The organism is Natronoglycomyces albus (genome assembly GCF_016925535.1).
GTDB lineage: Bacteria > Actinomycetota > Actinomycetes > Mycobacteriales > Micromonosporaceae > Natronoglycomyces > Natronoglycomyces albus.
Map to the genome: position 1 here is coordinate 1 of NZ_CP070496.1, position 230686 is coordinate 230686.

The following is a 230686-nucleotide window of genomic DNA, read 5'->3' on the forward strand; positions in this document are numbered from 1 at the left end:
GTGACTGATTTGGATCTGGCCAGTGTGTGGACCCATGTCACCGCAGACTTGGCGGAGTCGTCATTGACGCGACAACAGCAGGCGTGGGTACGCCTGACTCAGCCGGTCGTGCTGATCGACGATACCTTCATTATCGCCGCCCCCGACAAGTTCGCGCGTCAGGCGTTTGAGACCAAGCTGCGTAACACTCTCAACGACGCGATCTCTCGCCGCGTCGGAAGACCGGCCCAAATCGCCGTGACCGTGCAAAAGTCGACCAATGCTCCTGCCTCTGCGGGTTTCACCGCCCCTGTGAATGTTCCCGCCCAAAGCCCTTCTCCCAGTTCGCCGCCGCCCAATAACGATTCGAGTGGCACCACAGCGTCCACGGGTTCTCAGCTGTCGGCGGCCCCAGTCAGTCCCGCCGCTACGCAGCCGGCGGCCGAGGAGGACCTAAACGCTGGTCAGCCAGCGGCTGCTTCGATTCCGCTCCAGGGAGGCGAGCCGCTCGGCAGCTCACCGGTGAGCGAGGATCTCGCCCACGAGACACCGGCCGATGAGGCACCTATTAATAGAGTGTCGTCTGAGGCTGGGGCAGGGCCATATCGTGAACCTGCCTCGGAGGCACCGTCCTCACCGGCCCCCAGCGATCCGAGCCACCGGGAACGCGGATCACTGCCGCCTGTGTCCCCGCCCGCGACCACCGCCGAACGTCCCTTGCCAGGGGAACTGCCCGCACCCCGCCATGAGAGCGAGCGCCGCACTTCTGCGGAGTATCGGCAACCCGACACCAGCGGTACCACCCATGGCGCATACGAGGCCCGTCAAAATGGCAGGGACGCTTTCGCCGATGCCGACGAGTCCTTTGGTCACCGCAGCCGTGGCATTGACAACGACTCCATGACCACCGGTGGCCCCACCGAGCCCCAACAGCCCCCCAGCCTCTTTGACACGGCCGCCATCGCCGCCATGGGCGGCACTCACGCCTCTGAGCTCAACTCCGACGAGTCTGACCACCATCCGGATTCGCAAACGGCGAGCGACTACGATTTTGAAGACGCTGCCCGGCAATCCCAGCAACCGGCCACCCACCAGCCACCTGTGGCTCCCCCACCCTCGGCCGACCCCGATCCCAACCGAACCGGCTCCATCTCCGGGGGCAAGCACTCAGCCTTCACCAAGGTCGAAAATCCCGTCGGTGCTGGCATGAGTCGCCTCAACCCGCGCTACAACTTCGATACCTTCGTGATCGGATCGTCGAACCGGTTCGCGCACGCCGCCGCCGTCGCCGTTTCCGAAGCTCCGGCAAGGGCCTACAACCCGTTGTTCGTCTACGGGGGCTCTGGTTTGGGTAAGACTCACCTCTTGCACGCCATCGGGCATTATTCGCACAAGCTCGGCCACGCCTCGGTGGTCCGATATGTGTCGACCGAGGAGTTCACCAACGACTTCATCAACTCTTTGCACGACAAGCGTCCGCAGGCATTCCAGCGCCGATACCGCGACGTCGACATTTTGCTCATTGACGACATCCAGTTCTTGGAACGTGCCGAACGCACCCAGGAAGAGTTCTTCCACACGTTTAACACGCTGCACAACGCGAACAAGCAGATCGTGATCTCCTCTGACCGGTCGCCCAAACAGCTGCAAACGCTGGAGGATCGACTGCGGACCCGCTTCGAGTGGGGGTTGCTAGCCGACATTCAGCCCCCAGATTTGGAGACGCGGATCGCGATCTTGCAAAAGAAGGCCGCGCAGGACGAGCTGTCGGTGCCCTTTGCGGCGCTGGAGTTCATCGCCTCCCAGATTCACCACTCGATCCGGGAGCTGGAGGGTGCCCTGATCCGAGTAACGGCCTATGCCAGCCTCAATCAGAAGCCCGTCGATGTCAGCCTCGCCCAAGAGGTGCTGCGTGATTTCATCCCCGAGGGGGAAGCGCCAGAGGTCACGGTTGACCAGATCGTGCAGGCCTCCGCCGACTACTTCGGGGTCTCAGCCATCGATCTCAAGGGCAATTCACGTTCCCGGGTCTTGGTGAGTGCCCGCCAGGTGGCCATGTACTTGTGCCGGGAGTTGACCGACCTGTCACTGCCTCGGATCGGCCAGGCGTTCGGGGGTCGTGATCACACGACCGTCATGCACGCGAATCGGAAGATCCGTAAGCAGATGGCGGAGCGTCGGGCGCTGTACAACCAAATCGCGGAGCTCACCAACCGGCTCAAACAGCAGGGCAACTAGAGGTTCATCGAAGCGGTTGGCTCAAATGGGCCCTGTTGCGGTGGGCACGAGGTTATCCACAGCTGTGAGTTACTTTCATCTGCTTTGCGGCTCAATGTCCCAATTCCGGGAAGCCCGCATATGCTTTCACCTGCAAATTCATTGCCCACAGGCTCTTTATCCACAGGGAGTCGAAATTGTGGATAAGCAATTGCGAAAGCGATTCACTAAAAGAAATACAATGGCCTTCACCACATTATTGCCTTTATCGACAATCATTCATAATTTCCATCCACTGTGGCCTGTGGATAAAATGTGGATAACCTGTGGATAAAGTGCCAAAATCTGTGGACGGAGTGTGGATAACCTGTGGACAAGGCTTAGAACCGTGATTTCATTTCATGTTTGGCCTGTGCAAAAGGGTGTGGATAACCTGTGGAAAAGCTGTGGAAAAGCTGTGGAAAAGCTGTGGATAAAATGTGGAAAACTTTGCGAGCAAATCTCACTGTGGATAAGTTCGGGGTTATCCACATTTTATCCACACGAACATCCACAACTAAAAAATCAGGCTAGCAGTGAAAACAGCTGTTTTCCACAGTTTCCACAGGACCGATGATGACGACGACAGTTATATCTAAGTTAAGAATTTGTAGTAACGGTGTGGACAACCGACCCCCAGGGGGCTGTTGGGTGGCCATAGCTGAAACGTTCTACTCTTGAGGCACGAAGTTGGAGAGTGACATGAAGTTTCAAGTTGACCGAGATGTGTTCGCCGAAGCCGTCTCTTGGACCGCCAAGAGCCTGCCTGCCCGTCCCTCCGTACCCGTCCTTGCCGGAGCCCGGCTTACGGTCGGGGAAGGCTCCCTGACCATCTCAGGGTTCGACTACGAGATCTCGACCGAAATCAACCTCGACATCTCGGGCGAATCGTCCGGATCGACCCTGGTGTCGGGCAAGCTGCTGGCAGAGATTGTCAAAGCGCTGCCCAACAAGCCCGTCGACTTCCAATCCGAGGGCTCGCACGCCGAACTAACCTGCGGGTCCGCCCGCTTCACGCTCCCCACCATGCCGCTAGAGGACTACCCCAACCTCCCGGCCATGCCCGGCACCATCGGCACTGTCGACGCGACAGTGTTCGCCAATGCCGTAGCGCAAACGGCCATCGCCGCTGGCAAAGACGAAACTCTCCCGACCATGACCGGCGTTCAGGTGGAAATGACCGGATCCGGCCTCGCCCTGTTGGCCACCGACCGCTATCGCATGGCTATCCGCGACATTGAGTGGTCGCCCACCGAGAGCGACACCAATGTGACCGTCCTCGTCCCGGCCAAAGCCCTCTCTGACGCTGCCCGTTCGTTGGGAGCACTCGCCGGGCCGATCACCATTCACGTCCCCGAGGAGAGCAACGGGCCGGTCGGCATGATCGGGTTCGCCGCTGGCGGTCGGAGGACGACCTCGCGAGTCCTCGATGGCCAATTGCCCAAGCTTCGCTCACTTGTGCAGCCGTCGTATCCGACCAAGCTGCGTGTTCGCACTTCCGAGCTCATCGAAGTTGTGCGCCGCGTGGCACTGGTCACCGACCGCAACAGCCAGGTCCGCCTGCAATTTGGCGAAGACGGCCTCATCATCGAAGCCGGAGGGGCAGAGGACGCGAAGGCCTCTGAGGCAATGGATTGCCTCTACGAGGGCGAGCCAGGTCGCATGGCGTTTAACCCTGGCTACCTCATCGAAGGTCTGCAGGCGCTTTCCTCACCCACCACAGTTTTCTCCATTAAGGACACCGCAAAGCCGATCGCGCTTTCCGGGGAAGCCCAGTCAGACGATGACGAGACCGACTACAGCGGGTACCTGTACATGCTGCAGCCGCTGCGGTGGGACATCTAGGTCCGGCCACCAGGCACATCGGGCCCCTGCCCTACAGGCAGGGGCTGAGGTCAAAAGTGTCACAGTGGCGCGGAATTCGCCTTTGCGCGAATGTTCGGCGACGGATCTTCGTGACCCAGCAGTAGCCGGCCGCAAGAGCGATACGCTTATCTGGCCGCGTTCTTCACAACGCGGCCAGAGCCCGACCATGAAACGGCGACGAACCTGAGATGAGGGGGAACTATGCAGCTGGGAATGATCGGTCTGGGCAAGATGGGCGGCAACATGAAGCGCCGCTTGCAGGGCGCGGGTCACGAGGTCATCGGTTACGACCTCAACCCCGCTGGCGCGGATGTCGATAGTCTCGGTGCGCTGGTGGAGCAACTTGAGGCCCCGCGAGTCGTGTGGGTCATGGTCCCCGCAGGAGAACCCACGCGCGCCACGGTCTTCGAACTGGCCGAACTTCTCGAGCCAGGCGACATCGTTGTTGAGGGCGGCAACTCCCGCTTCTCCGATGACGCGGCCAACGCCGAGGTCCTGGCCAAACGCGGTATCGGATATGTCGACGCCGGCGTATCCGGTGGCGTGTGGGGATACGACAATGGCTATGCGCTCATGGTCGGTGGCGAGGAGACGCACGTGCGGTTTCTCAAGCCGATCTTCGACAGTCTCATACCCGAGGGTGGGTACGGATTCGTCCACGCTGGAGGGGTCGGCGCAGGGCACTACGCGAAGATGATTCACAACGGCATCGAGTACGGCATGATGGCCGCCTACGCGGAAGGCTACGAACTGCTTGAGGCTTCCGAGTACATCGACAATCCCGCCGAGGTCATCAAATCATGGCGTGGGGGAACCGTCGTGCGCTCTTGGTTGCTTGACCTCTTGGATCGAGCGCTGGATGCCGATCCGAGCCTGGAGGCTTTCCAGGGGAAGGCTCAGGACTCCGGCGAAGGGCGTTGGACCGTCGACGAGGCAGTGCGCCTGGGTGTCCCCGCCCATGTCATCACCGCCTCCCTGTTCGCCCGCTTCGCCTCACGCCAGGACGACGCGCCCGCCATGAAAGCCATTCAGGCGCTGCGCAATCAGTTCGGCGGCCACAACTCCCCCGAACGCTAACGAGATCCCGGTGTACGTCAAGCAACTCGAACTAGTCGACTTCCGGTCTTACCCCCAGGTACGGCTAGACCTCGCCGAAGGGCCATGCGTCTTCGTCGGTGGCAACGGTCACGGAAAGACCAACCTGGTCGAATCCCTCGTCTACTTGTCCAACCTGCGCAGCCACCGTGTCTCCACCGACGCTCCACTTGTGCGGGCAGGCAAGGACCAGGCGATTGTGCGCGCCGAAATTGTCCACGACGAGCGCCGGTTGATCGCCGAACTCGCCATCAACCCGGGCAAGGCCAACCAGGCCCGGTTGGGACGTCATCGTTTGACCCGTCCGCGGGACCTCTTGGGAGCCTTGCGCGCGATTGCCTTCGCCCCCGAGGATCTCAGCTTGATACGCGGCGAGCCCTCGCACCGCCGCCGCTTCCTCGACGAACTCCTCACCGCTCGAAACCCCCGCTTTGCCGGAGTTCGCGCCGACTACGAGAAGGTCCTCAAACAACGCAATACGCTCCTGCGCACGGCCTATTTGGCTCGAAAGACCGGTGGGAAGCGCACCAGCGCCAGCGAAATGGGAACCCTCGAAGCCTGGGACGCTCATTTGTCCCAGTTGGGGGCTGAGCTGCTCACCGGCCGACTTGCGTTGCTCGGTGACCTGACCGACCACGTGGCCAATGCCTACGCCACCATCGCCGATGGTCGCAATCCAGCGTCGTTGGTGTACACCTCCAGCCTTGATGGCGAAGGGCAGCCATTGGTGAGCGCCGCGGTGGACGCGGAGCTCATTGCCGCCCGTATGTCGGCCGCACTGGCGGCGGGGCGTGACCGTGAACTGGATCGAGGCACGACTTTGGTGGGCCCGCACCGAGACGACCTGATGGTCAACCTCGGCGAACTACCCGCCAAGGGCTATGCCAGTCACGGAGAGACCTGGTCGGCAGCCCTTGCGATGCGGCTGGGAGCCTACGAGCTACTACGCTGCGACGGCATTGCCCCGGTGTTGATTCTGGACGATGTCTTCGCCGAACTCGATGAGGTGCGTCGCCGCAACCTGGCCGACATGGTCGCCAGCGCACCTCAAACTCTCATAACCTGCGCCGTGGTCGAGGATGTTCCCGCTAAGCTCACAGGAGCACGCTTCGACGTGTGGGATGGGGAGGTGACTCGCGTTGTCTGACCGTGGTGAACGACCCGGTGGTGGCTCGCACCGCAGTGAACCGGTCGGTGGTGGGGCTGACGACGGTATGGCCGATGACGATGTGGCCCTGCCTCCACCGCGATGGGGCCAGCGTCGCAGCAACTTCGTTCCGCGCCGCCGCTTTGCCAGCCGGAAGTGGTCGGGGCCGGGGCCCGACAAACGTGACCCGCAGCCGTTGGGGCGTCTGTTGGGGCAGACGATGCGTCGTAACGGCTGGCAGACCAATCTGGCCCACGCTGGAGTATTCGCTCGCTGGGCTCAGATCGTCGGGTCTGACATTGCCGATCATTGTCGACCTGAAAGCCTTAAGGATGGCGAGTTGGTCGTCGTCGCGGAGTCAACCGCTTGGGCCACCCAGCTGCGACTTTTCCACAAGCAGATATATGCCAAGCTCACCGCCGAGTTGGGGCGTGGAGTTGTGACCCGGTTGCGCATTCAGGGGCCGACCCAGCCCGGCCGAGTTAACGGTCCGCGTCGGGTCCGCTTCAACATCTCCCGTGACACGTTCTAGAAACGATTCCATCCCCAAATGCGTAGGGGGGCTCGCGCCTCGTCCCGTAAATTCACCCACAGGGGGAACAGGGGCCGTCACGCTCAAAATTCTGAGGGTGACCTAGCCCGTCCCGGATGGTTTTGCCGATGGCGGCCGGGTAAAATTGCTGGAGGGTTCCCGCGAACACCTGAGACTCACCCAGCTCGACGCTTCATACACCGCCTATCCAGTCCCTACCTGCACCGATTGACTGGATAGCTGCGGTGCCACCCCGAGGACGCGAACTTCATCCGAAGCGCATTGCTGGGCTGGGATGGCCTCAGTTGTTCGGCAAAGATGCCCGCATGTCACACCCATGGGCTACAAAGGTCCCAGGTGGGTAGAAACTACATAAACAGGCAAAGAAGCTTGCAGGAATCACTACAATGATCTCTTTGCCCGCACCAATCAAGCAGCAGACAGGAGTTGTCGGTGGCAGCTAAGGAACAGGATTACAGCGCTGGGTCGTTGACCGTCCTGGAAGGTCTGGAGGCGGTCCGTAAACGCCCCGGTATGTACATCGGCTCCACCGGAGAACGCGGTCTCCACCACCTCGTGTGGGAAGTCGTCGACAACTCTGTCGACGAGGCATTGGCCGGTCACGCCACAGAAATCACGGTGACCATCCTGGAGGACGGCGGTCTGAGCGTCCAGGACGATGGGCGTGGTTTCCCCGTTGACCTGCACCCAAAGCTTAAGAAGCCCGGTGTCGAGGTGGCCCTGACCGTGCTGCACGCGGGTGGCAAGTTCGACAGCAAGTCCTATGCCGTCTCCGGCGGTCTGCACGGTGTTGGTGTCTCGGTCGTCAACGCATTGTCGACACACGTTTCGGTGGAGATTCAGCGGGAGGGCCATTTTTGGCGGCAGGACTACAAGCACGCCGTTCCCGGTCCGCTCGAAAAGGGCGAGAAAACCAAGCAGACCGGGACGCTGCTGACCTTCTGGCCCGACGGCGAGATCTTTGAGACCACGACGTTTGACTTCAAGACCATCTACCGCCGAGTCCAGGAAACGGCCTTCCTTAACAAAGGGCTGCGAATCACTTTGCGCGACGAGCGCAAGGAATGGTCCTCGGAGGGTGATGACAACGGCGTCCGAGAGGTGACATTCCAATACGACGATGGCATTGCCGACTTCGTGCGTCACCTTAACCACTCCAAGCACCCCATGCACAACTCGGTGGTGCAGTTCAACGCCGACGAAGAGAACATGTCGGTCGAGATCGCCATGCAGTGGAACGAGTCATACGGTGAATCGGTCTACACCTTCGCCAATATGATCAACACTGTTGAGGGCGGAACCCATGAAGAGGGCTTCCGGGCCGCGTTGACCGCCTGCATCAACAAGTACGGGCTGGAGCGCAAATACCTCAAGGGCAACGATCGCCTCTCCGGTGAGGACATCCGTGAGGGCCTGGCCGCGATCATCTCGGTCAAGCTGCGTGAACCTCAGTTCGAAGGACAGACGAAGTCCAAGCTAGGCAACACTGAGGTGCGCAGCTTTGTGCAGAAAGTGTGCAACGAGTGGCTACCCGACTGGTTTGACCGCCACCCGGCCGAAGCCAAGGTCGTCATTCAGAAGGCCGCCGCCGCGGCGAATGCCCGCAAGGCCGCCGCGCAAGCTCGGAAACTGGCCCGCCGCAAGAGCCTGCTCGAATCATCCTCGATGCCCGGTAAGCTTTCGGACTGTCAGTCGACCAACCCGGCCGAATGCGAGATCTTCGTCGTCGAGGGTGACTCCGCCGGTGGTTCGGCCAAGCAGGGCCGAAACCCGCGTACCCAGGCGATCATGCCGATTCGTGGAAAGATCCTCAATGTCGAAAAGGCCCGCATCGACCGCATCTTGAAGAACAACGAGGTGCAAGCGATGATCACGGCGCTGGGAACGGGAATTCACGAAGAGTTCGACATTGAGAAGCTTCGCTACCACAAGATCATTTTGATGAGCGACGCCGACGTCGACGGACAGCACATCAACACGCTGCTGTTGACTCTCCTGTTTCGCTTCATGCGCCCGCTGGTTGAGCTGGGACACGTCTACATGTCGCAGCCCCCGCTCTACAAGATCAAGTGGAATAAGAAGGGGGACCAGGTCAGCCACGTATTTTCCGACGCCGAACGTGACCGCGTCATTGAGGCGGGCATTGCGCAAGGAAAGAACGACCCGCGCAAGTACGACGGTATCCAACGTTACAAGGGTCTCGGAGAGATGGACTACACCGAGCTGTGGGACACCACGATGGACCCATCTCAGCGAAAGCTGCTCCAAGTTCGCCTGGACGAGGCGGCCGGGGCAGACGAACTGTTCAGCATTCTCATGGGTGAAGACGTCGAAGCCCGCCGCAAGTTCATTCAACAAAATGCCAAGGACGTGCGATTCCTTGACATTTAGCGAGCTTGGACCCGGGTGGGCTCAACTCAAGGCTTACCCGGGAACGTGCTCGCACTGAGCCTGAGCGCAAGGTGCGTTCCGCCCCGCCGTCAACGGTGAGTCGACGAACGACCTGCGGGCCACCACTTGTATTGGGCTCAAGGTTCCCACGAACCGAACAGACTTCACACCAGGCGAGACAACGAGATTCGTTCCCGTTTCCCTGTGACCGCCACCGGCGGGGTCGTCCACCCAGTCGACTACCCGGCCACCACGCGACATAGGGATTCGCGCACGAGCCTCAACGACACAAGGAAACGTATTACCGGTGACAGATCAGTTGGATATCCCAGGCCCAGGTGGGCGCATCGAGCCCATCGGCATCGAAGTGGAGATGCAGCGGTCCTATCTCGACTACGCCATGAGCGTGATCGTGGGACGAGCACTCCCTGACGTGCGCGATGGCCTTAAGCCCGTGCACCGCAAGATCCTCTATGGAATGTACGACGGCGGCTATCGCCCCGACCGCGGTTACGTGAAATGCTCCCGTGTCGTCGGTGACGTCATGGGTCAGTATCACCCGCACGGTGACTCGGCCATTTACGACACCCTCGTGCGGATGGCACAGCCTTGGTCGCTGCGTTACCCGCTCATCGACGGGCAGGGCAACTTTGGCTCGCCCGGTAACGACCCGGCCGCCGCCATGCGTTACACCGAGTCCCGGCTCGACCCGCTGGCAATGGAGATGCTGCGCGACATCGACGAGGATTCGGTCGATTTCGTGCCCAACTACGACGGCAAGACCACCGAGCCGACGATCCTTCCCAGCCGTATTCCAAACTTGCTGGTCAATGGCTCTGAGGGCATCGCGGTCGGCATGGCGACGAAGATCCCGCCCCACAATTTGCGCGAGGTCGCCCAGGGCGTCCAGTGGTGCCTTGACCACCCAGAATCCACCGAGGAAGAGGCGCTAGAGGCGCTGCTGGGCATTATCACCGGCCCTGACTTCCCCACCGGTGCCACCATCGTGGGCCGCAAGGCCATTGAAGATGCCTACCGCACCGGGCGTGGTTCGGTTCGGATGCGTGCCGTGGTCGACATCGAGGAAGACTCGAAAGGTCGCGCCTGCGTCGTGGTCACCGAGCTTCCCTACCAGGTCAACCCCGATAACCTGGCCGAGCGCATCGCTGACTTGATCAAGGACGGCAAGCTCGAGGGCATCGCGGACATCCGCGACGAGTCTTCGGGACGTACCGGTATGCGCATCGTGATCGTGCTCAAGCGCGACGCGGTGCCGAAGGTCGTCCTCAACAACCTCTATAAGCACACCCAGCTACAAGACACATTCGGGTGCAATATGTTGTCGCTGGTCGACGGCGTGCCACGTACCTTGAACCTGGCACAGATGGTGCGTTACTACGTGGCCCACCAGGTCGAAGTGATCGTGCGGCGCACCAAATACCGGCTGCGTAAAGCTGAGGAACGCGCTCATATCCTACGCGGTCTCAATAAGGCACTCGACATGCTCGATGAGGTCATTAGCCTCATCCGTCGCTCCCCCTCGGCCGAGGAATCGAAGTCGGGCCTGATGAACCTGCTCAGTGTCGACGAGATCCAGGCGACCGCGATCCTTGATATGCAGCTGCGCCGACTCGCCGCGCTGGAACGTCAAAAGATCCAAGACGAGTTGGGCGAGATCGAGAAGAAGATCGCCGACTTGACCGACATCCTGGCCCGCCCCGAGCGGCAGCGTTCGATTATCGCCGACGAATTGTCCACCGTGGTCGATCGGTATGGCGACGATCGTCGCACCCGCATCGTTCCCGACGAGGGCGAAGTGTCGATGGAAGATCTCATCGCGCAAGAAGACGTCGTGGTCACCATCACCCGTGGCGGCTATGTCAAGCGCACCAAGGTCGACTCGTTCCGTTCGCAGCGCCGTGGTGGTAAGGGCGTGCAGGGAGCGACCCTGAAACAAGACGATATCGTCAGCCACTTCTTCGTGTGCTCGACGCACTCGTGGATTCTCTTCTTCACCAACAAGGGCCGTGTCTATCGGGCCAAGGCATACGAGCTGCCCGAAGCTAGCCGCACCGCACGTGGCCAGCACGTGGCGAACGTCCTTGCCTTCCAGCCTGACGAGGCGATCGCCCAGGTCATTCAAATCCGGTCCTATGACGTGAGCCCGTACCTAGTGCTGGCCACTAAACAAGGACTGGTCAAGAAGAGCCGCCTGGAGGACTTCGACTCACCGCGCACCGGCGGTATCGTTGCCATCAAACTGCGTGACGACGACGAACTCGTCGGTGCCTCGTTGGTGGAGAGCGAAGACGATCTCCTACTGGTAAGCCGCAAGGCGCAGGCGATTCGCTTCCAGGCTTCGGACGAGACGTTGCGCCCGCAGGGGCGTGCCACCTCTGGTGTCATCGGAATGCGCTTTGTCGGGGACGATGAACTGCTGACCATGATGGTCGTGCGCGATAACATGGAAATCCTGGTGGCCACCAGCCGCGGATTTGGCAAGCGGACTCCTGTCGACGCCTACCCGCAGCAAGGCCGCGGCGGTCGTGGCGTGCTGACCGCTAAGATCACAGAACAGCGCGGTGACCTGGTGGGGGCCCTGTCAGTGTCGCCTGAGGACGAGCTGTTCGCGATCACCTCTGGGGGCGGAGTCATTCGCACCCCGGTCGAGCCGGTACGCCGGGCGGAGCGCAATACGATGGGCGTTAAGCTCATAGACCTGCCCGATGGTGTCTCCCTGCTGGCCGTGGCGGTGAGTGCCGACGAGCCAGACGAAGCGGATGAAACGGACGAAGCGCAGGAATGAGCCTTATACATGACCGACGCGAAACTGGACGCTGAGGGCAATATGGTGCCAGCCAATGAGTCAGAATCCGCCACCGACTCCTCGCTTGAGTCGACTTCGACGGATTCCCATGAGACGTCAGCTGAGGGCACGGAGTTTGACTCCCCCTCTTACGACGGATCGTCCTATGAGAGTCCGCCGCGCGACAGTTCTGGCGAAAGTCAAACGTTCGACGATTCTTCATCGGGCTATGGCTCCACTGAAGTCGCAGCGCAACGCAATGACGACGATTCGGGCTACGGGGACACTCCCGCGGGCCAGGACCGACTAGCCTCGCGAGCGCACGACGACGGTGACAACACCATCACCTTCAACCGTCCGCCCGGCATGGTGCCGCCCCCGGCGTCTCCGACGGAACCTTCCGCTGTTCCGGCTCAGCCGGCCTCGTCGGCCCGAGTGGCCGACGCGGTGCGGGCGGCGCGGGCGGCGGTGTCCTCGGCGGCGGGGCGTGGGCCTCGCCGGGCACGACTGCGTTTGAAGCGGGTCGACCCGTGGTCGGTCATGAAGTTTGCCTTTGCCGTATCGCTGGTGTTGTTCATCGTGGTCATTGTGGCTACGACAGTGCTCTATATCGCGCTGGACGCCATGGGCGTCTTCAACACGGTTAACGACATGTTGGCGATGCTGTTGGGCAGCGCCGAAGTCGACGACGATGGTATCCGCATCACCGCCAAAGGCGTGATTGGTATCGCCGCGTTGCTCGGCGTGGTCAACATGGTCTTGTTCACGGCGCTGTCGACGCTGGGAGCGTTTATCTACAACGTGTGCTCAGACCTTGTCGGTGGCATTGAAGTGACGCTCGCTGAGCGCGAGTAAGTCCCAGCCGTCGGTATGGAACATCGGGCCGAGCGTGGCCAGTGTGCAAAAGCGTTAAATTGGGGGCCACAATCCAATGGATTGTGGCCCCCAACCATGTCTTTGCTCTCATCGCCCACCTCACATGGGTGAAGACATAAGTGGTCCACGGGTGACCCATCTGGTCTTGATGCAAAGGCTGGCTTTTTGAGAGGATCACCTTAAGGGCTGAAGCCTGAGCAAGTCTCTCATCCTGCGGTTTGTAGGCTCCTCACGCCGCCAAGCACCCCTTCTCGCGCACCAACTTCGCGAACCAATTCTATTCTTCGACCGTGGAAACACCCGCCGCTTCCGCATCGATCGCCAAAGGCACCCCCACCCCCGGAGTCTGCGGTCCGGTGAGGTAATATTTTTCAGCGTTGCCGGTTATAACGACAGCGACTCTCCATCACCCTTTCGCCACCTTCCCGTGGCGGTGTTGGTGAGCATATGAACAACCTGGGGCTATAGCTCAGGTGGTTAGAGCGCAGAGCTGATAACTCTGAGGTCGATGGTTCGAGTCCATCTAGCCCCACCACCAAAAAGACCCGCTGATTTCAATCAGCGGGTCTTTTTCTGACCTCGTATCGGTCGTCTCCCAGCCGGTGACCGCGAAATCCTCGATCTCCGGTCTTTACCAATGTCATGTGTGGCCTGTGGTCGCAGACGACGTAATGACCGGCCCGAACGGCTTCTGCTCGACGTTGTCGAACCCCGCAGCGACATCCACCGACGTGGTGAGTGCGTTGATCCCCTAAAGGTGGCCCGTTGGGCGACAATCGCGGGGAGGCGGCTCGGTGCGATGCGCCAACAGCTTCGGGTCGTGAGGGCCGTCAACATGTTGACCTTCGGCACCGACCAGGACGGCGGCCTATCGGACCCGAGCCGCTCGGGCCAGGCTCGTCAAGCGACCGCTAAAGATCTGGGCCGCGCGAGCAACGTCGCTACCGCGACGGCAGCGGTCAGCAAGAACACCGTCGACATGCCGTGGTGTTCGACGATCATCCCGGCCGCCGCTGGCCCGACTATAGTTCCGATGCCGAGGAAGAACACCGTGGCGCTGAACCCCATCGTTGGTCGCTCTGGGAAGACGCGGTAGCTCCACACGGCCAGCAACCCCGATCCGGCCATGAAAGCAGGGCCGTACAGCAACGCCGATGTCCACACCGCCAAGAGCATGCCCGGAGCGATTCCGAGCAGCGCGACCGCGGTAGCCAGGCAAAGAAATAGCAGCGGTTGTACCGTTGCCAAACTCAGGCGACTAAACATTGGCCCGCTGAATACCGCTACCGTTCCCGCTGCGCCTGTGAGGGTCCAAAACACCGCCGCCGTATGTTGGCCCATCCCAGCACCAGCAGAGACCGCCTCGACTGCCAACAACCAGTAGACAGAACCGACTATCCCGTACGAGAGCGCGGTTAGATACAGCAAGCCCGCCGCAGGCCGCAGCAACCAGCGACCGTACAAGTCGAAGGTGCCCGAGCTTTTCCGGGGCGCACCAGCGCAGATGACTCGCAGGTTGTAGACGGTGGCGAAGAGCGCGCCCGCGGCAAAGACCAACCAGGCCCATCGCCATGCGGACCCGTGGGTGAGGATGGCCAGTGGCCCCGCCACCACCACCGCGAAGGCCGTTCCGGCCGGGATGATCGCGAGGACACGTTGTCGCTGTTCGATCGGGAGCATCTGGTCGACGGCGTCGGAAAATGGAGCCCAGATCCATCCTGCGCTTGTACCCGCCAGGATCAGGCCGACCGCGAGTACCCCCACGTTCGGTGCGAGACCGACAAGTGCGGTTCCGATCGTCGCCGCAACTGTCCCGGTGGCGATCAGCAGGCGCGGCCCCACACGCGCAGCCAGGGCACCTACCAGGATCAACGCGGCCAGGTAGCCGACGTAGGTAGCGCTGCCGATCAGCCCGACCATGGTGATCGATAGGTCGAAATCGGCGCGGATGCTCGGTAGGAACAGTCCGTATCCGTAGCGAGCGAAACCGAAGGACACCCCCACGGCCGCGAGGCCAGCGAGCATCAGGGGAAACACTGGGGCGTAGGACTGCTGTGATCGGGGTTGTCGCGGTGAGCTGACTGTGGCGCGCATGTGTCCATATTGAATTCACGCGCGAGTGCTCACAAGTGGCGTGATAGACAATAGTCGCTAAGATTACGACATGTCGAACCATCACCATGTCGCCGTCCTCGCCTATGAGGGCATGTCCGCCTTCGAGCTAGGGATCGTGACGGAGATATTCGGTGTTCCCTGGCTGCCCACGACTCGATACCGGCTGACTGTGTGCACTGAGGATGACTCCGACGTTCAGGTACTCGGCGGCGCGACTTTGCGTACCCCGCACACCTTGGAGACGCTCAGAAGCGCCGACACGGTGATCATCCCCAGCGTCACCAATCCCGAGGCCGACGCCTCTGGCGCAGTGATCTCCGCGCTGCGGGCCGCGTACGACAAAGGCGCACGCATGGTCTCCATTTGCAGTGGGGCGTTTGCCTTGGCGTCGGCGGGCCTGCTTGACGGGCGACAAGCCACCACGCATTGGCTCCACACCGACTTGCTCGCGCGCCGCTTTCCCCTCGTCGAGGTCGACCCCGACCCCCTTTACATCGACTCGGGACGCATCCTCACCAGCGCGGGCAGCGCTGCGGGCCTGGATCTGTGCCTGCACCTAGTGCGTCAGGACCATGGGGCTGAGGTGGCGAACCTTATGGCCCGGCGGCTCGTTGTCGCTCCGCATCGAGCGGGTGGCCAGGCTCAGTACATTGAGGCCCCCGTCAACCCTGATCCCGAGGACGACCGCGTGGCCGCCAGTATGAACTGGGCGCTGCGGAGCCTAGACCGGACGATCACCGTGGCGATGATGGCCGAGCAGGCTCGCATGTCGCCGCGTAGCTATCTACGTCACTTTGCCCGAGCCACCGGGACTAGCCCGTTCAAGTGGGTCATTCACCAGCGCATACAGGCCAGCCTGCCGCTCTTGGAGACCACCACGAGTTCAGTTGAGCACATCGCCCGCTCGGTCGGGTTCGACACGGCCGTGACGTATCGCCACCACTTTGCCCGAGCCATGCGCACCTCCCCGTCGGCCTACCGCCGGACCTTCCGCTCCGGCCTCGATCAGCGGCCTTAACTGCGGGTGGGCACATTCGGCGCCTCGTTCTGTCGGTCCGCGTCGCTAATATCACCCTATGAACTCCACGAAAACGCATCGCCTTGTGCTCGTTCCGGGCTTTTGGCTCGGAGCCTGGGCTTGGGACGAGGTCGCCGACGCGCTGCGTGCGGCCGGACACGCAGTCACCACCGTGACGCTCCCGGGGCTGCGCAGTGCTTCGGAGGATCATTCTCAGGTTCACATCTCCGACCACATCGACACGATTGTGGACGCGCTGCGGGCCGAGGCCGAACCGGCGCTATTGGTGCTGCACAGTGGGGCTGGCTTCTCCGGTTATGGAGCATTGAATCGAGCCCCCGAGGCCGTTGCCGGTGTGTTCTATGTCGACACCGGCCCTGGTGACGGTAGCCCGTTGGCACCAAAGTTCTCTGGCGAGAGTTATCCCCTTCCCTCGTGGGAGGAGTTGGTCGAGGATGGGAACAGTCTGGACGGTCTCGATGAGCAGGCGCTGGCAACGTTTCGGCAACGGGCCTTGCCGCAGCCTGGCAATGTGCTGCGGGAGGGCTTCGAACTAACCAACCGGGAGCGGCTGGATGTGCCGGTGACGGTGCTGTGTAACTCGATGGCCTCGCAGAGCATCAGACAATGGATCGAGCAAGGGCAGCCCTTCGTGTCAGAACTGGGGCAGTTGACCAAGCCCATCACGTGGGTCGATATGCCGACGAGTCACTGGCCGATGTGGTCCAAGCCCGAGGAATTGACCACTGAACTCATCCGGGCCGCAAGTCGGGCCGCTGGCGAGCGCTAGGGGGCGATGCTGGAGGAAACAGTGCTCTAAGCGGTCGTGGGACCGCGCCGCGCTAATTCACCCGATAGGTGTATATCAGCCGCGTACGGGGATTCTGTATCGGTGACAACACCCCCTGGGTATGACGGGTCGAACTTCTGTATGCTGGGGTTGCATTCATTGGCGAGTCTTGGTATCTCAAAGCGTTTAGGGGGATAGCGCCGATGTGGAAGAAACTATTTGTAGCCGCCGGCGTCGCGACCGTAGCAGTAGTTGTGGCGAAAAAGGTCAAGGCGGTCAACGACGAGCGCGCTCTGTGGCACGAGGCTACGACCTCGGCTGAAGACGTTCGTTTAAGACTTGACGACCGGGTTGCCACCGGTCCTAGCACCAGTGGCTTGGCGGGCAGCCCACCGGAAACGCAGACCTGTGTTACCGACATCACGAGACACTGGGTATCCTCGCTAACGTTCGTCCTCGGCGAGGATACTGGTGCGTCGTGAGGCATTCCGCGAACGCGCGATGTCTTCATCGACACCACGGGGCCATAGCTCAATTGGCAGAGCGCCGCTTTTGCAAGGCGGAGGTTAGGAGTTCGATTCTCCTTGGCTCCACAAACCAGGGTGTTACCGCAGTTCAAGCGGTAACACCTTTCTCTTTGCGTTTGACCATTCATCCTCGAATACTCATTCTGCACACAGGAAACGGTGCTGTGGGCGCTATGCCTTCGCTCACCGACCCAGCCAAGTCATATCCTCATCGTTGTGATCGGCTTGTCGCCTTGCCCTCTCAAGGTTGCCTGTATCCGGCCCACCAACGGCATGCCAAGGACGCTGGTTCTATGGTGTGAATTCCTGGAGTACCTGGCGCACCTGTGTGGGGAGTCCGCTGCACGCTGAGTCGAAGTCCGGCGCCAAGTAGGAGCGCGCACCACCCCAGTCCGAACTGATGACGACCCCGGACCGCGCATGGTGGCGATTGGTTGTGGTTCCGTCCACAGCTAGCTCGATGGTGATGTCTTTGGGATCGAGGTGTTTTGAGGGCCGCGCCGCAGCGGCGCGGCCCGTCTTGGTGAGAGTTGCGGAGTGGAGCGGGTGCCCAAGCTCGGATTCGAAAAGCACGGAAAACTCAGCACAGTCCTCTCCCGAGGCGAGTAGACGCTCGACGAGCAGAATCTCGGTGTACCCGGGAACACAGTTTTGGTGCAGTAGCGGATCGCGCCTGACCTCAATTTCGCTGTTGTCTCCGTGCGTTCGGTAGCGAAACTTAGTCCATGCCAAGATGTCGGATTCGTACCACGTCTCCTGCTCATTGGCCACCAAAGTGCCCGGTGCGGGGCTAAAAGCGATCAGGCTTCTCAATCCGCTAGGGCTCCAATGGCGGATGAGTGCCCCGGACTTCACCCCTTGCACATAGAAGGACTCGAATCGACTGAACCAGTGGCGCCCGATCATCTTTGGCCTCCTACGCGGCGCCATCGCCGCCGTCTCAGCTTATCGAGAGGTCAACCGTAGGTACATGACTTTGCGCAGCCAACGGCGAATTCCATCAGACGAGCCCGTCACGGAAGCCCAGTCGAGGCCCGAATCACCTGTGAGTTCTCCACAGTGGCGGACGCGGTTATGAGGGTGGAATCGTCTGACGTGGCGGTCGTATCGCTCCTCTTGCGGTTGAAGCCTAGAAATGCCGCTGAAATGTCGCATACGCTGAATCTGATGCGTTGCCAACGCGATGGGTGCCGTTCGGGCAAAGGGGGCGAAGATGGCGCACTACGCCATGATGGTCTGGGGGCCCAGCGAAGCAGGCCAATTCGGCACGTATTCCTCCGCTGAGGAGTACGAAGCCCAAATGAAGGCGACCGGTCTCTTCAACGCCAAGCTGGAGCGTCAGGGCCGTCTCATCTACGCCAACGGTATGGGCTCGGCGTCGGCCAGCACCGTGGTTGATAATCGCGGTCCCGCTCCGATGATCACCGATGGACCTTATGCGGAATTGACCGAGTACATCAATGGCTTCTGGATCATCGAGGCCGCCGACCTCGATGAGGCACTTAATCTTGCGGCGGAAGCTTCGCGTGCGTGCTCGCGCGAGATTGAAGTTCGTCCCATGGGCGGCGAGTAACCAGCGTTTTGAACATTGAGTTGGCCGTCCTCCCGTTTCTCTTCCGTCCGTGGCTAGTGAGTCTGTTGTAGTCGGCTAGCCACGCACACGGGTGAAACTATCGTTATGGCGGCGCTGGAGGGCGTGACGTCATCGCCTGAACCGCATTGTCAGGGAAACCGCACTTCTCAGGGTGGCCTTGTGGCCACGGTCCGCACCACCATGGTGCGTTGCAAGGACATGAGGGTTCTCGATGGGCGCGACCGGGATCTGTCCCAGTGCGCGAGGCTGTGGACATGGTCCTTTCACGCGGTGACCCCTTACTCCAACCTTTGTCGAAGGCCGCGAACGCCTAGTTGGCTCTGAGAACTTCGTCGTCCGCTCTGCATATTGCTAGCTGATTGTGGGTGGGCCCCGGCCTGTGCCGGGGCCCACTGGCTGGTTTCCTTTTCTGGTAGTGACTCTGGCGAGTCACAAAGTCTCATGTGGATCTGTAGGGCCTAGTCCTCACCGGTCAAGCCACTCATGCCCCGTAGCCAGACTGGGCTCGATCCATTGGCTACAGCACCGCGTGGTGTTCGATGTTTGTCCTTGCGGTGCGTGCTTGTCTTATAGGCGCCTTAAGTGGGGCGCACGGTTGCCAGTTCAGCGTCCAAAGTTGAATAGATCATTCTGTGAGAGTGGGTGATCTCCACACTTTGTGACCACAGCTTCGGTTGACTTCCACCCCGAACCGTTCACAGGGCGGTGGCGGATCGGCATGGCCGTCAGATTCGGGCAGGCGGTGGGTTGCGGTGGGCAGCGAAATCAAACCTACGGCGGCCATGGTGATGAGTTTGCGTTTCCGGTTCCTATCCATGAACTAACGTTATGGAGTTTGAAGGCTGCTGTCGTCGGCTCGGAGGATGATCTTGTTTTCCCTCCCTGGTATGACATTGCGTCTTGGCGGTACCGCTATTGGTTGACAGACAGGTTGCCCAAGTGCGGTAGGGGCCGAACGTTAACGACGGCCTGACCAGTAGCGTCCGGCCCACCGAGCTGCCATGCGCAGCCAACCACAGTCGCCTCAGGCACCTTCGCGTTGTGGTGGCCGCGCGGCCAACCTCCACGGCTGTCAATTGATTGACATCATGCTCCCCCGCCTTTCGCACCGTACCGGCTAACCAGGGGGTTGAGGGGCCGCAACGAGGCCGTTGCAAGCGATACGGCGAAACCGTCGAACAATTTAGGCGCACTCGAACATAACTTTTCACGTTTCCGCCCGTTAGCCATGTAGAACCAGCCTTCATTACCGCGACATTCCACAACGACATAGCAACGACACTCGCGCGTTGACGAACGTCAATGAACCAGGCGGCGTCAGCACACATCTACGACCACACCAGGCGTGGACGAGCGAGCAGCGACGGTCTGTTCTGGATGACGCAATGGTCGCCGCGGAGTTAAACACCGGCTCTGGCGAGGTTCAGACCAGCACCACCGTCGCGCCGGGACCACAGGTACGCCGACTCGGCCCGGCGTACACGGGGAGGACAACCACCATGCCCACCAATCCGATACGCATCAGCCAGACCATCCTGTATGTCGTGAGCTTGCGCAGCCTAGTGGGGCGGGTATCCCCCAGATCCGCCTACACTGGTCGACATCGACGGCGATCACGTCCGCCCGCCCAGTTGAGCAAGGTAGCGGCCCTGATCTGCCGTCGAAGTGTCGCTCCAGGCCGGGCGTCCACCCACCATGGCAGCACCGAGATCTATATGACGCAGGAGATGGAGGCAGTTGGTCCCCCGGCTACGAACGCGGGGAATACTCCAGCAAGACCAAGGCAATATCATCGCTAAGCGGCCCGTAGACCCAGCGGCGCAAGGCCGTTTCCAGCGAAGCGAGGCCGTCGCTGACTGACCCGTGGCCTAGCAACTTGGCCGCACGCTTGTCGATGGGGAAGAACTCGCCGTCGCGACGAGCCTCCGAAAGCCCATCGGTGTAGAGCAAGATCCGGTCGCCAGGTTCAAGTCGCTCAGTGCGAACGGTCACGGTTGGCATGAGGCCCAGCGGAGGCGCCATCGTCTCGTTCTTCAAATACGAGACCTTGCCTTGCCGCAACAACATGGGCGATGGGTGGCCACAATTGATGATCTGCAACGTTCCACCGCGCTGTTCCAATAGCGCCACGGTCACAAAGTCTTCCTCACCGCCACCACGAGTGACCGCCTGGTCGAGGTCTTTGACCATATTGCGGTAGTCTGCGCGCTCATAGGCTACGTAACGGAACGCCCCTAGCACCGTCGATGTCAGGCGGATCGCCGAAAGTCCCTTGCCACGTACGTCACCGATAATGACGCGCTGCCCATAGTCAGTGTCGGCTACTTCGTACAGGTCACCGCCGATTTCGGTATGGGAGCCCGAAGAAACGTAGCGGGCCGCGATATTGAATGGCCCGATGCGCGGTGCCAGCGGGCGCAAGATCGCCTGTTGAGTAACTGAGGCCAACCGCGTCAGCTGCTGAATGCGTTTGGTTTCTCGCTCGCGCAGGGCGGCTATGGCCACCGCGATCAGGACGGCGATGAACACCACCACCAGCTGCATCGCGTTGCCGGAGGTGTCGGCAACCTCACTGCCGCTGGCGACCATGTGATAGGTGATCCCCAGCAGCAGCGCGACGATACCGATGCTGAGAATCCAGGGCCAGGCGAGAAACGCGGCCGCGGCCAGTGGAGGCAGGGCCATCAGCCCGATGATGCTGTGCTCGATGTTTTCCCAGATGGATACCGCGATAGCCAGCATCAACAGCGCGAAAGCTGCCGCGAAGGCATAGCGCACGGCTGGTGCGGACCAGTCCGATCCGCGCGGATGTAGTTCCATCTTTTACCTGGCTCTTGGCTCGTCTACTTGGGTTATCCGGTCGGCCGTTGGCATTTGCGCCCGTACCGGCCGGTGGTGGGCGACTAAATTATGGCAGTCGCCTCATGGGTCATAGACCGCGAGAGGCGGACGTTAGCCATGTGGATGGCCCACCTTCGCGGCGGAGGCCTAAAAGGCGGGTTATAGCTCGGTGTTTCGACGTAGATGTATCGGTTCGGATCTGTTAGCAGTGTTGAGGCTGTTTCGCCATTGATGTTGATGGATGCCATGTAACTGTAGTGTCGCAACTCAAGCACGTATCGCGCTCGATGGCCAACGCCGGGGTCGTCTGAGGCAAAACGCCCAGTTGCCTAGCCCTGTCCGAGTCTGAGGAGCCCATGGTCGGCCCGCCTCTCCACCGACGCAAGGGCACAACTTCGGCGTGCGCGCGAAGATAAGCGCCCGTACCCGATACTTCCAGTACTTTCGGCCTGTCTCCGACTCGACTATGGGTTAGCGACCGCATTGGGACATCACGGCCCTTCCTCACACCGCTCTCCTGTGTCACCTCGCCCGAATGTATATGAAGCATCGTGGCCGATTGTGAACCAACGAGCACCGACTAATGTCGCTGTTCAGAGGCTCACCGGTACTTGCTGGCGCATTAGGGCCCCTCCCCGCTGTCCGCAAGCGTCACTGGAGCTCATTGTCAACCGGTGAAGTTCAATCAGGGCTGGGTTCGCAAGCTTGGCGTAGCCGCGCCACCAACACCTACGACCTGCTGGGTGGCGTTGTCGGACCCGACTTAGCAGCGATTCCAAGCTAAGCAAAGCAATCGCCGGTTTCCGCCTTATGGTGAGCACCCGGCGAGTGCCCGGTCGTGGCGACTGCGTAGATCCCTCCTCTCTCATGCCTTGGGTCACACGCTTGAATTCTATAGCTGACCATGAATGAAGAGGCTGGATCCCGTGAAAGGTACTCGCGCACGGCCTCTTTGGGGGAGATTAGGTCCGTTCGTCTGACTTTGAATGTCCGTTCGGCCGGTGAGGGGGTGTGTGCCGGTGACCCATGTGGGCGCCTGATAGACCGACCACTATTTGGGTTGATGACGCACGCGGCTCGTGCCACAGTTAATGCGTGAATGTCGAGATCGTCGCGGAGAAATTCCGCAGCCCCATCGCGCAAGAATTGTGTGCCGAAGTGCAGGCCGAGTACGCACGCAGGTACGACAGCAACGGCGATGAGGCCGTCATCGAGCACGATGACTTCGACCCGCCCAATGGCAAGTTCTTCGTTGTCTACCGCGACGGCGAGGCTCTCGGGTGCGGCGGATGGCGTGCCCATGGTTCCAACCAGGCCGAAATGAAGCGGGTGTTTGTTCGCGAGCCAGCCCGCCGGATGGGTTTGGCTCGGCGCATTGTGGCCGCCATCGAAGCCGACGCCGCCGCCAACGGCATGAGTCGCGTCATTCTCAACACGGGACCCGAGCAGCCGGAGGCCATTGCACTCTATGAGAACCTGGGCTATGGGCCACAGACCCCATTTGGGTTCTATGCGGCTTTCCCACAGGCCACCTTTCTGGGGAAGGATGTCAGCGGCCACCCTGACTTCGTCGCACGAGTTGACGCGGAGCACATGGCCGTCGAAAGCTGATTTCCTCGCGCGGAAGTCTCGTGGTCTTCCCACTTGCTCGACTAGGCTCGGAAAGATGACGTCATCATCTCCCTCACCGAGGAAACCCGAACGCCGAGTATCCATCGACACCCCCGCCGAGATCGAGACTGGCAAGTACGCGAACTTCGTCGCCATCTGGCACGACCCGGACAGCTTTACCCTGGACTTTGCGACCCTGACGGGCCCAGCCCAGCCAATCTCGGACCCCAACACCGAGAACACGGTTATGAAGCAACGAGCCAAGGTGGTCTCCCGAGTGAAGATCCCTCCCTCGCAGGTCTTCGAACTAATGAAGGCGCTGGAGCAGCAGCTCAGCGCGTGGGAAAAGGAAACGGGTCGCGGCTCCCGCCCGCCTGCCGAGTAGACGACCCGAGGCCACTCTTTGGCGCTAACCGGGCAGCCGGGTCTATAGCCCAAACTCGACCTCATCGCGCTCAGTGGTGAAGACAACCTGGCCGCCCGCCCGAGAGGCTCTTTTCAACCGCGCGGTGCGGTCCCCGTCAAGCAGGCGGGGCCGCACCGCTTTCATGTGCGAGGACGATGCCACAGCCCGTACCGCCGCCGTAATGTTTCACGTGAAACCTATCGACGCTACTGCTTCGCCGATCAGCCATCCATGCCCTGAATCAGGATTGGTACTAGCCTCAGCCGTTCTGCCGGTGACGGCAGCACCTGCCCACTTCGGTGTCACCTGGCATTCACCGGATGCGACCCGTGTAATGGCTCACGAACTAATGTCAACAGCCTCGACACTTCGTATTCTATAAAGTGATGACCTTTTCTGTAATTAACCAGTGGCTAACACGCAGGCGTCACCTCGACTACTGCCGCGTGTCGACCGTCCTGTGTAGCTAGGTCTTTGTCGCTGGTGGGCTGACTCCTCTTGGCCGAATCTGATCGGCCCTGCTCGCCTGGCCTCCTCCCCCTCGGCAGCATTCCGCTTCGAGTCGGGCTCCTTCCTGTGATCGCGCTCTTCGCCTCCGTGATGGCAAGCGGAAACAGACGCCATGTTCGTGGCATGACCATGCGGCATGGCATTCACCGTTTCCAAAGCCGCTACGTCGATCCATAGGGCCACTTGCGATTCGCTAGCAAGCTGCGAAAACTCTCATTCATCCGCGCCATGGGCTCCTTGTGCATTGATTCCACCTCGGCGCCGGATCCACTATTAGTCACCGGAAAGACTTCCCAATGGTTAAAGCAATCACGAAGATTCCCTTCTCCGCTCAGCTCTTGATCGGTCTAGCTGTCGGTATTCTCGCTGGCCTGGCCGCCCGCTTCTTTGAACTGGGCTGGCTGACCACCACTTTGGCCGAGACCGGCAGCATGTTCGTCCAGTTGCTGTTCTTGATAGTTCCGCCTCTGGTTTTCACGGCCATTGTTGTCAGCATTGCGTCATTGCGCAATGTGGCAAACGCTGGCCGCCTTGTCACCAAGACACTCGGATGGTTCCTCGCCACCTCGCTGATTGCCGTATCAGTCGGGATCACGATCGGCCTGGTCACCAACCCTGGTTCGGGGGTCAACCTCAGCACGGCCGACACCGAAGCGCCCGATCGTGTTGGCGGCTGGACAGATTTCCTCTCTGGAATTGTTCCGACCAACGTCGTTGAGTCGTTCCTTGAGGTCAATGTGCTCCAGATCGTGTTCCTGGCAATCGCCATCGGTATCGCGGCAGTGAAGATCGGACCGGCTGCCGAGGCGTTCCTGAATTTCAATAAGTCGTTGCTCAATTTGACGCAAAAGGCACTGTGGTGGGTTATTCGGCTGGCTCCGATCGGTACGGCCGGGCTCATCGGCAATGCCGTAGCCTCCTACGGCTGGGACCTGCTTGAACCTCTCGCCGTGTTCAGCGCCGGTATTTACGCAGGTTCCCTACTTCTCATCGTTGCGGTCTATCCGCTTTTGCTGCGTCTCTTCGCTGGTGTTTCGCCGTGGGTGTTCTTGCGCAAGACATGGCCGGCTCTTCAATTCGCCTTCGCGTCGCGTTCGTCGATCGGCACGATGCCATTGGCGCAGCGGACGATTGTGAATCGGCTTGGTGTTCCGCGCGAGTACGCTTCGTTCGCCTCCCCGTTCGGGGCGACCACCAAAATGGATGGTTGCGCCGCGATCTACCCGGCCATCGCCGCGATCTTTATCGCCCAGGTCTACGGCATCGAGCTCGGTATACAGGATTACTTGCTCATCGCGTTCGTCTCGGTGATTGGTTCGGCCGCCACCGCTGGATTGACCGGCGCGATCGTCATGTTGACTTTGACCCTCACCACGCTGGGTCTCCCGCTGGAGGGGGTGGCGCTGTTGCTGGCCATTGACCCCATCATGGACATGATTCGCACGACTGCCAATGTCGCCGGTCAGATGGCGGTACCGGTTTTGGTGGCAAAGTCGGAAAAGGTCCTTGACGTGGAGGTCTATCACGCTCCGAACCAGCCGTTGGATGCCGAGGCTGACCCGTTCGCCGAGTCGGCGCAAGGCTCTCAGCCGCAAGGGATCGACGATGCGCTGGTCATTGGCGATAGTGATGGCACAGATGTACCGAGGCAGGGGAATGCCGCAGAGGCGACCAGTGGACATAGCCGTTAGGGAGCTGCCTGACGTGGTGGGTCTCTTTGAAAGCATCCCGACTGGAGCGATGTGCTCACGGTGAGGTGACACCACGCTTACGCGGTGGGCGTTCATCCACTGGTCTGGGAGCTTTCAGGCTCTAGAAACAACGCAAGCCCAGGCATAGCCTGGGCTTGCGTTCGTGGAGCGGATGACGGGAATCGAACCCGCACTGTCAGCTTGGGAAGCTGAAGTTCTACCATTGAACTACATCCGCAAGGGCGCAACCTGGTCTTTTGCTGTTTGCTGTCGCGCCTATGGTGCATGGAGCCGCACATTGCCGCGAAAAGAGTAGCGTAACTCCTCCCTGCCCCCATATCGTACCTACTCCGAAATTTTCCCCTGCGACCCATGCCCATCGGTCGCGATGAGGGCCACGGTGTCGACTCTTAGCTTCGAACGCGTCCTCCGTTGCGCTTTCGTGGTGCGACACTTTCTCGTGGCGCCCATTTTTCTCCGGCTTCGCCTCGCCTCATTCGCCCTGGGTGACCACTGTGTGCAGTCACGCTCAGGCGCACTAGCGGTCACTTTGGGTCGAAAATTATTTCACCGCGAGGGAACCGGATTCATAATCTGAGCGTCACACCGATATGAACATGAAGATTCCGCCGAGAAACTCGCTGGCGATGGCCGCCGCTGCTACGGCGCTGCTCATCGCAGCCGGATGTACCTCTGGCGGTGACGACGCTCGGATAGCCGGCGACATCAACGCCGACGTTGATTGGTTGGACAACGCGGTCCTTACCAGCTACGACTCATGTGACGAAGCGCTGAGCTCTCTGCAAAAAGCCGCGCTCGACAACCTGGACGATGACCTAGCCTACGGCAATGGCCACAGCGGCCCGATCACCCTGTACGACGATGATATGGAGGTAGCCGAGGCTCCAGCTGGTGCCGAGGAAGGGGCCCGCGATTCCGCTGGGCTCGAGGCCTCTGAGGACTTCTCCGAAACCAATGTGGCTGAAACCGGGGTCGACGAGCCCGACGTGGTCAAGACCAATGGGCACCAGATCTTTGCCCTTGTCGGCAACTCACTGCAAATCGCGGACGCCTCCAGCGGTGAAGTCGTGTCCACCTTTGAGTTTGCGGACTCCTCCCTGCATATCTGGGGAGCCTCCATGTTCCTCGACGGTGACTCAGTCATGATCTTGTACAACGATCACGATTCCTTCACCATCCGGGACAACACCGAGATGGCCGCTCAAGAGTTGGTCATCAAACGCGTTGACGTCTCCGCGGAGCAACCGCGCCTCGATCAAGAGCTGCGTTTCGACGGCGGTTTGGTTGACGCCCGCATGGTCGATGGACAGGCGCGCATCGTGGCCACCTCGCACCCGTACTTCAATATCCCCCTGCAAGAGAAGCATTGGCGTCCCGATGTGTGGGTCCAGACTTGGGAGGGGGTGATCTCCTCTTCGAGTATCAACGAATGGCTGCCGACCTACACCATCGATGGCGACACCTACCAGGTACCTTGTCAGGCTCTGGCCCATCCGCAGGAGTACACCGGCATGTCGATGGTCACGATGTTGACCCTGCCGGTGTCTGGGGGCACCTTTGGTGATGGATCACCGGTGAGCATCGCGGCTGAGGCCGAGACGGTTTATGGCACCTCTGAGTCTGTCTATGTAGTCAATGGTCGGTCGCATTTTGGCACCTGGATGCCGCCGGTGCATTTGTCCGACCAGAAAACCGAGATCTACCGCTTCACCTATGAGGGTGATGGATTGCCTTCGTTTGCCGGTGAGTCCGAGGTTCCTGGATACCTGCTTAATCAGTATTCGTTGAACGAGCATGAGGGCTATTTGCGGGTGGCTACGACCGAGGGTGACCCGTGGGCGACTTTCTGGGATTCTGAAGGGGAGGTCTCCGAGTCGACTGTGACGGTGTTGGAGCTGGGCGACTCCCAGATGACCGAGGTGGGTTCTGTGACTGGGTTGGGGCCCGAGGAACGAATCTACGCGGTGCGATTCATGGGTGATGTCGCCTATGTGGTGACGTTCCGCGATACCGACCCGTTGTACACTGTGGACCTATCAGTGCCTAGCGAACCACGCGTGACCGGAGAGCTCAAGATCACTGGCTATTCCGCCTATTTGCACCCGGTGGGCGAGGGCCTACTGTTGGGCGTAGGGCAGGAGGCCAGCCTTGAAGGCCGAATTGAAGGCACTCTGGTGAGCTTGTTCGACGTCTCGAACGACGAGGCTACGGTGTTGGACCAGTATCACGTTCCAAACTCCTACTCCTCGGTCGAGCACGACCCGCACGCATTCCTCTACTGGCAGCCGCGCGATCTAGTCGCCATCCCCATCGATCAGTGGGACCGTATCGGGTCAAGCAGCTATATGACCCTACTGGAAATCAGTGACGAAGAGCTGTCGCCAGTGCACGAGGTGAAAATGGATTGGGGAACCGACGCTGACAGCGCCTGGGATTACGAACTGGACATGCGCTCAATCGTGATCGGGGACATCCTGTGGACTCTCGATTCCCAAGGTCTGGTCGCGACCGACCTAGACAGCTACGACGTTCTGACTCAATCGGAATGGAAACGTGACTAGATAGCGTTTCCCGAATAGGGTAATTTGACAATAGGCACTATAGTAAAAATTACCTCCTGAGACTTTAGGCCAATATGCATGGCCATCTATTCCTCGGGTGAGGGAAAGGTCCGTGCGGCACACCGGGGTTGCCGCACGGACCTCTTATTGTGTCCGGAATTCCGCCGCCAGAGCCACTAACCTGTCCGTTACGAGGCTTTCGGTAGTATTCGCAGCTCACGTCGGCAAAACTCGAGCACAGGCAGATGGAAATCCAACGCAATTGCCTCAGTGCGCGTTCAGAGGTGCGCAGCGGTCCTGTCCAAAGTTAGCCATGAGTAAATATGTCGGATCTCTACGGAACCATTAGTCACACCCCGTTAATTCAGTGAATTATTCTAAGCGTTATTGCAGGGGCCTCAACACGGCAAAGCGTTGAGAGTGAATTGAGAAGTAGCGTTAGCCAAGAAATGACCAACGAGGCCATTGCGCTGGAATAATTGCGCACGTTTTCGCTCAACGCAGGTGCATTTATAGCGATACCCAACCGTGATGAACGCGGTGGGGACGGTACCGATGACTGAAGGCCGCCCGCGCAAACCCAGTCATCTGACAGATGCCGTGCCCGGCCACGGGACCTTACGTTTGGCAGTAGCAGCCGCGACCGGCCGCTGGCTTCCCCGCGAAAGTCCCACGGGCCGCCTCGGTTGCCTCCCACACCCAACGACCGCGACACCCGCCGCGTTTAAGGAACAGCGCAATGAGTGACACTCTAAAACTAGCCATCATCATGGGATCGACTCGCGTCGACCGCTTTTGCCCCGTGCCCACCAACTGGTTCGCCGAGCAGGCGAAAATCCACGGTAGCTTCGACACCGACATCATCGACCTGATCGAAACGGAATTCCCCCTCCGCCTGTCAGCTGAGAACACCCCATCCCTAGCCGCGTTGAGTTCCCGCCTGGAGGCGGCCGACGCCTTCGTCGTCGTCACACCCGAGTACAACCACTCCTTTCCCGGCCCGCTCAAAATAGCCATCGACCACTTCAACGCCGAATGGCACGCCAAACCGGTAGGCCTCATCTCCTATGGGGGCATGGCCGGAGGCCAGCGCGCCGCAGAGGGGTTGCGTCTGGTCTTCCCCGAGCTGAACGCGATCACCATTCGCAACACCTTGTCGTTCAACAACTTTTGGGAGAAGTTCGACGAGCAGGGCAACCCTGTCGACGCGGAAGCGGCCAACACTGCGGCAAAGGGCTTCCTCGACCAGCTGTGCTGGTGGGCGACAACTTTGAAATCAGGCCGTGACCACCAGCCTTTCGGATCATGAGTGAGGGAATGACATGCGCGCGATTATGCAGTACGCATACGGAGGACCCGAAACCTTGCTCATGGAAGAACAGCCGGACCTATCGCCCGCGCAAGGGCAAGTGCGCATCAAGGTGGCGGCCTCCGGGGTGCATTTGATTGACACTGTGCTGCGTTCGGGAGATACCGACGCATTGCCCTATGCGCCGCCGGCGCTACCGATGACTCCTGGCCGTGAGGTTGCGGGGACGGTGGACGCGGTTGGAGACGGGGTGGACTCCTCGTGGGTCGGGCAAAGAGTGGTGACCCACCTGGGACTGGCTTCGGGCGGCTACGCCGAACAAGCTATTCGGGAGGTCGGTGCCGTCCATGTGCTACCGGCGGGAGTCGATGAGGCGGCAGCGGTGGCGGCGATTGGTACCGGCCGCACGGCATTGAGCATTTTGGAACACGCCCGGCCCACCGCTGAGGACCTAGTGCTGGTGACGGCCGCGGCTGGCGGGATCGGCACCTTGCTGGTGCAGTACCTGAAGAGGCACGTCGGCGCCGAGGTTGTGGGGGTTGCCGGTGGTCGAGAGAAAGTGTCTTGGTTGCGCGGGCAAGGTGTCGACCACGCGGTCGATTACACCAGCCACGACTGGGCCGAACAGGTGCGAAAGCTGACTGGTGGTCGTGACATCACCCTGGTTTTCGACGGCGTCGGTGGAGAGTCGGGGCGGGTGGCGCTGGAACTGCTTGGCCTCGGGGGGCGACATGTGATGTTCGGTTGGTCGGCGGGATCTGCCACCCAGCTCAATGAGCAGGACATTATGAACCGAGGCTTGACGGTCTCCTCGGCGTTGGGGCCGCACGTCATCGCTAAGGCCGGTGGGATGCGGGAGCTGGAGACCCAGGCGTTGCGCCTGGTTGAAAAGGAAGTATGGACTCCGCAGGTGCACAGATTCGCGTTGGAGGATGCCGCTGCGGCGCATCGGGCACTGGTAGAGCGATCCACGGTCGGGAAGGTCATCCTCTCCCCGTAAATGGGTACGATTGGAACATGTCGCATGGTCATCTCGGCTCCCACCCGCCAATGACGGGCCTGCCAGAATCCACAGTTCTTTCCGGCCCCGCGCAGCGGGGCCGGACGGATGCGGAGCCAGCTGGACGGAGTGGGTCGGCCGCCGGTTCCATCGCCTTCGTGAACGGTCTGCACGGTCGTGGCTCGGAGTTTGAGGCGCTAGACGCATTGTTGCAGCGAGCGCGGTCTGGGCACAGCGGCAGTATCGTCATTCGCGGCGAGGCTGGCATCGGCAAGTCGACACTCATCGACCATGTTGAGTCCGCCGCCGGTGACTTTCGGGTTTTGCGCAGTTTGGGGGTGGAGTCCGAACAACAGTGGGCATTTTCGGGCCTGCATATGCTGCTGCGGCCAGTCCGGGGCTCGATAGATTCCCTGCCCGCTGTTCAAGCCGCCGCGCTCAACGCCGCCATGGGTTTTAGCGATGTGGCCGGAAACGATCGACTGCAAGTCGGGGTCGCCGTGTTGTATTTGCTGGCCGAGTTGGCGGAGAACCAGCCGCTCCTGTGCATCATCGATGACGCGCACTGGCTCGATGGCGAAACCGCCGACGCCTTGTTGTTCGCCGCTCGTCGCTTTCAGGTCGAGCCGATTGTCATGATTTTTGCGGCCAGAGACAATTACGCGCCCGAATTTCCCGCGCCAGGCATCGACAATCTCTCACTGGCCCCAGTGGACGACACTGCCTCGCGGGCGATCCTCTCCGAGGCCGCCCCCACTCTCACCGAGATGGCCGTACAGCAGTTGCTCATCGAATCGCGGGGAAATCCATTGGCCCTGCGTGAGCTCGCAGCAGCTCATCAAGCTGGCTCCTTGGATGGTTCTACTTACCATTCGCGTGAATATTCGACGGCGGCCCGGTTGTATCAGGCGTTCAACGACCGGATCAATTGTCTTCCCGAAGCGACGCGAACGCTTCTCCTCGTTGCCTCCGCAGAGATGCCCGACGAGACAGCGGCGGTTTTCCACGCCGCTGAAAAGTTCGGTGCGACGGTGGCCGACCTGGAACCAGCCGAGAGAGCGGGGCTGCTGCAACTGGTCGATGGACAGTTGATTTTCGGCCATCCGCTGATTCGCGCGACCGCTTACCGTAGTGCGCCGCTGCACCGACGACTGCGCATTCACCGCAGTCTGGCCGAGGCTCCCCGTAAGAACACCAGCACCTGCGCTCGCGTCATGCACCTTGCTTCGGCGGCCAACGGGGCAGACGACGACATCGCCGACATGCTCGATGAACTGGCCGTCGAAGGCCGCCGGCGCGGCGGGCATCTGACCGAGGCCCGTACCTACGAGCGGGCCGCTCGTCTTTCGGTCGATCCGGTGAAGAAAGCGCGCCGTCTCTTGGCCGCTGCCGAGGCCGCGTTGCTCGCCGGACAGATGGACCGGGCGATTGACCTGGCTGAGGCGAGCGAGATCGCACTGACCGACCATGCCGACCTCGCCCGCAGCGCCACCGTCCGGGCCACGGTCGCTGTATGGAAGGGAGACTTCGCCTCGGGCCAAACACTGTGGATCGCAGCCGCCAACCACACGGTCGTCTCCGACCCCGACACAGCTGGGTACCCGCTCTTCCGTTCCGTCGAGGCCGCCTGGATGGCGGGTGACTACGCCGTGGCCGCTTGCGCCGCCAAATACGCCGACGACCTTAACTTGCGCACGTCACCATGGGTGCGATACCTGGCCACAGCCACAGCCGGGTTCAGTAACCGCGACGGATTCACCCCGTCGGACGCGGTCGTGGCCCTGCGCCACCTCATTGATGTCCATGATGAGAACGAAGACCGGCTGGGCCTGCAAGAGAGATCCATGGTGATCTGGTGGTTTCTGTTGTGCAGCGACTTCGAACGCGCCCATCGACATGCGGTGACCTTGGTGGAGGAATGTCGCCGCACTTCGGGTATCGGTGTGTTGCCGCGAGTGTTGAACATGCAGGCGCGCGCCGAAATCGGCATGGGCCGACTGTCCGACGCCGAATTGCATGTGATCGAGGCGCAGCGACTGGCTGAGGACCTGGGTCAGAATCAGGCATTCGTGCAAACGGCGAATTGGGCGCTGGCCTATATCGCCGCAGTGCGGGGGGATGAAGAAGCGTGTGAGTCTCACATGGGGGACAGATCGGACTCCTCGGCACAGGCGTGGCGGCTTTCGTTCCTTGCCTTGCTCGACATTGGTCTGGGCCGGTTCGATATGGCCCAGGAACGGTTGGAGGAGCTGGTCGCCACGGGTGTGCCATTGGAGATCATGCTGCGGGTGCCGGATCTCATTGAGGTGGCGGCGCGGCAGGGGCGTACGGAGGATCATCGGGAGATTTTCGCCTGGTTTAGGGACTATTCGTATGCCTGCCAGCAGCCGGGTGCCGAGGCGATTGTGGAACGGTGTCTGGCTTTGCTGGCTGCCGACGATGACGCACAGGCGCATTTTGCGCGGGCGGTCGAGTTGCATCGGCAGGGCACCGATGAGGCGTTTGAGCGGGCCCGGACCGATTTGTTGTATGGGGAATGGTTGCGCCGGCAGCGTCGTCCCAGCCAGGCGCGGTCACGGTTGCGGGCCGCCGCTGAGACGTTTGAGAGGATGCAGGCGCACCCGTGGTCTCAGCGGGCCCGTTCGGAGCTGCGGGCCGCGGGAGACTCCTCGGCTCAATCACGCGCGGGCGCGGTACTTCAGCATTCGTTGACGCCGCAGGAATTGCAGGTGGTGCGGTTGGCGGCGCAGGGTTTGACGAATCGGGACATCGGCGGGCAATTGTTCTTGAGCCCGCGCACCGTTGGGTATCACTTGTACAAGGCGTATCCGAAGTTGGGAGTGTCTTCGCGCGCGGAGCTGCCGCAGCTGGACTTGGCAGGCTGACGAAGCGACGAGACCGCCTTGTCGAGCACGGGTTTTGTGCGAAGACACCGCGATGTTTCCGGCCCCGATGGCCTGGAGCGAGGCGCTGTTTCTTAGTAGGCTCACTGACGGTGACGATGATCTCCGCCTCCAGTGTCAAGTGTGGCCTACATCATTATTGTGAGTGCCCCAATGCCGGAATACTGACCAGTAACAAAATACTCCAAGAGGTGGAGATTCGTATTCGCATCAGCTACGCTGGATTATATTACCGATGAGTAATGGAGTTGTGGAACCATGTCGCACTATCGAAGCAACCTACGTGACCTCGAATTTAACCTTTTTGAGGTATTCGACGCCGCCAGCTATATGGGTAAAGGCCCCTACGAAGACTTGGACGCGGAGACTTCGAAGACGATCCTGCACGAAGTCAACCGCTTGGCTCAAAACGAGCTGGCCACCAGCTACGTAGACGGCGACCGCAACCCACCGGTATTCGACCCGAACGACAACACCGTCACCGTGCCCGACTCGTTCAAGAACTCCTTCAAGGCGCTCATGGACGCCGAGTACTGGCGACTGGACATTCCCGAAGACCTCGGCGGAACCTACGCGCCGCGCACCCTGTGGTGGTGCCTGGCCGAATTGGTTCTCGGAGCTAACCCGGCGCTGTGGATGTACGCAGCCGGTCCCTCCTTCGCGACGACTCTGGGCCTGGAAGGCACCGAAGAGCAGAAGGAATGGGCCAAGCTGTTCATTGAGAAGCAGTGGGGCGCGACCATGGTGCTCACCGAGCCCGACGCGGGATCGGACGTTGGCGCGGGAACGACCAAGGCCTACAAGCAAGAAGACGGCTCGTGGCACCTGGAGGGCGTGAAGCGTTTCATCACCTCCGGCGAAAACGACATGATGGACAACATCATTCACTACGTGCTGGCACGCCCGGTGGGCGAAGAAGGCGTCGGAGGCCCCGGGACCAAGGGCCTGTCGCTGTTCGTCGTCCCGAAGTACCACTTCGATGCCAAGACCGGTGAGCTGGGCGAGCGCAACGGCGTCTACGCCACCAACCTTGAGCACAAGATGGGACTCAAGGTCTCCTCCACCGCCGAGCTGACCTTCGGCGAGGAAACCCCAGCCAAAGGCTGGCTGATGGGCGAGAAGCACGAAGGTATTCGGCAGATGTTCCTCATCATCGAATACGCGCGCATGATGGTCGGCACCAAGGCCATTTCGACGCTGTCGACTGGTTACCTTAACGCCCTGGACTACGCGAAGAGCCGCGTCCAGGGGCCGGACCTGCTCAAAGCCAGTGACAAGACTTCGCCGCGCGTGGAGATCATCAAGCACCCGGACGTGCGCCGCTCGCTGCTGCTGCAAAAGTCGTATGCCGAAGGGCTGCGCGCGCTGGTGTGCTACACCGCGTCCTGGCAGGACAAGTGGCGTCTGGCCGAGCACGACGGGCAGGCCGACGACGCCGAAGAGGCCAAGAAGGTCAACGACCTGCTGCTGCCGATCGTCAAGGGCTGCGGCTCTGAGCGTGCCTATGAGCTACTGGGCTCTGAGTCGCTGCAAACGTTCGGCGGATCGGGCTACCTGCAGGACTACCCGCTGGAACAGTACGTTCGGGACGCGAAGATCGACACCCTCTACGAGGGCACCACGGCGATCCAGAGCTTGGACTTCCTGTTCCGCAAGATCATCAAGGACGGCGGCGAAAGCCTCATGGTCATCGCCGAAGAGATCATGGCGGACGCCTCGGTCGAGACCGAGGACGGCTTGGGCGAACACCGGCAGCGAGTGCAAAAGGCGCTGGGCGATGTACAGGGCATGATCGAGGCCATGCAGCCATTCCTTATGGGCCCCATGGAAGGTGAGCCCCGTGAGCTGTACAAGTCGGCACTGCACTCCCGTCGACTGCTACTAGCAGTGGGTGACCTCTTGGTCGGTTGGTTGTTGACCAAGCAGGCCACGGTCGCACAGGCGAAGATCGACGGCGGCGACAATGACCCCTTCTACCAGGGCAAGGTCGCCTCGGCGAAATTCTTCACCCGCGAGGTGCTGCCGCGCCTAACCGCCGACCGTAAGACGATCGAAGCGGCGGACCTGACCGCGATGGACCTGCCAGAAGACGCCTTCTAGTCCGGTCTAAGCCGCTTATGGGCTGGGTTTTCTAAGCCTGGCCGGTGAGGCACCAGAGACGAACAGTGGGGCCACAACCCAGTTTCAAGGTTGTGGCCCCACTTCTTTGTCTGTGGTGCCCGTGTGCTCCGTGGTATTTAGGCGCCTTCGATCACTCCGGCCCCCAGCAACACCTTCAAATCGGCGGTGAGTTCGACCGATGGGCGCACCCGCCAATTGTCGTCTAGCGCCAGCATCGTCACGTTAGGGCCGTTCTTGAGCCGCACGTGGATCGGTGAATCGCCTTGGTGCAGCTTCAGCGTCTCGGAGAGTCGCTCGATGAGATCGGGGGTGATCGCTTGCGAGCGCAGGGAAAGAGTGACCGGGCCGGAATTGGACTCTGGGCCGCCGGAGATATCGAGTACCTGCAGGTCTTGCGCGATCAACTGCGGTGTGCCGTCACGGCGATCTAGTTTGCCGCGCACACAGCACACCAAGTCGTCTGCCAGACTGTGAGCGACCAGCTCGTACGTGTTGGGGAAGAACCGCACCTCGATGCCACCGTGCAAGTCCTCCAGCGTCGCCGAGGCCCACAGCTTTCCCTGCTTGGTGACGCGCTTGGCGACGTTTTGCAAAATCCCCGCGACCTTGACGCCCGAGCCGTCCGGAATGTCCTCGCCCAGCAAAGCCGCCACGGGGCGGTCGGCATTGGCCGACAAGAGCCGTTCAAAGCCGTTGAGTGGGTGCGAGGATACATATAGACCAAGCATTTCCCGCTCGAAGGCCAGCAGGTCGCGACGGTCCCACTCATGCTCGGGAATAGTCAGGTCGATGCCGAGCGTGTCGGTGGTCTCCTCCATGCCGCCGAAGAGGTCGAACTGTCCGCGGGCCTCTTCTTTCTTGATCGAGACCATCGCGTCGACGGCCTTCTCGTGAACTTCGGCTAGGCCCCTGCGCGAGTGGTTTAGCGAGTCGAACGCCCCGGCTTTGATGAGTGATTCGATGGTGCGTTTGTTGCACACCTGCACCGGGACCTTGTTGAGGAAGTCCTTGAAGTCGGCGTACTCGCCTTGCGACTCTCGTGCCTCGATGATGCCCGAGACCACGTTCGCGCCCACGTTTCGCACCGCTCCTAGCCCGAATCGGATGTTCTCGCCGACCGGGTGGAACACGTGCCGAGAGTCGTTGACGTCTGGCGGCATGACCGTGATGCCCATTTTGCGGCACTCGGACAGGTAGATCGCGGCCTTGTCTTTGGTGTCGCCAACGGAGGTAAGCAGACCTGCCATGTACTCGGCCGGGTAGTTGGCCTTGAGAAAGGCCGTCCAATACGCGATCAGGCCGTAACCGGCGGCGTGAGATTTGTTGAACGCGTAACCGGCGAAGGGAAGGACTGTGTCCCACAGGGTCTTGATGGCCTCTTTGGAGAACCCGTTGGACTGCATTCCGGCCTGGAAAGCCTCGTACTGCTTTTCCAGTACGTCGAGCTTCTTCTTACCCATGGCCTTACGCAGCACGTCGGCTTGACCCATGGTGAACCCGGCGACCTTTTGCGCGATACGCATGATCTGCTCTTGGTAGACGATCAGACCGTATGTCTCGTCAAGGATCTCTTTGAGTGGCTCGGCCAGCTCCGGGTGAATGGGTTCGATCTCCTGCCGACCGTTTTTGCGGTCGGCGTAGTTGTTGTGAGAGTTCATCGCCATGGGGCCGGGGCGGTACAGGGCGATGACGGCGGTGACGTCGTTGAAGTTCGTCGGCTTGAGTCGTTTGAGCAACTCCCGCATGGGGCCACCGTCGAGCTGGAAAACCCCGAGCGTGTCGCCGCGGGCCAGTAGCTCATAGGCGGCCGTGTTATCGGTGCCGAGCGTGTCCAGATCGATTTCGTCGCCCTTGTTGGCCCGAATCGCGTCGATGGCGTCACCAATGACGGTGAGGTTTCGCAACCCCAGGTAGTCCATCTTCAGGAGGCCGATGTCCTCACAGGAGGGATAGTCCCAGCCAGTGATGATTGACCCATCGGGTCGTGCCCACAATGGAATCGAGTCCACCAGCGGGTCTGAGGACAAAATCACGGCACAGGCGTGGACCCCGGCGTTTCGGATCAGGCCTTCGAGACCGCGCGCGGTCTCAAAAATCTGCCCGGCCTCGCGGTCGTTCTCAATCAGGGTGCGTACTTCTGTGGCTTCCTTATACCGCTCGTGTTTGGGGTCGGTGATACCCGAGAGCGGAATGTCCACTGCCATCACTGGTGGCGGGAGCGCCTTCGTGATGCGTTCGGCGATGGCGAAACCCGGCTGTCCATGGTGGACGCGCGCGGCGTCCTTAATGGCGGCCTTCGTCTTAATGGTGCCGAACGTGATCACCTGCGCCACGTGATCGGACCCGTACTTCTCCATGGTGTAGGTGATCATCTCGCCACGGCGACGGTCGTCGAAGTCGATGTCGATATCCGGCATCGACACGCGCTCGGGGTTGAGGAACCGCTCAAACAGCAACCCGTGCGGGATGGGGTCGATGTTAGTGATCTCCAGCGCGTAGGCCACCAGCGAACCGGCCGCCGAACCACGGCCGGGACCCACGCGGATGCCGATGCTCTTGGCGTGTCCGATGAGGTCGGCGACCACCAGGAAGTACGAAGGGAAACCAGTTTGGATGATGACGTCGAGCTCGAAGTCAGCCCGCTCGTGATAGCCCTCCGGCACCCCGTCGGGGAAGCGCTTCTTTAGGCCCTCATAGACCTGATGGCGAAGATACGACCCCTGGTCGAAACCTTCGGGCACGTCAATGACTGGCATCCGGTCCTGGTGGGCAAAGATCTCATCATAGTCTTCCACCTGCTCGGCTACCAGCAGCGTGTTGGCGCAGCCTTCGGCCCAAATCTCATCGGTACGCAGGTCATACATTTGCTCGGCGGAGCGCAGAAAATAGCCCTCGCCCTCGAACTGGAACCGCTTGGGGTCATCCAGTGTGGAGCCCGACTGCACGCACAACAGCGCCGCGTGGGCTGGCTGCTGTTCTGCGGTCACATAGTGGGAGTCATTGGTGACCAGCGGCGGCAAATTCATTTTGCGGCCCAGCTCGTACAGCTCGTTTTGGACTCGACGTTCCACGGAGTTTCCGTGTTCCATCAGCTCAAGGAAGTAATAGTCCTTGCCAAAGATGTCTCGGTAGTCGCTGGCGGCCTGATAGGCCTCCTCGATCTGCCCCAGCCGCAGCCGGGTTTGGACCTCTCCACCGGGGCAGCCGGTCGTGGCGGTGACGCCCGCGGCGTGTTCGCTGATGAGCTGCCGGTCCATCCGTGGTTTGTAGTAGTAGCCCTCGAAGCTAGCCAAGCTCGACATCTTGAACAGGTTGCGAGCCCCGGTGGAATTGCGGGCCAGCATGGTCATGTGAGTGTAGGAGCCATTGCCGGAGAGGTCGTCGGAGCGCTGGGAGGGCTCTCCCCAAAAAGTGGGCTTCTTGTGGAAGCGGTCATGCGGTGCCAAGTAGGCCTCGATGCCGAGGATCGGTTTGACCCCCGATTTCTTGGCGGCCTGATAAAAGGCGTACGCGCCGTACATGTTGCCGTGGTCGGTCATGGCAATCGCGGGCTGACCGAGGCGATCGGCTTCGTCGAAAAGCGGCTTGAGCTTCGCTGCTCCGTCCAGCATCGAGTACTCGGTGTGTACGTGCAGGTGAACGAATTGCTGCGACACAGCTGCCTCCAACATAGCTACTGATAGCCGGGAGTATGTACTAAAAACCGTTGTTTTAGATCATAACGACGAATGGCGGGCTAGGTTTCGGCCCGCGTCAAGATTCTCCCCTTGGCCTCAATCAGGATAGTGGTTCGGCCCGACTGGTCCCATGCGGATCATTGTTCGAATGCGGAGGTCCTCGGCCCTGGGCACGCTAGCGGCGGCGCTCTTGTCTCGCATGGCACTGAGAGTCATGTCACGCAGCGGAGGCGACGGCCGCCGAATGCGATATATCCTAGCTTTTTGCTTGGCGAGTGCCATTTGTGGAGTACCAGCGCAAATATCGAGATCCAAGCTGGCCCCCTCTGAGTTATCCACAGGCCGAGCGAGTTATCCACAGGGTAGAAAAGTTTTTCTTGCCAGGGTTGACAGGTAAGCCGCACGCTAGTGGGCATGACAAACTCAGCAACAGATATCAAACTGCGCAAACCAGAAGAACTCATCACAGTTATCCCATATCTTCTCGGGTTTCACCCTGAGCACAGCCTGGTGGTCGTTGGCATGGCTGGGCAAGAGGTGCGGTGCGTGGTCCGCACTGACGTGCCGGATTCAGGCACCCCGTCCTCCCCTGGCACCGAAGGCGGCCCGTCCTCCAATAGCGCGCGTGGACGCCAGCGGCACAAAACCGCCGCCTGTGCGGGGCCCAGCGATGAGGACTGCCCGGCCCCAGTGACGCAGACTCACCGCGCCTGCGAATGTCGCATGCGTGCCACGGCGACGAAGATCCGCCGTCGCACCGACAACAACGGCCCGGCTCGTCCCTGGAAACAAGGCGCGAGTAAAGCCGGCGTACCTGGACGGTTGGGCACCAACCCGAACGGGGCACCCGCTGGCATCGCGGCGCTGAATCGGATGCTGCGCTCACGCGGCTGCACTGGCACGCCTCGACCCTCGGATGAGGTCGCGGCCGCGCCGGAGGTGGATCTCGCCCCAGCTGATGGGTCTGTATCCGCGACAGCGGAGCCACCGACGCGGCCCGCCACAGAGACTGCTGCCGAACCAAGCCCGCCTCAGCCAGTCGAAAGCGGCAAGGCCCCCACGCCGATTCGCCGCCTCGGGGGAACGACCGAGATCGCCACGGTGCCGACTGTCGAGTTGGTCAATGACTTCGACGTGATGTACCTGCCTGATCCCGACCAAGATGCGCCGCCAGCGTCGATCTCCTATCCGGACTTGTCCGCGTTCCTGCTTGAGAACGGCTGTGACAGGGCCATCCTCGTAGGCTATGGGGCGAAGAGCCCGGTGAAGCGAGCCGTTGGTCGCTTCGGCACTCGGCTGGCCGCCTGCGGTGTGAAGGTGGTGGCTGGGCTCCGGGTGTGGGGCGACCGTTGGTGGTCTGTGCAGTGCGAGAAGGACGACTGCTGCACTAAACAAGGCAGGCCGATCCCCGAGACCTCGGCGGCGGCGACTTCGCTGATTTCGATGGGCAGTGCTGCTCTGAGCAGCCGGGAAGAGATGGCGGGGCAGTTGCGGCGGGTAGACGAGGAGACCTACCGCCAGGTTCGCAAAGCGACCGGAGAGCTTCTGACCGAGCAGCTTGACGACGTGCGTGACTGGTCGGAGGTGGTGGCCGATGAGATTGCGGCGGTGGGCTTTTGGATGGACCAGAAGCATCTTCCGCCGGTTTCCGATATCGCCGCCTTGTCTTTGTCGCTAGCGGATACTCATGTGCGTGGGGCCGCGCTGGAACGCATTAACCGTGAACCGGGGAGCGGCCGACTGGATCTGTGGGTCTGGTTGGTACGGCATATGGACGACGCTTTCGTGGCGCCCGCAGCGACTTTGGCGGGGTTTTGCGCCTATCGCTTGGGCAATGGAATCTTCGCGACCATGGCGCTGGAGAGGGCATTGCAATCGGATCCGCAGTACAAGCTCGCGGAGATCTTGCTGAAGCTGCTGCGGTCTGGGGTGTCGCCGGAGACTTTGGGGCAGCTCTTGGAAGGGCCGAGTTTGGAGGGGCCGAGTTTGGTGACCTGACTGTCGTCGTAGGTGGCGGGCATTCGAGCGGGCTGGCCCGGTGATCGGTCCGTTGCCTGGGGGTGAGCTTGGTTGCCGACCGCTAAAAAGCGGACGGCAACCACTTGGCCTTGCGCATATGCGCAAGGCCCCGTTCACTCTCGCTCGGACGGGGCATGCTGTGGCTGGATTTGCCGCCCGGTCCGGTCTCTACGTGAGGGTCGTGGCTAGCAATCGGCCGCCCGCAAGGTCAAGGTGATGAATGGCGCTAGCGGCGCCTTCGGCGTCGTGGGTGGCATGAACGACAGTCACTGGGCGGGAGCTCCCCGGGGTCAGAAAGGCATTGAGGTGTTCTTTGGCGTCAGCGTCGGGTCCGGTGGTGGCCTGCGTCAGGCAGGAGTTAGGTCTGATTGCTGGGCAAGCCCGTGGGGCAGAAGGACGCGCAGGAGCTGCCCTCCTCAGAAAGTGCCTAGACGGCGACCTCGCACCCGGTGACCTCACCGCCGAGACCGAGTTGCCAAACTCTGCCACTGAGATGACGGGGATCTAGTCGCGCCGCGCACATCGCGCGGCCGCCGCGGCTCGGATATAGACGAAACGTGCCGGCTAGACGACCGTTGTCGTGCTCGGGTTGAGGTTTCCGGTCTGCCACAGAGTCAGCATCACCATGACAACAACCAAGGCGGCGAACAGTATCCAAGGCACCGTCCGGCGCTGCTGTCGGGGAGTGAAAGCCAGGATCGCGCCGCATGCGGCACCGGAGATGAGGCCACCGATATGGGCTGTCCAGGAAATATTCGGGACGATAAAGGTAATCGCGAGGTTGAGGCCCAACAGAATGTACAGCCCCGAATTGTCGCGGCTGAGCTTGCGGTTGATGACCACCAATGCGCCGAAGAGTCCAAAGATCGCACCTGAGGCACCCGCTGAAAGGGTCTGCGGGTCGGCAAAGAGGTAGGTGAGGACGGAGCCGCCCAGGCCCGCCACGAAGTAGAGCGCGACAAAACGCGCCGAGCCTAGGTCGCGTTCCAGCACTCGCCCCAGAATCCACAAGACGACCATGTTGAAGGCCAAGTGCATGATCCCGAAGTGCAAGAACATCGAGGTGACCATGCGGTAATAGCCGCCGGAGGAAACAGATGACAGTTCGAACTCGGTGCCGAACAGGGAAACGAGGAAGTATCCGGGCGCGTTGTACATGGCACCGGCCAAGTGCAGCTGCGAGGCTCCACCCTGGAAGACGCCGACGCCGCTCACGGCGATGGTTGCGATAAACACGGCCAGGTTTATGCCGATGAGTGTCTTTGTCGCAAGGCCGTTCGCCCCCGAGACGCTGCCTCCGAAGGTCGAGCGCGCTTGCCGCATCGACTTTCGACCTTCGGAGACACAGTCGGGGCATTGGTAGCCCACGGGAGCCTCGGTCATGCAGTCAGGACAGATCGGCCGGTCACAGCGGACACAGCGGATGTAGGTTTCCTTTTTCTTGTGCCGGTAACAGACCGGTACTGACTGCGCGTTGTCCATTACTTCTGGATGGTAACGCGCTCAATGACAATGTCGTTGTTCGGACGGTCCATCGCGCCGGTGGATGTCTTCGCGATCTGGTTGACCACGGCTTTGGAGTTCTCGTCGGCGACCTCACCAAAGATGGTGTGGCGACCATTGAGGTGCGGCGTCGGTCCCACGGTGATGAAGAACTGCGAGCCGTTTGTTCCGGGCCCCGCGTTCGCCATTGCCAATAGGTGCGGCGAGCCGAAGTGAAGGTCCGGGTGGAACTCGTCGCCGAACTCGTATCCAGGGCCGCCGCGACCGGTTCCGGTCGGGTCGCCACCTTGAATCATGAATCCGTCGATCACCCGGTGGAAGATGGTGCCGTCGTAGTAGTTCCCCGCGCCCTTTTGACCGGTCTTGGGGTCGACGTACTCACGACTTCCTTCAGCCAGTCCGACGAAGTTCGCCACCGTCTGCGGTGCGTGGTTGTCGTACAGGTTTAGTTTGATGTCACCTTGATTGGTGTGGAGCGTAGCTACAGTCACGCCCACTATCGTGCCAGATGATCATGGCAACGTCCCACCCCGATGGGGGGATGACACAACACCGACCCCATTTTTTCGACCTTCGCTCTAGCGGCTACTAAACGCTGGAGCCGTAAGTATTCCCAGTTCACACGGCTATTGGTTCTGTATTTGTGGTGAGGAATTGGGGGGAGGAGCCCCGCAGGTGCGAATCGCCACACGAGGCGTCACTGGGTCAGCCCAATCCACGAGCGGGCCTAAACGCGATCGAACCTGTCGCCTATGCGGCTAGTCTTGGCAGTTCGCGTTGTCGTATTGGCTGTCCCAGGTGAGTTGCCACCTTTGCGTAAGACCTTGCCCTAAAGACAGGTCCTTGATACTTTCTCTCCCATTTGAGCTGACGGACGCGATTGATTGCGACAGTATGAAGGCGATAAGGAAACTGAGGTCGAGAGCGTTCGCAGCCGTGAATCCATCCAGAGACGGTGGCGCACATATGACACATCCGAGCGCAACGGCGGGCTCGGCTTTGCCACGTTGGTGAATTGAGTGTCAACGCGGTTCTCTTCTGGCTGTTCGGAAGTCAACCACAATGTGCGTAACAGGAGTACTCTGGTGACTTACGGCCAGGTGTTGTTGCTCATCACCTCAAATGAAGGAGGCAATATGGGCTTTATTAGCCGCCAATCCAGTCCGGCCCAGGAGTTCCGTGAGAACCTCTCCCGCGGAGTGGGGCATCTGCGTTGCGCAGGCGGAGCGGCCGCACGGCAGACCGCCGATTCCGTCTCGAGAGCTCGCGAAGTTGCGCGGCCAAAGCTGGACAATGCACTCGTTGTGGTCGGCGTGAAGAAGAAGCCGCGCAAGAAATGGCCGTGGGCGGTGGGCGCGATTGCGACCGGCGTCGTGATCGGAGCCGCTGGCGGTTACTTGTGGTACCGCAGCCGCAATGAGCAACTTTGCGAGCAGCTGCTCGTCGAAGAGTTGCTTGACAACGACGACGACCTGGATTTCAACCCCGAGCAGGTGGAAGACAAAGAGCTGACCGACGATCTGGTTGAGTCGGTGACGCGCTAATTCGCGCCAACTTAGCTTGCGCCTCTCGCCGCGCCGGTGATCGATGGTGATGCCTGCGCGCTGGTTGAGACGGCCTCGTCGGGAGACGATTCAGTAAGACGACTCGTATGGCCCGCCCAGAAGTGCTGAGCGCACGCTCAGACTCTGGGGCGGGCCATAGTCGTCTGTCTATGAAGGCGCCGCTATCCTCGTCGCCCACCAAGATCCCTGCCAGCGATGGTGCGTGACGAATCTCCACGAATGCCTTCCAGCAGACTGCTGGCAAGCGCGCGGAAATCTTGGACCGACCGTGCCGGCTCCGTCGGCGATCGGCCGGGGCAAAAAATAGTGCCGGGCCGACTTTTCGCTGCGGGGGGGAGTCAGCGAACCAGTCGACCCGGCATCAATGGGGGCGGGAATAGGTCTCCCAGCGCGAGTTTTAATCGCGCTCACAAGAATGATTCTTGCCCCCCAGTGACCGATTGTGAAGACTTGTGGGGTGGCGGCTATGCGACATGGCGCAAAACCGCCATTTTTCGTCTACTTGTCGTCATTGACTGATTGCCGAACGTATATATGCACTGCTGAACGGTGACATATATAACACAAATGCGGGGTGTGGATGGCACGACAAATGGGTGCGAAGGCCCCCGAAGAGGGACCCTTCGCACCCACCGAAGTAGGGATGAAATCTGTTAGGGGCTCTACGCCTTGGTCTCCTCGACCGCTTGTGCCAGCAGTCGTACACCCTCGTCGATGCGTTCGGCCGGAACCGCCGAGTACGCCAGTCGCAGCGAGGATTCCCCGCCTTGGAGCACAAAGTCGGTGCCTTTGACTACCTGCACGCCCAGCTCGGCGGCGCGCGGTGCCACCTTGGCCACGTCCACGCCTTCGCCTAGGTCCACCCACAGGAAGTAGCCGCCATCGGGCGTGACGAATTCTGCTTGTGGCAGGTGTTTACGCAAGCTTGTCGCCAGCTGGTCGACACGCTCCTCTAGCGCCTGACATACCGTCGCGATCGACCGGTCGATATCACCAGAGGCCGCGAATTGGTAGATCGTCGCCTGCGCGAAGTTGTTCGGCGCGATGTATACCGTCCCGGCCAGCTTCGCCACCCGGTCGATGAACTCCTTCGGGCCGATCATGTAACCGGTACGCAGGCCCGGACAGACCGTCTTGGAGAACGAAGAGGCGTACACGACCCGATCGTTGTGGTCCATCTCCTGCATCGTCGGCAGTGACTCGCCCCGGAAACGGATGTCCAGGTACGGGTCGTCTTCGAAGATCATGAAGTCGTATTCGGAGGCCAGCTCCAGCAGACGCCGTCGCTTGGTTTCCGACAGCGTCACCCCGGCCGGGTTTTGGAAGTTCGGGATGATGTGGGCCAGCGCCGGGCGCACTCCGCTTTTGAGTAGCGCCTCTAGTTCCTCGACGTTGATGCCGTCGTCATCTACCGTGACTGGGTGCAGCTGCCCTTTGCGTTGCCGCAGTCCCAGCAGGGTGCGGTCATAGGTGGGACGCTCCACGATCACCGGAGTGTCCTCGTTGACCATCAGATCGAACAGGAAGGCGTCGGCTTGCAGCGAGCCGTTGGTGACTAGGACGTTGTCCACGCTCACCTTGTGCTTGTTGGCCAGCCATTCGCGCATCTTGGGGAAGCCGTAGGCGTTGCCGTAGCCAGCAATCGCACCGGGATCTTCCTCCAGTGCCTTCCTCGAAGCGGTTTTGATGCCCTCGATGTCGACGATGTCGAGTGAGGGAGCACCACGTGAGAACGAAATTACGTCAGTAGCAGACATGACATCAAGACTAAGCGCCATGACTGGCCCGAAGAGAAGCAGGACCTGTTCAGGTCCAACAGTTACGGTTTTTGGTACTAATGTGGTCTGGCGTCCTCACCAGTTAATCCCTGCCAATCTTTGTGTGTAGCAGGAAGATCACCGTTTCTTGACACGGTGTTTCCGGGGCGGGATTTTTCACTGTGAGGCACGTTACTGACCCGCGATGAAGGGAGACGACCATGCTCGACCGTCCGCAATCTCCGAATCCGTACGATTTTCTACCTAGCGTCCCGAAATTCTCGGTGACCTCGGCTGACATCGCCGATGGTGAAACTTTGGCCCCACCACAGACCGCCCAGGGCGGCAATGTGTCACCGCAGCTGTCGTGGAGCGGTTTTCCGGCCGAAACCGCCGCGTTCGCCATTACTTGCTTTGACCCGGACGCGCCGACGGCCTCGGGCTGGTGGCACTGGATGCTGCTCAACTTGCCGGTGGAGGTCACCGAACTCGAAACTGGCGCGGGCGTGGCTGGAGCAAATCTCGGCGGTGCGGTGCAACTGCGCAATGACATGGGCGAGTACTCCTTTGGAGGGGCCGCCCCGCCGCCGGGGGAACCATTCGCGCACCGCTATATCTTCGCCGTGCACGCTCTGAAGCAGAAGCTGGATGTACCGGTGGACGCCTCGTGCGCTGTCGGCGGTTTCAATATCACCTTCAACGTGATCGGGCGCGGTCTGATCACCCCGATCTACCAGGGGTCCTAGATGAGCGAAGCGGTAATCGTCGCGGCGGTGCGCACCCCACTGGGGCGGCGCGGCAAAGCGTTGGCGGGTATTCACCCAGTTGACTTGGGTGCCCACGTGCTCAATGCCGTGATCGCCCGGGCCGGGGTTGAGCCTGAGGCGGTGGACGACGTCATGATGGGGTGCGTCTCTCAGGTTGGGGAGCAGTCGTGGAACGTTGGACGCAACGCGGTTTTGGCGGCGGGTTGGCCCTTTGAGGTTCCGGCGACCACGGTCGACCGGCAGTGTGGTTCCAGCCAACAGACGTTGCACATGGCCGCTGCGGCTGTGGAGTCCGGGCAGGCGAAAATGGTGGTCGCCGCCGGGGTTGAGTCGATGTCGCGCGTGCCCATGGGGTCTTCCGCTGGGTCCTCCGAGGGCCCGGATGGCTGGCCTTATGGCCCTTCGGTGCGGCGACGTTTCGCTGCGGAACCACACGTCAACATTGGGGTGCCGGTGCCGTTTAACCAGGGGATTTCAGCTGAGCTGGTGGCGCAAAAGTATGGCATCGACCGTCCGCGCATGGATGCCTTCGCGCTCAGTAGCCATCAAAAAGCCCAGGCGGCTCGTTCTTCGGGGGCGTTCGCGGCCGAGATCGCGCCGGTGGGCGAGGTTCACCACGATGAGGGAATCCGGGCCGATGCGACCTTGGAGGCCTTGGCTGGACTTAAGCCCGCCTTCACGGAGGACGGGATGGTGACGGCCGGGACGTCTTCCCAGATTTCAGATGGAGCCTCGGCGGTGCTGGTCACTACCGAGGAGCACGCGCGCGCTTTGGGGCTGCGACCCATCGCCAAGTTCAAGGCGGCCACGGTGGTCGGCTCTGATCCGGTGATCATGCTCGATGGTCCCATCGCCGCGACGAAGCAGCTACTGGAGAAGGCCAAGGTGTCCATTGGCGATGTGGACACCTACGAGGTCAACGAAGCGTTCGCGTCGATTCCGTTGGCGTGGATGGACGCGGTTGGGGCAGATGAGGCGAAGCTCAATCCGCGCGGGGGAGCGATCGCGTTGGGCCACCCGCTGGGAGCGTCGGGGGCGCGGCTGGCTACGACCATGCTGCATCACATGCAGGCTGGTGGCGCGCAGCTGGGACTGCAGACGATGTGCGAGGGCGGCGGCATGGCCAATGCCTGCTTGCTGGAACTTCTCTGAGGCAACATTCCAGGCGTTATGTGGGCCCGATGCGACATCGGGCCCACTTTTTCGGCTATGGAGTTTGTGAACCCGCGCGGGCTGGCTGGGCGAAAGGGCCGCAGCGGCCGGGGTCCTAAGTGCTCCCTGAGGGTTCGCCTGTGTGTCGTGGCGCGAAGGGTCGATGGTCTCGGGCCAGAGAGGACGCGACCCCGAGATGCCCTGTTGGGCGCTATTTCCACTTCGAGAGGACGATGAGGGCGGCGACCATGGCGGAGAAGCCCACGGCCAGGTTCCAGTACTGCCACGCGGCGACTGGGTAGGCACCGCCGGAGAGGTAGAACAGCACGAGCCATCCGATGCCGAACGCGATCAGCGAGACTGCCGTGATCGGTACCCACTGCGGGCTGGGCTCATTGGCATCGCCGGTCGATTGTGAGCGGGCAGTGCCAGTAGCTGAGTAGTTTTTCTTCTTGCGAACTCGTGACTTTGGCATCGGTTTACTCCAGTTGAGGGTTCCGTTGGGTCTCGGGGCTGTGTAGAGCCCTTATCAGGTTTTTCTTCTTCCTGTGGTGGCGTGTTGTCGCGCCTGGTTGCGTTTCGGCCCTTGCCCGTACCCGCTGGGTGTGAACAAGCACCTCCGCCTCCCATGCACTGACAGCCACCATCCTGGCTGCGGGTCAAACCTGATAGGAGCTCATATGGCGTGAACCCTCTGTCGAGGGACATTGGCATTATCCAGGCTACTGCCTGTAGGTGCGAGTATCGCACATTGGTAGCGGACCCTGAGGCTGCGATGTGACCGATGCAACGCTTTCGAACGTCGCAGACCTGCGGTTTCACTGCCGAAGATGCGCAAGAACGGCCATAACGCGACGATGCTGGTCGCCATTGTCGGCCCCGAGGTCGAGCTTGGTGAATATGTTGCGGATGTGTTTCTCCACGGCACCGTCACTGATCACCAGTTCGCGACCGATCGTGCGATTTGCCTTCCCTTCGGCCATGAGGGAAAGGACCTCTCGCTCCCGTGGCGTGAGTCCGGACAAGGGGTCTGTCGTGCTGCGCCGAACCATCAATTGGGAGACCACTTGCGGATCGAACACTGTCTGGCCAGCGGCTACTCGGCGCAACGAGGCCATGAAGTCCTCCGCGTCGATGACTCGGTCTTTCAGCAGGTACCCAAAGGCGCCGTGACCGTCGGCGAGGAGGTCATCGGCGTAGGAGACCTCGACGTATTGCGACAGGATCAAAATTGGGGTGCCCGCCACCGCCCGCCGTGCTTTGATAGCGGCCCGGAGCCCTTCGTCAGTGAACGAGGGCGGCATCCGCACGTCCACCACCGACACGTCGGGTCGATGCTCGGCGACAGCCTCGACGTAGGCATCGCCGTCGCCCACGGTGGCCACGACTTGGCAGTGGAATTCCTCCAGCAGCGCCACTAGTCCTGAGCGGATCAGCACCGCGTCGTCGGCTACCACTACTCGCATGGAATCTGCGCCACGATGAATGTCGGTCCCCCTTCGGGCGAGGAGATGGTCAGGCTCCCGTCGACGGCCCGCACCCGGTCGGTCAACCCTTGGAGCCCGTGGCCTTTCCTCACGTGCGCGCCGCCTATCCCATTGTCGCCGACGCACACTTGCAGTTTGCCCGCATTGGTCCGCGTCAGCACCAGTGAGGCTTGCAATGCCTGGGAGTGCTTCGAAATATTGGTCAGCGCCTCGGCTGCCACAAAGTAGACCGCGTTTTCTATCGGTGCCTCGTAGCGTTCGGCGGGGTCCAATTCGATGTCGACGGGAACCGTGCTTCGGCTCGCCAGCGCGGAGAGCGCTGCGTTGAGTCCACGGTCGGTCAGGACCGGCGGGGCGATGCCTTGCGATAGGGCTCGCAGCTCGTTCAAAGTGTCTCGGGTTTCGATAATCGCTTTGTCGAGAGCTTTGTCGGCGTTATCGGGGTCTTGCTTCAGGTTGCGTTTGAGCCGGGACAGCTCCATACCTAGATAGACCAGACGTTGTTGGGGTCCGTCGTGAATGTCGCGTTCGAGTCGGCGTAGCGCGATGGCCTCTGCCGAGGTGGCGGCGGCGCGAGATTCAGTGAGCGTCTCCAGGCGTTCTTGCATGGTTCCGAAGGAGGTGAGCAAGACGCGGCTGAGACCGGATTGGAGGATGGCCATTGCGTGAATGAGCCAGGGCAGGGCCACGGCGAACAGCAGCCCAACGACGAAGTAGAGAGCCGTGGTGATGGCAATGGAGTCACCCAGCCCCAGCCAGAGGGCCGGAATCGTGGGATTGGAGTTGGGTGACCGGTTCAGAATCCAGCCATATAGGGGGAAGGCCAGGAGGCTGAGAGCGACGCACCACGAAACGATGGTCAGAAATGCTGTGACCAGGGAGAGTGGGAAGTTGATGACACACCACAGCAGGTTGAGCCAGGATTGTCGGTCGAAGAGCGGGTGCAAAAGGCGGCGGAGTGGACTGGCCGCCTGTGGTGGGCGGGAGTGGCTCGGGTCGGGAGTCTCTTGGCCAAGAATGGCCCGCATGCTGATAAGGCAGGTCGCGGCGAATCCACGCGCGACCCAGTGGACTCCGACGAAGACCACCACCCCCACACCAATGACAAGGGTCAACATTCCGAGGCTGACCCCGCCCATGACGAGGGTGAAAGCGATGACCGCGACGGGGAATGTGGCCAGAAGATAGGCGGTTTCCCGTCCGAGTCGGTGAATGATTGGCTTCATGGTTCCAAATCTAGGTTTGGCGCGGGGCTATATCGATCCTGTACGCAAGTGTCTTGCTGGTGGGGTCTGCCTTACCTTATGCCCATCTGTGGGGGCTATGGTCCGCCTCGACCGCTCCAAGACGTGAGTTAATGCCTGGACGCGGTGGGTTTTGGCTTCCGCCTTGTCATTTGGGAAGGGGAGGCTATCGTCGAGGGGAACCGGGGTTGCGGGCCCAGTCGGCCGAATAGATGTAAATTCCTCCACTTTCGTCCGCCACCTGAGGTCGGGTTCAGACGTTAAACTTGAAAGGACGTTCAATTCGCTTGAGGGGCGGGCATGAGCAACTACCCACGTGAGGGCGAGGCGTACCAGCGGCCGTCGCCAAGAGCGCGTAACGTATCGCGCACAGGGGTAGACCAGCCTTTTCCGGCCAACGAGGGCGAGCGGTCTGACCACAACGCCGCCGCCCCCTTCAGCTTCCGCACCGGAGATTCGGGCAGCCTTCCCGCCTCAGGGTCGGTATACGCGCAAGCTCAGACTCCTGCGCCTTCGGCCCCGCGCTCGTGGGACGACAGCCCCGACGCCGGGTCGTTCACCCCCGAGGCCGCCGCTGGCCGCCCATCCCCCCATCGAAGCGCACCCGATTCGGCTAGGGGCACAACGGCATTGCCGTCTCCTCCCGCCGACCCATATGGCAGCGACCCTTGGGCCACCTCCCCGGTGGCTGGAGCGCGGACAGGCCACAACCGGTTTGACAGTGCCTTGGCGGGCCAGGCCGATGCTGGCCCCTCACCACGTACAGACTCCGTCGCGGGCGCTTCCGGTGCCAGTGCCTACACGTCCCAAGCCGCTTCGTCACCTGGCTCCACCGCTGGCTCGGCTGCCCCAGTAACCCCAGCGGCACCCTCCGCCTTCGCCTCCCCCCCGAGTGCGAACCCCAAGGCCGCGTATCCGGTGTCATCCCCCGCCGTACCGCCAACCTCCCGGCCGCCCTCGGTGGGCCCCGCCATCGCGAAAGCGCCGACCAATCGAAGCACTAGCGTCAGTTCGGCCCGGGCCAGCGTGGGGCCGGTGGACGAGGCACCCCCGACTTCTCAGCCGCGCCCTCATCAGTTCGACCAGTTCAGCCCATCCCCCACCCGAGCTCAACAGGACGACCGCCACCCGAGGCCTTCGTTGGCCACACCCGATGTTGGTGGGTCCGCCCCCGCCGCCGACACCCTCCGCCTCCAGATCAGCCCTCCGAACCCGACCCCCTCGGAGTCCGCCTTCGCGCCTGGAGCGACCACGCCTAGCCCAGCTGAGCCTTCCCCGTCGACTGACTCAGAGAAGGACCGGTCCCCGGCCAGCCTGATCCCCGGCCCCGATGAGACCGCCATCCTCCCGCAGATCCCCGCCGACCCGTCCCCGGCCCCAGAGGGAGCCGACAAGGAATCTCGCCGCAAGCAATCGGTCAAACGACATCGCGATCACACTGGCCCCGCCGACGTGGTCCGCAAGGTCGTGCGCGGAGCCGGTGAAATCCTGGTGACCTTCGGCGTGATCGTGATGCTGTTCGCCGCCTATGAGATTTGGGGCGTGAGCGCGCAGATCAACTCCGCCCGCGACGAGGCCAGTGCCACGCTCGATGACCTGTGGGCCGAGCCGATTCCCGAGGAGGAGGACGGGGCGGCCCTCGTCCCGGAGATGGGCGACGCGTTTGCCCGCATGTGGGCACCGGATATTCGTTCTGAGCCGTGGGTGCTGGTCGAGGGAACTGATCTGGCCGATATCGAATGGGCTCCAGGGCGCTGGCGGGATGGGGCCTATCCGGGTGAGCAGGGCAATATGACGCTTGCCGGGCATAATGTTCCCGCGATTTTCCAGCGCATTCGCGATTTGCAGCCGGGCGACAAGGTCGTGGTGGAGACGCGAGACAATTTCTTTGTCTATGAGGTGCGGTTCGACCATGTTGTGGAGGACACGGCGATGGAGATTGTCGCGCCGGTTCCGCCTAGGCCCGACGGGAGCGCGGGTGGGCCCGGAGTGGAGCCGGGCGATGAGGACTATTGGCTGACGTTGTTCACGTGTGACCCGCTGTGGGATAACACCCACCGGTATGTGGTGACCGCGCAGCTGACTGACACTTTGGAGCGGGGAGAGGAGATGCCCGAGGCGGCGATTCAACCCAATCGTTGAGCCGCAGCGGCGTTTGTGACCCGTTTGTGAAACCCGAATCGACAGGACTGGATACGCATGTATAGCTGGATCTGGCGCAAGTTGCCGGGCAATGTGTGGGCCAAGACTGGGCAGTCGTTGACGTTGCTCGGTCTGACGCTGGCGTTGCTGTGGTTTGTGGCTTTTCCGGCTGTGCGGCCCATGTTGCCGTGGGTGGATGTCGATTTGGGTGATAACGACTTTGGGCCAGCTCCCACGACGTCGCAGGATGTCGATGGGGAGGAGGACGGGCAGTTGCCCGATGGGGTCACGGGCCCCAATCCCAGCTTTGACCCGGAAGACTATGAGACTGCCGAGGCACCTGATGGCGAGGGCGAGGGTGGCGGATGAGCCGCATCTTGGTGGCGGACTGTCGCGATTCTTTCGTGCATACGATCGTTGGCTATTTGCGCGCTGAGGGGGCTCAGGTGTGGGTGCGGCCCAGCGAGACGCTCACGATCGATGAGGCGGTGAGCATTGATCCGGATGGGGTGTTGCTTTCCCCTGGTCCGGGTTTGCCCGAGGAGGCCAAGATCTGCCATCAGCTGCTCGATCACTTTGCCGGCGCGGTGTCGATGCTGGGTGTGTGTTTGGGGCATCAGGTGATCGCCTCGTATTGGGGTGGGGAGGTGGTGCGGGCTGAGCAACTGCGTCACGGTGAGACTTCTGAGGTCACGCACGACCGCTGTGGGGTGTTCGCGGGCCTGTCGCAGCCATTCACGGCGACGCGGTATCACTCGTTGAGCGTTGATCCGGCGACTGTGCCGGATTGTTTGGCGGTGACGGCCACGACTGAGGATGGTGTCGTGATGGGTTTGCGGCATCGTCAGTTGGATGTGGAGGGTGTGCAGTTCCACCCGGAGGCGATTTTGACCGAGCATGGCCGTGACCTGCTGCGTAATTGGCTTCGTCGCTGTGAGCCGCCTGCTGAGGCCCGCCGCGCTTAGACGCCGCTGGCTGGGCGCGGTGGTGAACTTGGCCCTAGGTGCGCGGGGGCTGGGGCCGATAGGGGAATATAGGGAGCCAACCGATCAGTCGACCGTCACGCAGGGGGTAGGACGTAGATGGTGAAGGCCAACGACCCAACCACGCCGGAGGCCCCGTCGCGGAAGCGCGGGAATTTGTTGTTCGCTGCTGTGTTGATGGTGATATCCGGTGCGTGGCAGTTGTTTGTCGGTTATGCGGTGATTACTGGGGACACTTATTTGTTCGCCGGTGAGCAGTATTGGTACCGGGTCGACAACGCGGCGTGGGGCTGGGTGAATGTCCTGCTCGGGTTGACGGTGATCATGTTGGGCTATCTCTTGTTCAAGGGGTCGATGTTCGCCCGCATCGTCACGATCTTGATCGTGATGATTTCGGCCATCAATCAGTTTTTTCTCGCGCCGCAGTATCCGCTGTGGTCGACCTTGATCATTGTGGTAAATATCGTGGTGTTGTGGGCCGTGCTGACCTCGGAGGGTTTCTTGGCCGCCGGTGAGGGGCGCACCCGGGCGGGACGGCGGCGTTCTGGCCGGACAGGTCACCACCACGCCGCGGAGTAATGCGGCGGGCAGTGCGTGGGCCCAACTGGCGCTGTGTGGATGTTTTGGGTCGGGTTCGTTCTGGTGAAGCGGTAGGCCCGACTGTGACGGTGGGGTGTGCTGGGTTGCTGGATCGCGGTGGTGGTTGATCTTTCGTCGGGTATTCGACACAGCGAAGTCTCCGGAGTGTCGGACACAAGCCCGTCGCTGTGAAGCGTTAGGTTACGGCCATGAACGACCACATGAATACGTCCACCAACGTCTCGGATGAAGCCGAAGAGTGGGGTGACGTCTCCCCTGCTGGCTGTGGAACCGAAGCTCCGATCGCGAATCGTGGCAGCGTGGGAAGTGTTGAGAACTGGCTGGTGCTCAATGCGGCTGACCAGATTGTCGAAGTGGGGCAACTGCTGCGGCAGCAGGTTCGGACTTTGGACTACGTGACACCGGATCTCTTGACCGATGGTCGCACGTAACCCTATGGGGCGCAATGGATGTGCGATTTTCCTGTTCACTTAGAAGCCAGTTGCGACATACGCATGAAGAATACTCAGGATTCATCCGAACGGTTTGCCCCTCCTAGCCATTTGGGCTAGTGCGACCTCGGAAGTTTGCAGTAATGTGAACCACAACGCGAGAGATGCAACACTTTCCGCGTGGGTGGCCGCCTCGGCAAAAGGGCACTCAACGGGCACTGAGCAACACCGACAGATTCGCCGAGGCGGCTTTTTTCATGCCTGAAACAAGTTCCTCTCTCTGAGCGCCACTAACTTCGGCGCGGACTCCCCGATTCGCGACCGCGCCCCTGCTGCGAACGGGTTCTTTCTCGGCGAGCCCCGCCACAACTGAAATACCGCCTGTGCAGCGTCAGTGTCAGTTGCTACCGTCAAAAGGTGGAAAGTTTCGAACAACCCGGTGACGACAATGTGGGCCCGGTCCGCGCGCCTATGCACCCAGCCTGGATTCGCTGGTTGCCATGCAGTGTAGAGCTATTTCGGGTGGTCCCGAGCCTCGATCCGTTTCCAACGACGTGGTGGGATGAGCTATCCCCCGAAGATGGCACCCGAATTTGGGATGAGCCCGTCTGGTGCGACCCAGGCGACGTGGACGACTGGATCGCCGAGGCGCAGGAGAACATGCCCGGCACTTCCCGCGAGGTGGCCGAAAAAGAGGCTCGCGATGAGTACGACCACACGACTCAAGAACGCTCCGAGCGCATCGAGCGGTTTACAACCGCTTGTCGGCGCGCCGAAGTACCGGTTCCGCACACCGTGCGGCAACTGCTGCAATTCCTGATCAATATTGAGCTATACCGCGAGTTCACCGGCCCTGACGGCGAGCAATGGCTGGCACCGCAGCTGACCCGTAACCCGCTGGACGTGCTGGCGTTCGACCAGTCGGAAGCCTTGGAGGAGAGCGCGGACCAGCGCTCCGACTACGAGGAACTGACGACTATCGCCATTCGCAACCTGATTGGGGACGCCCCGCACTCGCATGGGTTGTCCGCAGATGTGACGCTCGACGATGAGCAGCCCGACGTCAGTGGGGCCGTCAACCTGCACGCTTTGGCCGAGGTGGCCGATGTCCCGGCTCCGGTCATCCGCGGAATGCTCCTGGAATTGGCCGCCAAGGGCGATATCTCGACAGAGGACACCGACCTGGAAACGGTCAAGATCGACGAGTCGTTCGAGCTGTCGGCGTCGGTGAAACTGCTGGCCGCCTACACCAACGATGAGCTACTGCCACCTGAGCACAGCTAAAGTCCCAGTCCAGTAGGGAACAGTGTGTTCCCCGAATGAGAACCGGTGCGTCATTGACCCCGTCGTGGTGTGAATTGGCGTGTGCCGGGCCAGTGGCGACACCCGGCCGGGTGTCGCCACGACTTCGCTTCAGGTTCGCGCACAGGCTTCGGGCTGGATCTCCTCCCCACGCGTGAGCGTGGGCACCGGCCTGGATCTGGCCTGGCGGGCCCAGCTTGGTTCATCTTCGTCCGCGACGCCCGCCGATTGGCCGCCCCATGGGGTTTACCTGCGCTTCACTGTGGCCCGCGTCGCGGATCTTTCCGATGTCTGGCTTTGAATATGGAGCGCCGCCAGTCACTCTCACATTCGGACAAAGTGATACACATCGATAGCTAACGGTGTGTTCGCCGTCTCTTTAGTCATATGTGTCGACAATTCGACACCACTACCTGGCCTTGTTCACCTTGTGTTCACTTTCGTGACGCCTCATGTGCACTTCTTTCATCTCCAATGAAACTGCACGCAACATCAACTTTGCGTGCCAGCCAACAGCTGTTGAACCAACCGGTTCGACTCGTACTTGGCCAGACCCACGGCAATGCAACCCATCGCCTCATGTTGGAGACGTAAGAGTGAACAAAGTTCACGGTGGATCGACCGCCCGGCGCAGCCTCATCGCTGTCACAGCCGCCGGAGCTCTCGCCATAACCGCAGGATGCGGCGGCGGCGGCCTAGAGCCCATCGCCGACTCCCCCTACGCCGACTACACCGGGCAACTGTCCGCCTCCGGAGCTTCCTTTCCCGACGCCTTCTACCAAGTCGCCATCGAGGAATTCGCCCGCTGGGCTCCCGACCTAGTCATCGACTACAACTCCACGGGATCGGGCACCGGTAAACAGGAATTCTCAGGCGGCCTCACCGCCTTCGCTGGCACCGACTCACTAGTGGGCGAGGGCGACAACCTCGACGCCAGCGACTTCTACTACCTGCCCACCGTCGCCGCCCCCATCGCCGTGTCCTTCAACCTCCCGGGCATCGACCAGGTGCAACTACGCCAAGAGACCCTGGCCGACATCTTCCAAGGCGACATCACCACCTGGGACGACCCCGCCATCGCCGCAGACAACCCCGAGCTGGACCTGCCCGATACGCCCATCACCATCGTGCACCGCGCCGACGGCTCCGGCACCACCGGCAACTACACCCGCTTCCTGCACGAAGCCGCAGACAACTGGCGGCTAGGCGCCGGCGACGCCATCGAATGGCCCACTCGCGCCCAAGGCGGCGACCGCAACACCGGTGTCGCCCAACTGGTCGAACACTCCGAAGGCGCCATCGGCTACATCGACTACGCCGACACCCGCCACCTCAACCTTCCCACCGCCGCCATCGAAAACGCCGAAGGCAACTTCGTCGCCCCCTCCCTCGAAGGCGCCACCGCCGCGTTGGCCGGAGCCACCGTCGAAGACGACCTCTCCTACAACCCGCTCAACGCCGCCGGTGCCGACGCCTACCCGATCACCTCCCCCACCTACCTGCTGGTGCGGCCCGACTACAGCCACAACCCCGAGCAAGGGAAAAACACCCACACCTTCCTGACCTGGCTGCTCACCGAAGGTCAAGACCTGGCCGCCGAGGAACACTACGCGGCCCTCCCCGAATCACTGCGCGAGCTCGCACTCCAGCAGCTAGACCGGGTGGAGTGGTAAATGACCTCCCTCGACAGCTCTCCCGACAGTTCCCAAGATCGCAAGATCATCGGACGTGGCTCCCTGGGCGACGGGGTCTTCAAAGCCACCGTCACCTCGGCGGCCGCCCTGGTGCTGGTGACCCTCGGTCTCATCCTCGTAGCCTCGGTCTATCAAGCCTGGCCGGCTCTCAAACACGCCGGAATCAACTTCGTCATCGGAGACCGCTGGGTCCCGCACGAAATGATCTTCGGAGCCCTGCCGTTCATCTTCGGCACCGCCGTCACCTCGATCATCGCCCTCATCTTCGCCGTTCCCATCGCGATCGGCATCGCCCTGTTCACCACCGAATACGCGCCGAAGTGGCTGCGTACCCCGGCGATCACCGTCATCGACCTCCTAGCCGCCATCCCCTCGGTCGTGTTCGGGCTGGTCGGCATCCTGGTGGTCGCTCCGTCCGCGTTCACCTTCTACGACAGCATCCACAACGCGGTCGGCTCGATCCCGCTGCTGGGCACACTCTTCGGAGAACCCACCACTTCCGGGCGCACCTTCTTCACCGCCGGAATCATCCTGGCGGTCATGATCATCCCGATCGTGACCTCCATCAGCCGCGAAGTGTTCTCCACCGTCCCCGAAGCCTTGAAACAGGCCTCCTACGCGCTGGGCTCCACCCGCTGGGAAATGATCAAAGGTTCCGTCCTGCCGCACTCCTTCGGCGGCCTCGTCGGAGCCTCGATGCTGGGCCTGGGCCGAGCGATGGGTGAGACGATCGCCGTGGCCCTGGTCATTGGCGGAGCCACCCAAATCACCGCCAACCTGTTCGACTCGGGTAACACCATGGCCGCCGTCATCGTCCAGCAATGGGGCGAATCCTCCGGCGTCCACACCGCCGGACTCGTCGGCATCGGAGTGGTCCTCTTCGGCATCACCGTCACCATCAACCTGCTGGCCCGCGTGGTCGTGCGCCGCACCGAAGCTCGCATGAGGGGGGTGGGCGCATGAGCCTGCTGACGGACCAACCAACCTCCAGCTCACCCGAGCCCGACCTCACCAGTCGCGGAGTATCGCTGCGCCGCCGACTCACCAACCACGCCACCTCCGTCGTAATCGCGCTGGCCATCCTCGCCGCGGTCATCCCGCTGGGGCTCGTGGTCTACCAAGTGGTCTCCCGTGGATCGGGCATGATCAGCCTCGACTTCCTCAACTGGGACATCCCACGCAACTATCGGCGCGAAGGGGCCGGGATGGGACCGGCCGTGCTTGGCACCATCCTCATCACCGGAGCCGCCGCGCTCATGGCGATCCCCGTGGGTATCGCCGGGGCGATCTACCTCAATGAGTTTGGCAAGAACAAGCCGTTGGCGAAGGTCATCCGGACCATGGCCGACGTCATGACCGGTGTTCCCTCCATTGTGATGGGTTTGTTCATCTACATCGTGTGGGTGCTGACAACCGGCAAACAGTCCGGCTTCGCCGGAGCGCTCGCGCTGGCCTGCCTCATGCTGCCCATCGTGATTCGTTCGGCCGAGGAGATGTTGAAGCTCGTCCCCGACGAGCTACGTCAGGCCTCTGCCGCCTTGGGTTCGCCCCAATGGAAGACGATCCTCACCGTGGTCTTGCCCTCTGCGGCCTCCGGCATCACCTCCGGGTCGCTGCTGGCCGTGGCTCGTGCGGCGGGAGAGACCGCGCCGGTGGTCGTCACCATCGGGATTGCCTTCAGCCCCAACTGGAACCTTTTCGACGGCGGCAACACCACGTTGGCCGCCCAGATTTATCGCAATGCTTCGATGGCGTTCGAACCGGCACAGGAACGCGCCTGGGGCGCGGCACTGACCCTCATCGCCATCGTCATGATCTTCACCCTCGCGGCTCGATTCATCGCCAGCCGCTACGCCGTTAAGGAGCGCTGATATGCCCAACATGTCGAACGCACACGCATCGAAGATCCGCACCGCCAAACCGGAGGTCGGTGGGTCAGTTCTGGAGGAATCCGGAGCGACCGAGTCGATCATGGAACTCGACCGCGTCAACGTCCACTATGGGGCACACCACGCCGTGCGTGATGCGTCGATGGTCGTGCGGCGCAACCAGATCACTGCCATGATTGGGCCGTCCGGTTGCGGTAAGTCCACTGTGCTGCGCAGCCTCAACCGCATGAACGACCTAGTCAACGGGGCGCGGGTCACCGGCGGCGTCACCTATCGAGGCCAAGACATCTACGCGCCCAACGTCGACCCGATCCAGGTGCGTCGACACATCGGCATGGTGTTCCAGAAAGCCAACCCCTTCCCCAAGTCGATCTTTGACAATGTCGCCTATGGGCTGCGCATCAACGGCATGACCGACAATCTTGCCGACCGCGTAGAGCAGGCGCTCAGAGGCGCGGCACTGTGGGACGAGGTCAAAGACAACCTCAAGAAGTCCGGTCTGGCGCTGTCGGGAGGCCAACAGCAGCGACTGTGTATCGCGCGGACGATCGCCGTGGAGCCAGACGTGGTGCTCATGGACGAGCCATGTTCGGCGTTGGACCCCATCGCCACGGTGAAGGTCGAAGAGCTGATGCACGAACTGGCCCAGACCTACACGATCGTCATCGTCACGCACAATATGCAGCAGGCGGCCCGCGTCTCCAAGTACACGGCGTTCTTCTCGGCCGACCTTGACGAGGCCGGAGAACGCTACGGGCACCTAGTCGAGTTCGACGACACCGCCAAGATCTTCTCCAGCCCCAGCGATCAGCGCACCGAGGACTACATCACGGGCCGCTTTGGCTAGTCGATTAGCCTCAGCAGCACTCATCGCACAGTGGCCCTGACTTCTGGCTGGCTATGAGGTTCGGCCCGTTACAGGGTGTGTGGAATGACCATGACCTTTTGATAGGTGTAGTCGCGCATGGCCGAGGCCACGCCCTCTCGGCCCACGCCGGATTCCTTGATGCCGCCGTAGGGCATCTGGTCGGCCCGGAACGACGGTACGTCGCCGATAATGACGCCCCCGACCTGCAACGTGCGATGGGCGTGCATCGCTTGCGACATCGAGTCGGTGAACACGCCCGCCTGGAGACCGAAACGGGAGTCGTTGATCGCGGCTAGGCCCTCCTCAAAGGTGCGGACGCTTTGCAGGACCAAGACGGGGCCGAATATCTCCTCCCGCATGACCTTTGAATCGGCGTCTACGTCGGTCAGGAGGGTCGGCTCGACTGTGGCCCCCTCGCGAGCGCCACCGGTCAGGAGCGTGGCGCCTTCGGCCACAGCCTCGGCGACCCAGTCGGCTACGCGCTTGGCGGCGGCCTCGTTGATCAGTGGCCCGACTTTGCACGTGGCCTCGGAGGGATCGCCGGTGCCTAGTTCGGCGATCTGGCGCATGATGCGGTCGCGCATGTCGGAAAACGCCGCTTCTTCGATGTAGATGCGTTGCGCGGCGATGCAGGACTGCCCGGCCTGGTAGTTGCCGAAGGTGGCGATGCGTTGGGCGGCCCAGTCGCGATCGGGGTAGTTGGTGGTGACCAACGCGGCCCCGTTGCCGCCCAGTTCCAACGTCAGGTGCTTGGTGGGCACTTGGGCGCGCAGGCGGTTGCCCACGACCTCTGAACCGGTGAAGGACAGTACTGGCAGGCGCGGGTCGTTGACCAGTGCCTCGGCGCGTTCGTTGGGGACCGGTAGGACCGACAGGGCTCCCGGTGGCAGTCCGGTCTCGGAGACGATCGCGGCCAAGTGCAGCGCCACCAGCGGTGTGGCTGGGGCGGGTTTGATCACGATCGGGCAGCCCGCGGCGATGGCGGGCGCTACTTTGTGTGCCACGAGGTTCAGTGGGAAGTTAAACGGCGTGATGCCCAGTACTGGCCCACGCGGGAAGTGACGCACCATCGCCATGCGTCCTACCGCCCCTGGGTCGGTGTCGAGTCGTTGCAGCGAGCCCGAGAACCGTCGTGCCTCCTCGGCGGCCCACCGGAACGTCGAGACGGCGCGGTTTACCTCCACGCGTGCCCAGGTGATGGGTTTGCCAGATTCGGCGCAGATGAGCTCGGCCAGGTTTTCGGTTTCTTCGGCCAGGCGGCGGCGCACATGGTCCAGCGCGGCGGCGCGTACGTGCGCGGGCAGCTCGGCGCACTCTTCGGCGTCGGCCCAAGCCGTGGCGATTGCGGTCTCCACTTGCGCGGGCGTGGCCCACGATGTCGCGCCCACCGGGGCCGAGTCCCAAGGGTGGGTGATGAAGAATTCCTCTTCCCCGTGCTGGGGTCGCCCGGCCACCCATATGGGGGCGACGGGGCGCAAACGATGTGCCATGTCCTTAGCCTAAAGGTCAAGACTGTGAGTTTCGGCCCTTATGCGGCAGCGATTGCCCACGGCGGTCTCATAAGAGTGACGATGCCCTCGATATGAATGTGGTGGAGAGAAACGCCAGCACAGGCGCTCTTGGCCGCGTGGATACCTCGGCGCGGTCGGCGTGCGTGGCTGAGCAAAGGCCTAAATTGTCGAATGGGGTGGAGGACACTAGCGCGAACAAGGCATCATGGTGCATATGAGCGAACAACCACAACAGGGAGCGGGATACCCGCAACCGACCTCTGGGCAACCCGCGCAGGCTCCCGGGGGATACCAACAGCAGCCTTACGCCTCTCCGCAGGCGCAGTATCAACAGCAGGCGTACGGATACGCGCCCGCAGGACCGTCTTTTTTTGACAAGATCGGTGTGCCATCCCTTCCGGCCATCCTGGCCCTGTCGGGTCTGGGTGGATATCTCGTCGCTACGCTGATCGCCGGTTTCGGTGAGGACGCGATGCGCTCTTTCACCATCGGCACCGTCGGTGGCGTGCAGACGACCTCGACTGCACTACTGGTTATGGTCGGACTGACGTTCTTCCTGGGCCCGCAGTTGCGCAAGCTATGGCAATCGCTGGCTCTCGTGGCCGGGGTGCTGGTCTTCAGCAACTTCCTGGTGACCGCGGTGTCCGATCACGGTTCGCAGATGAACTTTGAGACCGGTGAAGTGACTTCCTCTGGTGACAAGGGGGACGCCGCTGCCTGGATCGGTGCGATCATCCTGATCGCCGCCGTTGGTTGTCTGGTTGCCGCCGCTCTCCTGCGCGGTGGACCGGAGTCTGAGGAAGACAAGGCCGCCAAGGCCCAGCAGCAGGCCGCGGCCGCCGCCGCGCAACAGCAGATGCAGCAGCAGTACCAGACTGGCCAGGTAGCCCAGCCGCAGCAGCAGCCTTCGCAGCCGCAGCAGCCCGGTCAGCCCGGACAGCAGTGGCCTCAGCAGTAACCCGATTGGTTCTGTCAACCAGCCAGATCGCACGTGACAGGGATTTTCGCCGTGGCGCGATGCGGTCTTTATGCAAAGTGAAAGTTGAACTGGTTCTTCGTCGATAGAGAGCGAAGTCGGCTCGGACGGCGCCGTCGGTGATCACGCTGGCGGTTGAGCCGTTGGGCGTGCCGGTTCACTTAGTCTCAGATAGCGGCCCGAGCATATGCTCGGGCCGCTATTTTGTGCGTTCGCAAAGCGCGGGGGCGATATGTCAATGGCGCTAAAGGTTTCTCGCGGCCAGAAGGTTGCAGTGAAGCTCACAAATGTGTTTCAAATCTCAGCGAATCATTGATACTGACAAAGCAAGTTATGCATATCCTCTGAAAGAGATGCGACATTTCACGACAAAATATGCGCGCTCGCGGTCAGATCCGACCCCGTTGCGGCTCGCACGACCAATTCACGGCCCCGAATGGAGGCTGATGTCTTCATCTCGTTACGCAAATAAGGCACCATCTCTTCTACGAGTTGCAGCTTCAAGTAAATAAGGTGCCTGGAGCTGACGAAAGGGCCCAACCGCAAGCCTGGCCTGCGGCGAAACCCTAAAGGGCTATCCGGCACCGCCGTACCTGGCCGCAATCGGGAAAGAAAAATGACCCGCAGCGACGCACTCACCCAGGTCACCACCCCACAACCGATCCTCGGGTGACCATCCGCTGGCCCACCGCGCAGTGCGCACACCTGCAGACAAACAACAAAGTCGTCCGGATTTCCCGGCGCGACGCTCAACAAAGAGGCTCGCCGACCCGCGCCGAGTGGCTCCAGTCACCATTTCGACACCGTGGCAGCACGGAGGCCGATGACTCGCCGCAGCGAGGCACCACCGGGACCGACGAGCCCCAGGGATATCACCTCAGGAGTTAACGCATGTCTGAGTTCAAACCCGGGCTAGAAGGCGTCACCGCCTTCGAGACCGAAATCGCCGAGCCCGACAAAGACGGGGGTTCACTGCGCTACCGGGGCGTCGACATCGAAGACCTCATCGGCGAGGTCTCCTATTCGGACGTGTGGGGCCTGCTAGTAGACGGCCAGTTCGGCAATGGACTGCCACCGGCGCAACCGGTACCCGTTCCCGTCACATCCGGAGACACCCGCGTCGACGCCCAAGCCGCCGTGGCCATCCTCGCCCCCTACTGGGGATTGAAGCCACTGCTGGACATCGACGATGACACCGCCCGATCCGACCTCGCCCGCGTATCGGTCACGACGCTGTCCTTCATCGCCCAATCGGCCCGGGGGTCGGGACTGCCCACCGTCCCGCAAAGCGAAATTGACAAAGCCACCACCATCACCGAACGATTCATGCGCCGATGGCGCGGCGAACCCGACCCCGACCACGTCAAAGCCGTCGACGCCTACCTGATCTCCGCGGCCGAACACGGCATGAACGCCTCGACATTCACCTCCCGCGTCGTAGCCTCCACCGGGGCCGACGCGGCCGCGTGCATCTCCTCGGCCATCGGAGCGATGTCCGGGCCCCTGCACGGCGGTGCCCCCTCGCGGGTGCTGCACATGCTCGATGAGGTCGAACGCCGTGACGACGCCGAGGGCTACGTGCGCGAGCTGCTCGACCGAGGCGACCGACTGATGGGCTTCGGCCACCGCGTCTACCGAGCCGAAGACCCACGCGCCCGTGTCCTGCGCGCCACCGCTCGCACCCTCAACGCGCCGCGCTTCGAGGTCGCCGAAGCACTCGAATCGGCTGCCCTAGCCGAGTTGAAGGCCCGCAAACCCGACCGCGTGTTGGCCACCAACGTCGAATTCTGGTCGGCGGTCGTCCTCGACTTCGCCCAAGTGCCCGGCGAGTTGTTCACCCCACTGTTCACATGTGCGCGAGTGGCCGGATGGAGCGCCCATATCTTGGAGCAAAAGGGCCTCGGCCGCCTCGTCCGCCCCTCGGCCACTTATGTTGGACCTGGGCCTCGCAAACCTACGGATGTTCCGGGGTGGGAGCGCCTGCAATAAGCCGCGCTGGCTTGGGAACCGGTGGGTCGCCCGACCCACCGGTTCCCACATTCGCCACCTGGCGGGCCGGCCACTGCCCGCCACAGAAAGCGGCCCGGCGACGCCGCACCATAGACAATGGATCATGCGGGCGTCGATTTCAGTCAGTCGGAGGGTTTCGCCCAAGCGGCTCTGTCAGTACGGTAGATCCAGTTCGGCTCCGCCGGCCTAACAACGGGGTGCCCAGCCCCACCGAACGCCGATGCCCACGACACACCCACTTGCCCCAATGCCCTTCTAACGCAGCGCAACCGGTCCCACACCCCGCCCGATGCGCGGCAATCACAGCCCGTAACCATGCTAGTCCTTAAGACTTATGCAAACGTGCACGTTCAAGGCCGCAGGAGGCGAAGTTTACGCAGGTAAACGAGCCAACGAGAACGCCGAAAGTGCCTTTTGCGCAAGCCTCCCCAAACGAACCCCGCGACTGTTGTCCCCCGACCGCGCTTCCCCCGCAGCCACCGCCATGTCAAAACCCGCCGCGTGCGCACCCCGCGTCCGCCTCGACGTGGCCAAACTCGGTGTGAAGGGGCGAACTCCCAATCAGAAGAACACCCACCACCATGTCGAAAAAAGAGTTCCAAAAGCCGCCCGGGCCAAAGGCCGAAACCACCCCCGAGCCAACCCACTCCGGCGACGCGGCCACCCACGCCGAGAAGCCGGCAGCTGGCCTTGCCTTTCCACCCCCCAAACAGGCCCCAAAACGCCCCAAGTGGAGCGCGTCCCGCCGCGTACTATTGACTGGCGGACTGGCCACGGTCGGACTGGCCGCCGCCGGAGCCGAAGCCGCCCGCTCGGTCCTCGACAGCCGCAACATCACCGCACTGGCGACCTTGCCGCCACCGCCAGAGGGCCCAACCCAACTCAACATCGTCGCCCACCCCGACGATGACCTGTTCTTCATCAATCCGCGCCTTCTGTGGGCGGCCCGCGAGGGCACCAACCTCATCAACGTGTGCCTCACCGCCGGAGAGGCCAACGGACGCAACGGCCCCGACGCTCCCACCACCCCCGACTTCGCCGGCTACGCCGCCGCCCGCTGCCTGGGCCTACGGCGGGCGTGGGCCTCGATGATCGCCGAAGACGCCGACCACCCATGGGATCGATACTCCATCGAACTGGAGTCTGGCCAGCAAGTGGAACTGTGCACCCTGCGAGACCACCCCGGCATCCACATGATCTTCGTGAGCATGTGGACCGACCTCGGGAAGGTGTGGGGCGGAAAACAGCGACTCATGGGCCTATGGGAACGCGAACTGGACGCACAACACGTCCTGCACGCATCCGACACGGCGATCGCGCACGGAGGAAAATACACCCGCGAAGACCTACACCTGATGCTGCTGCACTTCCTCCAGCACTACCAACCCACGTCAGTGGCCCTCCTCGACGCCGACCCCGACTGGACCGACCAACGAAAAGGAGCCGACCAAAGCGGCTACTCCGACCACATCGACCACACCGCAGCGGCCCTATTCGGATGGAACGCGGTGCGCGAATGGGGCGGCCGGGCATCCGTTGAGTCCTACCGCGGCTACTACAACCGGCGCTGGCCGCGCAACCTCAGCCAGATCAACCGGGTGGCCAAGGGCCGCCCACTGGACGTGTACTCATTCCTAGAACGCGGCGAATGCGACATGGACTTCGGCTGTGGAGACTTGAAGGTCACCACCTTGGGCACCGGGGCGGGCTATGGGGCCAGCACGCACCCACGGCATTCCTCGGGCCTGGCACTGGTGAGGGGGAAGGAGGGCGTACCAACCCCGGTCGCGGTCCGAGGAATGCGTCTGAGCCTGCGACAGGGCCAGGAATGGAAACCGGTGGCCGGAGCCGCCGTCCTGCCCTCCCTGACCGTCACCGGGCGACACGTGTTCGCCACGGCTCCCGAATATCGAGCCAGCCGCCACCGGCAACGTCGCGACATCATGCACTACGCGGTGGACGAAGACCAGTGGACTAACTTGCGTAACCTGTCCTCCCAAGGCAACGACTCCCGCCACGGCGGAACCCCTGCGGCGGTGGAACTGCCCGACGGCACCTTCGTGGTCGCGGTGCGCTGCCCCGACTTGCGTCTGGCGGTCCGCACCCGCAACGAAAACGGCACCTGGGCCGCGTGGACGCGCCTGTCCGGCGACATGGTCCAACCCGACATAGCCGCGGTCATCAACCCCCAGGGAGAACCGGAGTTCTACGGCGCCGCGGCCGACGACCTGGTGGTGTGGCGTCGCCGCGGAGGCGAATGGCACTTCGAGAGACTGGGCTTGGGCGCACACGCCTCCGCGCCAGCGGCCCTGTGGCTGCCCGGCGAACGGCTAGTCGTGGCCGCGCGGGAACCCGAAACGGGCGCGGTACTCGCACACACGCTGGACCACGACCAGTGGTCCTCCTGCCGCCTGGACTTCGACGGCGGGGTCATGGCCCCCGTGCTCGCCTCCAACGCCGAGGGAACCATCGTGGTCACGACCGACAACGACCAAGGCGTGACCGCCGTGGCCCTGACCGACGCCGAAGGCCTGCAACGAAACGCCCAAGCGGTGTGGTCGATCGGCGGCCCGGTGCTGGTGCGGCAACCGCAACCATGGTTTGACGGGGAGGGCCGACTGCATCTACTCGCGCTGGGAGTCGACGGCGAACTGATGAGCGCGCACCAGGAAACGCCCAGCCGCGTCATGCCGCAACAGTGGAGCGTCTACGACACACCGGAACTCTCCGGCAGCTGAGACCCCTGAACCGAGACATCGACTCACGGTGCGCCAACGCCGTGACGGCTGTGCGCGCCGCCGCTATTTAGGGCGTAAAGTGTGAGGCAGTCGGCAGTGTCGCCGCAACGGCGTTCGCGGTGCCACGCTCGGGTGACCACCCGAGCAGGCAGTTCGCCACATCGGGCACCTCAGACGGCCTCAGGGCCCACTAACACAGCCCCGCAAACGCCACAACCAGCCAACGAAGCCACCCTGCCAGTCTGCGCGGGGTATTCCTTGAGTTGGTCTCGACGCCCTTTCGCACAGGGTGGCGCCGTCCTCATACCGAGAAGCTGCGGCAACAGCAGCCCGACTCCACGCGCGGAGGCAACTCCGTGGCCGCAGCGGGCATGCTCGCGCCACAGCCTCGACACTTTGCATTGGAGTTACTGGTGACAAACCAGCAGATTCGCATACCGGCCGACCTCCTGCCCGCAGACGGGCGATTCGGCGCGGGACCCTCGAAGGTGCCCGAAGCCGCGCTGGCGGCTTTGGCCGGACTCGGTGCCGAGGTCATGGGCACCTCTCACCGCAAACCGGCCGTCAAGGGTCAGGTGGCGCGGCTGCGCCGGGGCCTGGCGGACCTTTTCAGCCTGCCGGAGGGCTACGAGGTCGTTCTCGGCGTCGGTGGCACGACGGCCTTTTGGGACGCGGCGGCGTTCTCACTGGTAGAGACGAAGGCGCAGGCGATTTCGTTCGGTGAGTTCGGTTCCAAGTTCGCCAAGGCGATGCGGGCCCCGCACCTACAGGAGCCCACGGTGATCACCGCCGAGCCTCCGCACGCGGCCCATCCGCGCCTCGAAGAGGGCGTGGACGTGTACGGAACGCCGCACAATGAGACGTCCACCGGCGTGGCCGTGCGGGTCAAACGGGTCGCCGACACCGACGCGCTCATGTTGCACGACGCCACGTCGGCCGCCGGTGGCCTGGAAGTGGATCTGCGCGAGAGCGACTGTTACTATTTCGCGCCGCAAAAGGGCCTGGCCTCGGACGGGGGCCTGTGGATCGCGCTGTTGAGCCCGGCCGCGATCGAACGGGTGGAACGCATCGCCGCCTCAGGGCGCTACATCCCGGCATTCTTGGACCTGAAGACGGCGCTTGACAATTCCCGCAAGGAACAGACGTACAACACTCCGGCCGTGGCCACGGTGGTGTTGGCCGCCGAACAAGTGGACCTCCTCAACGCCGCGGGCGGGCTGTCGATAGCGGCGAAACGCTGCGAGTCTTCGGCTGGGGCACTGTACAGCTGGGCGGAGTCCTCGCCGGTGGCCTCGCCGTTTGTCACCGACCCGGCCATTCGCTCCAACATGGTGGTGACGCTGGACTTCGACGAGTCAGTGGACGCGGCGCGCCTGGCGCAGGTACTGCGAGACAACGGCGTGGTCGACACCGAGCCCTATCGCAAGCTGGGGCGCAATCAGCTGCGGGTGGCAACCTACCCGGCGATCGATCCCGCCGACACGGTGGCGTTGACCAAGTGCCTGGACTATGTGATCGAGCGGCTCTTATCGGAGCGGTCGGGCTAGGCGGCCCGGCCGACCAACTAATCGGACCAACCGGCCCGTGCCGAAGCTGGCGGCCACCGTTGCCTCAAGCGGTGGCCGCACCGATCTGGCAGCGCCTACAGAGGCCACTGGGCCCTCCTCTGGCACTGATGCCCGCATCCAAGGGAGGCGTTTTGGGCTGCTTTGCGTTACGGTGTCGGAGTGGATCTGGATTATGTACTCCGCAACCCCCACCGATTGCCGATGCTCATCGAACATCAGCGCATCCGCTGCACTCCGGTGTCCTCCGGTGCCACTGGCACCTGCCAGCGACTGACCTTCGACGACGGCCAGGAGGTATTCGCCAAATTCGCCTCCCGTTCACCCACCTCGCCCGCGCAGCCAACCGGGCCCGCCGCCGCCCCCGGGTTCATGGCCGCCGAAGCCAATGGCCTGCGCAGCCTGGGCGAGGCCACTGACGCCGTCGCCGAACTGTGGGCGGCCACAGACGAACTGATCGTCACCGACTGGATTTCTCCGGGCCCACCCACTGAAGACGCGGCCCGCCGTCTGGGACGGGAACTCGCCTGTGTTCACCAGGCGGGCATGCCCACCTATGGCGCCCCCTGGCCTGGCTTCATCGGTGCGCTGCCCATGGACAACCGTGAGCACCCCGGGCCGTGGGCGACGTGGTTCGCCGAGCGGCGACTGTGCCCCTACCTGCGACCGTCAGTGGACAACGGGGCCCTTGACGTCCAAGACGCCAAGGCAGTCGAGGCGCTCATAGACCGACTCGACCAGTTCGCCCCGCCACCGGAACCCATCGCACGCCTACACGGCGACCTGTGGCCCGGCAATGTCCTATGGGGCACCGATGCCGCCTGGCTGATCGACCCGGCCGTGCATGGGGGCAGTCGCGAGAGTGACATCGCCTCGCTCCATCTGTTCGGTGGGCTCCCACATGTGCGCCAGCTGCTGGCCGGATACGAGGAGATCTGGCCCTTGGCATCCGGATGGCACGAGCGCCTTGGCATTCACCAATTGTTCCTGTTGCTGGTGCACGCCGCCTTGTTTGGCCGTTCCTACCGGGCCTCGGTCATGGCAGTGGTCAATGGCTACCTGCGATGAGACTGGCCCTCTTGGAACCTCGGACCGGACCGGGGCCTGGCGGATGAACCGGGCAGGCGAGGGTGGGACCACCTCACTGCGGGGCTTCGGCCGCGCCGCCACGTACGCGCCCGGGAAGACAAAGGCGATGCCGTCGACATTCACGCGAGCTATAGTGTGGCCCAGGAACGGCGCTATACCGGTGTCGACGACTGACGACGGAAGCCCCCGCAACAGTCGCCGGGCACAGGAGACCACGCATATAGCCCGCCCGGGGAATGCGTGGCCGCCTCGTCCGCGTTGCCGGTCAGCGGCCGTTGCGAAACCGACCCCACATCAACCGGTAATACGGCCTCATAAACCCCATACCACCTAGACGTGACAGAAATCATAATCGGTAGTGATCGGTGCTGCGGGCTCAACCCGGCGTCTACCGGGACACGCCCACCAAGGTGGTCTGCGACAGAGTGAAGGTGATTTGCGAAGATGCATGTTGTGGGTCGGTCTGTCGGCGATGCTTCACCGCTATTCGAAGTCTCGGCTGATATGCGTGTCCCGCGCCGCCGCCGCAACGCGGCCCCGCGCGGACGCCATCAGCCAGCACTACAGGTCATCCCCATGCCCACACCCCAACTCACCTGCCAACCCGACGCTGGCCCGGGCATCCAAGAACCACTCTTGCAAGGCATGGCCGAAGTTGGAACCGGCCTCCTCGACCAGCTCGACGCCATGCAGCGCGTCGCCGCCTCCGCCTCCAGCGGCCCCCTGCTGGTCAACGCCTCCCCCGGCGCGGGAAAAACGCACTTGCTCATTCGCCGCATCGCCTACTTCATCCGGGAACTAGGCATCCCCGCCAACCAGTGCCTAGTCTTGGCCGCCTCGCCGCGCGCAACCGAGCGCCTGCGCGGAGAACTGGCCGAGCTGCTGCACGACGACGAGATGCGCGACCTGGACATTCGCGACTTCGCCCACCTCAGTACCGAGGACAACGCGCCACATCTCTTCATCGACGACCTCCACCTCCTCCAAGTCGACGCCTACCGAAGCTTGCGCGACCAGCGCAGCAGCGACGCCAATATCACCGCCACCGGCGACCCCGACTCGGCGCTGGCCGGTCAGCCAGAGGCGTTCGAGAACTTCCACCTTGACTTCCCCGACGCTCGGGTGGTCCGTCTGTCACGCAATCACCGTAATCCGGCGGCGGTGCTGGTGGCCGCTTGTCAGCTCATCGAGCCCATCAGCCGGGTTCCGGGCCGTATTACCCAGCCGCAGCGTCCCGCTCTCGAAGGGGCGGGCATCGGTCGTTTCTACGCGACTGGGCCTGACGATGAGGCCGCGTTTGTGGCGCGACTGCGTGATGAGCTGAGCGAACTGGGGGTCAAGGACAGCGACGTTGCCATCATTGGGCAGGGGCACATGAGCATCGCGCAAGCAGCCGAGGGCGAGTTTCGGGTCGTTTGCTGCACCGGCCTCACCGCGGAGGACTGGCCCGACGAGGACTCTCGGCGTCGTGAGCTCTATGTGGCGCTAAGTCGATCCTCTGATCTGGCCTATGTGAGCCACACCGGCCCAGGCTCGCCGCTATTGGCCGATTTGGATCAAGGGCTCTTCACTCCGTTTGGCACTGTCGGAGTCGAGGACGATGGGGCCTGGGAGCAACCTCGGCTCCTGTGAACCTGACTGGACACTGTGCCCGGTGCCGGAATCGAAAATCCACAGTCGATGTCAAGGGCTGGCAGCTCGCCACGTGCGGCGGGGCGATGTATCGTCAACAGCAGATACGCAGGCGATGTGACGTTGACTACTGAATCCAGTAGTCAACACTGCTGGGGCGACCGCCTACCGGGAACTTTTGGGGGGCGCGCGTGAGTGCAACGCAATCGTTACTTATTGCCTGCATTCTGGTTAATACCCTTAGGGCTCGTATTGGGTTGCTTTCGTTTCGAGGCTGGGCACAGGTGAATTCGCCGATTGGTCGCGGTAGCGGCTAGGTGGCGGCTCGCCGGTAGGTATAGACGCTTGACCTGCTGCGCGAGAACCGACATTGGCTTTTCACGTGGGTGTGGACTCCAGCGTGGGCACTGGCCCCTAGCGGCGGTCGTTGCGGTGGCTGACAAGCCGTGACCGTCTGCGGGGTGTCACGGGTGTCTTTGGCGCTCGCTTGGCAGCACTCAGGGCAGTATTCTTGGCATATTCTTGGCTGGGCACTTGGCAAGGAGAGACACGATGACCTCGGGCATTGGCAGATTCATAGCAGTAGGTGACAGCTTCACCGAAGGGCTCAGCGACCAGCGTGCCGACGGCAGTTTTCGTGGTTGGGCGGACTTGGTCGCCCGCCAGCTAGCCGATGACAACGCCGAGCTTGCCTACGCCAATTTGGCCGTACGAGGTCGTTTGTTTGACGAAGTGGTCGACCAACAGGTGCCGGAGGCGATCAAACAGCATCCCGACCTAGTGTCTTTTTGCGCTGGTATCAACGATGCCCTCCGGCCGGGTTTCCACGCTCATTCCTTTGCCACCCGTTTGCATGAGGTCGTGCGGTTGCTGAAGGCCTCAGGTGCCGATGTCATTCTCTTCACGAGTGCGGATATGAAGCCGATCTTTCCGGGCGCGGGTGCTTTCAAGAAGCGTTTCATCACTATGAATGAGGCGATTGGTCGTGTGGCTCGCCGCCACAACGCGCTGTTGGTGGATGTGTGGGACGACAAGGAATTCCGAGACCCGCGTTACTGGAACGACGACCGACTCCACTATTCACCCTTGGGGCATAAGCGCATCGCGGCGCGTGCCTGTCAACAGCTCGACATCAAGTTCCCCGACGAATGGCTCCTGTCGCCACAGCTGGATGGCGACGAACGTCCCGCTTATGCCGTCAATAGCTTCATGTGGGCGGGCAAGTATCTCGCCCCCTGGGTCAAGCGCCGTCTGACCAAGACCTCTTCTGGCGACGACGTGCAACCCAAGCGCCCTGTTCTTAGCCCCGTTGATCCCACCGAGTTCGATGACCCCCTGCCCGAGGAAGACTCACCTAAGGGTTAGTTGATAACCATGTTGTTTAAGCTTCTCTTCGTCATGGTCCTGCTTCTCATCGCCGCCTTTTGGTTTGGCCTGCTGTTTAAGAAGGGCCGCGGACGAGGTTAATCCGGTTCGCCCTAGCGTTATCCGGCGATGTGGCGTAAGGCCAGTCGCGTGAGGCCAGAGGCCACAGACGCGCCGTGAACACGCAGTGCGCCTTGTGTGGGCGGGTCGGGTTTCGTTATGTCACTTTGACACGGCATCATAGATTGCTATGGGACTCCTCCAACGGTTGTTGGGACGCCGCGACACTCCGGATTCGGTTCCGGACCCGGCTCCCGATGACGACACCGCGACGACGAGCGACGGCACGGCGAGCGTCGAGGATGCCGCACGGGCCGATGCCGCCACCACTGGCCCTGAGTCGCAGCGCGACACCGGTGCCGACACCGACGATGTCTCAGCTAGCGCCGAGGCCGACTCAGCGCCGCGCGAACGCGCTTCCTCAGGGGCTTTGGCAGATGCCGCGCCCACTGACGACGAGAATGCCTCGGCGCAGCCCGACTCCGGTGCCACTGACGCGGCGGACGGGGACGATCTGGACGCTGAGGCGACTGGGCCAGATATTGACAGGGAAACCGATGAGCCTGCTGCCGTGCGGCCCAGGCTGAAACGGGTCACTATCGACGACGACAACACTGTGAAGACATCCGACGAAGACTCCGCCGATGCGGGCGATGAGCCCGTCACCTCCCATGCCGAGGCGGCCCCGGCCGTTGACGCAGACGCCGAGGATTCTATTAAGGACTCCGTAGCCGCGCCCGTCGAGACGCCGGCGGATTCGCCCGCTTCGCTGGTTGCCGTCAGCGGCCCGGCGACGCTGGAGGAAGAGGACTCAGCTGCGGCCTCCAGCGCCGATGCGACTACCGCGAACGCGACGGCGTCCACGGCCGAGGAGGGTGCGATCGCCGGTGCGGGTTTTGTGCCCGAGCGCCCCAAGCGCCAATTGTTGACCTTGGAGAAACCTGAAGCGCCCACTGACATCCCCGCGCAGCGTGTCAGCGCCGGGCCTGGTGTGCCCCAGGGCGATCAGGGTTCCCGCAGCGGCCACGGACGGGATTTGTCGTTGGATACCGAGGGTTCTCCACGTCCGGCGCTGCGTTCGGCGGGCGTGGCCGTTCCAAAGATGCAGCAGATTGCCCGTCGAGATGATGTGCGGCTGTGGGCGTTTCCCGTCAAGGCGAATGAGGCCTTGGGCTGGTGGTTGGAGATTCGACAGGTCCACGAACGGACGGGCTGGCTTCCTGTCCTTATTGGACATCCGGCCGATTGGCGGGATGGCGGCGAGGAGATCATCCACGAGGGTGACGACGAGCTGGGGCGTTCCGAACAGATCGATGTGGCCCAGTTGTTGGAGCAGAAGGGGTCTGAGGCGGGCGAGCCCGCACGTGGGGTGCCGATTCTGCCGCGGCGGGGAGATTCTGACTTTGCCACCCCCCGCGCCGATGGCCTTTTGGGTTTGGTGCGGGCCGACTACGGATGGCAGATTCCTGGCCTCTTGCCTTGGAAGGGTTCGACGAACTGGGAGTTGTACGGCGCGGAGCATTGCGCGGTGCTGCGCCATTGGACGCACAAGTATGACGTGGAGCTTATGGCCATGACGTTCGACGTGATGGAACTGTATGTGGCCAATCCGCCGGAACCAAACGAGGCGATCGCGGTGGCCGAGGAGATCTATGCCTACTGCCCGGATCTGCTCGATTCCGGCGTACCGACGCTGGATGATCTCGCTGAACACATGGCCCAGTCCAGAGCTTGGTACTTCCGGTGGACGTAGTCCATCGGAAGCATGAGTGCAGTAGATGGACGTAGTCCATCTGAAGCGTGAGTACAGTCGATGGGCGTAGTTCGCCCGGTAGGGCGGACGGAGTTAGTCCGCCTGGTTAGGCGGACGGGCGTAGTCCATCGGAAGCGTGAGTACGGTCGATGGACGTAGTCCGCCTGAAACTCAGGCACAGCAACTTGGCCCAGCGCAACGGAGGCTTTGGCTGGCCGCGTTAGCGAGCGTATCCGGGCCAGTGAGTGCCCGAATACGCGTGGTTTTATCCGGCAATGAGTTTGGTCCAGGTGATGCGGCCGACGATGCCGTCGACCGGCGGTGCGCCGTCGGCTTGGACCGCTCGCACGGCCCGTTCGGTGCCGGGGCCGAAGGACCCGTCAACTCCTCCGGAGTTCTCCACCTCGCGGCGGGGAGTTCCCCCGTATGCGACGCAGAGTCCTTGTACGCGGCGTACCGAGGCCCCAGAGCTGCCTCGTCGCAGGGTGGGCAAAGACATGATGAGGTCCTCCAACCAGTTGGCCGGGTTATCGTCTCCCGGGTCGTCGTCTCCCGGATTGCCATCTAGGTTGCCAAGCACCCAGTTGTGCAGTCTGGTCCCAGGGCAGGCGGTTGGGTTGACCTGGCGATGCGTGCGCACCGCCAGTGTCTTGCCCGCCATGGAATTCATGATCGAGTAGAGCACTTGTAGGTGATTTTTCAGGGTGTGAGACGGCTCGGTATTGCTGTAGTCACCGATGAGGCACACCCCAATATTGGCGGTGTTGTGCCCGGCGGCGTGGGCCCCGATGACCAGGGCTCCACGTCCTAGGTAGATGCCGGAGGCGTTGATGAGGTAGTTGTATCCGATGTCGTTCCAGCCGCGGGTGTCCATGTGGAAGTCCTGGATGGCGCGGATGCTCTGAGTGGCGGGGCCTGCCGAGTGGTGGACCATGAAGCCGGTGCGCGCAGCCCAGGTCGTCTCGGTAGGGCTCGAAGCGGGGGAGCGGGCATTCCAGGTGCTGCGGCCATTGATGCGAGATGGCACGAGTAGCTCCAACCTGTCGCGTCAGACAACAATTGCCATGACTTGTGTTGTGGGACACTAATTCTACCCGCGAATGCGACAAATGAGCATTAACTAAACCCGTGTGGGTGAGGCGGGCATACTTCGGGCAAACTGCCCGCTATCGCCGCGAAATAGCCCGCCTGACCCTAAACCTCTTATTTGGTTCGATCCTCGTCGTCCCACGACAGCTCCCCCGACTCCTCGGGTGTGGCCACGGCTTCCACCGAGCCAGTGTCTTCCTCCGACAGTGGGGACTCCCCGTTCATGGCCTCCGGCAGTGGCGAATTGCCTGCCGCCTCACGATGCAGCCGCAAATACTCAAGGTGCCGCTCGTAGCAGTCCAGGACATCCCCAATCAGCTGCTCTTTGGAGTAACCCATGACGTCGTAGCCTTGGTTGCCTTCGTTGAGGAACACCTCGAACCGGTAGTACTTGTCGGCTCCGCCTACGGGACGGGAGGCGAACGTTGGGATCAGCCCCTCTTCGGGCCACACTGAGTAGTAGAAGCCACCCTCATCGAACATGTCGACCTTCAGTTCGGCGAAGGGCACGCCCAGCTCCTCGGCAACGCCTTCGATCACATCGGCGTTGGCTCCGCGTTTGGAGATTTCGTCGGCTACCGCCGCCAGTGCGGGCGAGGCCGTTTGTTCGATGAAACGGGTGGCTGCCCTCTGGTCGGGGTAGCTCATGGCCCGCCCAATGCGTTGTTTCCAGGTGCGGTGTGGTCGGCCGGTGGTGCGTTCGGCCATGTTGCCCCACAGGCTGGTCTTGAATGCTTCGGCGCGCAAGCTTTCGACGCGTAGGGCCTTGTAGAGGCCGAACATGACCAGGTACATGACGAATGAGAACGGCAGTCCCATGATGATGGTGGCGCTAGTGAGGGCGTCGACGCCGCCCACCAGCAGCATGGCCATGGTGAGTAGACCGGTGACTGCGGCCCAGAAGACACGCAGCCAGACGCGGGCGTCCGCGCGGGGGCTGGACATGATGGAGGTGAAGTTACCCATCACGAGAGCGCCGGAGTCGGCTGAGGTGACGTAGAACAATAGGCCGACGAAGGTGGCTAGTCCGGCGATGAACAGTGCCCCGGGATATTGGTCGAGCAAATTATAGAACCCGACTTCGGGGAAGTTCATGGTTTCTTCCCCGTATTCGCGGTTGCCGTCTCGGACGACGCCGAGGGCGGCGTTGCCGAAGACCGCGATAAAGGTCATGGTGAACATCATCGGCACGATCAGGGTCGCGGCGACGAATTGGCGGATGGTGCGGCCCCGGGAAATGCGGGCGAGGAAGAGCCCTACGAAGGGTGCCCAGGCGATCCACCAGGCCCAGAAGAACAGGGTCCAGTCTTGCATCCATTCGACTGGTTGTTCGTAGGCCATGGTGTTAAGGGTCAGCCCTGGCAGGCTGGAGAGGTATTCGCCGACGTTCATGACCAGCGCGTTGAGGATGCGGGTCGGTCCGGCCACGAACAGGATGTAGATCATCATGGCGATGGCCAGGATGATGTTGAGTTGGCTGAGGCGCTTGATTCCGCGGTCGACACCGGCGACGGCGGAGACGGTGGCCATGAGGACGGCTACGAGGATGAGCCCGATTTGGGCGGCGGTGCCTTCGGGAATGCCGAAGAGATACTGCAATCCGTAGTTAAGCTGTACGACTCCGATGCCGAGGCTGACGGCGATACCGAAGATCGTGCCCAGGACGGCGGCGAGGTCGACGGTATGGCCGATGGGACCGTGAATGCGCCTGCCGATGATGGGATATAGCGCTGAGCGGATCGACAGGGGCAGTTTGTAGCGGAACGCGAAGTAGCCCAGTGCCATCCCCATGAGCGCGTACATGGCCCAGCCGGAAATGCCGTAGTGGAACATCGTCCACACGACCGCTTCTCGAGCAGCCTGCATGGATTCGGGTGAGGCCTCTGGCGGTGCCAGGTAGTGCGTCACTGGTCCGGCCACGGCAAAGAACATCAGGTCGATGCCGATTCCGGCGGCGAAGAGCATCGCTGTCCAGGAGAACAGGGAGAAGTCGGGCTTGGAATGGTCGGGGCCCAGTTTGGTCTTGCCGTATCGGGAGGCGGCGATCCAGATGACGAACAGGATGATGATGGTGGCGGTAAGGAAGTAGTACCAGCCAAAGACATCGGTCACCCAGCCGACGGCTCCGCCGATGACGGTTTCGGCTCCGGCGGGTGTGGCGATGGCCCAGATTGAGAAGGCCAGGATGGCGGCGGCCGATCCGAAGAAGACCACCTTATTGAGGCGGTTTCCTTTGCCTTGTACGTCTAGGTCATCGTCGGCCTGGGCGACTTCGGCCGAGTCGGGCAGCTTCGTCATTCCATGCTCCTAGTATTCGTGCTGTTATTTCTTGGCCCGGTACCAGTCGACTTCGGCTGGTGGCAGCGGCGTGTTGCCCAGGATCAGGTCGGCGGCTTTTTCGGCGAGCATCATGACGGGCGCGTAGATGTTGCCGTTGGTCAGGTAGGGCATGGCGGAGGCGTCGACGACGCGCAGGTTTTCCAGACCGTGCACCTTCATCGTGGTTGGGTCCACCACTGACATGTCGTCGGTGCCCATTTTTGCGGTACAGGATGGGTGGTAGGCGGTTTCGGCGTCTTTGGCGACCCAGTCGAGTATGTCCTCGTCGGATTGGACGAAGGGGCCCGGTGAGATTTCTCCGGCGTCGTAGGGCTCCAGGGCCTCTTGGCGGAGGATGTCGCGGGCCACGGCGATGGCTTCGACCCATTCGCGGCGGTCGTTTTTCGTCGACAGGTAGTTGAACCGCATTTTTGGTTTCTGGCGCGGGTTGGCCGAGGCGATCTTGAGGTCGCCGCGCACATCGGAATACATAGGTCCGATGTGGACTTGGTATCCGTGTTCGGCGTCGACCTTCGTTCCGTCGTAGCGCACCGCGATGGGCAGGAAGTGGAACATGAGGTTCGGGTATTCGACCTCGTCGTTACTGCGGGCGAATCCCCCGGCCTCGAAGTGGTTGGTGGAGGCGGGCCCGGTCTTGGTAAACATCCACTGTGCGCCGATGAATGGGTACTTCCATAGCTTCATCGTCGGGTTGAGTGTCACCGGTTGTTTGCACGCGTGCTGGACGTACACCTCCAGGTGGTCCTGGAGGTTGTCTCCCACTCCGGGCATATCCTGTACGACATCGACACCCACCGAGCGCAGATGGTCAGCCGGGCCCACGCCCGATAGTTGCAGGATTTGCGGAGTGTTGATCGCGCCTCCGCACAGGATGACTTCGCCGCCCCGGACCGCCTGCGGCCGTCCGCCCGGGCGTTGGTAGATGACCCCGCGAGCCTCGTTGTCTTTGAAAACGACCCGGTTGACGTGCGCGAGGGTCTTTAGCGTCAGGTTGGGGCGTTGCTTGACCGGGTGGTAGTAGGCGCGGGCGGCCGACCAGCGGCGACCGTTCTTAATGTTGCGGTCAAAGCGGGAGAAACCCTCCTGCTGGTAGCCATTGACATCCGAGGTGATCGGATAGCCGGCCTGCTGCGCGGCCTCCAAGAACGCGCCGAACAGCGGGTTGGGTGAGTCGCCGCGTTCCAGGTGCAATGGGCCCCGGTCTCCACGCCATGGGTTACCGGCCGCGTGCCCGTCCACCACCCGGGTCTCCATGCGCTTGAAGTACGGCAGGCAATGGGCGTAGTCCCAGGTTTCCATGCCCGGATCGGAGGCCCATCGTTGCAGGTCCATCGGGTTGCCGCGTTGAAAGATCATGCCGTTGATCGAGGAGGAACCACCGAGGACCTTCCCGCGTCCGTGGTAGACGCGGCGGCCACCCATGTATTCCTCTGGTTCGGACTCATACCGCCAGTCGTAGAGCGGGTTGCCGATGACCATGGTGAGGGCGGCGGGCATGTGGATAAGGACGTCAAACCACCAGTCGGATCGGCCCGCCTCCAAGACGAGCACCTTGTTGCTGGGGTCGGCCGACAGCCGGTTGGCCAAAACGCAACCGGCCGATCCTCCGCCAACGATGATGTAATCGTATTTTTCGATAGCCATAGTTCAGATCTCCTGTCAATTGGCATCAATGGCAACCCGCGCCGCTGGGCGTCCTCGGTGGCCTCCGCTGAGGTCATGCTCCGGGCGCGTACGCCGTGTCCTGCCGACTCAGTGCGCGTGGTCGGTTGTGCCTGTTTTTCGCAGCCTGTTACTCACATTGCCCTACCGTGGGCTCTCGTGGGTGGTTTTTGGCGCGAAGCCCACGTGTGGGGCACGCGCCCGTTCAAGGTAGAACCGCCTGCGGCTATTTCTGGCCGGAAAACCAGCGCACTGGCTCGGGGGCGATGTTTTGGTAAATGTGTTTGGATTCGCGGTACTCGTCTAGTCCCGTCGGCCCCAACTCACGCCCGACCCCGGAGCGACCGAAACCGCCCCATTCGGCCTGTGGCAGATACGGGTGATAGTCGTTGATCCACACGGTGCCGTGCCGCATCCCGATCGCGACCCGCTGCGCGCGGGAGGCATCCGAGGTGAAGACTCCACCGGCTAGGCCGTATTCGGTGTCGTTGGCCAACTCGAGTGCTTGCGCCTCGGTGGTGAACGTTTCGATGGTGATGACCGGACCAAAGATCTCTTCTTGCACGATGCGCATGTCGCGGCGGCAGTTGTCGAAGATGGTGGGCAGGAAGAAGAACCCGTCGGCTAGCTCGGCCTCCTCGGGGCGCTTCCCGCCGCAGCGCAGCGTGGCGCCCTCGTCGAGGCCAACGGCGACGTATTCTTCGACCTTCGCTCGGTGTTCGGCCGACACCAAGGGCCCGGTTTCGGCGCGTTCGTCGGTGGCTTTGCCCACGCGGATGAGTTCGGTGCGGCGGACTAGTTCGGTCACGAACTGATCGTGGATCTCCTCTTCCACAATCAGCCGCACTCCGGCGGAGCACACTTGTCCGGAGTGGGTAAAGGCGGCGTTCATGGCCTGGTCGACGGCAATGTCGAAGTCGGCGTCGGCGAAGACCACGTTGGGGTTCTTGCCGCCCAGTTCGAGGGCGACCTTCTTGACGGTCTCGGCGGCGGTGGCCATGATGCGTTTGCCCGTGGCGAGTCCGCCAGTGAAGGAGACCAGGTCGACGTCGGGGTGTTCGACCATGCGATTGCCGACGCTGGCCCCCGACCCGAGCACGAGGTTAATCACTCCGGGCGGGAGGCCCAGCCGGTCGACGATGCGAAGAAACTCGATGGTGGACAGCGGCGTGACCTCGGAGGGCTTGATGACCATCGTGCAACCGGCCGCGAGGGCGGGAGCGATTTTCCAGGCCATCTGCATGAGCGGGTAGTTCCACGGGGCGATCATCGAGCACACACCCACCGGTTCGTAGACCACGCGGCTAATGGCGGTGTTGCTGCCGGTGTCCACCACCCGCCCGGCGTGGTGGGCGGCGATGTCGGCGAAATAGCGAAAGCAGGAGATGACATCGTCGATGTCGATTTCGCCCTCTGGCAGGGTCTTGCCGGAGTCGTCGGATTCGATACGGCCCAGACGGGCTTTGTCGGCCTGCATTTCATCGGCGATGCGGCGCAACCAATCGGCGCGTTCGGCGGCGGTGGTGTCGCGCCAGGTCGGGTTGGCGAAGGCGGCTTTAGCCGCGGCGACTGCGGCGTCCACGTCCTCAACCGTGGCCTCGGCGACCTGGGTGATCGTGGTGCCGTCGGCGGGATTGAGCACAGCGCGGCCCGGCGTGTCTGATGCGGGGGCTGTCCAATTACCGTTGATGTACAGGTGTCGCATGCTCTTTCGGTTCCTTCACTGTGGGCGATGGGTTCGAACGCGCAAACCAGGGAAACGCTACTAGTGGTGTGTACATCTGTCCATATATAAGTTCACTTCAGTAGTAACGATTCAGCAAAGTCGGAGGAATTACCGGAAAATGGCGACATCTGAGCCTGATGTGACGGCGCGCGACTCCACTTCCGGTGTGACCCGGCGCAAACGAGGACCAGGCGACCCAGGCCGTAAGGAACGCATCGCCGAGGCCGCCATTCGCGTCATCGACGCCCATGGGGTGGAAGCATTGACCCACCGCCGGGTCGCCGCCGAAGCTGGCGTACCGCTGGGTTCGACCACCTACTACTACAAGTCGCTCGACGACTTGCTCAACGCCGCGTTGATCAAGGCCACCGAATCGTCCATTGCGGCCCTGCGGGAGTGGGAGGCCTCCCTGGCCGAGGACGCGGACCTAGCCGAGGCGTTGACCGACTTCGTCATGGACTCCATCGGACCCAAACGGCGGGCAACCCTAGCCGAATACAACTTGTACGCCGTGGCGCTGCATCGGCCAAAACTACGCAAGGCGGCGGTGAAGTGGGACGATGCCATTGCTGGCGTGTTGGCTCGGCGCTGCGACGAACAGACCGCGAAGATGCTAGCGGTTCTCTTGTGCGCCCTGGTGCTGCAATCGGTGCTGCGAGACGATGACTTGCGGGCCGAGCAGGTGTACGCGGTACTGCGGCGCGCCCTGTGAACGTGGACGTCGCGGAACACATACCTCAGTGCCCACAGTGGATCTCCGTTGGTGCAGAAAAAAGGGGATGAAGCAGGCAGGGCACCCCGCTCCATCCCCCGTTCGTGGCCCGGCGCTGCGCCAGCGGCGCGCTCAAAAGCCACGGGAATAACGTTCACTTATCGTGCTGCCGCAGATTACCAGCGGCGGTTAGGTTACAGCGCTTGGTCCAGATCAGCCCACAGGTCGTCAACGTCTTCGAGGCCGACCGACAGCCGCAAGAGCTTATCGGAGATGCCGCAGGCGGCCCGGTCGTCGGAATTGACCACGTGGTGAGTCAGGGAGGCCGGGTGCTGAATGAGCGTGTCCACACTGCCCAAACTGACCGCCGGGGTGATCAGGTTGACGCCCAACACCACATCTTTCGCGTCGTCCACAGTCTCAAACGAGACTAGTGACCCGCCGCCGCTCATCTGGTTGGTGCCAGGGCGATCAGCGTTGAGACCCGGGTAGTACACGTGAGCCACTCGCTCGTCGGCTTGCAAGCGCAACGCCAGTTCGTGAGCGTTCTCAGAGGCGTGCCGGACCCGAATAGGCAGAGTCGCCAACCCGCGCAGCAGCATGTATCCCGCTAGCGGGTGCAAAATACCGCCGGTGGCGATGCGGACGCTGCGCAGACCGCGAGCGAAAGTTTCCGAACAGGCCACGATCCCGCCCACGACGTCGCCGTAACCGCCCAGAGACTTGGTGGCCGAATGCAACACGATCGACGCGCCGTGTTCGAGTGGACGCTGCAACACCGGAGTGGCGACCGTATTGTCAACCAGGAGCGGAACGTCGCCGCAAGCGTGGGCGACCTGGGCCAAGTCCAGTTCCGTCAAAGTGGGGTTGGCCGGAGTCTCCACAATGACTAGACCCGTGTCCGGCTGGATCGCCGCAGCGACTTTGTCGGCGTCAACCCAGGTCACATTCGTGCCCAGCAGGCCCGAATTGAGCAGCAGATCAGTTCCGCCATAGACCGGACGCACCGCGACCACATGCGTCTTTTGGTTTCCCTGCGAGGCGGCCAACAGGCAGGCCGTCATCGCGGCCATCCCGGAGGCGAACGCCACCGAAGCCTCGGCGTTCTCCAGCTCGGCTAGCGCCGACTCGAAACGCGCCACGGTCGGGTTGTGCAGGCGGGCGTAAATGGGCGAACCGGCAGGCTGAGCGCCAGCGGCGAACTCGTCCATTCGCATCGCTTCGGCGGCCGAGTCAGCGGCCGGGTACGTCGTCGACAAGTCGATGGGCGCGACATGGACGCCCAGCTCGGTCAGGTCATCGCGGCCCGCGTGGACAGCGCGGGTGGCGAAGCTGGCAGGAGAGTGAGGCTGAGTCATACGACCAGGATGGCGAATTTTGGGCCCCAAGCGGACAAATTCCGTACTAAATTCGGTGTATGAACCAATCAGTGGCACTTGATTCGATAGATTTGCAAATTTTGGCGTTGTTGCAGGCAGATGGCCGGATGACCAATCGTGATCTGGCCGTGCGAGTGGGCTTGGCCGCCTCCACCTGTCAAGCTCGCGTCCGGCGTTTGCGCGACGCCGGTGCCATCAAAGGCTTCGCCGTTGAACTGGACTTGGCCGCGCTGGGTAGCCCTGTGCAGGCGTTCCTCGCGGTCCAGGTGCGGCCGCATCGCCGTCCAGTGGTGGCCGAATTCGTGGCACACCTGCAAAAAATCCCGCAAGTGCGGCGCTTCTACCACCTCACCGGGCCTGACGACTTCCTCATCCATGTGGCCGTGGACAGTGTCGACGGTCTGCAAGCGTTGGTGCTCGACGCCGTCACCGCCCGCTCCGAGGTACTGCACGTGCGCACCAACCTGATCTTCGCCGAATGGAAAGGCCCATCGCTGTTGCCCCAGGCGACCACCACGACGGCATGAAGGTCCAGCCCGCATTGCCCGTCGTGGACGTGACACCGCACCAGCTCTGTGGGCATCCACCAAGCTCGCCTAGGAGGCGGTGCGTGCCGACTTCTGTAGCGCTTGGCTGAGGTGCTTTGCTAGAAATCCTGTGGCGGGCCACTGGCAGGCACCAGAATCTCAACCTGACATCCACGCCGAAACACCGTTGACTGATGCGGCCGTCGCATCACCGGCCCTCAAGGGCAACCTTCGGTTTACGCCGAACTCGGCGACCTCGTTGTTTGCCGCGACCGAGTATGACCCCTAGCCATAAGTGATGACATTGCGCTGGTTGTTTGTTGGTTGGTTTGGTTAGGGGTTGAGGAGGTTGGTGAGGCGTTGGTCTGCGGTGTTGTCGTAGACGGCTTGGGCGGCTTCGGGGTTGCGTGAGAGGGCTTCGAGGATGGCATCGATGCTGGAGGTGGTGTCGTCATTGAATAGGTCGAAGGAGATTTCCTCTTCGCCTTCGATACGCCAATCTCCATCGAGCTCTTGATCGAACTCGATGGCAGCAGTTGCCACCGGCACTAGAAAACTCTCATCGAAGTCGCCAAACCGCAACAGCGGTGCCAGGATACTCCACCCATAAACCTGCGGCCCCTCCTCGACTACTTCCCAAGTATCTGGGTCACGGTTGGGGTCATCGGTGTAGTAATACCAATATATTCCAGCGGTGTAGCTACGAGTTTGGACTACCTGCGACCCCAACTCGATCCATTGACCAGTGAAGTCGACCTTTAGATGTTCCTCATACCTTGGGGACGTCAAAACCGACACCAGCAATCCTGCTTTTTCCTGGAATTCTTGTTTCCTTTCACCCAGGGCTTCGGGATTGAAGTCACGGTCTTCCTGCTCTATATGGTTCCATTCAAGTGAGCGTGGCTCGTCATGGCGAATCATGTTGTTCCAAGTGGCAGCCAGGCCATTGACTCCAAGCAGATCTACATACCCGAAGAAATACTTCTCTACAGCGTCCTCATTGGAATTTCCTGATTCGACCCGTTCGGTATTTTTCTTTATCGAACTAGAGAAGAAGCCTGGGCTGGCATCTCGGCATGCAGCATGGCTATAGATTTCGTTCAGGTCAGTTAGGTCGAGGCCTGGGTATTGGCCATCATGTGCTTTGATACTCCGATATTTATTGAACTCAATATGTTGGCATACATCGATGATGCCTCCTGGGGTCGGTGCCTGTGGTGGTGTGTAGGCAGGCCACTCTTTGGGGCCGGTTTCGCTGCTTGAACATGCTGCCAGAACTACGAGAGCAGTTGTAATTGCTATCATCTGGATGAATCGATTCGATTTGTTCATCGTGCTCATCCTCAGTTCGCCCCGAATGGGTTCATATGCTCGTCACGCTCAGGGTTGAACACACTTTCAAAGTGATAAACCATTGTGTCTGAAACTTGACCTACATCTAGATCATCTCGAAATATTTCCGAATATATTGAATCGTCGTGGTTTAGTGCGTATTCGATCATTTCTTCGGACCTACTACGAATGACGTCTGATTGAGTGTCTTGATACGTGAGTTGGTCTGATCCGATGAGTTCTCTGGGGTCAACCTTAAGCTCTCCAGAAAAGTCATCGATGATGTATCCGGTTCCTTGTGACAGTGCGGTGCCAGCAACTGGGATCTTTCCGATTGTTTCTCCGGATACGAACTTCGCGCCTTCCCCGAACCCGGTGACCATGTTGTTCTGGAATTCCACTGCGTCCCAGTGGCCTTCGGCTATGACCTTAAACTGGCCATTTCCGACCTCGCCCATGAGCCGGGAGTGGCTTGCCAGAGCATCCCTAATGGCGCCGTCTCCGTTGCCCTCCTCTGCCATGACTCCGATGAGTTGCTTTTGGGCGATGCCTTCGCTGGCGGCCCAAAATTGCCCAGCTGTGTGTGGGTCTTGGCCGATGGTGTGGAGGAATTGCTTGAGGTTTTGTTGTCCGTTGACGTCGTAACTGCCAAAGTCTAGGCCCGCTCCGTGTGGTTGCACCATCCAATTGCTGTCCTGGGTTCCATCGGTTGAAAAAGCGCGGTGGAAGTCCTCCACATAATGGGTGGCGATGTTGCCTAGGTTGCCGATCAGCTCAGAGTTGGGCGAACCTGATCCCTGGAACTGATCGGGGTTGCCGCCCACATAGTCGATGATATTCATCGTTGCCTGGGCCATGCGTTCGTCGTGCTCGGGCCGGTTGATATTGGACAGGCCTTGGTCGGACGGCACACCGGAGGTGGCGGCCTCCATTGCGTTGCCGAAGATCTCACGATCGAAAGGCAACGTTTGTCCGGCGCCAAGCAGGCTCTCCATCGGGTTGGTCGGTGAGGGGAACGGGTCGCCGTTGCTGTTGGGGTAGGAATCGCGACTGTACTGTGAGTCCCCGGCAAAGACCTCGGTGGCTGCGGAAGGGTTGTTGTCCAGCGCAATGAATGCGGGGTCGATGATCGAGCCGGACAGCGTGTTTGTTGGGTCGAACGGATTGTCGCTTGCGTGCGCCCAAGCGGGAAGGGTTCCATATTCGGCGCTGCCGACCGCTATCAGGTGTTCGGTGACGGGAACGAGGAGCCGTTCGTCGAATGTGCCGTGAGTCAGGATCGGGCCCAGCGCCATGTACCCCGGATACATTCCGGCCTCAGGGAAGGATGAGGAATTAACCGGCTGGGCACCGGCTTCCATGAGCCCGTCAATCCAGGAGTCGCCGACTTTTGGATCGGTGTCATTGGTCGCCAGTGACAAGTGTCCGGCCATAAGTTCCTGGAAGTCGCCTACCAAGCCTGGGGTGTCGGAACTGGATGGGTCCACACCCATATAGCCGATGTGACCGGACATATTCAAGAACCCGTCCGGCCCCAAGCCTTCCAATAGATGGGTGGCGAACTCGGGGCTGCCTTCGTACAGTTCCAGCAGCTCGATGAGTTCGGCAAGCTGAGCTTCAGTGAGGTCGCCATTGCCCCACAGGGCCATGACCTCATCGGCGGCAGACTTGGCATCCTCACTGTGGTTCTTGCCCAACAGTTCCGGCATCGAGGGCGATTCGTCGCTGAGTGAACGTAGGCGTTGGGTCAGGCTGTCATCAGTGTGGGCAATCAAGGTAAGGACGTTGTTCATCGCCGCCTGCGCCTGTTCGGCCAAGGCTCTCCTCTCAGGCAGGTCGTCAGCGCCCAAGGGCGGCATGCCTTGGACAGCTGGCCCGGTCAAACCTGTTTCCGTATACGGCCCAAGGGGGTGCGGGCTTTGCGGCCGCACCGTTACCGACCCATCCCCGGACACGTTGAGTCCCTGCGAAGTGGCGGAATCGACCAGTTGGCGAAGGGCCGACTGATGCGATTGGAACTCTTCAGCCGCGTCTTCCAAGACGTTGCGCACGCGTTTCACGAACAAGTCGAGGTCGTCGTCGATATGGTCGGCGACGATGCGGAACTGACGCCGCGTCTCGATGGCGGTGAGACTGTGAAAGTGCTCTTCGGCCACGTGTTTGCATATGTCGATGCGGAGCGTGTCAGCATGGTCCGAGGTCGTTCGCAGATAGGCTTGCCAGGTCTGGGCTAGGTCGCCAAACTGGGCGAAGTCGAAGTCGAGGAATTCGTGGACATTGACTCTAGACACTGGCGATCTGCTCTCCGAGAGGCTCTGAACCGGGAGTGGCACCGGAGCGGCTAGTGGCAACGGGGAACCGGTCGGAGTCGGCGAATTGGCGGAACTCGCTAGCGCTGAACTCGTCGATGTCAATCGAGGTTTCAGCGTGAGTGGCAAGGAACTGACCGATATTAACCACGCGATTGCGGGAGCCCCTCATCCTGACTTGTCTCCAATGCGCGGCGGTGATGCCCAGTTGGTTTCCTAGGCTCAGTCCCAGGCGTGAGGCCGCGTTTTCGACGGGGTAACCGTCTGAGACGAGGCTGGAGCATTCGCGTTCCATTTGCTGTTCGAGGTCAAAGAGCTCCTCGGCTGCTATACGGAGCTGTTCGGGGTCGACGATGTGTTCATCGGCATCAGGAAGCGTCACGATGTAGTTCTCCAAGAGCACTGAGGGGTGATTTAAATGGGTTCTATTCACGTCCCAAAGGGCAGATTAACCAGTTTTGGGTCACTTCGCTGTCCACGTCGAGTGGCTGGCCGCGGCGCGAGTGCAAACCAGAGGAGAACATGCAGCTCAGAACCCGTTGAATGCGAGCAGGGGTGCGCTAAGTCACGTAGTGGTGACTGGGCTGTGCAGAAGCTAGTGGTGTCCCAGGTCTGCCGGGCGGCCGTACTTCTGCTACGAGCACGTTGCCGGATTCAAAGCAAAACTCGAAGCGGCCCATAAGTCGCATGATATGGGAATTCTGGGTTGGGCCGCAGGCGGCACGGTGTTTGGTGTAGCGGCAGGAGCCCCACTCGGAGGGGTCGGCTCGGCGGTTGGTGCGCTCGCCGGGTTCATCACTATGTTGATGGCTGGCATTGTTTGGGCGATTGTTCAAGCAGTGGTCGAGGAAAATAAGGCCATCGCTGAACTGATCACAAACATGTCTAGGCAACTGGGCACGCTCTCCGGAGCCGCACCGGTGATCCCCACTGACGAGGACCTCACACATACGACACCGTGGCCCGGTAATTGAGATCTGGTCAGCGGATCACTCGTGACTACTAGTGCTCAATAGGAAAAAGTCATTCCTGTGACACGTCCCAACCCTGCGTCGGTCAGGTCACATGGGCGGTAGTCAACGCCCGGCGCAGGGTCACCATAGACTCGTATCTGTGGTTATCTTGGTAGGTAATGATTTCCCCACCCTGAGCCGCCGAACCCTGCACAAGGCACCAGAGCAGAGCTGCGTAAACGAGGCCCTGCCGAGGTAGTCCGAGTGGCGGCGAGGCTTTGCACGATGGAAGGACCCCTGCCTCATGCCAGCTGGCACCCCACCCAACATCGACCACAGCTACACGGCGGTGTCTTGCACCAACGAATCCGTTGCTCGACTGCCACGAACGCCCCTTCGCCGCATCCTGCGTGGAATGGCAGTTGCGCTGCTTGGCACCGGACTGTTCGTCACCGCCAACCCGGCGACGGCTCAGGCCGAGGAAATTGGCGGTTGGGAGTTGGATGCGCTTAATGTGCCCCAGGCGTGGGAAACCACTCGGGGTGAGGGTGTCACGATCGCTGTTGTTGACACCGGAGTGGGTGAACATCCCTACTTTGACGACAAGGACGTGCTACCCGGCTATAGCTTCATCGACCGCGAAGATGACGGACGGGACGATGGTAACGGCCATGGCAGTTCCGTGGCTGCGGCTGCCCTGTCGGTGGCCCCGGAGGCTACCTTGATGCCTGTCAAAGTGGCTATTGGCTCAACTTTGCTTGACGATGAGGGCCAGATGGGCGGTCAACGAGTTGGTGAGGAAGTCATTTGGGCGGTGGACAATGGCGCGGATATTCTGGCCTTGCCCTATGTGACTTCGGCTCGAGATATTGATGACATGACCGGTCTGCAATATGCCATTGACCGTGGTGTCATCGTCATCGCTGGCAGTGGCAACGACCCGGATGTGGACGATTGGTATCCGGCCAGTTACGAGGGTGTTTTCACTGTCGGGGGAACCGATCGAAACAACGACCTCTATGTAAACTCCGCCCCTAATGACACGATGACCGCCGCCGCACCGGCCACCGACATCACCACCGTAACCCTGGGAAGTTACACCGCCGACCCGGGATTCGAGCAGGCCTGGGGAACCTCCATGTCAACGGGACTGGCTGCCGGAGTTGCCGCTCTGGTGTTGGCGGCTGATCCGGGTGTTGATGGCAATAACGCGATTGCGCGCATGATTGACACGTCCACCGATCTGGGTGAGCCGGGCTGGGACCGTCACCTCGGTCACGGTCTGCTCAATGCTGGGGCCGCTGTTGAATCCACTATCGACCATCACACCGACAACCCGTTGGGTCACGTTCGCGAACCTGGCTCCACCCTCGAAGACTCCGATGAAGAATCCACCGATGAGGCCGCCCCTGCCGGGCCGCAACCGGCCGGTGATGATAACTCCATCCTGGGGCTTGCTCCCTGGATATTTTGGGCTCTAACCGCCTTCGTTATCATCACCATCCTCACCACCACTGCCGCCCTACTCGTGCGCCAACGCCGCCAACCCCAACCGGCTAGCCCTGACCAGCAGTGGCCCTACAACCCTGGGTCGCACCAAAACCCAGCCCCACCTCAGAACTATCGTTAAGAACCAGCCAAGCCCCATGTAGCGAAGGGTGCGGCCCCCGTCCATGACATCGACGGGGGCCGCACCCTTTTTGCATACGGTGAACCGGGAAACCCGGACACTTTGACCTTCATTCACCCAGCTCTGTTGGGCACAATCGGCGAGGCGAGGCCGCTGAAAGTGAATGTTTAGGTCACACGCCTCTAGGCTTCGCCTGATTCCTTCAGTTCCTTCCAGCGGTCATACATGCGCTCCCATTCACGCACCGCCTTCGGATCGTGGTCATCGGCCGGACCGGCGTTGGGGTCGAAGTGGGCCCACACCATGTCATCCTCGTTAAGCCAATTGAGGTCCTTGGATTCCTCATCCTCGCCACCGTCGGCCGGGCGACCACCCATCGCCCCCGCAGTGCCGCCACCACCTCGACCGGCCGCGCCAGCAGCACCTTTTCCGGCTCCACCACCGGCAGCAGCCATCGAGCCGCCAGGCATAGCACCACGGCCAGCACCGGCACCGCCACGAGCCGCCCCCGTACCGGTGGCTCCACCCCGGCCCGAAGCACCAGCGTTCGCCCCGGCCGCCGTAGCACCGGCAACACCCATCGCTCCAGCGCCAGCCCCGGCAGCACCCGTAGGCGCCGCCGTTCCGGCGGCACCGGGCGCGGCCACCGTCGCACCGGCCGTGCCCGAGTACAAACCACCCCCGGCACTCTCGCCATCCTCACCAGCACTCAACGACCAGTCAGCCTCAGAGGCGCCAGCGGGCAGCGGCGGCGAGTGAGAACCAGCCTCGACACCACCAGTTCCCCCGCTGCCGCTACCACTTGGCGCGGTGTGCTGAGCCGGCAACGGCGGAGCGCCGCCGGTGCCACTACCGGCATTAAGACCAGTGTCATTAAAAATCGAGCCACCAGGCGGACCCGCGTTTGCACCGGGAACACCCTGCGCGGGCAACGGAGGAGGATTGTCCCTAATACGCTCTTTCTGCTCGTCGTATCGCTGAGCCAATTCGCCCACGATCGCGGCCATGATCTTGCGGTCCTTAGTCCGCTCGTTTTCATAGTGGGGCCGATCGGACATTTCCCAGGGCATCCGGGTGGCCGACCACTCCTCAAACCCCATCCGGGAAGCATCGAACTTAAATGTCGCCGCTCGCTCCTGCGCCTTCGACAAATGCGCCGCCAGATCTGGAATTAGCTGGTTTTCCACCTCATCGACGTAGTATCGGACCGATTCGGTGTACTCCATGAGTCTTCCGACCCGGTCACGGAACTCATTCGCAGCGTGCCCGGTCCAGCCGCTCATGAGGCGCTCCAGTGCCGCGTTCGTGCCTTCGTTGACCCCTTCGAGGGTTTCGCGCACGCTCTTCCACGGCAGCGCCGCCAACTGCACTGACTCCACGCTGGCGTTGGAGTGGATCATCGCCCACAGCTGTTCAAAACTGTGCTGCTCGTACTTCGCCTGATAGGGATTGGCCATTACTGGTCACCGCCCCAGGAAAAGTCGCTGCCCATCACACTGCCGCGACCGGGGCCGTCGGAACCGGCGCTTTCAATCTCGCGTTCTAGCGACTGCACATCAATCGCGATGCCCTGCTCAGAGTCCAGGTAACGCTCACGGGTACGTTCCGAGACTTCGCCACAGACTTGCTGGCCCGCACCCACATAGTGCGCCGACTCGACCGCACCTTTGTAGACGACCTCTCGAAAGGACGAGCGGCACTGATTGGCTTCCTCGAAGTCACCCAGCTGCAAGTTCTCCGCGTCCAAGGTCCCCATCTGCGGCAACGAAAGCGCGTTTGCCCCTGGCAACATGAATGGGCGTTGGGTGCCAAGCAGTTGCACCACATGGGCGACCATCTGCTCGTGTTCGAGTGCCTTCTGGGCAAAGACTGCCAGCTCATCGGCATCTACGTACAGTGCGGCTTCATCTAGGGCCTGCTGCATGCCTGACTTGGTCGGTCCCGACTTTGGGGAACCGGAACCAGTAGACCCGACAGTATTCTCAGTAACCATTTCGAGGGGAATCCTTCGCGCATGAAATTGAAAGGGCCATGGCCGGGACACCGACCAACGCAACACGAGAACCCCGCCGCCCCAGCCAGATACTTGGCTTACGCGACGTGTCCTCATGTTCACTCAACTACTGATTGTACCGAAACGTAACCAACCGGACCTTGCCACGAGTGCGCCGTACCGATGTGACGTAGGCCCAGAACGCACAAAACTCCATAATGGCCACTCAAGCGGTGGCCCTCTATGCCGTCGCCACTGTGGGGAGCCGGGAACGTGCCGAGGGAACTTCGCGGCTCTATGGACGCGAACGTGGGAACACTCGCATGTGGTCTGCCAGGAGAGACCCCCGCAGGGGAGAACCACTGACGCGACACACCGGGAACATGTGTCGCGCGTCTCGATATAGGCGTGGTTCTAGTCAATTTTGGGCGACACGCCGGGCCGAAACGCTTGTGGTCGTTGACTTCCGGTTTTTGTTCATGGATAGTTCCGAACTATCCGATGTGATCCGTGTGTAGCACGGCATCGCATGGGGTGCTGCTGGTCGTCGTTATCTATTTTGAACACGGCGCTCGGAAGGCAGAGAAAAACCCATCCGTGGATGGGCCTCTCAAAACTTCATATGGAATCGGGTGGTCCGTAGGACCTGATCGCTAAACCTGTCCCCACGGACCACCCTCACAGCATCAAGAAACGGAGTTCGTAATGCTACGAACCACCATACGCTGCCGCACACCCAAAAACACGCAGCAAACACAGCTATTTTCATACTCGTCTTACCCGCAGTCGCGCCTTGTGATGCGGGTAGAGGTGCTGTTCACCGGTGGTGCGCAATGAGCAATCCGAGTGACCTAACGGCGTCCAACCCGGTCTATTCGACCGCGTCCAGGCCCGCCACTTCGGCAGTGTCACATCGGGTGAAGACAACTGGCGCGCAGGTGGTGGAATTTTCGTTTGCCTCGGGTCGTTATATGGTCTCGCCGCATCCGGAACGTGGCTCAGCGTTGGCGTTGAACCTGCAGGGTCAGTCTTTGGTGATTCCGGTGGCCACGATCGCCCTGGTTCGGGGCCAGTTGGGGGAAGTCACCTGGGAGACGCCGTTTCTGGCGCGTTCACCTGAATGGAAGGACGCCATTCTTAACCAGGTGTCGCAAAACCTGGCCGAGTCTTTGCTGGGCGGTGGATCATGAACCCGCGCAATCTCGGTATCCCGGCGATGCGCTCCGGCGAGGACCAGCCGAGGAACCGGGCCAATGGCCAACCGGTAAGTCCGGGGAACGGACAACCTGCGAACCCGAGGAATGGCCGCCCGGTGCGCTGGGTGAACGGGCAACCCGCCCCGGCGAATGTCACGAGCAGGCTGTCCAAACTGGACTTGCTCGGTGCGCGCCTGGAGCCTGGCAAGTTCTACGGCCGGTTTCTCTCCGATGGGTATTACTACTACCTGTATGGCTCTTGGATGGGCGACTCCGTTGCCGTGCACCGCGAAGAGTCGCGCGAGGGTGACCCGATCGTGCGCGCCTACCTGTTGCCCTCCGGGGCCTGGTGGATTAAGACCCTGGTCTTCGGCCAAGCCGCCTATGGGTTGAAGCGCTTCGCGGACAACTTCCTGTCCTACGCGACAACACACCCAGACCTATCTGGCACATAACTGTCAGGCCATGCCAGCTGCGCCTGGCACCACCAATGCGCAGTTGGCGAAGTTCAACCATCTACTTATTGCAGCTCACCGGCCAGGTGAGCAACGCGAACACATCTGCTGGAGGTGTTCGTACTACCGCTGTGGATGGGGTGGCCCTGACAGTCAAGCTAACTGTCGGACAAGAATGGCCCCATCGAAACGGCACCGTCGTGGCTGGATGAGACATCGGCTATGTCGCCGAGCCCGGATCGCACTAGACGACCCGGTCGCGCGAGAGAGCCGATAGCGCAACTCAGAGGCCGACCCGAGGGGTACCTACCTGACCAAGGCGACCGATCTCGCCGACACCAGGTCAGGGAAGGACCTTTTCGGCAACGCGTGTGAGTAGCCGTTTTCAGACCAGCCAGGTCACCACAATCGGCATACCCAACAGAAATCCACAACAGAAACCGACGGGCCTATGCGGGTCGATGAACACCGGTACTGGCCACCGCCGGACCAGTGGCGATCCCACTGAAGGTGTCCACGATCGGGTTCATCACCGCACGTTAAGGCCGTGGCGGCGCGCGATGCCACGGCCACGACACCGGACCACCAGCAGGAACGGAAGCGGATGACCCGCATTAGGCCCGCATACCCACTAACCGACGAAAGGAGCTTGCCCCGATATTAAGAGGCGATGTGCAACTTATAGCCACTGTGGACACCTGTGGGCTCCAGTCCCGGCTTTAGCCGCAACTGCTCGTCGTAGTCGCCGCCGTTTTGGCACCGATAGCCAATGGGGGCCGTTGGCTCCCACGTTTCCAGACGCTGGCGCAACTGCTGCTTTAGCTGGGAGTAACGCTCCTCGTCCATGCGATACGCCGAGGGCACCACAAACGGCGGCACCGGGTCCATGCCCGCATAGTGCAAGGTTCCCCGTTGCAGGGGAAACAGGATGTCATTGAGGTCGCCCGAGACGCCGCGCTCTGAGACCGCCGGCGTGCCAGCGCCCATTGTCAGCATCACCATGGCCTTTTTGCCCTGTAGTTTGCCGTTGCCGTACCGGGGCCATGAGCGGGTGGTGCCGTAGGCGAAACCGTTGGAGAAGACGCGGTCGAACCAGCCTTTCATGATCGCGGGCATGGAGAACCACCATAGTGGGAACTGCACGAGCACCGCGTCAGCCTCGCTGATCTTGCGTTGCTCCTCGACGATGTCGGCCGCGAGCTGGCCTTTCTCCATCGCTAGGCCTGAGTCGTCGGTGAAGTTGTCATGCTCGTCCAGCTCGCCCAAGTCCTCGTAGTCGGCGGTGGCCTTCCATTTCATCGCGTATAGATCCGACACTGTGACCTCGTGTCCCAGTTCGCGCAGGATCGACACTGAATCGCGGTGCAGGGACGCGCTGAGGGAGGTGTGGTCGGGGTGTGCGTAAAGAACGAAGAATTTCATGACTTCATCGTCTCTGGAGTTCAACGGGTCAGCTAGAGGTGCGTTTAACCCCGGTTGCGGGTTCGGGGTACTGGCAATCCCCCCATGAGCGGGAATACTGGAGTCATGGATGATCTGCGGAGCTTGGGCAAGTACCTACAGGCGCGCCGCGCCCACGTCACCCCTGATCAGGTGGGCTTGCCCAGTCTCGGGCGGCGGCGGGTTCCTGGTTTGCGGCGCGAAGAGCTGGCGTTGTTGGCTGGGGTGAGTGTCGACTACTACACCCGACTTGAGCAGGGCCGGTCTACCGACCCCTCGTGTCAGGTTTTGACCGCCATTGCGCGGGCTTTGCAACTTGACGACCTTGAACGCGACCACCTGTTCCGTCTGGCCTCCCCGATTGCGGCGACGGGCCAGCTGGACGACTCCGACCAAGTGCGCCCGCAGGTGCACACGGTTTTGCACGCCATGTCGGATACGCCGGCGTTGATCTATAGCCATCGGTTGGACGTGTTGGCGCTCAACACACCGGCTAGGTTGCTATATGAGCAGGTCATTGGCGATGTTCCGGTGAATATGGCGCGGTATTTCTTCCTCGATCCTCGCGCCGAGGGCAATTTTCCGTGTCTGCGGCACTGCCAGAGCGACATTGTCGCGCAGCTGCGCCTTACGGCCGGGAAATATCCGCATGACCGGCCGTTGATCTCGTTGATTAAGGAGCTTATGGAGTCATCGGATTTCCGGGCTCTGTGGCAGGCCGCTGAGGTCAAACGCCCACACGTGGGCGTGACTACGTATAACCATCCGGAATTCGGGGTGTTGTCGCTGCATAAGGAACGGTTTGCGCTTGACGATGGTTCTGGGCAAGAACTGGTCGTCCTCACTGCGCCGAAGGGTACGGCCGCGCACGAACATGTGCGGGAGCTGGTGCTACAGACCGCCGCTTGAGCGGCTAGCTCTCTGGAGGGTTGGGCGCATTTCCACTCACGTGGTGCTTGTGCCTCCCTATTCAGTGGTAAATGTCGCTCCGGTAGGAAACAATGGCCAGTGAGATGTCTAATTCGTTGCTTATTGGCCGCCAGCACCCGGCAGCCACCCTTAGCGCCGCCGCGCGCCGCGCAAAGACCAGCCACGGTGGTCTCGTGCTGGTCACTGGCGAGGCTGGTATTGGCAAAACCACCCTCGTCACGTCCATTGCCGCCCAAACCGCCCGCGATAACCACAGCCGTGACGACGGCGACCCGGCCATGTTGATCGTGGTGGGTTCTTCTTGGGAGTCTGAAGCAGTCCCCGGCTATTGGCCGTGGACGCAGATCCTCCGGTCCCTAAAATCGCAGCTCACCAGCGAACAGTGGGAGAGCCTGCCCGGAACCGATTCAGTGACATTGTCCATTTTGCTTGGTGACGCTCCCGCCCTGGACATGCCTTCGACGAAATCTAACGAAGAATTCCTCCTGCATGACGCGGTCGTGCGATTGCTGAGCGCCGCCTCTCGGCTGCATCCGCTGCTGGTCATCCTCGACGATCTGCACTTTGCCGACCCGGCGACGGTTCGGCTACTGCAATTCGCGGTCCAACACACGTGGTTTGAACGCATCCTGTTCGTCGGCACCTACCGCGACATGGAAATTGAGTTCCAACAACACCAGCTGCGGCCTTTGCTGTTGCCGCTGGTCTCCAAAGCCACCCTCATCACTCTCACTGGTTTGGACACCGACGAGGTCGCCCAACTCATTGAAACCAGCATTGGGCAACGGCCCGAACCGCACCTAGTTGAGGCGATCACCCGCCGTACCGGCGGCAACCCGTTTTATGTTGAACAAGCCGCGCAACTGCTCGCCACCGGCGCGCATACCCACTCCACGACGCCCGGTATGCGCAATAGTCTGCAACGCCGCCTTGACCAAGTGCCGCGTGCGGTCCTGGACACCTTGACCTTGGCCGCCGTTATCGGGCATGAATTCGACGCGGAACTCATCGCCGATTCCAGCGGGGCCCCGCTGGAACAAGTACAGGCTCACCTCAAAGAAGCCACCCAACAGCGGCTCATCGTTCACCACCGCAAACCCAAGGACGATATTGAACCGGAGCCTCTGCGAATCGACCCAGACGGTGAGCCGATTCCGGTCATGCCGACGGTTGCGCGTGCCAGCAGCTTCGCTACGCACCCTGCGGGGAATTTTGAGTTCGTACACGACCTGGTGCGCGAAACTCTCTATGCGCAGCTTCCCACTGCCGATGTGCGCAAACTTCACGCCAAGGTCTTTGCCGCCCTGGCTCGATCACGGCCCGATCAGATGACCCACAGCGCCAGCATGGCTCGCCATGTGTGGCTGGCCGAAGACGAGGTGGCACCGGCTGACGCCGTCGACGTGCTCGCCCAAGCCGCCACCGACGCCTCTGCCCGGCTGTCGTTTGACGAAGGAATCACCCTGCTGCGGCGCGCCATCGATCGCTGCACCACTGAGGAACTACAGGGCCGCCGCATCGTCTTGCGCACCAGCTATGCGGGAAACCTGCACTTCACAGGGCGCGAAGAGGAAGCGTGGCGCATATTTGAGGAGTGCCTGCTCGCCGCCGAAGCCACCAATGATCCCTTGATTGTGGCCCGGGTGGCGCTGGAACTTCCGCTGGATCCCAAACGCCGCGACCTCTGTGCCGACCGCAAGCGCCACGCCCTCGAACTTCTCAGCCACACCCCGGTTCCCCCCGATTTGACCTACACCGAGCTGACTCGGCAGCTGACCATAAAAGCGGCCGTCACCGCCCGTCGCCGTGGCGACGATGAAGCCCTCGGGTTCAGTCTGTGGGTTCTGCACTCGGTTGTTACCGGGCCCGGCACCGCTAAGAGTCGGCTCCCGGTGATTGACGAACTCATTGGGGTGAGCGAACGCTCCGGGGATCGCGAAACCATGCTGTTCGCCAGTTCCCTGCGCTGGGTGGTGCTGTTTGAGTTGGGTGACCCCAGCTATTACCGGCAGCTACAGGAGTTCATCTCCCTGGCCAACAAGACCAACTTCAGTCGGTGGATCGTCTCGGCTCGTCTCGACGGAGCGATTCACATGATCGTGCAAGGCCGCTTTGCCGAAGCCCAGCGGGTCATCGAATCGTCGCGAGTGTACGACACCGAGTCGATGAAACACGATGCGATGGCGGCGAACTTTTGGGAACCGATAGTGGACTACTTCAAGTGGTTCGCCGAACTGACCCGTACTGCTGAGCAACTGCCCGACATCGGCACGCTGTCGCGCAACAACCACATTTTCGGCCTGCAACACATGGATTTGCTCTACGGGATCGCGGCCCTCCATCGTGGGCATCTCACCCGAGCCATCGAACACTATCGGTCGGTCGACATGAGCATGCTGGCTCAGGGGTGGAGCTCGCTGTGGTATCGGCTCAGCACCGAGATTGCCATCGCCACCGACGATGACGAGCTACGCGACCGGATGCGGACCGAACTGGCTCCCTATGAAGGCGAATGGATGGTCTCTCTGTTCGGCTCCGAGATCAGTGGCCCGGTCAGTTACTGGTTGGGGCTGATGGACGCCTCCGTGGGCCAACACGAGTCGGCGATCGCCTTCTTCGACAAAGCTATTGAATCCGCCCGGATCATGACAGCCAACGCGTGGGTGGTGCGCGCACTGAGCAAGAAAGCCATCTCGATGGCGGCCTTGGGCCACTCTGCGGCATCCGAGTTGGCCCAAGAGGTGGCCGATTGGGCGCGAAAGTTGGACATGCCTCGTATCCTGCGCAGCGCTGAGCAACTGATCGCCTGCGACGGAGTGCCCGTGATCGAGGGCGGCAACGTGTTCCGCAAGGAAGGTTCTACCTGGACGCTGCGTTTCGCGGGTAAGGATATCCACTTGGCCCCGGCTAAGGGGCTCAACGACCTGCATTTGTTGCTCTCCCAACCCGGTAGTGAAATCGCCGCGACCGAGCTGCTGGACCCCGCCGGCGGAAACGAGGTCACGCACGCGGCCCGCCTTGGCGGAGATGACATGATCGACCAAGAGGCGAAGGCTCGCTATCGAGAACACTTGCAGCGTCTCGATGAACAGATCGACACCGCGACTGCCCTGGGGCAAGATGACGTCGCCGCGGACTTGGACGAGGAGCGCAGCTCGTTGATCGAACAGTTGCGCGCCGCGACCGGTTTGGGAGGGCGTTCACGCAAGTTGGGCGACAACGCCGAGCGCGCGCGCAAGAGCGTCACCAACCGGATTCGCAACACGTTGAAACGGATCGAGTCTCAACATCCGGAGCTGGGCGCGCATCTGCGTTCGTCGGTGTCCACAGGTTTCCACTGTGTCTACGAACCGTCCGATCCCGATATCAAGTGGGAGCTATAGCCGACCCAGGCTCACCGGTGGCGATGTGCCTCCAGCGGCACCCTTTTGGCCCGCCTGATCGCGGCGCACAAGGCACGAGGTCGGCCCAGAACCTAGGTTCTGGGCCGACGGGTTTCCCGGTTATTGACTTAGGTTCGGGTTAGTGGTGGACTAGGCCGCCTGGGTGTTACGGCGTCCACCTGCTAGGTGCCGCTACTTGCGGTTGTAGGCCCGCAGGGTCAGGGCACCGAAGATGATGATGAATCCGGCGCACCACAGCAGCGTCGTGGCGATGGCCGCGGCCTCAAACTCGCCGTTGAAGAACCCGCGCACTCCGGTGACCAGCTGGCTAACCGGCGTGTTCGACACGACCGGGCCCAGCCAACCGGGCATCGTGGCCGGGTCGACCATAATGTTCGACAGGAACGTCATGGGGAACATGACACCCATCGACACGCCCATGACGGACTTCTCCGAGCGCAGGATGATGCCAAACCAGGTCCAAATCCAAGAGAACGAGAACGAGAAGACCAGCAGCAGACCCAAACCCAGCGCGACGCCCACCAGGCCGCCGTCGGGCCGGTAGCCCATGAGCAAACCGGTCACAAACATGATCAGCCCAGCACCGGCGTAGCGGAACAGGTCCGCGGCCAGGTAACCGACCATGGGAGCGGGCCGCCAAATCGGCAGAGTGCGGAACCGGTCAAACACGCCTTTGTTGATGTCGACATTGATCTGGGTGCCGGTGTACATCGACGTCATGACAACGCTCATGACGATGATGCCGGGAAGCAAGAACTGTAGGTAGTCACCAGTGCCACCGGCGATCGCGCCGCCGAAGAGATAGGTGAACATCAACAGCATCATCACCGGAAAGACCGTCACGTCGAACAACTGCTCGGGTACGTGTTTGATCTTGAGCATCGAACGCCATGAGAACGCTCGGACAGAACCAAAAGCTCCAGGGTGATTTAGTTCGCCCGAGGTGGTCAGCAGCTTGCGCAACTGGTCCTTTTGAATCTCAGCGGCGCTTTCCTCAGGTGGAGTTGTCTTCGATTCGGTGTCGGTCATAGTCATTAGTTTTCTCCTTCTTAGGGGTAAGTCTGGAAGGTTTAAGCAAAAGCCACCTGCGGAGCCTTTGCCCAACCTTGTCGGTGCGAACGGGCGTCTATCGCTTCGAAGGCGCGGTCAGCGCGAGGAACACTTCGTCGAGGCTGGGCTGCCCCAGGGAGAAGTCCTCCACTTCGATGCCGCCGCGTGCCAGTTCGGCCAGGGCGTTGGCCGCTTGGGTGGCCGCCTCGTGGTTGGAGTCCAGCCGGGCCGCCAGCGCCACGGGTTCGTCGCCTAGCTCGATGTCGCCCGAAACTAGGCGGCTCAAGAGTTCGCGTGCGTGTTCCCGCTGGTCGGCGTGTCGCAGTCGCAGTTTTACGGTGCCCGCGCCGACGGAGGACTTGAGCTGTCCGGGTGTGCCTTCGGCGATGACGTGTCCGGTGTCGATGACGGCGATGCGGGAGGCCAGTTGGTCGGCTTCCTCCAGGTATTGGGTGGTGAGCAGGACCGTCGCGCCTTGTTCGACGATCACTCGGATGATTTCCCACACCTGGTTGCGGCTGCGTGGGTCGAGGCCGGTGGTGGGCTCGTCTAGGAACAGCAGCTTGGGTGTGTTGATGATCGAGGCGGCGATGTCGAGCCGACGGCGCATCCCTCCCGAGAAGCTCTTAACCTGCTTGGATGCGGCGTGGGACAGTCCAAAGGCTTCGAAGAGGTCGCTGGCTCGTTCCCGTGCGGCAGGGATCGAATAGCCGTGCAGGCGAGACAGCAGTACCAAGTTTTCAAAGCCGGTGAGGTCCTCGTCCAATGAGGCGTATTGGCCGGTCATGCTGACTTGGCTGCGGACGCCAGCGGGGTCGGAGACAATGTCGGTGCCAAAGACTTCGGCGCTGCCGCTATCGGGCCGCAGGAGCGTGGCCAGCATTTTCACGGCCGTGGTTTTTCCGGCGCCGTTGGGTCCCAAGACTCCGTAGACGGTTCCGGCGGGAACCGCGAGGTCGACGCCGTCGACGGCTTTCACGTCACCAAAGTGTTTGACGAGGCCCTGGGCGTTGACCGCTAGGTCGGAGCGGGTGGAGACGCTGCCGGGCAGCACTGTGTTGGCTTGCTGGGGCCGGGTGCCGTTGTTGCTTTTACTGGCACTGCGTTCGGGAGCCAATGGCTGAGGTGTGTCGGTCATGATGTGGTATCCCTTCGAATGACCTGCGATTGATTTAGTGGTGAGGCGGCGGGTGGCCAGTGGCTTTCTCCGCAGCTTCTACCTATGGGGCGCTACAAGCGGCGCTACAAGCGATGTAGCGGGCGCGCCCGGGGCGGCAACCGGCCTCAACATGAAGCGTCGTCGCTGGTCAAGGTGCAATGTTCACGATACGCCGGTGGTGTGACAGTGAGGTCGTGATCACACATGTTGCGGTGGTGGCGTGGGTGGGCGCGCATCGTGGGAATGGGCCGCTGGGAGGGTGAGCATGGCCGATGTGGCGTCGAGTGGGGTACTTATCCACAGGCGCGGTTTTTCTTCTTGACGCTGGTGGGGAGTCGGTTGGGACAATGTGGCAATGGGGCCCACCCTGAGAAAATTTCACCACCGCCCGCCGTAATGCCACCGCCCCGGCGGCTACCCGGCCCAACCAGCGGTCACAATGCCTATATGCCGACCGACTCCACCCCCGCGCTGCGCCTGGCGCGGCCCGATGACCTGGCCCCGGTGTGCGCCATGGTCAACCACTACATCGCCACCAGCACCGTCAACTTCCGCACCGAGCCGCAGACGACCGAAGCGTGGCGCGCCGAGCACGCCACGTTGAGCGCACGCTATCCGTGGATGGTCGCCGAGGCCGCCGGAGAAGTCGTGGCCATTGCCTACGCCAAGCCATGGAACCCGCGTCCCGCCTACGACTGGTGTGCCGAGTCGACCGTCTATGTCGACCCCGCCCACCTCGGCAAAGGGATCGGAACGGCCCTCTACCGCCACCTCTTTGCGGTTATGACCAGCCAAGGTTTTCACTCGACGATGGCGGTGGTGACCCTGCCCAACCCTGGCAGCATCGCCCTACACCGGGCCGTGGGGTTCCAGCCGGTTGGCACGATCGACAACGCTGGCTACAAGTTCGGCAATTGGCACAGTGTGGCCCTATGGCAGCGTCGGCTAGCTTCAGCGCAGAATCCGCCGCCACCGCTGAAACCAGTGGCGGCCGTGGCTGGCTAGCCCCGCAACGTCAGCTCCAGCACCGACGCAGCGCCGTCGTGGACTTCGATCGGTACGCCCCAGTCCTGCCGTGTCAGGTGACAGGCGGGGAATTCGGCCTCCGCGTCACACGTGGCCGCCTGGGCCACCACCTGCAAGACCCCCGAGTCGACCCCGGGAGCCAAGCGGATCTCGCGGCCCAGCTGGGTGGAGTCTCCCGCACCGGCGGCCAGCAGGTGCGGCGGGTCGGAGGTGACGGTGACTTTCACCGGCGGCCCGAAAGAGTCGTCCAGTTTCTGGCCGGGAGCGGGCGTGAAAAGTACCTCCAGGCGCAGCAAACCGGGCGCGACCGAGGTGGCCTTGCGGGTCAGGCGATGACGTTGGCCGCTGACGGTCGACTCGCTCGTCTCGACCGCGCTGAGTCGGTGTGAGGCCGACTCCACCACGACCAGCTGATCGTCCACCTCGACGATGTCGCTGGGCTCGGCCAAACCCTCCGCCAAGGTCGAAACCTCATTCGTCGTCGGATCAAAGCAACGCAGGGCCCGGTTATAGGTGTCGGCGACGGCGATCTTGCCCGAGGCGAGCACGGCCACGCCCAGCGGATGCTGCAACAGGGCCTCAGCGGCTGGGCCGTCGACGTGCCCGAAATCGAACAGGCCCTGACCAACGGCTGTGCGCATCTGCCCGGCTTCGATGAAACGCAGCGCCGAAGTCTCGGAATCGGCAATCCAGAGCCGGTCGCCGTCAACGGCCAGGCCGGAGGGTTGGGCCATCCACACCTGGTCGAGCTCGCCATCGCGGAGGCTCTCGACTGTCGTGCCCGCATAGACTCCGGCGGTGCCCTCGCGCGGGTCGAACCACCACAGTTGGTGGATACCGGCCATGGCGATGATGACGCGCCAGTCATACCAGGCCACGTCCCACGGAGAGGACAGGTCCACGTTGAGCGCGCCCGAAGCCGCATTGTCGGCGCGCCATTGGTCGCCGGTTCCGGCCACGGTGACGACGCTTCCCTGGGCCAGGTTGATGCCGCGCAGCAAGTGGTTGACCGTGTCGGCCACAACCAGGTCATAGCCCACCTGCCGGGCGACCTCATCGGGAAGCAGGCACATGCCCTGTGGCTCTGAGAACGCCGCGACCTCAGCGGGGCCGTCGGCGCGTCCGCGCTCACCGCCGCCGATAACCCTGACGACAGTCTCACGGTCGCAAGCCAGCTCAACGAGCCGGTGGCGGGCCGAATCCGATACCAGGAAGCCTCCGCCGGGCAACGCCAGCGCCTTGCCGGGGAACCGCAACGTCGTCTCGGCCGCGGCCGGTGCGATATAGGGGTTTCCCTCTCGACGCAGAGTCCCGGCCCTCTCGTGTTGCTCCACCAGCTGCGCGATGATGCGATCCAGTGCCTCGGCGTGCCCTTCGCCCGCCATTGAGGACACGACGTAACCTTCGGGGTCGATGACCACCAGCGTTGGCCATGCCCGAGCCGCATAGGCGTCCCAGGTGCGCAAGTCCGGGTCGTCGAGTACCGGATGTTCGACTCCGTAGCGTTCCACGGCTGCGGCAAGGGCCTCGGGGTCGCGTTCGTGATCGAACTTCGGTGAGTGAACGCCAACGACCACTAGGGCGTCGCCGTATTTCTCTTCGAGGGGACGCAGCTCATCGAGTACGTGCAGGCAGTTGATGCAGCAGAATGTCCAGAAGTCGAGCACGACGATCTTGCCGCGCAGGCTCTCCAGGCTCAGCTCAGCGCCTCCGGTATTGAGCCAGCCGCGCCCGATGAGTTCGGCGGCGCGGCTGGCTCGTTTCACGTGTGGAGTTGTCGCGGACTCGATGTCATTCGAGGCGGGAGCGGTGCTGGAAGTATCGGCCATGCTCCCAGGCTAGATTTATTCGTCGTCGTTGTCTTCCGCGTCGCTCTCGTCGTTGTCAGCGTCACTGTCGCCCTCATCGTCACCGATGCGGGACAGGCAGTAGATCGCGTCGGGGTTGGCCTCGTCGCCGACGGTTAGCCGCTCGCGGCCCTCAGCGTCGCACTCGTCAGAGCTGCCGGCCTCGGCGACGATCGAGAAGTCGTCGGGACCGGCGTTGTCACAGTCAATTGCCTCGACAGTGTCATCAGCGGTCTGAGTGACACAGCCGCCGACCTCGAACGAGGGCGGCCGCATCGCCAGGACGACGAAGACCGCGGCACCGACCAGGATGAGGACACCGACGAGGCACAAGGTGATGATCAGCGGCTTTTTGCTCTTGGGCTTGGGCTGCTGGAACGGCGGCTGACCGAACTGCCCGGGCGGGGGCGGCGGCATGCCTGGGCCGCCGGGGCCGGGAGGTCCCGGATGGCCCATCATGTTCGGATCCGAAGGCGGCGGGCCGCCGGGCTGCATCTGCCCGGTTGGGTAACCCGGCTGCGGAGGTTGTTGCTGCATGGGTGGCTGTTGCTGCGGGGGCTGGTTGTGTGGGGGCTGACTGTGCGGAGGCTGGCTTCCGGGCGGCCCGTACATCGGGCTGGGCTGACCTTGCTGCATCGGTTGATGACCTGCTTCACCTGGTTGAGGGGGTTCGTTCATAACTGGCGGCGGGGTGGGCTGGCCGTACTGGTGAGGTTGCTGCTGTTGTTCGGGATTGACCCCGGCCACGGTGGGCGGAGAAGGCCAACTGGGCGCACCGGCCTCCTGCGGCGGGCGGAAGCCCACACCAGCGGGCGGCAGCACCTGGGTTCCCTCATCATCATCGTGGGGAGCCTCGGGCATGGCCGACGGGGCGGGGCTACCACCTGCGTGGGTGCGCTTCAAAATCATGGTGCCGTCATCGTCGACATTGGGCTGCTGTTGCTGCTGCTGAGCTGGCCCACTGGGCGGCGGGGGCGGGGGAGCGCCCGCTCCACCGCCGGGACGCATAACGGTCGTGGCTTGGTCGTCGTCGGATGCGGGGCCTGACTCAGCCGCGGCGGTGCCGCCAGCGGCCTGGGGTGCCGTGCCCTCTTGGGTCGCGGTGAACTCCTCACCGGGGGCGGCGGCGGGAGGCTGTTGACTGACTTGATCGTCGCCCGCCTGGTTTCCCTCGGCAGGTTGGTTCGGATCCTGCGGGGGAGTGTTTTGATCAGAGGTCACGGTTACTCCTTCTCCTCGCCGGAGGCAGCGGCGGGAGGCTGTTGATGTGCGTGGTGGTCGTTCTGTCCTGTGGCGGGCGATGGCCCGACGGTGTGGTGGTCACGTGGCACAAGCCGCGCCCCTGCGGCGGTGCGGGTTTCAGCGCGGAAGTCTCGTGATCGAACATCGTGACCTTTCCGCGCAGGTGCTCGCGTGCTGGCAACGTGGCGACAACCAAATGGTGACAACAGCGCCCCAAGGGATTACATATGCGGTTTTACGGTATCAAGCCGCCTAGCGCGACCGAGACCAGCATAACCGGATTCAGCAGAGCCATTTGCGCAACCAAAGGCGTCGTGCCTGCGAATTTATCGGCCGCTGAGCCCGGGTGGGCATTGTCCCAAAGCGATACCACTCCCCGGAGCGGGCAATTTTTCTTCCGAGGCTCACATAGAGCTCGGCGTTGGGACGTGGAGCTTGGCCCGCGCGGCTAGCTCCACCTCGGGTAGCGGGATTGTCTGGGCATCATCCACTTTAGCGAAGCCGCGCAACGCTCACCGGCCAGCGCGAGGCGGTGCGTGCGTCCGGAAGTAAGGAAAAGGCCCGATTCGTCTCAGAACATCGGCGAATCGGGCAAAGAGATGGGGCGGCGCGTCGCTACTACCCACCCCTCATGGTAGTAACGAGCGCCGCCCCGGTGAGTGAACCCCCTGGAGAGGGTTCGGCCAGTGCTTCAGCTCGGCGCAGCGTCAGCACTGATATGGGAGGAAACATGTCTGTGTTTATTTTTAAGCTTTGTCGGCGCGATGGCGTTGCGTCCCGCCCGGTCGGCAACGGATAGGTCGACCATTCCCTCAGAAGCTGTTCTGGGGCAGCTCCGTGGGAAATGAACCCATGTGCTCACCGCGACTTACCTACCAATTACAACACTCAAAACCGCGATTGCCCATCGATTTGTAGGTAAGGTCAGTCACTTATCCCGTGTATTCCTGGGAAAAGCCTGAGAAAACCTTAAGGATGACTCCTCCGAACAGGGGAGACCGGATGAGACAGAAGAGGGAGAGACGCGAAGAACCACCCCCGGCACCCGCGTGTACAGCACCGGAACCGACCACCACCGCCCAACGGCTCCAAGGAACCGTTCAGCTGACGATCACCCTCCCCACAGCCAGGCCGCGCACACGGTTGTGGCCCCCATCCGCATCGGATGAGGGCCACAACCGGCTAACTCAAGCCCATCGCCCAGTCTCGCCCGCGGCAACCTAAAAGCCGCCAGACGAACCGCGAAAAAGCCCTACGTCCACGCCAACAGAGTCGCCCCCGGGTCGGCTAGGAACGCACCCACATCAGCCAGGAACTTCGAGCCCCGCTCCCCGTCAATCAGACGGTGATCGAACGACAGACCCAGCTGCGTCACCTTACGAATCGCGATCTCGCCCTCATGCACCCACGGCTGATCCCGCACCGCGCCGAAAGCCAAAATCGCCGACTCGCCCGGCGGCAAAATCGGGGTACCCGAATCCATGCCGAACACACCAACGTTGGTGATCGTCATCGAGCCACCCTGCATATCAGCCGGGGTCGTCTTGCCATCGCGCGCCGTGACCACCAGATCCTGCAACGCCACGGCCAACTCCTTGAGAGTCAACGTCTGCGCCTGCTTGATGTTGGGAACCAACAACCCGCGCGGAGTGGCTGCGGCAATACCCAAGTTCACATCCTGCTTGAGGACGATCTCGTTGTTCGCCTCATCCCAGCTGGCGTTGATCATCGGGTTGCGCTTAGCCGCCACAATCATCGCCTTGGCCACCAACAGCAGCGGAGACACCTTGACGTCAGCGAATTCCTTCGACGCCTTCAACTGCTTGACCATGTCCATCATCGGCGTCACATCGACCGTCTGGAAGACCGTCACGTGCGGAGCCGAGAACGCGCTGGCGACCATGTTGTCAGCCATCAGCTTCTGCACACCCTTGATCGGGATGCGCTCCACACCGCCGCTAGCGGCGACCGCAGAGCCGAAGCCGACACCGGCGTCAGTTGTCGAACCACCCTGCGCGGCCGCCTCGACGTCAGCGCGGCTAATCGTGCCATGCGGGCCAGTCGCGGCCACCGTCGCCAGGTCCACGCCCAGGTCCTTAGCCAGCTTGCGCACCGGCGGTTTCGCCAACACAGGCGACGAAGGCACAGCTTGCCTCTGTGGGGTTGGGGCCACAGCGGGAGTCGGGGCCGCAGGTGCGGCCGGGGCCGAGGTGGCACTTTGAGCGGGGGCGCCAGCTTTCTTGCGCCGACGCTTCGAGCCGCCCGACTTGGAGCCATAGCCAACCAGAACCGCCTCGCGCTTCTCGGAGCCCTCCTCCTCGGGTCCGGGCTTGGCCTCAGGCTCGGCAGCCCCCGCGACCTCAAAGGTCACCAGGAGATTTCCGACCTCGACCGTCGCGCCCTCTTCGGCGTGCAACTCGACAATCGTGCCCGCGTGCGGGCTGGGGATCTCCACCGCGGCTTTAGCGGTCTCGACCTCCACGAACGGTTGGTTGAGCTTCACCTCGTCGCCAGCTTTCACCAGCCACTGCAAAACTTCACCCTCAGTCAAACCCTCACCGAGATCCGGCAGGTTGAACGGGACTTTCGCCATAACTTCTTCTCCCCCGCGTCTCAGTAGTCGAACGAGCGGTCGACGGCCTCGAGCACTCGGTCCAGGTCGGGCCGGAACAGATCCTCATGGCGGCTGGCCGGGAACGGAATGTCGAACCCGGTCACCCGCTGCACGGGAGCCTCCAACGAGTAGAAGCACTCCTCGCTAAGCCGCGCCGCGACCTCCGAAGAAACCGAGAACGAACGAGACGCCTCGTGCACCACGACGACCCGACCGGTCTTGCGAGCCGAAGCCTCCAACGTTGGCCAGTCGATCGGGGAGAGCGACCGCATGTCGATAACTTCCAGACTGCGGCCGTCCTCGGCGGCGGCCTCGGCCGCGTCCAAAGCCACCTGCACCATCGCCCCGTAGGCGATGAGTGTGCCATCGGTGCCTTCGCGCACCACCTGAGCGGAGTGCAACGGCAGCGGGGCGGCGTCAAAATTGACCTCGCCCTTGGTGTGGTAGCGAACCTTGGGCTCCATGAAGATCACCGGATCATCGGAGCTGACAGCCTGCTGGATCATCCAATAGGCGTCGTTGGGCGTCGACGGAGCGACCACCCGCAGACCCGCAGTGTGACAGAAGTACGCCTCGGGTGACTCGCAGTGGTGCTCAATCGCGCCGATGCCCCCGCCGTAGGGAATACGGATGACGACCGGCAACGAAACCAGCCCAGAGGAACGATAAGGCATCTTGGCCAGCTGCGAGACGATCTCATTGAAAGCCGGGTAGACAAACCCGTCGAACTGGATCTCACACACCGGCCGCCAGCCACGAATGGCCAGACCGATCGCGGTACCGACAATCCCGGCCTCGGCCAAGGGCGAGTCGACAACCCGGTCTTCGCCGAAGTCCTTCTGCAAACCGTCGGTGACGCGGAAAACGCCACCGAGCTTGCCGACATCCTCGCCTTGAATAAGCGACTTGGGGTGGTCTTCCAGCGTGCGACGCAGCCCCTCATTGAGGGCTTTGACCAATGGCATCTTGGTGGACATCAGGCGTCGCTCCCTTCGAAGGAGGCCAGGTATTCGGCCAACTGGGCCCGCTGCTGATCAACAGTGGCGTGCGGGTCGTTGTAAAGGCCCTCGAACATCGCGTCGGGCTTGGGGTTGGGAAGGTTAATGACCCGCTCACGCAGCTGGAGAGCGATCGTGTCGACTTCGGAGTCCAGCTTCTCCAAATAATCCTGGTCGATGATCTTCTCGTTGAGCAAGTAAGTCTGGTAGCGACTGATCGGGTCCTTGGCGCGCCACGCCTCTTCCTCAGCCTTGTCCCGGTAACGAGTCGGGTCATCGGCGGTGGTGTGCGCACCCATGCGGTAGGTGTAGGCCTCGATAATGCTCGGACCCTCACCGGAACGGGCAGCCTCGATGGCGTGCTTGGTGACGGCATACGTACCCAACACGTCGTTGCCATCCACAAAGTGGCCCGGCATCCCGAAACCAGCGGCGCGCTTGTGCACCGGAACGCGGAACTGGTGGTGGTTGCTCTCCGAAATCGCGTACTGGTTGTTCTGGCAGAAGAACACGACTGGAGCCGCGTTGACACCAGCCCAGATCAGGGCCTCGTTGAACTCGCCCTGCGCGGTCGCGCCATCGCCGTGGTAGGTGATGACAGCCTCGCCATCGGGGGTGCCCAGCTTGCCTTCCTTGACGATGCCCATCGCGTAACCCGTCGCGTGCATCGTCTGAGCCGGAATGACCACCGTGTACATGTGGAACTTCTCTTTAACGCTGTCGAGCGGGCCCATATTGACACCGCGGAACAGCGCGAACGGGGTGACGGGGTCGACGCCGCGTGCCCACAGGACACCCAGTTCGCGATAGGACGGGAACACCATGTCCTGTTCGGCCAGCGCGTGAGCCGAGCCGATCTGCGCGGCCTCTTGGCCCAGCAGCGAAGGCCACAGGCCCAGCTGCCCCTGGCGCTGCAATGCGACTCCCTCGGAGTCGATGCGGCGCGCGATGATCAGGTCACGGTATAGAGCGCGGAATTCGTCCTCCGACAGTGAAATGTCGAAGTCGGGGTGCTTGACCCGCTTGCCTTCCGGCGTCAGAAGTTGAACGTAGTCGAGGCCATCGCTGGCGGTGGCCGACTTGCGTGGAGTCGTCTTCCGACGGCGGGTGGCCGTCTTCTTGACAGGACCAGGCGAGGTCTTTTCACCGGTGCCCATGACTTCCTCCCTTAATTTTTAGTGTCCGACCGGGGTTGCCGGCCGTACTGCTTCAGCCAGGACGGCTGCCACGTGTGCGTGTCAGCCGCGATACCGGCATCTATGTCTCAACCCTGGGTTGACTGTATGTGGGCCAGCCAGGGGCTGGGGTGGTTATGAGCCAGTTTTGAAGCTGGCGCACTGAGGCGTCGTACGCCGTTGGTGGTCGCGCGACACAGGTCCTCGCCGCGAGGCGAGCAAACCCGCACGCACGCGTTCCTCCCGACGTGGGTGGGCCTCGCTGGTGTGGGGTCGCGGACTACGTGGCATCGCAGCCGCGCTATTGAGTTATTACTCGGCAATAAGTCCATCGGCTATGGCACGGGCCGTCGTCGCGATAGTCCTAGGGGAGGCAGGCAGCCAGTGTGCCAAGCTGCTGGGCCTCCTGGGCTTCACGGAACGTCTGTGCAAGGGGCGCTGGCTGGTTTGCCAGCGGAAACATAGCAATAGGTGGCCGGGCGGCCACCATATTTCGTTGTACCTCAAAGCCGATGCCTGCGCATCGTCTCTGAGCGGTACAGCTTCCGAGAAACACTGTAACGGCTCCTCGGGGCTGTCCGTCATTGCTGGTTCAGCCAGTATTTCCAGGCTTCGTTGTAGGGATTTCGTATGGATGTATCCAAGCATCCCAGAAAAGAGGCACTGACACCTGGTCGGTAGCGCTCGATTACCATGAGGAACTGATTGAAAACGGAAAGTAGTGCCCAGGTGGTGCTGAAAGGAAGTTCGTGGTGGGTCCCAACAACGAAGGTCGCTGGTGGCGGCATCCTATGGCAGGCCTAGCTGGGCTTATGGCGCTGTCTATGGGGTCGGCCGCAGCCTCGGGGATGGTTGGCGTGTGGTTTTTGGACAATGACCACGAAGTGCGAGAGCATGCCGTGGACAAGCGGGCTACATATCCCGACCTGGTCTTTGAGACCGACGCGGCCGAGGAAGACGCTTCTGGTCGAGGCCTGAGCGATGAGGGCGCGGGCCTTGGCGAGCGGGGGGGAGACGGGTCTGCCACCGGCGGTGCCGCCGACGATGGGCCACCGGCCGCCCCCGCCGATGAGAGCGATTCCCCAGCTGGAGGGGATTCCGGGGCAGACCAGGATGAACTGGGCGGTACGGATGATGGTGACTCCTCGGCCGGAGGCGATCAGACTGATGCCGGTTCGTCGAACGAACCCTCCGCCCCCGCAGACGATTCCGGAGCCGACGAGGGCCGGGTGGAGGAATCGGGTCAAGCCGATTCGGGCCAGGGCCGACCCAGCCCGTGGCCGGAGAGCGACCAAGTTCGCCTGCGTTTGCAAGACATTGTGGACGACCACATCAAGGACCCGGTCCAGGGTTACGTGCCTGGGGAATTCAGCGACCGGGACGGGGTGAAGCTACGCCTCGTCGAGGAAGATGGACGCCTGAAGCTGGTGCTGGTCTCCGAGGAGCGGTAGTTCGAATGTGGAGGTTGACGCCAAAGGCGCCTTCGGTGTTCTCGTCGGCTCGTTTGCCTTCGTAAACTTCGCCTCCCGCGGTTCTGAACGCGCACTTTTGCATAAGCCTCGTGCTGTAGGGAAGCGGGCACGCGGATGGCGTGGCGCTCGCGGCCTTATACCATAATTTGCGCGCGAATAGTGGCATTTCGAAAACGACACCCGATTCAGTGATTGTCAGTTTTCAGTTACATGACCGTTACTTGCATAGACGTTTTTCCGTTACAGATAGCAAGAACATCTTTTGACGGAAGACAGGTGGGTAGTCGTCATGGATAGTTTTTCGCGAACTATGTTGGCCGCAGCAGCCGAATCCGGCCTGGCCACAATCACACTCAGCCGCCACGTCCCCAATCTGCGCCGCAACGTTCGCGGCAACGACAAAGTAGTGCTCCTCGCCAAATGCCTAGGCTCCGATGGCCTCGGAAGCGGGAACTACATCCTGATGCTGACACACAACCGCATGGTCGTGACACGCGAATCGCCCCGGCTAGGGCGCGTACGCCCCTGTATCGACCAGGCCATAGACGCACTCAGCGGAGTCCGCTGGTCAGCCGACCCAGTTCGTCCCGGCATGGAGATAGCATTCCAAGCCGTGGGCGAACATTTTCGTTTCTGGATCAATGCCGGACACGAAAAGCAAATCTGGCGCATCGACGCGTTGCTGGCGCGCAAGTTCCGACGACCGGGCGCGATTCGCGGCGGACTAGTCGGTCTCGTCTAAGAGCGCGACCTCGGGCCGCGCCTGAAGACGCGAGGACGGAGCCACGCGCACCGACACCGCAGTCCGCAGGCGCGCATACCGACTAGATATGAGTCCACAGCGCCGTCTCGAGTGACGCGGCGCTACCACGAAGCGAATCTAGCGCCAACCATTGACCTCGGCGGCCCGATCAGGCTTCGCGCGGTGAATCAGGAGGCGCAACCTCAGCGCGCCGGTCGGCGGTGACGGTGAGCCACAAGCGATAGCGCAACGGCATCAGACCACTGCAACGACGACAGACATACGGATCAAGCGCCTCTGGCGCACAGGAAGCGGCATACCCGCGCGGTCGAGGTGGCCGCCGCTGGCCAAACCAACGACGTGACCTCGGTAGCGCCAGCAAGAACATGAGCGTGGCGGCCAAGGCCAACACCAGGTAATGAGCGGGGCGCGGCTGCGCCATCGTCAAAGCCACACCGAAGGCCACCCCGACCGTGCACAGAGCCAACGTCACATCGAGGGCCCAACGGCGGGCGTGACGTAGCTGTTTGGCCAGAAGCGCCGTAAGTAGTACCACCGCGATAGCGATTGTCCCTCCAGCGGTGACCAGCGGAAGGCCGACGCCATCGAACGGCGAGTAGGCCAGATAGTGCGCCACTCCCCACAGCCACAGGGCGACGGTCGAAACGCTTGAGACGATCACTGCGAGCCAGATGAGGCCCAAGGCGAGGCGAATCGGTAGCGGCATAGGCGCTGGCAGGAGCTGCTTGGCACAGATAGCCGGCAGAGGGACGCCCGCTGGCGGTTCGGCGGAATGCACGGGAGGCAAAAGCATGGGTGATCCTTGGGGTTGACGCTTCGCGGTGGCCGAGGGCGGTGTATCGGTAGGTGCGACCAAGCCACGTGTCACCCACCCTACGACGGCTGCGGACGGTGCGTGGTTGGACGGGATTCCACAATAGGTTGCGGTAGCCGCGCGTGGGGTCCAGCTCAAGCGGCTATACCGGGGAGCCTGAGCCAGGGGGCCGCAAGTCGTTCGACAGCGGTTGACCGAGCATCGGGATTCGACGGCACAGACCACGTCCTAGCCGGAGCGGGCGGTTCGCACATTCGGCGGCGGAGTTGGTCTCTCACGAAAGTGGGCCACGCGAGAACCGTGGCCGCGAATGGGCGTACGGCGCTCAGGTGCCCAGGGGGTACGGATAAGGGCCGCGTCGACGTCGACGCGGCCCTGGAGATGAGTTGTCTAGGAACGAAGTTCGCTAATGCAGCATTTGACGCTGCCGCCGGACTTCTTCAGCTCCGAGAGGTCCACGCTCACCGGGTTGAAACCCGCAGCGGCCATCTTCTTGGCCATGCCAGCGGCCTCAGTGTTGATAAAGACATTGTGCCCGTCGGAGACGAGGTTGAGCCCGAAGGCTTCGGCGTCTACCTCATCGGCGATGACGGCGTCAGGGAACAGACGTTCCAGCAGCCTTTGCGAACCTGGGGTGAACGCGCCCGGGTAGTAGGTGATGTTGTGGTCGTCCAGTACTGCCAAGACCGTGTCCAGGTGGTAAAACCGTGGGTCGGCCAGACGTAGAGACACCACGGGGCGACCCAGCGCGTCGGCGGCCTCGGCGTGGGCACGCCCGTCGGTGCGGAAACCCCAACCGGCCAGGATCAGGCCGGGGCCCTCAACATAGGTGAAGTCGCCTTCGCCTTCGTTGGTCTCCTCGGCGGCGACATAGGGCCAACCGTGCGAACGGAACCACTTCTCGTGCGCGGCCGCTTCGAGCTGGCGCTGCGGGTAGCGGAACTTGGCACCGTAGGCGACCCCGTCGACCACCAGCGAGCCATTGGCGGCGAACACCATGTCGGGCAGGTTCGGCTCCGGTTGCAGGAGGTGAACCGTGTGACCAGCAGCCTGCACAGCCTCCACAAGGTTGGTCCACTGGCGTTTCGCCAAATCAGTGTCGACCGGCTGGGTCGTGTCCATCCACGGATTGATCGTGTACTCCACGGTGAAATGATCCGGGGAGCACATGAGGTACGTGCGGGGCTGGAACTTCGAGCCCGCAGCCTGCGCCTCACTCGCCTGCGTGTCCACAGGGCTGTGATGAGCGTTGACGTGGGGCACAGTTGCCTGAGCAACGCTGCCTTGCGGCAGGTTGCTAAGAGAAGCGGAGTCACCGGCGACGACGTCGGCGTCGGTGGTCGCTTGGCTGGTGCTGATTTGGGAGATGCTCACATCGCGTACCTTAACTGTTCGGAACTTGGTGCTGGCATCGGGATATGCCGATTATCCTGCGTATTTACTCGTATTTCTGAATGTTTTTTCAGGCATTCGTGGGTCGGTCGGGGGTCCGTCCGGGGTTGCCGAACGAGCCAAAGTTGAGCAGAAGTGGGCAGGTGTGCGCGCCATTTCGGGCACAGTTTGCAGATATGGAGCACTCACGCGGGGCAATTGTGCCCCGCGTGAGTGTCGCGGCCGACCGAGTCACCAGCGTAAGGGCTATGCAGGCAATACGGCGGCAGGTTGTTCGTGTGGCTGGATCGTGATCTTTCTCGCCCCTTTCGCCCCAGCGTGTGACAGGGCAACACTCGCTCCGCGCCCCGGTATTCCCCCGGTGCGAATGAATTTAGGCGGGGAATCGGCTGACTGCCGACAGGCCTGGCAAACCCGCAGCCGGGCTCGCTCGAAAATAGGGCGTGAGCCCCCGGCCCTCTTCTGGGCTAGAACGCATGTCAGTTGCGGCCGGAGGCCAAGCGTTAGGTCGCTGCCACGTCCCTGATCGCGCAATAGGCTCGCGCAAAAGGCACCTGGGGGCTTTCGTCGGCTGTTCACCTGCGTAAACTTTACCTTCGGCGGCCTTGGATCTGCACTTTCGCACAAGATTCGACAAGTGCGCGCCCGGAGCGTTTCGGCTCTCGTCACCACGGAGCACAATGCTCCATGAGCGCGCGGGCGCGCGTCCGTTGGAACTAAAGAGTCGAATCCTCCGGCCAGCGGGACAAGGCGGTGGAAGCCGGTGAGATTGGGCGTCACGGAAACCTCGACTCCCGCCTCGGAGAAGGCGTTAATCCGCTCCATGACCGCTTCGTTCGGGAGGCCGTATATGTCAAGCCTTTCGACCACCGCGTGTTCCATGACGTCATTGATATAGGGGTCTGACATGCGCCAGTGAGTCAGGATGGAAGCCGAATCCGCATAGAGTTGGAAGCTGTGGGCTCGTCCCTCCCTCTCGTCTAGAAAAACCTCGACCATCAGTTGCGGCCCGTTGGCCTCCACGAACGCCACCGCTCGCTTGATGGCCCGCTTGAAATCGCTCAGTTCCTCGGCTCGGATTCGCATGGTGTTGATGAACAAAATGGCACCTGACACGTTTGCTCCTCTTTTCTCTTTGTCAGCTGTGTGATCGCGGCGATATTGCGGATTGCGGGTGCGCGTGAACGTGTCGAAGAGATGCCAGCGAAGACCACGAGGGTGAGTTGATCGGTCCCGAGAGGGGTCAATGGGCCGGGACCGAAACACAGACGAGAGTGGTCTCTTCAAGAGCCTCAACTTCGCCGGGCGAGTTCCTTGGCACATGTAGATACTCTCCAGCGCCGACAGTGAGGCTGTCGCCATTCCAATTGAGACGCAGCAGCCCGCGCACAATGACCCACACCTCCTCGTAGGGGGCCGGGAGCTTGGCACGTTCCCCTTGCCCGAAGGTGGCCCCATAAGCGCTCAAAGGACCACCTTCGGTCGCCTCAACGGCCGGAGTGATTCGAATCCGGTGGTCGGGGAGCTGGGTGGTGCGGTCGCTGTGAGCGGTGTCGAATTTGCGCACCGTGGGGGCGGCATTGTTCGTCATCGAGTGTTCCTTTCCATGAGGGGGATCAACAGAATCCATTTCGGCAAAGGCCCATGAGAGTTCCGTTGGCCTCCGCAGGCGGCGAAGACTCCTCACCGCAGCCTGCGGGTTGCCATGCGGCCATCCTATTTTCGTTTCGTTACGTAATGTATCGCAATTGGATGTACGGGCTGCCGTGAAACCACGCTCGGATAGGTCCACAGGTCGTTTGTCGAGGTCGGCCTACCTTAGTGGCCAATGAACCGGAGGGCGAAGTTACGTTTCGCCATGAAATGTAACGCTATTCTTTGGTCATGGAGATTTCGCGAACAGGGGACACGCACGAGGAGGGGCGGAAGGGGCGAGGTGGCCGTCCTCGTGACCAGCTCATTGACACGTCGGTCATCGTGGCGACCCTCGCGATTTTGGATGCACAGGGTTACGGCGGCGTCTCGGTGGAAGCTGTGGCGCGTATAGCCGGCACCTCGCGGCCAGCGATCTATCGTCGCTGGGGAGGTCGAGCACCTTTGGTGCTGGCAGCTATTGGGGAACGGCTCGACGTCCCCGCCCCACCTGACACCGGCTGCACGCTGTGCGATCTCGGTGAGGGCTTCTTGGTGTTTTTGGCCGCGTATCGAACTATTCGTCCTGATGTGTTGAGCGCACTCTATGCCGACTGCGCCTCGGACTCGCAGTTGCGCGACCGCTACGTGGCTACTGTCATCGAGCCCGCTCGATCAACCGTCGGTCGTTCATTGGACCGAGCGTTTTCTCGTGGGGATCTGCGTCCTCACGTTGACCGGGAGCTACTGCTCGACATGGTTGGATCGCTGGTGCTTTACCGATCGATGTTCAACTCTCAAGGCATCGGTGAACAAGAGGCCGAGCGCGCCATTGAAATTCTCTTGCAGGGAGCCGCGAGGGACTATTCGTCTCTCATAGCGCACATGGAGAAGATCCGTAGTGAGCACTTTGATGACGCGGGAGCTCACCATATTCACTCCTCTCCCCGGTGAATGGGCCCATCGACGCTCGTGGTTTGACTCGTTTACTCGCCGATGACTTCTCTGCGGGCCCACCGTGGTGGTCGGAGGCACAGCGCCGATTCGTGGCGAATTCTCTAAGTTCCTATGAGGACGCTCCGGGAACGAGGCGGCACTCGCCTTTGGGCTCTGCCTCCTTCCATAGGTGGGACCGTTCGCACGGGCTTAAGGTTGCCGGACCCGACCGGACTCTCCTCAGTTGGCTTCAGAGCTGAATTCTTCCGCTTTCTGCGGCTAGAGCTTTTAGGAAACCCACGTAGGCCCGGCTCTGGCGACGGCATGGGCTGGACCGAACAGCGCGGCAGCTCCTTTGGCTTCGACACTGACTCTGACTATCACCTCGAAGTCAGTGCTGCGGCACTCGTACAAGGTGGCTGCGTTCTCGGCAGCCAGGTTGGAGGCCAGGTCGCAGACGGAGTCTGGTTGTGAGGCCACCACACGAGCACCCGCCAAGGCGGCGACGTCCGCAGCACCTTGTGCTTGGTGACGAGCGACGGTCGCGTTCGACACGGTTATGAAACCGGCCGCTAGGATGACGATGACCGCTAGCACTCCGGTGAGGACGACGCTAGCGCTACCCTCCTCACGGTTGAGACGTCCGCCTCGGCTGTGTCGTGCATGGCGGCCAGGGATTTTAATCGTGTTCATCGTTGCCCTCCACCGGCAGACGAGGTTCCTTGGAAGCCGTGGCCGATGAGGACACGCTCAAGTCTGGCGTTAGCCCGCCCAGGGGTCGAATAGGTACCTCGACGGTCACCGTCACGGTGTTATGCGATTCGGTGAGCGAAATGGCGGAACCCGCTGGCACATATGAGCTGGCCGCCACTGTGGCATCTTCTCCCCGTGCGGCTGCGATGGCTCCGCTGTATGCGGCGTCAACGGCGCGAATGTGGGTGCCCATCGCCGATATCGACCAGATCGCGGCGGCAAGGACTAGCGTCACCACTGGCAAAGCCATAGCCATCTCGGCGGTGGCAAATCCGCCCTCTCTGCGGGTAGGCGAAGCAGTGGCACGGCCCGATCCGGCCTTGGGGTGGTGGCTGCTTTTTCCTAGTGGTATTTGGTGTGCTGATGCGAATGGTTGCTTGGCCAAGTGAGTTCCCTTGCCTTTCCATGAGTGTTGCCGCCAACGGCGGCGCGCGGTGGCTTAAAGCCCCGAACAGACTTTCTTTACTATTTCGGCGGGTTCTGGGGCGCATGGCTGCGTTGTCGGCGCTTGCCAGAGGCTCATAACAGGTCTTCGTCGTCACGGAAACTCATCAGTTGCTGGCTTTGAGAGGCGATCGGCCCAGTGACAACCATTGAGAATGGGCCGACCGCCCTGAAGTTCACGCGGATACAAAGTGACAGGTTCAAAGGCCGCAGGAAAAGACGCGGACGCCGATCAAACGAGCCGACCGGCACCCAGTCGGAGTCTGCCGCACCGGTGGCGTTGCGTCGCTAGCTAAGAGCCTGAGTGATGAGGGATTCGATGAGATCTTGGAAGAAACCTGAGTTGGCCACCAAGACCAGAACCCCGGCGAAGGCCACCGCGCCAAGTGTTCCCACCGCGTACTCGGCGGTACTCATGCCCGATTCGCCTCGCAGCCGTTCTGCAAACCCGTTGCGAGCCGCTCTCCAAAAGCGTTGCCTCACCGCACAGGCCCGTCCAAGCGGCCGTCCAGTGCGGGCCGTGAACGTATGCTGCCCACGTCGGTGTGTCTGTGATGATGGGGCCGCAGCCATGCTGGCCGCATGTGGCGTCACTTGGGGCAGTGGGCCCAGCCTTTGTAGACCACTGCGGGCAGTTCGTCGCCCACCCACTGCCGAGTAGGAGGATGCGGCAGTGTGGCTGGCTGCTTGCGACCGCCCTCCGGCACGTGACGCATACGCAGCCTTTGGCGAGGCCGGAACCACCTGATGCCGTGGCGTCCGGATTGGTGGCGCGTCCTTGGCAGGGTCCGGGTGCGGCGAAGGGCGCCGCCGGTGCCGTTGTGCGGTTGATCCCGACCACGCGCCACTGTGGTCGCGATAGCTGCTCCGACGACGTTCACGGATCGCCTCAATGTGCCTCATGCGTTCGTGAGACGCATCGTCGGAGCGGCACACCTGCGAGGGAACCTCGGCCAAGGGCTCGTGGTCGGCGAACTCGTGCCTCCACTGGCGAATCGACGTGGCTGCGGTGTTGGGGCCGTGGTCGCGGTGTGGCGAGCGCTGTCGCCAAGTCACGTCGCTGTGCGTGGGAATGAGCGACCGGTTGGCCTTGGGTAGATGACCGGGGCTACTTGAACAGTTGAGTCGATGCAAGTGGTGACAGGTGCTGCGTCGGCGATGACATGTCGAGGTCCTTTCGCTCTCGCCTGAGGGAACAAATGGTCGGGTGGCCCCCGAATGCCTTTGCGAATGGATCGTCTGTGCCATGAGTGCTGCTTTCCGGCTGCTGTGAGGCGGCCTCATCGAAGGTGATCGTCGGTATGAATTTGTCTGGAAAAGTCCGCCAGGTCGGTCACAGCGTGACCAAAGTGTTGGCGAGGAGCCCGAATATGACCGGTAGGACTCCCGCGATCACGAACGCGGGCAGGAAGCACAGGCACAATGGCCCGACCAACATCACCGAAGCTCGACCGGCGCGAGCGTGAGCTACGTTCTGTTCACAACGACGCAGACCGGCCGCCATTTCCCGCATTCCGTTCGCCAGCGCCGCCCCGGATTGGTCGCTGCGCTCCAACTGGTCGCATAGACGGTCACGGCCCGGCAGGTCCCCCAACTCCGCTACGGCTTCCCTGGTCGGTGCGCCCATGAGCAGCATTTGCGCCATGCGGGACAGACGCCCCGATAGCCCAGGCGGCATTGCCGAAGCCACCGCCTGGGCCACCCTGGGGAAGGGGGCTCCCGATCGAAGCCCAGAGGCAAGCAGATCAAGGCACCACATCCACGAAGGCTTCAACGCCAGCAGCCGTGCCTTTTCCGCACGACCCTCCTTAGAGGACAAAATTCGATGGCAGAGGAATCCCGCGAGGCTGGCTACCGCGATGCCTGCCCAACCGCTAATACTTGCGACGGCGACGCCACCGACGCAGACGGAAATGATCAGTGGTGCCACCTTCGAGCGGCGCGAGATTGCCTCAGCCGCAACGGATGTGGAATGTTCCACGTGAAACATTGGTGGTCTCATGTGGCCTCGAACCTGCCTCACGGACAGGGAGCCCGACTGCTTAGGTCGCGGTTCCGGGAGACATTTAATGGAAGCGAGAATCTTGTACGTCCACATCCACCCCAGCAACTGCAATCCGAGCATTGCCACGACACAGCCCAAGCCAGGCAGGGTGTGGAGGAGAAATTCGACCGTTCCCGCTCCCATGGATTCACCCAGCGCAACGCCGAACAACGGCAACACCAGAAGCAAACCAGCGGTGGCTCGCATCGACGAGGTCTGAGCGTGAAGGCGCTCTTCCAAAGAAACCTGGTCGAGCAAATGAGCGCCGAGCGCCTGAGCGATACCGGACGTGGGAGCCCCCAGCTGTGCGCTGACTTGCCAGGCCGACAGCAGCTGTTCTTTGGCTTGGTTCTCCCCATTGGGCCAAGCCGAAAGCGTCGCGGCCAACGTCCGCTGTGGATTCGCCCCAGCCTGCAAGTCGGCCGCGAGAAACGAGACCTCCTCGGCGATCCGGTGGCGCGATTCCCGCAGCCGGCCCTCCCTCAGATGCCACAGCCACGCCACCATTCCCGCCGTGGCGTAGGAAGCGGCGATTAGCCCAGCCGCGAAGCCCGAGAGCAACCCGAACGTCAGCCCAGAGGCCAACCCCGCGCTAAACGGAGCCAAGCGGGGATGACTGCGCAGCATCGCAGCGATTTCCATCCGAGATGGGCTCCGCAGCTTGCCCCCACCCGGTGAAGGCGGCGAACCACGCCGCGCGAACCAAACCCGCCGCCGAGACATCGACACGTGAGAGGCAGCCATGTCAGATGACGCCAAACGATCAGGCAGGACATCGAAGGTTTCACCCTCCGGCCCTGAGGGCACGCCCCCAACGTCACCGGGGCGCGCATCCGAGACCGACCCGACCAAGGCAGACGCTCCACCACCGTTCATGCCCCACGCTCCCTAAGGAGGCGTTCCAACTCCCCATAGACCGCACCTTCCCCGCTACGGTGAAACGCCGTCCGCACCGACAAACCCTCAGAACCGGTCTGCAACAGGCCCACCTCACCCACAACCCGCCGATTTCCATCCCGGCGCAGATGCACCACCACCCGCAACGCCGCCTCCAACTGAGCATGCAAACCAGCCCTACTCAACCCATGCGGCAACGTCAACGCCTCCAGTCGAGCCGGAACATCCGCAGCCGCATTGCAGTGCAACGTCCCCGCCCCACCGTCATGGCCGGTATTCAGAGCCGCCAGCAACTCAGTCACCTCGGCACCACGACACTCACCGACGATGACCCGATCCGGCCGCATACGCAGCGACTCCCGCACTAGATCCGCCAGCGTGACCACACCCTGCCCCTCAACATTCGCGGGCCGCGCCTCCAGGGAAATCACATGCGGATGATCGGGCCGCAGCTCGGCGGCATCCTCAACCAAAACCAGCCGTTCCGAATCGTTCGCCAATGACAGCAAAGACGCCAACAACGTGGTCTTTCCAGTACCCGTGCCCCCCGTGACCAGGAAAGGCAGCCGCGCCCGCACCACTCGGTGCAACAAACCAGCCAACGCCTCAGTCAACGTCTGGCACTCAACCAGCTGCGCCAAAGTAAACGCCCGAGACCGATGCGTGCGAAAACTCAAGTACGGACCACTACCCGCCACCGGCCGCAACATCGCGTGAAACCGGGTCCCATCGGCCATACGAACGTCCACAAACGGATTTCCATCATCAAGCCGCCGCCCCGCCACCGCCGCCAACCGACACGCGAGCGACCGAACATCATCCTCACCTCCGAGGAGAACGTCGACCCGCTCCAAACCGTCACCACGGTCAACCCACACCCCGTCAACACCGTTCACCACCACATCGCTGACTGCCGGATCATTCAGCAACGGTTGAAGCGGGCCCGCCCCAACCAGATCCGCCTCCACCAACTCCGAGACCCGCAAGAGCGAATCGTGATCGACCGGGGCGGCATCCGAATCCCGCACCGAACGCACAATTTGAGCACTATGCGGAACCGAGCTCGTCCGGCCCGCCAAGTCGCTACGGACCTGACCCACCAATGACCGCTCAGCCATGGCGCTACCCACGGACGACAAAGCCCGCTGATTTCGTGAGCCCGACAGACGTGAAGCACGCGAGGCCACGGCCTCCGCCGCCGGAGCGCCCTTCCCGGGCCGCCGGAAAAATCGCCCGAAACCTGAAGACGAGCTCACTTCCCGAGCAGAAAACCGGGGCGCGAACACGCGCGGCAAAGGGGAAAGGTCAGCCCCCTCGGATCGGCGTCCCTCGCGGGCCACTTCAACCCCAGGAACGTCATCGCACCGTTTAGCCGCCACATCGTTCCCTGGGCTCATCACGCGACCTCCAGCTTCGCATTAACAGGAGCAAATGTCTCCGCACGTCGAAGCAGATAGCCGCACAGCGACCGCACCTCATCCATCGCCCGGCGCTGGCCGGGAAAGAGCCCTGCCCGTCGCAGTGGAGGCAATGTGCCCTTACGAAGCCACGTGGCGAGTTTCGGTACCGTCGGCAGCGCCCCCCACTGTTCGAGCCCAAGTTGGTCGGCGACGGACTTTGGAACCACGCGGTTACGGTTACCCCAACCTCGAACCGCGGAGGCAGCGCCTGACCGTTGAACGACTCCCACGTGCGACCAATGGGGCCGATACTTCGATGCGACAGTCTGGGCTGCGGAAATGGCCCGCGCGTCCTCGGGGATGACAATCACCCCCGCCGTGCAGAACTGCGCGGCTCGGGCTGAAGACACATCTGGTTGCCGAGGCAAGTCCACGACCACGACACTTGCGGCGATGCGAGCGGCGTGCAAAATCGCGGCCACGTTCTCCGACGAGGGCTCGCAAGGGCTGTCTTGGTCGGGCGCCAAGATGTGCAAGCCATGACGATGGGGAAGTTCAGACAGCAGGCGCTGCGGATCGAGCGCGCCCTGGCATTGTGCGAGTGCTGGCCATCGCCACCCGTGGACGTGTGCCATGCCAGCGGCCACGTCGGCTCCTTGACCCTGTAGATCAAGATCGACCAAGACCGCACGCTTCCCGCCATCGGCATAGATGGTGGCGGCAGTCAACGCCAGCTGGCTGGCCCCCACACCACCGCTACCGCCGACGAACCCGAGGATTGGGGCGGCAGAGGTGTGACCGTTGGCGCGCGTGAATCGGTCCAGCAGCCATCCGGTGGCTTCGGGAAGTTCGATCACAGCCGTGGCACCGAGCTGAATGGCGGGTGGCCACACTGGTTCTGCTCGCGAGGTTTGTCTCTTGAGGACGATGACGTCGTGTCTGGCAGCAAGGCCAGCCGCCGCGCAGTTGGCCGCTTGGTCGGAGCCGACCAAGACCAAAGGAGATGTTTGCCAATGCATTCGCGCCTCCTCCAGGGTCGGCACATGCACCAAAGGGTGTCCACATGCGGCCGCGATGGTGGTGACGTGCTTAATGAGGTGGCGATCGCGGGAAATCAGGAACGATGGAATTGGTCTCATGTGGCTCCTTGTGGTGAATTCATTGCTAAGAGTTACTTTCCGCCACATGTCAACGGTTGACAAGAAAAAAATATTGAGGCTGTGGATAACCTGTCCAGCCCTGTGGATAACTGTGCCCTGCGGCGTGAAAATGTACGCACGTCGCACATAAATGGACGACACGCTGAAGAAAAAGGATGCTCAACTCGGGGGCACTATGTTCTCCCAAAGAGCCACCATCGGTGGCGACTGGCCTGAACCGGCAAGGATGGGCCAACGTGAGCGCAGCAGGGAGGCTTCGCTGAGTTTCCATCCGGATCGGCGTGGCGATCAAGGCGCTGACAATGAGCGCCGGTCGCTCATCGAGGTCGGGCACCATCGGGTTTCCAGCCGCTGGCCTCTGGGATTGTCTAGTGACATGTAGACAGGAAAAACACTGTCTTCTTTGAATATTCGGGTGGATTTCCCCGACTGGCCGGAGCGAATGTTAGCCGCTGTCCGAGTCCCGGCCTAAACTGGCTGCTTATGGGGCAGCAATCCAAATCAGCGGCATTTTTCGACCTCGATAAGACTGTCATAGCCAAATCGAGCATTCTCGCCTTCGGGCGTCCGCTCTACAAGGGCGGCCTCATGGGGCGGCGTGACGTCCTCAAGATCGCCTATGCCCAATTGGCCTACCTCGTCAACGGCGCTGACGCCGACCAGATGGCGCGTACACGCGACTACTTGGCGAAGCTATGCCAAGGCTGGCCTGTCGAACAGGTGCAGCAGATTGTTGCCGAGACGCTGCACGAAATGATTGATCCGTTTGTCTATGCCGAAGCGGCGGCCCTCATTCAGGCGCATGCGGCGGCCGGGCGTTCGGTGGTACTCGTATCTGCCTCGGGCGAGGAGTTTGTCGCTCCGATCGGTCGTATGTTGGGCGTATCCGACGTTATTGCCACCCGCATGGTCACTGAAGACGGTTACTACACCGGGAACATCGATTTTTACGCGGCCGGTCCCGCCAAGGCCGACGCGATGCGCGACTTCGCTAATGAGCGGGGTCTTGACCTGCAGGATTGCTTTGCGTATTCCGACTCGGTGACTGATAAGCCGATGTTGGAGGTAGTGGGGCATCCGCACGCTGTCAACCCAGACCGGGCCTTGCGTCGAGTCGCGATGGATCAAGGCTGGCCCGTTCTAGCGTTTCGTCATCCGGTCCCGCTGCGGAGTCGCTTTGCTTCGTTGCCGCAAGGCACGCCAGTGAAGATCGGGGCTGCTGCGGTTGGAGTGGCTGCCTTGTCGTTTGGCCTCTGGTGGTATCTAAAGAGGTCGAAGAGGCGCTAGTTAATCTAAAGTGGACAATAAGTGGCGAGGCGTGTGCGCACGATAGGCAATCAGCCTGTAACCTGCGTGAATGGTACGGATTAGGCCCGCACGTCTCACTGATGTCGCCCAAGCCGCCGGGGTCTCTGTGGCAACCGCTTCCAGAGTACTAAATGGATCTCCTCACCGCGTCAGTGACCAGTTGTCTCAACGGGTCCACGATGCCGCCCGCCAATTGAACTACGCCCCTAACGTCGGAGCGCAAGTCTTGGCAAGGTCTACCTCCTCGACAGTGGCAATCTTGGTTGACGACGTCACGGAACACTATTGCGCATGCGTTTTGGCCGGGGTGCTGATCACCGCCGAAGACCGAGACTTGCATGTACTGGTTGTGCCCTGTCAGATTGACGACAGGGACATCGATCTCACATCGTTGCGCGGGTACCGCCCGCGTGCGATCGTCGTCGCCTTTTCGCAGCCCCCCACCTCCGAGGCTGCGACTCGCTTGCACGGCCAGTTGCGCGCCCTCCAGCAGCTAGGCTGTGATGTTGTGAGCATTGGTGATGAAGGCATGACGGAGAAGACCTTGTTCTCCCGTCGCCAACCTGGAATTTCGCTTGAGCAAAAACCGTTGGTCCAATTGGGCAGTGAAGCATTGGAAACTGCCTTGCAGGGCTTATTGCTTCGGTGAAAGTTTTCTTCACCCTATTGTGGAGCGGAATTAGTTCTGGCTTAACAGTCCCTGAAAAATAGCTAAACGTCTATGCCCTGCTGACCGAATAATCTAGGTGTCAGCAGGGTTCGTTGTATGCGGAGGCTAGAAAAATTGTTCCCAGAGGCGTGAATAGTAATACGGGTGAACTAAACTGTGAAGATCAGAACGGTTGTCGCCCTTTGGGAAACGGGTCGCCGAGTATGTGAAATCGGCGACAACCAAATGTCGCATATTCGATTTGATATCGGCCATCTTGGATGTAACCGCAGGTAGTCGCGCTGCATACCAAATGCCGAACCTCGACGCGAGCAGGTACTCTGTTGCTTGCTCTGGTGTTGAGTCGCCACATAGCGTAAGCTCGTTGTCGTTGTGATGAGCACAACGAGTGCTCATTCAAATCCGGTGGCACAGAAGCTAAGTGAGGCAAAAAAGCGCACTCGCTGACCTCGGCGCAATTTTCCTCCTGTTCGACGGCAACTATTCCCGTCCCTGCGACGTGTTGGTTACCGCAAGTCTTTGACGTGGGAGAAGCATACTTTCCATAGTCGATCTTGTGCCGTCAGCTAAAGCAATGTCGTGCCTGATAACTGGGTAAGACACGAGCCGACACCAGACAGCACCCACAAGTCTCCCTCGATGGCACGCGATGCCGTGAAACCATCCAAGAGAGACGCCGAAGGTTTCCCTTGGTGAGAGGACCATTGAAATGGTACGAGTAATCGCTGAATCTGAAACGCCAGCATCCCCCGTCAGCGGCGAACCCATTCCGCAGGCCGATGCCGAGCGCATCGCGAGTGTTCTAAAAGCTCTCGCAGACCCCAACCGCCTTCAGCTCATTAGCTTGATCCAATCCTCAGACTCCCACGAGGCATGTGTAGCCGAGCTAACCGAACCCCTCGGGCTTTCCCAGCCCACCGTCAGCCATCACCTACGTATTCTGGTCGAGGCCGGAGTCGTCGAGCGCGAGAAGCGCGGTGTGTGGGCCTACTTCCGAATCGTTCCCGAAACCATGCGCACGGTGGCCACTCTTCTGACTCCGCCGCGTCGCCGACCGCGTCGTCGCTGACCACAACGCCTCTCGCGGGGCGACCCCACTCACGCAAAGCCCTACTTTGACGATTCTTTTAGTGCCACAAACCGACGCACCCGGACGCCGACCTATTTCGCACCATGGCGGCGGAGGCGAAAGCCCAATTGCGCCGAACTGACCGTAATCAACCGGTTGGCTCGCATGCTCATCCCCCATACACTGGGGTCATGAGTGGCCGACACCGCAAACCGCGGAAATTCTCACGAGAGAGGCGTCGGCTGCTAGGAGGGCTGGCCCTCCTAGCGGTGATGTTGCCTATAAGCGGCCTCACCCTGCATGCGGCTATTGCCGAGGTTCGGTCTTGTCAAGGCACAACTGAGTTGAGCCTCGGAGTATCGCCGGATATCGCGCCCGTACTTCAAGAACACGTGGACCTATATGAGGAGTCGTCCCCGCGAGCGGGGTCGCGCTGCGTCAGCGTGTCTGTAGTGGAAGTCGATACGGTCGAACATTTGGAAGCAGACACGCTGACTACGCACCTATCGCAACTCGACGGCTGGATTCCAGAAACCGCGCTATGGGTCGTCATGCCCGATACAGGTTTGGCGGGCCAATGGGCCGTACGAGAAAATTCGATCGCCTCTGACCCAGTGGGCGTGGCGCTACCCGCCGATGCCGCGTTGTCCGTCGATCTGAACACCACCGAGGTATCCCTCTCCGACCCGCGAACCGACGCGGCCAGCATGATGTGGCTTGTTTCCTTTGGCTACCGGGCCGAACAGTTGGACACACCTTCGGCTGAGGGTCGCTTGATGACCCAGCGAAGCATTAGCTCTCATAATGCCGAGGACCCGACGACGCCGCTGGCCTCATTGAGCCAGGAGACCATTTTCGATAACTTCGAGTACCCACTCTTGGCGGCGCTTGGTGTCGACCAAGAGACGGCAGCGGCTCTCTCCCACTTTCAAAGTTCACTGCGTGATGGCGACTTTGCCCAATCCGTTGAGGCGGCCGGATTCTCTGCGGCACTGCCGAATGTCAGCAAACGAGATTCGGAAATCATCGAACGCGCCCTCGCCAACTGGGACGAACTTCGGTAAGCGGCAAACCGGGTTAGATAGCGTGTGCCTGCGTTAGAACATCGTTGATGATCTTCTGTACTTCTTCGGCCGTGTTCTGCGCTGTGTCGGCCACCAACTTGATGTGGATGACCTCCTCGTCCACGGGGACAAAGAAGCTCAATGACGCTCGGTAGACGTCATGCGGGTGCCGTTCGGAGAATCCGATGGTGCTGTTGAAGCGGTCAAGAGGACCGTAGGGCATTTGTGAGTGCAGTTCGTCCTGGACGCTGTCGGGACATCCATCGGGGCATACCGACCACGACAATGTCACGTCGTTGCCGCCCGAGGGAGGTGAACACTTGAATATCCGCCCCTCTTCCGAACAGCTGAAGTCGGCCGGGATGCGAAAGGCGAAGGGCCAGCCTGCCTCGGCGACGGTCTTTGTCTCCTCGTCGTCTTCGAATACGCCAGCAGGTAGATGCAGCTCCTCGACGGCGGGCTTGAACTCCGGAACAAAGGAGTCCTCCAGCGCACTGGTGCCACCGGTGCTTTCCTCGTTCGTCTCCGCATCCGTGGGTGCCGCGTCATTGGCCGTATCGTCAGGCCCCAGGTAGGTCCATGCCGCCCAACTGCCGCCGCCCAATACCAGTAGCGCCAAGACTCCTAGAATCGCCACCAACGCGTTCAGTCGCGGAGGTTTCTTTGGCTTGCGAGTGATACCGGAGGAGTGATGCGACGGTGTGGACCCGTTGGGCCCAAATGGGCTCATTGAATGTGGAACCGCAGGTTGCGAGCCAGTTGTGGATGCAGCACTCTCATGATGAGGAGCATTGCCTGAGCGTTGGGTGGAAACTAGGGGGATCGGCCCGGTCGGGGGGCCGAGCTCCAAGAGCCGATCTAGGATTCGTTCGGCTCCATGCATTTGGGGACTTTGCAACGTCACCACATATGGTTGATCGCTGGTCAGGTCCGCTTGCAAGATCGGGGCGTCTCCGGGGCCAGCGGTCGCGTGTGCCCAGGCGACGGTGTCGGAGAGTAGGGCACGGCGGCCGGGGTCCTTTGCCGAGGTGATGCCAAGGGTAAGAATTTGTACCGAGCGCCCCGCAGTGTCCATGCCTTCGCAGATCTCGTAGGCGCCCTCCACGCGGGCGGTCGCTACATCAGTGAACGGCCCCACGGTGCGGCTCATACTCATGACTCCTGACAATGCCCACGGTCCTCGCGCGGAAGACTTCGCGCGATGTTTCTACCCAGTATGGCCTGTGCCTGCTTGCCCGTCCACGGCTGGTCTGTGGGGTAGATTGGGGCCCGGCTAGATTAGATGAATGAATGTGAGAACGCCTGTGGAGAACCGTATGGGGCATGACCATGCGGAGGACGTGACACCCCCCTCTCCGACCCAGTGGCGCAAGTCACCGGGGCTCATGGTTCGCGGTGGACTCGTTGGCGTTGCCGAAGCTGTCCCTGGAATCTCCGGAGGCACCGTTTCTTTGGTGGTCGGTATCTATGACCGGCTCATCGACGCGGCAGGCGACACTATCAGCGGCATCAAGTTCGTGTTGACCGGTCGTTTCTCCAAAGGCTGGGCGACGTGGAAGACCGTCGACTGGCGCTTTATCCTTCCCATCATCGCGGGCATGTCCGTGGGGCTCATCGCCGCGCTGATGACCGTCGCCCCGCTGCTGGAGGACCATCCGACTCAGACGCGGGCCGTCCTGTTTGGGATGATCGCGGTGTCGGTGCTGGTTCCACTCCGCATGATGCGACAACGCATGCGGCCGGTCGATTGGGTTTTGTTGGTGGCCGGGGTTGTTACCGCCGCGATTCTCACCAGCCTCCCTCAATCGCAGGTGGGCGACCCGTCGTTGTGGCTGGTGCTCTTTGGGACTGCGATCGCGATCAACGCGCTGGTGGTACCAGGTTTGTCCGGCTCTTTCATCCTGATGGCGATGGGGCTCTACATTCCGGTGCAGCACGCTGTTTCGGATCGGGATATGGCCTTTATCGGCGTCTTCTTTCTGGGAGCGGTCATCGGGCTTTCGGTCTTTGTGAAGCGGCTGCAGTGGCTTTTGCATCACAAGCGGCAGGCAACGTTGGCCGTCCTCGCGGGTCTCATGATCGGTTCATTGCGGGCACTGTGGCCCTGGCAGGACGACGATCGCATGTTGCAAGCGCCAGAGGGTCATTTGGGTATACCGATCTTGCTAGCCATCATCGGCGCATTGATCGTCACGGTCGCGCTTATCGTCGAGGCGCGCGCGGCCAGTAAACAAGACGAGAGCTGAACCTCCGCACTCCATACTGAGCAGGGCATATCTGGTGGGGACCAGGTGTGCCCTGATTTTTTTGTCACTAGGCGTAACCCCGTTGTGCCTACGCCGTTAATCAGGGTGGTTGGTGCGACGGTCACTGGCCACCTTGGCTGCGTGTCAAGTGTTGACCCACCGCGGCGATCAAGCCTCCACCTGCCGCCGTATCCGGTCAGGTGTTTACGCACGGGTCGTCGGTTCACCGCAGTCCGGCACAAGAGGCCGAATCCAGGTCTCACCAGCAATAACCTAGATCCTCGTTTTCGTGCGAGGTAAAGCAATGGACAAGGCGAAAAGTCATGAGCGCACTATCTCAGGTTCGGGCCAGCGGTCGACGCCGCTCGTTCCTGCCTGCGCCCATGCGGGTGGCCCGATTCGCGGGCTTTGCCAAGACCGGTCCACGGCGGGGGGAAAATGGCGCGGCCCCAGCTTCGCCAGCGCGCCGATTTGTCTCCACGATCGCCTTTGCGGCCTTTGCCGTTGCGGGTGGAGCTTTTATGTGGGCGGCTGCGGCTACGGCCCACGAGGGCGATACCGACGGCTTGGTGCAGTTGTCCGGAATCCTTGGGGAGGCCCCTGCTCTTGGGCCGGGGATCGATAGCCCGGCTGATGGAGCGGCACTTCTTGTCGCCCACAACAAGGACCAGCCTGGTGGCAGCGTGTTTATAGCCGCGAACGAACCCGACGAGGTTTCCGGGCTTATCTCGGGCTCGAAGCTTGACGAAGCTGGTGGGGTACCTGGCGAGCGTGACTCGGGAGTCTCCACGGCCGGGGCCACTATCGCCGAGCAAATGCGCATCGATGTTTCCGATGTTGATGGCCTGCTGGCTGACAGCGGTGTTCTTTCTGAAGGAACGCTACTCGAAGCTGTTCCCATGGTGGAGCTGCCGCTAGAACAGCCCGACGGCACTTCCATCTTTGACTCGCTTGACTTGGCAGCGGTTGCTCCGTCCGGTTCGGCTTTTGAACAGTTGCCCGCCGACGTCATTTCCCCGGCTCGGGGAACCGATTCGGTGGTGGACAACGGGTTGTTCGACTCATTCAGCGTGGACCTTGACACCGTGTTTGGTCAGCAGGCGACGGCCGTTTTGCAGCACGTCCTCCCAGCAGGCTCCAACGCGACGGCAACGTGGAATCACAACCCGTCCGGTGCTGTTGCGAACGGCCTAGCCCTCCGGGCAGCCGGTGATTTTGACGAGAGTGCTCCTAAGCCGGAGCCCGCGCCGAGGCTTGATGTCTGGCCTGGCGACGTGGATCGGGAGTCCGTGCCTGCCCTTGGGCAGCTGTGGGAGCTCACTAGTGAGCACCGCGGTGGCTTTAACCTGGACTTCAATCGCGAGTCGGCCCCATTCCGAGGGGTGGCCACACCCACGGGCAGCCTTGCCGGTGCTGGTAGCGCCATGGGCGGCGAACTTAACCCGTCGTCCCTTGCCGTGCATTTTGCGCGTGGAGCGGATTCCGATGTGGTCCTTCAACCTGGTCAGATGGCTCGTGCCCACGCGAGCGAATATCTGACTTCGCCTAGTTTTTCACCCGACTAGCCTCCCAACGCAGAACCAAGTAGTGAGTTCTGCCGTGGCGCCTGAGCGGTGCGCACCCTTTTGCGCATAGCGGCCCACCATATTTCGCACCCACTATCGGTGCTGCCTCAGGTTGCTGAATTGATAGACCACATCCCACAAAAATACTGGAATTCACTAGCGCCTAAAAGGCGTGAGATCCAGTGTAGATAACCAACCGAAATTGATGTCATATGCGAGTAGGGCTACATGAAAACGAAAGCTCTGAACATCGCCTCCACGATGATTCAAGTTTCTTGTCAGCATCGCTGAGAGATCAATTTCAACTCCAGGAAATCACCATAGAGAAAGTAGTTGAGTACGCTTTCTCACGAAAGGAAAATCAGTGAAAAACCGCATTTTTCGGACAGCGACCCTTGTTGGAACTTTCGCAGCCGGAGCATTGTTGGTAGCGAGTGCTCCCGCGAGCGCGGGCGAGTCGGACCAGCACGATAAAGACTTCCCGAAAGGTAAAGACTGGGATGTGGCGCAATACGAGCCCACGCTAGCCGATGTGCAAGGAATGGTTGATGACGTCACCACCGATCAAATAATAGTGGACGATGTGCTGGCCGCTGTGACCAGCGAGGACCTCGATGCCACGTCATCTCTGCCTATCCTGGCCGGTCTCTACGCGCTAGAGGACGCCTTGGGAGCGTTCGAGACTCAATCGCCCGTGACCTCAGATGATGTCGACGCGGCCGACGTATCGGATGTGGTGGAGGAGAACTTTTGGATTCCGATCCCCGAGCCGATCCACAGCATCACCGACGCCGAGGTGAATTCTGGAATCGTTGATGTCCCAAACACGACACCAGGCAGCCCGATGACGGATGACGCCGACCCGATGGCCGGTGACCCGGTCTACCACCTGCTGCAACTGCTTGACCGACTGCAGCCGACGCCTTAATGCACGAGCCCATATCGCACGCCAGCGCGTATCGCTTTGTGTGAGCGATTCCACGATCGGCATTTACGTTACTTTTACGCGTTCCGTTCGTTGATCTATTGCAGCCGTAAAGGACGCACCAGCTCGTTGCACTGGCGGGTAGGGGACTCATTGCCCATCGGGCCGATGTATTTCTCAGCCATCAGTGATGTAGAGGTTGCCACGGCAGCAGCAATGGACGACACGGCCGTTGTGCGAGTGGAGAAAATAAAAACTACCAATACCACCGCGTGTCAATCCAATACGACACCTGCGATGCGGGATATAACCGTAAAGCAAAGGTATTGGAAAAACTAAATACTCGGCAGACTGAGCCGACGATTGACAAATAAATATGTTCCTGCCTTGTCGAAGGTGGTTCCACGAACTCGCATGTGTGAGCACGCGGACCACAGCAGCTTCCGGAACGGTGGACGTCGGAGACGACCCGCATCGGGACATCGAGACCCCGCAACACGCATGGGCAACCTTGCGCGGCAACCCTCGACTTCCGGTCTGAAAGCCCGCCCGTGTTGGTTGACAGCTCTTCGGAGCTACCGCAGGGCTCGGTTTTCCAGCCGGGCCCCGGAGCACGAATCTGAAGCACCGTCAGAACGAGAAATTGGAAGCGACGGGAAGAGAACGTGTGAGTCCGCACCCGGTGCGGATCACGCAACGCTCGGCCTACGAGTTGACCTCCGACTGTGCGCCAGTCCCACCCCAGGTGGGGCCCATCGACAAAGCTCGGACGCACCGTAACCCATCGTGAGACCACGGAACATATGTCGCCGTTGATCGCCGAACCTCAGTCAGCCATCCCGAAAAGTTTCTTTCACCGAAACTGCGCTCTCGACCGGACAGCAGTCGCTCCAGCATCCACCTGGAGCCCAGAGACGATTACTCGCCTAATCGACTCGCTGGTCGCCGCAGAGAACAGCCTCGGCTGAAAGTACACGGGGGACACGGAACTAGCAATAACTATCCTTCCCTGAAAGGTGACACTTCGTGAACAACAATTGGGCACGCCGGGCCGGACAGACCAGCGCTCTCGCTGCTGGTGCGCTGCTCGTGGCCGGCACTGGAGCCGCTCACGCTGACGCCGTCTCGCACGACAACGTCGGAGCCGGTAACGGCAACCAGGTGATCGCGCCTATCCAGGCTCCGATCAACATCTGTGGTAACGCTCTGGCTATCCTGGGTGCCGCCAACGCTGGCTGTGTCGGTGGCGCTAGCGCCACCAACAACGCTGAGACCGGTGGCGCCGACCTCCACAGCCACGACAACGTGGGCCTCTTGAACGGCAACCAGGTTTACCTGCCTGTGCAGGCTCCGGTCGACATCAGCGGAAACGCTGGCGCCGCCGGTGGTGCTGCCAACGCCTACTCGACCGGTGGCTCCAGCGCCGTGATCGAAGAGTCCGGTCACGTCGAGGAGTCCCTGCACACGCACGACAACGTGGGTGCGCTCTCCGGTAACCAGGCCGAGGTTCCCGTTCAGATTCCGATCAACGCCTGCGGCAACGCCGTGGCCGCTGGTGGAGCGGCGAACGCCAGCTGTGAGGGTGGCGCTGACGCCACCTACAACGGTTCCGCCGACCTGCACAGCCACGACAACGTGGGCCTGGGCAACGGCAACCAGCTGTTCGCTCCCATCCAGGTTCCGATCAACGTGTGTGGCAACGCGATCGCCGTGCTCGGCGCCGCGAACGCCTCCTGCGAGGGTGGCTCCAGCGCTGTCATCAACCCGCCGGAAGAAGATGGCGGCAAGGGTGACTGGGACAAGGGCGGCAAGTGGGACACCCACGCCTGGGCCGAGCAGTCTGACGTCGTGGAAGAAAGCCTTCCGCTCGTGGGCGACCTGACCAGCACCGTTCCTGGTGCCGACATCGTTGACGGTCTCCTGGGTACCGGCCCTCAGCAGCCGGTTGTTCCCGCCAACCTGGTTCAGGGCGTTTAGTCCCTAACCCTCGTAATACGCATGCGTGGGCGCTGCGGTTCGCTTGTGGCACTTAGCCAACCAGCGACTGCTAGTCGTGACATGGCGCGGTGGCTCGACTCTTCGAGCTGAGCCACCGCGACTGTGAAGTCACGTGGCCGCCGGTGCTGCTGACAGCTTGGGCCAAGAAATGGGTCTCGGAGGTGTCTCTAGTGCCAGCGCGGTGCCCCGGGTGGAATACGTGTATCGCCGCTCAGTGAAGACGACGTCAAGGACTTTGAGCTGAGGCGACGATGAAAGTGAAGTGGCCGAGTTTCAACTCTTCATGAGTTGAAACTCGGCCACTTTTGTTGCCCGGCTTCGGTATTCAGTACGATCAGGTGCTCAATGAGCGCACTGTATGTGGGCGAGGCTAGATGTGGCTGGGGGCGTCTATGTTGCGCACAGCCCGGCGTATGAGTCGCGAGGTTTACCGACCGGGCTTGCCTCGTGCTTTTCGGGGGCGTGATGTGTGGCTGGTTCGGGGTCGTCCGGTTTTCCTATCTTCGGGTTCGCGTTCGGTGCGGCTTTGCGTTTGAGCCTTCCGGTGTCGGTTGGGTGTGGACGTGGTGGAGCTGGTCGGGGTGGGCCCGGACTCGCCGCAAAGCTGGAACAACTCCACCCACTGGTGGGCGGTTAGGTCTTTGGGGAGCGTTCGTTGCCTAACCCCAGCGTGCGCCATCCAGCGGGACACTTCCCTAGTCGAGGGGCTTGTGCGTTTACCGGTTCTGTTAGCGTGCGACACAATCTGCGGTAGTCCCAGGCCGCGCCCGGTGAAAATTCTTCGCACAAAAGCGTGGTATTGCTGACGGCGGGAACGGCACAACAGTGGCGTCTCGCGCCGCGACATGGTGAAGAGCCCTCCATCGACATTGGGCATCGGCCGGAATGATCGGGCCGGTAGGCGAGTGATGAGTTCGAAGTCGAACCAGGGCCACCATTGCGCGGTCATCATGGTGGCGCCACCGACTCCGGCTCGGCGGCGTGCGACTTCCCACTGTGCCACCAGGACCGCGTCTGTCCAGTCCGGTGCGTTGAGTAGGCGCCGGAGGATTGCTGTGGTCTGGTGAAATGGCAGGTTGCCAACGATCACGTGTGGGAATGGGGGCAACCGATAGGAAAGGAAGTCCCCGGTGAGGATGTTGGTGTTGTCCGCGACCCGTGCGCGGAGCCGTCGAGCATAGTGTGGGTCGATTTCGACGGCGGTGATGTGGCGGTTGAGGCGCTCCAGTCCGAAGGTGAGAGCACCGCCGCCGGGACCGATTTCGATGATGGGGCCATCAGTGGCCGCGACCGATGTGAGGATCGTTTTGACCGCTTGCGGGTCGATGAGGAAATTTTGGCCTAGTTCGTGGCGGCCGGGTAGAGAAGAAGGCATGGGAATGGGCTCCGCAAAGCTTGTCGGGAGCCGGGCAGAATGAACTTCCGCACCGGCAATGGGCCGAAATGCGGCGGAGTCGAGCGTTAAGGATGCATCGCCCGCCGCTAAGCGCAGCGGATGCGAATCAAGTTCGAGTTCATAATTCCCATGGCCTAGACGTTACTCATCGACCCGGTCACGGTTCAACCGAATTTTGAGGAGTTGGCAGGTCTCTGTCGCTACAACCCGACGACGTCGATGGGGCGGTAGGCCGGGGCTTCGCCCTTTGGCTGGTGTCCATAGTTGGAGTCGAACAGGACCAGCTGGTTGGCTACCCAGGTGGGGCCGTGGTAGCGCCGCAACGTGAGTAGGTCTTGTGAGGCCTGCTGGTTGGTGATGCGGTCTCCGGGCCGGGCAAGAGTGATGTGGGGGCGAAATTGTTTGCTATCGGGCGTCAGCCCTGAAGCGGTCAGTTCGGAACGTACGTCGAGTGCGAGTTCGACCAGAGCGTCCACATCTCCGTCGATGCCCGCCCAAACCACCGAGTAGCGGCCGCGCCCGAACCGGCCACCGCCTGCGATTGCCAGTTCGATCGGGTGGGATCGCTGGGCGGCCCGTCGTATGGCGTCGGTGACTGCCGGAATCGCCGGTGGGGCCACTTTTCCCAAGAATGCGATTGTCAGATGCCACCGGTCGTGACTGACCATGCGCGAGGAGCGGCCGGATGCGCGGCCGCGCATCGATTTTTGGGATGGTGAGCTGGGCGTATGGTGGCTTGGTTTCGCGCGTGTGGCTGGGCGGTTGCGGGAGCTCGCCGTGTTGATATCGGCGTCGTTGGTGTCGAATCCGGTGGTGCGTTGATGCTTGGCGATATGCAGGTCAGCCACGACAGATTGCAAGTCTGAGGCGACATCGGCGGGAACCGGGATGGCTACGAAGAGGCGCAGTTTCTCCGTGGGCTCGGTCCGGTTTGCGTGCGGTTGCGGTTGGGGCGACGGGGGTGTCGACGCAGCCGCCGGTGGGAGCCCATTGGCGGTGGGCCCCGAGGTCGAGGGCGAATTCTTGGGTTGGGCGGTGCGGATGGTGCTCACCGGGCCTCTCACGGAGTGTCTGGTGTCAGGTCCGATTGTCCCTGTTCATGGGCGGCGGCGACGGCTTTCGGGGCTTGGCGACGTGTCTGGCTTGCCAATGCGCGGCGAGCCTGGGTGAGAATCGCGGCGGTACCCGCTGGCTCCCGCCGACGGATGCTAGCCCGGGCTCGGCCATATGCCGCGGGTTCCACAGGTGCTTGGGGTGCTGTGCGAACCAATCGCGTCGGGCCGACCACGGGTATGGAGGCTGGCGTCCTCCGCGGCTAGGAGCGAAACGCCGTTGTATCCGCGTGAGCCGTAGGTCCAGAGCCGACCGGTCACAGGTGCGAAGGCGTGCCTTCCTGCTGGGGTTGGGCGGTGCGCGCCGATGCCAGGTGTCGATGACCGTGCTGCTCTGAACCGTCCACGCTACTAGCTGACATGCGGGTGCGCTAGGGCTTTTCCCGGGCTACGAGTGGCCGTGAGCGAATCCGAAGTTTTCCTAAGGGGAACGTTAATGCCCGGTTGGGAACAGCACCCGAATCCCAACCGGGCAGGTGCGGCTGAGAGCCGCACTGTGAGCACAGTCTGTGTGGGCCGCTTCTGGCGAAGCTGGCCTGTTGTGGTCTGGTGGAGCCGGTAAGCGGCTACACCGGTGCTGTGTGAGACCTCTTTTCGGAATCGGAGCGTTGTGGTTGGAACTGGTCGCGCTCGTCGAACTCGTTGGGTTCGGCGGCGTCCCAGCCCTGGGCTCGGGTGCGGTTGTCCACCTTGGACAACTCCTCGGCCACATCTTCTTGTGAGCCCGGTTGTGCGGTGACATCCTCGGGCGGGTTGATCGCCACCGGCTGGTGTTGTGCCTGAGCGATGCCAGAGGCTTCGGTCATTGGCGTAGCGCGGCGGGCCAGGGTCGACTTCCGCCGCGCCTTGGCGATGTAGGCGGCGAAGGCCGTCAACAGGGTGACGATTCCGCCCAGCCACAATCCGGCGCGGGCTCCGTACATTTCGCTAATCCAGCCGACAATCGGCGCGCACAACGGTGTTGAGCCGATGAAGACCAGCATGTAAAGGGCCATGATCCGGCCCCGGTAGCGGTCGGCGACGCCCATTTGCACTCGCTGGTTGGCCGATTGACCCGCGAACACCATCGCGAAACCGGTCGGTACGAGGAGCATCATGGCGATGATGAACGTCGGGGCGAATCCGACGGCGGTTGTGCCGATGCCAAGGGCGAGGCAAGCGCCGAGGACGGTATAGATGCCTGGCCTGGTGTGGCGTTTGCCGCTGGCGAGCGCCCCGGCTAGCGCGCCCACCGACAGGCTGGTGATGAGCAGCCCGAAGGTATCGGCTCCGGAATGGAATTCGGTCTTGGCCAAGAGCGAGAGCGTGACGGGGAAGTTGAAGGCGAAACCGCCGACGAACAGCATCACCACTAGGACGAGGGTTAGGTCGGGGCGGGTGCGCAGGTAGCGAAGCGCATCGACGATTCCGGCGTTTTCCTTGCGCTCTTCGCGGCTGCGGGGTGCCACATGGAGCGGGCGGCCCAGCAAGGTGACCATGACGGCGATGGGAACCAGCCAGGCGGCGGCATTGAGCGCGAGAACGACACCGGTGTTGGTCAGGGCGATGAGCAGGCCAGCGACTGCGGGACCGGTGATGCGGCCGATGTTGAAGGTCGCGGAGTTGAGCGCCAGCGCGTTGGGGAGGGTTTCGGAGTCGACCAGTTCGGCGGCGAAGGCTTGCCTGGAGGGCCCTTCGAGGGCACTGGTGGTGCCAAAGCAGAGCATGAAGAGGTAGACGTGCCAGAGCTCGGCGTTGCCGTTGAGGACGGTGATGGCAAGGACGCTGGTCATGAGGACGTTGCAGACGCCGCCCAGGAGGAGGACTTTGCGTTTGTCGAAGCGGTCTGCGAGTCGTCCGCCGAGGAGGGAGAGGACGAGGAAGGGGCCAAATTGCAGGGCCATCGCGGTGCCGAGTGCCGTTCCTGAGTCACCGGTGAGTTCAAGGACGAGCCAGCTGGTTGCGGTCATTTGCAGCCAGAATCCGATGGTGGCTACGACTTGGCCGGAGATGTAGACCCGGTAGTTGCGCACCTGGAGGGCTCGGAAGGTGTCTTTGAAGTGGTGGCTCAGTATGGGTGACATTGGTGCTGGGGCACTCCTTGTGGTGGTGGCTGCTCGGTGATGGTCTGCCGCTGTTGCGGCGGGCCTCCTGTTCGTCATCGCGCCGCAGTAAAGGCCCTGCCGTCCGCTGCCAATGGCAAGCGGGCGCGGGCCTCAGGGGCGAAAATGGCGTGGTCCTGCGTGTGGTCTATCGGTGCCGAGGGGCTGGGTGTCGATGTTGAAACAGTCGACTAGCCGGTCGGCTAGTAACTAACATACCTACTAGCCGACCGGTAAGCAACTGGTTTTGACGTCCGCCACACTTTTCGTCTCAACTATTGGAATGGCCATCACTATGGTGGCAGTGTTTGCGCAGCTAGCCATGAAAGGGCTAACCGCAGGCGCCGGAATCTTCACTCGTGAAGGTGAGTCCAGGGCGTAGCCAGCGGCGAGTGCTAATCGGCCAAGCAGCAGTTGACAGCCCCAGATTGAGGACGAGCCTATACCGCAAGGGCACCGAGCCATATCCCACGCGCAGCAGTGCCGAGGCGGTCCGTACTCAGAAACCGAAGCAAGGAAGCGCCTACCCTGGGCTCGAAAAAACCGCTCGGGCAAGGCGGCACCTGGCCGGTCGTCTCACCTAAGCGGTTCTCGATCCCATCGCCAAAAGCGACGGGCATGGTCCTATTATTCCGAACGCGAGCTGGTCGCGGAGCCAAACAGCACATCATCCCAAGCAGGGAGACGATTGCGGGGCCTCGATGACGACGCCGAGCGCGCACCAGAGGCCGCGCCGGAAGCCGCAAGTGGCAGCCCGTCGTCCATGTCCGGCTGTTCGTCGGTGTGCGGTTCGGATGAACCCACGCGGCTGGCTGGCCGTAGCACCGCCAGCGAGGGAACTTCAGGCGTGTCCTTTGGCTCGGGAACCGAGGTACCGGGAAGGCCCAGCGGAGCCGTCTTCTTTTCGGCGCGGCCACCGTCGTCGAGCGGACGCTCCAACACCTCACGCAGGCGGTCTCGACGCAGCGGATCGCCCTCGGCATCCGCGGTCGAATCCGATCCGCCGGTGACTCCGTGGAGCGGATCCCGCGAGGGACGTGCCGGAGACGAAGTGGGTCGAGTGCGTGCTCGCGGGGCGCTCGTGCGGCCGGTATCGAGCCGATCGACGCTCACCGAATCGCTATCGTCCTCATTGGCCTGTGGGGCCGGAGTCGACAGGAACTGTGCCATCTCGTCATCGGGCGAAACGCTCTGCCGAGAACGGTCCAGTTGCCAGCGAGCCATGGCCGTGGATTTGCCACTGGCCCACGAAGCCTGGATTCGCCAGGAACCGTCTTCGAGTCGCCACGCGTCCCACGACACCGACTCGGGGTCGACTCCATGGGTTCCTAGCTTCGCGTCGACGATAGTGGACATGCGTTCGCCGCGTTCCGACGTGGCAAGGCGGGCGCGCCTGGCCGCTTGGGCGAGCATCGCGCGTTCTTGCAGCACGGGTCCGGCGTAACGCAGGACCCGATCGACCTGGACTCCTGCGGAGCGGGCGATGTCCTCGGCGGATTCGCCAGTGCGGATGCGCGTCTGGATATCGCGCGGAGACAGGGAGATCGGTTTGGCGCTAGATCCCTCGCCAGCGCTGGTGCCGCCTGCTTGGTCGGCTTTTGTCGGCGAGGATGACGCGCTGGTGCCTGAGCCCAGCTTGTCGTCGACGGCGCTAGAGATGCGCTCGTCAAGTGGCAGTGCGAGCAGGCGGCCGAGCTCGTCTGCTAGCACCAAGGCTTGGCCGTCCTCAGAGAGGGCGACGAACCGTACTGGCCTCATCCCCTTCACCCCTTGCCCTATCTCAGTGGCGCGTTTCAGTTCTGCAGCTTTGTGGGAAATGCTCAGATCTAATGCGTGTTTGTCAGTCTAATGCGCTGTGGTTGCGCGATTCTGTTCAACCGTACCGGTAATCGACCACTGCCGGGAGGGTTCGCGTGGACTTAGTTAGGCCATCTCTTGCTGTGGGTGGGATTGTGGAGTACATTAGCGCGCGTGTCGCCCAATCATTCTGCTGGTGAGGCCAGTTCCTCCGAGCCCGAAACCTCCGGTGAAGCCTCGGCTTTCCCTTCGGCTCTGGCCTGGCTACAGCGGTACCCCGATCAGCCCGCCCCCCAGCCGCGGCGCATGAGAATGACCCCCATCGGGGTAGCTGGAACGATGATATGGGCCGTCGCCGCCGCTGTCTTGACGTTTTTCCACGAGGACTTGAAAGCCGCCGATGTGGGATGGCTGTTGACGTGCGCGCAATTGGGGATAGTGATCGGGATCATCGGCACGGTGGTCATGGTCGTGCATGACCGGCGAGGAGTCCGCGCCAACGGAGCGCTACGGGAACATCCCGACGACAGCGAATAGCGGCTGAAATAAAGAAGACTTCGGCGACTTGTTAAACAACGAGGCTTATGCAAAAGTGCAAATTCAAGGCCGCAGGAGGCGAAGTCTACGCAGGTAAACGAGCCGACGAGAACGCTGAAAAGTGCCTTTTGCATAGGCCTCAACGCAAACCTCGCCTGCGGCGGGGTTGCATCAGCCCCTAAACACAACCATCGAGGGCACAGCGAACGCTCCTGTAAAGAGCACTCAATTGCGTAGGATGCGGCTAGCGCTTAGAGCTGATCGGGGCTTTCATCGTCATAGACCACACCCGTGCGGTCTATATTGGACTCGTCAATCTGGATAAAGTCCGAGATTTCCGAATGCGCCCCACAACCGTGATCCGCCGAAACCGCCCGGCCGTCGTCACTGGCAAAGGAATTCGCGCACACACCGAATACCTGCCGCATCGAACCGGCCAGCGGAAGATAAAAACCACACGTCCCACAGCGCGCCGCGTCCGGAGCCGACTTCGCCGCGTCCGACTTCGGCCCACCCGGACCCTCATACCAGCGCTGCGCCGCCTCCTGGCGGCCCTCCCGGTTGAGCACCCGCTTGCGGCCAACCCCCAGCTCGTAGGCGACCTCTTCCACCGCGTCGTCTTCCGAATACTGGTAGGCGGGCATCAGACGATCGTCGTCCTCTTCGGTCGGCAGGATCTCACCCACGCCGACATCCCCGGCCTCAACTCGCTCCGACCACGGAACCCACGCCGGAGCGCGCAAAGCGTCCGGTCCTGGCAACAGCGCCGACTCGCACACGGTCGCCGTCCGAGCACGCGAGACGCGCGTCACCACCACGGCCCAACGCCAACCGCGATAACCGGGCAGCGTGCACTCAAAGAAATGCGTCACTGTGCGCTCAGCCTCTGGCTCCGCGCACAGATATTCGCCCACTCCTTCGGCGACGTCGGCAATGGCCTCACGCGCCAAATCAGTCGCCTCGGCACAAATCTTGTCCAGGCGCGGTTTCGCCCCCTTGCGCTTACTAGCGGCAACGGCGGCGTCGTCAGTGGTCTCAGTCGAAGAGCTCTGTGGCACGTTCCCAGCATAGGTCAGGAATCATCGCCGTGCCGTCGGCCCCATGCCCACCGGCGACCAATATGGGGCAGCTCACGTGGACAATTGAGCTATGTCGCTGTTGATAGTCACCGCTGTGGAGGCCGAAGCCCAGGCAGTGCGCACCGCCTTTGCCAGCCGCCCTGGCCCCACCGTCATCGCCGGGGGCGTGGGCCCCACCGCCGCCGCCGCCGCGACCGCGCGAGCGATCGCGCTGGCCGAAGCCGCGCAGCGGCCCTTTCGAGCCGTCATCAACGCGGGCGTCGCCGGAGCGTTCGCGGGTCGAGCCCACATCGGCGATGTCATGATCGCCACCGCCTGCGTCGCCGCCGAATTGGGCGTGACCCTGCCAGATCGGCATCAGCCACTGGACGAGCTGGGGTTTGGCACCAACCGCCTCACCTGCTCTGGCGAACTGACCAAGGCCCTGGAAGGCCGCAGAGGCCAGTTCCTTACCCTCGCGGCCATCACCGGCTCGCCCGAACTGGCCGCGAGCCTGGCCGATCGCTATCCCGACGCGCTGGGCGAGGCGATGGAAGGATTCGGCGTCGCGCAGGCGGCCGACGCGGTCGGCCTGCCGTTCGCCGAAGTTCGCACCGTCTCCAACCTGGTGGGCGACCGTGACGTGGCCGGATGGGATTGGGAGGCAGCCTTCGCCAGCCTGACCAAAGCCTTCCAAACCTACCCGGAGGTCGCCGATGCCCACTGAACTGCACTTGGCGCACTCCCCGTGCCCCAACGACACCTTTATCTACCACGCTTGGACCCAGGGGCTGCTCGAGGCCGCGCCACCGGTGCGCCTGACGTTTGCCGACATTGACATCACCAACACCGCTTGCCAACGCGGAGAATTCGACGTGGCAAAAGTGTCCTTCGCCGCGCTGCCGTACTTGGCCCAGGATTGGCAGCTGCTACCCACCGGAGGGGCGTTGGGTCGCGGCTGTGGACCACTGGTGGTGACGAAGTCGCTGCGGCGACGTGAGGACCTCAATGGGGCACGCATCGCCGTGCCCTCGCAGCGCTCGACCGCCTATTTGCTGTTTCGCCTGTGGGCCGAGGGGATTTCTCCCCAACACGTTGAGGTGGTGTCGTTCGACCAGATCATGCCGCAAGTACTCAACGGCACATATGATGCGGGTCTGGTTATTCACGAGGCCCGCTTCACCTATGAGTCGCTGGGTTTGAGCTGCCTGGAGGACTTGGGCCAGTGGTGGGAATCGACCACTGGCGCACCGATTCCCCTGGGCGCGATAGTGGCCAAGCGGGAACTGGACCCAGAACCGATTACCGAAGCGATCAGATCGTCCCTTAAACACGCGTGGGCCCATCCGGAAGCATCACGCGCCTATGTGGCCGAGCATGCCCAGGAACTGTCAGCCCAGGTATGCCAGGCGCACATCGACCTATACGTCAACGAGTTCAGCTACGACTTGGGGGAACAGGGACGCGCCGCAGTAGAGACGCTGCTGGGACGCGCCGAGAAAATTGGGCTGGTGCCAGGCGGGAAATCCTGGTTCGATTAATGCTCGGGCCCACCGCGGGGCATTGGTCGCCAGTAGCGTCTATCCTCAGGCGGGACGGTCCCGGTCGTCCAATATGGTCGGGCAATGAGGCGCTAGCGTCTCACCCGGCCCGGATACGAAAGGGTGTGTAGTGCCAACAGGTCGAGTCAAGTGGTTTGACAGCGACAAGGGCTTCGGATTTCTCTCCCGCGAGGAGGGAAAGGACGTCTTTGTGCACCGCGACAATTTGCCCGAAGGCGTGACCGAACTGGTCGCCGGGCAGAAAGTCGAGTATGGAGTGATCGATACCCGGCGTGGAGTGCAAGCCATGTCGGTGGAGATCCTGTCGCCTCCGGCCAAGGCAGCCGCCCCTGAGAAAAAGAGCGAACGGTCGCCCGAAGAACTGGCCAGCCTGCTTCAGGACGCATTGCAGGTGATTGAGTCGCAGATCTTGCCGCCGCTATCGCGCGGCCGTCGACCCGACCGCAAGATCGCATCGAGAGTCTCCGAGGTCATGCGGGCCGTCGCCGACGAGCTGGAGGGTTGAGACGAGCCAGCTAGTGCCCAGGTGAGTCATCGGCCCCTAGCTGGTGTGCATTGTCGCCGGGTATGTCCGCCCTCAGGTGTTCTCCCCGGCGCGGGCGTCTTCGGCGATAGCTAGCAGCGCTGCGGGCGTCGTGGTCTGCTTACGCTGCACGGTGTCGGGGATTTCGGGGTGCTCGGCTCGCCGGGCCTGCCGTCGATCCACCAGTACCTCCCCGGCCGCGTCCTCGGCCACCGGGGACCGGCCGGTGGCCCGAAGCCGCTCCATGAGCGTGCGCCGGGCGGTCGCTGTGACGAGAACCGTCGGCGCCAACTGGCGCAGTTTCAGGTCGCTCAGGCGTGAATCGGCCAGGATCTGGGCCAGTTCCTCAGGTGAATCGCTGCGAATGTAAGTAGAGGCGACCCCAACCCGGGTGCCACCGTGCTGCTTCGCGACCCCGGTCAGCAGATACCGCACCGGTTGCGGCAGCGGCTTGTCCGAGCGTTCGACGAGGCGTTTTTCGACCTCGTCGATGTCGTAGCCCGAGTCCAAGGCGCGGCGAATGCTCGCTTCGTTGAGCCGCCAGACGGTCACGTTCGCGCCCTTTGGGTCTCGGTCGGCCAACAGCTCCAACTCGGTGAACAGTGACGCCGAAGGAGTGCCTGTGACCATGATCGAAAGGTCGGACTGGACCACGATCTGATCGGTCGTCTCCGGCAAATGGATGCTCAACACCGTCTCGGCGGTGTCATCACGCTCAAACCCGAGCGGGTCGTCGTCCACATTGCGTTCCAGGTCGGCCAGTAGCTGCGCAGCGTAGGAGGTCAGGGTCAACGGCGGACCCGGCTTCACCGAGGCGATGACCAGCAGCCCCCATTGTTGCGCTTCGGCGATCGTCGTGGCCACACATTCGGCCAGATTCTTACGCGGCCACAGCCACCGCGCCAGATCGCAGATGTCCTCGCTGGTGCCGCAGGAGTCGATCAGCCAGTGCAATACCTGGCTGCGCACCCACGGCAAGTTCGTACGTTCCAATCCGTTTCCCAGCACAGCCGGACGGGCCGCGGTGTTGGTGTCCTCCTCCAGACGCGACAGATCGCGGGTGGTCAGCAACCATGCTTGTGCCAAGCGGGTCCAGCGTTGGGCGCGCGGCAGGGCCCGCCAGGAATCGAAGTTGCGCGACGGCAGGAAACCGTCGTCACTCAAACCGAGCAACCCGGCGCTGTAGGTCGTCTCCAATAGACTCGCGATCTCCTTGGGCGAGCGCCCCAGGCTGGTGGCGAGCCTTCGCAGCACCGTGGTGCCGACCCCGCCGGTCCGTAGTGGCTTGGCCGGAGTCTCGGCCAGCATATTGAGCAGGTCCTCAACTTGGGTGAGGACGTTGTCGGCCTGGGTGGCGACACTACCGGGACCAGAGGTGAGATTCGCGGGCAACTCGTCTAGCTGCGGGGGCTGCGGTCGCGAGCGGCCCAAGGGGCCCGCTTCGCGTCGCAACAACACACCCATTTCGCGCGGCAGCTCGACCGTCGTCGGCCCGATGGGAACCACGAGGTGATGGTCGAGCAGAAACGCCGCCGCCGAGTTCTCCTCAGGGCTGAAGGCGTCACTGACCTGACCCACCGGCGGGCCCGAGGCCAGCCGTTCCAGCATTTGTTGGGCGGCGGTGGGCGCTTCCAGGACGGTGCGCCGCAGCCGCGCGCCCACCGCCGCTAGCGCGGCGGCGTCGTCATCCAGTTGCGCGGCGGGGCGACCGAGCCCGGCCGGGTAGGGCCCCAGTACCGATGGCAGGTCGGAGGGAAGGCGCAGGTCTTCCTCCGGGCCCCACAACAGCGCTTGGTGCCGTAGTTGCGCCAGCGGCTGTGTCCACTCGTGTGGGTCCAGGCCCATCGACTTGATTGAACTCAGGGTGGGGGTGGCACCGGCGGGGGTGGCCAGTGTCAGGGCCTCCAAGAGGCGAAGTTGGGCTTCGTTGAGGTTGTCGACGGCCTTTCGTAGAGAGGCGGTCGTGGTGGCGCGAGCCGCGAGGGCCGCCAAGTCGCGCGGCGGGGGATACGCCAGGTCCGGACGCAGTGCCAGAAGGGTGGCCAGCGCGCGGTCGTCTCGACGGGACAACTCGTCGCGCAGACTGGATGCAGGGGTTGGTCGCATCTGTATAACGGTACCCGCCCAAGATCCGAATCGGGTCCTTCGCAAGGCTGATCACTCAAGCGTCGAACCGCGACTCGCTGCGTTATTTTTGCAGGTGGGAGGAGCTGTGTGCGGAAATGGTGGCGGCTGATGAAGTAGCCAGACAGTGACGTGAGATCACGGTGGCTCCGCGCGGGAGGGCCCGCTTGGGTTTCGGGCCTCCTGCCCAGTGGGACCCATCCACGGCGTTACCTTGAGGTTTGTATGCGTGAGGGTCGATTCGCTGTCAAAATGTGAAACATGACAAAGAAAAAGGACGGTACGTCCCGGGCGCAGCAAGTCGAGCCCGGACACCTACCGGTGAGCGAATGGGCCGGGATGTACGCGGGGAATCAGCCACCGTTTGGTGACGACGCCAGCGACCTGCCCATGGGGATCGACAAGTTGAAGTGGGACTACTCCGCGCCGCAACCGCCGCGCATTCTAGACGAGGAACGTCGCCTAGCCGAATATGAGGAGATGGACCGGCAAGAACAGACCCGCCGCGAACGGCGCTGAGACGCCGCCTAGACCTACCGCTTGCCGTCGTGTGAGTGGATACACCGTCACGCCTCTATGCGACCGGCCTGGCTCTGGCTAGAATTTCTGCCATGGCGAAAAAAGATCTGACCCAGGTCAAGAACGACTCCAAAGTCAAGGTCGTTCCCGACGGGCACCTTCCGGTCGGTGAATTCACCTCCGCTCACATCGGCGGGTCCTCCCCGTTCGGGGAGAACGTGAAGTTCCCGATGCAGGTGTCTAAGGTGCGCTGGGAGCACTCGAAGAAGGTCGGCCCGCGCATCCTCGACGAGGAGCGCCACTAAGTGCCCTTGCGGCACTGACACTGTCGTCATATCGCGCAGAAAAGTCGCCCGGTCCGCCGGTGCGACTTTTTGTCGTGCCTGGGTTGTGATGGTGGACTCATGCGGTGGGCTGCCGATAGAGTCGAACTCATGAACGCCTCGAATGAGTTGTACCGGGCCCTGGGGACCGTGTTGGAAAACGCCGAACATGGGCCGCAGCTGTGCGGAGTCATCGCCATGTCGTACCCACCTTTGGGCGGTGGCTACGACATCGAGGGCTGGTCGTGGGAGTCGGTGGCCCATGAGGAGGCAAGCGGAGTGCGGTGGGGCAATTTCGTGTTGACCGGACACTTCGACGGCGAAACCTTCACCCTCACTCAGCCACCTGAACAGGCCGAACGCGATAGCCAGCAACGGTATCCGGAACTGGGGGAGACTGGTCCGGGAGAACCCATTCGAGCTGTTCGCGGCTAGACTGGCTCTATGGCATACCCACCCCACTTTGAGCCTGGTTCCGGCGCGGAATCCAACGACGCCGCAGGCGAGTCTTCCGGCCCCGACAGCTCCAGTAACGGTGCTGCTGCGCCGGATGTGGCCGCAGCCCCACTTTCGGCTGATCCCAGTGGCGGCGGTGCCGGGGCCGAGGTCCCTTACGCCCCTGGGTCCTCCTCGGGTCCGGCCGCTGGCGAAACCGAGCAGATGAGTGCCGATTCCCTTCCGCCGACGGGAGCCCAGACAGCGGCCGCTTCACCGGTCAACCAGCCTCCGCCACACGTGCCCCAGATGTATTACCCGCCTGGGCAGCCCGACCAGTGGGCGAACTGGCACCCGCAAGAGCCGCAAAAATCTAGGGCCGGCCGCATGGCTCTCATCATCGTGCTGTTCGTGGCGCTGGCCGCTGGTGGCGGTACGGCTGGATACTTGCTGTTTCAGCCCGAGGAAGCCTCAGTTGCCACAGGAGACGACTCGACTACGAGCGCCCCGGAGGAGACATCTCCGCCTGGGGACGACGACTCCGAGCCGCCAGCGGATGCGTTCGATATCGAATACCCGACGCCGGGTTCTCCGTGGGAGCCGTTCGAGACCGAGGATGCGCACAGCCCCGGTGTGTATGACAATGTCAGCTGGAATATCAGAGTCACTGACGTGTGGATCGGTTTTCTCCAGTTCGGGATGCTCGACCGCGTCTCGATTGTGCATGATGCGGACGACCCTGAACAGACCATCCAGCAAATAGCCGACAACTTTGCCAATACCAGCTTCAGCGGGGTTGAAGGTTTGCAGATGTCTGCCATCGACTTCAGCGAGGTCACGGTCGAGGGGTCGCGGGGCGCGGTCCTGGGCGAATTCGAGCTCACGTGGGACGACGCGGCTGAGGGCATTCCCGATAGTGCCGAGGACGTCGCGTTGATTGTGATCGACCTTGACGGCCGGGACGCGGTCGTGGGGCTGGCAGCGCTGCCCGAATCGATAAGTGAGCACTATGAGGATGCGGTCGATCTGCTATCGCAGGTGAGGATCAACTAGGGCGAGGCTTTTGCCAGCGGTTGAGGTTTGAGCGTTGGCCGACTCGGGTGGTGCCTGTTGGCAAGTCGCCGTCATTGCGGCTTATGCAAGTGGCATTTTCGGCGGTCGCGTCGGCTCGTTAAACTTTGCCTCCTGCGGCCTTGAATCGCATAAGGTTCATAGTTCGGTGGCCTGGTAGAGCCGCGTATGAGGCCGGGGCGGCCACAGTGCGGTAGCGCGCCCCGGCGTTAGACTAGCGTGCTTCGCGTTTTGTCAGGCCGTAATGGTTGCCCTCGGGGTCCTTAAAGGATGCCCACCAACCGCCCCAGAACTCGATCTTGGGTTCGTCGACAATCTCGACTCCGCGTTCCTTCAAATCCGCGACGGTGGCTTCCACGTCCTCGCACTCGAAGACGAGATTGGCCAGTGAACCGATCTGGTCTTCCCTGAATTGGGGCGTGAAGAGGGTCAATTCCACCGCGTCGTCGGGGGAGCGAACTTCGATCCAGCGAGGAGCTCCGGGCGCATCCCCCATTGGAGTATCGAGGATTTCAGTAAACCCCATGGTCTTGGTCCAGAACTCTTTCGCCGCGTCCTGGTCTTTCACATTAAGGCCGATCTTAGAAACACCGATCATACTCATGCCTCCACACTTGTTGTATCGGTTAGTGTCTTTCACAGATTGGCACGCGCGTACGACAATTTTCGGTCAATGGCCACAAACGCATACTGGAAATCCGAGTGAAAACCCAGGCTAAACAGCTAATTCGGCCAAAATTTGCCCATGTGGTCGCATAGGCGACGCCCCCTTTGGCCGCCGCTGTGCTCATGCCACTACCGCGACCAGCCGCCAACCCCATAAGCTATGCGCAGAAACGTCAACGAGGAGTACGGGAGTCGCCGTGGCCGGGTTTCGCACCATGCTCAGTTCCGCCGCCCACCTATGTGAAACGGCGGCGCGTCGGGTGAGCGCGGCCCGCGACGCCCTACACCACACCGGGCAAGCTGACGCCGTGCTCGACCCGCAGGCCCACAGTGCCGAGCAGTCAGTGGCCGCGCGGGCCCGCACCGCTTCGGCCCAACTGGCGAAACACCCCGACTATCTGTCTATCGGCACCGTCAATCTGGCCGGAGGCGAATCGTTCCCCTTCCTGGTGCCCTTCGGGCCCCACGGCCACCTTTGCACCGATGTGGACGGACGAGACGAGAACGTGGCCCACCTGGTGCGCGCCGCCATCCTGCACACCCTCAGCCACTCCTCCGCCGGGACGGTCAAGGTCGCCCTGATCGACACCGCCACCCTCGGGGCCGTCAGCTCACCACTGCAACCCCTAGTCACCGCCGGAGTCATCACCGAAGTCGCCACCGACCCCGGCAGCGTCGAGGTCGTCCTCTCCGCAGCCGAAAAACACATCCGTGAGCGCATCAGCACCCAAGGAGCCGCCGGACCCCTCCTGCTGCTGGCCGTCGCCTCCCACACCGGTCTGTCAAAAGCTCTCCTGGAACGCATATACGCCATCGCTCGCAGCGGACGCGAACACCGCGTCGCCATGATCGGCCTGGGACTGCCAGAACTTCCCTGGGCCACCCGGCTACGCATACCCGGCGACGGCACCGCGCGAGTGGCCAACCCACCGACCGCCCCCGTCACCCAAGGCGACGAATTCGCCGCCCCCGTCCACCTGCACCCCCGCGCCGACAACTCCTACCTCCTGGGCGAATCCCAGCGCTTGGCCGACCGCGCCAAAGCCGCCACCGCCCTCACCTTCGCCGACCTCGTCCCCACCGAACCGAGCAGCCACGACCCCGCCCACGCCCTAGAAGTCCCCATCGGCCGCGACGCCAGCGGCGAAGTACGCCTCCGCTTCGACGACGCCACCCCGCACTGGCTAGTCGCAGGCCGCACCGGCGGAGGAAAAACCGTCTTCATCCTCGACGTCCTCTACGGGCTGGCCTCCCGCTACACCCCCGATGACCTCGCGCTATACCTACTGGACTTCAAAGAAGGCGTCTCCTTCTCCGAATTCACCCCCTCCGAACGCGACGCCACCTTCATCCCCCACGCTCGCGTCGTGGGCGTCGAATCCGACCGCGCCTACGGCCTGGCGGTGCTGCGCCACCTCAACGAGGAAATGACCCGCCGCTCCACCCTCATGAAACGACACGGAGTCTCCGCCTTCAGCGCCCTGCGCGAACACGAGACACTACCGCGCATCGTCGCGGTGGCCGACGAATTCCAAGTGCTGCTAGCCGGAAACGACAAGCTTGCAAGCGAAGCCGTCTCCCTGTTGGAAAACCTCGCCCGCAAAGGCCGCTCCTACGGCGTCCACCTCGTCCTCGCCTCCCAAACGATCTCCGGAATCGAGGCCCTCTATGCGAAAAAAGACTCCATCTTCGGCCAATTCCCCATGCGCATCGCCCTCCCCGGCGCCAAACAGATCCTCGACGCGCGCAACACCGCCGCCGAAGGCATCGGACTGGGCCAAGTCGTCATCAACACCGACGGCGGCCTAGCCGGAGCCGACCGCGTCGTCCGTTTCCCCAACGTCGAGAGCGACATCATGGCGCAACTGCGCGCCCGCCTAGTGCGAGACCACCCACATGTGAGCCCGCCGAAAGTCTTCTACGGCTACCGCAGCGTCCACGTCAACGACGTCCTCGCCGAACAACCCGCCTCACCTGGTGAAGCATTCGTCGGGCAAACCGTCTCCCTCGACCTGTCCCCCGCCCGCTTCACCTTCGACGCCCGACCCGGCCGCCACCTGGCATTCCTCGGCTCCGATCCGGCCGGTGCCGACGGCGTCTCCGCCGTCGCCGCCAGCCTCGGCCCCGCAGCCACAATATGGACCGTCGACTTCACCGGCACCGCCGCCCACGTCGAAGCCCACCGCAGCCTCACCCCCGCAGAGTTCACCCCCGCGCTCGCCCAAGCCCTAGAGACCGGAAACATCCACATCCTGGCCTGGGGTCTCGACGCGGCCGGACTCGACCGCAACGGCCAAACAGCCCTGCGCACCCTCCTCAAACAAGGCCCCGCTCGGGGAGTCCACCTCACCGGCTGGTGGCGAGCCATGCGCCGCTTCATTGACGACACCGGCGGATCAGCCGGTCGGGAAGACGTCGCCGGAAACATCGTCCTCAACCTGCCCGGAACCGAACTGACCAGCCACTTCGGCCCCAGTTTCAGCGACTGGCAACCGCGCGGCGGCCGGGCGCTCTTCATCGACCGGCACTTGGGTGGAACCGGCCAACTCATCGTCCCCTTCACCCGCAAGGAGGTCATCGCGTGAGCGCCTTTGACGACTATCTAACCGCCGTGCGAGAACTCGACACCATGCGGCGAAATCAGGCCGAAACCGAACAACAACGTGCCGGGCAAGCCGCCACCCTCGGCGAACAGGCAAACGCCATCGACGCCCAGGTCGCCGACCAACGAAACGCCATCACCGCCTTGGCGGCCGAAGCGAAAACCACGGTCGAACTCAAAGGCCCCATTGTCACCCCCGGGCAAGACCCACGCTCCGAACTAGCCGCCGCCAGCGCTGACCTGGAGCGCTCCCACCAGACGCTCGCGCAAGCGCGCTGGCTGGCGCATCGGCCGCCCGCGTTGCCCGCCTGGCGGGTCGACGAACGTAACGGCCTCATCTACGGGTTGTGGGCGGTGGTGGCGATCGTCGCTCAGCTGATTGTCTTGCGAACCTCCGGCACGCCTGATGGGATATGGCAGGTCGTGACGCTGTCGGCCTGGCTGGTGGGGCTGCCGTTGGCGGCTTTCGCAGCCGGATGGCTCTCCATTGGGGTGGTGTCACGCCCTCGTCTGGGAGAGCCCGAAAAACTGCAACGCAACCCCAGGCTCGGGCTGGTCATTTGTGCCTCAACGCTGGTTGTGGCCTGCGGTTTGTTCTGGTGAGTCGATAGTCTCGGCGCGGCGGTTATGCCACAGCCAGCCCAGGCCCAGGATCGGTAGCACGAGTGGTACATACCCGTATCCGGCACCGAATTGCGACCACACGGTGTCGGCGGGGAACCAGGTGGAGTAGAAGACGCTGAGCGCGCCCACGCCGATGACGCCGACGAACTCAATCAGGCACGCCCCTGCGGCCACGTTCCAACCGATGGAGCCGCCGCGCAGCATGGCGATGGCGGCCAGGAGATAGATCGCGGCGGCCAGGGCCGAGAGCACGTATGCCACGGGTGCCTCGGAGAATTTGGTGGCGATTTGGTAAGCCGCCCTGACTCCCGCCGAGACGGCGAAGACGATGTAGACAAGCGTCAACAGGCGTCCGAAGCCCGAACGCAGCTGGTCGGTGGTTTCTGCCATGACAGTCCTTAGACGTTGACCTGGTAGTCCCAGATCTGGTTGACGCGCAGCAGTAGCGCGGAGGCAACGAGGCAGCCGATGGCGACGGTGCCGATCCCCCACCGGCTGCGGTCGATGGAGCCCCATACGGCGGCGATGGGCAAGACGAGCATCGCGGTGAGCAGGTAACTGAAGAACAGGGCCTTGCTGTCTCCGGCGGCCGGAATTACCAGCACCAGCGCGGTGATGAACTGGACCACTAGCGCCGCTTCGATCACGCCCAGGGCGATGAAGTGGGTGCGCCCGACCAGCTGACTGCGGTATGTCTCCCATAGCAGGTAGGCGGCGATTCCCAGCGTGAGAGCCTGGATGGAGTAGTACATCCAGTCGATCATGGTGCTCCTTTGGGGCCGCGTTGTCGCTAGACGGCATTGCGGCTGGCCTCGTGCGTGTGCGGTCGATTTTCACACTAATAGGGCCGCGCCCGGGACTAACCCCGGGCGCGGCCTTGAATGTCGCGGCTTACTCGTCGGAGGCGTCTGCGGCCTCGTCGGTCTTCTTTTTATTGCCGAGGAACTTCACCAGCAGCACCCCGCCGATGACGATGATGGCGATGCCGAGGATGAACGCGCCGATGGGGGCTCCGCCGCCTTCGGTGGTGTCTTCGTCGGGCGTGGCGGCCTCGGTGGGCTCGGCGGCTTCGGCGCCATTGTCGTCCTCGTCCGCCGGTGCCGCAGCGGCGTCTTCGTCGTCTTCGGCCACGAGCGACAGCTCATCGGGTACGGCGAGGACTTCAAAGGTGATGGTGTCTTCGACGCGGTGGCCGTCCTGCGACAGGATGCGGTAGGCGAGGGTGTATTCACCGGGCTCGTTGTACATCAGCGGCTGGGTGAAGGAGTTGCCTTCGAAAGTCGGCTCTTCGAGGTCGAGAACGGTCCCTTCGGGGTCGCTCACGGCGATTTCGGTGGAGGGGCCGTCTAGTTCTTCGGAGAATTCGACGGTGATGTCGGCGGGGGCTTGATCGAGGGTGTCGCCGTCGGCGGGGTCGGCACCGGTCATGACCGCGTGGGCGAAGGCGCTGGAGGATGAGCCCAGCACCAGCGCTCCGACGAGGCCAAAGGCGATTAGCAGACGTTTCATCATGCCCACATCATGGCACAGTGGCATGGCTTACAGCGGCAACGATAAAGGAGGTTTAAAACACACTTCTTCACCACTGGTTATCGTTTGTGCACGTAATGCGAACTCGGCTGTTTTTGCGCATTGACGCAGCGTAGAAGTTGTGGTGAGCTTATCGGATGGCTGAACCTATCCGATGGGGTATTTTGGCTACCGGCAACGTTGCCGCCGCATATGTCGAAGATCTGGCGCTTTTGGATGATTGTGAAGTGACCGCTGTGGCTTCGCGGTCGCTGGCGCGAGCGCAAGCCTTTGCTCAGCGGTACGACATCAAGCATGCATTCGATTCTGTGGAGGATCTGGCTGCGGACGAAGAAGTCGACGTTGTCTATATCGCTACCCCTCATTCCCACCACTTCGCCCCGACGGTGACGTGTCTGGAAGCTGGCAAACATGTCCTGTGTGAGAAAGCGTTTGCCCTTAACACTCAGCAGGCCCAGGCCATGTTTGACGTTGCGCGCCAACAGAAACGCTTCCTCATGGAAGCCATGTGGATGCGTTGCAATCCGGCGATTCGGGAGATGCGACGCGCGGTCAACGATGGGGTGATCGGCGAGGTTCAGGCCGTCCACGCGACGTTTTCCATCAACGGCACCTTTTCTCCGGAGCATCGGTTGCGCAATCCGCGCCTAGCCGGTGGGGCACTGTTGGACATGGGCGTATACCCGATCACGTTGGCGCACTTGCTACTTGGCAAGCCCGAATATGTGCAGGCGACGGCTTTGCTGTCACCGGAGCGTGTCGACAAGTACACCGCTGTGACGATGCGCTACCGTCGCGCGCTGGCTCAGTTGAGCTGTTCGTTCACTGGTGGGCCGGATTCGTCGGCGACCATTGTCGGCTCGGCGGGGCGCATTGAGATCAAGTCGCCCTTCTTCCGCCCCAACGGTTATACGTTGGTGCGCGACGGCATGCCGCCGCGTCAGATTGAGTCGCCCTATGTCGGGCATGGTTATGTGCACCAGGCGATGGAGGTGCACCGGATGCTACGCAATAACCAGCTTTCCTCCACTTTGGTCCCTCCAAGCGCGACGCTTGAGGTCATGAAGATCATGGACGATGTCCGCATGCAAATCGGGGTGGAGTATCCCGGCGAGATCCCTTGGCGCTACCGCTTACTGCCTCTAGCGCACGCGGTGTGGAAGTACGAAGCAGGCCAATCTGAGGCCCTATAGGGCGGTTTGCGCTCCTGAGGGACGTCTAACGATGCTTCGAGATCGGTTATTTGCGCTGACGTGTTCCCGGGCCGAGCATTCATCGGTGGCTTATGCAAAAGGTACGTTCGGCATACTCGTCGGCTCGTTTACCTGCGTAAAGTCCGCCTGTTGCGGCCTTGAATTTGCGCTTTTGCAAAAGCCTCATAAACGAACAGTGGGTGAGGGCGAAGCCCTCACCCATTTGCGTGCCTGGCAAACGTAAGCATGATCTGGGCTTACGACAAGCCGCTCTGGAGCAGACAGACTGTGGCCGGGCAGTGAGTGTTGATGCCACAGTGGCGCGCGCTGGGCGTGTGTTCTGCGTCTCGCTTTAGGCGTGGGGTCTGGTTAGTTTGGGGCGACACGCGGGGTGGGTTGGGTTGTGGTGGTTGACTTCTGTGGTTTGGTCCGGGATAGTTTCGTGCTATCCGATGTGGCGGGCTGTTGTCACTGGGTTGGATGTGGTGGTGCGGGTGTGCCTGTGCCGCAACGCCTAGCGCCGGTGCGCTTCTGGGGAGGAGCGCCGCCATCGGGTTCTGTGCGCCGCCGACTGTGGGTCGGTTGTGGTTTCTGGTGGCTCTGTCGCGAAAGCGACAGGCGACACGGAATGTCATTACCGCGAGTGTGGCCCAGCGGGCCGTACGGTTAAGGGCACAGAAAAGCCCCACCGCTATCGCGGGGGTAAAAAACTCAATATGGAATCGGGCGGTCCTCGGACCTTGTTCGCGAAAACACCCCGCGGACCGCCCTCCAGCATCAAGAAACGGAGTTCGTAATGCTACGGACCACCATACGCTTCCGTGCACCCAAAAACGAGTACTCAACACCCATATCTTCACACCTTTTTGACCCGCATTTGCGCAGGCAGATGCGGGTATCGGTGCTGGCTTTGGGCGGTGGGCGATGAGTAATCCACGTGACCTATCGGCATCTGATCCGGTCTACTCAACGTCGTCGCGCTCGCCGCAATCGGATGTTTCGTCGCCGGTGAAGACCACCGGAGATCAAGTCGTCGAGTTCACCTTTGGGTCGGGGCGTTACATGGTCTCCCCGCATCCCGAACGCGGTTCAGCCCTGGCGTTGAACCTGCAAGGGCAATCGCTGGTCATCCCGGTGGCCACGATCGCAGTGATGCGAGGTCGCTTTACTGAGGTGGTGTGGGAGACGCCGTTTCTGGCCCGTTCACCTGAATGGAAGGACGCCATTCTTAACCAGGTGTCACAAAACCTGGCCGAGTCCTTGCTCGGTGATGCCTCATGAGTGGCCCGTTTCCGCGTATCCCGGCGATGCGCTCACCCAACGGTCACCCCATACGTAGCGTCAACGGCCAACCGGCCCCGGCCAATGTCACCAGCAGGCTTTCCAAGCTCGATCTGTTGGGGGCACGCCTGGAGCCGGGCAAGTTCTACGGCCGGTTTCTCTCCGATGGGTATTACTACTACCTGTATGGCTCGTGGATGGGCGACTCTGTTGCTGTACATCGGGAAGAATCCAGGGAGGGCGACCCGGTCGTGCGCGCCTACCTGTTGCCCTCGGGCGCTTGGTGGATTAAGACCCTGGTCTTCGGCCAGGCAGCCTATGGGTTGAAGCGCTTCGCGGACAACTTCACCACCTACGCGGCCGCACACCCGGACCTGTCGGGGTCCTAACCACAACCGGTCGCCACGTGTGCAAAGAAGACTGCACGTGAGCGTTCACCATCGACTTATCGCAGTTCACCGGCCAGGTGAGCAACACGAACGGCCGCTGGAGGTTCGTATATCGCTGTGGTTGGGGTGGCCCTGACAGTTACGCGAACTGTCGGACTAGATTGGCCCCAACGTAACGGCACCGATCCCCGCTGGATAAGACGCCGCGACTCACCGCTCACCGACTGGATCTAGACCAGAGCTGAGCACCGAGAACCGGCCGCGCACCGCAGACGTCAACCAGATCGCAACCTGCCCGCAAAGGCGACTACCGTCGCCTCCACCAGGCGGATGAGGAACCGGTCCAGAAGACATCGCGGGAGCCGTTCTTAGACCAGACGGGCCACAACTCCACAACAACTCAACCCACACAACAGAATCCCGGGCCTATGCGGGTACCGACAGGTTCTCAATAGCGGCGACCGGCTTTTGCGAGTGGTTACCCCCACCGAGCCTCCCCGTCGCCATGAACCCGTCATACGCAAGTCGACCCATCATCGACATTGCGCCACCAGCAGGCACAACAGCGTTTAACCCGCATAACGCCCGGATACTCAGCTCGGCACACGTTAGGAAAACCGGTTGTCATCTGAGTTGTGATCAAACACAGTGGACCCATGAAAAAAGACTACTTTGGCGGCCGCGTGGCCGAGACCTATGACGATGCGCATGATGAGCGGTTCGGGCCCGAATATTTGGAGGCGGAAACCAGTTTCTTGGCCGATTTGGCGGGTGACGGGCCGGTACTGGAGTTGGGGATCGGCACCGGACGTGTCGCCGTACCGTTGCGTAAGCGCGGTGTGAAGGTACACGGCATCGAGCTTTCCTCGGACATGGCAGACCAGTTGCGCGTGAAGCCAGGGGCCGAGGACATCGGGGTTACGATCGGGGACTTCGCTACGGCGAAGGCTCCAGGGACCTACTCGTTGGCCTACCTGGTGTACAACACCATCAACAACCTGACGACGCAGGATGAGCAGGTCGCGTGCTTTCGCAATGTGGCAGAGCATTTGGAACCGGGCGGTTACTTCGTGATCGACGTGGGTGTTCCCTCTTTGCTGCAATTGGCACCGGACCAGACCATTCACCCGTTCACGGTGACGGACGATCACCTTGGCTTTGACGAGTACGACTTTGTCGAGCAGGGCATGACCAGCCACCACTTCTTCCGCGACGGCGAGAACTGGCAACGAAGGTCAATCCCGTTTCGCTACGTGTGGCCCTCCGAGCTCGACTTGATGGCGCAGCTGGCGGGCATGAGTTTGCACCAGCGTTGGTCCGGATGGAACCGTGAGCCCTTTACCGCACAGAGCCGAATGCACGTCTCGGTATGGAAGAAGCCCGAGGCGAACTAAACGGCGGAAGCGCGGCCGCAGCTGCCCAGAACATAACTCAGACAACGCGCTCGGGTGGATCACGCTTCGCGCCCCTTCTGAATCTGGCGCAGCTGCGGACCGCACTTCGTCTCGTCATTCATCGGCGTAGGCATGCGGACCGGATCGTAATCCATACAGGCCCATCGACTTGGTGTGCGCCAACGCGGATTGATAGGTCGAGATTTCCATTGCTGGTGTAGTCGATGAGCCCCCCTTGAGTGTGATTTTCATCGATAACTTTGGCTATCTCATCTTCAAAGTTTGACGGCTCTACGACTTCAATGGTCTCGACTCGTTCCAGGATTGTGTCAACTTCCCGAAACATTTCTTCAGCGCCATGATTCTCGGATTCGAGCTCGTAAAAGACCGACACGAAGTATTGGTTGCCACGAGTTGGTCCCTCACAAGTGATGGTCGATCGTTCCCCTTCGACAATAGTGACGCCTCTGAGAATTGTGGAGCTATCGATGCCGTCTTCGACCATGGTGATGATGGAGTCGGCATGTGCAAGGGCCTCGTCCTGGGGGATTTTTGGTGGAAGTGTCATGAAGTAAATGGATGCGAGGACAGCCACAGTTGTCCAGAACACGCCCCATGCGATTCGTTTGGTCGTGATCATTAGGGCACCCGAGGCCCAAGGTCGGGGTAGGCTCGACCTGCGTTGTGGTCATTCTCGATGTGTTCAGCCCCCACGTCTCCCACGATTACAGCTGCCATGGCCATGATGTCATCGGTGCGGCGTTGGTAGTACTCGCTATGACCGCTGGTTGAAGTGGTCAATTCTGTTCCTCCTGGGAATAGTGGAGAACCTGGATTCGATCCGTGGACGGGTGTGGACGGAACCATGTCCCCCTCAGCCTCCAGGTAGTAAAAGTTCTCCGCACCCACATTGAAGTCTCGGGCGGAGTCAACGGCATCGTTGAATCCTGGCGAACCGGCGACCACGATGGCATCGGCTGACGTAGCTCCGCCCGACTGGTCTCCGTATGCAACGGTTAGCGAGCCGTAGCTGTGCCCGAGCACGGTTTGTCGGACGTTGTCGCCTTGGTTTACGGAGCCCATTCCATCAATGAAGCGGTTGAGGTCGGCCGCGCCATCTCGCGCTCGCTGTGGATCGGGAGCTTGCGCGAGCACCCCGTTGGGGGCATCGTAGGCCAACCACATCACGGCGACAGTTGATTGGTCGGGCGCGTACAGCTGAGCCTCATCGGCGAGGTTCTTGGCCCGCTCAATCTGTAGCTTCGTGCCCTCGTCCACGCTTCCCCACTGCCGATCGGAGTCCGTCCCCGGCACGAAGGTCGCTACGTTGTCGGCCTGATCCGGATCGCCAGTGGCGACGATGACCTGCCAGTCAGACACGCGAATGTTAGCTTCGGTCGTCCCGATCAACCCGCCACCATGCCCGATGGTTCTGGTCTCGTATTCGGCGGGCCGGAACCCGAGCAGCAGGTTATCGCTGTTTGCCATGTCGCTCAGCAGAGCGGCGGCGTCGACATCGTTCGGGTTATTCAGAACATGCTCTTGCAGTACCCGCATGTTCGCGGTGTGCCGGTCGACCGACGGAATGCCATCCAGCCACGCGACCATGTCGGGATCGTCGCGCAGGATCTCATCACGCATATCCTGGGGCAAGCTCGTCCACCATTGGTAAACCTCGTCGGTGGTGGCGTTGCCCGACAGCACATGGTCGAACAGCGCCGAGGAGACGCGGTCGGCGTCGAACTGGCTGCGGGTGCCTTCCTCGATGAGAGTCCGCAACGTGCGATCCGTACCCTCGTCGATCTCACGCATCCGGTCGAGAATCGCCTCGATCTGGCGTGCCCACGACTGCGCGCCGTCGTGGACCTCTGGCGGAATAGCCGCCTCGGCGTAGGCGGCGGTATTAAACCGCACCGAACCGTCCGCGCCGACCAGGTAGCCGCAGTTCTCTGCCGCGTCCACCACCGATCGCAGTTCCAAGGCGCACACGTCCAGGTCATCGCAGGCGTTGTGCAGCGTGCGAGAAATGAGCTCGGCCTCCTCGGCGGCGTCATCGAACCGTCCGGCCAGCTGCTGGGCCCGGGCCCGGGCAGCGGTGGCCGTGCCGCCGTCGAAGACATCCGGGCCGATCTTGCGCATCGCGAACTGACGCAGCTCGTCGCCGGTGTCGCAGTTGTGCCGGGCGAGCTTGTACCAGCGTTCGGCCGCCTCCCGAATGGACTCGACCGAAAGGTCCTTGGCGTAGGCGTAGTCAAGTGAAGTCATCGCGGCCCCTAGTCCAGGAAGTTGTCCCCGTAAACGGGGGCCTGGTCGGATACGGACGGGACCTCATAGCGGCCCGCGTCGGCATGCTGGGCGAACATCGAAGCGGTGAACTCATCCATCGACACCGAGGTCTCCACATGAACGGCCAAAAACATCGCCAATTCCTCGACATCACGGCCGAGCGCGCGATATCGACCGGCCCGCCACGCGTCGCTCAGGTCCCGCAGCGTCGCAGGATGCGCCAGCTGAGCCCCAGAATGATCCGCAGCCGCGCGGGCGCTGGCATCCCATGCGGGTCTACCAGCGGCGTCAATGTCTTCGTGCGTGTCGAATAGGGAGCTGGCAGCACTGTGGACGGCGTCTTCGTCCATGAGATAGTCCGCACCGGCACAGGGGTCTTGCGGTATGAGGTCATCAGAGGGCAGCGTCATAGGCACCTTTTCGAAGTGAGGGGTGAGAAGAGGTGTCCTTAAGTTTAGCGACAATCGCGCACCTGATGTGTCCACGCGATGACAGGTTTCCGTTAGACCCAGCGGGCCTTTCTGGCCGAGCGGCGCAGCACGCGCAACAGGAGCGGGCCGGTCAGCACGATGAGCACGGCCGTGGTGACGGCCCGCCCGATTTCCCACCCGGCGGAGGTGGCCAGCGAGAAGGCGATCAGCCGCCTGAAGTTCTCCGCAAAGTCCGCCCCCGGTTCGTAGGCGAGCGCGCCGGTGGTGATCGCGAAGGGCCAAAACGACATGTTCAACAGCAGACCGAACACAATCGCGGCCACGCAGCCGTAGGCGGCCAGCATGAGAACTTCGGCCCGGTGTCCCCAGCGGGTGCGCGGCTGGCGCCCAGGCAGCAGGCCCGCGCCCAGACCGATGAATGACGCGGCGAGCATCTGATAGGGCAGCCACGGCCCCACGCCGCCAGTGAGTAGGGCCGATGCGAACAAAGCGGTATTGCCCAGCACGAAACCGAAGGCGGGTCCGTAGACCCGTCCGGCCAAAATAATGAGGAAGAAGACCGTCTCCACGCCAGCCGCGCCCGCCCCGAACGGCCGCACGGCCGCAATGACCGCGCTGAGTACCCCCAGCATCGCCACCAGCCGCGCATCCAGGCCGCCGGAGGAAATCTGCGCCAAGACCACGGCGGTCAGCAGCGGCAGCAGCATCGCGAACATCCACGGCCCAATGGTCGTGTCACTCAGGACCGCGCCCGGGGCGACGAATAGCGGCCAAGTGGTGGCCATGAGGCCAAACAGTGCCGCGAACGTCAGCGCGAGACCACCGCGCCAGTCGATGGGAAGCCGAGGCGGGTTCAGCGACTGCGTCGTCAACGGTGTCACCTCAGTGCCTCGCGCACCTCTTCGACGGTCAACCAGCCGGGCAGAATCTTCGCCACCTGCGGGGCGAACATCGGCGAGGCCGCCACCACCTCCCGCGCGGGCCCGTCGGCGACAATCTCACCGTCGGACATGATGGCGACCCGGCTGGCGAACTCGGCCACGAATTCGACGTCGTGGGTGGTGACGATGAGCAGATGCCCGGCGTCGGCGAGGTCGTGTAGACGGCGGGCCAGCGCGGCCTTGGCCGGGTAGTCCAGGCCCCGGGTGGGTTCGTCGAGCAACAGCAGCGGCGGGGCGGCGGTCAAGGTGACGGCAAGAGCCAGGGCGAGGCGCTGCCCTTCGGACAGGTCGCGCGGATGCACCGAGACATCGACCTCCTCGATGAGGTCCTCCAGGATTTTGCGGCAGGTGCCGGCGGGTACGTCGGCGGCGCGGTCGGTGTTGACACATTCGCGTTCGACGGTCTCGGCATAGAGCAGGTCGCCCGGCTCGGAGGGCACCAGGCCCGCGAGGGTGCGCCGCTGAGGTGGTTTCAAAGTGGCGGGGTCGGCCCCGGCCACATCGAGGCTGCCCGCCGAACGCGCCCCGGTCCCCTGCAGTGCCCACAACAGCGAAGACTTGCCGCATCCGTTGCGTCCCATGATGGCGACTCTCTCTCCGCGCCGAGCCGAAAAGCTCAGGTTGTTGACCGCCCGCACGCCCGGGTAGTCCACGGTGATGCCCGCCGCGTCGAGGGCAGTGTCACCGTGGATGACGTCGTCACCCGGCGGTGTTGCGTGGTCTAGCTGCGCGCGCACATCTGCGGCGACCCGCCTAGCCGAGCGGATACTGATCGGCAACGGCTGCCAGCCCTGTTCGCGACCCAGCCGCACCACCGGAGGCGCCACGGGGGAGGTGGCGAGGATGTCGGCGACGGGCCCGTGTGTGACCGTGCGGTTTTGCAGCAACAGCGCCGAGTCGGCGTATTGGACGACGCGCTCCAGCCGATGTTCGGCCAACAGCACGGTGATACCCAGGTCGTGCACGAGGCGGTGCAGCGCCGAGAGCACTTCCTCGGCCGCCCCCGGGTCCAGCGCGGAGGTCGGTTCGTCCAACACCAGGATGCGCGGCCCGGCGGTCAGCGCCGCCCCGATGGCAACCCGTTGACGCTGCCCGGCCGACAGCGTGGCCAGCGCGCGGGTGCGCAGTTCGGACAGGCTCAACAGGTCAACGATCTCGGTCACCCGTTTACGCATCGTCGTGTCGCTGAGTGCGAGCTGTTCCATCGTGTAGGCCAGTTCGAGCTCGACCTCGTCAGTGACGAAACTGCTCAACGGGTCCTGCGGCACGTAGCCCACCAGGTCGGCCAGCTCGGAGGGGCGTGCTCGCGAAATGTCGCGGCCGCCCACGGTGACCGACCCGGAGGCGATACCTCCGGTGAAGTGCGGCACGAGGCCGTTCACGCAGCCCAACAGCGTTGATTTGCCGCTGCCGGTGGGCCCCACGATCAGACACAGCTCGCCCTCTTCGATCGTGAAACTCGCGGCGCTGAACACCGGCGGGGCGAGTTCGTGGTAACGGAAGGCGACATCGGCGAAGGTGATCATGCGGCACTCTCTTCGAAGTTCGACTGCTTAGGTTGCGCGGCAACCACGACCGGCCAAGCCGCGGCCAGGACACCGAGCGCGGCCAGTAGCGGCAGGCTCGGCATTGTGAGCGGGTCGGTGACCGGCCAGACGCCGACCGGGTTCAGCTGCGCGGTCACGATCACGGCCGCCAGCGCGCACGCTCCCGCGACGACGACAGACCATTCGCGCGCCCCAAACGGGTCGGGTCGGTAACGAGTGTGCGGAACCCTCCGGGAGGCAAAGATCAGCCCGCCCACGGCCAGGCCAACCCCCACCACAAGGAGCGTCCACGCCACCGGCGCCGCAGTGGCGGCACTGAGCAGACCGTACGCGCCAATGCACAGCCCAATCAGCCCCGCCAACAGCAAGGTTGAAGTCAAGGCGCGAGACTTCGGCGGGATGTCGGCCGACCGGCCGTACCCGCGTGCCGACATCGCCGCCGCCAGCGCCAGTGCCCGATCTAGCGCCTCATGCAACACCGGGGACACCACGGTGCGCATGAAATGCGCCGGGTTGCGTTTCGTATCGCCGCGCAGCGCGCGGGCCCGGTTGACGCGCACCGTGGAGGCGACCAGTTGCGGGGCCACCGAGAGGGCCACGACGATGGCCACGGAGATTTCGTAGAGCGCGGCGGGCATGGAGCGCAGCATGCGTTTGGGGCTGGCCAGAGAATTGGCCGCGCCGATGCAGACGAGCAGGGTGGCCAGCCGTAGGCCGTCATAGGCGGCGGCGGTGGCCCCTTCGGCGGTGACGGCCCCGCCCAGCCGGAACCCTTGGGCCCATTCGCCAAGCGCGATCGACGGTAGTTCGAAAAGGACAGTGGTGCCGTCGGAGCCGCCGAAGATCAGATAGAACAGCATGCGGATGCTGATGGCGACCAGCCCGATGAACAGGAAAATACGCCAGGCCCCCGACCACGGCTCGTCGCCTCGACACAAGAAAACGACATACCCGGACACGGCGATGATGAGCAGCAGTATCCACGGGTTGACCGTCTGGGAAGCGGTGGTGGCCAACAGCAGCGCCCACGCCCACCAGGCGACCGGATGGAGCCGGATACCAGGGCGCTGGGTGGCTCCCACAGAGGCAGACACCGGGCGGCTCACGACCGTTTCTTAACCGAGCGGGGCCCCGTGCGGCGGCGCATTTGCCAGTACCCCAAAGCGACGATGGCCCCGATGAGAACCAACGCGACCAGCCACGACAGATCCCAAGTGGTGGAGGTGTCCGCAGCCGAGTCGGGCTCGTCGGACTCGTCGGACTCAGCCGGGGCAGCCAAAGCGCGGGCCTTGTCGGGGCTGATGTCGGGTTCGTTCCCGCCGTCGCCGAACACCCACCCTTCGACGCCGGCCGAGGCAGGCACACGCATGGACGCGCCAAAGGAAGAAAACTCCCACTCGTCGCCGTCGGCATGCCAATACGACCAATAGGCGTCGGTGGACGGCGAGGTCGCACAGGTTCCCGCCTCGCCGGGCTGTCCGTTGATTTGACAGATCATGCCCGGCTGACCGGTCACAAACTCGACGGTGAAACCCGCCTGGCGCAACGCGTCGAGACCGGAACTGACCTCACCGGTGGCGCATCCGGCCTCAGGGTTGCCGTCGAAATCAACCACCACGGTCACCCCGTCGCACACTTCCTGCGCCGAGGCGGGCGACGGCCCGGCCGTGACGCCGGTAAGCAACAGCGTTGAGCACAGCAGCGCCGCAAAAGCGGTACGAAGAAAAGTGGTGGCCACAATAGACGCCTTCACAGTCTCGGTGGGCGGTACTGAGGTAGACGCAAGACGATGTCTCACCGCAGCAATGAGGTTGGCTCAAGGCATACCGACCCGTATACCGGAAGCCGAAGGCTGAGGCCTCCGTGAAAACACAGCGACCTCAGCCCAGGGATGAAACTACTTGTCGCCTTCGCTCGAAGCGGCGGCGTTCTTGCGGGACTTCAGAATCACGCCAATGGCGATCAGAACCAGCACAGCGCCGGCGGCGAAGATCGCCCACAGCAGCCAGTTATTGCCGTTCTCGTCGTCGGATTCCACCGCGGAGTCCACGTTGGCGTCGTTGCCACAAGAGAAGTTCGGAGCGGTCGCCTCGGCCCCAGCGGCGTCAACGTTCACCAGAGTGGAGCCACCCAGCAGCAGCAACGAGTCGGCGGTGGCCTTGTCACGGGCGCCTTCCATCCACGCCTCGGACTCGTCGGCCTGGAAGCGAATCGCACCCACATTGGCCTCATCAGAGCAGTCAACCTGCAACGATTGCAGGTAGTCGCCAGCGCTGGCGACACCGTCGGTCAGGGCTTCGACGTCATCGGCGCCGGGCACCGTGACGATGGCGAGCAAGGCTTGACCGGCCATCGCCGTGGAGTTGGCGTTGGCGCCGAAACCACCGTCGACTCCGCCGTCGTCGCCTTGCAGACCGAGCAGCCACGCACCCGATGCGTTGAGCGCATCGAGGGCGTCGTCGTGGTCGCCGTCGGTCGTGGCTAGCGCGGCGGCGGCGATTCCGGTCGTGTCGGGGTCACCGAAACAGCCGTCGTCGGTGATGCCTTCGAACGCGAACGAGCCGTCGTCGCACTGTTGAGCCACGAGGGCGTCAACGGCGGCGTCGATGTCGGCGGCCACGTCGGCCCCGGCGATAGTGGAGGCGTGGTGTAGACCCAGCAGCGCCCATGCGTTGCTCAAGGTCGCGCCGTCTCCGAAGGAACCGTCGTCATCTTGTGCCTCGGACAGGTCGCCGACGAGGTCGTATCCACCGAAGTCGGTGATGTCGCCACCGGCGGCGGCTACTGCTAGCAGTGTCTTACCGGCGGCTCCGGCTTGCAGGTCGCCCTCTTCGCCTTCGAGGTACGCGCCGAGTACGTCGGCTGAGTCGAGCCAGCCGAGCGTGGCTTCGGTCTGCTCGGAGCCGTAACCGGCGGCCATGAGCCCGATGACGGCGTCTAGAGAAGCGCTTTGGCTGGCGGCGCCGTCGACCTCCCAAGCTTGGCCGTCCTCTGCGCTAGCTTGGCTCAGCAGCCATTGCCCGGCAGCTGCGGCGGGGTTGGACAGGGCGTCCTCGCCGTCGGTTTGCGCCGCAGCGGGCGCGGCGAACGCCGAGATCATGGAGAACGAGAGCACCCCGGTGGCGGCTATGGCGGCGGAGCGTTTGGCTGACGCACCGACCTTCTTCGAACAGATCTGCATGCCTGACCTTTCATGTAGCGAAGTCTGGGCAGGCGGGAAGGTGAAGCCGCGGCGCGGCTGTCTTCCGACCTGTAGACCACGACAGGCGGTAGGGACTGGTTGAGAGCAAGGCGGGTTTTCGGGCTCACGCGGGGTGATCCGGGCGATGGTCTCACCTGGGAGGCCATGTGGGCGAGAGTCTGCGCGTACGCGCGGCGACTCCAGGTGAGACACATGTGGCTCGGCCGCGACTACCGTTGCGGGTCAGCGCCGGCCTTTGACCGGACTTCCCCCGCGACTTGCCGTCATTTAAGTTTTCCTCTTCGCAGCGTAACCGGTGTAATGCGACTGGGGATGGCAGGGACGCTCCGCAGTGAGGTCGCCCGGTGGCACAACTGGGTTCAGATTGCTGCTTTTCATAATTTTTCGGGGCGTAACCGGCGGGGTATTTGTCGTAAACAGGCAGAAAGTGGAACTTATTCGTCACTGTCTGCCTTTCGGGTTATTGACCTGTGTGACCGGTCCCGATAGCGTCCAATGCATGGATCACCCCACCACGAGTGACAATGACACTGCGCTGCACATCGCAATGGAAGTCTTTCAGCGCCAAGGCTTCGAAGCCACATCAATGTCCGACCTGGTCGCCGCGACCGGCATGAACCGGGCCAGCCTCTATTCCACCTTCGGCAGCAAACACCAGCTGTATTTGGCCGCGCTCACGTACTGGCGCAACCGAAGCGAAGCGCAAGCCCACGCCGTCATGGGTGCCGACGACGCCTTTTTCGACATGTTGGCCAACGTCCTCAAGGTCGTGGCCCGGCAAGCGCGCGAAGGAAACCTTATGGTCAGCGCCGCCGTTGAACTGGCCGCCGGAGACCCGTTGACTTCCCGCCGAGTCCGTGAAACCTGGACTAAATCCGAAGCCGACCTCAAACGAGTACTCCATCAGGCCAAAGCCACCGGGCAGCTATCGGCCTCGGTTGACGTCGAACAACTGGCCCGCACCATCCTGGTGTTCCTACAAGGTATGTACGTCGTCGGTCGGGTCGAAGAAGAGGAAGGCTGGGTAGCCAGCGCCGCGCAGGGAATACAGGCGCTTTTGAAAGGAGCCTGAGGCGGCAGGGTAACCGGCTCACTTTGTCAAAATGCCCAACCGCTCGACCATGAGTTCGTCGAATAGCTCATCGCCCAACGTCCACGGGTCGTAACCGGCGTCCTGACACGCCAAGTCCGCATCCGACAATGCCCACTCCTGGCCCGCGAACTGCTGCAACTGCTCAAAGTGTTCGGTGGACAACAAGCCCTCAGCGGTAAAGCCATCCCACTGACCCAGCTCCTGCTCGACAATGCGCTCTCCGGCCTCGCGGTAAGCCTGGTAGATCTCATCGGCCTGCACTTGGAAGCTGTAGCGCACCAGATGCGGATCATGGGCTACCTCATGCCCCAGCTCCTCGCTGAGACACTCGTTCCATCCCGCAACGTGCTGCCGATAATCCGCGTTGGCGTCGATCTCTTCGCGCACCTGTTGCGCGGCTTCCTCCCATTCTTCGTGGGAATACTCCAGCATCGTCAACGCGGACAAGCCGAAGGTGGCAAAGGCCTGTTCGTCACATGCGGCCGCGAGCGAGAAGTAGCCCAGCTGGTCGGCATCGCTCATCGCGTGAAACTGGGCGTCGGCGGCTTCAGCCGCGGCTTGCGCGCGCATCTGAATCGCGGTCTTTTCCACAATGACGGTCGCGACGCCGTAGGCGTACTTCTCTTGGAACTCGCGCGAGTCCTCGGCCAGTTCGGCTTCCAAGTCGAACCGGCCCGACAGGGGAAGATAGTCGAAGCCTTCCGCGCCGATACAGTCAGCGAGGAAAGCCTCATATTCGGAGGCGGGCTGCGTCTGCCTTCGCTCCAGCTCAGTGCTTTGGATGTCACTATGCTGCGTGGCCTCCTCACTCGGGCCAGCATCGGCGGCCTCCAGCAGGTCGCAACCGGTGAGCGAAGACGCGAGGAGCCCGGCCACCACTATGGCGGCCGGGCCTCGGAAAGTCATGAACGAGCGCACTCCCTCAAATCTATCGGCTCATCATGAAACGCCCTCAGGTGCCTGTGGGGGCTGGTGCCCGCGTCAGCTTGCAACCAGGCACCGAACCGGGCGGGCTACACGGCGAAGATCTCCCCATCACGGACCTCGACATCCACCGGCGTCAACCCCTCGGTGGCTGGACCGTTGAGCAACTCACCATTGACAGAGAACTGAGAACCGTGCGCCGGGCAGGTCATGACGCCGTCGCCATCGGGCGCGTTCACAGCGGTGCCCTGGTGCGGGCAGGTGGTGCTGAAGCCCTCGAACTGGCCCGGTTCGGGCTGGACCAAGGCGATACTGCCGATGATGATGCCACCACCGACGGGGACCTCATCGGTCGAAGCCAACGGGGTGTCAGGGTCGGCATCGTCGGCGGTATTCGCGCCATTGCCGGAGTTCTCGGAGGGTCCGGAGCCGCACGCGGCGAGCACGCCGACCGCACCGAGGCCAAGCGCGCCACACATGAGGCCACGTCGGCTGGCAAGGAGCGAACGGGCCACCCTGGCCCCCGGCGCGGCGGCCTCGCTAGAGAGAGCAGACGTCTCGGTGGTGTCGGCTGTGTTTGCTGAATCCGTAGTCATAGCCTCGTTTATATCCGACCATGTCGATGGAACCAAGCGCGTTGGCGCAGCTCACGAGCCACCAAAAGGGCGCGAATAGAGAATGTCGAGGTGAGGGACTCAGAGCCGGCAAGACGGAACATTCCGTGGCAATCCCGACCCATCCGTGGCGATGTCAGCATCGAATACAAGGCGGGAGCGGCAGGTGGAGTGTCCCCCGGCTTGCCGCTCCCGCTTGAAGTCTTCCTCTTACTTCAATCCCATGCCCCGGGCGATGAGCATCCGCTGCACCTCGTTGGTGCCTTCGCCGATCTCCAAGATCTTGGAGTCGCGCCAGTGGCGGGCCACCAGCGTCTCGTTCATGAAGCCGTAGCCGCCAAAGATCTGGGTGGCCGCGCGGGCGTTCTCGACCGCCGCGTCCGAGGCATGCAGCTTGCACATGGCCGCCTCGTCCTTATACGGCTTGCCCGCGATCGCCCGCTCGGCCGCGTCGCGCCAAGCCAGGCGGGCGGTGTAGGCCCGCAGTTTCATATCGGCCAGCTGGAACTGGATCGCCTGGTTTTCGCCGATGTAACGCCCAAACGCCTTCCGCGTCTTGGCGTAGGCCAGGGCCTCATCGACGCAGCCTTGCGCCATTCCCGCCGACAGCGCGGCCAGCATGATGCGCCCGTTGTCCAGCAGCTGCAGGAACTGGGCGAAACCCTTACCGCGCGGGCCCAGCAGGTTCTCTTCGGGAACCCGGCAGTTGTCGAAGAACAGCGGGCGGGTGTCCGAGGAGTTCCAGCCCACCTTCGAATACGGCTTCCCGACCGTCAACCCGGGCGTGCCCTTGGGGACAACGATCGCCGAGATTTCCGGGCGGCCGTCCGGGCGCTCCCCGGTCACGGCCGTGACGATGATCAGCTCGGTCAGGTCGGTGCCCGAGTTGGTGATGAAGCACTTGGCGCCGTCGATGACCCACTCGCCGTTCTCCACCCGGGCGCGTGTCTTCGTCGCGCCCGCGTCCGAGCCGCCTTCGGGCTCGGTCAGGCCAAACGCGACGAGCCCCGGCTGGGTGGCGATGCGAGGCAGCCACTTTTTGCGCTGGTCGTCGGTGCCGAAGTGGTAGATGCCTTCGGCTCCGAGCGTGACCCCGGCTTCGACCGTGACCGCTAGCGACGAGTCCACCTTCGCGATCTCCTCGATCGCCAGGCCCAACAGCATCATGTCGCCGCCGGCCCCGCCGTACTCCTCGGGCAACGTCACGCCGAAGACGCCCAGTTCTCCCAGCTTGCGGACCAAGTCAGTGGGGAAGGTGTGGTTCTCGTAGTTTTGTTCTGAGACGGGCCGGACCTCTTTGTTCACGAAGTCGCGCACGGCGGCGGCGAAGTCGCGCTGGTCGGGCGTAAGCCGGAAATCCATGGTGTGCTCCTTTGCATGGGCTGTCCGAAGGGTTGCTTCTGGCAGGCCTGGAGGCTCATGCAGGTGAACACCTGCGGGGCCTCGTCGTTTACCGGTCAGGGTTGTCTAGACCGGGGTGATCGGGTGGCGGCGGTCGCCGAAGGTGCGGTCCTTCTTCGCCGCGTGCGCGTAGCGGGCGATGAGGTCGCCTCGCAGGTGTTCGGGCTCGACAATGTCGTCGATGATCAGCTCGGAGGCCAGTCGCAGCAAGTCGATGTCGGTCTCGTACTCGTCCCGCTTGGCCTGCACGAACCGCTCCCGTTCCTCGGGGTCGGCGATGTCGGCGATCTTCTTGAAGTACACGGCGTTGACGGCGGCCTCGGCACCCATGACGGCGATTTTCGCCGTCGGCAGCGCTAGCGTGGCGTCGGAACCAAACGCCGGGCCCGCCATCGCGTACAGCCCGGCGCCGTATGCCTTCCGCACCACGACACAGATCTTGGGCACGGTGGCCTCGGAGATCGCCGCGACCATCTTCGCCCCGTGGCGGATGATGCCTGCCTTCTCCACGGCCGAACCGACCATGAAGCCGGGCACGTCGGTGAGGAACAGCAGCGGCACGTTGAACGCGTCGCAGGTGTTGACGAATCGGGCGGTCTTGTCGGCCGAGTCGGAGAACAGCACGCCGCCCTTGACCCCAGGGTTATTGGCGACGATGCCGATGGCCTTGCCGCCTAGGCGGGCAAAGCACGTGATCAGCTCTCCGGCCCAGTTCTTTTGGATCTCCAGCACGGAGCCTTCGTCGACCAGCCCGGTGATGTAGTCGTGCATGTCAAACGGCGTCGATTCGGCCTCGGGCACAATGTCACGCAGGTTATAGCCGGGCTTGGGTAGCTTCGCCACCGCCGTGGGAGGCTGTTCGCGCCAGTTCGACGGAAGGTAGGAAAGGTAGCGACGCACGTTGGCGATCGCCTCGTCCTCGTTGCGGCACAAGAAGTGCCCCACTCCGGATTCCTCGCAGTGGACTCGCGCGCCGCCCATGTCGTTGAGGGTGGTTTTCTCGCCGGTCACCATCTGCACCATGCGGGGCGAACCCAGGTACATCGACGCGTTGCCGTCGACCATGGCGACCACGTCGCAAAAGGCCGGAATATATGCGCCACCGGCAGCCGAGGGCCCGAAGAGGGCACACGCCTGCGGGATCTGGCCCGATGCGCGCACCTGCTCGTAGAAGATGCGGCCCGCGCCCCGGCGACCGGGGAACAGCTGCACTTGGTCGGTGATGCGCGCCCCGGCCGAGTCGATGAGATAGGCGATGGCGATCTGCTGGCGCTGCGCGTGCTCGATGGCGCGAATCATCTTCTCGACCGTCCGCGCGCCCCATGATCCGGCTTTGACGGTGGAGTCGTTGGCGATCACGACCACTGGGCGGCCTTGCACGGTGCCGGTGCCGGTGATGACGCCGTCGGCGGGTAGGCCCTTGGCGGTGTTGTTGGCGTATGCGCCGTCTTCGACGAACGAACCAGTGTCGACCAGTCGCCGGATGCGCTCGCGCGCGAAGTATTTGCCGGAGGTGGCGGCGACTTGGTGGTACTTCTGGGCTCCGCCGCGCTCCACGCGCTTACGCACCTCAGCCGGGCTAGGGGCGGCGGGCTTGGCTGGGTTGGAACCGTTCGCGCGCTCAGCGCTTGCACCGGACTCCTGTTTGGCAGGCGTTGACGCGCTTGCCTCAGTGTCTTGGCTGGTGACGGTGTCCTTGGTGTCGCTCATCGCGATTGACCTCACTTCGGTGTGCGGCCGACAGGGGCATACTTGTTCCCTGAATTCTCTCAAGGTGCCTGCTCGTCCGATGGATATCAGGAACCTTAACGATCGTTAAGGGAATGTGGGTTCAGCTTAGCCCAACCGCACGGTAACCCACAAGGTAGGGGCCGGTCAGTGCCAGAATCTTCACTCCGCGCAGCCGCGATAGCGCCCAAGCGGGCCAGCGGACACCATGAGCGCAAACGGGCAAGTGCATTGTAGACGAACAAAGCGCGAATGTGACCCTATAAGTGGACAAAAATATGCCCCTGAGCAGCGAATTGACGTGAAATCTCCGAATGCGCAAAGATTCTTGAAAAAGATCGTCAACCATGCATCTCTATGGCCTCCCCGCCGCGTCGTACTGACAGACGACTTGTCGCCGCGCTGCGAAGGACAACTTCACGGCCCGGCCCACACGCTTCACTCGCTGATTTATCAACAATCAGCTCGCCTAAGCCAGGTGGTGGTGAACAAGGAGGACGTCGAATAATCGTGAGGGTGCTTTCGACGTGTTCATCCCAACTGGCTGGGCCCCGATCGAGTGGGGACGGCAAGGAGCTGGCATCGCCAACCTGTGAGGGGGTGCAGCACCTCGGTGCTGCGCGAGGCGAAGCCGCAGGAGAACGTTTGAATTGCGTCGCGAACTCCTGGCTCCAGCCGTCCTCGCTCGATCCGTTTTCCAGCGCGTGTCACCGCACCCCCATACGGTGATCGCGCAGGCTCGCAGATTCCGCCCGGGCCACCGCCGCCGCTAGACTTGAGGAAAGCACACGCAGCGGAGGTGAAGCGGTCCATGTCAATGGCGTTGGTCGGAATCATTATGGCGGTCGCTTTCTGGCTTTATGCCGTCATCGACGTGCTCACGACCGAGCCCGACGACTGCAAAGTCCTGCCCAAGGGAATCTGGGTTGCCATTGTGGTCCTGGTGCCGAAGTTCGGCGGTATGGCCTGGTTCCTGATCGGACGTCCGCGCAAAGACCCGTTCGACCCCGATGCTAGAGCCGAACGCATCGAACGGATGCGCAACCGGATGCGCCTCAACGACGATGCCCCCATCGATCCAGCCCAGGAACGCCGCCGCGCCCAGCGCGAAGCGCTCGAAGAAGAAATGTTCCAACGCCGGTTCCGCCAGCGCGTCGAACAACAACGCAAAAAGACCCGCGACGAACAACCCGACTGACGTGAGGCCGGGGCCGCGCATCGGCGACAAACACGCCTTTGGCCCGCAGCGGGTAGCCCTCTCGCGGGGACGCGCCGCTTTTCGGGTCACCGAGCGGCTGTCTAGACTTACCTAATGTGCCCACCCGCGCCGTGGGGGATGTATCGACCATCCACGCCGTCCGGCTACACCCCAGACGTCATCGTGCTTGCCCTGCTTGTGGCGCTCTCGGCAGCGCTGACATGGCCCTCCCCGGTGGTCGAACTCGACATAACCGCCCGAGACTTCTTTTACGAAAACCGCACCGAGACCCTGACGTTTGCCGCATCGATCCTAGTAAAACTGGGACAAGGCGGCTTCCTCGGTTTCGTGGCGCTGTTCGCGGCGGCCTCGTTGGCACGCAAGCACTTCACGATTCGGCCGATGGTCGCGTTCATGTCCACGCTGCTACTGGTCGGCACGGTCATGGTCCTCAAGTTCGCGACCGGGAGAATCGCTCCGGAGTGGACGCACGACGACTCGGGGGTTCCCCCGTTCGCGCTGTTCGACCAGGTGTTGTTGTTCTCGGACCTGGAACGCACAATGTCGTATCCATCGGGGCACCTGGTGAACGCCGTGGTCTGGTATGGCCTGCTCGTTCTGTTGCTAGGGGAGCTGATGAGGCCGTGGATGCGGTATGCGCTGATTATCGTGCCGCCGATCGCGGTCTTTACCTCGATGATCTACCTGGGCTGGCACTGGGTTTCCGACTGCGTCGCGGGGCTCCTCATCGGCATAGTGATCCTGCGGCTAGTCAAACGAACCCCGTGGGAAACGATCCCCCTGCCGACCTACATTGAGCCGAGGGTCTAGCTGCCCCAGTGCGAAGATCCAAATGTGAAACTGCGGTCAGGTGTCGACAATGAGTGCCAGTTTCGGATATCGCATCTCTCCGGAGTGGCTAGCGTGGACCTGGAGTCGCTTAAGTACGGTGCTTTGATGCAGCGAGAATGTGAACTGAAATTGGCCCTCGAACGCGCAGAAGTTACGGAATGGCGCGACAGAGTCGAAAGTCTTCCCATACCCCAAACTGACCAACGGCGTGAGATCGACTTTGTCCCCGACACGCCTGGTTTCGACTTTCGAAAGGCTGGCCTGCTGCTGCGCTGTCGAGAAGTGCGGCGAGTGGGTACTGGGCCCGATATCCTCGTTTCTTTGAAAGTGAAGCGCTGCGGTGGCGGAGTGGTCCAAGACAACGACGAGTACGAGTTTCTAGTCGGTGACTCCGATTCGCAAGAGTCCTTTAGCCAAATGCAAGTTATCGTGGAACGTTGATTGAGTTTGCGGCTCAGCGACCGATTGCGAGAACCTGAAGGTTTGCACGATTGGCGCGAAACGTGTCTACGTGAGCACAGGCTAACCACCATGCGAGCCTTCATCGAAAAGCAACGTGACGTCTACTCAGACAAGGTCCACGAGATTTGTTTCGACCAGTTCGCGGAGCCTGTCGGCCACTTTATGGAACTTGAGGCGAGGAGTTCTGAGTCCCTTCAGGCTCTCGTCGGTCGACTGGGCCTTGCGGCCTCCGCCATGGACCCGCGACCATATGGCCAGATCATCGAGGAGACGCTACGTAGACACGGACAGCCGCACACACGTACGTGCCTTTTCCAGCGTGAATGATACGGCAGCAGGGTTGATTCTGGAATTGTGAGGGCCAAGAACAATTTTATTGGAATTGGGACGATTTAGTTGTTCACATCTGGCCGTAAAGCGGAGCTTCGGTGAGTCGTTACTGTCAAGGCAGGTTGTATCTGCTGGTGTCGTTTTAGGAATTCGACCTACGTCTATATGCGGGCACTTCGGAAAAATCTCGCAATGCGAAGCGACTGGGGCGAATGGGAACTACGTGACTTGGGGGATTTCGTCGTCCGGTTGTCGCAGGCGACGCGCCGGGTGGGTGTGGTTTGGGTCTCAGAGTTACGCCTGGGGCTCATGCATTTGCGGCGACACGCCACGCCAAAACCGGGTTGGTAGTTGACTTTGGTCGATTCGTCATGGATAGTTCCGTGCTATCCGATGTGACGCGTAGGCGCCGATGTTTCAGATGGGGCCGGTTTCCAAAGGAAACCTTGGCGGGCAGTCGATGCCCGCCACCCACTGGACGCGGTTCGCTTCTGGGGAGGAGCGCCGTCACCAGGAACTCTGCACCGCCACACCGTAGCGACAACCCGTCGGCCTAAGGCCACGACATCGCAAAGGTGAACCGCGATCAGCCGCCAACGGGCGAGCCGTGAGTCAGGAGCAGAGTCAAGCCCGACCATCGATAGGGCTGCAACAAAAAGCCCATCGCTGAGATGGGCCCGAACTGAATATGACAAATGCATATGGAAGCGGGTGGTCCGCAGGACCCTCGTTCGCAAAAACTAGTTCTCGCGGACCACCCTCACAGCATCAAGAAACGGAGTTCGTAATGCTACGAACCACCATACGCTGCCGCGCACCCAAAAACACGCACCAAACACCGACATTTTCACACCGCTGCCACCCGCACACGCGCTTCGTGATGCGGGTAAACGTGCTGCTTGCTGGCGGTGTGCGATGAACAATTCGACGCACTCGACGGCATCGCAACCCACGTACTCAACAGCTTCCGAACCCGTCAAGACCACCAGCGACCACGTGGTCGAATTCCGGTTCGGCCCGGGGCGATACATGGTCTCGCCGCATCCCGAACGCGGCTCAGCCTTCTCCCTGAACCTGCAAGGGCAATCGCTAGTCATCCCGGTGGCCACCATCCGCGTCTCTGGCGGGCGGTTCACTGAAGTGGATTGGGAGACGCCGTTTCTGGCGCGTTCGCCTGAATGGAAGGACGCCATTCTTAACCAGGTGTCGCAAAACCTGGCCGAGTCCTTGCTTGGTGGTGCCTCATGAGTGGCAGGTTTCCGCGTATCCCGGCGATGCGTTCGGCCAATGGCCACCCAATGCGTTCGGTTAATGGCCAGTCCGCGCCAGCGGCTATCACTGGCAGGCTTTCAAAGTTGGATCTGCTTGGTGTGCACCTGGAGCCGGGGAAGTTCTACGGCCGGTTCCTCAGCGACGGGCATTACTACTACCTGTATGGCTCCTGGAAAGGCGATTCTGTTGCCGTGCACCGGGAGGAATCGCGCGAGGGCGACCCGATCGTGCGCGCCTATGTGTTGCCTTCGAGGGCCTGGTGGATCAACTACCTGGTCTTCGGAGAGTCAGCTTATGGACTGAAGCGTTTCGCAGAGAACTTCTTGACCTACGCGATGAGCCATCCAGACCTAGGGAAGTAGGCCCCGGGTTTCGGGCCGCAAAAAAGCAGACCCGAAACCTCACGGCACGGGCCTGCTCGATCTGGTTCAGTCCTGATTGAACAGGTACCGACCATATTCTTGCCAACCACAATCGTTATCCGCAGATGCGCTCCCGCACTACAGAAAAGCGGGCTGCCGCATCGCACCAAAGGCTTACCAACCAGGTAAGCGAAGCGAGTACCAGCTGGATGCTCGTATCACCGCTGTGGATAGGGCGGCCCTGACAGTGAAGCTGACTGTCGGTCAAGATTGGCCCTATCGTAACGGCACCGACCCCCGTTGGGTGGGATATCTCGACTCACGAGAACGCGTGTCGCTCTAGACGAAGCGCGCCTCACCGAGTCAAGACAGCGCACCGTAGCTGTTGACCTGCACGAGAACTCGACGCACGAGCGACCACCGTCGCTCCAACCAGGCGTAAGAGCCTCCGGCGCGGGGACGCGGCGCGGGAGCCAATCCCAGACCACCGGGTCCACAAGTGAATCCTCCAACTAAATCTCGGGCATACCCAGTCCCGGACGGTGTACCTAGTACTCATTTACGCCTTTGCGCGTGGTTACCCCCACCGGGCACGATGACGAACGGTCGCCGCCACCGCGCCACCGACGAGGTGGCAATGCAGCACCAGCACCTGCATCGGCGTCATCGACTGTGTAGAGCCTGGCCAACGCTTCGGCGACCAGCGGCTAGCGAGACTGGCCGCAAGGCGCGCACTGGCAGATGAATTGGCACCCGACGGGGAGCCAAGAAAAGTGCGAACGTGAAGCGACGGTGTGGGCCTGGCCTGGCGCGGGGCCCACACCAATCTCGACTAGAGAAGAAATCTGGCACAGCTAGGGGCGGATTTGTCCCTGTTGCCGCGTCCAGTTGCTTCCCTTGCCCAGCGGGGCCGTTCTAAGCTGGAGGTATGAAGTTTCGCCGACCTGGTGGGGCCACCCCCCCAAAGCCCGCAACCACCTCATCCAGCGAATATGCCGAACCGGGCCGCAACTGGAAGCGCGTCGGAGCTCTGGCGGCGGGATGGGGACTCGTGCTCGCCACGGGAGCGTGGGTAGGCCCAGGGATCGTGGAGAGCGGGCCGGGTGATCACTCGGCACTCGATGACGCGCCGACAAGTGCCGTTTCGGCTGCCGACAGATATCTTTCCGTATCGTTTGAGCGAGAAGATCTGAGCTATGCCACCGACGTCATTTGCAACGGCCATGAACCGGCTCTGAGTCCCGAGGCGCTTCAACAACTTAGGCGAGACCTCCAGGGCGACGGGGCAAAACCAACAGTCGAACTGCGACTCGTGCAACAGGACGATCAAGGCTCTACTGCACTCGTTGACTATCAGGTACGAGTGTTCGTGGAGCCGCACACCGAAAGTCTGGATTTTAGGCTCACAGTTCTCAACAACACCGGGGAATACTGTGTGGCAGACGCTATCGAGCTCGCAGATTCAAACGAGAATGGTAGTGACGAGCCCACGGCTGACGCTAGCGCTATGGCGACGCTTTTCCTGTCCACGGCCCTGGTGGCGCGTGATTCGGTTTCCGCAGATGGCATGGTCTGTCCGACGTACGACGGCCCCTCATCCGCTGACATGCTGGCCTCACTGAGGGACTGGGCCGATACGGAGGCAAACGTTAACGCTAGCTTCCGCAGTGGCGACGTCTACAGCGATGACGACGGTGACGTCGTCCCAGTGACGGTCACTTTTGAGTCCAGCTCCACATCTGAGCAGTTCGGGGTGGAAGTGCTCGTCGTCGGTGATTGTGTCCAGGATGTGCGAGACTTCCCGCTCACCGACGAGTCCGAAGCTGACGACTAGCCTAGCGGGGCCCCCACCGACTGCATAAAGGGTTCGGGATCGATAGCACCGGCTGGGCTGCGGTCGGCGTTCAAGTGAACCTCGAAGTGCAGGTGCGGGCCACTTGAGTTGCCCGAGGAGCCAACATAACCAATGATCTGACCCGCCCGAACCTGGTCGCCTACTTGGACTTCGGGTGCGCGCTCGAAGTGACAGTACCGAGTCAGGATGTCGCTGGCGTGCAAGATATTGACATACCACCCGCAGCCTTGAATGCTCGGCGAACCGTCCACATCACAGCTGTAGGCCCCTCCACCAGGGGCCCAGGCATTACATTCAGCCGTGATGACCAGCCCGTCAGCGGCGGCGTACACCGGTTCACCATGTTGAGCGGGCATGTCGACGCCGTGGTGACTGGGACGCGAAACCGTGCGGAATCCGGATGTCACCGGCGCGTCGAGGGGCACAGTCCAACCTGCGGCCGAGACCTCCCCCGCTCCGGCACACTCTCCCGCATCGTTAGCCACAGTGGAGACTCGAGCGCCCCCGCCGGTCAAGGCATTCACGATCTCCACCGACCGAGGTTCATGTTTGGCATAGGCGTCCGGAAAGGCCGAGATCTGCACAATCTGGGCCGCCCTGGTCAATGACATCTGCTCCCAGCCCTCAACCCGTAGGAGCTTTTCGTAGAAAAGTTCGGAAGACTTCACCGGGTCGGTGATCTCCTCAGGCGTGCCCCATCCTTGGCTGGGGCGCTGCTGGAAAAGCCCCAAGGAATCGTGGTCATTGAGCTCTCCCAAGTGCCCCAAGTTGATCAGGCTTGACTCCTGGATGGCCGTCGCCACCGCGATCACCCAGCCCCGGGGCGGAATGTCCATGTCCTGCCCGACCGCGACAATGATGGCGGCGTTGTGCATCTGCTCATCGTTGATGCCCGACACGCTGGGAAGATCGCCCTCGAGGTCGACCGTCCGCTGAGTTCCACAGGAGGCAAGCTCGATCGGCTGCTGTTGATCGGCCGCATTCGTCATGAACAACACGAGGGCGACCATAGAACCGACGCAACAGATCGACAACATGCTGACGCTCCACAGCCAACGCCGCCACAGCGAGGTGGACTGGCGCTTTTGTGCGTCGTCGGTTACTTCGGTCAGTTGGATCGCCATTACCGCCGCTCCCAATCAATGGCAGACACCCGCCAGACCCCATCGCGATTGATGACGGTCACGGTTAGCTGGCCGGTATCCATTGGAATCCGCACGTGGGTATCGGTGACTTCCGGGTCGTCTTCGATATTATTCGCCGGTACCTGAGTCGGGTCAACCTCTCGTAGGAGTTCCGACAGTTCCGCGGTTATAAACGGCCGCATGGACTCTGTCCACTGCTGCGAAGTGCGTCCCTCCCATTGCGACCACTGTTGCGCGAACGCCACCGCGACCTCCACCGCCTCGGCGGGCAAATCATCGGCCCGGTATTGACTGTCGTGATCCTGGGCATCCTCAGTAGTTTCCGGCGTGGGTACATAACCGTCATCGGGCATACCCGAAAACGGGTCTTCCTCTGCCTTCGGCGTCTCCTGCGCAGAGGTTCCCGTCCGCAGCGGAGCGTTATCGCCCGCCTGGGAGAGGCCAACGACCCCGAACACCAACAACAGGATCATGGCTGCGATCCCGTAACGAGAAAAGAGAATCCGGAAGACGCGACGCATGACTACTTCCTTTGCGAAGGTCGATAAATGGGTACCTTGGGCGAATTCGTGGTCGAGCTGGCCATCGCCGGGGAAGTGGCACCTTTATCGGTGCTCTTTGCCTCCCGAGCGGCGGTGGTCTCCCGTTGCCCAGGTTGCCGACCGGGTGTCGCCTCGCGGTCAGGCTGCGACTCGGGGCGCGAATCGCGCCGGGAACGGGAAATTTCCCGTCTGCGCTCCACCTCAACCTGCTTTTCGGAACTACGCTTGTCGGCGGTGCGGCCCAGGAGCGAATCGGCGGCACTGGAACCACCACGCAATGTGGTGAGCCGCCGATACGGACGCAGTAGCATCCAGGCCGCAACCCCCATGAGACCAATGAGGACCACTTGCAGCCAATCGGGCAGGTTAGCGCCGAGGATTCTATTGGCCGCAAACAGATACAGCACCGCTGCCACCGCGAACACGATCACGTTGATAATCGCCGCGATTACCGCATTGACCAGGCGCTTAAACCCGGCATTCGCCGGTCGGAGCAACGCGATCGTACCGATAATGGGCAACGCGATCACCGCGAACCGCACGATCATAAAGCCCAAAATGATCAGGATCGACGCCGTGAGGTCGAACAAGGCGAAAAACAGGGACGTCAACAAGCTGAGCATCCCCGTACCGGTTCGCTCCCAGCCCCGCGCGCCCGTCAAATGCTCATAGGCTTCGGGGTCCTCCCGCTCGATAGCGGCCGCTACGTCCCGCCACTGCTGTTGCTTGCCTTCGATAATCGATGCGCGTACTTGCGGGTCACTTTGCGCCCGTGCGGCTTCAGCCCAGGTCAGCGCTTGGGCGTCATACAGTGCCGGGCCGTACTTATAGGCGATGTTCGACGAGCGAACGACAGGATTACCATTGTCGTCCTCTTCGGGGTCACTGCCGTCCATCCGGTAGGTGACCTGAGGGCTTTGCCCGAGCACAGCCCGAGTCCACGAACTGTGCAGAATGTCGCCCACCGCCATGTCGGAGGCCTTGACCGAGGTCGAGCGGGTGTCAATGCAGCGGTGCGGGTTGTCGTCCTTGACCTCGTCGTATTCGCGCTGCGTCGCCCCCGGCAAATTGATACACCCGTCAGCGGCCGGGTCGGCAATCAAGTTCTGCGAAATATTCAACCCGGCGGTCAACCCGCGGTCAGCCCACCCGGCCGACTCCACCGGCCAGCGCGCCACCGCCGTGACCAACACCAGGATCAGCACAGCCCACCCAGCGGTCGTCACGGCTACCGACATATCGGCCTGCCGCGAACGCCACAGGAGATACAGACCCACGACACCAATGGTCACAGCGCCGAAAACCGAAAACACCTGATCGAACACGACCCGAGAGCCGGTCTCCATGAACTCGTGCGACCAGCCCCACAAGCTCTCCGGCTCCCAGGCCGCTTGCCGCATCGAGTTCGTCGCCCCGATAACGGCCGTGGAGATGTTGAACTCCAGGTTCGCCAGCGCGTTCGCCGCGCTGGCACCGTCGGGCATCACTTGCCCGAAACAGTCTTGCCCATAGGTGGGCAGCTGATACCCCGCATAGCCATAGCGGGTGTAATACCCCAGTCCTTCGTCAGTGTTGGGGCCGGTCGTGTCGGCGAACCAGCCCGCCATGCCGCTATCGGGGCTGGAGGGAACCGGCGTCACCTTGCACGGTTCCTCGGCGGCCGTCGGCAGCTCGTCGAGGCAGTCCTCGAAGTTGTGATGCCATTCGTAGTCGGTGCAGCCTTCGCTTTGAGCTCCGGCGCTCGTCGGGGCCACCACGAGCGCCGCCAGGGCGGCCAAAAGCACGAGGGCCGCGCGTGAGGCCACAGACGTCACGCGAAGTCGAGGGCGAGTGCAGTCTGGCATGGCTGGCCTACCGTTGTTCGTCCTGGAGAGGAATCTGCCCTGGGGTGGTGTTCAAGTGCTGGAGCAGGTTCGGCATATAGGAGAAGTCGGCGCGGATGCGTTGCACGCGCCCGTCGACGTCGCGCATGACGAATTCACGGTAGGAGAGTCGACCAGTCTCGCCCGCGTCGACCTCAGACAATGAGGCCAGAGTGTGCTCGTAGCCGACATCACGCGGTACGCGCAGCATCTTCAGAGCGTCGGCGGCGACCTCGGGGTCCTCGGCGATCCGGCCGACAAACACCGTCGAGACGAGGTTTTGCACGTCAAGGCCGAGGATGTCATTGGGGTTCTGGCTGGCCACTAGGGCGGCCAGGTTCCATTTACGACTATCGCGAGCCAGGCGCACCAGGAAGGAACGGCCAGACTTCCAGCCTTCCATGAAGTGGGCTTCGTCCAGGCCGACCATCTTGCGGCGGTGCATGTCTCCGCCGTAGCAGCGGCGAACGGCCAACCGGTGAGCGGTGTGCAGCATCGGTAGCGCGAGTGCTTCCTCAGCCGACCAATATTCGCGCTCTATGCCCAGGTCGGGCAGTCGTAGCCCGCTCATCGTGATGACGGTGAGGATCGAGTCGTCTTGCAAAGTGCCCTCTGGGGGGCTGCCGAAGAACAGTTTGGCCAACGGCATCTCGGCAGTATCCAGCAGCAACGCGGCCAATTCGGCACCGTCGCCCGAATGGTGGTCTTCGGCCCCTTGCAGGCATTCGACAATGTCTTCCAAGGTTGAGCTTTCCTCGGCCGGAACCTGGCGGGCGGCGTGGCGCAGCAGCCGGGCCGTCGACGCTTCACGAGCCACCTGCGGCGGCACCAGCATCGAGCAGATGTCTTGCACGAGCATGCGCCGTTCCGACCGGGCATTCTGCACAGCGATGTCGAATTCGCGCTGGCCAGTCGGCGTGTCGGGGAAGTGTTCGCGCACCGGCGAAGGAATCAGCGCGTAGGGCGCCAGCGTGCCATATTCCGAACCGGTCAAGTTCAGCACTCGCGAATATGGCTTCAGTTCCGGCATTTCGCACAGGCGCGCCAGTGGGCCGGAAGGGTCCAGCAAGGTCACTTGCACGCCTCGGCGAGCGGCGAGGTATCCCAGCGCACCCATCAGCGTCGATTTACCACCGCCGGGTTCGGCGACGAACACGCTCAGGCCGGAACGTTCCCGCACTTCGGTGGCGAAATGTAGGTCGAGGAAGACCGGACGGCGGCAGGTGCCAGAGGTGCGGCCGATGAGGTCGCCGCGCTGGTCGCCCACAGTGGATGCGGCCTGCGGGAGAGCGGCGGCGAACAGGCGTACCGGCATGCGACGGACGTATCCGGTCGAAGCCACGGGCTCGCCGGGAATGAACTCGCGGGCCAGCCAGTCCTGATTCTTCGGATGCTGCAGACTAATGCGCAATTCCCGCTGGTACATCTGCATAAGGGTGCGGGCCCGCTCCATGCACTCTTCACGGGTGTCGGCGGTGACGGCCATGCGGTGCCAGCCGTGGGCGCGAGCGGCGTCAATGGGTAGCCCGGTGGTCATCTCATCACCGACGTTGAGCGCCCGCTCGGCTAGACGTTGTAGCTCTGGTGGGGCATCCAGGGCGTGTTCGTCGTAGTCGTGCTGCTGGGAGCGAATCATGCGCAGCCGATGGTCCAGGTCCCTAAAAGCCTCGCCCGCTCCCAGAATGTCTACCCGGCTGGACAGCTCCAGCGGCCACGGCGCACGTTCGTGGAAGTGCAGCCATGGTTCGTGGATCTGCGGGATTTCGAGCTCTTCCATGCGACCCACGGTCAAGACGGCGGTGTGCTTCTCCTCGCCGGTGAGCCGGTTGACCAGCTTCACCGTCGAGCCATACGGCGTGCGGTAACGCTCGATTTGCTCGGTCAGGGCAAGGATGTCGCCGGGCTCCCAGTCGTTGGGGGAACCGGACAGCAGTTGCGGCGGGTCCATACCCAACGCCACGGAACGAAATAGCAGCCACTCCACTTCCTGTGTGGTGGCGCGTTTGGCACGCACCCCGAACGACCCGAGAACTTCGTCGAACTGTTCGGCTTTGCGGGCGACCTTCTCCCGTTCGCTGAAGCGGGTGCCCCCGCCAAACCAGCGACCGAACTTCTCGCCCAGCGAGTCGGTCAAGGTGCGGCGCGAGAAGGATATGCCCAGGAAGGTTTGGCCCTCGGCGTGGTAGAGCTTGTGCAGATGCTGTTGGGCGGCAACGAGGTGATCGGCCCAAGAGTTCCCGCCGGGCACGGCCCGCAGCGGCTTGGGCGTGTGGAAGTCGACCGTCTGGGCCCACTTGTCGGCCGGGAACGGCCTGGTGGTGCGGCGCAGATGCAGCCGCCAGCCAGCGAGGCCAGCGAACTGTTCGGAGATCGCCGTGATGAGCGCTTCGCGCTCCGGATCGGGACGGAAAGCCCAGCGCAACTCGGGCAGGACATACCACAAGGTGATCGAACCGGGCGTGAACGTGGCGTGCCCGGAGATCTCCGAAATCGTCAGCTCCCGCGTGGGGGCCTTCTCTTTGACCTTCGGCGGCTTGGGCAGTCGGTACGGACGCGGCTCCTTCAAGCCCTTCTTGTCGCGTTTACGACGCGGGTCTTTGGCACGGTCCGGCTCGACGGGGACTAGCGCTTGCCGAGTCGAGGGAGTTGGCGCGACGTTGGGGCCCTGCGGATGCGACATCGGTGAGGGCGGCGCCGACGGCAGCTGGTTGGGCGGTCGTACCGGGGCCTGATGGCGCGATTGTGCAGCGTGCGACTGGGTTCGCGGCCCAGCCGCGTGCGCACCGGTGCCCAGCGGGTGCGTATCGCGGGGCGGCACAGTGGCATACGCGCCGCTATCCTCCCTGCCCAGGCGGGGCTGGGAGCCGGTGTGTTGCGTTCCGGCCCGGTAGGCACCGGTCAGGCGAGCGCCCTGCGGCTGGCTGGTCGGCGCTGGCGAGCGTGGATGACCTTGTGCCTGAGCGCTGCCCCCAGCGGTGGCCGCTGGGGGTGCGGATGGGCCGGATTGCGGACCTGGCGCGGCAGGGCGCGGTGGTTCTGCGGGCCCTGCCGCAGGCGGGGGCGTCACTATCGGGTGCGCGCCGGAGTGTTGGCTAGTCGCGGGCGGCGCGCTGGGACGAGGCGGACCCACATCGAGTGTGTCGCGCGCTGAACCGGGGCCGCCAGGCAGTGGGTAGGTGTCGGCCTGCGGGGGCCTTGCCTGTGTGTTTTGGCCCTGTGGAGGCTGTGCATAACTCGTCGCATCCTGTGGATAACCCTGTGGATAACGCTCTGAGCTGCCGCTGGGACCAGCCTGTGGATAACTGGGCCCTTCCTGTGGATGAGCCTGTGGATAAGGTGGGCGTGTCTGTGGATGAGCCTGTGGATAACTCTGTGGACGAGCGCCCCCAGAGCCGGGTGTCTGGGCAGGTTGAACGGCGTGTTGCGACTGCGGAGGCGGCGAACTTTGAGGGTTGCTTCCAAAGACCGCGTCTGCTAGTGCTGTGGCGTCGTCAAGGTCGTCCGGCTTTTTCTGGGCAGGCCGGGAACCAGTCGCGGGCTTCGTAGGCTCGGCGGTCTGCGTGCCCGTGGCCCGTTTCCGCGATCGGGTGCCCGAGCCAGGGCGTGGCGCCGAGAACTTCGCAACCGGCTGCGCAGCAGGCTGCGCCGCCTGCTGCTCGGACGAGTGTTCCTCAGTCACGGTGGCCTACCGTTCCTTCCTGGCCGGGTGTTCGAGCAGCTGCGGACGAATGCGCACCGTCTGTGAAGTGAAGGCGCGATCGCGGTTTTCTTTATCTGACTCGCGAGTATGCCGCCAGTCGGTCATGAGCGTGCGCAAAACCGCGCGCGCGGGCCGGTCTGGGTCGACATACCGATAGATCAACGACGTCGCCACGAGCGCAAGTGAGATCTCGATGGCGGGAAAGAGATCGATTTCGAACGTGATGAGCCAACGGATGAACATGAACAGCGCCAAGAGCGCCGCGAACACGCCATATTGCGCGTAGGGCAGGTGAATGGGCAGCGTGTATCCGGGCGGACCCAGATACAGAAGCTTGGCGCGATAGATGTCGTCATCAGTGCGGAGCCTCATCGTCTTCTCTTACTCCTCCTCCCGAGTCGTTCGGGCATCGACGGTGTCGAGCCGCGGCGGTGGGGCTGAGCGACCAGAATTTGAGCCGCGCAGCCTCCTCTGGTCATGGTTAGTCTTCGGTGGTGAACAGAACGTCAACGAGGCCGCCACCAAAGGCGACCAGCACGACTGCCCCCGCGATGAAGGCAATACCGAGGATGGCAATAGTCGAGGAGGTCAGCACGCGGCTGACTTCGCCTCGGTTGGCACGGGCGATGAAAATCAGCCCGAGGATGGCCAGCAGAATGGGGGCGATCTTGGAGAGGAAGAATCCAATGATCCCTTGCGTGTCTATGCCGGTGGTTTCGTTTTGCGCCAGATGGGACACCATGCCGTAGGTCAGGTTGTCGACCACGGTGTGCGCCTGCATGGCGACCGTCCACAATTGTCCTAGGATCATCACCCGACCTCACAGTTCATCAATAGTCTCGTGTTTCGCATTGGTACCATCGTCTTCATGTTCGCTTCCGGCCCAACTCAAACGGGTCGGCTTCACGGTTCATGGCCGTCACCGCGCATCGATCCTGGGCGATGTTCCTGACCTGCCACAGTGTCGCGCCGCAAGCCCGTGAAATGGGTTGCTTCTATATTAGGGGCAAAGCTCTCCCCCAGGCTCTACTCTATGGGGCCGGATTAACTAGGCAAAGAGGCGACAGACAGTCAATTTTTCACTTCGCTGGGTACTGAAGCGTATAGAGACCGATTATCGGCGATATCGGCGCGGGCTCAAGTCCCCACGGCCGCAACAACCTTGGCCCTTGTGGCACTCAGCGAGACATGAGAAGGTTTCGCTTCTTTCATTGTCGCTGAATGGCTACGCTAGGCAATAAGGTGATGTCGCATATCGGACACAAGCCTGGGTGTCTGGGCGGTCGTGGAAGCAGCGGCACCCGCCAGGATGGCCAACCGGCACGGTGCCCGCACGGCGATCCGGGTGCGTGGGACTAGCGTCAAGCTGGGCCGAGGATGATACTGAACAGTGACGCAAGACCACCACACTTGTGATGAGGTGGAGTTGCATGAGAATCTCATCAACCATGTCAGTGGGCTACGTACGGTCGGTGGGTTCGACCGAACCGGCGAGCGTCATAACGGTTCGGCGCAAAGCCGTGAGGTGACAACAGGTTTCGCCGCCGAAGCGGTACTGTCACACCTCAGACCTAAACTTACCCACAGCGACGAAATAACTACACAAAGACGATGGCGCAGCACATGCGGTCGATGGCAGACAGTCACCACCACGCGGCACATGGCCGTGTCATCGATGACATTGCTCAGCGGCGATGTCGTCAAATGAGAGGAGGCAAGAATGGATTACCGCATGGCGATCGCCGCCGTCGCGTTTGCCCTTGCTGGAGGAGTCCTCACCTCTCTGGCGGCCATTGCCCTAGGCAGCGTGCGCGCTGCCGAGAAATGGCCCTCCGCCCCCAAACCCAAGATCGCGCGACCCGTCTCCCTCATCGGCGTTACCCTGGGCCTCCTGCTGTGGCTGGGCGGAGCCGCACTCGCGGTGTGGTTCTTTGTGCCAGCCAACACCAGTGACACCCTCCGGCTCGTCTACGCCGCCGCCGCAGGTGCGACCGCGCTGGTGGTGGGCGTTGTCGCGTGCCAGAAGATCGCCAACGGGATCGAACTACGCGAACTCATCGAACTACCCGAGCATCCTTCCCCTCCTCCCCCGGTCCCGGTGAGCTCGACCCAATACGCCCAGCCCGACGACATCGGCGCACAGCACGATGCCGCACCTTTGCAAATCGAGTCGGCACGGCCTCCCGGAGTTCCCGAATACGCCCCCGAACTGCAACCCTCTGACCCGCGTCCGGGGCCGTTCTTGCCCGGTGGTGGGGAAGTATCCGTATCGCCTCCACGGGCACCGGCCCCGCGCTGGGCTGACGCTCCCACCTACATGCCTATCCGGCACGACGAGCCCGAAACCCGGCCGGGCGACGCATGGCCAGCGCCAACCCAAGGGCCACAGCCAATGCCGCCCTACGTCTCGCAGCCTCCTCAGGGGCCTCACAATGACGTTCCCATTGCTCAGGCCGGCCGGTGGCCTTCCGATGCGCCCCGTGAGACCGGCCTACCGCAACAAAGCCATCCTCTCGGTGGCCCGCAAGAACACCAATCGCCGCCGCCAGGCTCTCAGGCGCAACCCTGGCAGGGGATTGACCCGCATCAGCAGGGGCCACCTGCGCCGATGGAGCCTCAGCGGGCGATCGACCCCCTTGCCGACCAAGGCCATCCCCTTCCGGGCGAGGCCGCCGGTGCCGACGCTTCTACAGTCGACCCAGCGGGGGACGGCAGAGTCCACAGCGACCTTGATTCGTTCCAGCCAGTTGGCGAAAGCGCGCTAGGCGACGTCGGATTCAAAGACAGTGGCCTGCCCGAGCCAAACCTTGCCAGCCCAGGACAGCCGATAGGCCCCGCCGTCAGTCCTCCACCAAGCCAAGGCGAAGCGCCTCCGCAGCCAGGGGAGAGCGAGAATCCCCACGGCGGCGAGGCGGCCAGTTCGGAAGATACAGACTCCGAACCATCCGACCTGCCGCGACTACAAACTCAACAACAGGCCCCGAACCCGCTGCTTGAGGCATCTACTGAGATGCCGCCGACGGCCGTGGCAGCAGTGGCACCCCCGGCTACTGAGTCGCGCTCATCCGATGCGGACAAAGCCCCGGGAGAGGCCGAACTCGCTGGCGTACAAGCCCAGCCGGTCTCGTCGCAGCCAGTCTCCGGTTCCTCCGTCGAAGAAGTCATCCACGAGGCGGAACCCGGCTGGGTCTACACCGACGAACAAGGCGGGTACTTCGCGGCAGTCGCCCAATCCAACGGAGGAGTGGGCCTGTTGTCGCTGACCGACTTCACCGTGATTCCAGCCGAACAACACCCCGGGCCGCTAACGCTCGTAGGTAGCGTCGAAGCCACAGTTTGGCCGATGGGCGGCGAAGAGTCTAGCTAGGACGTTGGGCCGCGTCGCGCTTCGACGCACGGCGGCGGGTAACGCTGTTGCGCACCTGGAGCACAGACAAGGGCACGGGTCCTTACACAACCAGTACCGGCACCCTGGTAGCTGTGTTTACGAGCCGCTGGGATCACATGTGGCGTAGAGGATCGACGACACTCGAGCCCGCAGCAAGCTCTTCCATTCCTTCGACCGCGCCACCCACACGGGATGAAACGTCGCTGTGGAGATCTCTCCCCTGTCGTGAGCGATGGTGACGACGGTAAATGGGGTGCCTTTCGGGCCTTGAGTCGTCACCACCACGGTATGGGCGTGTTCCGGGTGTCGAGTGACATGGAAACGGTGCGAGTCCATTTGGAAGGTGCCCAACGGGGCGTCCGCCACGCCATTGGAGAGCTCGAACGTGGACATCATGAACACGTCCGGCGTGGCACGGTGTTCGGTGACGTGAGCGGCTTTGGCCACCCTTGACCGTGCGATCGAGGCCGGTTGCCTCGATCGCCTCCCCTACCGACATAGACGCTCAAAAAACCCCTTCCGAGGTCGCGCGCCTGTGGCGCGACCGCTACTTGATACCGGCAGCGTGCAGGTGCGGCGTTGGCGCGCCGAGCGAAGTCGCCTCCGGCCACACAGTGCCACCACCTACTGCGGCGGAGGGCTTCGGTGGCATTGCGGCCGTTCACCCACCGCAACCGGATGTCGCCGACCCGCGTTATGCGCACGCTTTGGGTGCGCTGTGCCGACGAACCCTGTTCCGCTTGGAGCCAACCGTGGGAATAACTGATCGCCAGTGTGTCCTTGAGCCTAAGCCGCGCACAGACACCGGCGGCGCATTTGCGCGCTTGGCGCTGCGGCGCGCCCTGGAATGAATCCCACGCCAACCGGGAACCTTGAGATGGGATAACCACGGTCACTTCACTACCGGTGTCTGCGTAGTTCTCGCCGTATGCGGCCCTTGAGATGTTGGCGCCTCCGCTGTGGCACGGCGTCGCGCAGCCTCCGGCCCTGGTCTGCCGCGCGGAAACGGCCGAGGGTGTCCCGCATGTGATTGATCGCGTGGGCCTTGACACCGCTACCAGCTCTGCGCGCCCCGATGACCAGCCTGAGGGCCCCTATCAGCGGCAACAGGACGATCAGTCCGAACGCTATGGCGACAAAGGTACCCATGAGGCCACAGTAGGGCACTCCTTCAAGAGCGGGCCGCACTTAGTGTCCGGCCCTTCGGTGCCTCGCAATCGCGCACAGGTCGCTTTTCCTCCTTGAGCCGTGCCTCTTCATGAATCCACCCGAAGCTTGCCCGGTTGTCATACCCGCTCTCTAGCCTGGAAGACATGAGCGACGACATACTCTCCCGCCTGACCACGATCTGCGCTCGCCTGCCTGAGGCACAGGAAAGCACCACCGTGCATCACCCAAGCTTCAAAGTGCGAGGTAAAGCGTTTGTGATGCTGGCTGACCCGAATAAATGGTCTGAGGTTGAGTCGCTGTGGATCAAGTCCACCCCCGGAGAGCAGCAGGCCCTCATTCAGTCTGATCCCGAACAGTATTTCAAGCCGCCCTACGTAGGCCCGAGCGGCTGGATCGGGGTGCGGCTAACTAAGGAGTGCGATTGGGATGAGGTCGCCGAACTGGTGACAGAGGGCTGGAGGCTCGCCGCCCCCAAACGAGCCATCAAGGCGTTCGACGAAGCCGCCGCCGAGGATTGACCTTGATACAGCCTCGCCCGTGGCCCACATGCGAGGCTGTTCAATGGCAGCGGCGACGTGTTGCCCAGGAACGATTCACTAGCGTGACCCGGTGAGCTGCTCGGCCGGTCCGGCAACCGGGCCGTGCGCCACATGCAGGGCCTTAGCTGAGGCACGTAGCTTCGGGGACTTCGCCAACGACCGCGCGTGCGCCTCGTCGCGAGCCAGAAAGAGGACCGTCGGCCCGGAACCGGAGACGTGTGCCGCCAGCGCTCCGGCGTCCAGGCCCGCATGCATCAACGAAGAGAGTTCCGGTCGCAGGCTTACCGCCGCTGCCTCCATGTCGTTGACCAAAAGCGGCGCGATCTCTTCGGCGGGTAGGCCCGCTTCGAGAGCTTTGAGCAGCGGCTGCACGTGGTAGGAGTAGCGTCCAATGTCGTTGGCTCGCAACCGGTCCACTTCGCGGTAGCACTCCGGGGTCGAAATATGTGCCTGGGAGGTGGCGACGACCCAGTGGTAGGTCGCGGCAGCCTTGAGGTCGTGGTTGAGCTCTTCGCCGCGTCCGGTGCCCAGCGCGATGCCCCCGCGTAGACAGAAGGGAACGTCGCTGCCTAGCCCGGCGGCAAGTTTTTCTAGCTCGATATCGCTTAGCCGCAGGTTCCACAACTGGGCGCAAGCCACCAGTGTTGCCGCCGCGTCGGCAGAACCACCGGCGAGGCCTCCCGCAACGGGGATGCGTTTGTCAAGGTGGATGACGGCCGCTGGGGAAATATGTCCGTATATGCCAAGGAGTTTCGCGGCCTTGAGTGCGAGGTTGCGCTCGTCAGTAGGGACCTGGTCCGCTCCCTCACCGGTCACGGTGATGCGTAGGCCGCTTCGGTCCGAGGTCGACACGGTCACGGTGTCATACAACGAGATCGCCTGGTAGACCGTTGTGAGGTCATGGAATCCGTCAGCGCGCAAGTCCCCGACGCCTAGATGCAAATTGATTTTGGCGGGCACGGTCACTCTCACCGTGCCGGTGGGCCTGCTGTGGCGGGCAAGGGCCTCGCTCATGCGCGTCTCTCCTTAGCGGTTGGTCAACTGCGCTGTGGCAGCGGCCCAGCGGTTCTCTCGGGCGAGCCCGGCCGCGGAGTTCCGGTATGTCGTGGGCCACCGGACGGTCTCCCTTGAAGCCACCTGGGTGTTTACTCCTTGGCGGCAGTTATGCCGCGCCGGTTGCGCACCAGCCGGTTTCGGTTCACCTGTGCCTACCGGCCGGTTTGCCACTGGCGTTTGTCATCCGCGTCGGGCCGACATTCACTCTAGTGAATCTCGGGCCCCCTGGGAGGGCATATGCCCTCGTGTACGGCCGCAGATATTCCAGGTGCGCATATGACGTTCGCGGGCGTGGGCCTCAGGCGTCCAAGGCGGCCTTCGCATCGGCCAAAGCCACGAACTGGTGGACGTCGAGCGCCTCTCCCCGCTGGGTGGGTGGGATTGCGGCCGCTTCGCAGATGGCTTCAGCCCGCGCGACTGATCCGGCCCACTCTTTGAGAGCTTGGCGTAGCATTTTGCGGCGCTGGCCGAACGCGGCGTCAACGGCTTTGAACACCTCGACGCGGTCGGCCTGCGGCGGCTCGATGCGCTCGAACGCCACCAAACCAGAATCCACATTAGGCACAGGCCAGAAGACGGAGCGAGACACCGAACCAGCGCGCTTCGATCGCGTATACCAGGCCATCTTCACACTCGGAGCCCCGTAGATCTTGCTACCCGGAGACGCCGTCAACCTGTCAGCGACCTCCTTTTGCACCATGACCAGCCCCCGACGCACCGACGGAATATTGGTCAAAAAATGCAGCACCACGGGCACCGCGACGTTATAGGGCAAGTTCGCGATCAACGCCGACGGCGGCTCGTCGAAATCCGAAGCCTTGATTCGCATGGCGTCACAGTGGATAACCGACAGCTTCGCTGCCTCCTGCGGAGCCTTATGCTCCACGGTGCTGCCCAGCGCAGTGGCGAGCTTTGGGTCAATCTCGACCGCGAACACCCGTTTAGCCTGCTCCAACAACCCCAGCGTCAGCGAACCCAAACCCGGCCCCACCTCCACGACGACATCGTCCGGCCCGACCTGGGCCGTGGCCACAATCCGACGCACAGTGTTGCCGTCGACCACGAAATTCTGGCCCCACTTCTTCGTGGGTTTGATACCAAGCCCGCCAGAGATCTTCCGAATCGCCGTGGTCGTCAAAAGTTGTACCATCTCAGCCCTGCCCGCCAGCCAAAAGCGCCACAAGCTTCACATCCGGGTAATCAGACTGGATCGTCTGCAACCGCCACTTGTTGGGAAACGCCGCCAGGATCGCGCCGTCCCGAGGCCGCGTGAAGATCTCCACCCCCGGCGCGGTCTTCAACGCCTTCGCTCCAGCCGCATCAGTGACGCGCGCCAGCTGGTAGGGCAAATTATCCACATGAGCGGGCGCGTCGAACTCCGCGCGCAGCCGAGCAATCGTGACCTCGAACTGGAGCGGACCGACCGCCGCCAAGACCGGAGTCGCATCGCCTCGCCGCTCCGAATACAAAACCTGCACCACGCCTTCGGCATCCAGCTGCGCGATACCCCGCCGGAACCGCTTAGCCTTGGACGTGTCAGTCATGACCAGAGCACCAAAGTGCTCGGGCGCGAACGCCGGCAAGGGCGGATAGGTGATCTTCTTACCGGCATAGATCGTGTCGCCCACTCGCAGACCCGTCGCGTTGACCAGGCCAATGATGTCACCCGGCCAGGCCTCCTCCACCGTGTCCCGGGAAGAACCGAACATCGTCTGGGCATACTTGGTCGACATCGTGCGGCCCGACTCAGCCTGAGTCACCTGCATCCCGCGCTCAAACCGGCCCGAACAAATCCGCACGAACGACAACTGGTCGCGGTGCGAAGAATTCATGTTCGCCTGCGACTTGAAGACAAACCCGGAGAAATCCGAATCCACCGCGCGCCGCTGCCCGGCATCAGACTCCCGATCAAACGGGGAAGGAGCAATATCCACCAACAGGTCAAGCAGCTGACCGACCCCGAAATTGGCCAACGCCGCCCCAAACAGCGTCGGTGTCGTCGCACCGGCTTCGAACTTCTCCTGGTCGTGATTCGCGTCGGTCTCCGCCAACAGTTCAGACTCTTCGACAGCCTGCGCGTAGGCGTCCCCGAAACGCGACGCGGCCTCCTCGGCACTCAACTGCTCGGAAACGGCCAAAGTCGCGCCACCCGGGGCGCGCTCGAAACGCACCATGCCCTCCTCGGGTTTGGAAGCCAAACGCTCCACCACCCCCTGGAAGTCCCCGCCGATACCCACCGGCCACGTCACCGGTGTCGGCTTGATGCCGATGCGGTTCTCGACCTCTTCCAACAGCTCCAGCGCGTCCTTAGCCGGACGGTCCCACTTGTTGATAAACGTGATAACTGGAATGCGACGCGCCCGGCACACCTCAAACAGCTTCAACGTCTGCGGCTCCAAGCCCTTGGCCGCGTCCAACAGCATCACCGCCGCGTCCACAGCCGTCAACACCCGGTAGGTGTCCTCCGAGAAATCGGCGTGGCCAGGGGTGTCGAGCAAATTGATGACACAGTCACGGTAGTCAAACTGCAACGACGCCGAAGTGATCGAAATGCCGCGATCCTGCTCCATCGACATCCAGTCCGAGACCACGCCGCGACGACTGCCCTTGCCATGCACCGCACCCGCCGACGAGATCGCCTGACCATGCAAGGCCAAAGCCTCAGTCAACGTGGACTTACCGGCGTCGGGGTGAGAAATGACAGCGAACGTGCGGCGGCGAGCCGCCTCAGACGTTACCTGTGAGGTGGAGGTGGACGGGTTTTGCGACATAATTCCCTCTACGTGTGCGTTATACAGCGCCAACGCCCAACTCTAGCTGTTCAAACCTGCGGCGACGCAGCCCGAGGCCACCCCCGGACTGCCCCGACACAGCAAGCGGCACCAAACAGACCTAACCGGCCAGCTTCGCCCGAACGATCGAAGAGACGACCTTCCCATCGGCGCGACCGGCCACCTGCGGCTGGAGAGCTTTCATGACCTTTCCCATATCCTGCGGGCCAGCGAAACCGCCCTCACTGATCGCCTGGGCCACCAACTGCTCCAACTCATCCTCGCTCAGCTGTTTAGGCAGGTAGAGAGCCAGAATTTCCTCTTCGGCGCGCTCTAGGTCGGCCTGCTCGGTCCGGCCAGCCGCATCGAACGCCTCAGCGGCTTCACGACGTTGCTTGGCCTGCTTGGTCAGCACCTTCACCACCTCAGCGTCATCCAGCTCGCGCGCCTGCTTCCCCGCGACCTCCGCATTACGAACAGCCGTCAACGCCATCCGCAAAGTGTTCAGTTTCACCTTCTCGCCGGACTTCAGGGCTTGACGCATATCAGTTTCTAGGCGGGTCTTTAGTTCACTCATAGATAACAAAACTACAGTGGGGGAATGAAGATAAGTCGAGCTCTCACCGCCGTGGCGGGCATAGGTGCTGGCGTTGGCGCGCTGGCGATCCTCTACGCCGCCACCTATGAGCGGGTTCAGTACACTTTGCGGCATTTCGCGGTGCCCGTGTTGCCCTCGGGTGCGGAGCCGGTGCGGGTTTTGCACATCTCGGACCTGCACTTCACCCCCGGCCAAGTCGGCAAGCAACATTGGGTGGCGTCACTGGCGGCGCTCGACCCGGACCTGGTCTTGCTGACCGGGGACAATCTGGCGCACAAGTCAGCCGTCCCCACGGTCGCGACCGCGTTGTCGCCGCTGTTCAAAGCCCCGGGGGCTTTCGTGTTCGGCTCGAACGACTATTTCGGGCCTGTCATCAAGAACCCATTTACCTACTTCAACCCCAATCGCAAGCACAAGTACGGCGACGCTCTTCCCGTCGAAGACTTGCGCAAAACCCTCATCGATGGGGGTTGGGCCGATTTGAACAACGCTTCGGCCGACCTGGATGTCGCGGGAATGAAGATGCACTTCGCGGGCGTGGACGATCCGCACTTTGAGCTGGACGACTACTCGGCCGTTGCCGGGCCGGTGCCAGCTGAGGCGGATGTGTCGATCGCCTTGACGCACGCGCCGGAACCCGACGTGCTCGACGAGTTCGCCGCCGACGGATACCAGCTGATCGCGGCAGGCCACACCCACGGTGGGCAAGTATGCGTGCCGGGGTATGGGGCGCTGGTGACCAATTGCGGGATCGACCGTGAACGGGTCAAGGGCCTCCACCAGTGGAGCGACAGCGCATGGTTGCACGTGTCGGCTGGCTTGGGAACGTCTCCATATGCGCCAGTGCGCTTCGCGTGTGCGCCTGAGGCAAGCCTGTTGACGCTGGTCCCGCGCGAACTGTAAGCCGCGTTTAGGGGCAGGCCGCGCTTGAGTTGAGACTGGGGCCACCCGCTGACCCTGCCTGGATGCTTTTCGGCAGGGTCAGGTACCATTTTCAAGCGGTGCAGGGCATATCCTGCACGCGAAAAATTCAACATCGGGTTGTGGCGCAGCTTGACAATGTTCAAGTTCGCTTCGCGACGGCACTTCGTTCGGGACGAAGGGGTCGGGGCCAGCCCAGATTTACAATTTCACATCGGGTTGTGGCGCAGCTTGGTAGCGCACTTCGTTCGGGACGAAGGGGTCGCAGGTTCAAATCCTGTCAACCCGACCAATAATCCCCAGGTCGCAAGGGTGTTTCTGGATACATGCCGTATTCGGAAATGCCCTTGATCCGTTGTTTGTCCGTGGGCTTGCTCTCCCGCCTTAACACTAACCGATACGAGCTCGTGGGCTCGGTCGCCTTGGGATGGGCCGTCAGTATCCGCGAAGTGACAGGGACAACCATGGCGTGCGGTGCTGGTCCAACGAGCCAGCATTCCGATGTGTGTCAACGCGCTTGGCAGCTTCCGTGGTGATTGCGCTCCCTATCGCCGTTTGGGCGATGGCAGGAGGAGATGAATACTGTCTTCACGTTGTTTAGAATCGCCGAGTGTTGCCGCCGAGTCAGCGGGGTGGCTAGGGATGGTCGATGCTCGGTGTCGCGGGCAGCCGTTAGGGGTTTCTTGGCTCCATTTAGATGACCTCTCTGTTCAATGCGACGAATGAAAGACGTTGAACAGAGGTTTGGTTTAGCCGCATGTGCACACCGTCCTTTTGCGCCGGGGCTAGCAACCGATGCACAAGCCACGCAGACGGCATAAGTAGTGGAATCAAAACCCGGCACCGCTGATGAATCTCCGCCTGCACCGCCCAAGCAGCGAGGATGATCACTAGGGATACCACTAGGATCTGGTTTAGCCGGTAGTAAAAGACGGCTCCATATGCCCCAGCGGCATACTCAAGTAGCAGGCGATGAGCGACCCAACAATGGTGACGGCAAAGAATCCGCGTAGCGAGCGACCTCGGCATCCAATGTGGGTAAACCCGGTTAGTAGTTCCTCATCCCACTCTGGGTCGTTGGGACGATGGGAGTTCTCGGGTGTTTCAGGCATGCCCTGAGCAATACCAGTTGGGATACCAACTGCCGCACTACGACGCTAGCGTTACTACGGTTCCGCCTCAATTGTCGTTGCCCGAGATCACCTGGCGCCCACGATAAAGACCGCAGTGAACACAGGCGCGGTGTTGCGGAACCAGTTCCTTCCGTGGGCAAGGGCAGGGGGAGAGCGCAGGTGGCTGCGCCTTCCACTGAGACCGGCGGTGTCGGGTGCGGGAGCGAGATTTACGTCGTTTTGGTACAGCCATATTGATAATGATAACGGTTATCAATATTGATAACGGCACCCCCCTTACGCGCCACCATCGCCCGCATCCTCACCCGCCAGGGCCGGACCAATCCCGAACCTAAAAAACGCCCCAAAGCCTCACTGAAACGCTTCGAAGCCGATTTCCCCAACGGATGCTGGCAATCCGATCTACGGCGACATCCTTACCAGGCTTTCGTGCTTCCGGTCGTCGGCGGGTTTGGCACACATGTCAGCTCATTGGGCGGGCCGCTTGTTTCCTTAACCAAGCTCGATGGCGGTTCGATTGCCGGTAGTTTTTCCCCGGTCAGGTTTGACCTGTGTCGGTTGGTTTGGGTGTCGTTGATCGATGACGCGCAGGTGCGGCGCGAACTGGGCCACCGCAGCGGCCACTGCCGGAGCCCGCCGGTGGGAGAGCCGGACGCTGTGCTTTTGAATTCCCCCCGGAAGCCATGCGGGCACGCCATTGGCACGCAAATCTTTGGCCTCCCACCGCCTGGCGCTGGCAGCCATATCAAAATTCCTGGTCCGTTCGCTTTTATTCACGATCCCGATCTGCGGCTCCCATATCGGGATGACACCGAGTCGCTTCACGCGTTTGTTCCACAGGACGACCCGGTCTACCTCTTCCCACTTGGTCTGGCTTTTTATCTTGCCGCGTAGCCTGGCTTGCTCCCGATTGGCTCTAAATGCCTTGGTCGGATGCAAGATCAGGACCGCCGAGATCAGCAACAGCGCGAGAGCAGCCACGCCGATTTCGAGCGGAAGCGCCCAAGCCCAGGTCGTCTTGTCTTTTTGGTAGGTGATCGGGTTCCAGACCTGAACGCGCTCGGTCCCCGCCGCGGCCATCAGCACTGGTGTGACGAAGACCAGCCCGGTGCACACCAGCAGCCCGATCCACGCCAACAGTGGGGGTTTGTCCTTCACAGTGACCTCGGAGTTGGGGTCTATGTCTGTCATGAGAGGTCCTTCGGTCTGGGCATGCGACCCAAGTGGCGGGGTCGTTGCCGATCTTAAATCCCCCGTGCGAGGAGGCTCGCGTTTGACTTCCCCGCCCTGAACCCAATAATTAATCACATGGTTAATTAAGGAGATTATTAATGACAGGGAAGGACCCACTGAGTCTGATCTTTGCGGCACTGGCCGACCCGACCCGCCGCGACATCCTCACCAGGCTGTCGCAGGCCCCGGCGACAGTCGGCGATGTCAGCAAACACTTCGACATCAGCGCACCCGCGATCTCCCAGCATGCCCCGGAAACGCCCTCTACAATTTCCTGAGACTTCTTTTTGATGGGATGGGTCTTCCCGGTCGAATTCCCCCAGGCCATGACCACGGAAATGGAGGTGACCCCTTTGCAAACTGGATGGAGCAACTCATCATGTCACTACCGACACTTCAGCAAGGAAGCACTGGGGCAGCCGTCCGCCGTGTGCAAGGACTGTGCGTCGCCCATGGTGGAACGGCCCGTCATGAAATCGAATCTACCGGTGGCATCGACAGGCATTTTGGCCCGGGAACTGATCGTGCAGTTCGTGCCGTTCAGTCGGATGGCGCACCGACAGTCGATGGAATCGTAGGAAGAATCACCTGGACTAAGCTCACCACCGGATAGTCCCTCACAGAAACCTGCATCAAGTGCCACATTCTCAGGGGGTTGGATTCATAATTCCAGCTCCAGCCCCCTGAGGATTTCAAGCAGATGCTATATCTGGATTAACACACCCATTACTCGGGAATGAATAGTTAATAATGCCCTTCAAATCGTCGACACCGGAATCCCATTCAATATCACCGAGAACCGAGTATCGCTTGAAGTGACTGTCCTGGACATCGCACAGAATTATCGTCACTGGATATGGATCTTCATGGCACTCTGGAAAGCACCACCTTCCCCATACGTAACCTGTTGCTGTGGCAGTGTCAGGACCCCACGCAGACCATTCAAGCCCTTTGGCATATATGGTCTCCTGTAGACGCAATTTTTCGGGCTCCTGCACGCTCGGGATTTCACCTTCATAATGTTCAAGTCTGGGTATTCCAGGTACAAACAATTCATCAGTATTGGCCGGGGAGCTGGAATCATCTGCGCTTTTTCCTGTGCAAGAGGTGACCAGTGATCCCATGACAACGACGACTGCGAGCTTGAGGAGATTGTTGGCCATACATCACAGTATCCCAATGAGATTTTCCGGGCAAGTTAGTGGTTACTTTGTGTGAGGTGTCGGAGCTATTCGATGTGGTAGAAGGCTGGATGGGTGCGGGTGATGGTGCCTATCTTCAGGCGTAAAGCTGACTCTTTGTAGGCAGCGGTAGCGCATTTTCAAGTCGCGTTGGCGTTTTGGCTAAGGCTCGGTAGGAGCCGATATATTGGATCGATTCTTTTTGGGTTGTGTGAGTTTGCGCCGGTGGGTTTCTTGTGGGGAAAAACCACCTGGGATCAGGAACGATACTTTTCATAACCTAAATCTGCCAGGATAAGCAGGTTTTCCTCCTGGAGTATGCCGGTATTGCTCAAAGCGAGGTCACCTTCGATGCCGGTGTTCCCGGCGACGGTGACATCGTGTTCACGGCCCGGGCGGGTTTGGGAGATCCATAGCGGTAGCCATCAGGAGCTGACAGCACTTGCCCCTTTATGTCGTGACGGTGGTGTTTACACCTTCACCTTTGAGCATGGGTTATCCACGATGACGTCGTCCCTCACGGCACTATTCATGATCGTGGGAAAGAGGATCTTACATTGAATCCTGTAATTCGATTTCATGCCCTGATCTTTAAGGCTCTTAAGCCATCGTCGGATGTCATTGGCTCGGATGTGGAGCATCTTAAGCGGACCGAAGAAGTCCATGAGCTTCCATTAGCTATCAATGAGGCTTATGCAAAAGGCACTTTCAGTGTTCTCGTTGGCTCGTTTACCTGTGTAAACTTCGCCTCCTGCGGCCTTGAACTTGCACTTTTGCATAAGTCTCAATAACTTTCCCGCCTGTCTTTGGTCCTTCAACAGCACTGGCCGCAGCTTGTGCAGTGTGTGGGGCCATGGGGTGTGCTCGCTGTTGGTTGCGAAAACTGTCTCGGTATAGGGCCGCAGGCCAATTTTCTAGTGCGACATTTTTTCGAAGAGCCTTCGCGCCCATAGGTAGCCGATGAGGGCGATGGCGACACACCAGCCAACTGCCAGCCAGAGTTCATTGCCTAGCGTCTCGCCAGCCAGAAGGCCCCGAACGCTGTCGATCAATGGCGTGAATGGCTGGTATTGGGCGAACCATCGCAGGCCCAGCGGCATACTGTCCACCGGCACGAACCCGCTTCCGAAGAAGGGCAGTAGCAGCAATGGCATAGGTGTGTTGCTGGCTGTTTCCACTGATGCGGCGGCCATTCCCAGGGCCACCGACAGCCACGATAGGGCGATATTGGCCAGAATGAGTAGCCCGATAACGGTGAACCACCCTGCTACCGAAGCGGTGGGTCGATAACCCAATGCGGTAGCCAACGCCAAGAACAGCACGCAAGCAATAGCGGTTTGAAACAGGTTGCCCAGAACGTGAGCCGACAAAATTGAGGACCGGGCAATGTCCATGGTGCGGAAACGCGCCATGATTCCTTCTTCTTTATCCCGCGCTACTAGGATTGCGACTCCTTGCGCGGCAGCAGCCAAGGTGAGAACCAGCATCCCTGGAGTGAGGAAGTCAAGGTATTCGGTTCGGCCAGCCTCAGCTCCGGCCAGCCCGGTCCCCATCACGTCTCCGAATACGTAGACGAACAACAAGAGGAATACGACAGGCATACCAACGATCATTGCCGTCAAGCTTGGGTAGCGGCGAAGGTGAACGAGGTTTCGCCGCAGCATGGTGTTGGTGTCACGCACCGTAGAAGTTATAGAGGTCATGCGAGGGCCCTTTTCGTTTGGTTCGGCTGACTTGTCAATTCGAGAAAGACGTCGTCGAGATCCGGGGAATGAATGCTGAGATTCGCCACCGGCACGGACGCTTCATCGAGTTTTTGCAGGATGCCGCGCAGATGGGTGATGTCGTTTCCGCCGGATACGCGTAGTGCAATCTCGCTGTCAAAACGTTCGCTGCCACGCAAGGTATTCTCAGCGATCGTCAGGTCAGATTGGGTGTTGAATCGAAGTTCGATATGGCCTCCGGGGATGCTTGCTTTCAACTCCTCAGGGGTGCCTTCGGCGACGATGTGGCCATCATCGAGTAGTGCGATGTGGTCGGCTAGCTCGTCGGCTTCCTCCAAATATTGAGTGGTGAGAAAAACGGTGATGCCGTCTTCAGCGAGGTTGCGCACTATGTCCCACATTGTTTTCCGGCCCCGGGGGTCGACTCCGGTGGTGGGTTCGTCGAGGAAGATGATTTGTGGCGAACCCATGAGGCCCATTGCCACATCGAGTCGCCTCCGCATCCCTCCCGAATAGCTCGATGGCTTCTTCTTCGCTGCTGAAGTCAGGTCAAATCGTTCCAGCAGGTCGCTAATTCGAGTGCGAGCCGTGGAGCGATCGAGATGGTGGAGGTCGGCCATGAGCCGCAGGTTCTCTTCGCCGGTGAGCAGGTCATCGATGGCTGAGAATTGGCCGGTGACGCCGATGGCTGATCGCACGGCCTTCGGGTTCGAGACTGGATCGGCACCGGCCACGCGAATTCTCCCGGAGTCGGGAGAGGCCAGGGTCGACAGAATTTTCACTGTAGTCGTTTTCCCGGCTCCGTTCGGGCCCAGCATTCCAAAAATGGCACCCGGCTCTACTGAGAAGTCGATGCCTCTGAGAACATGCTGTTGGCCATATTTCTTCCGGAGGCCACTGACCTCAATGGCTAGGTTTGAATGTTGATTCACTATCTCTCCTTGGTGGGTTTAGTTCCGCAATCGTTTGGAAGTTTTCGACGTCACGCATGGTGAATGGTTATGTCTCCGTGAGTGGTCCGGGCTGTTACTGACACGCTGTCTGATTCGGGATCGGGTTGGTTGGATTCGTCCATAGAGTTTTCGATACGGCCAAATCCGGTGTTGATGTCCAGCCACGCGGCCGTGCCGTGGCGAATACCGAGACTGATGTCTCCGTACCCCGACCTGATTTGTGATTTGCCGGTCATCACCTCGCCTATGGCGACGTTTCCGTTGGCGGTGGAAACATCTAGGTCTCCACGAGCCTGTTCGACGCTGATATCCCCATTGGATGACTTGATGCGGGAGGCTTTGCCCAGCTGCCCAACGTGCGTGGCTCCGGTGACGTTATGGATGCTGCTACGTCCCTCGATGGTTTTAATGTCGATGCGTCCAGCGGTTTTTAGTTCCGCATTTCCCGCGATGTGACCGACGCGAATGCGGCCGGTGCTCGATTTCGCCGCCACGGAGGAAGCGTGATCGATATCGATGTCTCCGACTCCGGTGCGCACCTTGGTTTCTCCCAAGTCGCCTTTGGCGCAGAAGTTGGCAACCGCAGTCGTCACCGCCACTGAGCTACCGGTGGGAACCGTGAGCGAGATGTCGATCCATCCGGTTCGCTTCCCGGTAAAGACCGCGCCGACGCCACTTGCGTTGGGGCCGATAACGGTGAGTACGCCGTCGGTGAACTCGACGGTGGTTTTCGCAGCCGCGTCCACATCGGCTTTTCTGTCTTCGTTGCTGGGTAGAACCTCGAGCGTGGTGTCGGTGGTGTCAGTCGCGGTGATGTCGACGCGTCCGCACGCGCTCTTTACCTCTACGCGAACCGGCTGTGGTGTGGGGAAGGTTTGCATGGTGGCTCCTGTGAGTGAAGTGTTGTGGTTAGTTGACCCAGCCCGTAAAGCGCTGAGGGCCGTTGTGGCTGGTTGTTGATGCCGATCGGCTACCGCTTTGGCTGAGTCGGGAGGCTGCGGCTTGCAGTAGCCAGGCGTTGAGAGACAGGCCGTCGGTACGCGCGGCCTCTTCGAGTCGCGTCTTGAACTTGTCGGACATGCGCAAATTGAGGCGCGCGGTCTCCCCCTCGTCGATGGGAAGCGCCGGAGGGGCCGTCTGGCTTTGTGGCAGTGGCGCGGAATCGGTTCTGGTGACTGCGAAGCCCAACTGTCCTTGGCGAATGCGCAGTTCTACATAGTCCGGTGCCATCTCGCCGGAAATTTCCTCTGCCGCCTCGCTGAGAGCGTCGAGCAGGGTGAGTTGTATCGAGGCCGCCAGTGGCTCCAGGAGCTTTTCGGTCAGTTCATCGGCTTCACCGCCGAACACTTCAGCTCTGGTTTCGAATTGTTGTCGCAAGCGGTCGACATATTCCGTGATATCCATGGCGCAACTATAGCAGGTTAGGTGCCAAAATGGCACCATGGCTCGAATTTGGGAATAGTGGGGGTGTGACCTGCGGTAATGTAAGAAATTATGTGGGGATTGGTTTTGCTGTTGGCGCAAAATGTGCCATCGAGGGTATGCAGCGGATCAGTATGGCACCTACGGCGGGCCACAGTGGCTCGAATGGGTTCCAGGCCCGCTCGTGAGCGGAGGGGGCAATCTGCGCTAGCGGGAGCTACGTTCCGGTTCCGCGCCGTGGTGGGGCTCGTGGCATCGGCGGGGCCGGAAGGGGTGCCGTCGTTTGACATCGACGCAATCTGCCGTATATTTAATAATACCCTTAATTAAGGAGTTTATTAATGGCAGGGAAGGACCCACTCAGTCTGATCTTTGCGGCACTGGCCGACCCGACCCGCCGCGACATCCTCACCAGGCTTTCGCGCACTCCGGCAACAGTCGGCGACGTCAGCAAACACTTCGACATCAGCGCACCCGCGATCTCCCAACATCTCAAAGTGCTACAGCGAGCGGGCCTCATCGAACGCACCACGCGAGCCCAATGGCGGACCCTGTCGATGCGCACCGAACCCCTTGACGAGGCATCGGCCTGGGTTGAGAAACACCGCCGCGAATGGAACCAACGCTTCGACGCTCTAGAGAAACATCTCGAAACCATGACCACACAGGAGGACCAATGAACACCTCAACACCGGAGTTCACCATCAGCCGCACCTTGCACGCACACCGAGACCAGGTGTGGCGCGCCTGGACGACGGAGAAAGAACTCGCCGGCTGGCTCCCTTCAACCCCACTGGAAACCATCGCCTTTGACGTTCGCGAAGGAGGCCACTATCGCTACACGATGATCAACTCCGAGACTGGCGAGGAGTACCCCACCGGCGGCGTATTCCTGGAAGTCGTTCCCTGCGAACGGCTCGTCTTCACCTGGGGAAACCCACAGGACCCCGTCGAGTCCTCGCCCGTCATCACCCTCACCTTGGCCGAGGATGGCGATCGCACCGAAATGACCTTTCACATGCGTGGATTCGCCGGTCACCCCGGCGACGGGTACGTCTATGACGGCTGGGTCGACGCCTTGGCCGACCTCGCAAAACACGTGGGCGACTAGGCGCGCCGCCAACCTTAAAGCGGTCCTGAACAGTCGAGTGCCAGGAGAAGGAAGCCTGGCACTCAACCCAAACCCCGCCAAGTCGACCACGACGATCCCGTGCCACCCCACAGAGCCAACTAAGCCCGGAGGTAGCCCCTTACCGCACCCGCGAAAATGCGCCACAAAGCGGACGAAAGCCTTGACCTCACCAAGGTGAGCCCGGTGTAGTAGCCACTGGACCGACGCACAATTCCCCGTCCTTAGCGCGCCCCCCTCCCCCGAAAGGGCCGATTTACAGCAAGAACGAACCCCACCGGCCCAGTCTCTGCCACGATTGACCTACGGCGGCAATACCGCCCGAGGCCAGCGATGGGACGAATAAGCAGCCAGCCGAAAGGGAGGCGGCAATGCGAGAAGTCTCCGAAGGGCAACTGTGGGACGAAGGCCGCTTCGGCCGCCTCGAACCAGTCGCGCTCACCGACGGCAAACCCTTCACCGCTGGCGTGATCCTCCAGCGTGACGACGCGGTACTCACCTCGCTCACCGCCCGCACCTCTGCGGCACATGAACCAGAGGGCGAACACTGGTATGTGGGCGGCATCGGCGGAGGCCAAGAACCCGGTGAGGACGTGTGGGAATGCGCCCACCGCGAAGCGCGCGAAGAAACCGGCGTGCCAATCCAGCTGACCAAGGCCGACATCACATACATGAACGATGTCGACGCCGGTGAATCATGGATGACCTGGACAGCCGGGATCTCTCCACTGTTGATACGCCGCACCCGCAACACCGACTCCCGGACCCCGATCAAACCCGGACTCCCCAGCGGGCGATACACCTACCATTTCACGTTTCTGGGACAACTAGCCGACGAGAGGCCCTTTGCCATCGCAGGCGAGGACATCACCGCGCTGGCCTGGGTGCCACTGTCCCAATGGGACAAGCTTTATGACAACCCGACAATGGGCCAGATGCGCCGCGGAGGAATGAATATTGTGGCCGGTGATTCCATTGCCGACTCCGCCCGGTTGCGAGTACGCCAAACAGAGGCGCTGCGCCTGGTCATCGCCCTGCTGGCCTAGGGCTAACGAGTAGACCAAAGTAGACCTAGCCCGCGTGGCCGGTAATACATTTCGCCGCTGGCAAAGATGGCAAACCACCTCACCCTGTGGGAGCATAGGGCTCGTACTCGCACCCCAACGGTGAGGAATAAATCTGTGAACCTGTGGGATTCCATCCAGGTCGCCATAGGTATCGGCTGCGCGGCCGCATTCGTGCTTCTGGTGCTAGCTGGCCTGGTGTTCTATATCCGGGATTCCCTGCGGCGAGGCGGGTGGCGCAACGAGCTATCCGAGCAAGCGCAACGCCTGCCCGAGTTCGCTGCCGAACGCGGCTGGCGATATTTGGCCCGTGACGACCGGTGTATCGGGATCATCAACGTCTTGCGCCGAAGTCTGGACGAGTCGACCCCGCCCCCGCCCCCGCCCGGCCCCCCACACATTGCCCGCAATGCCGCCGAGGTACATGCGGCTGTGCGTTCCGGGCGAGCCGTCTACGGAACCCGATTCCCATGCAACCCGACCACGGCTGCCGAACATGTCATGACGTTTGTCGAAAATGATCAAGACTTCGTCCTTTTCCAACACCGATGGAACGAATCCACGTGGACCAAGGACCGAGCCGACCAGTGGCAATTCCATTGGAACGAGGATCCCGACAAAGCCGACTACGCCACCACTGTGGCGCTCAAGCTGCCACGGGAAACCCCGTTTGTCTGCGTCTCCAAGAAAGGCTTCGGGCAGAAGTCTGCCCTGGTGGACAACAACATCAACCTGGAATCTCACGATTTCAATCGACGCTATTTCGTCTACTTTGAGAACCGACGCTTTGGCTACGACATCGTCAACCCTTCCATGATCGAGTGGATCGACGCGCTAGACCCCGAAGAGAATGACAGTTTCGTGGTCACCGGCCAGTGGTGTTTCATCACCATCCCCGACATCATGCGGGCCGAGGAAATCGAAGACCACCTGCACCGTTTGCGTGAGTTCGCCGCGCACATCCCCGACCACGTGTGGAGCGTTGACTACGGCACTGAGCGCTGAGTCTCTTCGATTGGTAAGTCACCTCAATCCGATCCACCTGTGCTGCGACAACCGACCGATGCGGCCGCGCCGGCGGCTGGCATGACACAACCGGAAAGGAGTTCACGTGTCATCTGGAATCAACCTTGATCCGGCCGCGTTGGAGAACGCGGCAACAGCGATCCGAGGAACCGCCAGTGAAGTGAAGAACGTTGCCGACTACGCACGCGAAGCCGACCCGGATGTCTGGATCTGGGGCATCCCCGGAACCCTTTTGGCGGCACCGTACTACTTCATGTTCTCCGAAATGCTGCACGAATCCATAGCGGGAGCCCAAGAAACAGTGGAGGGTTTCGCCGAAATGTTGGACGAGTGCCGCCGCAACCAGGTCGAAGCCGATGAGGACATGGCCAAAGTGTTCCTCGACCTTGACGGCGAGCTAGAAGGGAAGTTCAAGGAATGAACCAGCCCCAGGCACCCGACTGGCAAGACAACGCCCCTAGTCAAGGCGCGACCGCCAACACTCTCGAAGGATGGAAACCCGACGTCCTGGGAGCCGCGACTAAGGTCGGTCACTTCAAGGGCGTCGAGGGAATGCTCGACGTGACGGGCAAAGCGAGCAATATCGAATCGTTGACCGATTGGCCCAAGGCCGCGATGTTGGCAGAGTCCATCATCAATAAAGGCGAAGCCATCATGAACGCCGCCGAAGGGTTCGAGAAGGCAAACGAAAAGTTCGGCAAGGACCCGTTGGCGTGGGTGTCGGGCACGCTGGTCAGCTTTGTGATCGACCTATGCCAGCCGCTGGAAGACCTGCTCGGATTGGTCACCGGCAACGAAGGCCGCATGAAGACCTCATGCGAAATGTGGCTGACGGTGATCGAAGGAGCCCGCCAGACCGGAAACTACATTGGAGAGACCGGGCTGGCCGCAATGGAGGGCTGGGAGGGCGACGACGCCGATGCCGCCCGCGAGCGCATTGTGGAGATCGGGCGAAGTCTGCAATACATGAGCCTGTGGTCGGTCGGCCTAGCCGCCGCCTTGCGTGGCTACGCGATCATCGCCAAAAAACTCGAAGACAAGGTGAAGGAATTTCTAGGCAAGATTGTTAAGAAAGCCATCACCCAATGGCTGCCCAAGATGGCATCCGGAGTAGCCACCTTCGGGGCCACGACCGCCGCCACGATCGCCTTCGCCGCGATAACGATCGCCAGCTACATCATGATGGCCTACAACCTCATTCAGGTTGCCATCAACATCTTCAACATGATGGGCGAACTCATCAACCTGGCCCAGGAAGGGCTGGACGACCTCAATGGCGTCCTCAACTTCTTCAAGTAAAGAGCAGCCGAGTCAGAAATGGGGTTAGACGGTGGCTCACCATAGCCGCCGTCTAACCCCGAGGCTTACGCAAAAGGCGCTTTCGGCGTTCTCATCGGCTCGTTGAGGAGCCCAAACTTTGCCTCCTGCGGCCGTGAACTTGCACTTTTGCGTAAGCCTTCCCAAGTGTCGCGAAAGCGAGATCGTCTACCAGGAGCACGATCGCGGTAGAGCCCTCGCCCGCGACGTCACCCATTGACGGCTCGGCTTCCCTAGCCGAGGAGAGTGGCATTGACCGACGCCAACCGCACACCAGGGACACCGGATGCGTAGCCATCAATGAGTTACCCCGAGCCCGCCTGCTGCCAGCACAGGTCGAGCCCGTATCCAGCGATGCTCACACAAGAGTCGGGCCCACGAGCGCTTGCACACCCGACTCGGAGAAGGACGGACGCGCCCCTTCGGCGAAGGTAAACGAAGAGACGCGCCCGTGTGAGCAGGCCAGCTGGTCTAGGCGCGCGATCAGGCTGTAGCCGGTTCGCGCTGCGGGGCGCACAAATACTGCGCGTAGGCGGGCAAGGTCAGGAATGTCGGATAGTCCTCGCCCAAAGCGCATTCGGTGAAGATCTCATGCGCCTCATCGAAACGGTCACCCTCGAAACGCTCCATCTTGGCGAACTCCTCGGCCATGAGCTGTGTAACCCATTCGCGGGTCACCGTACGCCCATCGTCGGTCTTAGACCCGGCGTGAATCCACTGCCAGATCTGCGACCGCGAGATTTCGGCCGTAGCCGCGTCCTCCATCAAGTTGTTGATCGCCGCCGCGCCGTTACCGCGCAGCCACGACTCGATATAGCGCACCCCGACTTCCAGATTGGCGCGGATGCCCTTCTCGGTGATGAAACCGGAGGTCGACTCGATGTCGAGCAACGCCTTGCCGTCGGGCACCACGTCTTCACGCAAGTGATCGATCTGGTTGGGCTTATCGCCCAAGACCCCATCGAAGACCTCCATGGCAATACCGACCAGGTCCGGGTGCGCCACCCAGCTGCCGTCGAAACCGTCGTAGGCCTCCCGAGTCTTGTCGGCCCGGACCTTCGCCATGGCCGTCGCGTTGGCCTCCTCGTCACGGCGGTTGGGAATGTTCGCCGCCATCCCACCAATGGCCGAGGCCCCGCGCCGATGGCAGGCCCGCACCAACTGTTCGGTGTAGGCGCGCATAAACGGCGAGGTCATCGTGACCAAATGCCGGTCAGGAAGCACGAAACGGCTGCCACGATTGCGGAAGTTCTTGATCACCGAGAAGATGTAGTCCCAGCGGCCGGCATTCAGCCCCGCGCTGTGGTCGCGCAGCTCGTAGAGAATCTCCTCCATCTCAAACGCGGCCGTGATCGTTTCGATGAGCACCGTAGCCCGGATGGTGCCCTGTGGAATGCCCAGCAATTCCTGGGCCAGGACGAACACGTCATTCCACAGTCGCGCCTCCAGGTGCGACTCCAGCTTCGGCAGGTAGAAGTACGGCCCCCGCCCCTGATCGATCAGGCGCTGCGCGTTGTGGAAGAAATACAGCCCGAAATCCACCAGGCCACCCGAGACCGGCACCCCCTCCACGCGCAGATGCCGCTCGGCCAAGTGCCAGCCCCGCGGACGAACAATGATCGTCGGCAGATCAGTGAGCTTGTCACCGTTCAACGCATACGACTTGCCCTGCTCAGAGGTGAAGTCAATGCGCCGAAGGAGCGCATCGGTCAAGTTCAACTGCGCGTTGATGACGTTGTGCCAGCTAGGAGTAGAGGAATCCTCCATATCCGCCAGCCAACACTTCGCCCCCGAATTAAGGGCGTTGATGGTCATCTTCTTCTCACACGGGCCCGTAATCTCGACCCGGCGGTCCTCCAGACCCGGCGCCAGCGGAGCCACCCGCCACGACGGATCCTCCCGCACCCCCGCGGTTTCGGCCAAGAACTGCGGGTCAGCGCCGTTCGAAATCTGGTTGCGACGAATTTGGCGCGCCTGCAACAGTTCCTGGCGGCGTCCCACGAAAGCGTGGTGCAGCTTGCCCAGAAACTCCAGGGCCTCAGGGGTGAGAACTTCGTCTTGGCGGTCAATGGTCGGGCCGCTCACGGTCACGGCCGGAGTGGTCTCGGCGAACAGGCTCATGGCTACCTCCTCGGAGGCGTCGTAGGTGGAAATCGACGGAAGTTTCGCGGTGGCATTGACAGCATCGTCAATGCCACCGGTGCGTGCGTGTGGTCAGTTGTGCGAGTCCCATATCAGGGTCCAACAGGATTGCCCTCAACGGAACCATTTGCCGCAACCGCGCTTAGGGCCGCCCGGTCGGCTATACGGTTCACTAGCCGCCCTTGGAACTGGGTTACCGCGCTGGCCGGAGGCGCTTTAGTGGAACTGACCTGCCTCGGTCGAGCCCGCTAGGGCCAGGGTGGAGCCCGTCGGGTTCAACGCGGTGGCCACTTCGTCGAAGTAACCGGTGCCGACTTCCCGCTGGTGTTTGGTAGCGGTGTAGCCGCGCGATTCGGCCGCGAACTCGCGTTCTTGCAGGTCCACATAGGCCGTCATGCCTTCCTTCGCGTACTTGTGGGCGAGGTCGAACATGGAGTAGTTCAGGGCGTGGAAGCCCGCCAGGGTGATGAACTGGAAGGTGAAGCCCATCGCGCCTAGCTCGCGCTGGAACTTTGCGATGGTCGCGTCGTCGAGGTGACGCTTCCAGTTGAACGATGGCGAGCAGTTGTAGGCCAACATTTGGTCGGGATATTCGGCCTTCACCGCTTCGGCGAAACGGCGCGCGACCTCCAGGTCGGGGGTGCCGGTTTCCATCCAGATCAGGTCGGCGTATGGCGCGTAGGATTTCGCGCGGTCGATACATGGCTCGATGCCGTTGTTGACCCGGTAGAAGCCCTCGGCGGTGCGTTCGCCGGTGAGGAACTTGGCGTCGCGTTCGTCGATGTCCGAGGTGATCAGCGTGGCGGCTTCGGCGTCGGTGCGGGCGACGATGAGGGTCGGCGTCCCGGCGACGTCGGCGGCCAGACGGGCGGCGTTGAGCGTGCGAACGTGCTGGCTGGTGGGGATGAGCACCTTGCCACCCAGGTGGCCGCACTTCTTTTCGCTGGAGAGCTGGTCTTCCCAGTGGACTCCGGCGGCTCCGGCGTCGATCATGCCTTTCATGAGCTCGAAGGCGTTGAGCGGGCCGCCGAATCCGGCTTCGGCGTCGGCGACGATCGGCACCAACCAGTCCTGGACCGACTGGATACCTTCGGCGAATTCAATCTGGTCGGCGCGCAGGAGGGCGTTGTTGATGCGGCGCACGACCTGCGGGACCGAGTTGGCCGGGTACAGCGACTGGTCCGGGTAGGTCTGGCCGGAGATGTTGGCGTCGGCGGCCACCTGCCAGCCCGACAGATAGATGGCGCGTAGGCCAGCTTTGACCTGCTGGACAGCTTGGTTTCCGGTCAGGGCGCCCAAGGCGTTGGTGTAGCCGCCGTTGGGGGCTTCTTCGGTCAGCTGCTTCCACAGTTTCTCGGCGCCGCGCTTGGCGAGGGTGCGTTCCTCTTGCACTCGTCCGCGCAGTTTGATGACGTCCTGCGGCTGGTAGTCACGGGTGACGTTTTCCCAGCGCGGGTTCGCGGCCCATTCGAGGCTCAACTGCTCGGCGGTGAGTTGCTTGTCATCGTGGCTAAAGGTGTGGTCGGTCATCTCGATCTCCTGTGAGTCGCCGGGCCGGTCGCTGGCGCGGTGGCCGGTATGTGTGCCGTGGAGACGTCTTGTCGTTAGGTCGCTGCCTCCTGCCTTCAATGTTTCTCTCCTGACAAGCAGAAATCAGCATAAGTTACTGGAAAGTTCGGCAGTTCTTCGCTTACAGTAAAAAAATGAAAAAGAACCCACTGACTGATCTGAGCCCTGAAAGCGGCGCTGCGCGGCCTGATCCTGCAGCTGCGCGAGGTAAGAAACTGGCATCATCGCAGGAAAATGGCCATAACATGGCTCACAGTCCGTGGGGAGCGGCTGAGGCGGCCCAGTTGAGTTCCGAACAGGATGAGGCCATCGACCTCATCGCGTTGGGGAAAAGAATCCGTTTTTTGCGCAAACAGCAATCTCTGACGCTGGACTCCTTGGGGGAGGCGGTCGGGACTGCCGCCTCGCAACTGTCGCTGATAGAGAACGGCAAGCGGGAGCCCAAGCTGTCGATGCTGCGTGCATTGGCCCATGAACTGGGTGTTTCCACCGATGAACTCTTGGGAACGGAGCCTCCCAGCCGGCGGGTGGCGCTGGAGATAGAGCTGGAGCGGGCCCAGCGCTCGGCTCAGTATCAATCGTTGGGGCTGCCAACCGTGCGGGTCTCCTCGCGGTTGCCTACCGAGGTGCTAGAAGCGCTGATCGGTCTTCATCATGAGGTCGACAGGCAGGTCAATTTGCACGCGGCCACCCCCGAAGAGGCGCGCCGGGCGAACACGGAGCTACGGCGGCGTATGCGCGACAAGGACAATTATTTCGAGTCGATCGAAAAGGAGGCACATCGGCTGTTGACCGCGGTGGAGTACCGTTCGGGGCCGCTGTCGCAGCACATGATTTCGCACTTGGCCTCGTATCTGGGCTTTACTCTGCATCATGTCAACGACTTGCCGCACTCGACGCGGTCGGTGACCGACCTGCGGAATCGGCGGATCTACTTGACGCAGAACAAGGCCAGTTCGCACGATCCACGCACGGTGTTGTTGCAGGCCATCGCCAGTCAGGTGTTGGAGCTAGAGGTGCCCTCGACCTACCTGGAGTTTCTGGGGCAGCGGGTGGCGACCAACTATCTGGCGGCGGCGCTTCTGGTGCCAGAGTCCAGCGCGGTCAAGTTCTTGCGGCGAGCGATGGACGCCAAGCAAATCGCGGTGGAGGATTTGCGCGATAATTTTGCCGTTTCTTACGAAACGGCCGCCCATCGCTTTACCAACTTGGCCACGCATCACCTCGGGATTCGCACGCACTTTCAGAAGGTTCACAAGTCGGGGATCATCTTCAAGGCCTACGAGAACGACGGGGTGACGTTTCCGCAAGACCCCACTGGCGCTATCGAGGGGCAGCCGGTGTGCCGGTTCTGGACCAGTCGCGAGGTCTTCGACGTTCCGGATAAATTCAGCGCCTATAACCAGTACACCGACACGCAGGCGGGTACGTACTGGTGCACGGCGCGCACCGAGCGAGGCCCTGATGGGGAATTTTCGTTGAGCATCGGGGTCCCCTATGAGTCGGCCAAGTGGTTCCGAGGCAAGGAGACCACTGAGCGTTCGGTGTCGCGGTGTCCGGACCCCGACTGTTGTCGACGGCCGCCGCCGGATCTGGCCGCCGCCTGGGCCGGTCACGCCTGGCCCAGCGGGCGGGCGACCTCCTCGCAGCTGGCGGCCATGCCTCCGGGTTCGTTCCCGGGCGTGGACGAAACTGAGGTGTACAGGTTCCTGGAGGCGCATTCGCCCAAGAGTCAGCCGGGGCGTCGCGGGCATCGGCAGGGTTCGGCGGGCTGAGACCTGCGGCGCATGCATGCCCGCAAGCCACCGCCCGCCTGCCCAGCCGCAAGGCGAACCTGAAACGACCTGCCTAGGTCAGCCGGGTGATGCTGGCGTCCCAGCGGGGCGTGCGGCCGACCCACTTGGCCACGTCGTCCACGGCAGCGCGCAAATGTTCCTCGTCGGCGATCGCTGAGTTCCATTCGGCCGCCTCGACCACCAACTCATCTTTCACCCGCCGCAGTGCCACGCGGCCGGGAACCCGCGCCCCGACATAGATCGGCAGGCAATAGTAGCCAAATGTCCGCTTAGCTTGTGGCACATAGATTTCGATTTTCCAGTCATGGCCATGTAGGCGCCGTAGTCGTTCGCGGTACCACACCAGCGGGTCGAACAATGACACCGCGACCGCGTGATCCTCATCGACGGTCGGCACGTCCGTCAGGTCCGGGTCAATCCACACTTCTGGGCCCCATCCTTCGATCGCGACCTGTGGAAGCGCCAGCTGGGCGATGGCTTGTCTAGCTGGGGCGACGCGCATCCGAAAGTAGTCGGCCAGGTCAGCGGTGGTAGCCACGCCCAGGGCCTTGATGGCACGCAGGAGGAGGACCCGACTGCATTCGTCGGCCTCCGCATCCCATTGGTGCGCAGATGGAATCGTGTCCTCGGCCAGCCGATAGACCCGCTTGAAACCGGCCCGGTCAGCACAGACCGCCTCACCTGTCCACAACATCCATTCCAGTGCCCGCTTGTGCTCCGAAGGCGAGCCCCATCCGGTCTCCTCAGCCAGGCGGACTGGCGCGGAGGGGAAGTCGGAGACGGTGGTGAAACCCCGATCCCGCAAAACCGCTCGAGCTTCGGCGAGCGCCTTTGGGTTCGGGTCGGAGGGTCCTTTGTCTGGCAGGCGGTATAGGGCGCGGCGGGAGGCGAAATACGGCCATAGCTCGACGGGGACCAGTGACATCGCGTGGGCCATGAACTCGAACGAGGCGGCCTCCTCGCGCTCTTCGAGACACGTGGTGGCCGCCTCGACAGTGGCACCACGGGCCAGCATCGTCAGTTCGTGAGCACGACGGACCGAGGAAATCGTGTCCAGCTGGATGCAGCCCAGTTGGCTGAGCAAGTGCCGATAGGCGTCGATCTGCCCGCCAGCGTCGGCCTGATCGGTGGGGCGGTCGCTGCTGTCGGGCACACGGACGGACTGTAGCTGCGCGTGGGCGGCGATTCGCCGGGCTTCGTCGACAGACAGGTGATCAAGCATGGAGTGTTCCTTCGGCCGGAGTGGGTTTTTCACGGTAACGCGCGGGTATGACGCGATGGTGCGGCCAGTTCGAATTTAGGACCAATTTCGGAGCGCAAGGGGTATCGCTGCTGGTGAAGGGAGCAAGACGCGCGGAAACGATTATTTCATCACCCGATGAATAACTGTGCTACATTGAATTCATCAGATGCTGAATTAAGGAGAGGGTCATGACACCCGCCGCCACCATCAACCACCTCAACGTCGACCGCGGAGGCCGCCCAGTCCTCCGCGCACTCAACACCCACATCAACACCGGATCCATAACCGGCCTACTCGGGCCCTCCGGCTCGGGCAAAACCACGCTGATTCGCGCCATCGTCGGAGTACAAAAAATCCGCTCAGGCTCCGTCAGCGTCTTCGGCCTCCCCGCAGGCAGCACCGAGGTGCGCCGCCGCGTCGGCTACGTCACCCAACACGCCGCGATCTATCCCGACCTCACCGTCGAAGCCAACGTGCGCTACTTCGCCGCCCTCTACGGGGCGAACACCCACGACGCCGACCGTGCCATCACCGAGGTGGGAATGACCGACCACGCGAAACAACTGGCCGCCAACCTCTCCGGAGGACAAAAAACCCGCACCTCCCTGGCCTGCGCCCTCGTCACCAACCCGGAAATGCTCGTCCTCGACGAGCCGACAGTAGGCCTCGACCCGGTCTTGAGAGAAGAACTGTGGGACCAATTCCGGGCGCTGGCCGCCTCCGGTAAGACGCTGGTGATTTCCAGCCATGTCATGGACGAAGCCGAACGCTGCGACCGGCTGTTGTTGCTGCGGCAAGGGCGGTTCCTCGCCGATGACACGCCTCAGCGGCTCCTAGAAACCACCGGAGAGGCCACCATGGACCAGGCATTCTTGTTCCTGGTCCGCCAACGTGCGACCGAAAAGGAGGCCTGAGATGAACCTCCGGCACACCCTCGTATGCGCGGCCCGCGTGCTGCGCCAGATTAAATCCGATCGCCGCACCATCGGCATGATGCTGGCCGTGCCAGCCCTGCTCATGACATTGATGTACTTCATCTTTGAGTCCTCGCCAGAAGTGTTCAATCGAGTCGGGCTCATCATGCTGGGCGTGTTCCCCTTCGTGCTGATGTTCTTGGTTACCAGCGTGACCATGCTGCGTGAGCGCACTGGCGGCACGCTGGAGCGGCTCATGACCACCCCCTGTGGCAAATTCGACCTCATCGCCGGTTATGCCATCGCCTTCGGGCTGGCCGCCGCCGCGCAATCGTCGATTGCCGCCGCGGTCGCCTATTGGTTTCTGGGGTTGGAAACAGTCGGCTCCGTGGGCCTGGTGGTTCTCATCGCTGTCGTGACCGCCCTACTGGGAATGGCGTTGGGGCTGCTGGTGTCGGCCTTCGCGCGCAGCGAGTTCCAAGCCGTACAGTTCATGCCGGTGGTCGTGGTTCCGCAATTGCTCTTGTGCGGCCTGATCTGGCCGCGCGAGGAAATGGCCGGTTGGCTCCAAGCGGTATCGGACCTCTTGCCGCTCACCTATGCCATCGAAGCGCTGGGCGAGGTGCAGGTCAACGCCGAGGCCACGGGAACGCTGTGGTTCTCTTTGGGCATCGTCGGCGGTGCCGCGATCGTGGCCGTGATCGCGGGGGCATTGACACTGCGCAGACGAACGGCCTAATCCATAGGTACGCTTCTGAATCGTGGATTCCGACATGAAACGCAGCGGACGCAGGCCCGGTAAGCCCGATACTCGCGAAGAAATCCTTGTCTCGGCGCGGGAACTCTTCGCCACGCTCGGTTTCGACCGGGCCTCCGTCCGCCGCATCGCCGCTGAGGCAAACGTCGACCCGGCGTTGGTCCACCATTACTTTGGTTCGAAAAACGACTTGTTCTTGGCGGCGGTCGATCTGCCCTTTGACCCGGCGGTGAAGGTACGCACGGTGGCCCAGCCGGGAGTGGAAGGGCTGGGGGAGCGGCTGATCCACATGTTTGTGACGATGTGGGATTCCCCGGCCGCAGAGCGGCTGGTGGCTCTATTTCGGGCCGCGCACGGTGAGGAACAGTCGGCGAACTTGGTGCGCAAGGTGTTCGAATCGCGCATCATGGATGTCCTCAATGGGGTTTTGGGGCAGACGGTCGACCACATTGACATGCGGGCGAATCTGGTGGCCTCGCAATTGTTTGGACTGGCCATGACGCGCTACATCTTGCGTTTGCAGCCATTGGCGTCACTGTCGGTCGCGGCTTTGGTAACGATTTACGCACCAACGGTTCAGCGGTATTTGACGATGGATTTGTCCGCAGTTGTGAATGAATGAGCGCTGTGGCACGGCACCCCGACGCCGCTTCCGGTCGCTAAAGCCTTTCGAATCAGCCGCCAGTGGGCTTGGGGTGGCCGTTTTCGCAGCGGGCGGTCGGGGGCTTGGATACGCTGAAGGGTGACCATTTCCGGCAGATTCGCCTAGAGCGGACCCTGTCGCAGCGACCGCGGCCGAAGGGTGGCCCATGTCAGACCCCAACCAAAATCCGTCGCAACCTCAGCAGCCAGACCAACCCCCATGGCCCGGCCAACCTTCGCCGCCGTCTGAGCCGCCAGCTGCGGGCCCTACCCAGCCAAACCTCCATCCACCTAGCCCACCCCAGCCTCCGCCGGGTCCACCGCCGCCGGGCTACCAGTCGCCTGGATACCAGCAACCCGACTATGGACAGGGTCCGCAGCAGGCATACCAGGCCCCCGCCTACCAGCAGGGGTATCAGCGCCCCGAATACCAAGAGCCCGGATATCAATACGGCTATCAGGGCCATGCCTCGCAACAGCAACAGCAAAGGTCAGGTTCGGTCGCGACCATCGCGGTCGTGATCATGCTGGTCTTGCTCTTGATCGGTGGTGCGGTAGGCGCGTGGTGGTACTTCAGCGAGCGCCATGACGGCGACAGTGCGGTCCTACCGACGATCACCGGCCAAGAGGACGACCAGGCCGATGAACCCGAGGAGGAAGAGGCTCGCATCGAAGACACCGAAGCGGGTCTTTCCTATGAGATGCGCGAGGGTTGGACGTTTACCGGCAGCGAAGAGCTGATCGACGAGTTCTCCTCTGAATACATGATCAACGGGGACGGCACAAACGAAGACGTCGGCGTCATCTATGGAGCCTGGGGCGAGCCGACAAACGAGCTGGCCTTGGCCCAACGCGCGGAGGATATGGTCCTCAACAACGCCTACTACTTCTTCCCCAATATCGAATCGGTTGAGGAGCTGTCCTCGGAGTCGACCATGGTCAGCGACATCCCGGCTCATGATTCGCGCATTCTCATCAATGATCCCAATGAACCACAGATGTATGTGCGGGTGTTCGTGGTCGAAAACCAGGGCCGTCTCGCGGCCCTGATCGGGTTTTCGGACGACGGCAACGATGAGGTCACCGGTCAGCTCAACGAGATCATGGACTCCATGGAAGTCATTGACCACGACTGACAGGGGCCAGACCCCCTGAACCTGTGGCACAGCGGCCCTGTGGCATCGACTGATTACTCTAGCCTCACATACCGATGAGTGATCAGGGTTGACCTCGAGCAGTGGAATCGGGTCGGGCCCAGGACGAGCAGGAGGGTCGCAATGGCGTACTCGAATCCGCACCAGCCCCATCCGCAGCAGCCGGGCTACCCGCAGCAGGGCCACTCGCAGCCGGGCGGCTATCCCCAAGCTGGTCACCAGCAACCGGGCTATCCCCAACCGGGCTATCAGCAACCCGGTTATCAGCAACCGGGCTATCCACCGCCGGGATACAGTCCTCCTCCACCGCAACCGAAGGGATCAGGCGGGACGGTCGTCTTGGTCGTGGTGCTGCTCTTGCTCGTCGGTGGAGGTGGGGTCGGGGCGTGGTGGTACTTCGGTCAAGACGGTGAGGACTCCTCTGTGGTCGCCGACGATGCGACCGATCACGAGGAGGAGGGCCAAGCGGATCTCGATGATTCTCCCCGCCTGGAGGACGTCGAAGCTGGCCTGACTTACGTGGAGCGCGACGGGTGGGAATTCCACGACGGTGACGACCTGCTCGAGGAGTTCTCTTCGCTGTACATCGTCGACGGAGGCACTGGCACCAACAACTCTGCGGCCATCTACGGAGTATGGGGCCCAACGGGGGCCGGAACCGACCTGAGATCCGAGACCGAGGCGACCATCCACAACAACGGGATCTTCTTTGTGCCCTCAGGTGTGGTGGACCGTGAGCTGGAATCCGGTCCCTCCACTGTGGGGTCACTCGAGGCCTATGACATAAGCCAAGTGATCACCCACGACGAAGGGCCCGACATCTATATTCGCGTCCTGCTGACCGAGCATGAGGGCAAACTCCGGGGCCTCATTGGCCTATCGGACTACAGCGACATGAACCTCACCGACGAACTCAACGAGATCATGGACTCGATGCAGGTGCTCGGAGCCGACTAGCCCCCGAGGCTTACGCAAAAGGCATTTTCGGCGTTCCCGTTGGCTCTTTCACGTGCGTAAACTCCGACTCCTGCGCCCTTGAATCCGCACTTTTGCATTAGCCTCCCCGCGTGGAGTCCCACCCGACTCAGCGAACCAAACTGGCCCGGCCCCCGAGGCGAAATGCCCCAGCGGCCGGGCCGCAGCGTCTAAAGATACTGGCCCACCGGCTGATGGGGCAGCATCTGCGCCACGGTTGGCGACGAGTCGCCCCGCTTCGCATACAACTCCGCCAACGTCATCGGTTTGGACGGCGACGAACCGTCGCCCAGCCACGCCGCGGACTCCTCGCCAGACAGCTCACCGACCTCAATTTGGGCCAGGCACCGGCCCGGTCGGATCACGGCCGGGTGCAGACGATCCAGTGGCTCATTGGTCGTGATCGCCACCAGAATCTCCCGACCCTGGCCCAACAACCCGTCGGTCAGATTCAGCAAGCGGGCCAAAGACTGCCCCGTCGCGTCCTTGGCCTTCCCACTGATCAGCTCGTCACAGTCCTCCACGATCAACAGCCTCCACCGCCGATGTCCGTGCTCCTCCCCGCACAAGCAGTCGATATCGTTGCCGATCACGACCTCCATCAAGTACGAAGGATCGTTAAAGAACGCCTCAGGGTCCAACACCGTGTCGACCTGACACCACTCCTGCCACTCACGTGCCAGCGCCCGCAGCGCCGTAGTCTTTCCAGTGCCAGGCGGCCCATGCAGGAGCAGCAACCGTCCGTTGACATCCTCGGCCGTGGTCTTCATGAGCGAACTCAAGGCCGAACCCGACCCGCTCGCATAGTTGTCACGAATATCGTCCCACTTTGGGGCCGCGATGGAACGGCCGTTGCGGAACGGTCCACGCGCCGAGCGATACCAAAAGCCCATCTCGACGTTGTCCTCCGAGACCTCCTTATCCGTCCCGGCCGCGTCCGCGACCAGATCGGCGATCTCCTCGGCCCGTTCCATCGTCGTCGCCGTCACTTGGATTTGGCCCGACCCGCCCCGGAAACGCTGCACCCGCAGCGTCCAGTCCTCACCTTGCGACATTTGCGCCCACGTCATTCCGTTCGACGTGCGCAGCACTTCCCCGCCCGCAGGAACCAAATCGGCCCGCTCGCTCATATAGTCCAACGAGCGCGAAACCGAGTTGGGTTGCTCACCGGCCAGGTAAGCCTGGAGACTGAGGAGACTGAGCACTCCGGACGGGTCATCCGTGCTGTCAATGGTGAAATGCATAGAAGTTGAAGAACCACTCTTTCCTACGAAAGTTTCTATCTGTGAGCGTTGCTCGATGCTAGCCATTGCACTCCAGGATGTCCTGAGGTTTTTAGCCGAAGCGCGCACAGACCCGGTGGTGCTTTCGCGACCCTGAGTCTCCGCCGAGTGCCAATCTGCGGTGTACAACGCCAACCACGTGGCGTCCGTGCTGCGTCCACGTTCGCCACGTCCCCCGAGCCGGCGTGCCTCGACAATGTTCGTCTTAGGTATGTGGGGCAATCGTGAGGCTCATGCAAAAGGCACTCTCTGTGCTCGTGCAGGCTCTTTTGCCAGCGTAAATGTGCCCTCCGGTGGCTTTGAGCCCGCACTCTTGCACATGTGTCTCAGCAAACCCCGTCACTACAGAGCTGAATTCGGGTCGCACCTGAGAGGCACCCTACGTCACCGCCAGGTGTCCCACCGGCGCCAACCTGAACCCGGCTCATCGTCCTTACCGCGTCGGCACCACGTGCCAAAGCGCTTGTGGAGAAACTCTGCCCCTATCTAACGCGATGCGGCCCCCGGGCCCACGCTGACCCGAAGCCACATCTGAAATGTGCGACTCGCTCAATGCCGCCTGTGGCGCGAAAGGGACCCCCCGACCATAGGTGACCTGCGGCATTGAGTAAGGATCGAAGATGTGACTACCACGTCAACCGACCAAGTACCACTGACAGACACCCGACCGGAAGCACCCCAGGGTGCTTCGGGCTGCCTGCGTTTCGTCGTCCTCCTCACCGCGCTATTCACCGCCACCTGCGCGACCGCCGTGGCCCTGCAATGGGGCGGAGCCGTCGACATCGTGGAGCTTCCCGGCCTGTCCACCGCCGACCCGACCGTGGCGTGGACCTCAGGCTTCCTAAAACTGGCCGGAAACCTCGCCGCCGTCGCCGCGGTCGGCCTCAGCATGGCCGCAGCGTTCTTCATCTCCGGTCGAGAAAACGCCCCGACCAGGCTCACCGCGCAGGGATGGCAGTGGATGCGGATGGCTGCCGCAGCAGCTATCGCGTGGGGAATTATCCTACTGATTCGGGTGCCGGTCGATTACGCCGACACATTCGCCCGGCCCCTGGGCGAAGTCACCACCGAAGGCGCATGGTCATACGCCACCCAGTCTGATCAGGGCCAAACCCTCCTTTTGGCGGCCGCGCTCGCCCTTGTGGCTGGAATTCTCGCCGCCACCGCCTTGAGCGTGTCCGGCGCGGTGTGGACCGCCCTCATCGCTCTCGCCGCCGCACTGCCCCCAGTGTTCACCGGACACTCGGCCTCCTCGGGCAACCACCAAATCGCCATCGACTCGATGCTGCTGCACGTCATCGGCGCAGTGCTATGGACCGGCGGCCTGCTAGCCCTTTTCCTCGCCCGCGCCGCCACCGGCAAAGCCCCAACCACCACCGGCAAACAACGCCGCCAACGAGCCATACCGCTCCACCTGGCCGCCCGCCGCTACAGCCACCTCGCCCTGTTGGCCTTCAGCGTCGTCGCCGTCTCCGGAATCATCAACTTCATCGCCCGCGAACCACTGGAATCACTCCTCACCTCCTCCTACGGCGCCATCGCCACCGGCAAAATCGTGCTCATGGCCGCATGCGGCTACCTCGGATGGTGGCACCGACGCCGCACCCTTCCCCAACTGCGGGCCGGCAAACCCAGAGCCTTCGCCCGACTAGCCGGGGTAGAACTGGTCATCATGGCCGCCACCTTCGGCCTCGCCAGCGCCCTCGCCCTCACCCCACCACCCGGAGACGACACCGGCACCGTCGAGGCCACCACAGCACTGCTGGGCTACTCCCTCGACGAGCCGTTCCGCTGGTCGGCCGTCGCCACCACCTGGTACCCCAACATCATGTTCTGCTTCCTCGCCCTCATCGCCGTAGGCTCCTACCTGGCAGGAGTCCGCAGACTACGCAAACGCGGCGACACCTGGTCAGGCGTGCGCACATGGGTATGGATAGCCGGATGGGCCCTCATCGTGTTCGCGACCTCCTCGGGCATCGGCAAATACGCCATGGCGATGTTCAGCGTCCACATGGTGCAACACATGGCCCTCAACATGGCCGGACCAATCCTGATCGTCCTGGGCGCCCCCACGACCCTCGCACTACGAGCCCTGCGCCCCAACGTCGACCGAGGCCCACGCGAATGGCTACTGTCGATCCTGCACTCCAAATGGGTCAAGGCAATCTCACAACCACTGGTAGCGCTGGCGATCTACATGTCAAGCCTCTACGTCATGTACCTGACCCCGATGTTCGAATGGGCCATGGACTCCCACGTCGGGCACACGTTCATGCTGCTGCACTTCCTCGCCGCCGGATGCCTGTTCTTCTGGGTCATCATCGGACCTGACCCGAAACCGCGCGACGTGTCCTACCCAGCCAAAATCCTCATCTTCTTTATTTCGCTGGTCTTCCACGCCATCTTTGGGCTCACCCTCATGATGACCACCAGCGTCATCGCCGAACCCTGGTACACAGCGCTGGCGTTGGAGTGGAACGCCGACTTGTTGGACGACCAGCAGACCGGCGGCGGCATTGCCTGGGCCTTTGGGGAAGTCCCGTCGTTGTTTGTGCTGGCCGCGTTGGTAGCGCAGTGGTCGAAGTCCGAAGAGCGTGAGGCGCGGCGCATCGACCGCGTCGCGCAGCGAGCCCAAGAGTCGGACTCGCCGGAGGACGACCCGCACGAGGTCTACAACGCCTACCTGGCGCGTTTGGCTGAGGAGGACCGCAAGCGCGCCGAAGCCGGTCAGTAAATCGATTAGGTGTCGGCCCAGGCCTCGTCCGTGCCGCTTCGGCGAGCTGGAGCGTAGCGCCCTTGTTCGCTCCATGCCGGAGGGGGCAGGGGAACAAATCGCACGGGAGTTCCCACGCGCGCCTGCGCCGCCTGCGCCATCGCCTCGTGACCCACCACGCCAATGACCGGGTAGCCGCCGGTGGTCGGATGGTCGGGACCGAACACGATCGGCAGCCCATCGGGCGGCACCTGTACCGCACCGGTGACGATGCCCTCGCTGGGTAGCTCGACCTCATTGACTCTGCGGAGGGTTGGCCCGGTCAGGCGTAGGCCGACCCGGTTGGAATGCTCTGAAATCTCCCAGGTCTCCCGGGAGAGCACGGCGACCGAATCGGGACTAAACCAGTCGTGTCGGGGCCCCAAGTGCAGCGGCAACACCAGTTCCGCTGGCATCCCTGGCCACGGTGTCGGCCACTGCGTCTCGTAGGGCGGACGCGCTGGGGCGGGGCCGAGTGGAATCGTGTCGCCCTGGCGTAGGGGAGCTGGGCCTAGACCCGACAGCAGACACGTCGAATGGCTGCCCAGCACGGCTTTCGGATACAGTCCGCCCGAAATCGCGATATAGCTGCGTACCCCTGCCGTGGGCGCTCCAGCCTCCAACACTGAGTTGGCGGGCAGTTTCACTGGCTGGCCCCACGCCACCGGCACGTCGTCCACTGTCACTGGACATGGAGCCCCGCCGACCACGACAGTGACGTCTCGGTAGGTGCGAAACGCGCAGCCGGTCAATGTCGTCTCCAACGCGCATGCCCCTGGCGGGTTACCCGCCAATTGGTTGGCTTGCTTCCACGCGGGCTTGTCGGCCGCGCCCGAGTGTGGCACCGCCAAGTGCGCCCAACCGGGTCGCCCGGCATCCTGGCAGGTTGTCAGGGCCCCGGCTCTCACGATCTCGATCGAACTCATCGGCCATTCCCCTCCTCGTTGGCGGTGCGGGTGGGCACCGCCGGGATGAAACGTACTGTCGTCCCCGGCGCCAGTAGCGCGGCTGGCTCGGCGGTGGGGTCGAAGAGCGGTCGTGAACCGACCATGGTGCCGATCAACTGCCAGCCCCCAGGGGTCTCGCGTGGATAAACACCGCACCAGGGGCCCGCCAAAGCCACCGAGCCAGCGGGGACCCGCGTGCGTGGGCTGGAACGTCGCGGTACGTGCAGCTCGCTGGGAGCTCCTTCCAAATAGGCAAAGCCAGGCATGAAACCACAAAATGCCGAACGGTAGGTGATGCGGCTGTGCAGATCGGGAACCTCAGCTGGGGAGACGCCCCACATGTGCGCGACGTCGGCCACGTCTGGCCCGTCGTACAACACGGGGATTTCCACGTGCCCGGTCGCCTCGCGCGCGGTCTGCTCGATGGCCCAGTTCCGGATTCGGGCCGCTAGCGCCTCAGTGTCCTCAACTCCGTCGAGCAGCACCGTTGTCGCCCCTGGGATCGCGTCTGTGACATCCAAGGCCCCGGAGCGGCGGTGCTGTTGCACTTGCTGGTAGCAAGCGGAGGCAGCCTCCGCGGTGCCGCATTCGATGAGGAGTCCGCGTGGCCCCGCAGGCAGTGGTGTGAACTGCGGCCGGAACGTGTCGTCATTGTCCACGTCAATCTCCTCTGTTCAATTGCGGGTCAGCCAACCGGCCGCCCCGTCTAGGTCATTGCCAGGCCCTCATGTGAAGGCCTCTACGTCGATGTCGTGGTCTTTGAGCGCTTGGCGCACTGAGGCGGCCATGGCCACCGCCCCAGGTGAGTCCCCATGCAGGCACAGAGACCGGGCTTTGACGTTGACGGGTCGCCCGTTCGTGGCCACCACGGTGCGATGCTGCGCGATCGACAACGCCTGGCTGACCACTACGTGGGGGTCGTGATGCACCGCGTGCGGTTCGGAGCGGCTCACGAGCCACCCGTCGGGTCCATAGGCGCGGTCGGCGAAGCCTTCCCCGACTGTTGTCATTCCCTCTTCCTGGGCCAACTGGTCGAGCTCGCCGCCGGTCAGGCACAGCACTACGCGTGGTCCCGCGGCCAGCTTGATTCCCTCCACCACGGCGCGCGCCTGCTCTGGGTCTCGAATGACACGGTGATACAGCGCTCCGTGAGGTTTGACATAGGTAACGTCACTGCCCGCCGACTGCGCGAATACGCGCAGTGCGCCAATTTGGTAGGCGATCTCGGCAGCCAACTCCTCGGAAGGCACGTCCATCTCTCGGCGGCCGAAGCCCGCCAAGTCCCGATAGGACACTTGGGCGCCAATGCGCACGCCGGAGGCGACAGCTTCCTCGCACACTCGTCGCATGGTGGAGGGGTCCCCCGCGTGAAACCCGCAAGCGACGTTTGCGCTGGTGATGTACTTGAGGAGGCCGTGGTCGTCGGTGAGTTCCCAGCGGCCGAAGCCCTCGCCCAAGTCAGCATTGAGATCTATCGCCATGGGATCACGTTACCGAACCGGCACGCCTTGTGGAAGCTGCTTTCCGTTTCGTGCCCGTCTGCGGCCGGGGTCCAACGCATCGCATTGCGCCCCAAGCCATGCCTTGACCTCACTGAAGCGAAATTGGATGTCACTCACAGTTAATCTCGCCGAAGTGTCGAACGTCGTTTCGTTGGATACGATTCTTTCCGCAAGTGGTTGCCAACGCCAGTGCAACCACTCCCCTCCGATCAGGCATCACGGCGAGGCTTTCGGCCTCGGGCCGAAATTCGAGGTGCTGTGTCGAGCACCTCGCCGGAGGGGGGCGTCGCTCGATGGGGGCGGCGTGACTCACGCTTCGAAGCACAGCATCCCGGGAGGATCAATGGCGACCCCACCGGCACCTTTGTACCGCGACCCTACGTTCGATGGACCGGCCGATCCGACGGTCGTCAAGAACGCGGAGACCGGCCGCTGGTTCATGTACTACACCCAACGACGCGCCAACCGCCCCGCCAAGGGCGCTGAATGGGCGCATGGAACCGATGTGGCCTTGGCAGTCAGTCTCGACGGAGCCGACTGGCAATTCAAGGGAACGGTGAGTTTGGACTACGGGGAAGGACGTAACACGTTCTGGGCCCCGGAGGTCATCTTCGAGGGTGGACGTTGGCACATGTACGTCTCCTATGTCGAGGGCTGTCCCTCCGACTGGAACTCGCCGGCGCAGCTGCTGCACTTCACGTCGGTCGACTTGGAGGAGTGGACCTTCCAGTCGGTCATGGACTTCGGGCAGGAACGCTGCACCGACGCCACGGTCGCGAAGCTGCCCGATGGCACGTGGCGCTTGTGGTACCGCAACGAGGCTGGCGCCATTTACGCGGCCGACTCGCCGGATCTGTATGACTGGAAGTGCACCGGAGTGGTCATCAGCGGGCGCGTGCAGTCGGCCCCGAATGTCTTCTCACTGCGCGGCACCTACTGGATGTTGACCGACTCTCCCTCCGGCCAGTTGGTCTACCGTTCCACCGACCTCACCGAGTGGCACCAGCAGCCCATGCCGCTGTTGTCGACTCCGGGGCGGCGTTCGTTTGACGAAGCTCTCGGGCACGGCGCGATGGTGCTGCCGCAGGGGCCGGATTCCGGTTTCCTGTACTACTTCACCCAACCTGGTGGTGGCATCCGTTCGGTCATCCAGGTCGCGCGGGTCTTCGTGCGTGATGGTTGGCTGCGCTGCGACCGTGACGCACCGTTTAAGTACATGCTCACCGCCGCCAACACTCCGGTTGTGCGGGGAGGAAAGAGCGCCTGATGGCGGGCCTTAGAACCCACTTTTAGCGCTACTGACTTAACGCTTGGGGCGGACCTCCAACCAGAGGTCCGCCCCAAGCGTTCACAGTTCTTTTTGGGTCATCGCCAGGCCTGCGCGTTGTTCGGTGCGCACCGAACACAGAGCCCGCTTGCGCAGCCCGGTAGAGGGTTATGCAAACGGCACTTTCGGCGTTCTCCTCGGATCTCTTTGCCTCTGGACTGTCCCACCGCCCTTGTCCTCATCGCCCGCGACGAAGTGAAGGGCCAGGTAGCTGCCTTGATTGAGCGAATTGAGTTTCCTGGCTGACAGATGTCGCCAGTACAGCGGGCGCGCGTTACTGAGAGCCGGTGATGTCGAGGAGCTTTCGCGGTGGGCGCGGGCGGCTTTCAGCGCTTTGGGGGTATCCGACATCGTCGAGAGCTCAATTGCGCACACCGCGTCCGGTTCGCGCGCTGAAACCTGGACGGGGTGCTCCGGTCGACTACGGCTTTGTGCCCATTTAGGGGCACATCCATGCGCCCTACCAGTGAGGTGGGCGCTCTTCCATGAGTTCGAGGTCGCGCTGCGATAGGCCGCCCTTGCGCGGTTGGGGCGCCTCACCCCAACCGGCGTCAGTGTCCTCAAGCGTTTGTTCGGGTAGGAGATCGT

At 62.1% G+C, this 230686-nt stretch carries 188 protein-coding genes, 4 tRNA genes and 4 pseudogenes (1 of these 196 cut by a window edge); 105 read left to right on the forward strand and 91 right to left on the reverse strand.

Annotated elements, in window-relative coordinates:
* From dnaA to JQS30_RS00045, 9 genes are all read left to right on the forward strand, one after another.
* Complete coding sequence (gene dnaA / locus JQS30_RS00005) at positions 1-2217, forward strand: chromosomal replication initiator protein DnaA (protein WP_281398472.1); 2217 nt, start codon at positions 1-3, stop codon at positions 2215-2217.
* A gap of 720 nt (positions 2218-2937) precedes the next feature.
* The gene (gene dnaN / locus JQS30_RS00010; protein WP_213171381.1) at positions 2938-4080 is read left to right on the forward strand and encodes a DNA polymerase III subunit beta; all 1143 of its coding nucleotides are present in this window, start codon (positions 2938-2940) and stop codon (positions 4078-4080) included.
* Positions 4081-4302: 222 nt separating this feature from the next.
* Complete coding sequence (gene gnd, locus JQS30_RS00015) at positions 4303-5178, forward strand: phosphogluconate dehydrogenase (NAD(+)-dependent, decarboxylating) (protein WP_213171382.1); 876 nt, start codon at positions 4303-4305, stop codon at positions 5176-5178.
* A gap of 10 nt (positions 5179-5188) precedes the next feature.
* Positions 5189-6343 carry a DNA replication/repair protein RecF gene (gene recF / locus JQS30_RS00020; RefSeq protein WP_213171383.1) on the forward strand — a complete coding sequence of 385 codons (1155 nt, stop codon included), beginning with the start codon at positions 5189-5191 and terminating at the stop codon, positions 6341-6343.
* The gene (locus tag JQS30_RS00025; RefSeq protein WP_246497970.1) at positions 6336-6875 is read left to right on the forward strand and encodes a DciA family protein; all 540 of its coding nucleotides are present in this window, start codon (positions 6336-6338) and stop codon (positions 6873-6875) included. Before recF ends, JQS30_RS00025 begins: the two co-directional genes overlap by 8 nt.
* 453 nt (positions 6876-7328) lie before the next feature.
* Positions 7329-9287, forward strand: a complete 1959-nt coding sequence (gene gyrB / locus JQS30_RS00030; RefSeq protein WP_246497971.1) for a DNA topoisomerase (ATP-hydrolyzing) subunit B — start codon at positions 7329-7331, stop codon at positions 9285-9287.
* A gap of 307 nt (positions 9288-9594) precedes the next feature.
* Positions 9595-12093 carry a DNA gyrase subunit A gene (gyrA, locus tag JQS30_RS00035; RefSeq protein WP_246497972.1) on the forward strand — a complete coding sequence of 833 codons (2499 nt, stop codon included), beginning with the start codon at positions 9595-9597 and terminating at the stop codon, positions 12091-12093.
* Positions 12094-12102: 9 nt separating this feature from the next.
* A complete protein-coding gene (locus JQS30_RS00040) occupies positions 12103-12948 on the forward strand; it encodes a DUF3566 domain-containing protein (protein WP_246497973.1) in 846 nt (281 codons plus the stop codon).
* 479 nt (positions 12949-13427) lie between these two features.
* Positions 13428-13504 (forward strand) — tRNA-Ile (locus JQS30_RS00045).
* A gap of 365 nt (positions 13505-13869) precedes the next feature.
* Here the strand turns inward: JQS30_RS00045 and JQS30_RS00050 are convergent.
* Positions 13870-15063, reverse strand: a complete 1194-nt coding sequence (locus JQS30_RS00050; RefSeq protein WP_213171385.1) for an MFS transporter — start codon at positions 15061-15063, stop codon at positions 13870-13872.
* A gap of 70 nt (positions 15064-15133) precedes the next feature.
* Between JQS30_RS00050 and JQS30_RS00055 the strand changes: the two genes are divergently transcribed.
* From JQS30_RS00055 to JQS30_RS00070, 4 genes and pseudogenes are all read left to right on the forward strand, one after another.
* Positions 15134-16102 (forward strand): helix-turn-helix domain-containing protein, encoded by a 969-nt coding sequence (locus tag JQS30_RS00055; RefSeq protein WP_213171386.1) that lies wholly within the window; start codon positions 15134-15136, stop codon positions 16100-16102.
* A gap of 58 nt (positions 16103-16160) precedes the next feature.
* Positions 16161-16892: an alpha/beta fold hydrolase gene (locus tag JQS30_RS00060; RefSeq protein ID WP_213171387.1), complete on the forward strand. Its 732-nt coding sequence runs from the start codon at positions 16161-16163 to the stop codon at positions 16890-16892.
* A 203-nt stretch (positions 16893-17095) separates the two neighbouring features.
* A pseudogene (locus JQS30_RS17605) lies at positions 17096-17224 on the forward strand (DLW-39 family protein); the annotation flags it as partial.
* A 188-nt stretch (positions 17225-17412) separates the two neighbouring features.
* A tRNA-Ala gene (locus JQS30_RS00070) sits at positions 17413-17485 on the forward strand.
* 225 nt (positions 17486-17710) lie between these two features.
* On the opposite strand, the gene JQS30_RS00075 is transcribed toward JQS30_RS00070, so the two are convergent.
* Positions 17711-18325 carry a hypothetical protein gene (locus JQS30_RS00075; RefSeq protein ID WP_213171389.1) on the reverse strand — a complete coding sequence of 205 codons (615 nt, stop codon included), beginning with the start codon at positions 18323-18325 and terminating at the stop codon, positions 17711-17713.
* Between the two features lie 307 nt (positions 18326-18632).
* On the opposite strand from JQS30_RS00075, the gene JQS30_RS00080 reads away from it, so the two are divergent.
* Complete coding sequence (locus JQS30_RS00080; RefSeq protein ID WP_213171390.1) at positions 18633-18992, forward strand: YciI family protein; 360 nt, start codon at positions 18633-18635, stop codon at positions 18990-18992.
* A 1770-nt stretch (positions 18993-20762) separates the two neighbouring features.
* On the opposite strand, the gene JQS30_RS00085 is transcribed toward JQS30_RS00080, so the two are convergent.
* Positions 20763-21833, reverse strand: coding sequence for a PP2C family protein-serine/threonine phosphatase (locus JQS30_RS00085; protein ID WP_213171391.1), 1071 nt, complete (start codon positions 21831-21833; stop codon positions 20763-20765).
* Between the two features lie 1116 nt (positions 21834-22949).
* Between JQS30_RS00085 and JQS30_RS00090 the strand changes: the two genes are divergently transcribed.
* Together JQS30_RS00090 and JQS30_RS00095 are read left to right on the forward strand one after the other, a co-directional pair.
* Positions 22950-23465, forward strand: coding sequence for a GNAT family N-acetyltransferase (locus JQS30_RS00090; protein WP_213171392.1), 516 nt, complete (start codon positions 22950-22952; stop codon positions 23463-23465).
* A gap of 55 nt (positions 23466-23520) precedes the next feature.
* On the forward strand, positions 23521-23850 hold the full coding sequence (locus tag JQS30_RS00095; protein WP_213171393.1) for a DUF3467 domain-containing protein: 330 nt from the start codon (positions 23521-23523) through the stop codon (positions 23848-23850).
* A gap of 42 nt (positions 23851-23892) precedes the next feature.
* Here the strand turns inward: JQS30_RS00095 and JQS30_RS17460 are convergent, their stop codons facing one another.
* The gene (locus JQS30_RS17460; protein WP_281398477.1) at positions 23893-24015 is read right to left on the reverse strand and encodes a hypothetical protein; all 123 of its coding nucleotides are present in this window, start codon (positions 24013-24015) and stop codon (positions 23893-23895) included.
* Positions 24016-24689: 674 nt separating this feature from the next.
* Here JQS30_RS17460 and JQS30_RS00100 point away from each other — a divergent pair.
* A pseudogene (locus tag JQS30_RS00100) lies at positions 24690-25970 on the forward strand (dicarboxylate/amino acid:cation symporter); the annotation flags it as partial.
* A 266-nt stretch (positions 25971-26236) separates the two neighbouring features.
* On the opposite strand, the gene JQS30_RS00105 reads toward JQS30_RS00100, so the two are convergent.
* Positions 26237-26310 (reverse strand) — tRNA-Gly (locus tag JQS30_RS00105).
* A 379-nt stretch (positions 26311-26689) separates the two neighbouring features.
* Between JQS30_RS00105 and JQS30_RS00110 the strand changes: the two genes are divergently transcribed.
* From JQS30_RS00110 to JQS30_RS00130, 5 genes are all read left to right on the forward strand, one after another.
* Positions 26690-28654 carry a beta-propeller domain-containing protein gene (locus JQS30_RS00110; protein WP_213171395.1) on the forward strand — a complete coding sequence of 655 codons (1965 nt, stop codon included), beginning with the start codon at positions 26690-26692 and terminating at the stop codon, positions 28652-28654.
* 739 nt (positions 28655-29393) lie between these two features.
* Positions 29394-29963 (forward strand): NADPH-dependent FMN reductase, encoded by a 570-nt coding sequence (locus tag JQS30_RS00115; protein WP_213171396.1) that lies wholly within the window; start codon positions 29394-29396, stop codon positions 29961-29963.
* Between the two features lie 13 nt (positions 29964-29976).
* On the forward strand, positions 29977-30963 hold the full coding sequence (locus JQS30_RS00120; RefSeq protein WP_213171397.1) for a zinc-binding dehydrogenase: 987 nt from the start codon (positions 29977-29979) through the stop codon (positions 30961-30963).
* Positions 30964-30980: 17 nt separating this feature from the next.
* Positions 30981-33848: a helix-turn-helix transcriptional regulator gene (locus tag JQS30_RS00125; RefSeq protein ID WP_213171398.1), complete on the forward strand. Its 2868-nt coding sequence runs from the start codon at positions 30981-30983 to the stop codon at positions 33846-33848.
* 276 nt (positions 33849-34124) lie between these two features.
* Complete coding sequence (locus JQS30_RS00130; protein WP_213171399.1) at positions 34125-35966, forward strand: acyl-CoA dehydrogenase; 1842 nt, start codon at positions 34125-34127, stop codon at positions 35964-35966.
* 137 nt (positions 35967-36103) lie between these two features.
* Here the strand turns inward: JQS30_RS00130 and dnaE are convergent, their stop codons facing one another.
* On the reverse strand, positions 36104-39658 hold the full coding sequence (dnaE, locus tag JQS30_RS00135; protein WP_343076144.1) for a DNA polymerase III subunit alpha: 3555 nt from the start codon (positions 39656-39658) through the stop codon (positions 36104-36106).
* A gap of 420 nt (positions 39659-40078) precedes the next feature.
* Between dnaE and JQS30_RS00140 the strand changes: the two genes are divergently transcribed.
* Positions 40079-41662: a DUF4192 domain-containing protein gene (locus JQS30_RS00140; protein WP_213171401.1), complete on the forward strand. Its 1584-nt coding sequence runs from the start codon at positions 40079-40081 to the stop codon at positions 41660-41662.
* A 585-nt stretch (positions 41663-42247) separates the two neighbouring features.
* Here the strand turns inward: JQS30_RS00140 and JQS30_RS00145 are convergent.
* Both JQS30_RS00145 and JQS30_RS00150 read right to left on the reverse strand, forming a co-directional pair.
* Positions 42248-43165, reverse strand: coding sequence for a rhomboid family intramembrane serine protease (locus JQS30_RS00145; protein WP_213172895.1), 918 nt, complete (start codon positions 43163-43165; stop codon positions 42248-42250).
* Positions 43165-43677, reverse strand: a complete 513-nt coding sequence (locus tag JQS30_RS00150) for a peptidylprolyl isomerase (RefSeq protein WP_213171402.1) — start codon at positions 43675-43677, stop codon at positions 43165-43167. Before JQS30_RS00150 ends, JQS30_RS00145 begins: the two co-directional genes overlap by 1 nt.
* Positions 43678-44271: 594 nt before the next feature.
* On the opposite strand from JQS30_RS00150, the gene JQS30_RS00155 reads away from it, so the two are divergent.
* Entirely contained in the window at positions 44272-44730 is a 459-nt protein-coding gene (locus JQS30_RS00155) for a hypothetical protein (RefSeq protein ID WP_213171403.1), read from the forward strand.
* 683 nt (positions 44731-45413) lie between these two features.
* Here the strand turns inward: JQS30_RS00155 and JQS30_RS00160 are convergent.
* Entirely contained in the window at positions 45414-46508 is a 1095-nt protein-coding gene (locus tag JQS30_RS00160; protein ID WP_213171404.1) for an aminotransferase-like domain-containing protein, read from the reverse strand.
* Between the two features lie 221 nt (positions 46509-46729).
* Between JQS30_RS00160 and JQS30_RS00165 the strand changes: the two genes are divergently transcribed.
* Together JQS30_RS00165 and JQS30_RS00170 are read left to right on the forward strand one after the other, a co-directional pair.
* A complete protein-coding gene (locus JQS30_RS00165) occupies positions 46730-47254 on the forward strand; it encodes a YbhB/YbcL family Raf kinase inhibitor-like protein (RefSeq protein ID WP_213171405.1) in 525 nt (174 codons plus the stop codon).
* Complete coding sequence (locus JQS30_RS00170; RefSeq protein WP_213171406.1) at positions 47255-48427, forward strand: thiolase family protein; 1173 nt, start codon at positions 47255-47257, stop codon at positions 48425-48427.
* A gap of 211 nt (positions 48428-48638) precedes the next feature.
* Here JQS30_RS00170 and JQS30_RS00175 read toward each other — a convergent pair whose 3' ends face one another.
* The 3 genes from JQS30_RS00175 to JQS30_RS00185 all read right to left on the reverse strand — a co-directional run bounded on the left by JQS30_RS00175 (position 48639) and on the right by JQS30_RS00185 (position 51140).
* Positions 48639-48902 carry a cell division protein CrgA gene (locus JQS30_RS00175; RefSeq protein ID WP_213171407.1) on the reverse strand — a complete coding sequence of 88 codons (264 nt, stop codon included), beginning with the start codon at positions 48900-48902 and terminating at the stop codon, positions 48639-48641.
* Positions 48903-49245: 343 nt separating this feature from the next.
* Positions 49246-49893: a response regulator gene (locus tag JQS30_RS00180; protein WP_213171408.1), complete on the reverse strand. Its 648-nt coding sequence runs from the start codon at positions 49891-49893 to the stop codon at positions 49246-49248.
* Positions 49884-51140 (reverse strand): sensor histidine kinase, encoded by a 1257-nt coding sequence (locus JQS30_RS00185; RefSeq protein WP_213171409.1) that lies wholly within the window; start codon positions 51138-51140, stop codon positions 49884-49886. Before JQS30_RS00185 ends, JQS30_RS00180 begins: the two co-directional genes overlap by 10 nt.
* Before the next feature lie 318 nt (positions 51141-51458).
* Here JQS30_RS00185 and JQS30_RS00190 point away from each other — a divergent pair, with 318 nt between their 5' ends.
* The 10 genes from JQS30_RS00190 to pstB all read left to right on the forward strand — a co-directional run bounded on the left by JQS30_RS00190 (position 51459) and on the right by pstB (position 61046).
* Positions 51459-53300, forward strand: coding sequence for a sortase domain-containing protein (locus JQS30_RS00190; protein WP_213171410.1), 1842 nt, complete (start codon positions 51459-51461; stop codon positions 53298-53300).
* 57 nt (positions 53301-53357) lie between these two features.
* The gene (locus JQS30_RS00195; protein ID WP_213171411.1) at positions 53358-53669 is read left to right on the forward strand and encodes a hypothetical protein; all 312 of its coding nucleotides are present in this window, start codon (positions 53358-53360) and stop codon (positions 53667-53669) included.
* Positions 53666-54265: an anthranilate synthase component II gene (locus tag JQS30_RS00200; protein WP_213171412.1), complete on the forward strand. Its 600-nt coding sequence runs from the start codon at positions 53666-53668 to the stop codon at positions 54263-54265. The genes JQS30_RS00195 and JQS30_RS00200 overlap by 4 nt, the downstream gene beginning before the upstream one ends.
* 117 nt (positions 54266-54382) lie before the next feature.
* On the forward strand, positions 54383-54862 hold the full coding sequence (locus tag JQS30_RS00205; protein ID WP_213171413.1) for a DUF7144 family membrane protein: 480 nt from the start codon (positions 54383-54385) through the stop codon (positions 54860-54862).
* A gap of 209 nt (positions 54863-55071) precedes the next feature.
* Positions 55072-55314, forward strand: coding sequence for a hypothetical protein (locus JQS30_RS00210; protein WP_213171414.1), 243 nt, complete (start codon positions 55072-55074; stop codon positions 55312-55314).
* Between the two features lie 417 nt (positions 55315-55731).
* Entirely contained in the window at positions 55732-56598 is an 867-nt protein-coding gene (locus tag JQS30_RS00215; RefSeq protein WP_213171415.1) for a DUF6042 family protein, read from the forward strand.
* A 614-nt stretch (positions 56599-57212) separates the two neighbouring features.
* Positions 57213-58289, forward strand: a complete 1077-nt coding sequence (pstS, locus tag JQS30_RS00220; protein WP_246497974.1) for a phosphate ABC transporter substrate-binding protein PstS — start codon at positions 57213-57215, stop codon at positions 58287-58289.
* Complete coding sequence (gene pstC / locus JQS30_RS00225; RefSeq protein WP_213171417.1) at positions 58290-59273, forward strand: phosphate ABC transporter permease subunit PstC; 984 nt, start codon at positions 58290-58292, stop codon at positions 59271-59273.
* Positions 59270-60181, forward strand: a complete 912-nt coding sequence (gene pstA, locus JQS30_RS00230) for a phosphate ABC transporter permease PstA (RefSeq protein WP_213171418.1) — start codon at positions 59270-59272, stop codon at positions 60179-60181. The genes pstC and pstA overlap by 4 nt, the downstream gene beginning before the upstream one ends.
* 1 nt (position 60182) lies before the next feature.
* Positions 60183-61046 carry a phosphate ABC transporter ATP-binding protein PstB gene (gene pstB / locus JQS30_RS00235; protein WP_343076145.1) on the forward strand — a complete coding sequence of 288 codons (864 nt, stop codon included), beginning with the start codon at positions 60183-60185 and terminating at the stop codon, positions 61044-61046.
* A 68-nt stretch (positions 61047-61114) separates the two neighbouring features.
* Here the strand turns inward: pstB and JQS30_RS00240 are convergent, their stop codons facing one another.
* Complete coding sequence (locus JQS30_RS00240) at positions 61115-62557, reverse strand: aldehyde dehydrogenase family protein (protein ID WP_213171419.1); 1443 nt, start codon at positions 62555-62557, stop codon at positions 61115-61117.
* A 235-nt stretch (positions 62558-62792) separates the two neighbouring features.
* On the opposite strand from JQS30_RS00240, the gene JQS30_RS00245 reads away from it, so the two are divergent.
* The 8 genes from JQS30_RS00245 to JQS30_RS00280 all read left to right on the forward strand — a co-directional run bounded on the left by JQS30_RS00245 (position 62793) and on the right by JQS30_RS00280 (position 75766).
* Complete coding sequence (locus tag JQS30_RS00245; protein ID WP_213171420.1) at positions 62793-63536, forward strand: hypothetical protein; 744 nt, start codon at positions 62793-62795, stop codon at positions 63534-63536.
* A gap of 909 nt (positions 63537-64445) precedes the next feature.
* Entirely contained in the window at positions 64446-65543 is a 1098-nt protein-coding gene (locus JQS30_RS00250; protein ID WP_213171421.1) for a citrate synthase 2, read from the forward strand.
* 602 nt (positions 65544-66145) lie between these two features.
* On the forward strand, positions 66146-68302 hold the full coding sequence (locus JQS30_RS00255; protein ID WP_213171422.1) for a PIG-L family deacetylase: 2157 nt from the start codon (positions 66146-66148) through the stop codon (positions 68300-68302).
* Between the two features lie 371 nt (positions 68303-68673).
* Positions 68674-69849: a phosphoserine transaminase gene (serC, locus tag JQS30_RS00260; RefSeq protein ID WP_213172897.1), complete on the forward strand. Its 1176-nt coding sequence runs from the start codon at positions 68674-68676 to the stop codon at positions 69847-69849.
* A gap of 180 nt (positions 69850-70029) precedes the next feature.
* A complete protein-coding gene (locus tag JQS30_RS00265) occupies positions 70030-70935 on the forward strand; it encodes a fructosamine kinase family protein (RefSeq protein WP_213171423.1) in 906 nt (301 codons plus the stop codon).
* Positions 70936-71400: 465 nt separating this feature from the next.
* A complete protein-coding gene (locus JQS30_RS00270) occupies positions 71401-72588 on the forward strand; it encodes a UvrD-helicase domain-containing protein (RefSeq protein ID WP_213171424.1) in 1188 nt (395 codons plus the stop codon).
* Between the two features lie 552 nt (positions 72589-73140).
* A complete protein-coding gene (locus JQS30_RS00275) occupies positions 73141-73953 on the forward strand; it encodes an SGNH/GDSL hydrolase family protein (protein WP_213171425.1) in 813 nt (270 codons plus the stop codon).
* Positions 73954-74203: 250 nt separating this feature from the next.
* Positions 74204-75766: a DUF4253 domain-containing protein gene (locus JQS30_RS00280; protein ID WP_213171426.1), complete on the forward strand. Its 1563-nt coding sequence runs from the start codon at positions 74204-74206 to the stop codon at positions 75764-75766.
* Between the two features lie 265 nt (positions 75767-76031).
* Here JQS30_RS00280 and JQS30_RS00285 read toward each other — a convergent pair whose 3' ends face one another.
* From JQS30_RS00285 to JQS30_RS00300, 4 genes are all read right to left on the reverse strand, one after another.
* Positions 76032-76793 carry a peptidoglycan recognition protein family protein gene (locus JQS30_RS00285; protein WP_213171427.1) on the reverse strand — a complete coding sequence of 254 codons (762 nt, stop codon included), beginning with the start codon at positions 76791-76793 and terminating at the stop codon, positions 76032-76034.
* 176 nt (positions 76794-76969) lie between these two features.
* Positions 76970-79153 carry a choline BCCT transporter BetT gene (gene betT / locus JQS30_RS00290; protein WP_213171428.1) on the reverse strand — a complete coding sequence of 728 codons (2184 nt, stop codon included), beginning with the start codon at positions 79151-79153 and terminating at the stop codon, positions 76970-76972.
* Positions 79154-79177: 24 nt separating this feature from the next.
* On the reverse strand, positions 79178-80839 hold the full coding sequence (gene betA / locus JQS30_RS00295) for a choline dehydrogenase (RefSeq protein ID WP_213171429.1): 1662 nt from the start codon (positions 80837-80839) through the stop codon (positions 79178-79180).
* Positions 80840-81083: 244 nt separating this feature from the next.
* Positions 81084-82562, reverse strand: a complete 1479-nt coding sequence (locus JQS30_RS00300) for an aldehyde dehydrogenase family protein (protein ID WP_213171430.1) — start codon at positions 82560-82562, stop codon at positions 81084-81086.
* Positions 82563-82701: 139 nt separating this feature from the next.
* Here JQS30_RS00300 and JQS30_RS00305 point away from each other — a divergent pair, with 139 nt between their 5' ends.
* A complete protein-coding gene (locus JQS30_RS00305; protein ID WP_213171431.1) occupies positions 82702-83295 on the forward strand; it encodes a TetR/AcrR family transcriptional regulator in 594 nt (197 codons plus the stop codon).
* 194 nt (positions 83296-83489) lie between these two features.
* On the opposite strand, the gene JQS30_RS00310 is transcribed toward JQS30_RS00305, so the two are convergent.
* Positions 83490-84653, reverse strand: coding sequence for a trans-sulfuration enzyme family protein (locus tag JQS30_RS00310; protein WP_213171432.1), 1164 nt, complete (start codon positions 84651-84653; stop codon positions 83490-83492).
* A gap of 59 nt (positions 84654-84712) precedes the next feature.
* Here JQS30_RS00310 and JQS30_RS00315 point away from each other — a divergent pair, with 59 nt between their 5' ends.
* Positions 84713-85201, forward strand: coding sequence for an Lrp/AsnC family transcriptional regulator (locus JQS30_RS00315; protein ID WP_213171433.1), 489 nt, complete (start codon positions 84713-84715; stop codon positions 85199-85201).
* 333 nt (positions 85202-85534) lie between these two features.
* Here the strand turns inward: JQS30_RS00315 and JQS30_RS00320 are convergent, their stop codons facing one another.
* From JQS30_RS00320 to JQS30_RS00330, 3 genes are read right to left on the reverse strand one after another with little or no spacing between them, the layout of a single operon-like run.
* On the reverse strand, positions 85535-86533 hold the full coding sequence (locus JQS30_RS00320; RefSeq protein WP_213171434.1) for a hypothetical protein: 999 nt from the start codon (positions 86531-86533) through the stop codon (positions 85535-85537).
* An 11-nt stretch (positions 86534-86544) separates the two neighbouring features.
* Positions 86545-88824: a hypothetical protein gene (locus JQS30_RS00325; protein WP_213171435.1), complete on the reverse strand. Its 2280-nt coding sequence runs from the start codon at positions 88822-88824 to the stop codon at positions 86545-86547.
* Complete coding sequence (locus JQS30_RS00330; protein WP_213171436.1) at positions 88817-89224, reverse strand: hypothetical protein; 408 nt, start codon at positions 89222-89224, stop codon at positions 88817-88819. The genes JQS30_RS00325 and JQS30_RS00330 overlap by 8 nt, the downstream gene beginning before the upstream one ends.
* A gap of 310 nt (positions 89225-89534) precedes the next feature.
* Between JQS30_RS00330 and JQS30_RS00335 the strand changes: the two genes are divergently transcribed.
* Together JQS30_RS00335 and JQS30_RS00340 are read left to right on the forward strand one after the other, a co-directional pair.
* The gene (locus JQS30_RS00335) at positions 89535-89816 is read left to right on the forward strand and encodes a hypothetical protein (protein ID WP_213171437.1); all 282 of its coding nucleotides are present in this window, start codon (positions 89535-89537) and stop codon (positions 89814-89816) included.
* 394 nt (positions 89817-90210) lie between these two features.
* Positions 90211-91425 (forward strand): S8 family serine peptidase, encoded by a 1215-nt coding sequence (locus tag JQS30_RS00340; RefSeq protein WP_213171438.1) that lies wholly within the window; start codon positions 90211-90213, stop codon positions 91423-91425.
* A gap of 182 nt (positions 91426-91607) precedes the next feature.
* On the opposite strand, the gene JQS30_RS00345 is transcribed toward JQS30_RS00340, so the two are convergent.
* Positions 91608-92882 carry a hypothetical protein gene (locus JQS30_RS00345; RefSeq protein WP_213171439.1) on the reverse strand — a complete coding sequence of 425 codons (1275 nt, stop codon included), beginning with the start codon at positions 92880-92882 and terminating at the stop codon, positions 91608-91610.
* Positions 92882-93418, reverse strand: a complete 537-nt coding sequence (locus JQS30_RS00350; protein WP_213171440.1) for a hypothetical protein — start codon at positions 93416-93418, stop codon at positions 92882-92884. The genes JQS30_RS00345 and JQS30_RS00350 overlap by 1 nt, the downstream gene beginning before the upstream one ends.
* A gap of 833 nt (positions 93419-94251) precedes the next feature.
* On the opposite strand from JQS30_RS00350, the gene JQS30_RS00355 reads away from it, so the two are divergent.
* The gene (locus tag JQS30_RS00355; RefSeq protein WP_213171441.1) at positions 94252-94608 is read left to right on the forward strand and encodes a hypothetical protein; all 357 of its coding nucleotides are present in this window, start codon (positions 94252-94254) and stop codon (positions 94606-94608) included.
* On the forward strand, positions 94605-95069 hold the full coding sequence (locus tag JQS30_RS00360) for a hypothetical protein (protein ID WP_213171442.1): 465 nt from the start codon (positions 94605-94607) through the stop codon (positions 95067-95069). The genes JQS30_RS00355 and JQS30_RS00360 overlap by 4 nt, the downstream gene beginning before the upstream one ends.
* Before the next feature lie 660 nt (positions 95070-95729).
* Here JQS30_RS00360 and JQS30_RS00365 read toward each other — a convergent pair.
* Entirely contained in the window at positions 95730-96491 is a 762-nt protein-coding gene (locus JQS30_RS00365; RefSeq protein ID WP_213171443.1) for an NAD(P)H-dependent oxidoreductase, read from the reverse strand.
* A gap of 105 nt (positions 96492-96596) precedes the next feature.
* Between JQS30_RS00365 and JQS30_RS00370 the strand changes: the two genes are divergently transcribed.
* Positions 96597-97418: a helix-turn-helix domain-containing protein gene (locus JQS30_RS00370; RefSeq protein ID WP_213171444.1), complete on the forward strand. Its 822-nt coding sequence runs from the start codon at positions 96597-96599 to the stop codon at positions 97416-97418.
* Positions 97419-97522: 104 nt separating this feature from the next.
* Entirely contained in the window at positions 97523-100822 is a 3300-nt protein-coding gene (locus tag JQS30_RS00375; protein WP_213171445.1) for an ATP-binding protein, read from the forward strand.
* A 192-nt stretch (positions 100823-101014) separates the two neighbouring features.
* On the opposite strand, the gene JQS30_RS00380 is transcribed toward JQS30_RS00375, so the two are convergent.
* Together JQS30_RS00380 and JQS30_RS00385 are read right to left on the reverse strand one after the other, a co-directional pair.
* The gene (locus tag JQS30_RS00380) at positions 101015-101872 is read right to left on the reverse strand and encodes an ABC transporter permease (protein WP_425498880.1); all 858 of its coding nucleotides are present in this window, start codon (positions 101870-101872) and stop codon (positions 101015-101017) included.
* 97 nt (positions 101873-101969) lie between these two features.
* Complete coding sequence (locus JQS30_RS00385) at positions 101970-103031, reverse strand: ATP-binding cassette domain-containing protein (protein WP_213171447.1); 1062 nt, start codon at positions 103029-103031, stop codon at positions 101970-101972.
* Between the two features lie 468 nt (positions 103032-103499).
* Here JQS30_RS00385 and JQS30_RS00390 point away from each other — a divergent pair, with 468 nt between their 5' ends.
* Complete coding sequence (locus JQS30_RS00390; protein WP_213171448.1) at positions 103500-104057, forward strand: GNAT family N-acetyltransferase; 558 nt, start codon at positions 103500-103502, stop codon at positions 104055-104057.
* Here the strand turns inward: JQS30_RS00390 and JQS30_RS00395 are convergent.
* From JQS30_RS00395 to JQS30_RS00415, 5 genes are all read right to left on the reverse strand, one after another.
* Positions 104054-105907 (reverse strand): NHL domain-containing thioredoxin family protein, encoded by a 1854-nt coding sequence (locus JQS30_RS00395; RefSeq protein WP_213171449.1) that lies wholly within the window; start codon positions 105905-105907, stop codon positions 104054-104056. The two genes, JQS30_RS00390 and JQS30_RS00395, sit on opposite strands and share 4 nt — an antisense overlap.
* Positions 105908-105922: 15 nt before the next feature.
* Positions 105923-107146 (reverse strand): hypothetical protein, encoded by a 1224-nt coding sequence (locus tag JQS30_RS00400; protein ID WP_213171450.1) that lies wholly within the window; start codon positions 107144-107146, stop codon positions 105923-105925.
* 1273 nt (positions 107147-108419) lie between these two features.
* Entirely contained in the window at positions 108420-109760 is a 1341-nt protein-coding gene (locus JQS30_RS00405; RefSeq protein WP_213171451.1) for a dihydrolipoamide acetyltransferase family protein, read from the reverse strand.
* Between the two features lie 20 nt (positions 109761-109780).
* Positions 109781-110758 (reverse strand): alpha-ketoacid dehydrogenase subunit beta, encoded by a 978-nt coding sequence (locus JQS30_RS00410; RefSeq protein WP_213171452.1) that lies wholly within the window; start codon positions 110756-110758, stop codon positions 109781-109783.
* Positions 110758-111936, reverse strand: coding sequence for a thiamine pyrophosphate-dependent dehydrogenase E1 component subunit alpha (locus JQS30_RS00415; protein ID WP_213171453.1), 1179 nt, complete (start codon positions 111934-111936; stop codon positions 110758-110760). Before JQS30_RS00415 ends, JQS30_RS00410 begins: the two co-directional genes overlap by 1 nt.
* Positions 111937-112745: 809 nt before the next feature.
* Between JQS30_RS00415 and JQS30_RS00420 the strand changes: the two genes are divergently transcribed.
* Positions 112746-113405: an ICP22 family protein gene (locus tag JQS30_RS00420; protein ID WP_213171454.1), complete on the forward strand. Its 660-nt coding sequence runs from the start codon at positions 112746-112748 to the stop codon at positions 113403-113405.
* Between the two features lie 310 nt (positions 113406-113715).
* Entirely contained in the window at positions 113716-114168 is a 453-nt protein-coding gene (locus JQS30_RS00425; RefSeq protein ID WP_213171455.1) for a hypothetical protein, read from the forward strand.
* Positions 114169-114337: 169 nt separating this feature from the next.
* Here the strand turns inward: JQS30_RS00425 and JQS30_RS00430 are convergent, their stop codons facing one another.
* From JQS30_RS00430 to JQS30_RS00440, 3 genes are all read right to left on the reverse strand, one after another.
* On the reverse strand, positions 114338-114982 hold the full coding sequence (locus tag JQS30_RS00430) for a hypothetical protein (RefSeq protein WP_213171456.1): 645 nt from the start codon (positions 114980-114982) through the stop codon (positions 114338-114340).
* A 411-nt stretch (positions 114983-115393) separates the two neighbouring features.
* Entirely contained in the window at positions 115394-116236 is an 843-nt protein-coding gene (ddaH, locus tag JQS30_RS00435; protein WP_425498881.1) for a dimethylargininase, read from the reverse strand.
* Positions 116237-117638: 1402 nt separating this feature from the next.
* The gene (locus JQS30_RS00440; protein WP_213171457.1) at positions 117639-117986 is read right to left on the reverse strand and encodes a hypothetical protein; all 348 of its coding nucleotides are present in this window, start codon (positions 117984-117986) and stop codon (positions 117639-117641) included.
* A gap of 293 nt (positions 117987-118279) precedes the next feature.
* On the opposite strand from JQS30_RS00440, the gene JQS30_RS00445 reads away from it, so the two are divergent.
* Positions 118280-118981, forward strand: a complete 702-nt coding sequence (locus JQS30_RS00445; protein WP_213171458.1) for a TetR/AcrR family transcriptional regulator — start codon at positions 118280-118282, stop codon at positions 118979-118981.
* Between the two features lie 270 nt (positions 118982-119251).
* Here the strand turns inward: JQS30_RS00445 and JQS30_RS00450 are convergent, their stop codons facing one another.
* The 6 genes from JQS30_RS00450 to ssd form a co-directional block, all read right to left on the reverse strand.
* Positions 119252-119656, reverse strand: coding sequence for an Rv3654c family TadE-like protein (locus JQS30_RS00450; protein ID WP_213171459.1), 405 nt, complete (start codon positions 119654-119656; stop codon positions 119252-119254).
* The gene (locus JQS30_RS00455; protein WP_213171460.1) at positions 119643-120101 is read right to left on the reverse strand and encodes a TadE family type IV pilus minor pilin; all 459 of its coding nucleotides are present in this window, start codon (positions 120099-120101) and stop codon (positions 119643-119645) included. The genes JQS30_RS00450 and JQS30_RS00455 overlap by 14 nt, the downstream gene beginning before the upstream one ends.
* Before the next feature lie 347 nt (positions 120102-120448).
* Positions 120449-120577 carry a DUF4244 domain-containing protein gene (locus tag JQS30_RS17610; RefSeq protein WP_246497977.1) on the reverse strand — a complete coding sequence of 43 codons (129 nt, stop codon included), beginning with the start codon at positions 120575-120577 and terminating at the stop codon, positions 120449-120451.
* Between the two features lie 916 nt (positions 120578-121493).
* Positions 121494-122846 (reverse strand): type II secretion system F family protein, encoded by a 1353-nt coding sequence (locus JQS30_RS00465; RefSeq protein WP_213171461.1) that lies wholly within the window; start codon positions 122844-122846, stop codon positions 121494-121496.
* A 230-nt stretch (positions 122847-123076) separates the two neighbouring features.
* Positions 123077-124219, reverse strand: coding sequence for a TadA family conjugal transfer-associated ATPase (locus JQS30_RS00470; protein WP_213171462.1), 1143 nt, complete (start codon positions 124217-124219; stop codon positions 123077-123079).
* Between the two features lie 278 nt (positions 124220-124497).
* Positions 124498-125640 (reverse strand): septum site-determining protein Ssd, encoded by a 1143-nt coding sequence (ssd, locus tag JQS30_RS00475; RefSeq protein ID WP_213171463.1) that lies wholly within the window; start codon positions 125638-125640, stop codon positions 124498-124500.
* A 504-nt stretch (positions 125641-126144) separates the two neighbouring features.
* On the opposite strand from ssd, the gene JQS30_RS00480 reads away from it, so the two are divergent.
* The 4 genes from JQS30_RS00480 to JQS30_RS00495 all read left to right on the forward strand — a co-directional run bounded on the left by JQS30_RS00480 (position 126145) and on the right by JQS30_RS00495 (position 129772).
* Positions 126145-126948, forward strand: a complete 804-nt coding sequence (locus JQS30_RS00480; protein ID WP_213171464.1) for an HAD family hydrolase — start codon at positions 126145-126147, stop codon at positions 126946-126948.
* Positions 126949-127018: 70 nt separating this feature from the next.
* Complete coding sequence (locus JQS30_RS00485; RefSeq protein ID WP_213171465.1) at positions 127019-127618, forward strand: LacI family DNA-binding transcriptional regulator; 600 nt, start codon at positions 127019-127021, stop codon at positions 127616-127618.
* Positions 127619-128348: 730 nt separating this feature from the next.
* Positions 128349-128708 carry an ArsR/SmtB family transcription factor gene (locus JQS30_RS00490; protein WP_246497978.1) on the forward strand — a complete coding sequence of 120 codons (360 nt, stop codon included), beginning with the start codon at positions 128349-128351 and terminating at the stop codon, positions 128706-128708.
* Between the two features lie 452 nt (positions 128709-129160).
* Positions 129161-129772 (forward strand): hypothetical protein, encoded by a 612-nt coding sequence (locus JQS30_RS00495; RefSeq protein ID WP_213171466.1) that lies wholly within the window; start codon positions 129161-129163, stop codon positions 129770-129772.
* Between the two features lie 13 nt (positions 129773-129785).
* Here JQS30_RS00495 and JQS30_RS00500 read toward each other — a convergent pair whose 3' ends face one another.
* Complete coding sequence (locus JQS30_RS00500; RefSeq protein WP_213171467.1) at positions 129786-130922, reverse strand: hypothetical protein; 1137 nt, start codon at positions 130920-130922, stop codon at positions 129786-129788.
* Positions 130923-131058: 136 nt separating this feature from the next.
* Between JQS30_RS00500 and JQS30_RS00505 the strand changes: the two genes are divergently transcribed.
* From JQS30_RS00505 to JQS30_RS00520, 4 genes are all read left to right on the forward strand, one after another.
* The gene (locus tag JQS30_RS00505) at positions 131059-132018 is read left to right on the forward strand and encodes a DUF368 domain-containing protein (RefSeq protein WP_213171468.1); all 960 of its coding nucleotides are present in this window, start codon (positions 131059-131061) and stop codon (positions 132016-132018) included.
* A 323-nt stretch (positions 132019-132341) separates the two neighbouring features.
* On the forward strand, positions 132342-133583 hold the full coding sequence (locus JQS30_RS00510; RefSeq protein ID WP_213171469.1) for a hypothetical protein: 1242 nt from the start codon (positions 132342-132344) through the stop codon (positions 133581-133583).
* Between the two features lie 364 nt (positions 133584-133947).
* The gene (locus JQS30_RS00515; protein WP_213171470.1) at positions 133948-134511 is read left to right on the forward strand and encodes a hypothetical protein; all 564 of its coding nucleotides are present in this window, start codon (positions 133948-133950) and stop codon (positions 134509-134511) included.
* 1023 nt (positions 134512-135534) lie between these two features.
* Complete coding sequence (locus tag JQS30_RS00520; RefSeq protein WP_213171471.1) at positions 135535-136485, forward strand: chaplin family protein; 951 nt, start codon at positions 135535-135537, stop codon at positions 136483-136485.
* 616 nt (positions 136486-137101) lie between these two features.
* Here JQS30_RS00520 and erm read toward each other — a convergent pair.
* The 4 genes and pseudogenes from erm to sepH form a co-directional block, all read right to left on the reverse strand.
* Positions 137102-137881, reverse strand: a pseudogene (gene erm, locus JQS30_RS00525) (23S ribosomal RNA methyltransferase Erm); the annotation flags it as partial.
* Between the two features lie 221 nt (positions 137882-138102).
* Positions 138103-138954 carry an RNA 2',3'-cyclic phosphodiesterase gene (gene thpR / locus JQS30_RS00530; RefSeq protein ID WP_213171473.1) on the reverse strand — a complete coding sequence of 284 codons (852 nt, stop codon included), beginning with the start codon at positions 138952-138954 and terminating at the stop codon, positions 138103-138105.
* Between the two features lie 626 nt (positions 138955-139580).
* Positions 139581-141077: an MFS transporter gene (locus tag JQS30_RS00535; protein WP_213171474.1), complete on the reverse strand. Its 1497-nt coding sequence runs from the start codon at positions 141075-141077 to the stop codon at positions 139581-139583.
* A gap of 645 nt (positions 141078-141722) precedes the next feature.
* On the reverse strand, positions 141723-142853 hold the full coding sequence (gene sepH, locus JQS30_RS00540; protein WP_213171475.1) for a septation protein SepH: 1131 nt from the start codon (positions 142851-142853) through the stop codon (positions 141723-141725).
* Positions 142854-143066: 213 nt separating this feature from the next.
* Between sepH and JQS30_RS00545 the strand changes: the two genes are divergently transcribed.
* The gene (locus JQS30_RS00545; protein ID WP_213171476.1) at positions 143067-143429 is read left to right on the forward strand and encodes a DUF2530 domain-containing protein; all 363 of its coding nucleotides are present in this window, start codon (positions 143067-143069) and stop codon (positions 143427-143429) included.
* A 251-nt stretch (positions 143430-143680) separates the two neighbouring features.
* Here JQS30_RS00545 and JQS30_RS00550 read toward each other — a convergent pair whose 3' ends face one another.
* A complete protein-coding gene (locus JQS30_RS00550; protein WP_343076237.1) occupies positions 143681-144409 on the reverse strand; it encodes a DUF3027 domain-containing protein in 729 nt (242 codons plus the stop codon).
* Between the two features lie 169 nt (positions 144410-144578).
* Between JQS30_RS00550 and mqnB the strand changes: the two genes are divergently transcribed.
* The 3 genes from mqnB (at position 144579) to JQS30_RS17470 (ending at position 146554) form a co-directional block, all read left to right on the forward strand.
* Entirely contained in the window at positions 144579-145214 is a 636-nt protein-coding gene (mqnB, locus tag JQS30_RS00555) for a futalosine hydrolase (protein ID WP_213171478.1), read from the forward strand.
* Positions 145204-146028, forward strand: coding sequence for a 1,4-dihydroxy-6-naphtoate synthase (locus tag JQS30_RS00560; protein ID WP_246497979.1), 825 nt, complete (start codon positions 145204-145206; stop codon positions 146026-146028). The genes mqnB and JQS30_RS00560 overlap by 11 nt, the downstream gene beginning before the upstream one ends.
* Before the next feature lie 130 nt (positions 146029-146158).
* Complete coding sequence (locus tag JQS30_RS17470; protein WP_213171479.1) at positions 146159-146554, forward strand: cold-shock protein; 396 nt, start codon at positions 146159-146161, stop codon at positions 146552-146554.
* Between the two features lie 72 nt (positions 146555-146626).
* Here the strand turns inward: JQS30_RS17470 and JQS30_RS00570 are convergent, their stop codons facing one another.
* Positions 146627-148678 carry a helicase-associated domain-containing protein gene (locus JQS30_RS00570; RefSeq protein WP_213171480.1) on the reverse strand — a complete coding sequence of 684 codons (2052 nt, stop codon included), beginning with the start codon at positions 148676-148678 and terminating at the stop codon, positions 146627-146629.
* Between the two features lie 279 nt (positions 148679-148957).
* On the opposite strand from JQS30_RS00570, the gene JQS30_RS00575 reads away from it, so the two are divergent.
* The 4 genes from JQS30_RS00575 to JQS30_RS00590 all read left to right on the forward strand — a co-directional run bounded on the left by JQS30_RS00575 (position 148958) and on the right by JQS30_RS00590 (position 151026).
* Positions 148958-149215 (forward strand): hypothetical protein, encoded by a 258-nt coding sequence (locus JQS30_RS00575; protein ID WP_213171481.1) that lies wholly within the window; start codon positions 148958-148960, stop codon positions 149213-149215.
* A 92-nt stretch (positions 149216-149307) separates the two neighbouring features.
* Positions 149308-149520, forward strand: a complete 213-nt coding sequence (locus tag JQS30_RS00580) for a hypothetical protein (protein WP_213171482.1) — start codon at positions 149308-149310, stop codon at positions 149518-149520.
* Between the two features lie 129 nt (positions 149521-149649).
* A complete protein-coding gene (locus JQS30_RS00585; RefSeq protein ID WP_213171483.1) occupies positions 149650-149973 on the forward strand; it encodes a hypothetical protein in 324 nt (107 codons plus the stop codon).
* Positions 149974-149982: 9 nt separating this feature from the next.
* A complete protein-coding gene (locus JQS30_RS00590; protein ID WP_213171484.1) occupies positions 149983-151026 on the forward strand; it encodes a hypothetical protein in 1044 nt (347 codons plus the stop codon).
* Positions 151027-151258: 232 nt separating this feature from the next.
* Here the strand turns inward: JQS30_RS00590 and JQS30_RS00595 are convergent, their stop codons facing one another.
* Entirely contained in the window at positions 151259-151642 is a 384-nt protein-coding gene (locus tag JQS30_RS00595; RefSeq protein WP_213171485.1) for a VOC family protein, read from the reverse strand.
* 265 nt (positions 151643-151907) lie between these two features.
* On the opposite strand from JQS30_RS00595, the gene JQS30_RS00600 reads away from it, so the two are divergent.
* Together JQS30_RS00600 and JQS30_RS00605 are read left to right on the forward strand one after the other, a co-directional pair.
* On the forward strand, positions 151908-154295 hold the full coding sequence (locus tag JQS30_RS00600) for an FtsK/SpoIIIE domain-containing protein (protein WP_213171486.1): 2388 nt from the start codon (positions 151908-151910) through the stop codon (positions 154293-154295).
* Positions 154292-154915 (forward strand): hypothetical protein, encoded by a 624-nt coding sequence (locus JQS30_RS00605; protein WP_213171487.1) that lies wholly within the window; start codon positions 154292-154294, stop codon positions 154913-154915. Before JQS30_RS00600 ends, JQS30_RS00605 begins: the two co-directional genes overlap by 4 nt.
* Here JQS30_RS00605 and JQS30_RS00610 read toward each other — a convergent pair.
* The 3 genes from JQS30_RS00610 to JQS30_RS00620 form a co-directional block, all read right to left on the reverse strand.
* The gene (locus tag JQS30_RS00610) at positions 154880-155326 is read right to left on the reverse strand and encodes a hypothetical protein (protein ID WP_213171488.1); all 447 of its coding nucleotides are present in this window, start codon (positions 155324-155326) and stop codon (positions 154880-154882) included. The genes JQS30_RS00605 and JQS30_RS00610 overlap by 36 nt on opposite strands.
* 8 nt (positions 155327-155334) lie before the next feature.
* Positions 155335-155700 (reverse strand): hypothetical protein, encoded by a 366-nt coding sequence (locus tag JQS30_RS00615; protein WP_213171489.1) that lies wholly within the window; start codon positions 155698-155700, stop codon positions 155335-155337.
* Between the two features lie 127 nt (positions 155701-155827).
* The gene (locus JQS30_RS00620; protein WP_213171490.1) at positions 155828-156448 is read right to left on the reverse strand and encodes a copper resistance CopC family protein; all 621 of its coding nucleotides are present in this window, start codon (positions 156446-156448) and stop codon (positions 155828-155830) included.
* 155 nt (positions 156449-156603) lie between these two features.
* Here JQS30_RS00620 and JQS30_RS00625 point away from each other — a divergent pair, with 155 nt between their 5' ends.
* The 4 genes from JQS30_RS00625 (at position 156604) to JQS30_RS00640 (ending at position 160723) form a co-directional block, all read left to right on the forward strand.
* A complete protein-coding gene (locus tag JQS30_RS00625) occupies positions 156604-157659 on the forward strand; it encodes a Gfo/Idh/MocA family protein (protein ID WP_213171491.1) in 1056 nt (351 codons plus the stop codon).
* Between the two features lie 924 nt (positions 157660-158583).
* Entirely contained in the window at positions 158584-158940 is a 357-nt protein-coding gene (locus JQS30_RS00630; RefSeq protein ID WP_213171492.1) for a hypothetical protein, read from the forward strand.
* The gene (locus tag JQS30_RS00635; protein ID WP_213171493.1) at positions 158937-159329 is read left to right on the forward strand and encodes a hypothetical protein; all 393 of its coding nucleotides are present in this window, start codon (positions 158937-158939) and stop codon (positions 159327-159329) included. Before JQS30_RS00630 ends, JQS30_RS00635 begins: the two co-directional genes overlap by 4 nt.
* Before the next feature lie 656 nt (positions 159330-159985).
* Positions 159986-160723 carry a class I SAM-dependent DNA methyltransferase gene (locus JQS30_RS00640; protein ID WP_213171494.1) on the forward strand — a complete coding sequence of 246 codons (738 nt, stop codon included), beginning with the start codon at positions 159986-159988 and terminating at the stop codon, positions 160721-160723.
* Positions 160724-160841: 118 nt separating this feature from the next.
* On the opposite strand, the gene JQS30_RS00645 is transcribed toward JQS30_RS00640, so the two are convergent.
* The 8 genes from JQS30_RS00645 to JQS30_RS00680 form a co-directional block, all read right to left on the reverse strand.
* Positions 160842-161363, reverse strand: coding sequence for a hypothetical protein (locus JQS30_RS00645; protein WP_213171495.1), 522 nt, complete (start codon positions 161361-161363; stop codon positions 160842-160844).
* A complete protein-coding gene (locus JQS30_RS00650) occupies positions 161363-162988 on the reverse strand; it encodes an alpha/beta hydrolase (protein WP_213171496.1) in 1626 nt (541 codons plus the stop codon). Before JQS30_RS00650 ends, JQS30_RS00645 begins: the two co-directional genes overlap by 1 nt.
* Before the next feature lie 8 nt (positions 162989-162996).
* Complete coding sequence (locus JQS30_RS00655; RefSeq protein ID WP_213171497.1) at positions 162997-163419, reverse strand: hypothetical protein; 423 nt, start codon at positions 163417-163419, stop codon at positions 162997-162999.
* A 92-nt stretch (positions 163420-163511) separates the two neighbouring features.
* Entirely contained in the window at positions 163512-164321 is an 810-nt protein-coding gene (locus tag JQS30_RS00660; RefSeq protein WP_425498830.1) for an ECF transporter S component family protein, read from the reverse strand.
* Positions 164318-165907: an ABC transporter ATP-binding protein gene (locus JQS30_RS00665; RefSeq protein WP_213171498.1), complete on the reverse strand. Its 1590-nt coding sequence runs from the start codon at positions 165905-165907 to the stop codon at positions 164318-164320. The genes JQS30_RS00660 and JQS30_RS00665 overlap by 4 nt, the downstream gene beginning before the upstream one ends.
* Entirely contained in the window at positions 165904-167034 is a 1131-nt protein-coding gene (locus JQS30_RS00670; RefSeq protein WP_246497981.1) for a CbiQ family ECF transporter T component, read from the reverse strand. Before JQS30_RS00670 ends, JQS30_RS00665 begins: the two co-directional genes overlap by 4 nt.
* The gene (locus tag JQS30_RS00675; protein WP_213171499.1) at positions 167031-167666 is read right to left on the reverse strand and encodes a hypothetical protein; all 636 of its coding nucleotides are present in this window, start codon (positions 167664-167666) and stop codon (positions 167031-167033) included. The genes JQS30_RS00670 and JQS30_RS00675 overlap by 4 nt, the downstream gene beginning before the upstream one ends.
* A gap of 159 nt (positions 167667-167825) precedes the next feature.
* Entirely contained in the window at positions 167826-169109 is a 1284-nt protein-coding gene (locus JQS30_RS00680; protein ID WP_213171500.1) for a hypothetical protein, read from the reverse strand.
* Between the two features lie 520 nt (positions 169110-169629).
* Between JQS30_RS00680 and JQS30_RS00685 the strand changes: the two genes are divergently transcribed.
* Positions 169630-170202 carry a TetR/AcrR family transcriptional regulator gene (locus JQS30_RS00685; protein ID WP_213171501.1) on the forward strand — a complete coding sequence of 191 codons (573 nt, stop codon included), beginning with the start codon at positions 169630-169632 and terminating at the stop codon, positions 170200-170202.
* Positions 170203-170220: 18 nt separating this feature from the next.
* Here JQS30_RS00685 and JQS30_RS00690 read toward each other — a convergent pair whose 3' ends face one another.
* The 4 genes from JQS30_RS00690 to JQS30_RS00705 all read right to left on the reverse strand — a co-directional run bounded on the left by JQS30_RS00690 (position 170221) and on the right by JQS30_RS00705 (position 174872).
* A complete protein-coding gene (locus JQS30_RS00690; protein ID WP_213171502.1) occupies positions 170221-171129 on the reverse strand; it encodes a hypothetical protein in 909 nt (302 codons plus the stop codon).
* A 107-nt stretch (positions 171130-171236) separates the two neighbouring features.
* Complete coding sequence (locus JQS30_RS00695) at positions 171237-171743, reverse strand: QcrA and Rieske domain-containing protein (protein WP_213171503.1); 507 nt, start codon at positions 171741-171743, stop codon at positions 171237-171239.
* Positions 171744-171971: 228 nt separating this feature from the next.
* Positions 171972-173123, reverse strand: a complete 1152-nt coding sequence (locus JQS30_RS00700; RefSeq protein ID WP_213171504.1) for an acyl-CoA dehydrogenase family protein — start codon at positions 173121-173123, stop codon at positions 171972-171974.
* 105 nt (positions 173124-173228) lie between these two features.
* On the reverse strand, positions 173229-174872 hold the full coding sequence (locus JQS30_RS00705; RefSeq protein ID WP_213171505.1) for an acyl-CoA carboxylase subunit beta: 1644 nt from the start codon (positions 174870-174872) through the stop codon (positions 173229-173231).
* A gap of 829 nt (positions 174873-175701) precedes the next feature.
* On the opposite strand from JQS30_RS00705, the gene JQS30_RS00710 reads away from it, so the two are divergent.
* The 6 genes from JQS30_RS00710 to JQS30_RS00735 all read left to right on the forward strand — a co-directional run bounded on the left by JQS30_RS00710 (position 175702) and on the right by JQS30_RS00735 (position 181200).
* The gene (locus JQS30_RS00710) at positions 175702-176088 is read left to right on the forward strand and encodes a PLD nuclease N-terminal domain-containing protein (RefSeq protein ID WP_213171506.1); all 387 of its coding nucleotides are present in this window, start codon (positions 175702-175704) and stop codon (positions 176086-176088) included.
* A 114-nt stretch (positions 176089-176202) separates the two neighbouring features.
* Positions 176203-176919: a phosphatase PAP2 family protein gene (locus JQS30_RS00715; protein WP_213171507.1), complete on the forward strand. Its 717-nt coding sequence runs from the start codon at positions 176203-176205 to the stop codon at positions 176917-176919.
* A gap of 24 nt (positions 176920-176943) precedes the next feature.
* Positions 176944-177381, forward strand: a complete 438-nt coding sequence (locus JQS30_RS00720) for a CYTH domain-containing protein (protein ID WP_213171508.1) — start codon at positions 176944-176946, stop codon at positions 177379-177381.
* 1266 nt (positions 177382-178647) lie between these two features.
* Complete coding sequence (locus JQS30_RS00725) at positions 178648-178980, forward strand: hypothetical protein (protein ID WP_213171509.1); 333 nt, start codon at positions 178648-178650, stop codon at positions 178978-178980.
* Positions 178977-179366, forward strand: coding sequence for a hypothetical protein (locus tag JQS30_RS00730; RefSeq protein WP_213171510.1), 390 nt, complete (start codon positions 178977-178979; stop codon positions 179364-179366). The genes JQS30_RS00725 and JQS30_RS00730 overlap by 4 nt, the downstream gene beginning before the upstream one ends.
* Before the next feature lie 928 nt (positions 179367-180294).
* On the forward strand, positions 180295-181200 hold the full coding sequence (locus JQS30_RS00735) for a hypothetical protein (RefSeq protein ID WP_213171511.1): 906 nt from the start codon (positions 180295-180297) through the stop codon (positions 181198-181200).
* On the opposite strand, the gene JQS30_RS00740 is transcribed toward JQS30_RS00735, so the two are convergent.
* The 6 genes from JQS30_RS00740 to JQS30_RS00765 form a co-directional block, all read right to left on the reverse strand.
* Positions 181197-182345: a M23 family metallopeptidase gene (locus tag JQS30_RS00740; RefSeq protein WP_213171512.1), complete on the reverse strand. Its 1149-nt coding sequence runs from the start codon at positions 182343-182345 to the stop codon at positions 181197-181199. The genes JQS30_RS00735 and JQS30_RS00740 overlap by 4 nt on opposite strands.
* The gene (locus JQS30_RS00745) at positions 182345-182887 is read right to left on the reverse strand and encodes a hypothetical protein (RefSeq protein WP_213171513.1); all 543 of its coding nucleotides are present in this window, start codon (positions 182885-182887) and stop codon (positions 182345-182347) included. Before JQS30_RS00745 ends, JQS30_RS00740 begins: the two co-directional genes overlap by 1 nt.
* 2 nt (positions 182888-182889) lie before the next feature.
* Positions 182890-184713 (reverse strand): hypothetical protein, encoded by a 1824-nt coding sequence (locus tag JQS30_RS00750; RefSeq protein ID WP_213171514.1) that lies wholly within the window; start codon positions 184711-184713, stop codon positions 182890-182892.
* A 46-nt stretch (positions 184714-184759) separates the two neighbouring features.
* Positions 184760-187939 carry an ATP-binding protein gene (locus JQS30_RS00755; protein WP_343076157.1) on the reverse strand — a complete coding sequence of 1060 codons (3180 nt, stop codon included), beginning with the start codon at positions 187937-187939 and terminating at the stop codon, positions 184760-184762.
* A 516-nt stretch (positions 187940-188455) separates the two neighbouring features.
* The gene (locus JQS30_RS00760) at positions 188456-188842 is read right to left on the reverse strand and encodes a hypothetical protein (protein ID WP_213171515.1); all 387 of its coding nucleotides are present in this window, start codon (positions 188840-188842) and stop codon (positions 188456-188458) included.
* A gap of 109 nt (positions 188843-188951) precedes the next feature.
* Positions 188952-189251: a hypothetical protein gene (locus JQS30_RS00765; RefSeq protein WP_425498882.1), complete on the reverse strand. Its 300-nt coding sequence runs from the start codon at positions 189249-189251 to the stop codon at positions 188952-188954.
* A gap of 939 nt (positions 189252-190190) precedes the next feature.
* Between JQS30_RS00765 and JQS30_RS00770 the strand changes: the two genes are divergently transcribed.
* Positions 190191-191837 (forward strand): hypothetical protein, encoded by a 1647-nt coding sequence (locus tag JQS30_RS00770; RefSeq protein WP_213171516.1) that lies wholly within the window; start codon positions 190191-190193, stop codon positions 191835-191837.
* 117 nt (positions 191838-191954) lie between these two features.
* Here JQS30_RS00770 and JQS30_RS00775 read toward each other — a convergent pair whose 3' ends face one another.
* Together JQS30_RS00775 and JQS30_RS00780 are read right to left on the reverse strand one after the other, a co-directional pair.
* Positions 191955-192305, reverse strand: coding sequence for a hypothetical protein (locus tag JQS30_RS00775; protein ID WP_213171517.1), 351 nt, complete (start codon positions 192303-192305; stop codon positions 191955-191957).
* Positions 192306-192758: 453 nt separating this feature from the next.
* Complete coding sequence (locus JQS30_RS00780; protein ID WP_213171518.1) at positions 192759-193007, reverse strand: hypothetical protein; 249 nt, start codon at positions 193005-193007, stop codon at positions 192759-192761.
* A 164-nt stretch (positions 193008-193171) separates the two neighbouring features.
* On the opposite strand from JQS30_RS00780, the gene JQS30_RS00785 reads away from it, so the two are divergent.
* Positions 193172-193546 (forward strand): MmcQ/YjbR family DNA-binding protein, encoded by a 375-nt coding sequence (locus JQS30_RS00785; protein WP_213171519.1) that lies wholly within the window; start codon positions 193172-193174, stop codon positions 193544-193546.
* Positions 193547-193624: 78 nt separating this feature from the next.
* Here the strand turns inward: JQS30_RS00785 and JQS30_RS00790 are convergent, their stop codons facing one another.
* The 4 genes from JQS30_RS00790 to JQS30_RS00805 all read right to left on the reverse strand — a co-directional run bounded on the left by JQS30_RS00790 (position 193625) and on the right by JQS30_RS00805 (position 197971).
* Positions 193625-194581, reverse strand: coding sequence for a 4-(cytidine 5'-diphospho)-2-C-methyl-D-erythritol kinase (locus JQS30_RS00790; protein ID WP_213171520.1), 957 nt, complete (start codon positions 194579-194581; stop codon positions 193625-193627).
* Between the two features lie 340 nt (positions 194582-194921).
* Positions 194922-195773, reverse strand: coding sequence for a 16S rRNA (adenine(1518)-N(6)/adenine(1519)-N(6))-dimethyltransferase RsmA (rsmA, locus tag JQS30_RS00795; protein WP_213171521.1), 852 nt, complete (start codon positions 195771-195773; stop codon positions 194922-194924).
* 1 nt (position 195774) lies between these two features.
* Complete coding sequence (locus JQS30_RS00800) at positions 195775-197394, reverse strand: peptide chain release factor 3 (RefSeq protein WP_213171522.1); 1620 nt, start codon at positions 197392-197394, stop codon at positions 195775-195777.
* 121 nt (positions 197395-197515) lie between these two features.
* On the reverse strand, positions 197516-197971 hold the full coding sequence (locus tag JQS30_RS00805; RefSeq protein WP_213171523.1) for a GatB/YqeY domain-containing protein: 456 nt from the start codon (positions 197969-197971) through the stop codon (positions 197516-197518).
* Positions 197972-197995: 24 nt separating this feature from the next.
* Between JQS30_RS00805 and JQS30_RS00810 the strand changes: the two genes are divergently transcribed.
* Both JQS30_RS00810 and JQS30_RS00815 read left to right on the forward strand, forming a co-directional pair.
* The gene (locus tag JQS30_RS00810; protein ID WP_213171524.1) at positions 197996-198895 is read left to right on the forward strand and encodes a metallophosphoesterase; all 900 of its coding nucleotides are present in this window, start codon (positions 197996-197998) and stop codon (positions 198893-198895) included.
* A 233-nt stretch (positions 198896-199128) separates the two neighbouring features.
* Positions 199129-199205, forward strand: a tRNA-Pro gene (locus tag JQS30_RS00815).
* Between the two features lie 622 nt (positions 199206-199827).
* Here JQS30_RS00815 and JQS30_RS00820 read toward each other — a convergent pair.
* The 3 genes from JQS30_RS00820 to JQS30_RS00830 form a co-directional block, all read right to left on the reverse strand.
* A complete protein-coding gene (locus JQS30_RS00820; RefSeq protein ID WP_213171525.1) occupies positions 199828-200025 on the reverse strand; it encodes a hypothetical protein in 198 nt (65 codons plus the stop codon).
* A 67-nt stretch (positions 200026-200092) separates the two neighbouring features.
* A complete protein-coding gene (rpmF, locus tag JQS30_RS00825) occupies positions 200093-200278 on the reverse strand; it encodes a 50S ribosomal protein L32 (RefSeq protein WP_213171526.1) in 186 nt (61 codons plus the stop codon).
* 260 nt (positions 200279-200538) lie between these two features.
* Positions 200539-201237: a hypothetical protein gene (locus JQS30_RS00830; protein WP_213171527.1), complete on the reverse strand. Its 699-nt coding sequence runs from the start codon at positions 201235-201237 to the stop codon at positions 200539-200541.
* Positions 201238-201377: 140 nt separating this feature from the next.
* Here JQS30_RS00830 and JQS30_RS00835 point away from each other — a divergent pair.
* Both JQS30_RS00835 and JQS30_RS17750 read left to right on the forward strand, forming a co-directional pair.
* Positions 201378-201527: pseudogene (locus JQS30_RS00835) on the forward strand (ArsR family transcriptional regulator); the annotation flags it as partial.
* A gap of 131 nt (positions 201528-201658) precedes the next feature.
* Entirely contained in the window at positions 201659-201892 is a 234-nt protein-coding gene (locus JQS30_RS17750; protein ID WP_213171529.1) for a peptidoglycan-binding domain-containing protein, read from the forward strand.
* Positions 201893-201971: 79 nt separating this feature from the next.
* Here JQS30_RS17750 and JQS30_RS00845 read toward each other — a convergent pair whose 3' ends face one another.
* The 5 genes from JQS30_RS00845 to JQS30_RS00865 all read right to left on the reverse strand — a co-directional run bounded on the left by JQS30_RS00845 (position 201972) and on the right by JQS30_RS00865 (position 206541).
* Positions 201972-202442, reverse strand: a complete 471-nt coding sequence (locus tag JQS30_RS00845) for a hypothetical protein (RefSeq protein ID WP_213171530.1) — start codon at positions 202440-202442, stop codon at positions 201972-201974.
* A gap of 932 nt (positions 202443-203374) precedes the next feature.
* Positions 203375-204163 carry an ABC transporter permease gene (locus tag JQS30_RS00850; RefSeq protein ID WP_213171531.1) on the reverse strand — a complete coding sequence of 263 codons (789 nt, stop codon included), beginning with the start codon at positions 204161-204163 and terminating at the stop codon, positions 203375-203377.
* On the reverse strand, positions 204160-205119 hold the full coding sequence (locus tag JQS30_RS00855; protein WP_213172905.1) for an ABC transporter ATP-binding protein: 960 nt from the start codon (positions 205117-205119) through the stop codon (positions 204160-204162). Before JQS30_RS00855 ends, JQS30_RS00850 begins: the two co-directional genes overlap by 4 nt.
* A 47-nt stretch (positions 205120-205166) precedes the next feature.
* A complete protein-coding gene (locus tag JQS30_RS00860; RefSeq protein ID WP_213171532.1) occupies positions 205167-206018 on the reverse strand; it encodes a DUF4097 family beta strand repeat-containing protein in 852 nt (283 codons plus the stop codon).
* A gap of 28 nt (positions 206019-206046) precedes the next feature.
* The gene (locus JQS30_RS00865) at positions 206047-206541 is read right to left on the reverse strand and encodes a hypothetical protein (RefSeq protein ID WP_213171533.1); all 495 of its coding nucleotides are present in this window, start codon (positions 206539-206541) and stop codon (positions 206047-206049) included.
* A 359-nt stretch (positions 206542-206900) separates the two neighbouring features.
* On the opposite strand from JQS30_RS00865, the gene JQS30_RS00870 reads away from it, so the two are divergent.
* From JQS30_RS00870 to JQS30_RS00895, 6 genes are all read left to right on the forward strand, one after another.
* A complete protein-coding gene (locus tag JQS30_RS00870; RefSeq protein WP_213171534.1) occupies positions 206901-207239 on the forward strand; it encodes an ArsR/SmtB family transcription factor in 339 nt (112 codons plus the stop codon).
* Positions 207236-207670: an SRPBCC family protein gene (locus JQS30_RS00875; RefSeq protein WP_213171535.1), complete on the forward strand. Its 435-nt coding sequence runs from the start codon at positions 207236-207238 to the stop codon at positions 207668-207670. Before JQS30_RS00870 ends, JQS30_RS00875 begins: the two co-directional genes overlap by 4 nt.
* A gap of 389 nt (positions 207671-208059) precedes the next feature.
* Positions 208060-208734, forward strand: a complete 675-nt coding sequence (locus tag JQS30_RS00880) for an NUDIX hydrolase (protein ID WP_213171536.1) — start codon at positions 208060-208062, stop codon at positions 208732-208734.
* Between the two features lie 135 nt (positions 208735-208869).
* On the forward strand, positions 208870-209757 hold the full coding sequence (locus tag JQS30_RS00885; RefSeq protein WP_213171537.1) for a hypothetical protein: 888 nt from the start codon (positions 208870-208872) through the stop codon (positions 209755-209757).
* Between the two features lie 106 nt (positions 209758-209863).
* On the forward strand, positions 209864-210199 hold the full coding sequence (locus JQS30_RS00890) for a hypothetical protein (RefSeq protein ID WP_213171538.1): 336 nt from the start codon (positions 209864-209866) through the stop codon (positions 210197-210199).
* Positions 210196-211077 (forward strand): hypothetical protein, encoded by an 882-nt coding sequence (locus JQS30_RS00895; protein WP_213171539.1) that lies wholly within the window; start codon positions 210196-210198, stop codon positions 211075-211077. The genes JQS30_RS00890 and JQS30_RS00895 overlap by 4 nt, the downstream gene beginning before the upstream one ends.
* A gap of 501 nt (positions 211078-211578) precedes the next feature.
* Here JQS30_RS00895 and aceB read toward each other — a convergent pair.
* On the reverse strand, positions 211579-213216 hold the full coding sequence (aceB, locus tag JQS30_RS00900) for a malate synthase A (RefSeq protein ID WP_213171540.1): 1638 nt from the start codon (positions 213214-213216) through the stop codon (positions 211579-211581).
* Positions 213217-213453: 237 nt separating this feature from the next.
* Positions 213454-214767, reverse strand: a complete 1314-nt coding sequence (aceA, locus tag JQS30_RS00905) for an isocitrate lyase (RefSeq protein WP_213171541.1) — start codon at positions 214765-214767, stop codon at positions 213454-213456.
* A 284-nt stretch (positions 214768-215051) separates the two neighbouring features.
* Between aceA and JQS30_RS00910 the strand changes: the two genes are divergently transcribed.
* Positions 215052-216581, forward strand: coding sequence for a helix-turn-helix domain-containing protein (locus JQS30_RS00910; protein ID WP_213172906.1), 1530 nt, complete (start codon positions 215052-215054; stop codon positions 216579-216581).
* Positions 216582-216654: 73 nt separating this feature from the next.
* Here JQS30_RS00910 and JQS30_RS00915 read toward each other — a convergent pair whose 3' ends face one another.
* Positions 216655-217824, reverse strand: coding sequence for a DNA glycosylase AlkZ-like family protein (locus JQS30_RS00915; protein ID WP_213171542.1), 1170 nt, complete (start codon positions 217822-217824; stop codon positions 216655-216657).
* A 209-nt stretch (positions 217825-218033) separates the two neighbouring features.
* On the opposite strand from JQS30_RS00915, the gene JQS30_RS00920 reads away from it, so the two are divergent.
* From JQS30_RS00920 to JQS30_RS00940, 5 genes are all read left to right on the forward strand, one after another.
* Positions 218034-218759 carry an ABC transporter ATP-binding protein gene (locus JQS30_RS00920; RefSeq protein ID WP_213171543.1) on the forward strand — a complete coding sequence of 242 codons (726 nt, stop codon included), beginning with the start codon at positions 218034-218036 and terminating at the stop codon, positions 218757-218759.
* A gap of 1 nt (position 218760) precedes the next feature.
* On the forward strand, positions 218761-219498 hold the full coding sequence (locus JQS30_RS00925) for an ABC transporter permease (RefSeq protein WP_213171544.1): 738 nt from the start codon (positions 218761-218763) through the stop codon (positions 219496-219498).
* 34 nt (positions 219499-219532) lie between these two features.
* Entirely contained in the window at positions 219533-220138 is a 606-nt protein-coding gene (locus JQS30_RS00930; protein ID WP_213172907.1) for a TetR/AcrR family transcriptional regulator, read from the forward strand.
* A gap of 187 nt (positions 220139-220325) precedes the next feature.
* Positions 220326-221294 (forward strand): hypothetical protein, encoded by a 969-nt coding sequence (locus JQS30_RS00935; RefSeq protein ID WP_213171545.1) that lies wholly within the window; start codon positions 220326-220328, stop codon positions 221292-221294.
* A 141-nt stretch (positions 221295-221435) separates the two neighbouring features.
* Positions 221436-222269 carry a hypothetical protein gene (locus JQS30_RS00940; RefSeq protein ID WP_213171546.1) on the forward strand — a complete coding sequence of 278 codons (834 nt, stop codon included), beginning with the start codon at positions 221436-221438 and terminating at the stop codon, positions 222267-222269.
* Positions 222270-222457: 188 nt separating this feature from the next.
* Here the strand turns inward: JQS30_RS00940 and JQS30_RS00945 are convergent, their stop codons facing one another.
* The gene (locus tag JQS30_RS00945) at positions 222458-223597 is read right to left on the reverse strand and encodes a DUF5925 domain-containing protein (RefSeq protein ID WP_281398513.1); all 1140 of its coding nucleotides are present in this window, start codon (positions 223595-223597) and stop codon (positions 222458-222460) included.
* 595 nt (positions 223598-224192) lie between these two features.
* On the opposite strand from JQS30_RS00945, the gene JQS30_RS00950 reads away from it, so the two are divergent.
* Positions 224193-226304, forward strand: a complete 2112-nt coding sequence (locus JQS30_RS00950; RefSeq protein ID WP_213171548.1) for a bifunctional copper resistance protein CopD/cytochrome c oxidase assembly protein — start codon at positions 224193-224195, stop codon at positions 226302-226304.
* Positions 226305-226309: 5 nt separating this feature from the next.
* On the opposite strand, the gene JQS30_RS00955 is transcribed toward JQS30_RS00950, so the two are convergent.
* From JQS30_RS00955 to JQS30_RS00965, 3 genes are all read right to left on the reverse strand, one after another.
* A complete protein-coding gene (locus JQS30_RS00955; RefSeq protein WP_213171549.1) occupies positions 226310-227248 on the reverse strand; it encodes a 5-oxoprolinase subunit C family protein in 939 nt (312 codons plus the stop codon).
* Complete coding sequence (gene pxpB / locus JQS30_RS00960) at positions 227245-227928, reverse strand: 5-oxoprolinase subunit PxpB (protein WP_213171550.1); 684 nt, start codon at positions 227926-227928, stop codon at positions 227245-227247. Before pxpB ends, JQS30_RS00955 begins: the two co-directional genes overlap by 4 nt.
* A gap of 66 nt (positions 227929-227994) precedes the next feature.
* Positions 227995-228750, reverse strand: a complete 756-nt coding sequence (locus JQS30_RS00965; protein WP_213171551.1) for a LamB/YcsF family protein — start codon at positions 228748-228750, stop codon at positions 227995-227997.
* A 364-nt stretch (positions 228751-229114) separates the two neighbouring features.
* Here JQS30_RS00965 and JQS30_RS00970 point away from each other — a divergent pair, with 364 nt between their 5' ends.
* Entirely contained in the window at positions 229115-230038 is a 924-nt protein-coding gene (locus tag JQS30_RS00970; RefSeq protein ID WP_213171552.1) for a glycoside hydrolase family protein, read from the forward strand.
* A gap of 520 nt (positions 230039-230558) precedes the next feature.
* Here JQS30_RS00970 and JQS30_RS00975 read toward each other — a convergent pair.
* Positions 230559-230686: the 3' portion of a hypothetical protein gene (locus JQS30_RS00975; protein ID WP_213171553.1), read on the reverse strand. The gene runs 73 nt beyond the window's last position; the window shows 128 of its 201 coding nt (coding positions 74-201); the start codon falls outside the window, past its right edge — the gene reads right to left on this strand; its stop codon occupies positions 230559-230561.

Coding starts and splice junctions, on each gene's coding strand:
- dnaN (WP_213171381.1), top strand. CDS start 2,938: ATGAAGTTTCAAGTTGACCGAGATGTGTTCGCCGAAGCCGTCTCTTGG.
- gnd (WP_213171382.1), top strand. CDS start 4,303: ATGCAGCTGGGAATGATCGGTCTGGGCAAGATGGGCGGCAACATGAAG.
- JQS30_RS00040 (WP_246497973.1), top strand. CDS start 12,103: ATGACCGACGCGAAACTGGACGCTGAGGGCAATATGGTGCCAGCCAAT.
- JQS30_RS00050 (WP_213171385.1), bottom strand. CDS start 15,063: ATGCGCGCCACAGTCAGCTCACCGCGACAACCCCGATCACAGCAGTCC.
- JQS30_RS00055 (WP_213171386.1), top strand. CDS start 15,134: ATGTCGAACCATCACCATGTCGCCGTCCTCGCCTATGAGGGCATGTCC.
- JQS30_RS00060 (WP_213171387.1), top strand. CDS start 16,161: ATGAACTCCACGAAAACGCATCGCCTTGTGCTCGTTCCGGGCTTTTGG.
- JQS30_RS00075 (WP_213171389.1), bottom strand. CDS start 18,325: ATGATCGGGCGCCACTGGTTCAGTCGATTCGAGTCCTTCTATGTGCAA.
- JQS30_RS00080 (WP_213171390.1), top strand. CDS start 18,633: ATGGCGCACTACGCCATGATGGTCTGGGGGCCCAGCGAAGCAGGCCAA.
- JQS30_RS00085 (WP_213171391.1), bottom strand. CDS start 21,833: ATGGAACTACATCCGCGCGGATCGGACTGGTCCGCACCAGCCGTGCGC.
- JQS30_RS00095 (WP_213171393.1), top strand. CDS start 23,521: ATGACGTCATCATCTCCCTCACCGAGGAAACCCGAACGCCGAGTATCC.
- JQS30_RS17460 (WP_281398477.1), bottom strand. CDS start 24,015: ATGAAAGCGGTGCGGCCCCGCCTGCTTGACGGGGACCGCACCGCGCGG.
- JQS30_RS00110 (WP_213171395.1), top strand. CDS start 26,690: ATGAAGATTCCGCCGAGAAACTCGCTGGCGATGGCCGCCGCTGCTACG.
- JQS30_RS00115 (WP_213171396.1), top strand. CDS start 29,394: ATGAGTGACACTCTAAAACTAGCCATCATCATGGGATCGACTCGCGTC.
- JQS30_RS00120 (WP_213171397.1), top strand. CDS start 29,977: ATGCGCGCGATTATGCAGTACGCATACGGAGGACCCGAAACCTTGCTC.
- JQS30_RS00125 (WP_213171398.1), top strand. CDS start 30,981: ATGTCGCATGGTCATCTCGGCTCCCACCCGCCAATGACGGGCCTGCCA.
- JQS30_RS00130 (WP_213171399.1), top strand. CDS start 34,125: ATGTCGCACTATCGAAGCAACCTACGTGACCTCGAATTTAACCTTTTT.
- dnaE (WP_343076144.1), bottom strand. CDS start 39,658: ATGTTGGAGGCAGCTGTGTCGCAGCAATTCGTTCACCTGCACGTACAC.
- JQS30_RS00140 (WP_213171401.1), top strand. CDS start 40,079: ATGACAAACTCAGCAACAGATATCAAACTGCGCAAACCAGAAGAACTC.
- JQS30_RS00145 (WP_213172895.1), bottom strand. CDS start 43,165: ATGGACAACGCGCAGTCAGTACCGGTCTGTTACCGGCACAAGAAAAAG.
- JQS30_RS00160 (WP_213171404.1), bottom strand. CDS start 46,508: ATGTCTGCTACTGACGTAATTTCGTTCTCACGTGGTGCTCCCTCACTC.
- JQS30_RS00165 (WP_213171405.1), top strand. CDS start 46,730: ATGCTCGACCGTCCGCAATCTCCGAATCCGTACGATTTTCTACCTAGC.
- JQS30_RS00170 (WP_213171406.1), top strand. CDS start 47,255: ATGAGCGAAGCGGTAATCGTCGCGGCGGTGCGCACCCCACTGGGGCGG.
- JQS30_RS00175 (WP_213171407.1), bottom strand. CDS start 48,902: ATGCCAAAGTCACGAGTTCGCAAGAAGAAAAACTACTCAGCTACTGGC.
- JQS30_RS00180 (WP_213171408.1), bottom strand. CDS start 49,893: ATGCGAGTAGTGGTAGCCGACGACGCGGTGCTGATCCGCTCAGGACTA.
- JQS30_RS00185 (WP_213171409.1), bottom strand. CDS start 51,140: ATGAAGCCAATCATTCACCGACTCGGACGGGAAACCGCCTATCTTCTG.
- JQS30_RS00190 (WP_213171410.1), top strand. CDS start 51,459: ATGAGCAACTACCCACGTGAGGGCGAGGCGTACCAGCGGCCGTCGCCA.
- JQS30_RS00195 (WP_213171411.1), top strand. CDS start 53,358: ATGTATAGCTGGATCTGGCGCAAGTTGCCGGGCAATGTGTGGGCCAAG.
- JQS30_RS00200 (WP_213171412.1), top strand. CDS start 53,666: ATGAGCCGCATCTTGGTGGCGGACTGTCGCGATTCTTTCGTGCATACG.
- JQS30_RS00205 (WP_213171413.1), top strand. CDS start 54,383: ATGGTGAAGGCCAACGACCCAACCACGCCGGAGGCCCCGTCGCGGAAG.
- JQS30_RS00210 (WP_213171414.1), top strand. CDS start 55,072: ATGAACGACCACATGAATACGTCCACCAACGTCTCGGATGAAGCCGAA.
- pstC (WP_213171417.1), top strand. CDS start 58,290: ATGACCTCCCTCGACAGCTCTCCCGACAGTTCCCAAGATCGCAAGATC.
- pstA (WP_213171418.1), top strand. CDS start 59,270: ATGAGCCTGCTGACGGACCAACCAACCTCCAGCTCACCCGAGCCCGAC.
- pstB (WP_343076145.1), top strand. CDS start 60,183: ATGCCCAACATGTCGAACGCACACGCATCGAAGATCCGCACCGCCAAA.
- JQS30_RS00240 (WP_213171419.1), bottom strand. CDS start 62,557: ATGGCACATCGTTTGCGCCCCGTCGCCCCCATATGGGTGGCCGGGCGA.
- JQS30_RS00245 (WP_213171420.1), top strand. CDS start 62,793: ATGAGCGAACAACCACAACAGGGAGCGGGATACCCGCAACCGACCTCT.
- JQS30_RS00250 (WP_213171421.1), top strand. CDS start 64,446: ATGTCTGAGTTCAAACCCGGGCTAGAAGGCGTCACCGCCTTCGAGACC.
- JQS30_RS00255 (WP_213171422.1), top strand. CDS start 66,146: ATGTCGAAAAAAGAGTTCCAAAAGCCGCCCGGGCCAAAGGCCGAAACC.
- serC (WP_213172897.1), top strand. CDS start 68,674: ATGCTCGCGCCACAGCCTCGACACTTTGCATTGGAGTTACTGGTGACA.
- JQS30_RS00270 (WP_213171424.1), top strand. CDS start 71,401: ATGCATGTTGTGGGTCGGTCTGTCGGCGATGCTTCACCGCTATTCGAA.
- JQS30_RS00275 (WP_213171425.1), top strand. CDS start 73,141: ATGACCTCGGGCATTGGCAGATTCATAGCAGTAGGTGACAGCTTCACC.
- JQS30_RS00280 (WP_213171426.1), top strand. CDS start 74,204: ATGGGACTCCTCCAACGGTTGTTGGGACGCCGCGACACTCCGGATTCG.
- betT (WP_213171428.1), bottom strand. CDS start 79,153: ATGACGAAGCTGCCCGACTCGGCCGAAGTCGCCCAGGCCGACGATGAC.
- betA (WP_213171429.1), bottom strand. CDS start 80,839: ATGGCTATCGAAAAATACGATTACATCATCGTTGGCGGAGGATCGGCC.
- JQS30_RS00300 (WP_213171430.1), bottom strand. CDS start 82,562: ATGCGACACCTGTACATCAACGGTAATTGGACAGCCCCCGCATCAGAC.
- JQS30_RS00305 (WP_213171431.1), top strand. CDS start 82,702: ATGGCGACATCTGAGCCTGATGTGACGGCGCGCGACTCCACTTCCGGT.
- JQS30_RS00310 (WP_213171432.1), bottom strand. CDS start 84,653: ATGACTCAGCCTCACTCTCCTGCCAGCTTCGCCACCCGCGCTGTCCAC.
- JQS30_RS00315 (WP_213171433.1), top strand. CDS start 84,713: ATGAACCAATCAGTGGCACTTGATTCGATAGATTTGCAAATTTTGGCG.
- JQS30_RS00320 (WP_213171434.1), bottom strand. CDS start 86,533: ATGAACAAATCGAATCGATTCATCCAGATGATAGCAATTACAACTGCT.
- JQS30_RS00335 (WP_213171437.1), top strand. CDS start 89,535: ATGGGAATTCTGGGTTGGGCCGCAGGCGGCACGGTGTTTGGTGTAGCG.
- JQS30_RS00340 (WP_213171438.1), top strand. CDS start 90,211: ATGGCAGTTGCGCTGCTTGGCACCGGACTGTTCGTCACCGCCAACCCG.
- JQS30_RS00345 (WP_213171439.1), bottom strand. CDS start 92,882: ATGGCCAATCCCTATCAGGCGAAGTACGAGCAGCACAGTTTTGAACAG.
- JQS30_RS00350 (WP_213171440.1), bottom strand. CDS start 93,418: ATGGTTACTGAGAATACTGTCGGGTCTACTGGTTCCGGTTCCCCAAAG.
- JQS30_RS00355 (WP_213171441.1), top strand. CDS start 94,252: ATGAGCAATCCGAGTGACCTAACGGCGTCCAACCCGGTCTATTCGACC.
- JQS30_RS00360 (WP_213171442.1), top strand. CDS start 94,605: ATGAACCCGCGCAATCTCGGTATCCCGGCGATGCGCTCCGGCGAGGAC.
- JQS30_RS00365 (WP_213171443.1), bottom strand. CDS start 96,491: ATGAAATTCTTCGTTCTTTACGCACACCCCGACCACACCTCCCTCAGC.
- JQS30_RS00370 (WP_213171444.1), top strand. CDS start 96,597: ATGGATGATCTGCGGAGCTTGGGCAAGTACCTACAGGCGCGCCGCGCC.
- JQS30_RS00375 (WP_213171445.1), top strand. CDS start 97,523: ATGTCTAATTCGTTGCTTATTGGCCGCCAGCACCCGGCAGCCACCCTT.
- JQS30_RS00380 (WP_425498880.1), bottom strand. CDS start 101,872: ATGACCGACACCGAATCGAAGACAACTCCACCTGAGGAAAGCGCCGCT.
- JQS30_RS00385 (WP_213171447.1), bottom strand. CDS start 103,031: ATGACCGACACACCTCAGCCATTGGCTCCCGAACGCAGTGCCAGTAAA.
- JQS30_RS00390 (WP_213171448.1), top strand. CDS start 103,500: ATGCCGACCGACTCCACCCCCGCGCTGCGCCTGGCGCGGCCCGATGAC.
- JQS30_RS00395 (WP_213171449.1), bottom strand. CDS start 105,907: ATGGCCGATACTTCCAGCACCGCTCCCGCCTCGAATGACATCGAGTCC.
- JQS30_RS00405 (WP_213171451.1), bottom strand. CDS start 109,760: ATGGCGAAAGTCCCGTTCAACCTGCCGGATCTCGGTGAGGGTTTGACT.
- JQS30_RS00410 (WP_213171452.1), bottom strand. CDS start 110,758: ATGTCCACCAAGATGCCATTGGTCAAAGCCCTCAATGAGGGGCTGCGT.
- JQS30_RS00415 (WP_213171453.1), bottom strand. CDS start 111,936: ATGGGCACCGGTGAAAAGACCTCGCCTGGTCCTGTCAAGAAGACGGCC.
- JQS30_RS00420 (WP_213171454.1), top strand. CDS start 112,746: ATGGCAGGCCTAGCTGGGCTTATGGCGCTGTCTATGGGGTCGGCCGCA.
- JQS30_RS00425 (WP_213171455.1), top strand. CDS start 113,716: ATGGATAGTTTTTCGCGAACTATGTTGGCCGCAGCAGCCGAATCCGGC.
- JQS30_RS00430 (WP_213171456.1), bottom strand. CDS start 114,982: ATGCTTTTGCCTCCCGTGCATTCCGCCGAACCGCCAGCGGGCGTCCCT.
- JQS30_RS00440 (WP_213171457.1), bottom strand. CDS start 117,986: ATGACGAACAATGCCGCCCCCACGGTGCGCAAATTCGACACCGCTCAC.
- JQS30_RS00445 (WP_213171458.1), top strand. CDS start 118,280: ATGGAGATTTCGCGAACAGGGGACACGCACGAGGAGGGGCGGAAGGGG.
- JQS30_RS00450 (WP_213171459.1), bottom strand. CDS start 119,656: ATGAACACGATTAAAATCCCTGGCCGCCATGCACGACACAGCCGAGGC.
- JQS30_RS17610 (WP_246497977.1), bottom strand. CDS start 120,577: ATGAGTACCGCCGAGTACGCGGTGGGAACACTTGGCGCGGTGGCCTTC.
- JQS30_RS00465 (WP_213171461.1), bottom strand. CDS start 122,846: ATGGAAATCGCTGCGATGCTGCGCAGTCATCCCCGCTTGGCTCCGTTT.
- JQS30_RS00470 (WP_213171462.1), bottom strand. CDS start 124,219: ATGGCTGAGCGGTCATTGGTGGGTCAGGTCCGTAGCGACTTGGCGGGC.
- ssd (WP_213171463.1), bottom strand. CDS start 125,640: ATGAGACCAATTCCATCGTTCCTGATTTCCCGCGATCGCCACCTCATT.
- JQS30_RS00480 (WP_213171464.1), top strand. CDS start 126,145: ATGGGGCAGCAATCCAAATCAGCGGCATTTTTCGACCTCGATAAGACT.
- JQS30_RS00485 (WP_213171465.1), top strand. CDS start 127,019: ATGGTACGGATTAGGCCCGCACGTCTCACTGATGTCGCCCAAGCCGCC.
- JQS30_RS00490 (WP_246497978.1), top strand. CDS start 128,349: ATGGTACGAGTAATCGCTGAATCTGAAACGCCAGCATCCCCCGTCAGC.
- JQS30_RS00500 (WP_213171467.1), bottom strand. CDS start 130,922: ATGAGCCGCACCGTGGGGCCGTTCACTGATGTAGCGACCGCCCGCGTG.
- JQS30_RS00505 (WP_213171468.1), top strand. CDS start 131,059: ATGAATGTGAGAACGCCTGTGGAGAACCGTATGGGGCATGACCATGCG.
- JQS30_RS00510 (WP_213171469.1), top strand. CDS start 132,342: ATGAGCGCACTATCTCAGGTTCGGGCCAGCGGTCGACGCCGCTCGTTC.
- JQS30_RS00535 (WP_213171474.1), bottom strand. CDS start 141,077: ATGTCACCCATACTGAGCCACCACTTCAAAGACACCTTCCGAGCCCTC.
- sepH (WP_213171475.1), bottom strand. CDS start 142,853: ATGAGGCCAGTACGGTTCGTCGCCCTCTCTGAGGACGGCCAAGCCTTG.
- mqnB (WP_213171478.1), top strand. CDS start 144,579: ATGTCGCTGTTGATAGTCACCGCTGTGGAGGCCGAAGCCCAGGCAGTG.
- JQS30_RS00560 (WP_246497979.1), top strand. CDS start 145,204: ATGCCCACTGAACTGCACTTGGCGCACTCCCCGTGCCCCAACGACACC.
- JQS30_RS00570 (WP_213171480.1), bottom strand. CDS start 148,678: ATGCGACCAACCCCTGCATCCAGTCTGCGCGACGAGTTGTCCCGTCGA.
- JQS30_RS00575 (WP_213171481.1), top strand. CDS start 148,958: ATGACAAAGAAAAAGGACGGTACGTCCCGGGCGCAGCAAGTCGAGCCC.
- JQS30_RS00580 (WP_213171482.1), top strand. CDS start 149,308: ATGGCGAAAAAAGATCTGACCCAGGTCAAGAACGACTCCAAAGTCAAG.
- JQS30_RS00585 (WP_213171483.1), top strand. CDS start 149,650: ATGAACGCCTCGAATGAGTTGTACCGGGCCCTGGGGACCGTGTTGGAA.
- JQS30_RS00590 (WP_213171484.1), top strand. CDS start 149,983: ATGGCATACCCACCCCACTTTGAGCCTGGTTCCGGCGCGGAATCCAAC.
- JQS30_RS00595 (WP_213171485.1), bottom strand. CDS start 151,642: ATGATCGGTGTTTCTAAGATCGGCCTTAATGTGAAAGACCAGGACGCG.
- JQS30_RS00610 (WP_213171488.1), bottom strand. CDS start 155,326: ATGGCAGAAACCACCGACCAGCTGCGTTCGGGCTTCGGACGCCTGTTG.
- JQS30_RS00615 (WP_213171489.1), bottom strand. CDS start 155,700: ATGATCGACTGGATGTACTACTCCATCCAGGCTCTCACGCTGGGAATC.
- JQS30_RS00620 (WP_213171490.1), bottom strand. CDS start 156,448: ATGATGAAACGTCTGCTAATCGCCTTTGGCCTCGTCGGAGCGCTGGTG.
- JQS30_RS00625 (WP_213171491.1), top strand. CDS start 156,604: ATGGCTGAACCTATCCGATGGGGTATTTTGGCTACCGGCAACGTTGCC.
- JQS30_RS00630 (WP_213171492.1), top strand. CDS start 158,584: ATGAGTAATCCACGTGACCTATCGGCATCTGATCCGGTCTACTCAACG.
- JQS30_RS00635 (WP_213171493.1), top strand. CDS start 158,937: ATGAGTGGCCCGTTTCCGCGTATCCCGGCGATGCGCTCACCCAACGGT.
- JQS30_RS00640 (WP_213171494.1), top strand. CDS start 159,986: ATGAAAAAAGACTACTTTGGCGGCCGCGTGGCCGAGACCTATGACGAT.
- JQS30_RS00645 (WP_213171495.1), bottom strand. CDS start 161,363: ATGATCACGACCAAACGAATCGCATGGGGCGTGTTCTGGACAACTGTG.
- JQS30_RS00650 (WP_213171496.1), bottom strand. CDS start 162,988: ATGACTTCACTTGACTACGCCTACGCCAAGGACCTTTCGGTCGAGTCC.
- JQS30_RS00655 (WP_213171497.1), bottom strand. CDS start 163,419: ATGACGCTGCCCTCTGATGACCTCATACCGCAAGACCCCTGTGCCGGT.
- JQS30_RS00665 (WP_213171498.1), bottom strand. CDS start 165,907: ATGATCACCTTCGCCGATGTCGCCTTCCGTTACCACGAACTCGCCCCG.
- JQS30_RS00680 (WP_213171500.1), bottom strand. CDS start 169,109: ATGCAGATCTGTTCGAAGAAGGTCGGTGCGTCAGCCAAACGCTCCGCC.
- JQS30_RS00685 (WP_213171501.1), top strand. CDS start 169,630: ATGGATCACCCCACCACGAGTGACAATGACACTGCGCTGCACATCGCA.
- JQS30_RS00690 (WP_213171502.1), bottom strand. CDS start 171,129: ATGACTTTCCGAGGCCCGGCCGCCATAGTGGTGGCCGGGCTCCTCGCG.
- JQS30_RS00695 (WP_213171503.1), bottom strand. CDS start 171,743: ATGACTACGGATTCAGCAAACACAGCCGACACCACCGAGACGTCTGCT.
- JQS30_RS00700 (WP_213171504.1), bottom strand. CDS start 173,123: ATGGATTTCCGGCTTACGCCCGACCAGCGCGACTTCGCCGCCGCCGTG.
- JQS30_RS00705 (WP_213171505.1), bottom strand. CDS start 174,872: ATGAGCGACACCAAGGACACCGTCACCAGCCAAGACACTGAGGCAAGC.
- JQS30_RS00710 (WP_213171506.1), top strand. CDS start 175,702: ATGTCAATGGCGTTGGTCGGAATCATTATGGCGGTCGCTTTCTGGCTT.
- JQS30_RS00715 (WP_213171507.1), top strand. CDS start 176,203: ATGTGCCCACCCGCGCCGTGGGGGATGTATCGACCATCCACGCCGTCC.
- JQS30_RS00725 (WP_213171509.1), top strand. CDS start 178,648: ATGAACAATTCGACGCACTCGACGGCATCGCAACCCACGTACTCAACA.
- JQS30_RS00730 (WP_213171510.1), top strand. CDS start 178,977: ATGAGTGGCAGGTTTCCGCGTATCCCGGCGATGCGTTCGGCCAATGGC.
- JQS30_RS00735 (WP_213171511.1), top strand. CDS start 180,295: ATGAAGTTTCGCCGACCTGGTGGGGCCACCCCCCCAAAGCCCGCAACC.
- JQS30_RS00740 (WP_213171512.1), bottom strand. CDS start 182,345: ATGGCGATCCAACTGACCGAAGTAACCGACGACGCACAAAAGCGCCAG.
- JQS30_RS00745 (WP_213171513.1), bottom strand. CDS start 182,887: ATGCGTCGCGTCTTCCGGATTCTCTTTTCTCGTTACGGGATCGCAGCC.
- JQS30_RS00760 (WP_213171515.1), bottom strand. CDS start 188,842: ATGAGGCTCCGCACTGATGACGACATCTATCGCGCCAAGCTTCTGTAT.
- JQS30_RS00765 (WP_425498882.1), bottom strand. CDS start 189,251: ATGCAGGCGCACACCGTGGTCGACAACCTGACCTACGGCATGGTGTCC.
- JQS30_RS00770 (WP_213171516.1), top strand. CDS start 190,191: ATGGATTACCGCATGGCGATCGCCGCCGTCGCGTTTGCCCTTGCTGGA.
- JQS30_RS00780 (WP_213171518.1), bottom strand. CDS start 193,007: ATGGGTACCTTTGTCGCCATAGCGTTCGGACTGATCGTCCTGTTGCCG.
- JQS30_RS00785 (WP_213171519.1), top strand. CDS start 193,172: ATGAGCGACGACATACTCTCCCGCCTGACCACGATCTGCGCTCGCCTG.
- JQS30_RS00790 (WP_213171520.1), bottom strand. CDS start 194,581: ATGAGCGAGGCCCTTGCCCGCCACAGCAGGCCCACCGGCACGGTGAGA.
- rsmA (WP_213171521.1), bottom strand. CDS start 195,773: ATGGTACAACTTTTGACGACCACGGCGATTCGGAAGATCTCTGGCGGG.
- JQS30_RS00800 (WP_213171522.1), bottom strand. CDS start 197,394: ATGTCGCAAAACCCGTCCACCTCCACCTCACAGGTAACGTCTGAGGCG.
- JQS30_RS00805 (WP_213171523.1), bottom strand. CDS start 197,971: ATGAGTGAACTAAAGACCCGCCTAGAAACTGATATGCGTCAAGCCCTG.
- JQS30_RS00810 (WP_213171524.1), top strand. CDS start 197,996: ATGAAGATAAGTCGAGCTCTCACCGCCGTGGCGGGCATAGGTGCTGGC.
- JQS30_RS00820 (WP_213171525.1), bottom strand. CDS start 200,025: ATGCCTGAAACACCCGAGAACTCCCATCGTCCCAACGACCCAGAGTGG.
- rpmF (WP_213171526.1), bottom strand. CDS start 200,278: ATGGCTGTACCAAAACGACGTAAATCTCGCTCCCGCACCCGACACCGC.
- JQS30_RS00830 (WP_213171527.1), bottom strand. CDS start 201,237: ATGACAGACATAGACCCCAACTCCGAGGTCACTGTGAAGGACAAACCC.
- JQS30_RS17750 (WP_213171529.1), top strand. CDS start 201,659: ATGTCACTACCGACACTTCAGCAAGGAAGCACTGGGGCAGCCGTCCGC.
- JQS30_RS00845 (WP_213171530.1), bottom strand. CDS start 202,442: ATGGCCAACAATCTCCTCAAGCTCGCAGTCGTCGTTGTCATGGGATCA.
- JQS30_RS00850 (WP_213171531.1), bottom strand. CDS start 204,163: ATGACCTCTATAACTTCTACGGTGCGTGACACCAACACCATGCTGCGG.
- JQS30_RS00860 (WP_213171532.1), bottom strand. CDS start 206,018: ATGCAAACCTTCCCCACACCACAGCCGGTTCGCGTAGAGGTAAAGAGC.
- JQS30_RS00865 (WP_213171533.1), bottom strand. CDS start 206,541: ATGGATATCACGGAATATGTCGACCGCTTGCGACAACAATTCGAAACC.
- JQS30_RS00870 (WP_213171534.1), top strand. CDS start 206,901: ATGGCAGGGAAGGACCCACTCAGTCTGATCTTTGCGGCACTGGCCGAC.
- JQS30_RS00875 (WP_213171535.1), top strand. CDS start 207,236: ATGAACACCTCAACACCGGAGTTCACCATCAGCCGCACCTTGCACGCA.
- JQS30_RS00880 (WP_213171536.1), top strand. CDS start 208,060: ATGCGAGAAGTCTCCGAAGGGCAACTGTGGGACGAAGGCCGCTTCGGC.
- JQS30_RS00895 (WP_213171539.1), top strand. CDS start 210,196: ATGAACCAGCCCCAGGCACCCGACTGGCAAGACAACGCCCCTAGTCAA.
- aceB (WP_213171540.1), bottom strand. CDS start 213,216: ATGAGCCTGTTCGCCGAGACCACTCCGGCCGTGACCGTGAGCGGCCCG.
- aceA (WP_213171541.1), bottom strand. CDS start 214,767: ATGACCGACCACACCTTTAGCCACGATGACAAGCAACTCACCGCCGAG.
- JQS30_RS00910 (WP_213172906.1), top strand. CDS start 215,052: ATGGCTCACAGTCCGTGGGGAGCGGCTGAGGCGGCCCAGTTGAGTTCC.
- JQS30_RS00915 (WP_213171542.1), bottom strand. CDS start 217,824: ATGCTTGATCACCTGTCTGTCGACGAAGCCCGGCGAATCGCCGCCCAC.
- JQS30_RS00920 (WP_213171543.1), top strand. CDS start 218,034: ATGACACCCGCCGCCACCATCAACCACCTCAACGTCGACCGCGGAGGC.
- JQS30_RS00925 (WP_213171544.1), top strand. CDS start 218,761: ATGAACCTCCGGCACACCCTCGTATGCGCGGCCCGCGTGCTGCGCCAG.
- JQS30_RS00930 (WP_213172907.1), top strand. CDS start 219,533: ATGAAACGCAGCGGACGCAGGCCCGGTAAGCCCGATACTCGCGAAGAA.
- JQS30_RS00935 (WP_213171545.1), top strand. CDS start 220,326: ATGTCAGACCCCAACCAAAATCCGTCGCAACCTCAGCAGCCAGACCAA.
- JQS30_RS00940 (WP_213171546.1), top strand. CDS start 221,436: ATGGCGTACTCGAATCCGCACCAGCCCCATCCGCAGCAGCCGGGCTAC.
- JQS30_RS00945 (WP_281398513.1), bottom strand. CDS start 223,597: ATGGCTAGCATCGAGCAACGCTCACAGATAGAAACTTTCGTAGGAAAG.
- JQS30_RS00955 (WP_213171549.1), bottom strand. CDS start 227,248: ATGAGTTCGATCGAGATCGTGAGAGCCGGGGCCCTGACAACCTGCCAG.
- JQS30_RS00965 (WP_213171551.1), bottom strand. CDS start 228,750: ATGGCGATAGATCTCAATGCTGACTTGGGCGAGGGCTTCGGCCGCTGG.
- JQS30_RS00970 (WP_213171552.1), top strand. CDS start 229,115: ATGGCGACCCCACCGGCACCTTTGTACCGCGACCCTACGTTCGATGGA.